The organism is Roseibium album (genome assembly GCF_965233825.1).
Classification (GTDB): domain Bacteria; phylum Pseudomonadota; class Alphaproteobacteria; order Rhizobiales; family Stappiaceae; genus Roseibium; species Roseibium album.
Genome location: NZ_OZ247583.1, coordinates 1523975 through 1754660, shown reverse-complemented (window position 1 = coordinate 1754660; position 230686 = coordinate 1523975). Strand labels below are relative to the sequence as shown.

The 230686-nt window shown below is 56.5% G+C and carries 211 protein-coding genes, 1 tRNA gene and 1 pseudogene (2 of these 213 cut by a window edge); 83 read left to right on the top strand and 130 right to left on the bottom strand.

Annotated features, from left to right (window positions below; genetic code table 11):
* The 11 genes from tsaB to dnaK all read right to left on the bottom strand — a co-directional run.
* Positions 1-464, bottom strand: the 5' portion of a protein-coding gene (gene tsaB, locus ACO6TI_RS08190; protein ID WP_209012217.1) for a tRNA (adenosine(37)-N6)-threonylcarbamoyltransferase complex dimerization subunit type 1 TsaB. It extends 229 nt beyond the left edge of the window; only the first 464 of its 693 coding nucleotides appear in the window; it begins with the start codon at positions 462-464; the stop codon falls past the left edge of the window.
* 162 nt (positions 465-626) lie between these two features.
* Positions 627-1184 (bottom strand): NifU family protein, encoded by a 558-nt coding sequence (locus tag ACO6TI_RS08185; protein WP_029064132.1) that lies wholly within the window; start codon positions 1182-1184, stop codon positions 627-629.
* Positions 1185-1371: 187 nt separating this feature from the next.
* Entirely contained in the window at positions 1372-1866 is a 495-nt protein-coding gene (locus tag ACO6TI_RS08180; RefSeq protein WP_055119721.1) for a universal stress protein, read from the bottom strand.
* 68 nt (positions 1867-1934) lie between these two features.
* Entirely contained in the window at positions 1935-3239 is a 1305-nt protein-coding gene (gene hslU, locus ACO6TI_RS08175; protein WP_422384732.1) for an ATP-dependent protease ATPase subunit HslU, read from the bottom strand.
* Positions 3240-3242: 3 nt separating this feature from the next.
* Entirely contained in the window at positions 3243-3761 is a 519-nt protein-coding gene (locus ACO6TI_RS08170; protein ID WP_055119119.1) for a GNAT family N-acetyltransferase, read from the bottom strand.
* 6 nt (positions 3762-3767) lie between these two features.
* Positions 3768-4328: an ATP-dependent protease subunit HslV gene (gene hslV / locus ACO6TI_RS08165; RefSeq protein WP_029064128.1), complete on the bottom strand. Its 561-nt coding sequence runs from the start codon at positions 4326-4328 to the stop codon at positions 3768-3770.
* Between the two features lie 131 nt (positions 4329-4459).
* Positions 4460-5035 (bottom strand): NADPH-dependent FMN reductase, encoded by a 576-nt coding sequence (locus ACO6TI_RS08160; RefSeq protein ID WP_422384731.1) that lies wholly within the window; start codon positions 5033-5035, stop codon positions 4460-4462.
* A 129-nt stretch (positions 5036-5164) separates the two neighbouring features.
* Positions 5165-6301 carry a peptidoglycan-binding domain-containing protein gene (locus ACO6TI_RS08155; protein ID WP_422384730.1) on the bottom strand — a complete coding sequence of 379 codons (1137 nt, stop codon included), beginning with the start codon at positions 6299-6301 and terminating at the stop codon, positions 5165-5167.
* Positions 6302-6582: 281 nt separating this feature from the next.
* The gene (locus ACO6TI_RS08150; RefSeq protein WP_108873258.1) at positions 6583-7245 is read right to left on the bottom strand and encodes a class I SAM-dependent methyltransferase; all 663 of its coding nucleotides are present in this window, start codon (positions 7243-7245) and stop codon (positions 6583-6585) included.
* Between the two features lie 80 nt (positions 7246-7325).
* Entirely contained in the window at positions 7326-8453 is a 1128-nt protein-coding gene (dnaJ, locus tag ACO6TI_RS08145) for a molecular chaperone DnaJ (protein WP_055119716.1), read from the bottom strand.
* Between the two features lie 164 nt (positions 8454-8617).
* Positions 8618-10534, bottom strand: a complete 1917-nt coding sequence (gene dnaK / locus ACO6TI_RS08140; protein ID WP_055119111.1) for a molecular chaperone DnaK — start codon at positions 10532-10534, stop codon at positions 8618-8620.
* Between the two features lie 345 nt (positions 10535-10879).
* Between dnaK and ACO6TI_RS08135 the strand changes: the two genes are divergently transcribed.
* From ACO6TI_RS08135 to ACO6TI_RS08125, 3 genes are read left to right on the top strand one after another with little or no spacing between them, the layout of a single operon-like run.
* Positions 10880-11692 (top strand): hypothetical protein, encoded by an 813-nt coding sequence (locus ACO6TI_RS08135; RefSeq protein ID WP_197000082.1) that lies wholly within the window; start codon positions 10880-10882, stop codon positions 11690-11692.
* Between the two features lie 23 nt (positions 11693-11715).
* Positions 11716-12339 (top strand): alpha-ketoglutarate-dependent dioxygenase AlkB family protein, encoded by a 624-nt coding sequence (locus tag ACO6TI_RS08130; RefSeq protein WP_197000083.1) that lies wholly within the window; start codon positions 11716-11718, stop codon positions 12337-12339.
* 41 nt (positions 12340-12380) lie between these two features.
* Entirely contained in the window at positions 12381-12734 is a 354-nt protein-coding gene (locus ACO6TI_RS08125; RefSeq protein ID WP_422384729.1) for a low molecular weight protein tyrosine phosphatase family protein, read from the top strand.
* Here the strand turns inward: ACO6TI_RS08125 and ACO6TI_RS08120 are convergent.
* The gene (locus tag ACO6TI_RS08120) at positions 12721-13161 is read right to left on the bottom strand and encodes an MAPEG family protein (protein ID WP_104701361.1); all 441 of its coding nucleotides are present in this window, start codon (positions 13159-13161) and stop codon (positions 12721-12723) included. The two genes, ACO6TI_RS08125 and ACO6TI_RS08120, sit on opposite strands and share 14 nt — an antisense overlap.
* A gap of 115 nt (positions 13162-13276) precedes the next feature.
* Between ACO6TI_RS08120 and ACO6TI_RS08115 the strand changes: the two genes are divergently transcribed.
* Positions 13277-13864, top strand: coding sequence for a TetR/AcrR family transcriptional regulator (locus ACO6TI_RS08115; protein WP_196891941.1), 588 nt, complete (start codon positions 13277-13279; stop codon positions 13862-13864).
* 79 nt (positions 13865-13943) lie between these two features.
* On the opposite strand, the gene ubiB is transcribed toward ACO6TI_RS08115, so the two are convergent.
* Together ubiB and ubiE are read right to left on the bottom strand one after the other, a co-directional pair.
* Positions 13944-15524 carry a 2-polyprenylphenol 6-hydroxylase gene (ubiB, locus tag ACO6TI_RS08110; protein ID WP_104701359.1) on the bottom strand — a complete coding sequence of 527 codons (1581 nt, stop codon included), beginning with the start codon at positions 15522-15524 and terminating at the stop codon, positions 13944-13946.
* 3 nt (positions 15525-15527) lie between these two features.
* Positions 15528-16331: a bifunctional demethylmenaquinone methyltransferase/2-methoxy-6-polyprenyl-1,4-benzoquinol methylase UbiE gene (ubiE, locus tag ACO6TI_RS08105; protein ID WP_108873254.1), complete on the bottom strand. Its 804-nt coding sequence runs from the start codon at positions 16329-16331 to the stop codon at positions 15528-15530.
* 161 nt (positions 16332-16492) lie between these two features.
* Here ubiE and mutM point away from each other — a divergent pair, with 161 nt between their 5' ends.
* From mutM to gyrB, 9 genes are all read left to right on the top strand, one after another.
* The gene (gene mutM / locus ACO6TI_RS08100; protein WP_422384728.1) at positions 16493-17386 is read left to right on the top strand and encodes a bifunctional DNA-formamidopyrimidine glycosylase/DNA-(apurinic or apyrimidinic site) lyase; all 894 of its coding nucleotides are present in this window, start codon (positions 16493-16495) and stop codon (positions 17384-17386) included.
* A 113-nt stretch (positions 17387-17499) separates the two neighbouring features.
* Positions 17500-18273: an enoyl-CoA hydratase gene (locus tag ACO6TI_RS08095; RefSeq protein ID WP_104701821.1), complete on the top strand. Its 774-nt coding sequence runs from the start codon at positions 17500-17502 to the stop codon at positions 18271-18273.
* Between the two features lie 175 nt (positions 18274-18448).
* Positions 18449-18715 (top strand): 30S ribosomal protein S20, encoded by a 267-nt coding sequence (gene rpsT, locus ACO6TI_RS08090; protein ID WP_055119098.1) that lies wholly within the window; start codon positions 18449-18451, stop codon positions 18713-18715.
* 83 nt (positions 18716-18798) lie between these two features.
* Positions 18799-19131, top strand: a complete 333-nt coding sequence (locus ACO6TI_RS08085) for a hypothetical protein (RefSeq protein ID WP_422384727.1) — start codon at positions 18799-18801, stop codon at positions 19129-19131.
* A gap of 230 nt (positions 19132-19361) precedes the next feature.
* Entirely contained in the window at positions 19362-19802 is a 441-nt protein-coding gene (locus ACO6TI_RS08080; RefSeq protein WP_055119093.1) for a rhodanese-like domain-containing protein, read from the top strand.
* Positions 19803-19957: 155 nt separating this feature from the next.
* Entirely contained in the window at positions 19958-21433 is a 1476-nt protein-coding gene (gene dnaA, locus ACO6TI_RS08075) for a chromosomal replication initiator protein DnaA (RefSeq protein WP_281928012.1), read from the top strand.
* A gap of 168 nt (positions 21434-21601) precedes the next feature.
* A complete protein-coding gene (gene dnaN / locus ACO6TI_RS08070) occupies positions 21602-22720 on the top strand; it encodes a DNA polymerase III subunit beta (RefSeq protein WP_422384726.1) in 1119 nt (372 codons plus the stop codon).
* Positions 22721-22758: 38 nt separating this feature from the next.
* Positions 22759-23907, top strand: a complete 1149-nt coding sequence (gene recF / locus ACO6TI_RS08065) for a DNA replication/repair protein RecF (RefSeq protein WP_197000086.1) — start codon at positions 22759-22761, stop codon at positions 23905-23907.
* A 132-nt stretch (positions 23908-24039) separates the two neighbouring features.
* Positions 24040-26493: a DNA topoisomerase (ATP-hydrolyzing) subunit B gene (gene gyrB / locus ACO6TI_RS08060; RefSeq protein WP_104701354.1), complete on the top strand. Its 2454-nt coding sequence runs from the start codon at positions 24040-24042 to the stop codon at positions 26491-26493.
* A gap of 155 nt (positions 26494-26648) precedes the next feature.
* Here the strand turns inward: gyrB and ACO6TI_RS08055 are convergent, their stop codons facing one another.
* The gene (locus tag ACO6TI_RS08055) at positions 26649-27032 is read right to left on the bottom strand and encodes a MarR family winged helix-turn-helix transcriptional regulator (RefSeq protein WP_422384725.1); all 384 of its coding nucleotides are present in this window, start codon (positions 27030-27032) and stop codon (positions 26649-26651) included.
* A gap of 198 nt (positions 27033-27230) precedes the next feature.
* On the opposite strand from ACO6TI_RS08055, the gene ACO6TI_RS08050 reads away from it, so the two are divergent.
* Together ACO6TI_RS08050 and ACO6TI_RS08045 are read left to right on the top strand one after the other, a co-directional pair.
* A complete protein-coding gene (locus tag ACO6TI_RS08050; protein WP_196915789.1) occupies positions 27231-27776 on the top strand; it encodes a ricin-type beta-trefoil lectin domain protein in 546 nt (181 codons plus the stop codon).
* Positions 27777-27785: 9 nt separating this feature from the next.
* Positions 27786-27950 carry a hypothetical protein gene (locus ACO6TI_RS08045; RefSeq protein WP_422384724.1) on the top strand — a complete coding sequence of 55 codons (165 nt, stop codon included), beginning with the start codon at positions 27786-27788 and terminating at the stop codon, positions 27948-27950.
* Positions 27951-28187: 237 nt separating this feature from the next.
* Here the strand turns inward: ACO6TI_RS08045 and ACO6TI_RS08040 are convergent, their stop codons facing one another.
* The 3 genes from ACO6TI_RS08040 to ACO6TI_RS08030 all read right to left on the bottom strand — a co-directional run bounded on the left by ACO6TI_RS08040 (position 28188) and on the right by ACO6TI_RS08030 (position 31931).
* The gene (locus tag ACO6TI_RS08040) at positions 28188-30437 is read right to left on the bottom strand and encodes a SulP family inorganic anion transporter (RefSeq protein ID WP_422384723.1); all 2250 of its coding nucleotides are present in this window, start codon (positions 30435-30437) and stop codon (positions 28188-28190) included.
* A 50-nt stretch (positions 30438-30487) separates the two neighbouring features.
* The gene (locus ACO6TI_RS08035) at positions 30488-31108 is read right to left on the bottom strand and encodes a VPLPA-CTERM sorting domain-containing protein (RefSeq protein WP_055391853.1); all 621 of its coding nucleotides are present in this window, start codon (positions 31106-31108) and stop codon (positions 30488-30490) included.
* 205 nt (positions 31109-31313) lie between these two features.
* Entirely contained in the window at positions 31314-31931 is a 618-nt protein-coding gene (locus tag ACO6TI_RS08030) for a VPLPA-CTERM sorting domain-containing protein (protein WP_422384722.1), read from the bottom strand.
* A gap of 317 nt (positions 31932-32248) precedes the next feature.
* Between ACO6TI_RS08030 and ACO6TI_RS08025 the strand changes: the two genes are divergently transcribed.
* The gene (locus ACO6TI_RS08025) at positions 32249-34000 is read left to right on the top strand and encodes a helix-turn-helix domain-containing protein (protein ID WP_422384721.1); all 1752 of its coding nucleotides are present in this window, start codon (positions 32249-32251) and stop codon (positions 33998-34000) included.
* Between the two features lie 310 nt (positions 34001-34310).
* Here the strand turns inward: ACO6TI_RS08025 and ACO6TI_RS08020 are convergent, their stop codons facing one another.
* A complete protein-coding gene (locus ACO6TI_RS08020) occupies positions 34311-36428 on the bottom strand; it encodes an EAL domain-containing protein (RefSeq protein WP_422384720.1) in 2118 nt (705 codons plus the stop codon).
* A gap of 332 nt (positions 36429-36760) precedes the next feature.
* Between ACO6TI_RS08020 and ACO6TI_RS08015 the strand changes: the two genes are divergently transcribed.
* Positions 36761-37177 (top strand): septal ring lytic transglycosylase RlpA family protein, encoded by a 417-nt coding sequence (locus ACO6TI_RS08015; protein ID WP_055391849.1) that lies wholly within the window; start codon positions 36761-36763, stop codon positions 37175-37177.
* A gap of 365 nt (positions 37178-37542) precedes the next feature.
* Here the strand turns inward: ACO6TI_RS08015 and ACO6TI_RS08010 are convergent, their stop codons facing one another.
* Positions 37543-39099, bottom strand: a complete 1557-nt coding sequence (locus ACO6TI_RS08010; RefSeq protein WP_422384719.1) for a cryptochrome/photolyase family protein — start codon at positions 39097-39099, stop codon at positions 37543-37545.
* A 245-nt stretch (positions 39100-39344) separates the two neighbouring features.
* On the opposite strand from ACO6TI_RS08010, the gene ACO6TI_RS08005 reads away from it, so the two are divergent.
* Positions 39345-39421 (top strand) — tRNA-Arg (locus tag ACO6TI_RS08005).
* Between the two features lie 184 nt (positions 39422-39605).
* Entirely contained in the window at positions 39606-39758 is a 153-nt protein-coding gene (locus tag ACO6TI_RS08000) for a hypothetical protein (protein WP_422384718.1), read from the top strand.
* Positions 39759-39914: 156 nt separating this feature from the next.
* Here the strand turns inward: ACO6TI_RS08000 and ACO6TI_RS07995 are convergent.
* The 9 genes and pseudogenes from ACO6TI_RS07995 to ACO6TI_RS07955 all read right to left on the bottom strand — a co-directional run.
* Positions 39915-40937: pseudogene (locus ACO6TI_RS07995) on the bottom strand (recombinase family protein); the annotation flags it as partial.
* A gap of 8 nt (positions 40938-40945) precedes the next feature.
* Positions 40946-41206, bottom strand: a complete 261-nt coding sequence (locus ACO6TI_RS07990) for a hypothetical protein (protein ID WP_422384717.1) — start codon at positions 41204-41206, stop codon at positions 40946-40948.
* Positions 41207-41566: 360 nt separating this feature from the next.
* Positions 41567-41839 (bottom strand): hypothetical protein, encoded by a 273-nt coding sequence (locus ACO6TI_RS07985; protein ID WP_422384716.1) that lies wholly within the window; start codon positions 41837-41839, stop codon positions 41567-41569.
* A gap of 2 nt (positions 41840-41841) precedes the next feature.
* Positions 41842-42090: a hypothetical protein gene (locus ACO6TI_RS07980; RefSeq protein ID WP_422384715.1), complete on the bottom strand. Its 249-nt coding sequence runs from the start codon at positions 42088-42090 to the stop codon at positions 41842-41844.
* 16 nt (positions 42091-42106) lie between these two features.
* Positions 42107-43714, bottom strand: coding sequence for a type IV secretory system conjugative DNA transfer family protein (locus tag ACO6TI_RS07975; protein ID WP_422384714.1), 1608 nt, complete (start codon positions 43712-43714; stop codon positions 42107-42109).
* A 2-nt stretch (positions 43715-43716) separates the two neighbouring features.
* A complete protein-coding gene (locus ACO6TI_RS07970; RefSeq protein ID WP_422384713.1) occupies positions 43717-43965 on the bottom strand; it encodes a hypothetical protein in 249 nt (82 codons plus the stop codon).
* Between the two features lie 38 nt (positions 43966-44003).
* Positions 44004-44180, bottom strand: coding sequence for a hypothetical protein (locus ACO6TI_RS07965; RefSeq protein WP_422384712.1), 177 nt, complete (start codon positions 44178-44180; stop codon positions 44004-44006).
* A 17-nt stretch (positions 44181-44197) separates the two neighbouring features.
* Positions 44198-44332 carry a hypothetical protein gene (locus tag ACO6TI_RS07960; RefSeq protein WP_422384711.1) on the bottom strand — a complete coding sequence of 45 codons (135 nt, stop codon included), beginning with the start codon at positions 44330-44332 and terminating at the stop codon, positions 44198-44200.
* A gap of 21 nt (positions 44333-44353) precedes the next feature.
* Positions 44354-44650, bottom strand: a complete 297-nt coding sequence (locus tag ACO6TI_RS07955) for a hypothetical protein (protein ID WP_422384710.1) — start codon at positions 44648-44650, stop codon at positions 44354-44356.
* A 173-nt stretch (positions 44651-44823) separates the two neighbouring features.
* On the opposite strand from ACO6TI_RS07955, the gene ACO6TI_RS07950 reads away from it, so the two are divergent.
* From ACO6TI_RS07950 to ACO6TI_RS07915, 8 genes are all read left to right on the top strand, one after another.
* Entirely contained in the window at positions 44824-45321 is a 498-nt protein-coding gene (locus ACO6TI_RS07950) for a hypothetical protein (protein ID WP_422384709.1), read from the top strand.
* A gap of 554 nt (positions 45322-45875) precedes the next feature.
* On the top strand, positions 45876-46439 hold the full coding sequence (locus ACO6TI_RS07945; RefSeq protein ID WP_422384708.1) for a helix-turn-helix domain-containing protein: 564 nt from the start codon (positions 45876-45878) through the stop codon (positions 46437-46439).
* Between the two features lie 523 nt (positions 46440-46962).
* Complete coding sequence (locus tag ACO6TI_RS07940; RefSeq protein WP_422384707.1) at positions 46963-47226, top strand: hypothetical protein; 264 nt, start codon at positions 46963-46965, stop codon at positions 47224-47226.
* On the top strand, positions 47213-49963 hold the full coding sequence (locus tag ACO6TI_RS07935) for a class I SAM-dependent DNA methyltransferase (protein WP_422384706.1): 2751 nt from the start codon (positions 47213-47215) through the stop codon (positions 49961-49963). The genes ACO6TI_RS07940 and ACO6TI_RS07935 overlap by 14 nt, the downstream gene beginning before the upstream one ends.
* The gene (locus ACO6TI_RS07930; protein ID WP_422384705.1) at positions 49960-50373 is read left to right on the top strand and encodes a hypothetical protein; all 414 of its coding nucleotides are present in this window, start codon (positions 49960-49962) and stop codon (positions 50371-50373) included. The genes ACO6TI_RS07935 and ACO6TI_RS07930 overlap by 4 nt, the downstream gene beginning before the upstream one ends.
* Before the next feature lie 2 nt (positions 50374-50375).
* A complete protein-coding gene (locus ACO6TI_RS07925; RefSeq protein ID WP_422384704.1) occupies positions 50376-52421 on the top strand; it encodes a DEAD/DEAH box helicase in 2046 nt (681 codons plus the stop codon).
* Positions 52414-53610: a GIY-YIG nuclease family protein gene (locus tag ACO6TI_RS07920; protein WP_422384703.1), complete on the top strand. Its 1197-nt coding sequence runs from the start codon at positions 52414-52416 to the stop codon at positions 53608-53610. The genes ACO6TI_RS07925 and ACO6TI_RS07920 overlap by 8 nt, the downstream gene beginning before the upstream one ends.
* A complete protein-coding gene (locus ACO6TI_RS07915; protein WP_422384702.1) occupies positions 53607-54641 on the top strand; it encodes a hypothetical protein in 1035 nt (344 codons plus the stop codon). Before ACO6TI_RS07920 ends, ACO6TI_RS07915 begins: the two co-directional genes overlap by 4 nt.
* A gap of 5 nt (positions 54642-54646) precedes the next feature.
* Here the strand turns inward: ACO6TI_RS07915 and ACO6TI_RS07910 are convergent, their stop codons facing one another.
* Positions 54647-56104: an argonaute/piwi family protein gene (locus ACO6TI_RS07910; RefSeq protein ID WP_422384701.1), complete on the bottom strand. Its 1458-nt coding sequence runs from the start codon at positions 56102-56104 to the stop codon at positions 54647-54649.
* A complete protein-coding gene (locus ACO6TI_RS07905) occupies positions 56094-57428 on the bottom strand; it encodes a DUF4365 domain-containing protein (RefSeq protein ID WP_422384700.1) in 1335 nt (444 codons plus the stop codon). The genes ACO6TI_RS07910 and ACO6TI_RS07905 overlap by 11 nt, the downstream gene beginning before the upstream one ends.
* 402 nt (positions 57429-57830) lie before the next feature.
* On the opposite strand from ACO6TI_RS07905, the gene ACO6TI_RS07900 reads away from it, so the two are divergent.
* Positions 57831-58733: an ArdC family protein gene (locus ACO6TI_RS07900; RefSeq protein WP_422384699.1), complete on the top strand. Its 903-nt coding sequence runs from the start codon at positions 57831-57833 to the stop codon at positions 58731-58733.
* A gap of 38 nt (positions 58734-58771) precedes the next feature.
* On the top strand, positions 58772-59221 hold the full coding sequence (locus ACO6TI_RS07895; protein ID WP_422384698.1) for a hypothetical protein: 450 nt from the start codon (positions 58772-58774) through the stop codon (positions 59219-59221).
* Positions 59222-59267: 46 nt separating this feature from the next.
* Here ACO6TI_RS07895 and ACO6TI_RS07890 read toward each other — a convergent pair whose 3' ends face one another.
* Entirely contained in the window at positions 59268-59447 is a 180-nt protein-coding gene (locus ACO6TI_RS07890; protein ID WP_422384697.1) for a hypothetical protein, read from the bottom strand.
* Positions 59448-59819: 372 nt separating this feature from the next.
* Between ACO6TI_RS07890 and ACO6TI_RS07885 the strand changes: the two genes are divergently transcribed.
* Both ACO6TI_RS07885 and ACO6TI_RS07880 read left to right on the top strand, forming a co-directional pair.
* A complete protein-coding gene (locus ACO6TI_RS07885) occupies positions 59820-60062 on the top strand; it encodes a hypothetical protein (RefSeq protein WP_422384696.1) in 243 nt (80 codons plus the stop codon).
* Positions 60059-60346 (top strand): hypothetical protein, encoded by a 288-nt coding sequence (locus tag ACO6TI_RS07880; RefSeq protein ID WP_422384695.1) that lies wholly within the window; start codon positions 60059-60061, stop codon positions 60344-60346. Before ACO6TI_RS07885 ends, ACO6TI_RS07880 begins: the two co-directional genes overlap by 4 nt.
* A 121-nt stretch (positions 60347-60467) precedes the next feature.
* On the opposite strand, the gene ACO6TI_RS07875 is transcribed toward ACO6TI_RS07880, so the two are convergent.
* The 4 genes from ACO6TI_RS07875 to ACO6TI_RS07860 form a co-directional block, all read right to left on the bottom strand.
* Positions 60468-61010: a DUF2199 domain-containing protein gene (locus tag ACO6TI_RS07875; protein WP_422384694.1), complete on the bottom strand. Its 543-nt coding sequence runs from the start codon at positions 61008-61010 to the stop codon at positions 60468-60470.
* A 331-nt stretch (positions 61011-61341) separates the two neighbouring features.
* The gene (locus ACO6TI_RS07870; protein WP_422384693.1) at positions 61342-62127 is read right to left on the bottom strand and encodes a haloacid dehalogenase type II; all 786 of its coding nucleotides are present in this window, start codon (positions 62125-62127) and stop codon (positions 61342-61344) included.
* Positions 62128-62399: 272 nt separating this feature from the next.
* Positions 62400-62876 carry a YybH family protein gene (locus ACO6TI_RS07865; protein ID WP_422384692.1) on the bottom strand — a complete coding sequence of 159 codons (477 nt, stop codon included), beginning with the start codon at positions 62874-62876 and terminating at the stop codon, positions 62400-62402.
* Positions 62877-62944: 68 nt separating this feature from the next.
* Complete coding sequence (locus tag ACO6TI_RS07860; RefSeq protein ID WP_422384691.1) at positions 62945-63781, bottom strand: RNA polymerase sigma factor; 837 nt, start codon at positions 63779-63781, stop codon at positions 62945-62947.
* 170 nt (positions 63782-63951) lie between these two features.
* On the opposite strand from ACO6TI_RS07860, the gene ACO6TI_RS07855 reads away from it, so the two are divergent.
* The 4 genes from ACO6TI_RS07855 to ACO6TI_RS07840 are packed head-to-tail and all read left to right on the top strand — an operon-like array spanning position 63952 to position 66450.
* Positions 63952-64551 carry a TetR/AcrR family transcriptional regulator gene (locus ACO6TI_RS07855; RefSeq protein WP_422384690.1) on the top strand — a complete coding sequence of 200 codons (600 nt, stop codon included), beginning with the start codon at positions 63952-63954 and terminating at the stop codon, positions 64549-64551.
* 3 nt (positions 64552-64554) lie between these two features.
* The gene (locus ACO6TI_RS07850; RefSeq protein WP_422384689.1) at positions 64555-65442 is read left to right on the top strand and encodes an SDR family oxidoreductase; all 888 of its coding nucleotides are present in this window, start codon (positions 64555-64557) and stop codon (positions 65440-65442) included.
* On the top strand, positions 65435-65764 hold the full coding sequence (locus ACO6TI_RS07845; RefSeq protein WP_422384688.1) for a putative quinol monooxygenase: 330 nt from the start codon (positions 65435-65437) through the stop codon (positions 65762-65764). Before ACO6TI_RS07850 ends, ACO6TI_RS07845 begins: the two co-directional genes overlap by 8 nt.
* Entirely contained in the window at positions 65761-66450 is a 690-nt protein-coding gene (locus ACO6TI_RS07840) for an SDR family NAD(P)-dependent oxidoreductase (RefSeq protein ID WP_422384687.1), read from the top strand. The genes ACO6TI_RS07845 and ACO6TI_RS07840 overlap by 4 nt, the downstream gene beginning before the upstream one ends.
* 395 nt (positions 66451-66845) lie before the next feature.
* On the opposite strand, the gene ACO6TI_RS07835 is transcribed toward ACO6TI_RS07840, so the two are convergent.
* On the bottom strand, positions 66846-68270 hold the full coding sequence (locus ACO6TI_RS07835) for a relaxase/mobilization nuclease domain-containing protein (RefSeq protein ID WP_422384686.1): 1425 nt from the start codon (positions 68268-68270) through the stop codon (positions 66846-66848).
* Complete coding sequence (gene mobC / locus ACO6TI_RS07830) at positions 68267-68650, bottom strand: plasmid mobilization relaxosome protein MobC (protein WP_293948682.1); 384 nt, start codon at positions 68648-68650, stop codon at positions 68267-68269. Before mobC ends, ACO6TI_RS07835 begins: the two co-directional genes overlap by 4 nt.
* A gap of 671 nt (positions 68651-69321) precedes the next feature.
* Between mobC and ACO6TI_RS07825 the strand changes: the two genes are divergently transcribed.
* Entirely contained in the window at positions 69322-70716 is a 1395-nt protein-coding gene (locus ACO6TI_RS07825; protein ID WP_422384685.1) for a hypothetical protein, read from the top strand.
* A 168-nt stretch (positions 70717-70884) separates the two neighbouring features.
* Here the strand turns inward: ACO6TI_RS07825 and ACO6TI_RS07820 are convergent, their stop codons facing one another.
* From ACO6TI_RS07820 to ACO6TI_RS07800, 5 genes are all read right to left on the bottom strand, one after another.
* The gene (locus ACO6TI_RS07820; protein WP_422384684.1) at positions 70885-72114 is read right to left on the bottom strand and encodes a M24 family metallopeptidase; all 1230 of its coding nucleotides are present in this window, start codon (positions 72112-72114) and stop codon (positions 70885-70887) included.
* Positions 72115-72316: 202 nt separating this feature from the next.
* The gene (locus ACO6TI_RS07815; protein WP_055391933.1) at positions 72317-73171 is read right to left on the bottom strand and encodes an ABC transporter permease; all 855 of its coding nucleotides are present in this window, start codon (positions 73169-73171) and stop codon (positions 72317-72319) included.
* A 9-nt stretch (positions 73172-73180) separates the two neighbouring features.
* Positions 73181-74449: an ABC transporter permease gene (locus ACO6TI_RS07810; protein WP_422384683.1), complete on the bottom strand. Its 1269-nt coding sequence runs from the start codon at positions 74447-74449 to the stop codon at positions 73181-73183.
* A gap of 73 nt (positions 74450-74522) precedes the next feature.
* Complete coding sequence (locus ACO6TI_RS07805; protein ID WP_055391935.1) at positions 74523-75623, bottom strand: extracellular solute-binding protein; 1101 nt, start codon at positions 75621-75623, stop codon at positions 74523-74525.
* A gap of 86 nt (positions 75624-75709) precedes the next feature.
* On the bottom strand, positions 75710-76804 hold the full coding sequence (locus tag ACO6TI_RS07800) for an ABC transporter ATP-binding protein (RefSeq protein WP_055391936.1): 1095 nt from the start codon (positions 76802-76804) through the stop codon (positions 75710-75712).
* 447 nt (positions 76805-77251) lie between these two features.
* Here ACO6TI_RS07800 and ACO6TI_RS07795 point away from each other — a divergent pair, with 447 nt between their 5' ends.
* The 3 genes from ACO6TI_RS07795 to ACO6TI_RS07785 all read left to right on the top strand — a co-directional run bounded on the left by ACO6TI_RS07795 (position 77252) and on the right by ACO6TI_RS07785 (position 80858).
* A complete protein-coding gene (locus ACO6TI_RS07795; RefSeq protein WP_104705468.1) occupies positions 77252-78130 on the top strand; it encodes a substrate-binding domain-containing protein in 879 nt (292 codons plus the stop codon).
* 19 nt (positions 78131-78149) lie between these two features.
* Positions 78150-78614, top strand: coding sequence for a tRNA (N6-threonylcarbamoyladenosine(37)-N6)-methyltransferase TrmO (tsaA, locus tag ACO6TI_RS07790; protein WP_055391938.1), 465 nt, complete (start codon positions 78150-78152; stop codon positions 78612-78614).
* 129 nt (positions 78615-78743) lie between these two features.
* Complete coding sequence (locus tag ACO6TI_RS07785; RefSeq protein ID WP_422384682.1) at positions 78744-80858, top strand: 3-hydroxyacyl-CoA dehydrogenase NAD-binding domain-containing protein; 2115 nt, start codon at positions 78744-78746, stop codon at positions 80856-80858.
* 295 nt (positions 80859-81153) lie between these two features.
* Here the strand turns inward: ACO6TI_RS07785 and ACO6TI_RS07780 are convergent, their stop codons facing one another.
* From ACO6TI_RS07780 to ACO6TI_RS07755, 6 genes are read right to left on the bottom strand one after another with little or no spacing between them, the layout of a single operon-like run.
* Positions 81154-82188: a phosphotransferase family protein gene (locus ACO6TI_RS07780; RefSeq protein WP_422384681.1), complete on the bottom strand. Its 1035-nt coding sequence runs from the start codon at positions 82186-82188 to the stop codon at positions 81154-81156.
* Positions 82188-83423 (bottom strand): acyl-CoA dehydrogenase family protein, encoded by a 1236-nt coding sequence (locus ACO6TI_RS07775; protein WP_104705464.1) that lies wholly within the window; start codon positions 83421-83423, stop codon positions 82188-82190. The genes ACO6TI_RS07780 and ACO6TI_RS07775 overlap by 1 nt, the downstream gene beginning before the upstream one ends.
* 9 nt (positions 83424-83432) lie before the next feature.
* Positions 83433-84416 carry an NAD(P)H-dependent flavin oxidoreductase gene (locus tag ACO6TI_RS07770; RefSeq protein WP_055391942.1) on the bottom strand — a complete coding sequence of 328 codons (984 nt, stop codon included), beginning with the start codon at positions 84414-84416 and terminating at the stop codon, positions 83433-83435.
* Positions 84410-84913, bottom strand: a complete 504-nt coding sequence (locus ACO6TI_RS07765) for a MaoC family dehydratase (protein WP_196878135.1) — start codon at positions 84911-84913, stop codon at positions 84410-84412. Before ACO6TI_RS07765 ends, ACO6TI_RS07770 begins: the two co-directional genes overlap by 7 nt.
* Positions 84910-85731 carry an SDR family NAD(P)-dependent oxidoreductase gene (locus ACO6TI_RS07760; RefSeq protein WP_422384680.1) on the bottom strand — a complete coding sequence of 274 codons (822 nt, stop codon included), beginning with the start codon at positions 85729-85731 and terminating at the stop codon, positions 84910-84912. Before ACO6TI_RS07760 ends, ACO6TI_RS07765 begins: the two co-directional genes overlap by 4 nt.
* The gene (locus ACO6TI_RS07755; protein ID WP_422384679.1) at positions 85728-87350 is read right to left on the bottom strand and encodes a long-chain fatty acid--CoA ligase; all 1623 of its coding nucleotides are present in this window, start codon (positions 87348-87350) and stop codon (positions 85728-85730) included. The genes ACO6TI_RS07760 and ACO6TI_RS07755 overlap by 4 nt, the downstream gene beginning before the upstream one ends.
* A gap of 217 nt (positions 87351-87567) precedes the next feature.
* Between ACO6TI_RS07755 and ACO6TI_RS07750 the strand changes: the two genes are divergently transcribed.
* From ACO6TI_RS07750 to ACO6TI_RS07730, 5 genes are all read left to right on the top strand, one after another.
* Entirely contained in the window at positions 87568-88515 is a 948-nt protein-coding gene (locus ACO6TI_RS07750; RefSeq protein ID WP_159100656.1) for a glycosyltransferase family 2 protein, read from the top strand.
* Positions 88505-89587, top strand: a complete 1083-nt coding sequence (locus tag ACO6TI_RS07745; RefSeq protein ID WP_422384678.1) for a glycosyltransferase — start codon at positions 88505-88507, stop codon at positions 89585-89587. Before ACO6TI_RS07750 ends, ACO6TI_RS07745 begins: the two co-directional genes overlap by 11 nt.
* Before the next feature lie 42 nt (positions 89588-89629).
* Complete coding sequence (locus tag ACO6TI_RS07740; RefSeq protein WP_159100655.1) at positions 89630-90766, top strand: glycosyltransferase; 1137 nt, start codon at positions 89630-89632, stop codon at positions 90764-90766.
* A gap of 244 nt (positions 90767-91010) precedes the next feature.
* Entirely contained in the window at positions 91011-92354 is a 1344-nt protein-coding gene (locus ACO6TI_RS07735) for an asparagine synthase-related protein (RefSeq protein WP_422384677.1), read from the top strand.
* A gap of 213 nt (positions 92355-92567) precedes the next feature.
* Positions 92568-93344 (top strand): FkbM family methyltransferase, encoded by a 777-nt coding sequence (locus ACO6TI_RS07730; protein ID WP_422384676.1) that lies wholly within the window; start codon positions 92568-92570, stop codon positions 93342-93344.
* A 37-nt stretch (positions 93345-93381) separates the two neighbouring features.
* Here ACO6TI_RS07730 and ACO6TI_RS07725 read toward each other — a convergent pair whose 3' ends face one another.
* From ACO6TI_RS07725 to gmd, 9 genes are all read right to left on the bottom strand, one after another.
* Positions 93382-94305 carry a glycosyltransferase family 2 protein gene (locus ACO6TI_RS07725; protein WP_422384675.1) on the bottom strand — a complete coding sequence of 308 codons (924 nt, stop codon included), beginning with the start codon at positions 94303-94305 and terminating at the stop codon, positions 93382-93384.
* A 75-nt stretch (positions 94306-94380) separates the two neighbouring features.
* Positions 94381-95583, bottom strand: coding sequence for a hypothetical protein (locus tag ACO6TI_RS07720; RefSeq protein WP_422384674.1), 1203 nt, complete (start codon positions 95581-95583; stop codon positions 94381-94383).
* Positions 95580-96368 (bottom strand): glucose-1-phosphate cytidylyltransferase, encoded by a 789-nt coding sequence (gene rfbF / locus ACO6TI_RS07715; protein WP_197000107.1) that lies wholly within the window; start codon positions 96366-96368, stop codon positions 95580-95582. The genes ACO6TI_RS07720 and rfbF overlap by 4 nt, the downstream gene beginning before the upstream one ends.
* A complete protein-coding gene (gene rfbG, locus ACO6TI_RS07710) occupies positions 96365-97462 on the bottom strand; it encodes a CDP-glucose 4,6-dehydratase (protein WP_422384673.1) in 1098 nt (365 codons plus the stop codon). The genes rfbF and rfbG overlap by 4 nt, the downstream gene beginning before the upstream one ends.
* A gap of 29 nt (positions 97463-97491) precedes the next feature.
* A complete protein-coding gene (locus tag ACO6TI_RS07705) occupies positions 97492-98385 on the bottom strand; it encodes an NAD-dependent epimerase/dehydratase family protein (protein ID WP_422384672.1) in 894 nt (297 codons plus the stop codon).
* Between the two features lie 683 nt (positions 98386-99068).
* On the bottom strand, positions 99069-99872 hold the full coding sequence (locus ACO6TI_RS07700; protein WP_422384671.1) for an FkbM family methyltransferase: 804 nt from the start codon (positions 99870-99872) through the stop codon (positions 99069-99071).
* A 492-nt stretch (positions 99873-100364) separates the two neighbouring features.
* The gene (locus ACO6TI_RS07695) at positions 100365-101372 is read right to left on the bottom strand and encodes a hypothetical protein (protein WP_422384670.1); all 1008 of its coding nucleotides are present in this window, start codon (positions 101370-101372) and stop codon (positions 100365-100367) included.
* 234 nt (positions 101373-101606) lie between these two features.
* Positions 101607-102584, bottom strand: coding sequence for a GDP-L-fucose synthase family protein (locus tag ACO6TI_RS07690; protein ID WP_422384669.1), 978 nt, complete (start codon positions 102582-102584; stop codon positions 101607-101609).
* 12 nt (positions 102585-102596) lie between these two features.
* Positions 102597-103676 (bottom strand): GDP-mannose 4,6-dehydratase, encoded by a 1080-nt coding sequence (gmd, locus tag ACO6TI_RS07685; protein WP_197000112.1) that lies wholly within the window; start codon positions 103674-103676, stop codon positions 102597-102599.
* Positions 103677-104047: 371 nt separating this feature from the next.
* Between gmd and ACO6TI_RS07680 the strand changes: the two genes are divergently transcribed.
* Positions 104048-104791: a hypothetical protein gene (locus ACO6TI_RS07680; protein WP_422384668.1), complete on the top strand. Its 744-nt coding sequence runs from the start codon at positions 104048-104050 to the stop codon at positions 104789-104791.
* 21 nt (positions 104792-104812) lie between these two features.
* On the opposite strand, the gene ACO6TI_RS07675 is transcribed toward ACO6TI_RS07680, so the two are convergent.
* Genes ACO6TI_RS07675 through ACO6TI_RS07665 form a run of 3 tightly spaced genes read right to left on the bottom strand, consistent with a single transcriptional unit; the run spans position 104813 to position 107465 of the window.
* Positions 104813-105556, bottom strand: coding sequence for a hypothetical protein (locus tag ACO6TI_RS07675; RefSeq protein WP_422384667.1), 744 nt, complete (start codon positions 105554-105556; stop codon positions 104813-104815).
* Positions 105557-105601: 45 nt separating this feature from the next.
* Positions 105602-106519, bottom strand: a complete 918-nt coding sequence (gene yegS, locus ACO6TI_RS07670) for a lipid kinase YegS (RefSeq protein ID WP_055391496.1) — start codon at positions 106517-106519, stop codon at positions 105602-105604.
* A 22-nt stretch (positions 106520-106541) separates the two neighbouring features.
* Positions 106542-107465: a LysR substrate-binding domain-containing protein gene (locus ACO6TI_RS07665; RefSeq protein ID WP_029063529.1), complete on the bottom strand. Its 924-nt coding sequence runs from the start codon at positions 107463-107465 to the stop codon at positions 106542-106544.
* Positions 107466-107634: 169 nt separating this feature from the next.
* Here ACO6TI_RS07665 and ACO6TI_RS07660 point away from each other — a divergent pair, with 169 nt between their 5' ends.
* Both ACO6TI_RS07660 and ACO6TI_RS07655 read left to right on the top strand, forming a co-directional pair.
* A complete protein-coding gene (locus tag ACO6TI_RS07660) occupies positions 107635-108852 on the top strand; it encodes an acyl-CoA dehydrogenase (RefSeq protein WP_172670749.1) in 1218 nt (405 codons plus the stop codon).
* A gap of 68 nt (positions 108853-108920) precedes the next feature.
* Complete coding sequence (locus tag ACO6TI_RS07655; protein WP_348315921.1) at positions 108921-110102, top strand: FAD-binding oxidoreductase; 1182 nt, start codon at positions 108921-108923, stop codon at positions 110100-110102.
* A 19-nt stretch (positions 110103-110121) separates the two neighbouring features.
* Here the strand turns inward: ACO6TI_RS07655 and ACO6TI_RS07650 are convergent, their stop codons facing one another.
* A complete protein-coding gene (locus tag ACO6TI_RS07650) occupies positions 110122-111180 on the bottom strand; it encodes an N-formylglutamate amidohydrolase (RefSeq protein WP_282045257.1) in 1059 nt (352 codons plus the stop codon).
* 378 nt (positions 111181-111558) lie between these two features.
* Between ACO6TI_RS07650 and ACO6TI_RS07645 the strand changes: the two genes are divergently transcribed.
* A complete protein-coding gene (locus ACO6TI_RS07645; protein ID WP_422384666.1) occupies positions 111559-112737 on the top strand; it encodes a pyridoxal-phosphate-dependent aminotransferase family protein in 1179 nt (392 codons plus the stop codon).
* A 182-nt stretch (positions 112738-112919) separates the two neighbouring features.
* Here ACO6TI_RS07645 and pap read toward each other — a convergent pair whose 3' ends face one another.
* The gene (pap, locus tag ACO6TI_RS07640) at positions 112920-114386 is read right to left on the bottom strand and encodes a polyphosphate:AMP phosphotransferase (protein ID WP_196896661.1); all 1467 of its coding nucleotides are present in this window, start codon (positions 114384-114386) and stop codon (positions 112920-112922) included.
* 238 nt (positions 114387-114624) lie between these two features.
* On the opposite strand from pap, the gene ACO6TI_RS07635 reads away from it, so the two are divergent.
* From ACO6TI_RS07635 to ACO6TI_RS07610, 6 genes are all read left to right on the top strand, one after another.
* Positions 114625-116637, top strand: coding sequence for a bifunctional DedA family/phosphatase PAP2 family protein (locus ACO6TI_RS07635; RefSeq protein WP_173937401.1), 2013 nt, complete (start codon positions 114625-114627; stop codon positions 116635-116637).
* A 159-nt stretch (positions 116638-116796) separates the two neighbouring features.
* Entirely contained in the window at positions 116797-117228 is a 432-nt protein-coding gene (locus tag ACO6TI_RS07630; protein ID WP_108873214.1) for a YeeE/YedE family protein, read from the top strand.
* A 4-nt stretch (positions 117229-117232) separates the two neighbouring features.
* Positions 117233-117670 (top strand): DUF6691 family protein, encoded by a 438-nt coding sequence (locus ACO6TI_RS07625; RefSeq protein WP_104704412.1) that lies wholly within the window; start codon positions 117233-117235, stop codon positions 117668-117670.
* 37 nt (positions 117671-117707) lie between these two features.
* Entirely contained in the window at positions 117708-118601 is an 894-nt protein-coding gene (locus ACO6TI_RS07620) for an MBL fold metallo-hydrolase (RefSeq protein WP_104704411.1), read from the top strand.
* 33 nt (positions 118602-118634) lie between these two features.
* Positions 118635-120311, top strand: coding sequence for a bifunctional protein tyrosine phosphatase family protein/NAD(P)/FAD-dependent oxidoreductase (locus ACO6TI_RS07615; RefSeq protein ID WP_196896662.1), 1677 nt, complete (start codon positions 118635-118637; stop codon positions 120309-120311).
* 84 nt (positions 120312-120395) lie between these two features.
* Positions 120396-122180, top strand: a complete 1785-nt coding sequence (locus ACO6TI_RS07610; RefSeq protein WP_422384665.1) for a SulP family inorganic anion transporter — start codon at positions 120396-120398, stop codon at positions 122178-122180.
* 19 nt (positions 122181-122199) lie between these two features.
* Here the strand turns inward: ACO6TI_RS07610 and ACO6TI_RS07605 are convergent, their stop codons facing one another.
* Positions 122200-122688, bottom strand: coding sequence for a hypothetical protein (locus ACO6TI_RS07605; protein ID WP_196878103.1), 489 nt, complete (start codon positions 122686-122688; stop codon positions 122200-122202).
* A 132-nt stretch (positions 122689-122820) separates the two neighbouring features.
* On the opposite strand from ACO6TI_RS07605, the gene ACO6TI_RS07600 reads away from it, so the two are divergent.
* Complete coding sequence (locus tag ACO6TI_RS07600) at positions 122821-123330, top strand: MmcB family DNA repair protein (protein WP_055391570.1); 510 nt, start codon at positions 122821-122823, stop codon at positions 123328-123330.
* Positions 123331-123557: 227 nt separating this feature from the next.
* Here the strand turns inward: ACO6TI_RS07600 and xylA are convergent, their stop codons facing one another.
* The 5 genes from xylA to xylF form a co-directional block, all read right to left on the bottom strand.
* Positions 123558-124877: a xylose isomerase gene (xylA, locus tag ACO6TI_RS07595; protein WP_055391571.1), complete on the bottom strand. Its 1320-nt coding sequence runs from the start codon at positions 124875-124877 to the stop codon at positions 123558-123560.
* A gap of 11 nt (positions 124878-124888) precedes the next feature.
* On the bottom strand, positions 124889-126340 hold the full coding sequence (xylB, locus tag ACO6TI_RS07590) for a xylulokinase (RefSeq protein ID WP_422384664.1): 1452 nt from the start codon (positions 126338-126340) through the stop codon (positions 124889-124891).
* A gap of 161 nt (positions 126341-126501) precedes the next feature.
* Positions 126502-127269: an ATP-binding cassette domain-containing protein gene (locus ACO6TI_RS07585; RefSeq protein ID WP_055391507.1), complete on the bottom strand. Its 768-nt coding sequence runs from the start codon at positions 127267-127269 to the stop codon at positions 126502-126504.
* Between the two features lie 24 nt (positions 127270-127293).
* The gene (locus ACO6TI_RS07580) at positions 127294-128589 is read right to left on the bottom strand and encodes a sugar ABC transporter permease (RefSeq protein ID WP_282045251.1); all 1296 of its coding nucleotides are present in this window, start codon (positions 128587-128589) and stop codon (positions 127294-127296) included.
* Positions 128590-128714: 125 nt separating this feature from the next.
* The gene (xylF, locus tag ACO6TI_RS07575) at positions 128715-129746 is read right to left on the bottom strand and encodes a D-xylose ABC transporter substrate-binding protein (RefSeq protein ID WP_104704448.1); all 1032 of its coding nucleotides are present in this window, start codon (positions 129744-129746) and stop codon (positions 128715-128717) included.
* Between the two features lie 268 nt (positions 129747-130014).
* On the opposite strand from xylF, the gene ACO6TI_RS07570 reads away from it, so the two are divergent.
* From ACO6TI_RS07570 to ACO6TI_RS07540, 7 genes are all read left to right on the top strand, one after another.
* Positions 130015-131280, top strand: a complete 1266-nt coding sequence (locus ACO6TI_RS07570) for an ROK family protein (protein ID WP_104704401.1) — start codon at positions 130015-130017, stop codon at positions 131278-131280.
* Positions 131277-132704 carry a di-heme oxidoredictase family protein gene (locus tag ACO6TI_RS07565; RefSeq protein WP_321190327.1) on the top strand — a complete coding sequence of 476 codons (1428 nt, stop codon included), beginning with the start codon at positions 131277-131279 and terminating at the stop codon, positions 132702-132704. Before ACO6TI_RS07570 ends, ACO6TI_RS07565 begins: the two co-directional genes overlap by 4 nt.
* Positions 132701-134365 (top strand): CRTAC1 family protein, encoded by a 1665-nt coding sequence (locus ACO6TI_RS07560; protein WP_422384663.1) that lies wholly within the window; start codon positions 132701-132703, stop codon positions 134363-134365. The genes ACO6TI_RS07565 and ACO6TI_RS07560 overlap by 4 nt, the downstream gene beginning before the upstream one ends.
* 226 nt (positions 134366-134591) lie before the next feature.
* Entirely contained in the window at positions 134592-134846 is a 255-nt protein-coding gene (locus ACO6TI_RS07555) for a hypothetical protein (RefSeq protein WP_055391512.1), read from the top strand.
* Positions 134847-135122: 276 nt separating this feature from the next.
* Positions 135123-136514, top strand: a complete 1392-nt coding sequence (locus ACO6TI_RS07550) for an NAD(P)-dependent oxidoreductase (RefSeq protein WP_422384662.1) — start codon at positions 135123-135125, stop codon at positions 136512-136514.
* Positions 136507-137820, top strand: a complete 1314-nt coding sequence (preA, locus tag ACO6TI_RS07545; protein ID WP_055391514.1) for an NAD-dependent dihydropyrimidine dehydrogenase subunit PreA — start codon at positions 136507-136509, stop codon at positions 137818-137820. Before ACO6TI_RS07550 ends, preA begins: the two co-directional genes overlap by 8 nt.
* Before the next feature lie 128 nt (positions 137821-137948).
* Positions 137949-139460, top strand: coding sequence for a BCCT family transporter (locus tag ACO6TI_RS07540; protein ID WP_197000122.1), 1512 nt, complete (start codon positions 137949-137951; stop codon positions 139458-139460).
* A 100-nt stretch (positions 139461-139560) separates the two neighbouring features.
* Here the strand turns inward: ACO6TI_RS07540 and ACO6TI_RS07535 are convergent, their stop codons facing one another.
* From ACO6TI_RS07535 to ACO6TI_RS07490, 10 genes are all read right to left on the bottom strand, one after another.
* Positions 139561-140034, bottom strand: a complete 474-nt coding sequence (locus tag ACO6TI_RS07535; RefSeq protein WP_281930361.1) for a DUF2269 family protein — start codon at positions 140032-140034, stop codon at positions 139561-139563.
* On the bottom strand, positions 140034-141332 hold the full coding sequence (locus ACO6TI_RS07530; protein WP_422384661.1) for an SDR family oxidoreductase: 1299 nt from the start codon (positions 141330-141332) through the stop codon (positions 140034-140036). The genes ACO6TI_RS07535 and ACO6TI_RS07530 overlap by 1 nt, the downstream gene beginning before the upstream one ends.
* Before the next feature lie 124 nt (positions 141333-141456).
* Positions 141457-142446: an ABC transporter substrate-binding protein gene (locus tag ACO6TI_RS07525; RefSeq protein WP_055391574.1), complete on the bottom strand. Its 990-nt coding sequence runs from the start codon at positions 142444-142446 to the stop codon at positions 141457-141459.
* A 551-nt stretch (positions 142447-142997) separates the two neighbouring features.
* Positions 142998-144836 carry a V-type ATP synthase subunit A gene (locus ACO6TI_RS07520; protein ID WP_196896672.1) on the bottom strand — a complete coding sequence of 613 codons (1839 nt, stop codon included), beginning with the start codon at positions 144834-144836 and terminating at the stop codon, positions 142998-143000.
* On the bottom strand, positions 144833-145579 hold the full coding sequence (locus tag ACO6TI_RS07515) for a hypothetical protein (protein WP_196878094.1): 747 nt from the start codon (positions 145577-145579) through the stop codon (positions 144833-144835). Before ACO6TI_RS07515 ends, ACO6TI_RS07520 begins: the two co-directional genes overlap by 4 nt.
* Before the next feature lie 2 nt (positions 145580-145581).
* Complete coding sequence (locus ACO6TI_RS07510) at positions 145582-146283, bottom strand: hypothetical protein (RefSeq protein ID WP_104704392.1); 702 nt, start codon at positions 146281-146283, stop codon at positions 145582-145584.
* 28 nt (positions 146284-146311) lie between these two features.
* Positions 146312-146761, bottom strand: coding sequence for an ATP synthase subunit C (locus ACO6TI_RS07505; RefSeq protein WP_029063495.1), 450 nt, complete (start codon positions 146759-146761; stop codon positions 146312-146314).
* Entirely contained in the window at positions 146758-148551 is a 1794-nt protein-coding gene (locus tag ACO6TI_RS07500; RefSeq protein ID WP_422384660.1) for a V-type ATP synthase subunit I, read from the bottom strand. The genes ACO6TI_RS07505 and ACO6TI_RS07500 overlap by 4 nt, the downstream gene beginning before the upstream one ends.
* Positions 148548-149171, bottom strand: a complete 624-nt coding sequence (locus ACO6TI_RS07495; protein ID WP_422384659.1) for a V-type ATP synthase subunit D — start codon at positions 149169-149171, stop codon at positions 148548-148550. The genes ACO6TI_RS07500 and ACO6TI_RS07495 overlap by 4 nt, the downstream gene beginning before the upstream one ends.
* Positions 149171-150544 carry a V-type ATP synthase subunit B gene (locus tag ACO6TI_RS07490; protein ID WP_422384658.1) on the bottom strand — a complete coding sequence of 458 codons (1374 nt, stop codon included), beginning with the start codon at positions 150542-150544 and terminating at the stop codon, positions 149171-149173. Before ACO6TI_RS07490 ends, ACO6TI_RS07495 begins: the two co-directional genes overlap by 1 nt.
* A 694-nt stretch (positions 150545-151238) precedes the next feature.
* On the opposite strand from ACO6TI_RS07490, the gene ACO6TI_RS07485 reads away from it, so the two are divergent.
* Both ACO6TI_RS07485 and ACO6TI_RS07480 read left to right on the top strand, forming a co-directional pair.
* Entirely contained in the window at positions 151239-153026 is a 1788-nt protein-coding gene (locus ACO6TI_RS07485; protein WP_422384657.1) for an ethylbenzene dehydrogenase-related protein, read from the top strand.
* A gap of 29 nt (positions 153027-153055) precedes the next feature.
* Positions 153056-154072 (top strand): 2Fe-2S iron-sulfur cluster-binding protein, encoded by a 1017-nt coding sequence (locus ACO6TI_RS07480; protein ID WP_055391528.1) that lies wholly within the window; start codon positions 153056-153058, stop codon positions 154070-154072.
* A 93-nt stretch (positions 154073-154165) separates the two neighbouring features.
* Here the strand turns inward: ACO6TI_RS07480 and ACO6TI_RS07475 are convergent, their stop codons facing one another.
* The 3 genes from ACO6TI_RS07475 to ACO6TI_RS07465 form a co-directional block, all read right to left on the bottom strand.
* Entirely contained in the window at positions 154166-157057 is a 2892-nt protein-coding gene (locus ACO6TI_RS07475; RefSeq protein WP_104704386.1) for an EAL domain-containing protein, read from the bottom strand.
* A 14-nt stretch (positions 157058-157071) separates the two neighbouring features.
* The gene (locus ACO6TI_RS07470) at positions 157072-157875 is read right to left on the bottom strand and encodes a PstS family phosphate ABC transporter substrate-binding protein (RefSeq protein WP_055391576.1); all 804 of its coding nucleotides are present in this window, start codon (positions 157873-157875) and stop codon (positions 157072-157074) included.
* Between the two features lie 397 nt (positions 157876-158272).
* Positions 158273-159301, bottom strand: a complete 1029-nt coding sequence (locus ACO6TI_RS07465; protein WP_104704385.1) for a LacI family DNA-binding transcriptional regulator — start codon at positions 159299-159301, stop codon at positions 158273-158275.
* 184 nt (positions 159302-159485) lie between these two features.
* Here ACO6TI_RS07465 and ACO6TI_RS07460 point away from each other — a divergent pair, with 184 nt between their 5' ends.
* The 9 genes from ACO6TI_RS07460 to ACO6TI_RS07420 all read left to right on the top strand — a co-directional run bounded on the left by ACO6TI_RS07460 (position 159486) and on the right by ACO6TI_RS07420 (position 169442).
* Positions 159486-160718 carry an ABC transporter substrate-binding protein gene (locus tag ACO6TI_RS07460; RefSeq protein ID WP_055391531.1) on the top strand — a complete coding sequence of 411 codons (1233 nt, stop codon included), beginning with the start codon at positions 159486-159488 and terminating at the stop codon, positions 160716-160718.
* A 135-nt stretch (positions 160719-160853) separates the two neighbouring features.
* Positions 160854-161747, top strand: a complete 894-nt coding sequence (locus ACO6TI_RS07455) for a carbohydrate ABC transporter permease (RefSeq protein WP_055391532.1) — start codon at positions 160854-160856, stop codon at positions 161745-161747.
* Between the two features lie 49 nt (positions 161748-161796).
* Positions 161797-162678 (top strand): carbohydrate ABC transporter permease, encoded by an 882-nt coding sequence (locus ACO6TI_RS07450; protein ID WP_051644930.1) that lies wholly within the window; start codon positions 161797-161799, stop codon positions 162676-162678.
* A gap of 11 nt (positions 162679-162689) precedes the next feature.
* Complete coding sequence (locus ACO6TI_RS07445) at positions 162690-163784, top strand: ABC transporter ATP-binding protein (RefSeq protein WP_422384656.1); 1095 nt, start codon at positions 162690-162692, stop codon at positions 163782-163784.
* Between the two features lie 31 nt (positions 163785-163815).
* Positions 163816-164562, top strand: a complete 747-nt coding sequence (locus tag ACO6TI_RS07440; protein WP_422384655.1) for a sugar phosphate isomerase/epimerase family protein — start codon at positions 163816-163818, stop codon at positions 164560-164562.
* Positions 164563-164571: 9 nt separating this feature from the next.
* Entirely contained in the window at positions 164572-165708 is a 1137-nt protein-coding gene (locus ACO6TI_RS07435; protein WP_422384654.1) for a Gfo/Idh/MocA family protein, read from the top strand.
* A complete protein-coding gene (gene mgrA / locus ACO6TI_RS07430; RefSeq protein ID WP_196915722.1) occupies positions 165705-166748 on the top strand; it encodes an L-glyceraldehyde 3-phosphate reductase in 1044 nt (347 codons plus the stop codon). Before ACO6TI_RS07435 ends, mgrA begins: the two co-directional genes overlap by 4 nt.
* Positions 166739-168340, top strand: a complete 1602-nt coding sequence (locus ACO6TI_RS07425) for a glycoside hydrolase family 43 protein (RefSeq protein ID WP_422385302.1) — start codon at positions 166739-166741, stop codon at positions 168338-168340. Before mgrA ends, ACO6TI_RS07425 begins: the two co-directional genes overlap by 10 nt.
* Before the next feature lie 46 nt (positions 168341-168386).
* On the top strand, positions 168387-169442 hold the full coding sequence (locus tag ACO6TI_RS07420) for a TIM barrel protein (protein ID WP_196878085.1): 1056 nt from the start codon (positions 168387-168389) through the stop codon (positions 169440-169442).
* A 61-nt stretch (positions 169443-169503) separates the two neighbouring features.
* Here ACO6TI_RS07420 and ACO6TI_RS07415 read toward each other — a convergent pair whose 3' ends face one another.
* Genes ACO6TI_RS07415 through ACO6TI_RS07385 form a run of 7 tightly spaced genes read right to left on the bottom strand, consistent with a single transcriptional unit; the run spans position 169504 to position 178412 of the window.
* Positions 169504-172533 carry an aminotransferase class III-fold pyridoxal phosphate-dependent enzyme gene (locus ACO6TI_RS07415; protein WP_055391538.1) on the bottom strand — a complete coding sequence of 1010 codons (3030 nt, stop codon included), beginning with the start codon at positions 172531-172533 and terminating at the stop codon, positions 169504-169506.
* Positions 172534-172551: 18 nt separating this feature from the next.
* Positions 172552-173001 (bottom strand): hypothetical protein, encoded by a 450-nt coding sequence (locus ACO6TI_RS07410; protein WP_055391539.1) that lies wholly within the window; start codon positions 172999-173001, stop codon positions 172552-172554.
* A gap of 55 nt (positions 173002-173056) precedes the next feature.
* On the bottom strand, positions 173057-174007 hold the full coding sequence (locus ACO6TI_RS07405; protein WP_055391540.1) for an ABC transporter permease: 951 nt from the start codon (positions 174005-174007) through the stop codon (positions 173057-173059).
* Positions 174004-174951, bottom strand: a complete 948-nt coding sequence (locus ACO6TI_RS07400; protein WP_029063478.1) for an ABC transporter permease — start codon at positions 174949-174951, stop codon at positions 174004-174006. The genes ACO6TI_RS07405 and ACO6TI_RS07400 overlap by 4 nt, the downstream gene beginning before the upstream one ends.
* Positions 174948-176429 (bottom strand): sugar ABC transporter ATP-binding protein, encoded by a 1482-nt coding sequence (locus ACO6TI_RS07395; RefSeq protein WP_422384653.1) that lies wholly within the window; start codon positions 176427-176429, stop codon positions 174948-174950. The genes ACO6TI_RS07400 and ACO6TI_RS07395 overlap by 4 nt, the downstream gene beginning before the upstream one ends.
* A 38-nt stretch (positions 176430-176467) precedes the next feature.
* Positions 176468-177490 carry an ABC transporter substrate-binding protein gene (locus ACO6TI_RS07390; protein ID WP_055391542.1) on the bottom strand — a complete coding sequence of 341 codons (1023 nt, stop codon included), beginning with the start codon at positions 177488-177490 and terminating at the stop codon, positions 176468-176470.
* Positions 177491-177527: 37 nt separating this feature from the next.
* Positions 177528-178412 (bottom strand): SMP-30/gluconolactonase/LRE family protein, encoded by an 885-nt coding sequence (locus ACO6TI_RS07385; protein ID WP_422385301.1) that lies wholly within the window; start codon positions 178410-178412, stop codon positions 177528-177530.
* A 239-nt stretch (positions 178413-178651) separates the two neighbouring features.
* Here ACO6TI_RS07385 and ACO6TI_RS07380 point away from each other — a divergent pair, with 239 nt between their 5' ends.
* Both ACO6TI_RS07380 and ACO6TI_RS07375 read left to right on the top strand, forming a co-directional pair.
* A complete protein-coding gene (locus ACO6TI_RS07380) occupies positions 178652-179950 on the top strand; it encodes a GAF domain-containing sensor histidine kinase (protein WP_196896683.1) in 1299 nt (432 codons plus the stop codon).
* Complete coding sequence (locus tag ACO6TI_RS07375) at positions 179931-180659, top strand: response regulator transcription factor (RefSeq protein WP_055391579.1); 729 nt, start codon at positions 179931-179933, stop codon at positions 180657-180659. The genes ACO6TI_RS07380 and ACO6TI_RS07375 overlap by 20 nt, the downstream gene beginning before the upstream one ends.
* Before the next feature lie 75 nt (positions 180660-180734).
* On the opposite strand, the gene ACO6TI_RS07370 is transcribed toward ACO6TI_RS07375, so the two are convergent.
* The 7 genes from ACO6TI_RS07370 to ACO6TI_RS07340 all read right to left on the bottom strand — a co-directional run bounded on the left by ACO6TI_RS07370 (position 180735) and on the right by ACO6TI_RS07340 (position 188314).
* Positions 180735-181859, bottom strand: a complete 1125-nt coding sequence (locus ACO6TI_RS07370) for an enolase C-terminal domain-like protein (protein WP_282045226.1) — start codon at positions 181857-181859, stop codon at positions 180735-180737.
* A 43-nt stretch (positions 181860-181902) separates the two neighbouring features.
* The gene (locus tag ACO6TI_RS07365; protein ID WP_104704375.1) at positions 181903-182337 is read right to left on the bottom strand and encodes a universal stress protein; all 435 of its coding nucleotides are present in this window, start codon (positions 182335-182337) and stop codon (positions 181903-181905) included.
* Positions 182338-182404: 67 nt separating this feature from the next.
* Positions 182405-183715 (bottom strand): TRAP transporter large permease, encoded by a 1311-nt coding sequence (locus ACO6TI_RS07360; protein ID WP_055391546.1) that lies wholly within the window; start codon positions 183713-183715, stop codon positions 182405-182407.
* Positions 183716-183718: 3 nt separating this feature from the next.
* Positions 183719-184246 (bottom strand): TRAP transporter small permease, encoded by a 528-nt coding sequence (locus tag ACO6TI_RS07355; protein ID WP_055391547.1) that lies wholly within the window; start codon positions 184244-184246, stop codon positions 183719-183721.
* 68 nt (positions 184247-184314) lie between these two features.
* Positions 184315-185295: a TRAP transporter substrate-binding protein gene (locus ACO6TI_RS07350; protein ID WP_209013690.1), complete on the bottom strand. Its 981-nt coding sequence runs from the start codon at positions 185293-185295 to the stop codon at positions 184315-184317.
* A 69-nt stretch (positions 185296-185364) separates the two neighbouring features.
* The gene (locus ACO6TI_RS07345; RefSeq protein WP_422384652.1) at positions 185365-186618 is read right to left on the bottom strand and encodes an NAD(P)/FAD-dependent oxidoreductase; all 1254 of its coding nucleotides are present in this window, start codon (positions 186616-186618) and stop codon (positions 185365-185367) included.
* 4 nt (positions 186619-186622) lie between these two features.
* The gene (locus ACO6TI_RS07340) at positions 186623-188314 is read right to left on the bottom strand and encodes a thiamine pyrophosphate-binding protein (RefSeq protein ID WP_422384651.1); all 1692 of its coding nucleotides are present in this window, start codon (positions 188312-188314) and stop codon (positions 186623-186625) included.
* A 160-nt stretch (positions 188315-188474) separates the two neighbouring features.
* Here ACO6TI_RS07340 and ACO6TI_RS07335 point away from each other — a divergent pair, with 160 nt between their 5' ends.
* Positions 188475-189173, top strand: a complete 699-nt coding sequence (locus ACO6TI_RS07335; RefSeq protein ID WP_422384650.1) for a GntR family transcriptional regulator — start codon at positions 188475-188477, stop codon at positions 189171-189173.
* A 3-nt stretch (positions 189174-189176) separates the two neighbouring features.
* On the opposite strand, the gene ACO6TI_RS07330 is transcribed toward ACO6TI_RS07335, so the two are convergent.
* From ACO6TI_RS07330 to ACO6TI_RS07315, 4 genes are all read right to left on the bottom strand, one after another.
* Positions 189177-189482: a hypothetical protein gene (locus ACO6TI_RS07330; protein ID WP_282045221.1), complete on the bottom strand. Its 306-nt coding sequence runs from the start codon at positions 189480-189482 to the stop codon at positions 189177-189179.
* Positions 189483-189541: 59 nt separating this feature from the next.
* A complete protein-coding gene (locus tag ACO6TI_RS07325; RefSeq protein ID WP_422384649.1) occupies positions 189542-190264 on the bottom strand; it encodes a hypothetical protein in 723 nt (240 codons plus the stop codon).
* A gap of 172 nt (positions 190265-190436) precedes the next feature.
* Entirely contained in the window at positions 190437-191180 is a 744-nt protein-coding gene (locus ACO6TI_RS07320; protein WP_422384648.1) for an aspartate/glutamate racemase family protein, read from the bottom strand.
* A gap of 193 nt (positions 191181-191373) precedes the next feature.
* Positions 191374-192099 carry a Crp/Fnr family transcriptional regulator gene (locus ACO6TI_RS07315; protein ID WP_281930407.1) on the bottom strand — a complete coding sequence of 242 codons (726 nt, stop codon included), beginning with the start codon at positions 192097-192099 and terminating at the stop codon, positions 191374-191376.
* A 103-nt stretch (positions 192100-192202) separates the two neighbouring features.
* Here ACO6TI_RS07315 and ACO6TI_RS07310 point away from each other — a divergent pair, with 103 nt between their 5' ends.
* Together ACO6TI_RS07310 and ACO6TI_RS07305 are read left to right on the top strand one after the other, a co-directional pair.
* Positions 192203-192715: a FecR family protein gene (locus ACO6TI_RS07310; RefSeq protein ID WP_055391549.1), complete on the top strand. Its 513-nt coding sequence runs from the start codon at positions 192203-192205 to the stop codon at positions 192713-192715.
* The gene (locus ACO6TI_RS07305; protein ID WP_422384647.1) at positions 192712-194628 is read left to right on the top strand and encodes a CHASE2 domain-containing protein; all 1917 of its coding nucleotides are present in this window, start codon (positions 192712-192714) and stop codon (positions 194626-194628) included. The genes ACO6TI_RS07310 and ACO6TI_RS07305 overlap by 4 nt, the downstream gene beginning before the upstream one ends.
* A 56-nt stretch (positions 194629-194684) precedes the next feature.
* Here ACO6TI_RS07305 and ACO6TI_RS07300 read toward each other — a convergent pair whose 3' ends face one another.
* From ACO6TI_RS07300 to ACO6TI_RS07220, 17 genes are all read right to left on the bottom strand, one after another.
* Entirely contained in the window at positions 194685-195242 is a 558-nt protein-coding gene (locus ACO6TI_RS07300) for a cytochrome b (RefSeq protein WP_055391550.1), read from the bottom strand.
* Between the two features lie 215 nt (positions 195243-195457).
* A complete protein-coding gene (locus ACO6TI_RS07295) occupies positions 195458-196153 on the bottom strand; it encodes an RraA family protein (protein ID WP_055391551.1) in 696 nt (231 codons plus the stop codon).
* A complete protein-coding gene (locus ACO6TI_RS07290) occupies positions 196153-196845 on the bottom strand; it encodes an alpha/beta fold hydrolase (protein ID WP_055391552.1) in 693 nt (230 codons plus the stop codon). Before ACO6TI_RS07290 ends, ACO6TI_RS07295 begins: the two co-directional genes overlap by 1 nt.
* Positions 196842-198044: a cobalamin-independent methionine synthase II family protein gene (locus ACO6TI_RS07285; protein WP_282045218.1), complete on the bottom strand. Its 1203-nt coding sequence runs from the start codon at positions 198042-198044 to the stop codon at positions 196842-196844. The genes ACO6TI_RS07290 and ACO6TI_RS07285 overlap by 4 nt, the downstream gene beginning before the upstream one ends.
* A gap of 189 nt (positions 198045-198233) precedes the next feature.
* Complete coding sequence (locus ACO6TI_RS07280; RefSeq protein ID WP_422384646.1) at positions 198234-199205, bottom strand: cupin domain-containing protein; 972 nt, start codon at positions 199203-199205, stop codon at positions 198234-198236.
* A gap of 14 nt (positions 199206-199219) precedes the next feature.
* On the bottom strand, positions 199220-200188 hold the full coding sequence (locus tag ACO6TI_RS07275; protein ID WP_422384645.1) for an ester cyclase: 969 nt from the start codon (positions 200186-200188) through the stop codon (positions 199220-199222).
* Positions 200175-201206, bottom strand: coding sequence for a LacI family DNA-binding transcriptional regulator (locus ACO6TI_RS07270; protein WP_196898842.1), 1032 nt, complete (start codon positions 201204-201206; stop codon positions 200175-200177). The genes ACO6TI_RS07275 and ACO6TI_RS07270 overlap by 14 nt, the downstream gene beginning before the upstream one ends.
* Positions 201206-201973: an SDR family NAD(P)-dependent oxidoreductase gene (locus ACO6TI_RS07265; protein WP_055391555.1), complete on the bottom strand. Its 768-nt coding sequence runs from the start codon at positions 201971-201973 to the stop codon at positions 201206-201208. Before ACO6TI_RS07265 ends, ACO6TI_RS07270 begins: the two co-directional genes overlap by 1 nt.
* A complete protein-coding gene (locus tag ACO6TI_RS07260) occupies positions 201970-203019 on the bottom strand; it encodes an ester cyclase (protein WP_055391556.1) in 1050 nt (349 codons plus the stop codon). The genes ACO6TI_RS07265 and ACO6TI_RS07260 overlap by 4 nt, the downstream gene beginning before the upstream one ends.
* A 2-nt stretch (positions 203020-203021) precedes the next feature.
* Positions 203022-204332: a histidinol dehydrogenase gene (gene hisD / locus ACO6TI_RS07255; RefSeq protein WP_055391557.1), complete on the bottom strand. Its 1311-nt coding sequence runs from the start codon at positions 204330-204332 to the stop codon at positions 203022-203024.
* Between the two features lie 143 nt (positions 204333-204475).
* Complete coding sequence (locus ACO6TI_RS07250; RefSeq protein ID WP_055391558.1) at positions 204476-205012, bottom strand: ester cyclase; 537 nt, start codon at positions 205010-205012, stop codon at positions 204476-204478.
* Positions 205009-206520: a GMC family oxidoreductase gene (locus tag ACO6TI_RS07245; protein WP_055391559.1), complete on the bottom strand. Its 1512-nt coding sequence runs from the start codon at positions 206518-206520 to the stop codon at positions 205009-205011. Before ACO6TI_RS07245 ends, ACO6TI_RS07250 begins: the two co-directional genes overlap by 4 nt.
* On the bottom strand, positions 206517-207503 hold the full coding sequence (locus ACO6TI_RS07240) for a hypothetical protein (RefSeq protein ID WP_196878069.1): 987 nt from the start codon (positions 207501-207503) through the stop codon (positions 206517-206519). Before ACO6TI_RS07240 ends, ACO6TI_RS07245 begins: the two co-directional genes overlap by 4 nt.
* A gap of 182 nt (positions 207504-207685) precedes the next feature.
* Positions 207686-208567, bottom strand: coding sequence for a carbohydrate ABC transporter permease (locus ACO6TI_RS07235; RefSeq protein WP_029063452.1), 882 nt, complete (start codon positions 208565-208567; stop codon positions 207686-207688).
* A gap of 8 nt (positions 208568-208575) precedes the next feature.
* Entirely contained in the window at positions 208576-209598 is a 1023-nt protein-coding gene (locus ACO6TI_RS07230) for a carbohydrate ABC transporter permease (protein ID WP_055391587.1), read from the bottom strand.
* Positions 209599-209680: 82 nt separating this feature from the next.
* Positions 209681-210907, bottom strand: a complete 1227-nt coding sequence (locus ACO6TI_RS07225) for an ABC transporter substrate-binding protein (RefSeq protein ID WP_055391561.1) — start codon at positions 210905-210907, stop codon at positions 209681-209683.
* 78 nt (positions 210908-210985) lie between these two features.
* Complete coding sequence (locus ACO6TI_RS07220) at positions 210986-212035, bottom strand: ABC transporter ATP-binding protein (protein WP_055391562.1); 1050 nt, start codon at positions 212033-212035, stop codon at positions 210986-210988.
* 149 nt (positions 212036-212184) lie between these two features.
* Between ACO6TI_RS07220 and ACO6TI_RS07215 the strand changes: the two genes are divergently transcribed.
* Positions 212185-213168: an ester cyclase gene (locus ACO6TI_RS07215; RefSeq protein ID WP_422384644.1), complete on the top strand. Its 984-nt coding sequence runs from the start codon at positions 212185-212187 to the stop codon at positions 213166-213168.
* 48 nt (positions 213169-213216) lie between these two features.
* Here the strand turns inward: ACO6TI_RS07215 and ACO6TI_RS07210 are convergent, their stop codons facing one another.
* From ACO6TI_RS07210 to ACO6TI_RS07195, 4 genes are all read right to left on the bottom strand, one after another.
* Entirely contained in the window at positions 213217-214017 is an 801-nt protein-coding gene (locus tag ACO6TI_RS07210; protein ID WP_422384643.1) for an FAD binding domain-containing protein, read from the bottom strand.
* 69 nt (positions 214018-214086) lie between these two features.
* Complete coding sequence (locus ACO6TI_RS07205; RefSeq protein WP_104704362.1) at positions 214087-216447, bottom strand: xanthine dehydrogenase family protein molybdopterin-binding subunit; 2361 nt, start codon at positions 216445-216447, stop codon at positions 214087-214089.
* Positions 216448-216582: 135 nt separating this feature from the next.
* Positions 216583-217074, bottom strand: a complete 492-nt coding sequence (locus tag ACO6TI_RS07200; RefSeq protein ID WP_055391965.1) for a (2Fe-2S)-binding protein — start codon at positions 217072-217074, stop codon at positions 216583-216585.
* Between the two features lie 129 nt (positions 217075-217203).
* Positions 217204-217863, bottom strand: coding sequence for an SRPBCC family protein (locus tag ACO6TI_RS07195; protein WP_422384642.1), 660 nt, complete (start codon positions 217861-217863; stop codon positions 217204-217206).
* 185 nt (positions 217864-218048) lie between these two features.
* On the opposite strand from ACO6TI_RS07195, the gene ACO6TI_RS07190 reads away from it, so the two are divergent.
* Together ACO6TI_RS07190 and ACO6TI_RS07185 are read left to right on the top strand one after the other, a co-directional pair.
* Complete coding sequence (locus tag ACO6TI_RS07190) at positions 218049-219245, top strand: FIST N-terminal domain-containing protein (protein WP_196901535.1); 1197 nt, start codon at positions 218049-218051, stop codon at positions 219243-219245.
* Positions 219242-220594, top strand: a complete 1353-nt coding sequence (locus tag ACO6TI_RS07185) for a hybrid sensor histidine kinase/response regulator (protein ID WP_104704359.1) — start codon at positions 219242-219244, stop codon at positions 220592-220594. Before ACO6TI_RS07190 ends, ACO6TI_RS07185 begins: the two co-directional genes overlap by 4 nt.
* A gap of 17 nt (positions 220595-220611) precedes the next feature.
* On the opposite strand, the gene ACO6TI_RS07180 is transcribed toward ACO6TI_RS07185, so the two are convergent.
* Entirely contained in the window at positions 220612-221340 is a 729-nt protein-coding gene (locus tag ACO6TI_RS07180; RefSeq protein ID WP_422384641.1) for a response regulator transcription factor, read from the bottom strand.
* Between the two features lie 395 nt (positions 221341-221735).
* Here ACO6TI_RS07180 and ACO6TI_RS07175 point away from each other — a divergent pair, with 395 nt between their 5' ends.
* Positions 221736-222554, top strand: coding sequence for an alpha/beta hydrolase family esterase (locus ACO6TI_RS07175; RefSeq protein ID WP_422384640.1), 819 nt, complete (start codon positions 221736-221738; stop codon positions 222552-222554).
* A gap of 94 nt (positions 222555-222648) precedes the next feature.
* On the opposite strand, the gene ACO6TI_RS07170 is transcribed toward ACO6TI_RS07175, so the two are convergent.
* Genes ACO6TI_RS07170 through ACO6TI_RS07160 form a run of 3 tightly spaced genes read right to left on the bottom strand, consistent with a single transcriptional unit; the run spans position 222649 to position 225523 of the window.
* Positions 222649-223962, bottom strand: a complete 1314-nt coding sequence (locus ACO6TI_RS07170) for a TRAP transporter large permease (protein ID WP_108875336.1) — start codon at positions 223960-223962, stop codon at positions 222649-222651.
* Positions 223955-224452 carry a TRAP transporter small permease gene (locus ACO6TI_RS07165; protein WP_422384639.1) on the bottom strand — a complete coding sequence of 166 codons (498 nt, stop codon included), beginning with the start codon at positions 224450-224452 and terminating at the stop codon, positions 223955-223957. Before ACO6TI_RS07165 ends, ACO6TI_RS07170 begins: the two co-directional genes overlap by 8 nt.
* A 54-nt stretch (positions 224453-224506) precedes the next feature.
* Entirely contained in the window at positions 224507-225523 is a 1017-nt protein-coding gene (locus ACO6TI_RS07160; protein ID WP_422384638.1) for a TRAP transporter substrate-binding protein, read from the bottom strand.
* 399 nt (positions 225524-225922) lie between these two features.
* Between ACO6TI_RS07160 and ACO6TI_RS07155 the strand changes: the two genes are divergently transcribed.
* Entirely contained in the window at positions 225923-226345 is a 423-nt protein-coding gene (locus ACO6TI_RS07155) for an acyl-CoA thioesterase (RefSeq protein WP_306362580.1), read from the top strand.
* Positions 226346-226350: 5 nt separating this feature from the next.
* Here ACO6TI_RS07155 and ACO6TI_RS07150 read toward each other — a convergent pair whose 3' ends face one another.
* The 5 genes in view from ACO6TI_RS07150 to ACO6TI_RS07130 are tightly spaced (each overlapping or abutting the next) and all read right to left on the bottom strand, a layout consistent with a single transcriptional unit that may run on beyond the window.
* Entirely contained in the window at positions 226351-227076 is a 726-nt protein-coding gene (locus tag ACO6TI_RS07150) for an SDR family NAD(P)-dependent oxidoreductase (RefSeq protein WP_055391745.1), read from the bottom strand.
* Positions 227073-227846: a cyclase family protein gene (locus tag ACO6TI_RS07145; RefSeq protein ID WP_422384637.1), complete on the bottom strand. Its 774-nt coding sequence runs from the start codon at positions 227844-227846 to the stop codon at positions 227073-227075. Before ACO6TI_RS07145 ends, ACO6TI_RS07150 begins: the two co-directional genes overlap by 4 nt.
* Positions 227843-229099 carry an SDR family NAD(P)-dependent oxidoreductase gene (locus ACO6TI_RS07140; protein WP_055391804.1) on the bottom strand — a complete coding sequence of 419 codons (1257 nt, stop codon included), beginning with the start codon at positions 229097-229099 and terminating at the stop codon, positions 227843-227845. The genes ACO6TI_RS07145 and ACO6TI_RS07140 overlap by 4 nt, the downstream gene beginning before the upstream one ends.
* Positions 229096-230271, bottom strand: coding sequence for a thiolase family protein (locus ACO6TI_RS07135; protein ID WP_422384636.1), 1176 nt, complete (start codon positions 230269-230271; stop codon positions 229096-229098). The genes ACO6TI_RS07140 and ACO6TI_RS07135 overlap by 4 nt, the downstream gene beginning before the upstream one ends.
* A protein-coding gene (locus ACO6TI_RS07130; protein ID WP_422384635.1) for an AMP-binding protein crosses the window boundary here: on the bottom strand, positions 230271-230686 show its final stretch. The gene runs 1198 nt beyond the window's last position; only the last 416 of its 1614 coding nucleotides appear in the window; its start codon lies off the right edge, out of view; its stop codon occupies positions 230271-230273. The genes ACO6TI_RS07135 and ACO6TI_RS07130 overlap by 1 nt, the downstream gene beginning before the upstream one ends.

The window sequence follows — 230686 nt, the reverse complement described above, 5'->3', positions numbered from 1 at the left end:
GCAAGATCGTCAAGTGTCCGCACGGCAGCGTCGCCAGACTTGTCCCCTAAAGACGTAAATTCCTGACAGTATACCTCGTTTCCCTTGCCAGTCAGCGCCACGAGCAGCGGCGCACCGTTATCCGCCGGCGCGTTGGAACGCGCAATTGCGGCAAGTGTGGTGATGCCCACGACCGGCTTGCCGAGGACGAGACCGAATCCTCGGGCGACAGCAAGTCCGACACGCAGTCCCGTGAAACTGCCCGGCCCGACCGTGACGGCCACACGATCCAGATCGGAAAAGGCTGTGGACGTTTCCGCCATGACCTCGCCGATCATGTCCATCAGCACCTCGGCATGCCCGCGACCGATTTCCTCACTACAGGCTTCGAAACACGCAGTCTCTGCACCGTTGTCGAGAACTGCGGCAGCGCAATTGGCGAGTGCTGTATCGATGGCAAGAACACGCATGTCGGCCTGGCTCAAGGGTTTTTGTCCTTCTTGCCACTACCGCGGCGAGGCGCTCGAGTCGAGCCGAGCTTTGGACCTAAGTCCAATTGAGGGCTTGCGTTCCGGAGAGAATGCGGTATCGGAATGCAAAAGGCCCGGCATGAAGGCCGAGCCCTTGAAAAAACCGGGAAAATCCAATCAGATCGGCCGGACTTCCTCGACTTCCGGTACAAAGTGGCGCAACAGATTTTGAATTCCGTGCTGCAGCGTTGCCGTCGAGGACGGGCATCCCGCACACGCACCGCGCATCGACAGATACACGATCCCTTCCTTGAAGCCCTTGAAGGTAATGTCTCCCCCATCCTGGGCAACGGCCGGGCGAACACGTGTTTCAAGAAGCTCCTTGATCGTGTTTACGGTCTCTTCGGCACCTTCATCGAAAAACTCGCCTTCCTCGATGTCTTCCACCTGACCGGCGGCCATGACAGGTTGCCCCGACATGAATTGCTCCATGATGACGCCAAGAATGGCGGGCTTCATGTGCTGCCAGTCCGTGTCGTCTTTCGTTACCGTCACGAAGTCGTGGCCGAAAAACACCGCGGCTACGCCCGGTACATCGAAGAGCCTTTCCGCGAGCGGAGACACTCCGGCATCTGCCCTGGTGCGGAAGTCATAAGTGCCTTCCGGCAGGACGACCCGTCCTGGCAGGAATTTCAATGTGGCCGGATTTGGAGTTGCTTCGGTTTGAATGAACATGATCTTTGTCCTTGCGTTTGATCAACGCGTCCAAGGTCTGGTGTCCTGCGCCTCTCGTCCATCGCAAAACACCGATGGATTGTTGTAACCCATCTGGCAGCAGTTTGGAATAGTTAAAAACTAGATAGGTCCTGATCCTTCCAGATCAAGTTCCTACAGTGATTTCACTTCGTTCATGGCGCCCAAACTAGGCAAGAGCGGCGATCGAGTCGTCGTCCAGATTGCCCGGTACGATGGTCACCGGGATCGGAAACGTGCCGGCTGCCTTGCCCGCAATGGAAGACACCAGTGGTCCGGGACCTTCCGACCCTGTGCTGGCTGCCAGTACAAGGATTGCGATGTCGGCATCCGCCTCGATCAATTCCAGAATTTCTTCCGAATTGGTGCCTTCGCGTACAACTGTTTCCGGTTCCGTTCTGGCCACCGACCTGACGCGCTCGGCAGCCTTTGCAAGCGTTGATTCCGCTTCTTCCAGCGCTTCAGCCCGCATGATGTCCTCGACACCGAGCCAGTGCTGGAAGTCGCCCGGCGCAATCATGAACACGAGCGTGACCACCCCACCGGTTCGCGCTGCACGCTTTGCGGCATAGACAATTGCCCTGTCGCATTCGGGCGTCTCGTCGACCACGACCAGAAATTTCCGGCGATGGCCTTCCTCGTTACTTTTCCGTATCGCTACCATAAACGCATGCTGCCATCGGTGCGCGCGCATCGCAAGCGGCGAAATCGTCGCTTGCGTCAACCCTGGCGTTACAAAATAAACTTCGACAGATCGACGTTCTTTGCCAGGTCGCCGATGTTTTCCTTCACGAATTCCGCCGTTATCTCAATGGCTTCTCCCGATCTGTCGGGGGCCGTAAAGGAAATTTCGTCAAGTATCCGCTCCATGACGGTCTGGAGACGACGCGCGCCGATGTTTTCAACAGATGCATTGAGATCAACCGCGACGGATGCAATTTCCTCAATCGCCTCTTCGGTGAAAGCGAGCGTGACTTCTTCCGTCTCCATCAAGGCAACATACTGCTTGATCAGGCTGGCCTCGGGCTCCGTCAGGATTGCGCGGAAGTCATCCTTGTCAAGCGCACGCAATTCAACCCGGATCGGCAGACGTCCCTGCAATTCCGGCAACAGGTCGGACGGCTTGGCGACATGGAAGGCACCGGACGCAATGAACAGGATATGGTCAGTCTTCACCGGGCCGTGTTTCGTGGAAACGACCGTTCCCTCGATCAGGGGCAGAAGATCCCGCTGAACACCTTCGCGCGACACATCCGCACCAGCTCGGCCTTCGCGCGCACATATCTTGTCGATCTCGTCCAGGAAAACGATGCCTGAATTTTCGACAAGCGCAATCGCTTCTTCAACGACCTTGTCTTCGTCAAGCAGCTTGTCGGATTCCTCATTGATCAGAAGTTCATAACTTTCGCGAACAGTCGTCCGCTTGGTCTTGGTCTGGCCACCGAACGCCTTGCCGAGAATATCCGACATGTTCATGACGCCGACGCTTGAGCCGGGCATCCCGGGCAATTCGAAACTCGGCATCTGAGCCTGGGCGCGGACCTCGACTTCGATTTCCTTGTCGTCCATTTCGCCGTCGCGCAGTTTCGTTCGGAAACTATCTCGGGTAGCCGGGCTCGCATTCGATCCAACCAGCGCATCCAGGACCCGCTCTTCGGCGAGGACATGGGCCTTGGCCTTCACTTCGTCGCGCTTTTTGTCCCGGATGAGGGTAATGCCCGCTTCAACAAGATCACGAACAATCTGTTCCACATCACGGCCAACATAGCCGACCTCGGTGAATTTCGTCGCTTCCACCTTGGAAAAAGGCGCGTTCGCAAGCTTGGCGAGACGACGCGAAATCTCTGTCTTGCCGACGCCGGTCGGTCCGATCATGAGAATATTCTTCGGAAGAACCTCTTCCCGCATCTGGCCCTGCAACTGTTGACGGCGCCAACGGTTGCGCAGGGCAATCGCCACCGCCCGCTTGGCATCCTTCTGGCCAACAATGTAGCGATCGAGTTCGGAAACGATCTCGCGCGGAGAAAAATCGGTCATTTTTTACGATACGCCTTCCGTATTCATGTGTTCCATAAGCAGGCTGTCATCCGTTTTACCCAGAAGATCCGGTATCTCCCGAAATCCGGCTTTACGATAAGCCTTTACCGCTCTCTGGTTGGCCGGGTCCGGATCGATGATGATCCGATCATAGCCGTCCTGGCGCAGTTTCCGGACGAACGCCTGCAATACTCTTGTTCCAATTCCCTTTGAAAGGTCTTCCTCATCGGCAATGGAGAGGTCAACCCCAACAGCTTCACGTGGCAGTAAATTGAGCCAGGGATAGTCCTTGGCAAAGTCCGTTTCCAACTGGTCCTTTACGTACCAGACCTGAATGTAACCCTTGTCCAGGCCATCAAGTCGGAAGATGAAAGGCAGCGTTGTATCGCGCCCTTCGACCATCTCCCTGACATATCCGGTTTCCTCGATCGGTTCTCCCCACCATTTACGCCAATGCGGTCTTGCCATCCAGATTTCAAGTGTCGGCAAATCCTCATGGGTGACGGGACGAAACGTGATCATGGCCGGCTAGTCGGTCACTTCAAGCATTTCCAGGGTTACGCTTGAGTTGGTGTAAACGCAGATCTCGGCGGCAACAGCCATCGCCTTGCGGGCAATGGTTTCCGCGTCGAAATCGGTATCGGCGAGTGCCCTGCCCGCGGCCAGTGCATAGTTACCACCGGATCCGATACCCATTATGCCTCCTTCTGGCTCGAGTACATCACCTGTCCCGGTAAGAACCAGTGACACGTTCTTGTCGGCCACCAGCATCATCGCTTCAAGGCGTCGCAAGTACCGGTCTGTCCGCCAGTCCTTGGCGAGTTCGACACAGGCGCGCATCAGTTGTCCGGGATATTGTTCAAGCTTCGCTTCCAGGCGTTCGAACAAGGTGAAAGCGTCTGCGGTCGCACCGGCGAACCCGGCGATCACTTCACCCTTGGCCAGGGGTCTCACCTTTCGGGCGGAATGCTTGATCACGGTCTGGCCGAGGGATACCTGTCCGTCGCCTGCAATGACGACCCTGTCGCCCTTGCGTACCATCATGATCGTCGTCCCGTGCCATTGAGCCGGTTCGCGCGTTTCGCTCATTCATTCCTCTTGGGTTCTTGATTGCTGCTCGGTTTCATCAATGCTGCCGCCCTATGTAGGCGGCATTTCCGGCTTTTCCAAGCCATCAGTTTGCTGCGAGACGCATCACGACAATTCAAGCGTGACGTTTTCTAGTGCGACATCTCGATTCTCGCTGCGCGCAGAAGCGCCTCGACCAGTTTGTCGAGCTGCCCGCTGACCCGTTCTTCAGCCAACTCGTCCCTGTCGTCGAATGAGGTCATTGCCTTTGGCACGGACACCATCTGCGGCAGCACCGGTGCACCCAATCCGACTTCCAGGATCGTTCGCATGCCGATCAGACCGCGCATGCCGCCAAATCCGCCCGGAGAGGCTGCGCCCAGTGCGAACACGCTGTTCCTGTAAGGCTCGCCCGGTTCCTTGACCCGGCTGATCCAGTCGAGCGTATTTTTCAGGAGGGGTGTCACGCCGGCATTGTATTCGGGACAAGACAGGAAAATTCCGTCATGCCCGACAAAGAGCCGCTGAAGCTTTTTGGCATTTTCGGGTACACCATTCGCTTCTTCCAGATCTCCGTCATAAATCGGCAAGGGGTAGTCTTTCAGCGAAAGATGCGTGACCTCGGCGTCCAGGATTGCAAGCCGCTTGGCGACGAGTGCAGCAAGTTTTCCGTTGTGGGAGCCGCTCCGCACGGACCCGGAAAAAACAAGTATCTTTGGACTGCGCATCAACAGACCCTTTCAGCCGTAGACAGGACAATTCGGTCTTATTGATATGGCAAATGCCAACTCGTTTACCAGTGTTTCCACCAAAAGGCCGAGCAGGCGGGCACATTTGGCATGCCCGCCTCCCTCCGATCAGAACAGGCTTGCAATAAACCCCGGTATGCTCTTGACGGCATATGTCCAGTCGTCCTTTCGCCACCTGGACATTTCATAGGCCGAATCGCCAAGATCTTCTCCCATGTCGGCAAACAGTTTTGTCGGTCCCTGTTTCATGCGGTCGACCAGACGGCTCAAACGAGCGATGTCGATGTCGCCTGTCTGAATGAGGTGGACAGCTCCAAGGACCAGGGTCGTCATGCTGTCGACGCCCGAAGCGCCTAGGCCGATCGGGTCGCAGGCACGGATTACCTGAAAAACCTTGCTGTTCTTGACCGATCCGGGAGCGATTGCCTCGACGAGGCTCTGCAGACCCTCCACCATGCCGGCCCAGGGAATGGCCTTGCCCATGAAGTGCTTGTAAAGCTCGGAGGTGCCATAAAGATAATCGCCCTGTTCGAACTTGTCCGCGACCTCGATCAGGGTAATAACCTGTCCCACGGCACCGACCTTGCTACCAAAGCTCCCCAGGAACCTGCCAAATTTCGACGCCGGTGACCCGATCGCATCCAGGGCTCCGAACTGGCGCCCTTTCATTCCGGAAATGGCCTTCATCACGTCCCGCGCTTCGGAAACGGAAAAGCCCCACTTGCGCAATTGCGACCAGGCGGCAATGACCTTGCGTGCATCCTCGGCACGCCCGATCGTACCAAGAAACTTCTTCATGCCGGGGATGCTCTTGTCGATCAGCTCACGTCTGAACTCGTCAAAAGCATCACTATCACCGAGTTTGGCCGCTTCCCTGGCCAGCATTTTTTCTGCCGGTGTCAGGCGATCGTCGCGCATCGTATCATTGGCAACCGTGGATGGATGAGCTGCGGGCGGGATGCACATCCGTTGCCAGACAGAGGCCGAGTTCGGGTCGTTGAGCGCCTGAATGGTCCGGTTGCCCCGATCCACGCGGCCGTCGGGATAACGCAGCCGGACGACACTCGCCTGAAAGTCCTTGATTGTTCCTATGGTCTTCGAGCCGACTTTTCCGTCGACCGACAATTCCTTGCGTGAAGATCCCATGAGGGCGTTCAACCGGGTCTGAACCGTCTTGACATCCAACTGTTCATTCGTTCCGAACCGGCCTACGGAGCCGCCAATACCAATGCATGAATTGATCATTTGAAAATTGTCCAATCATTAAAAAACAATACCAAGCAACGCTTATTCACGAATACTGCTGAAAGGACCTGTGACTCACGTCACCGTGAATGCAAATGAGACTGCAATTCGCACGGAAACAGTGGATTTCGACACGATGTCGGCGCTGCGGCAAACGGGAAAGCGTTCGCACAAACAACGGACTAAAGTGAAAAGGCAACCGATGTGAAGACCGGTCGCCATCAACATGATAATTCAGAAATGGATGTGCTCTGGCACCAGGTTACCGATGAGTACCGGCCTCAGTGCCCTTTGCGATAAACCCATACCCGTGCCGGCGGCAGGTTTTTCCAGACCCATTCGGAACTGTAGACCGATACCGCCCGGTTATCCGGTTTGATCGGCGCAACCAGTCCATAGGAGAACTGGATAAAGGGTGCGCCCGGCTTCAGCAGATGAAAAGCTTCGTCCAGCAAGGCCCGGCGGACCGGCTCCGATCTCGTGAGCAGCGGAAGCGACGAAACAATTCCATCCAGAGTGTGTTTGACCTGCGTCTCGCCGGTGAGGAACCCTTTCGGCTTGCGGAGGGTTTCTGTCAATGTGTAGGCATCGCCCTGCTGAATGGGCAACCCCGGATATCTGAGGCTCAAGAGCTCACAGAACTCTTCGCTGTACTCGATCAGGTTGAGGTGTTTGTGCGTGAAACCGCGATCAATCAGTGCCTTCGTGACAACACCGGTTCCAGGACCCAGTTCGACAACCCGTGAGTGGGGTCGTGGTGTCAGGTATGACGCCATTTTGGTCGCCAGATCGGATCCTGACGGTGAGACCGCACCGGTTCGCAGGGGATTTTGCGCCCAGGACCGGATGAACTTCATCTCATCCAGAACCTTCGTGCGCACGGCATTGGCCTTGCCCAGCTTCTCCCGAAGACGTTCGACGCGAATACTGTTGCGTTTCAGCATGTTACCTCACCAAACCCCAGGGAATCGAATATAGGGGCAATTGTAAGGATTTGCTATATCCTGACGCACAGAATGCACAGTCACGCGCCCAGATTGTCAATAAAATCCTTCACTTTCGAAAAGAACCCCGCCGATTCGGGATGATTTTCGCCAGACGATTCCGTTTCGAATTCCGCAAGAAGTTCTCTTTGCCGGCGCGTCAGGTTCGTCGGTGTCTCAACCGTTACCTGAATGTACATGTCACCATGCTGGCTGGAACGCATGACCGGCATGCCCTTGCCGCGCAGACGGAACTGCTTTCCGGTCTGGGTTCCTTCGGGCACCTTGACGCGGCTTGTGCTTCCCTGAACGGTGGGAACATCAAATTGACCGCCAAGTGTTGCCGTACTCATTGATATCGGAACGCGGCAATAAAGGTCTGCGCCATCGCGCTGGAACAGGTCGTGCGGCTTGATCGTCAGGAAGATATAAAGGTCTCCCGCAGGGCCACCACGGACCCCGGCTTCTCCTTCGCCAGCAAGACGAATACGGGTACCGTCCTCGATGCCGGCCGGTATGTTCACGGACAATGTCCGGTCCTGCGTCTTGCGGCCGGCTCCGCTGCAACTTTCGCAAGGATCGGAAATAACCTGACCGCGGCCCTGACAGCTGGGACAGGTGCGTTCAAGCGTGAAGAACCCCTGCGCCGCGCGGACCCGGCCTGCTCCGCCACATGTTCTGCATGTGGTCGGGCTTGTTCCCGGCTTGGCGCCGGAGCCGGAACATGTGTCGCAGGTGGTGCTTGTCGGCACCTCGATTTCCACGGTCTTCCCGGAAAATGCATCTTCCAGCGTTATGTCGAGATTGTATCGAAGATCGGCGCCGCGTTCGCGGCCACCTGAGCGGCGCCCGCCGCCCATGCCGAAAAATTCCTCGAAGATGTCGGACATGGTTGACGAAAAATCGTGCGCCCCGGCACCACCGCCACCGCCGAATCCGCCGTTTTCGAAGGCAGCATGCCCGAACCGGTCATATGCTGCGCGCTTCTGGCCGTCCTTCAGCGTGTCGTAAGCCTCGTTGACTTCCTTGAAACGGGTTTCGGCCTCTGCATCCCCGGGGTTCCGGTCGGGATGGTATTGCATCGCCATCTTGCGGTAAGCGCTTTTGAGCGCCTTTTCATCCGCCTCGCGAGATACCCCCAGTACCTCGTAGAAATCACGTTTGGACATCAAGAGCTCTCGGTCTTGTTGTTGCGCCACCGGCGGCCAGGATATCTCCGGCGCCCAGGACGGCGAAAGCGCCGGACACGAGAACCCGTATTACCGGGTAATCAAGCGACCGGCGCCAGACTTGAACAGCCAGCCGGACATCCGGCTGGCTGCAGTTTCTTGGTTTAAGCGGACTTCTTGTCGTCTTCGTCTTTGACTTCCTCGAAATCCGCGTCGACGACGTCATCCTCGGCTTCGGAAGCGGCTTCCTCGCCACCCTCGGCTTCGGCGTCAGCCTGGGCTGCCTGATACATGGCTTCCCCGAGCTTCATCGACGCTTCCGCAAGAGCCTGCGTCTTGGCCTTGATGTCTTCCAGGTCCTCGCCTTCAAGCGTGGATTTCAGATCTTCCAGAGCGCTTTCGATCGCGGCCTTGTCTTCCTCGGAAACCTTGTCGCCGTAATCCTTGAGCGACTTGTCCGTGGAATGCACCAGCGATTCACCCTGGTTTTTGGCTTCGACAAGTTCCTTGCGTTTCTTGTCTTCATCCGCGTGGGATTCCGCGTCCTTGATCATCTGGTCGATGTCAGTGTCGCTGAGACCACCGGAAGCCTGGATACGGATCTGCTGCTCCTTGCCGGTACCCTTGTCCTTTGCGGACACGTTGACGATACCGTTGGCATCGATGTCGAAGGTGACCTCGATCTGCGGTACGCCGCGCGGTGCCGGTGGCAGGCCGACCAGGTCGAACTGACCAAGAACCTTGTTGTCCGCCGCCATTTCACGCTCACCCTGGAAAACGCGGATGGTCACAGCCGTCTGATTGTCTTCGGCTGTAGAGAACACCTGGCCTTTTTTGGTCGGGATCGTCGTGTTGCGGTCGATCAGACGGGTGAAGACACCACCAAGCGTCTCAATACCCAGCGACAACGGGGTGACGTCGAGCAGCAGAACGTCCTTGACGTCGCCCTGCAGAACGCCGGCCTGGATCGCAGCACCCATGGCCACGACTTCGTCGGGGTTCACGCCCTTGTGCGGCTCTTTACCGAAGAAGGCCTTAACGGTCTCCTGGATCTTCGGCATACGGGTCATGCCGCCGACCAGAACCACTTCGTCGATTTCACCGGCAGCCAGACCTGCGTCCTTCAGAGCCGCCTTCATCGGATTGCTGGTCCGCTTGACCAGATCTTCGACCAGCGATTCGAATTTCGCACGTGTCAGCTTGAGCGTCAGGTGTTTCGGACCGGATGCGTCAGCCGTAATGAACGGCAGGTTGATTTCGGTCTGAGACGACGAAGACAGCTCGATCTTTGCCTTTTCTGCCGCCTCTTTCAGACGCTGCAGGGCCAGCTTGTCGTTTTTCAGGTCAATGCCCTGGTCCTTCTTGAACTCAGCGGCAAGATAGTCGACGAGAACCATGTCGAAATCTTCACCACCGAGGAAGGTATCGCCGTTGGTGGACTTCACTTCAAAGACACCGTCGCCGATTTCCAGGATGGAGACGTCGAACGTACCACCACCAAGGTCATAAACCGCGATGGTCTTGCCGTCGTTCTTTTCCAGTCCGTAGGCAAGCGCTGCCGCGGTCGGCTCGTTGATGATGCGCAGCACTTCCAGACCGGCAATCTTGCCTGCATCCTTGGTGGCCTGACGCTGGGCGTCATTGAAATACGCCGGAACGGTAATGACCGCCTGGGTTACCGTTTCGCCGAGATAGCTCTCGGCGGTTTCCTTCATCTTCTGCAAGATGAAAGCGGAGACCTGGGACGGGGAGTACTTGTCGCCGTTGGCTTCCACCCACGCATCGCCATTGTCGGCCTTGACGATTTCGAACGGGACAAGTTTCTTGTCCTTGCCGACGGTCGGGTCGTCGTAGCGGCGACCGATCAGCCGCTTGACTGCAAACAGCGTGTTTGTCGGATTGGTGACTGCCTGGCGTTTCGCCGGCTGGCCTACAAGCCGTTCACCGTCGTCGGAAAACGCCACCATCGATGGAGTGGTACGGGCGCCTTCTGCGTTTTCGATAACTTTTGGTTCCTTGCCGTCCATGACGGCGACGCACGAGTTGGTCGTGCCGAGGTCGATACCAATGACCTTTGCCATATGTGCCTCTCTTTCTAGCAAACCGGATAGACCCGTGAAGGCGTCAAATCCGGCTCCTCTCACTTGGGTTCCGGGAAAAACCCGGACATCACGCCAGAGCGAATGCTCAGGATTTAGCGCGAAGCTTGACCGCTATATAGGTGGATGAAACTTTGCCTGCAAGACATCTGTCCACTGACAATTGCCTGACATGGCGGATAATTCTTCCCAGATGGTTACTGTTCGGGTGTCGATAGCAAATCCAGAACCATTTGCAAGCGTTTCTCCCGGTTTTCGGAAATGCTTTAAACTTTTGACCTAGGGTCTCGACAAAAATCGGGATTTGCCCTGCCAAAGGAGGCTGCCGTGAATGATCCTGAACTCTGGAATCGTATCCATAGCTGCCATCCCGACGTCGTGGAGGCCGACCTTCCCTTCTCGAAGCGTCTGGCCCGTGACAACAACTGGACACATGAATACGCCCTCAAGGTAATAATCGAATATCTTCGATTTGCGTATCTGAGCCGGATGAAGGCCGGAATGGTGACTCCAAGCGACGAGGTGGACCAGGCCTGGCACCTGCACCTCACCTATACGCGCCATTACTGGGGACCGTTCAAGGACGCACTCGGTGGTCCGCTCCACCACATGCCAACCAAAGGCGGCGCCGACCAGTCCGCGCTTTTCCGCGATGCCTATCAAAAGACGCTGGAGCTTTACCAAACCGAATTCGGCAATCCACCGCCTGAAGATATCTGGCCACCAGCGGACATCCGGTTCGGCAGGGCACCGCATTTCATGCGGATCAACTCGAAGGATGTCTGGCTCCTCCCAAAACCTCGATTGCCCTACTCGGTCTTGCTGACATGTCAAAGGCTCACAAACATTTCGGCACGGGTTTATGGTGCGCTGATTTCCCTGTTCGCCCTTTTGTTCGGTACCGGTCTTGCCTTTGCGCATGGACAGCCTGCGGGTGACACGCTTCTGGAAAAACTGCGCAACATGGTCTGGCACTGGGCAAGCGAGCACACATTGTGGTTCATTCTCGGCGTGGTCGTCATTGTTCTTCTAGTCCGCGCGATCTTCATCAAGGCGACCGGGAGTTCGTCCGGATGCGGCGCCGGATGCGGTGGGGGTGACAGCGGAGGCGGGTCGGGCTGTGGAGGCTGCGGAGACTGAGTTTATACTTTATGGGAAAGAGCATGCAGGACATTCCGATAAACGGCCTGACCGGCCTTGCCTATCATCCCGGATATTTCGACCGCACAGCTCAGGAACACCTTCTGGAGCAAATCCGCTCGATTGTTGCCGCTGCGCCGCTTTACCAACCGGTGATGCCAAAGACAGGCAAGCCTTTTTCAGTGAAAATGAGCAATTGCGGGCCGCTTGGCTGGGTTTCGGATATCAACGGCTACCGCTACCAGGAAAGCCATCCTGCAACCGGGGACGCCTGGCCGGAGATTCCGGAGAGCCTGCTGGCTTTGTGGAGTGATCTTGCACCCGAAGCTCCCCGGCCTGAAGCCTGTCTCGTCAATTTCTACGAACCCGGTGCAAAGATGGGCCTTCATCAGGACCGGGACGAGCAGACTTTCGCTGCTCCGGTCATTTCCGTTTCGCTCGGCGACACAGCAACATTCCGGGTCGGTGGCCTTAAGCGGACCGGCCCCACCAGGTCTTTCCGGCTTCAGTCGGGAGACGTCGTGGTTTTGGGTGGTGACGCCCGCCTTGCCTATCATGGTATCGACCGCGTCCTCAAAGGAACGTCGACGTTGCTGAAGAATGGCGGGCGCATCAATCTGACGCTCAGGCGGGTAACAGAGCCATAGTCACAGCTCATCCATGACCAAAAGAGGGGCCAGATTCATCGATGCGCGATGAAACCATCAATGTCCTGTTTGTATGCAGCCGTAACAGATGGCGAAGCCCGACCGCAGAAACCCTCGTCAGGTCGTTTCCCGGCATTCGTGCACGCTCTTGCGGAACAAGCAAAGCTGCGCGCAAGCAGGTACAGAACGCCGACATTGACTGGGCGGATCTCGTCCTTGTGATGGAGGATGAGCATTCCTCAAGACTAAAAGCCCGCTTTCGTCAGCTCCTGAATTCCGAAGTTGTTTACGTGCTCGATATCCCGGACGAGTTCCAATTCATGGATCCCGACCTGGTGGATATTCTTGAGCAGACCGTTCCTCCCATCCTCCTGGCTGCACTCAAACAAGACTGATCAGTCCTGCAACCGCGATCACGATATTGGCCAGGAGGCACGTGACGAACGCAATTGTGCGCGGACCACCTGCGATCCTGCCAATCCCGCCATAGTAAAATGCCCAGAACAGGATGCGTGCGAGGAGATAGATCCCGGATACCGAATTGACGACAAGTGGTGAGGCGCCAGCCGCCACCGCAACAAGCACAGCTGCAAGAAATGCGGGGAAACTCTCGGCGGAATTCTGATAGGTCCTGATTGCCCTGAAACTCAGCTTCGAATGATCGAACTGTAGCGGCATGCCCGGCGTCTGCTCTTCTTTGGCAAATGCCAGCGGGGCAGTCAGAAAGCTCTGGATCAGAACGACCAGAGCCAACGCGCCGAGAACGAGAAATGTTGGCTTGTAGGCGTTGATGTAAGGGATTGCTTCGAACAGGTTTTCCATATCGCGGTCCGGTTTGATTTCAAAAAAGACAAACCGTTCTTGCCACTTTTCTATTTATGTTAAAGAACATTTTTTGTGCCTCACTAGAATGAGACGTCACGCTTTGGAGGTTTGATTGCCTTATAGTGCCCAACACAAGTCGGCGACACGGAACCGGATCGTGGAATGTGCCCGTATCCTGTTTAACCGACATGGATTTTCAGAGGTTTCCATCGACACGATCATGGCGGAAGCCGGCCTGACACGAGGCGGGTTCTACAACCATTTCAGGAACAAGGAAGAGCTCTACGCGGAAGCGGTTGCCTCGTTTCTGAACGGACGGGGGAAGACCTGGCGGGACGAAGCCGGTGTCGATCCGGCAAATGGCGGCCCGCAAACCGTTCGCGACATGATAGAAAGCTATCTTTCAGACAAGCATCTCGGGGATCTTGAAGGGCAGTGCCCGATGATCGCTCTGCCGTCTGATGTCGCGCGTGCAACGTCCGAAGTCCGGACCGCCTACGAGGCGTTGTTGCGGGCCATGATCTGGCTGTTCGAACACAATCTGCCCGACCGGGCCGACAAACGCGAAAAAGCCATTGGTTTGGCTGCGACCTGCATCGGCGGCATGGTTTTGTCGCGAACGATCGACGACAGGGAACTTGCTGAAGAAATCCGAGCGATTTCGAAAAAGATTGCTCTCGATCACATCGAAACGTGCTAGCGGAACGATCAGCGGGCGGCCACACGCGCAACTCTGCTCAACCCGATACTCGTCTCGACGGGTCGACCGGATCCACCGTTCATATCGCGAGATATGTCAGCACCAATGCACAGGCTGCGATCACCCACAGGGCGATGCGTCCGGATCGGGTGTGACGGGCTTCCGCCTTGCCGATAGTTTCCGCCGTTTCCCGGTCGAACCGCAAGCCGTCTCTTGTCATTCTTTCAAGCGCTTCCGACATGTGCCCGATCCTGTCGGCGAAGATCGGCAAGTCGTTCGCGGCTCGTGTCAGGGCCGACACGACATCCCCGGCGTCACGCAACTTGCCGACCGGACCCAGATGCTCCTTTATCCAACTGCCGACGACCGGTTCGGCGGTCCGCCACATATCGAGGTTCGGATTGAGTGAGCGGGCAACGCCCTCCACAACAACCATCGTCTTTTGAAGCATGATCAACTGCGTCTGGGTGCGCATGTCGAAGAGCTCGGTCACCTCGAACAGCTGGGTCAACAGGCGCGCCATGGAGATTTCGCTGGCGTCGTGACCGTGGATGGGTTCTCCGATGGCCCGGATGGCCTGGGCAAACATGTCGACATCCTGATCAGCCGGGACGTAACCAGCCTCGAAATGAACTTCGGCTACGCGTCTGTAGTTACGCGTGATGAAACCGAAAAGGATCTCGGCCAGAAAGCGCCGTTCACGCTTGTTCAGCCGGCCGGTGATGCCAAAATCGACGGCGACAAGCGTACCGTCCGGGTGAACGAACAGATTGCCCTGGTGCATATCCGCATGAAAAAAGCCATCGCGCAGGGTATGACGCAGGAAACTCTGGATAACAGCGGCACCCAGCGCTTCCAGATCGTGTCCGTCCTCGATCAACCCGTCGACGTCCGACATCTTGCGGCCGTCGATCCATTCCATGGTCAGGACGCCCTTTGCCGTGTGCATCCAGTTAACGGATGGAACGCGGAAACCGGGATCATCTGACGTGTTTTCGGCCATTTCTGAAAGAGCTGCTGCTTCGAGACGGAAATCCATTTCAATCGCGACCGACTGCGCCAGCGTGTCGACGATGGCCACGGGGCGAAGCCTGCGGGACGGGGCGTGGAACCGTTCGGCCAGCCTGGCGACCAGGTAGTAGCTCTGCAGGTCACGTTGAAACCGGCGGGCAACGCCGGGGCGCAGAACCTTTACGGCAACCTTTTCTTCCGACCCGTCCTTCTGCCTGATGATGGCGGGATGAACCTGTGCGATGGATGCTGCGGCGACGGCCTCACCGAATTCATCGAAGATTTCGTCGACCGGGCGCCCGAGTTGCTCGCACACGGCTGCTCTTGCCGCCTCGTGATCGAAAGCCGGAAGCCGGTCCTGCAGCGCAGACAATTCCCGTGCCGCATCCTTGCCGACCACATCTGCCCTCGTCGCGAGAAACTGGCCAAGCTTGACGTAGGAGGGGCCAAGCTTGTTGAGTGCATCCGACAGACGCAGTTCCGCGCTCTTGTCCTTGACCGACCGGCGCTCCAGCAGACGGGCCATTGCGATGCCAATGCGCGGACCGGTCGGAAGGTCCGGCAAGGCAACAAGACCGAACACACCTTCGCGCGCCATCACAAATCCCGCCCGCGCCAGACGGAAAAAAGACATTACCGGAAGCGTCATCGATCAGAATTTCCAGCCAAAATGCAGTGCGGCAATCCCACCTGAATAATTGCGATACCCCACGCGCTCGAACCCGGCCTCACGGATCATTTCAACAAAACGTTCCTGACCCGGAAACTTGCGAATCGATTCCACCAGGTACTGATAGGGATCCGCGTCGCCGGTCACCCACTTGCCGATCGGCGGGATCGCGTTGAAGGAAAAAGTGTCATAGACCTTGTCCAGGACAGGGATGTCCACTTCGGAAAACTCAAGACAGAGAAAACGGCCGCCGCGCTTCAAAACCCGGTGGGCTTCGCCAAGGGCTTTCGGGATATCCGGAACGTTGCGGATCCCGAACGCAATTGTGTAGGCGTCGAAACTCTTGTCGGGAAACGGCAGCTCCTCGGCATTGCCCTGCGAAAAGGTTATCAGATCGGAGAGGCCCGCCTTGGCAGCCCGGTCCCGTCCGACGGACAACATGGATTCGTTGATGTCGCAAACCACCGCCTCGACGGCTTCGTTCGACCGGCGAACCACCCTGGTGGCAATGTCACCGGTGCCACCGGCGACATCGAGAAGACGCCAGCCGGACGCCGACGATTTGGGCGGTGCCAGATAGGACACCATTGCGTCTTTCCACACCCTGTGGAAACCACCCGACATGAGATCGTTCATCAGGTCGTAGCGGTCCGCAACCTTGTGAAAGACGTCATCCACCAGCGACTGCTTCTGTCCTTCGGCAACCCTGGTGAAGCCAAAGCTTGTCGGCATGTCCTCGGGTGTGCGGCCCGATGTCCCCGACTGTCCCTGGGTCTGTTGCGTCATGAATGCGCCTCCTGGCGGATACTTGTCTCGAATTCACTTCAAATCGCGCCGGACAATAGTACAAGCACCCGACAAGCGCTATCTTTGCCAGCCTTCAAAGCCATATGCCGCAGGCCTATAGCGTGCAAAAGAAACAGAAACCAGTGTTGAGAGATCCGTAGATGCCTGAATTGCCGGAAGTTGAAACGGTCAAGCGGGGACTTGCTCCGACCTTCGAAGGCGCAAAAATCGTCGCCGTCGATCAGAACCGTCCGGACCTCAGGTTTGCGTTCCCCGACCGGTTCGCAAGCCGACTTGCCGGGCAGCGGGTCGCTGCCCTGTCACGGCGCTCAAAGTATCTTCTGGCTGACATCGACAGTGGTGATGTTCTCGTCATGCACCTTGGAATGTCCGGATCATTCCGGGTCGAGAACGATTCCGTGCAACACGCACCCGGTGATTTTGCACATGAGAGAAACAAGGACCCGAAACACGATCACGTGGTGTTTCACCTGAAGACGAGTGAAAGTGCCACTGCGCGCATCATATATAATGATCCGCGCAGATTTGGCTTCATGACCCTGATCCCCCGCCCACAACTGGACGAACACGCATACTTCAAGGATCTGGGAATGGAGCCGCTTGGAAACGATCTTAGCGGCGAAACCCTGGCTCGCCTGTTTGCAGGCCGCAAGTCACCGCTCAAGGCAGCGCTCCTGAACCAGAAACTTATCGCCGGGCTCGGAAACATTTATGTGTGCGAAGCGTTGTGGCGCAGCGGTCTCAGTCCGGAACGTGTCGCAGGCACCCTGACGACGACGTCCGGAAAGCCGACAAAAAAGGCTGAGGAACTTGCAATCCACATTCGCGAGACGCTTCATGATGCCATCCGTGCAGGCGGTTCCTCGCTGCGCGACCATACCCAGGCAGACGGTACTCTCGGTTACTTCCAGCATTCCTTCGCCGTTTACGATCGGGAAGGCGAAACTTGCCGGAAAAAGGGCTGCAAAGGCACGATTGCACGCCTCGTCCAATCCAATCGCTCCACCTTTCATTGCCCGGTTTGCCAGTCCTGAAAGACAAGACCGAACGCCGGCCACCTCCTTTTTGCCAACCTTGCCAGACGTGCCCCCGGTCGGCTAGGCATGTCGCGTCTATTTGATATGTGCTGGCACTGGGAGCAGGCGAAATGGGATACAAGAACATCCGTGTTGAAAAACGCGGCAAAGTCGGTCTGATCACGCTCGACCGGCCTGAGGCGCTGAATGCGCTGAATTCGGAGTTGATCGCGGAACTTGGAACTGCATTGGACGGGTACGACACCGATGAGAGAATCGGTTGCGTGGTGGTCACCGGTTCGGAGAAAGCCTTTGCCGCGGGTGCGGATATCAAGGAAATGCTGCCGCATGACTTCTCATCCGCCTATCAGACCGATCTGATCACCCCGTTCGACCGGGTATCCAGAAACCGCAAGCCGATCATTGCCGCCGTTGCCGGCTATGCACTCGGGGGCGGATGTGAACTGGCAATGCTGTGCGATTTCATCATTGCCGCAGACACGGCCAAATTCGGCCAACCGGAAATCACGCTCGGCGTGATACCTGGCGCCGGCGGCACACAAAGGCTCACGCGGTTTGTCGGCAAGTCGAAAGCCATGGAGATGGTCCTGACAGGCCGCATGATGGATGCCGAAGAAGCCGAACGCAGCGGCCTTGTCAGCCGGATTGTCCCGGCAGACGATCTGCTTGAGGAAACGCTGAAAGCGGCGGAGAAAATCGCGGAGTTCTCGTTGCCGGTCGTCATGATGGCAAAAGAGAGCGTAGACCGGGCCTACGAAACAACCCTTTCCGAGGGTGTCCGGTTCGAACGACGCGTTTTCCAGGCGATGTTTGCACTGGAAGATCAGAAAGAGGGTATGACCGCCTTTTCCGAGAAGCGTACCCCCCAGTTCCGCAACAAATAAACTTATCGGTATCAACGATAAGCCGTTGACGGCGGGCCCAAGCGCGATTATAAGCAGCGCCCAATCGGTGGCGGACTTCTGCCGCCGTTGTTATTTGATCGGGTCTTACCGCCTTCGCGCCTTTGTCCCGATTGTCACCGGACACTAGTCCCATTTACCGATCAGGATTGAGCCCATGGCCAACACACCATCGGCCAAGAAGGCGGCCCGCAAGATTGCCCGCCGGACGGCCACGAACAAATCTCGCCGGAGCCGCATGCGCACCTACCTGCGTCAGGTTGAAGAAGCAATTGCTTCCGGTGACCAGACTGCCGCCAATGAGGCCTTCAAGTCAGCGCAGCCGGAAATCATGCGCGCAGCTTCCAAAGGCGTTCTGCATGCCAACACAGCATCGCGGAAGGTTTCCCGCCTGAATGCTCGCATCAAGGCACTTGGCGCATAGTTTTCGCGTCAGATAAGTGTTATAAAAGCCCGGCAGTACTGCCGGGTTTTTTTTTAGCCATGCAATTTTGTGGATGACGAGATTTGACAACCGGCGCAGGCAATATCGTCAATTTTACCGCCCTCGATGCTGTCACGGAAAATGTAATAATTTCAAAGTTTTACGCACATGTAGGTGTTCCAAAAGGCAATCGAACCGGATTCGATACGAGTCAAGCTATTCCTTCTGAAAATTTTTTTGAAAATGTTGTTTTCGAGTTGCGACGGCGCACCAAAATGCAAAAAGTCATTGCCGCAGAAAGCGTTTGCTCGATCGCCCACAATGCGCAAAAAACTCTCACCTGCGGCCAAAAACCTGACATATCCGGAAATCGTCAGGAGACGCTGTTGCCCCCGTCATCTTCGTCTGTATATTAAGGATGCGGCTGGCGACGAAGACCAGCAAACGACTTGAAAATGGTGCTTGGATCAAAAATGAATAAGTCTAAAAGATGTATAGCTGAGCACGTAGCACCAAGACCTTGGACTGGATACATGAATGTATTCGATCGCCAGGGCAGTTAGCTCCAATCTGGACTAATTCTCTTTCCCGGAATTCTTGATTTTACTTTTACTCGATAGCCCACGGCTATTGAAGGGGGCAGATTGTGCGAAGTGAGGGTGGCTACGCTGGGAATGTGACATCGCAGGAAGCTTTCACCGAGCTTTCCGGCGACGAGACTTCGGTGCTTGTTGACGTGCGCACCCAGGCAGAATGGGCATTTGTCGGACTGCCGGACCTGCGACCGATTGGCAAGGAACCGATGTTGGTGGAATGGCAGAGTTTTCCGCCTTCCGGTCCGAATCCGGAGTTTGGCGCGGCGGTTTCAGACCTTTTGGCAAAAAAAGGACTTGACCGGAGCGCGCCAATCTATTTTCTGTGCCGCTCCGGCGCGCGGAGCCAGGCAGCAGCCATTGCCCTGACGCAAGCCGGCTATACAAATTGCTTCAATATCTCTGATGGTTTCGAAGGGCCGCTCGATGCAGACGGTCACCGCGGAACCCGGTCCGGATGGAAAGCTGCCGGACTGCCCTGGACTCAAAGTTAGTTACCCTGCAGCTAGACAGGGGCGAGGTGGCGGAACTATTTCGGCTGCCAGCACTATAACCGTCCCAAATGGGACAAAATAATGCTGCACAAGCAGCGAGGCGTCGAAGAACGGCTGTGGCGGACCGTTCTTCATGATTACAGGAGGCAAATGACATGCAGGTTCAGGAGGCAGGCGGCTCCGAACAGTGGAAGCGCGTAAAGAAGCAGCTTCGCGCAGAATTGGGCGATGATGTGTTTACCAGTTGGTTTGCGCGCGTAGACCTCGAGGAACATCAGGACGGCACTGTGCGCCTGTCCGTTCCAACACGATTTCTCAAACAGTGGATCCAGAACAACTACAACGACCAGCTTATGGGACTGTGGCAGCGCGAATGCGACAATGTTCATCGCATCGAACTGACCGTGCGCGGTGCCATTCGCCCCCGTCAGACCCCGGTTGCACAGCCGAGCCTGGCCACACCGGCAGGAATGAAACCGGCGACGGCAGACGCACGTGTCGATGTGCTCTCGGATGCATCCCAGGTTACCCGGGCACAGGCAGCCACCGCAGCACTCGGTCGCGGCGACACGGGCGCCGACAGCGCGCGTGACGTGCTGCAAGGGGCAGCGCTGGATCCCAAATACACGTTCGATACATTTGTCGAAGGCGAATCCAACAATCTGGCACTGGCTGCGGCCCGTCAGGTTGCTGCTGGAGGCTCCGTCACTTTCAATCCGCTTTACCTGCATGCTTCCGTCGGTCTCGGAAAAACCCATCTCATGCAGGCCGTCGCGGCAAAGGCACGCGCCAACGGACACAAGGTGCTTTACCTGACCGCCGAGCATTTCATGTACAAGTTTGTCGCAGCGCTGAAATCCCAGTCTGCACTGGCTTTCAAGGACACGTTGCGCACAATTGATCTCCTCCTGATTGATGACATGCAGTTTCTGCACGGCAAGCAAGTCCAGCAGGAATTCTGTCACACCCTGAACGCACTTATCGACGGTGCGCGTCAGGTCATCGTTGCCGCCGACCGCGCGCCTTCCGAACTCGATACGCTTGATGACCGCGTCCGCTCCCGGCTTTCGGGCGGGCTTGTCGTCGGTATTCAGGAACCTGACTTCGCTCTGCGCCGGAATATTCTCACGTCGCGCGTCGAAACGGCGCAAAGGTCGTATCCGCAATTCGATGTGCCCGAAGGTGTTCTGGACTACGTGGCGCGTCACGTCGCTTCATCCGGACGCGATCTTGAAGGTGCCCTCAACCGCCTGATCGCTCATAATCAACTGACCAATCAGCCGATCACACAGGAAATGGCGGAATTGACCCTGCGCGATCTGGTTCGCTCCAGCGAACCACGCCGCGTCAAGATCGAAGATATCCAGCGCGTTGTTTCAAAGCACTACAACGTTACAAAGGCTGATCTTCTCTCTGCCCGCCGCACCCGCACTATCGTGCGTCCACGCCAGATCGCCATGTACCTTGCCAAGGTCATGACACCACGCTCGCTTCCGGAAATCGGGCGCCGTTTCGGCAACCGGGACCACACAACTGTTCTTCATGCAGTGCGCAAAATCGAGGAAATGGCGCGGGGTGATTATGCTCTTGCGCAGGAGCTTGAGCTGCTGAAGCGGATGCTGGATGCATAAGGGCTAATTTAGGCTATTTTCGATCAAATTTGGGGGCGTTCCGGGCGGGCGCCCCCTTGCTTTTGGCAGCGGTTAAGGGCAGTGTCTTCCCCCCGCTCCCTAAGGAGCCTGAATGTCCAGTTTGGTCAGGCATCTCTGCCTGACTCTTCACGAGTATGGAAGAAGCGTATGAAAGCGACCCTCGAGCGGACCGATCTCCTCAAGTCCTTGACCCATGTTCATCGTGTGGTCGAGCGCCGGAATACAATTCCCATCCTGTCCAACGTGTTGTTGCGCGCCGATGGCGGCGCGATCAACCTCAAGGCCACGGATCTGGACCTCGAAATCGTTGAATCGGTGCCCGCCATGATCGAACTGCCGGGTGCGACAACCGTCCCGGCGCACATGTTCTACGATATCGTTCGGAAGCTGCCGGAAGGCTCGCAGGTCGTCCTGGAAACCACCAGCGACAATGCCACGCTGGAGATCCGGGCCGGGCGCTCCAGATTCACACTGCAGATGTTGCCGGAGACCGATTTTCCGGACCTCACCGCCGGCGATTTCAGTCATGGTTTTGCGCTTACCGGAGCCGATACCCGCAAGCTTATCGATACCACCCAATTCGCGATATCCACGGAAGAAACGCGCTACTATCTGAACGGCATCTACCTCCACACGGTTGATGCGGCCAGCGGCCAGCACTTCCGCGCCGTTGCGACTGACGGTCACCGTCTGGCGCAGGCAGAAGTTCCTGCTCCCCAGGGCGCGTCGGGAATGCCGGGCATCATCGTGCCGCGCAAAACCGTTGGCGAGATCCAGAAACTTCTGGAAGACCCGGAAGCCAATGTCCAGATCGAACTCTCCGAGACCAAGATCAGACTGACCACGGGATCCGTTGTCCTGACCTCGAAACTGATAGACGGCACGTTCCCCGATTACGGCCGGGTCATTCCACAAGGCAACGACAAGGAAATGCGCGTTGACCGCGACGAGTTCAAGGAAGCCGTCGATCGAGTATCGACGATTTCGTCGGAACGCGGGCGAGCAGTCAAACTGTCGCTGAGCGAAGGCCGCATGGTTCTGACCGTGAACAACCCGGATTCGGGAAGTGCAACAGAGGAAGTGGCCGTCGAGTTCGATGCCGAACCGCTCGAAATCGGTTTCAATTCCCGATACCTGCTCGACATAGCCAACCAGCTCAGCAGCGACACCGCGCTGTTCCGGCTGGCGGATTCCGGTTCACCGACACTTATTCAGGACAACACGGTCGAAGATTGCCTGTTCGTTCTCATGCCGATGCGCGTCTGATTTCCGCAGAGGCTGCCAGATAAAGCGGAAGTGGGTAGATGAGTGAATTCCGGACGGCGAGGCTGACCCGGCTGTCTCTGACCGACTTTCGCAACCATGCAACTCTTTCGTTTCCCGTATCCGGGAAGATGGCAGCCTTTGTTGGTGCCAATGGGGTTGGCAAGACCAACATTCTTGAGGCAGTTTCCTTCCTGACGGCCGGCAGAGGCCTGCGTCGTGCCGCCCTGGCCGACGTTGCCCGCGCGACCGGCGACGGGGGCTGGAGCGTCGCAGCCACGGTTGAGCTCGACGGGCTGGAGACCAGAATCGGGACAGGGATCAGTGCCGGGTCACCGGGCCGCAAGGTGCGGATCGACGGTGAAGACGTGCGCGGGTCGGAAACCCTGCTGGACTATATGCGCGTCCTCTGGCTCGTTCCAGCCATGGATGGCCTGTTCACCGGTTCCGGATCGGCCCGCCGCCGGTTTCTCGACCGCCTGACGCTCGCCATTGATCCGACACACGGCCGCAGGGTCGGCGATTTCGAAAATGCCCTGCGGCAGCGAAACCGGCTGCTGGATCAGGGCGGCACAGACGCCTATCTGAGTGCTCTTGAACAACAGGTGGCCGAACTCGGTACAGCCGTCTCGATCGCACGGCAGGAAACGGTCGGCCTGCTTGAGCAAATGATCCGCGAGGGGACAGACCAGGCCCTGCCCTTTCCGCGGGCGACTCTGGTGCTGGAAGGTGCATTCGAGGCTGAAACAATCGGTCTGAGCGCTGCAGACCGCGAGGAACACTATCGGCATGCCCTGGTCGACGGTCGTGCCCGTGATCGCGCCGCAGGGCGGACCCTCAACGGTCCGCACCTGAGTGATCTGAAAGTCCGTCACGCTGCCAAGGACATGCCGGCGGCCCATTCCTCGACCGGTGAACAGAAAGCCCTTCTGATCGGGCTCATTCTCGCCCACGCGGAATTGACGGCAAAAGTCAGTGGCATGACACCGGTTCTGCTGCTCGACGAAGTTGCCGCGCACCTTGATCCTTCCCGCCGCGCTGCCTTGTTTTCCAGATTGGCTTCGCTCGGCGGTCAGGTGTTTATGACCGGGACGGACGAGGCCCTTTTCGAAGCATTGCCGCGCGATGCCGAGATCTTCGAGATTGACGCGGGCGAAGGTCATCTGATCCGACCGGGCCAAACCTCATAAATCCGCCTGAATCTTATGGTTTTCCACCAGAATCGCTTCGCTGGCTTGCCTACAGCCTGCGCGTGGTTGAACACCCCGGGGAACGCCGTATAACGGGGTGAGAAAAGATAAACCGATTGGTGATTGATTCGCATGAGCGACACGTCCACGTCAGAGCCTGTTCCGACCCCTGAATCCGACAATGGTACCGAATATGGAGCAGACTCCATCAAGGTACTCAAAGGGCTGGATGCCGTGCGCAAGCGGCCGGGAATGTATATCGGCGATACCGACGACGGATCGGGATTGCACCACATGGTGTACGAGGTGGTCGACAACGCGATCGATGAAGCGCTCGCAGGTCACGCCGACCATGTGACCGTTACACTCAATCCGGACGGTTCCGTCACCGTTTCCGACAATGGCCGCGGCATCCCGACGGATGTTCACTCGGAAGAGGGCGTATCGGCAGCGGAGGTCATCATGACCCAGTTGCATGCCGGCGGAAAATTCGACCAGAACTCCTACAAGGTCTCCGGCGGTCTGCACGGTGTGGGCGTTTCTGTGGTCAACGCACTCTCCACAAAGCTGGAATTGCGCATCTGGCGCAACGACCAGGAACACACCATGACTTTCGCCCATGGCGAGGCACAGGATCCGCTGAAAGTCGTCGGGCCTGCGAACGGGCAAAAGGGAACCGAAGTCACGTTCCTGCCGTCCACCGAGACCTTCAGCAAAACCGAATTCGACTTCAACACGCTGGAGCACAGGCTGCGCGAACTTGCGTTTCTCAATTCCGGTGTCCGCATCATCCTGACGGACAAGCGCGGCGTTGAGGACGTGGTCGAGGAACTGCTCTACGAAGGTGGTCTTGAAGCCTTCGTGCGCTACCTTGATCGCGCCAAGCACCCGTTGATCGAAGAACCGATCAACATGAAGGCCGAAAAAGACGGCATCACCGTCGAGACGGCTATGTGGTGGAATGACAGCTATCACGAGCAGGTGCTGTGTTTCACCAACAACATTCCCCAACGCGACGGCGGCACACACCTTGCCGGTTTCCGCGCTGCGCTGACACGCCAGGTCACGGGCTACGCGGAATCAACCGGCCTGATGAAAAAGGAAAAGGTTTCGCTTTCCGGCGATGACTGCCGTGAAGGACTGACCTGCGTCCTGTCCGTGAAGGTTCCCGACCCGAAATTCTCATCGCAGACCAAGGACAAGCTGGTTTCCTCCGAGGTCCGGCCCGTTGTCGAAAATCTGATTTCCCAAATCCTCAGCGAGTGGCTGGAAGAAAACCCCGCGCCGGCCAGGGCGATCGTTTCAAAGGTGGTCGAAGCCGCTTCCGCCCGTGAAGCCGCACGCAAGGCACGTGAACTGACGCGCCGCAAGGGTGCGCTTGACGTCGCGTCCCTGCCCGGCAAGCTCGCCGACTGTCAGGAACGCGATGCATCCAAGGCCGAACTCTTCCTGGTGGAGGGCGATTCGGCGGGTGGTTCGGCCAAGCAGGGCCGGCACAGGAAAAACCAGGCTGTCCTGCCACTGCGCGGCAAGATTCTCAACGTCGAGCGCGCCCGTTTTGACAAGATGCTGTCGTCCAACGAGATCGGGACCCTGATCACGGCTCTGGGGACCGGTATCGGCAAAGAAGAATTCAATATCGAGAAGCTGCGCTACCACAAGATCATCATCATGACCGATGCTGACGTCGACGGCGCTCACATCCGCACCCTTCTCCTGACCTTCTTCTTCCGGCAGATGCCCGAACTGATTGAAAACGGATATGTCTATATCGCTCAGCCGCCACTCTACAAGGTGAAGCGCGGCCAGTCGGAACAGTACCTCAAGGACCAGCTGGCGCTTGAGGACTATCTGATCGCACAGGGCCTTGACGATACCTCCCTGACGCTCGCCGATGGCGAGGTCCGGACAGGACAGGATCTGCGGTCCGTTGTGGAAACAGCCCGAAAGATCGCGGAAATATTCGACGGACTGCATTCGCGGTATAACCGTGACGTTGTTGAACAGGCGGCAATCGCCGGTGCCCTGAACGCCGAGATCCTTGAAGACCGTTCCAAGGCGGAGGAAGCAGCGGCCTATATCGCGCGGCGCATGGACATTTTGGCCGATGAATTCGAACGGGGCTGGGTGGGCGAAGCCAGGGACGACGGCAGCCTCGTGTTCCGGCGCACGGTTCGCGGCGTGGAAGAAGCCGCAACCATTGACGCGGCACTGCTGGATTCCGCAGATGCCCGCCGGCTCGCGACCCATGCGGACCACTTGAGCGAAATCTACGGCAAGGCTGCTGTGCTTCGACGCAAAGATGTTCCAACCGAGATCCGTGGCCCGAGAGCCCTGCTGGATCAGGTTTATTCCTTTGGCCAGAAAGGCATCTCGCTGCAGCGTTACAAGGGCCTTGGCGAGATGAACCCTGAGCAACTCTGGGAAACTACGCTTGATCCCAATGTCCGGTCGCTGTTGCAGGTCAAGGTGAAGGAAGCAGACGATGCCGACGACATCTTCACAAAGCTGATGGGCGACGAGGTCGAGCCGCGCCGCGAGTTCATTCAGGACAACGCGCTCACGGTAGCCAATCTTGACGTCTGATCCGTTGCAGGGGAGCGCATAACGTTTCGCCGCGCGCATAAGATTTTGCGAGGTAGTTATCGCGGATCGATGAAGCGTTATCTGATTTCGATGTAATCGGAACCAAGTGTATCCGGCAATCGCCATCAAATGATTCCAGCTAAGCTTGAGCCGCTCTAGGCCCCGCGTTGCTCTTTTTCCGGCTGCGTGCCACCCAAGGTATTCCGGAGCTTCGTGGAAAGGGCAGTGAGTGTCTCGGCCTGATTGTCACCAAGTGCCAAGTTGATCAGGGCAGCCGCCTCCTGCCAGACGATCAATACTTTTTCCAACACTGCCCGGCCGTCCGGCGTCAGGTCGAGAATATCGCTGCGGCGGTTTACAGGATTTGTGCTTTGCGTGATGAAGCCCAGCGCCACCAACCGTTCTGTCATGGAACTCATACTGCCCGCCGAAACATCGAACTGTTTTGCCAGATGCCTCTGTGAGGTCGGTCCGATCTTGGACAAGGCATCCAGGATAAGAGCCTGTCGGTGACGGATCCCGGTTGGTCTCAGCAGCATTTCAACCCGCTTTTCCAACAAGGTGGCTGAATGCAAAACAGGGTGTAGGTCTACTGCTATTCGTTTCATGGCCTGACTGCGTTGCAAAAAAGTGGTCACGACACTTAACAGTCATAATGTTCTGATGTAAATAGTTTGGATCAGAACAAATATTGGCATGCAACTCCCACCTTCACTGATTTCCCAAGGAGTAACACCATGAAACCGCTTATCGGGATCGCGCTAGCAACCCTCGGTTTGGGAGCACTCGCCTTACCGGCTCAAGCAGCAGGAAACCTTGTTGAAGTTCAACTGACTGACAGGCTGGACGACGCGCGCGGCTACTGTCTGGACATAGCTGGTGGACAGGGCAAAAATGCGCCGCTTGACAGGGGACTACAGGCACACACCTGCTACAACTACACGGGCGGCATCCTTGAAGATCAGGGCTTTGACGCGGATCTCATCGGCAAGGGAGAGTTCCGAATTCCCTATTTTGATGTCTGTATGACAGTTCCATCCGTTGAAGCAGGAGCGCCAATTGTGCTTGGCTCATGTACCGGGACAGACACACAGAAATTCACCCTGAAAGACAATGGACATCTGGTCACCCAGGCCGACCCGAAGCTGTGCGTAACGGTCAACAGTACGGAAAAACGGGAAGGACGCGGTGGCTCTCCCATCCATGTGATGCGCCCTTTGTCCCTCCAGCCCTGTGACGACGCCAACTTGACCTATCAAACCTGGTCTCTGTTCCAATTGTAGGAGCGTTCGATGAAAACCAGTCTGTCCAGAATTGCTTCATATGATGCCATTTCGCGGTACAGTCACTGGATCATCGCCGATGCGATGATCGGGATGAAACCTTCCGGTCATGTGTCGATCTTTCGCTCACTTGAAAGTTCTGCGCATTGCCACGACCGCATATTTCCGAGCTGATTTTGCGAATATGGTTTTGGTCGAAGTCTATCCGGACAGATGAACCTTAGGACGGTGCCGCCGAGCGCGTGAAATTTGCGAAGCGGCGGGCCGGCATCAATCTGCATTCACAAATTACAACACCTTAGGCGGTAACCAACACTCTGTCCGAGTTCTTGCGACATGAGTCTCACTTCGCCTTGAAACGGGTTTTCGATTTCGAAATCGATCCGTAAAATCCGTCTGCTGCCAGTGCCATCAATCGATCAGGGATCGGACAAGTGCGTTCGACTGATCGAGACGTTCGGCGATCGTGCGAATGAAGTGGCTGTTGAGTGCGTGGGCCAGTTCCGGCTGCGAGCGGGCAATCTGAAATAAATCGTTGTGACTGAGCCGCCAGAGAACCGCCTCGGTTTCTGCTATTGCAGAAGCGGTTCGGGCGCGCTGCAAGAAGAATGACATCTCACCAACAGTCGTGCCTGGACCCAGCGTGCGCAAGTGCACTGGCTGTTCATTCCGGGTCTCGAGCTGAACTCTGACAAAACCACTTTCGATAAAATAGATATCTGTCCCCCCTTCGCCCTGGTTGATAATGCGGTTTTGCGTCTTGTACGTGATTTTTTCCAGGTATGGCCGCATGGCTCCGAACGCGTGCGGATCGTCCAGATCGTGCGCGAGTCGATCAGCAAAGCGCTGGGTGTGCTGCGTGCAGGGACGGTTCTTCCATTCATGCAGCAGACAGTCTTCGCACCATGCAACGGCTTGGTCTGTCTTATCGAAATGCAAAACGGCTGAAGCATGCATGCCTCCCAAATTCAGCCTGTTCAGCCTTTGGGACAGGGCCGGTTTGAGCCCACCGACGATCAGCCTTCCGTCTTTTTCCCGAACCATCCCGCAAATCCTGGTCAAGCTCTGAATGGCGGAGGAGTCAAAGCCCGTAACATCCCGGCAATCCAGAACCAGGAACCGAACGTCCGAAGTCTCGAAACACCGTCGCGCACGATGATACACCTGCTGCCCACTTCCAAAAAAGATGAACCCCTGAAGCCTCAACACTTGTATTTTCGAGCCATTTTTCCGCAGATAGGCCTGGTCATCGGGATGATGCTCCACGCGACTTTGACAGGTTTCGCCGCTGATGGCGTATTTCACAACCTCAACGCGTGCATATTCCAGCACGAAGAGCGCTGCCGCGGCGAACACGCCCACCAACACACCCTCCAAAAGCCCGACATTGATAATCAGCGCGACGATAAGCAAGACGATGAGGTACTCGCGGCGCGATATTTTGGCGTAGATGCCGATCAGCCATTGATAGAGCAAGCCGCCACCGATCCAGAGCAGAAGGCCGCCAAAGAGCGGGATTGGAATGAAGCTGAGCAGCGTCGCCCCGTAAAGCAGAATGGCTATACAAACGGCCGCCACCAGCAGACCCGTGATGCGATAGGACGCGCCGAGATGATGTGCCAATATCGTCAGGCCCAACCCCTGAAAGCCTGCGGCCCCTCCCCCCGCACCAGCGAGCACATTCGCAAGGCCAGCGGCGCGCAACTCGCGGTCCAGATCAACGTCGCGCCGCACAGACAATTCGATGCCGCTGGATGCAAAGAGCAGCGCCGCGCCGCTGATCGCCAGCAGGGCGCTGATTTTCGGAAGCTCCGACCAGATCGCCGTCCAATCGGCCTGCGCCAGCGGGTTGCCGTGAAATGGCAGGGTGATGCTGCCGCCCTGCGCAGGTGCAAAGAACCAGCCTTGGCCTTGCAGTTCGGCCATTGGCAGGCCGAGCATCCAGACCGCCACGTGGAACACCACCAGGAAGGCTGCAATGGCTAGCGGCAGGACCATCGGGCTTCCGCTGCGCCGCGCGGCAAGATCCACGACAAGCGCGAAGGCGACAGCGGGGAGCCATTTGATCAGGTTTGCGGTCTCAAACAGCGTGGGCAGGGTCTGTGCCGAGAGAGGGGTGCCAAGGATGACCGCCATGGCTCCGGAGACGATCAGCCAGCCCATACCAGCCAGAAACCCGGCCAGCACCGGATAGGGAATGAAGCGGATCAGCCTGCCCAGGCGAAACACTCCCATCGCAAGGAGCGCTGCGCCGGTGACGGTTGTTGCCAGTCCGATCATTACGATGATGGTGGCCAGGATTTCGGCTTCGCTGTGTGCCGCGAACATGGTGCCGTGGATTGAAGCCGCGATGACAGCCAGCGTGACGACCGTCACCTCTTGCGTCACCGACAGCATTCCCGGGCACGAACTGAAGAGTGCGATTACCACGCTCAGCACGATGGTGCCAAGAAGGCAAATGCCGATGGCCAGCGTGATGTGCGCGCTCAGCACCGAAGCAAACAGCAGCGCCGCCGCAGAGATGGCAAACATCGCGGTGAGCACACCGCAGATCAGCCCGGCGGAGAGGATGGCCAGCAGGTCGGTCAGCCAGTGTGCGCCAGCGACTGAGGGGCTGCTGGTCTCCTCTGCGAAAGCCTCCGCGTGGGCGTGATCGTCCATGGGGCGCGATACGGCATCAAAAATGCCGTCCTTTGGATTTCAGTAAGGTATCAGTGAGCGGTGTCTTTGTTACGCCGTGCTCGCAGCGCACCCAGCCCAGCGAGACCAGCAAGCAAGAGAAACCCGCCGGCAGGCAAAGGAACGGGGGTGAGTTGCGACGGGGTGAAACGGGCAAAGGTCCGAGTGTCATCATCGGAAAGATCAGCCCCTATTGGAACTAAGCTGAACGACAACAGGTCACTCGTTTCACGATTCACAAAGCTGCGTGCTACGATCCTCTCGATCCCGAATTCTGAAGTAAAATCATATGGAACTGTGATCGTTCCACGGCCAGATCCGGCAAACGTGTCGATGCCAACTGTCAGTGTGGGGTCGCTGTCAAAATCACCCAAGGGTCCATCTACGAAGACGGTGTCGCCAAGACTTATAGCTGCCGCTTCAGCCAGGTCCAATGTCGAAAATTCGAAATCAGACACACTATCGCAACCATTGAAAACGATCGCACAGGTGCCATCGACAAACTCCACATCGTAGAACGTGCCATTGACATCGACGTTTCTGGCGCCAAACAATTGGCCACCGACAACGTTCAACTGCACGGTGGCCGCAAGGCCCGATGTGGCTGTCAGTGCAACCAGAGCGGCGGCTATGGCAAGTGACCTGATGGTCATATCTATGTCTCCTTGCGAGTGGTCCTGATTGACAGGCCTTTGGGACGTTTGGACCCAGACAGCGACCTCTTGACCGCTCGGTACGAGGGCGCGCGACGGTGTCCGAGAAATGGGCTGCGCCCGCCTCACGGTAGTTCTCGTCCCAGTTGAAGTGGGTGGCGATTGCGGGCATCAAAGATGCCGTCCTTCTGAGATTAGCCGGATATCAGCGAGCCTCGTCTGTCTTGCGCCGCGCTTGAACCAATCCAAGCCCGGCGAGCCCGGCAAACAACAAAAGCCCACTTGCAGGAAGGGGAACGGCGGTGATCTGCGACGGGGTGAAACGGGCAAAGACAATTTCGTCGATATTGGACGTATCAGTAGAGAGTTTTATGCGTGAGGTCGTTGAAAGATTGTCGGTGTCGCCAGGCTCATTCCAAAAGCTGATTGTTCCTGCACTCACAGATCCCGGCAGGAACTCATACGGAACACTGATAAAGCCAAAGTCCAAAGTGCTTGGTTCAATGCCGGCAGTCAGTGCGGGATCACTGTCGAAATCTCCCAGGGGTCCATCGAGGAAAACCGTGTTCAGGAGACTTGTGGCCGCTGCAATGGCCAGAGTGCGTGTCGAGAAGTCAAAGTCGGATGCGCTGGTGCACCCGTTAAACAGCGCCACGCAGGTGCCATCGACAAATTCCACATCGTAGAACGTGCCGTTGACATCGACGTTTCTAGCGCCCAGCAGCTGGCCGCCGGCGACGTTCAACTGCACTGTGGCCGCGAGGCCCGATGTGGCTGTCAGTGCAACCAGAGCGGCGGCTATGGCAAGTGACCTGATGGTCATTTCTATGTCTCCTTGTGAAAGGTCCTGATTGACAGGCCTTTGGAACGTTCGGGCGCAGCAGGACGCCGGCCCCTTGACCGCTCGGTACGAGGGCGCGCGCTACGTCGAAGGCATGGTGTGCACCCGCCTCACGGGAGTTCTCGCCTCGGTTGAAGTGGGCGGCGATTGCGTGCATCATCAATGTCAATTTTGCTGTGTGAAGAAAACCGCGCGACTGACTTTTGACCGAAACGTGGCCAATTTTGTCCCAAACGAGTGCAGTCGGATGCTGCGAATTCGCATAGAACCTTCGAAACGCACAGTCTTGATTGGGGACGATGATCAGAAAATTTGTGATCGCCTGCGTGCTGTTTTTGCTGACTTGCGGCAGCGGTACCGTCTGGGCTGAGGACGCGCGGAATCCGGCATGCCAGCAGCCGGAGCAGACGGCTCCAGAAGCCTTTTCGCTCTCGGACGGGCCGATCGACCAACTGCGCCCTCTTGGAGCCGAATACTATCTCGATCCTTCCGGAGACGCCGGGCCCGACCGCATTGTCACCGAGGCCTTCGCCCCCGCCGCCTGCAACGGGATATTCAAAGCGCCCTTGCCGGGCCAGTCCGCATGGCTGCGGTTTGCGCTCTCCAACCCGCATGGCAAAACCCACCGCTGGGTGATTGGCCTGATGGAGACAATCTTCGACGAGGTGACCCTGTTCGAAGAGAGGGATGCCAGGCTGGTCGAAGTCGGACGCACGGGCCGCGTGGTGCCCTGGATGGACAAGGACAACACCGCTATCCGGACAGGCATTGAAGTTACCATGCAGCCAGGAGATGAGCGGGTGTTTTACCTGCGTCTCGCAGGCACCTTCGCGCCCACCATGACCGCCGTGATCATGTCGGCGGACCTGTTCTTCGGCTGGAGCACGCTGAGATTGATCATGACCGCCCTGTTTCTGGGGTATGTCGCGACAATCGCGCTGTTCAGCCTGATCCTCTTCCGGCAGATCGACGTGCGCTTCTATCAGTACTACACGCTCTACATCCTGTGCCTGTTTGTCTATTCGTTCATCTATGATGGCTGGCTAAGCAAATTCTTCGGCGTCACGCTGCCGATTACCACACTCGCCCCGATCACCGAGTTATTCGCCGGGCTGAGTACCCTCGCCATCGTGCAGTACTGCCGGATCCTGCTGAATGCCCACGACGATCCATGGGTCTGGCGCCACCTGTTCACACTGCTGTCGGCTGTGGTGGTCGTCGTGATCGGGCTGGCGGTGGTTGACCCGTGGCGCTTGTCCGGTCCGCTGCATCTGATCTACTTCCTCAGCCCACTGATCCTGCTGACGGTTGCTATCCGCAAGATCATAACGGGGCTGCCACAGGCCAGGCCCATTGCCTGCGCGCTGCTGTCGCTGAGTTTAGGGCTCTCAATTGCAGTCTTCGCGTTCATGTTCCCGCTGAACATCACCGGTGCGACCCACGCTTATGAACTGGTGCTGCTGCGACCCCTGTCCTGGGGATACTATCTCGCGATCACCGGTGAAACGCTGTTCATGATGTTGGCCATCTCAACAATGGTGCGCTCCATGCAGAGCGAACGGCATGTCGCTGCCGTTGAGCTCGCCTCATTGGGGCAGCAGATGCAACATATCGAACAACAACACCGGGCGGCGGAGAAGACGACAACCGCGCGGCTTGAAGCGCTGGAGAATGCGCTGGCGGATGATCCGGAGACGCGGCAGCACCTGTCCGCCAAGCAACAGTTCCTCGACCGTGTCACGGAATGCGTGCTCGACAGCGTGAAGGATCAGGATTTCGGCGTTGAGAAACTCGCATCCTCCCTTGCGATCAGTCAAAAGACACTGGGGCGTCGACTGAAAGAGGCCAGCGGGCAGTCGCCCGCCTCGTTCATCCGGTCGGCGCGCTTGAACTTCGCCCGCAATCTAATCCTTCTGGATCAATACAACACCGTTGCCGAGATTGCCCATGCATCGGGTTTCTCAAGCGTCAGCAACTTCGCCAAGCACTACCGGCAAGAGTTTGGCGAGATACCAAGCAAGACCATCAATCTACTCAGGAAAAATCAATGAAGATGCAAGGGCGCATTGTGCATTTCACTCCTTTTGCGGAATGCATTTGAAGCTTAATCTGCGATACTTTATTGGTCAAACGAGCAAGTCAAGAAACAAATCGCCGTATTTTCTCTTTTTAATATGTAAACAAGCCATTTTCACAATATTCTCAAATGTAAATTGGAACATTAATTTACTTGATTCCCTTTTTTTCCCATAAAGTGCATGAAAGCGTGGGCTCTTCACTATGCCCACTCAGACAACACCTATAAGAAAGTGACTGGCGCGCCTCTTTCCTTTCGCACTTCTCACGCTCCGGTTCCCCTTGTCAGGCCACTGTTTCCGTCCACGGTGCAGGCCGTCCGAAATGGAAGCCCTGCGCCGCCTCGATATCGAGCGTGGTCAACAGCGCAGCCTCTGCTGGTGTTTCGATGTGCTTGGCAATCACCTTCATGCCGAGGTCACGGGCAGCACCGATCAAGCCGTTCAGGATCGTCGCTTTTGAGGGATCGCGCATCACCTGCCGCGTTAGGCCCGCTTCAAGCTTGAGCCACTCAACCCGCATTCCGGTCAGACGCGACAGGACCGGCCAATGACCGGCGAAATCGTCAATTGCAGTCTGGCACCCGAACTCGGAGACAAACCTGAAAAACGACTCGACTGTTGCAGGTTCGCGCAGAAAGTCCCGTTCGGCGATCTCCAGACACAACCGGGACGCCAACAAGGGATTGACGGAGAGCCGGTGATGAAGCGCATCCCGGAAATTCGGATCGCGCGCCGATTCGGCGGAGACATTCATTGTCAGCAATGTTCTCGTCGCGGTCCGTTCGGCCGCATCAAGAACGCGGTTAAGCGTCCATGCGTCAACCTGTGCAATGAACCCGGAGCGCTCTGCCGCCGATATCCAGGCGCGCGACGAAAGGCCCTTTGCACGGTCACCCTGAAGCCGCAGCAACACCTCCATCCCGCAGACTTCACTGGTCGCCATTGAGACGATCGGCATGGAATAGAGCACCAGCTCCTTGCCGCAAAAACTTTCCGGCGCGGGCACGTTGGTCTGCTCGCCATTCCCCGAAGGACAGTCTCCGGATGTAACCTGGTGAACCTGGACGGACTTGCCGCCAATCCGCTTGCCGCGCAGACAGGCACTGTCGGCCAGTCCCAGAAGAGCCGTTGCGTCTTCGTCTTTCAGTTCGATCGAGCGGTCCAGGAACGCCACTCCGACCGAGCCGCTGATCGTGAAGACCCGGTCCTTGAGCTCAAGCCTGATCCCACTGAACCCCTCAAGGATCCTTTCAGCAAATTCAAGTGCCGTTTCTTCACTGGTCACCGGCAACATCGCGGCAAATTCATCGCCGCCAATCCGCGCCACAGTCCCGAATTCTCCCAGGGTCAGCTTCAAGCTGTTGGCGACGTGCAGCAACATGTCGTCCCCGGCGTCGTGGCCGCCCAGATCGTTGACCTTCTTGAATTCGTCCAGATCGATGTAGAAAACGGCAAGCCCGGTTTCCCGGTCGCAGCACATCCGGTCCAATTCGCGCCGCAGTGACCGCGTGAACGCCCTGCGGTTTTCCAGCCCGGTGAGCGGGTCCTGATAGGCCAGCCTCTTGTTTTCGGCAATCTCCCCAGGATTGTCCACGTTGTGCCGGATTACAGCCATCAAGGTTGGCTGCTCCTTGTTTGCCCTTGGGTCGGCCGGTATCGGAACCAGCCGGACTTCACACATTTTCGGCCCGCTCGACCCGTCATCGGTATCGGGTTGGCCGGGTTCCGGGAGATAAACCGATTGGGTCAGTTTGCCGCCAGCGCACTCCAGCGTTTCGACCAGCAGGTCCGGATCATAACTGGCTCCGGTTGCCTGCAGGAGGGTGTGCGCCATAGCACCGGCGCTTTCCGAACCATCAAAAAACAGGAGCTCATCCGGAAAACAGTCAAGGAACCTGCTGTTCAACTGCCGCGCGGTATCCGGCAGGGATTCTTCTGAAACCGGACCGTCCTCAACCTTACCGGCTTCGCAGGTCAGCTGGTCCCAGTCAGCCGGCTCAGCTTCAAACTGGACAAGCACGGCCTCGATGTCGTGTTTCAAGAAGACATGCGATGTACAGGTAAGGTGGTGGCAGAAAATTGCGCCGGAGCGCAAACGCACTTCCCCGCTAACCTCCGCCGGTAGTCCGCTGAAAGCCGCCGACAAAATCAATTCGCAGCGCTTCCAGCTCTCAGCGGAAAGCAATGATTGGAGCCCCTCGGGAGCAGACTGCACCGCGAGGCGGTCACAAGTCGCAGCGAACTGCTTGTTGCGAACCAGTAGGCTTCCATCCCTTGCCACATAGGCAGCGGCAAAGGGTAGTGCGTCCAAAAGAGACGCATGAAATGCCGACAATGTATTGCTCTGCGCGCGAGCGAGATCTTCCCGCCGGTCGCGCATCAACCGATGGCTGATTTGCACCAGACAGCCCTTTCAAAATAGTCTGTATGATTGGCGCCAACTCAAATACATGTGCGCCGCCCCTTGAAAATTATTACCATAGTTTAACCACTAAAATCGCCGAAGCAAAACAACTCACAACTCTTAAAAATATTATGGTTAATATTAAATTTACTAATCATTTTCAAATTTAATTCTAATTAGTGCCTTTCTCTACTATTATTCTCTTAAATTCAAGGACTTGCCTTAATTTGATCATTTCACTGACGTAGAGGCAGCTCGTACTTCCCCTGAAGTGCCACAGTTCCTTCATGTGAGAAATCTCCTCGCTGACGTTTGTTATGAGTTCCGTCATGTATACCAGTCTTGTTATTCCAGCCTTCCGCACACTGGCACTTTGTGCTGTCCCGGTGCTCTTTTTAGGTGTAGGCACAGCCACCTCGAAAGAGGCTTTTCAACAGTGCGGGAAAGCGTCCTGGTACAAGCTGGGTGGTACAACCGCGAACGGCGAACGCGCCAACCCGCAAGGCTTGACCGCAGCACACCGCTCCCTGCCCTTTGGCACTCTCGTCGACGTGACGAACCTGGCAAACGGCAAGACCGTGACTGTTCGCATCAATGACCGGGGGCCCTTTGCCAAGGGACGTGTCATCGATGTGACCTTGGCCGCCGCGAAACAGCTCGGATTTGTCAACAAGGGCATCACCAAGGTGCGTGTCACCAGCGCCGATGCAAAGAAAATCGCCAAACATACGCAGAAATGCCGATAGTTTTTTACAAGACTACCGGGAAGCCGTCAGCGCACAGAAACAGTCAAGCAAATCCTGTGACAGTCAATTCACTGATTTTACATATGTAATTTTCGTGCACGTTAGTTTCACGATTGACTCAGTATGAATAACGATCAGTCGCATTACAGTGAATCAAAAAATAAAATATTTTACGGTAATGACATTCACAGGAGATGCCGCTAGAGTTGCCGCCGTGGTCGATGGGGCCACGTGCACAGTAACTTTATTCGCGCAGTCTTCGGGCTGCGCGTTTTTTTTGTTGACCGTTTATGTCCGTCTTCACTGTCCCGGAGTTGTGGTCAGAACACGCATCTGAACGTTGCCGGCGAACTGGTACTTATCCGTCAAACCTTCTGCTTTTCATCGAGCCGTTTCAGGAAGATTGCCGCGCTCTCGCGAAGCGCCTCTCGTTTCTCTCCGTCCATTTTGTTCCAGACCGCATAGACCTGACCTAACCGTGGGTTGTTTTTCATTGATTGCTTGTGCCGGGCGAGAAAGTCCCAGTAAAGAGCGTTGAACGGACACGCGTCGGCTCCATTCCTGGCCTTTACCTCGTAAGGACAGCTCCCGCAGTAATCGGACATCTTGTTGATGTAGTTGCCGCTCGAAATGTATGGCTTGGACGCCAGAAGACCGCCATCGGCAAACTGGCTCATGCCGAGGGTATTGGGGAGTTCGACCCATTCGTATGCATCCGCATAGACCGCCAGGTACCATTCGTGGACCTCTTGTGGATCGATGCCGGCAAGAAGGGCAAAATTTCCCGTAACCATCAGACGCTGGATGTGATGCGCATAGGCGTCCCCGATGGTTTGACCGATCGCTTCGGCCATGCAGAGCATGTCCGTGTCGCCGGTCCAGTAGAAATCCGGCAACGGGCGGGAAGCGCCAAGGCCGTTGCTTGCTGCATAATCTGGCATGTTCAGCCAATAGATGCCGCGCACATATTCCCGCCAACCAATGATCTGCCGGATGAAGCCTTCCACCGCATTCAGCGGTGCCGCGCCCTTTTGATACGCGGCCACGGCTTTGCGGCAAAGATCGAACGGGTCGAGCAGACCGGCATTCAGGTAAGCGGAGACGACCGCATGATAGAGAAATTTCTCTCCCTTCAGCATCGCGTCCTGATATGTGCCGAAATCCGCAAGGGCGTGATCCAGAAACGCGTCGAACGCCTTTTCGGCATCCGCCCGGGTGACCGCGAACCAGAAGGGCCGCAGGGTGCCGATGTGATCGGTGAAACGACGCTCGACCAGCGTCAGAACTTCGACGGTGACCGGATCCGGTGAAAATCGAGGTGGCTCCGGCATGAACAGATCTGCGCGTGCAGGCTTGCGATTGTCCGCGTCATAGTTCCACCTGCCACCGGCAGGCTTGCCGTCGTCCATCAGCAACCCGGTTTTTTGGCGCATGTCCCGATAAAAATGCTCCATGCGCAGCTGCTTGCGACCTGACGCCCAGGCCCGGAATTCGGCACGCGAACAGAGGAATCGCGTGTCGTCCAGAATGTCGACCGGCAACCCGGACGCCGCCTGCCAGGTTTTCATGTCCTCCAGAACACGCCACTCTCCCGGCTCCGTAACGACAATTTTCTGCGGCGACAGGCGACGGCAGGCACGCTCGACCTCACCGCGAAAAGATCCGGTATTGCCGTCGTCCTCAAGCTTCACATAGTCGACAGACCAGCCGATCCGGCGCAACTCTTCAGCGAAGTGGCGCATGGCGGACAGAACAAAGGCAATTTTCTTCTTGTGATGGCGGACATAGGTCGTTTCCTCATGGGCTTCGACGAAAAGCACGCGATCCATTGCCTTGTCGGCGGCTCGCAAGCTCGACAGCGAAGGTGTCAACTGATCTCCAAGGATCAGAACGAGATTTCGGCAACCGGTTTCATGCGTCATGTGTGCCAGGGATCTGTTGTCTGTTACTGACGTCTACGCACGAAACGGGCAGCCCTATCACCTGCTGCGATATTTCTTTCCGTTTGCGCTCCGTTTCTTCCTGCCTTTGTGACCTTGACCTGCAGCCAGGCGCTGGTCGCTCGCCGAGATATCTTGTCCAGTATCGCCAAAAACCCATTGCCCGACGCCGCCGGATCTAGTATCAGACCTCTCTATCCGCCGCGCAGTCTTTCCGCGCCGGCCTGGCACCCGTAGCTCAGCTGGATAGAGCGCTGCCCTCCGAAGGCAGAGGTCACAGGTTCGAATCCTGTCGGGTGCGCCATCTCCGTTTTTCCGCAGCAAATATCCTCTAACGCCTTGAACGGTAAAGATATTTCCGGTGTTCGAAAACCGTTTTCACGGTCATAGGCCAGTTGGTCCGCAAATGCCAGTTTGAGGACCGTTTGACGGTGCTCAATACTGCCCTTTTCCCATAGTTTCCAAGGGTTTGAGAGGAAATCCATGGAGTGTTCGAACGTCTCCTCGTAGGTAGCCAGTGGTGTGCCGCATTTTTCGATCCGCTCACGGATGACCATGCGATCAGTTTCAAGATCGCCAATGCGTTTCTCATAAGCTCGAACAACAGATTCGCTGTCCGCTTCTACGAGGCGATCCATTAGCTGAGCGATCTTGCGTTCAATCTGAGAAAGCTCAGCTTTCATCGATTGGCCGTGGGTCTTCATGGTCTTCGCGCGTTGCTCCCAAAGGTCGCGGAACAATGATGATCCAAACTCAAATAGCTCTTCGGTGGGGCGTAGCGCCTTTAGCAGTTCCTCGAACTCACCTTCGACCAGTTCACGACGAACAGACTTCCCCTTCGCCTCACAGTCTTTTTGGCGGCAGAGGTAGTATGGATAGCGTGCAGTTTTGCCCTTGGACCAATTCGCGGTGAGCGGCTTTCCACAGGAGCCACAGAGGACAAAGCCACGCAGCGGGAAATCCTCGCTGATATCCTTGCGTGCAGGAACCCGTGTAATGCCGTTCAAACGATTCTGGATCGTCTTGAAGGTGTCGAGGCTGATCAGACCTTCATGCTTTGCAGGGCGGAACGAAACATCCCATTTCGGCACTTCCAAATAGCCCGCATAAAGTGGCTGTGTCAGGAAATCGTTGACACGCTGATTGGTGACTTCGCCCCGTGGGGTCTTTGGAAAGACGGGGTGCGTTTCAAGAAAGCGCTTCACTTCCGCCTGCGTCGAAAACCGCTCGCTAGCGTATCCTTCCAGCGCTTCACGCAGGATCGATGCGCAAGGTTCGTCGGGGTGCAAGACCTTGCCTTGTCCTGGCACCCGCTCATATCGGTAGCCGACCGGAGCCCAGAATACCCAGTAGCCATTTAGAGCACGCGCCCGCATGCGGTTAAGGGTCTGTTCGCCATTCTTCTGGCGCTGGTGCTGAGAGACGCTGGCAAGCAGGTTTTCTATGAGCAGGCTATCGCTGTCTTCGCCAAATTCGAGCGAAGGCGATTCAAGAATGCCACCCGCCTTACTGAGTGCAGCACGAAGTTCGAGATGGGCTTGGACTCCACGAGCAAGGCGGCTGATGTCGTCGATGATCACAACATGCGGTTGCCGACGGCTCTTCCGCAAGAATGCGAGCATGGCTTGCATACCAGGGCGGTTTATGAGGCCACCGGATGCGTCATCCGTGAACACTTGGACGACATCATAACCACGAAAGGATGCGTACTCTCGGCACCTTGTTTCCTGAGAGTGCAAGCCCGTGCCTCGTGTCGTCTGCTTTGTATCAGAGACACGGCAATAAATTACGGCTTTGCTGCTTCCTTTCTTGTCTTTCATCGAATCCATCATCCTTCCGTCAGCGACGCTGCGGCGTCATCACTACCACATTGTTTTTGCTTTGTTCTCATCTTATCACATCGAGAGTCAGGGAGAAGGACTTTCTTGTCCCTTGCCGCGACACTCAACTGCGCAGGGTGAACTCCCCATGCCGCATCGATGAAAGCGCCCATGATCTCAGAAAATCTGTGGATAATTTCATCGGCTTGCTCTGCCGAGTAGCCGAGCTTGCGGACGGTATCGCGATGCTTTTTCAATAAGTCTTTCACGAGGGCACACTCCCCTCCTTTCAGCAATGCTACGCGTGCTGATCTGTTAATTTCCTTTTTCGACAATATGGCAGTACATCACCCAACTTCGGGTGATAGCCGCAAAAAATATCTGCGCAAATACTGCGTTTATATACTTTCAGTATACTTCATAATTCGCCTGAAACGCAAACTCAGCAAGGGTTTCAAGAAAAAGGCCTTGCTCTCGCAAAGCGAGCTCAAGGCCCAAAAAGACTATCTCTTTTTATTGAGGAACGTCGACCCGTTTTGATCTTTACAGACTTTGGGGGAAGGTCGAGTTAGAATTATTATGTACTATCTAGATAAATATTTCAATTTATACACGGATTGAATGGCGAGCTACCGTTCGTGATCAAAACGCGCTTTTGCGTAGCCCCCAAGGCGAGCAAATGTCTGTTGCGTCTGAAACTCGCTTTGCGCGGCATTGAGACTGGCTTGCAGTCGCGCGATCCGCATACGCCCTTCATTCTCCCTGACGCGGCGAACATTGCCCGCAGCACTGTCGTCCGGTTCAAGCGTCACCGTTGGCGTTGGCTTGGTCCGTTCGCGGAGACGACGCATCAGCTCCTCTTTCGTGGAGATCATTGAATGACCGTCGCCCTTGAGCGCCATGTTCAGCGCTCCCTTTGATCGCGACGACGGCGGCGGGGTTGCTCCTCGCGCGCCTCTTCCAGACGCTCCTTGGGAGTCCGCAGAACGATCCGACCATCGACAGGGACAGAGTCGAGCTGGACCGTATGGCCTTCACCGTCCTTGTGCGGAAAGGCGACACCGACGCGGTTGAAATAGGACTTTTCTTCTGGACCTTCCTTCACGTGATAGGCTTCGAAGCTCGGGCGGTTCTTGTTTGATTTCTCCGTCATTGTTTTCTCCTTGTGTTCAGGTTGGGCGGTAGCCGTCCACGTAGGACCACATCCCGCTTGAATATTGGGGGAGATGTGAAAATTGCTGCGGCACGCGCTCATTGATGATCCTTGCACGGCGCTCACCCCATCTTGAGGGGATAGCCACGGAATCATGCGGCAGATGAAACGGATTGGGCAGGAAGCGCCCGGCAAAGTCAGCGCGTGCGTAGTAAGGATGCTTCTCCGCTAGTATCGGTTTGAGGTTTTTGCCGGAAACGAACAGCAATTGTTTGTCTTCAGGCATCGAGAGAATTTCCTCTGGCATCATCAATGCACGAGCCTGCTTTGTGCGATGTTCTTCAGCATAAGCGTGGTACTTCATGTCCGCATAGGCCGTGAACGGATCGCTTCCGTTCATGATGCTCATTGTAGCATTGAGCTTTTGACGGCGGGCATCCGCCTGTCTGAGACTGTCATCATATTCAAGGGTTTCTGTCCCGAGCATTGATGACACCATTTGTGCAGTCTGATAGTCGCGAACGCCAAAGAACTGGCGCAGCGCAGACGATCCCATGAAGCCTTGGAGAGCGGGCGCACCGAAGTTGCGGACAATCTGCCCAACATCCTGAAACAGTGCCCAGACCTGCACGCCAGCACCGCGCCCAAACGTGAATGCGCGCAGCAAAGCTTCAAAGTTTCCGAGCTGGCCCGCCTCGTCGATGATCATCGTGACGCGCGGCGCTGATGGCGCGCGAGACTTGTAGAGCATTTGAACCGTAAACATCGTGCGAAGGATTGGAGACCATAGACCCACGTATTCAATGGGCACGTTAATCGCCCAGCTCGTGGGCTGGCTCGCATTGCAGGTATCCGCAAGCGAAGCATCGCTCCCTTCGAGGGCAGTCTGAAGCATCGGGTCATCGAGGAAATTGAGGTGTGCATAAACTTCGCCGATGATGCTCCCGAATTCCTTTTCGCTTTCCTGTTGCTTTGCCAACATCTCCCCAGCAGTGCGCTTCACGCTATCCATCGACGAGCTAAGCATTGCTTCAAGGCAGTCCGCCCACGAACCTGAATCCGACTCAATCCAGTTGATTACTCGGTAGAGCGCGGGGAAACTGACGCGCCCGTTGCGCTCAACCAGCATTTTTATGATGTTCTCCACCCACTCCCGTGCGCGCAACTCGAAGTATCGACCATTAGATGCGCCGCTCGTAGGGATCAGGCTTTCAGCGATGAACTTGCAGTCTGCGTGAAAGTGCGGATCGTCCAACCGCAAAATGTCCAACGGGTTCATGCGATGCTGCGGCAGTCCGCGCATCCCCGTCGGATTCCAGCAGTAGAGGGAGCTGTCATTGATGGCGAAATTCACCATGGTGACGGCAGCAATCTCGCCGCGAGGGTCGAGAATGAAGTTGCGGTGTCCTGCGTTGCGAGCCACCGCAAGGGCAAGAAGATCGCGCATTTTACCTGAGCCTGCCCCTGCGACGGTGATGATCGGGGCGTCAGTTTCAAGACAAATGGGCTTGCCTCCGGCATAGCCGATTTGAAGCCCGCTGGTCCTGAAAAGACCCGCCCGCCTTAGATCGCTTTCGTCGGACCAAGCGGCAGAACCAAAGCGATAATCTTCATTGCTCAGCATCTCTATTTTCCTTTGAAAATGCGGTCATGCGTTGCCATGACCTGCGTTTTTTCTGGGGTAGTCAGGACATCGACTCCCGCGTCCGGGTGAAAGCACTTGATGAAGTGCGCCCGTATCTGGCGCGGCTTCACCGTCGGATGAAACGCATAGATCATCCGTATCCAGACACAGATTTTGACATCCGATGCGATGTCTGACTTAGGCGATCCGGGCGCATAGCAGCGCTTGAAACGATCAAAGATCGGCTGCATTTCCGGTTCGGTAAATTCAATTTGGATAGTGTTCATAGCTATTCGCTCGGCCCGAATAGAAAGGAGAGAACCAAGAGGACCGCAGCGAGCATGATAAGCGCGCCGAGGACTTCCAGAAATGGGTAGAGCTTGCGTTCAAGCTCATCCATCTTTGCTTGTTTGAGCTGCTGGAAATCCTCGTAGGTGCGGAAGATTTTGGTGATAAGATCATCCATTTACAATTCTCCATAGATCAAAGCGATTGCATCAGGCCCTTGATTACGCCGACAAAAACGGCCCCCCAAATCATCGCTCCGACTGAACAAACGAGGGTAATTTTCAGCTTTTCGAGAAAAGACAGGCGGGTCTTTGGACGTTCTTCAAACATCTTGGATTCCTTTGTTTGATTTCACAGAAAGCGGGTCGCGAGCGCGATCCCGCCCATCACCAGCGCCGTCGAGATCGATGCGCGGGAGATGAAGAAGACCAGGGCGGCGCATACGCCACCCCAGATGAGGGCGGTCATGTCTTCGAAGCCGTAGCCGTAGTGACGAGCCGAGAAGGTCTGAACCCAACCGATGGATTTGCTGTAGAGTGGCGGAGCCCCGAGAAAGGTCACGAGGGCCGCCAGCGTGTTGGCGAGACCCTGGATGGATGACATGAAGATCGACCGGCCCGCATCCTGATGCTTCTTCATAAATGACATGCGTAAACCTCGATGTTGCCGCCGAACTTGAATGCCGACGACACCACCATGGCAAAGCCAGAACGCTAATCAGGGGGGATAGGCTCGATTTAATTTGAGATTGTCTATGAGCACCTGCCCGCTCTTGTCAGGCGGACTCCGATTTTGCGATGATGCCGACCGGAGGTGCAGGCATGGATGCGAATATTCTGGAGAGCGAAGGACAGCGCAATCCGCTGGACTTTGAGAGCGTCAGCAGAGCTGAACTAGAGGTCTTCGGTTTGATCCCAGAACTATGTCCGGCCCTGAATGAGGCACACTGCCGCTATATGAGAATGGTGGGCTACTACTCGTGTACGGACGAGGCTGAAGACCGTCAAAAGAAGCTAGATGGAGAAGAGTTTGCGCCGACGCTCAAAGAATGGGCCCTGGTTGAACCCCCGCACAATCCGAATTTGTGCGCACTCTTTTTGAACAAATATTGCGGTCTTCCATTCGATCAGGCACATGCTTGGCATCGTCGCGTCGAGGCGCAGGAATGGCGACAGGGGCTCAAGCGTGTCCACGGTGTCACTATGTCTGAGCAGTATCAGGCTCGTATGGATGACAAAACCAACAAGATGACGACAGCGACGTTGATCAAAGCGGACGGTACGACCTCAATGATCAACGCCGACGATGTTCCGTTCTAGCCCCCCTCCATTTGCGTCGGAGGGTGGTTGTCATTGGCAGCTCGCGCACCCCACATACTCGCCTCGAATGGATATCGTGTCGCCAATATAGTCGCTACAACGCGTATCTTCTCTCGCGACTCTGTACGAGGGCGTGGCTGCACTCCATCCCGAACTGGTTTGCACAAAAAGTCTCTTGCCCACTCCCGCATGCTGTGGACCTCAAGGGCTTCTGTATTTAGAAATACCTCGTTTCCGTTTTGCACAATTCGCCCGCGATAATCGCGATATATGTCGATAAGAAAATCCACCCAATGATCGGCGCTAATTCCAAGCTGAGAAGTGAATGCGCGCAAATCTCGCAGGAATAGCGGATCAGCAATACGGCGATCTGTAACGACCTTCGTCGTATCTTTTTTGCAGTACCCGAGTATAAAACAATTCGCGCAGAGATACATGCTCACCACTCCTAGATTTCCTGCATTCATTAGGCGCTTGTGCGCCGTGCTCATGTCCGCGAAGCTAGGAGAACCCACCGGAGCGGGCGTTCCGGAAAGTTACGGAAATCGAGACGAATGGCATTTGGACAGGCCTTCGGGCAGTTGATCAGGTCCAAGAGAGGGATCGAGGGGCTGACTCAGCAGGCCTTGGCCGTCACCGCGTTCGGTGATGAGCGATTCAAGACTCGCATCTCCGAGCTGGAAAACGGCAAGGTCGGCAAACCTCAGACCAGGACCATCGATGCTCTGGTCGTTGCCCTAAATATCTCCAATGAAGAACTGAACGCGATCCTCAACGAGGAGCCACATCCGCGCGTGATCGACAACTTGTGCGACTTCTTCGATGCCGACGGAACGGGGTTTGTCGATATTGAGGTGGCTACCAACACCTCAGGCAAAGCGGTCCTGTTTCATAACCGCTTGCTGAAGGTTGAGATCAAACGAGCCGAGTACTTCCTTGAGGAAGCCATGTTCGTCTGCCTAGAGGAAGGTGGACGCAGGCGTCCTGCGGGTTTGCCGCTTTCGCCCGAAGTTACCGAAAACTTGATGAAGTGCAGCGAAATTCTGTTCGTTCACCTTGAGGACGGGACGCAGAAAGCGACAGCAGGTAAAACGTATCCGCTGAAAATTGTACCATGACATACGGCTGATCTTGCGCCGCAACATTCACACGCGTTTTTCCCAGTTATATCAATAAGTCCGACCCGCAAGATGTGCGGTGTACTACACCGCAATCTTGGCAAGGGAGCCCGCTGCGCGCTCCCGTTGCATCCCTCCGGCCCTGGCTCCTTCTGGGCATTGAACCCATCCAGAGCCATCAGATCGTATCGCCGATCAAACACTCGCGGGAGACTTCGCTCTCCCTGCACCCACCGATCAAAGGGGCTATCGCGCCCCTTGTGAAATCCACTCGTCAGGGTAATGACCCCCGACACCTGCCAATCAGGGGAGCGTTCCTGCTCCCACCGATACCCCCATGACCATTTCATGGAGACGCCTTCAGCGAGACCAACCCTGCGCGGTTTGGATGCCGATCAGGTCTGTCGCGACCCGATACCTCCGACCAAGAGCCTCCCTGTGCTCTTTGGAAACATGGGCCAACCTTGCGCAGGTTGGATAAGCGCCAGCATTTCGCCGCTGGACTACGACCAAGGAGACGCCCTTGGATACGGGTGCGGTCTGTGGAGGAATCCTCGAAATACCGTTGGCACATTGTGTATCCAAAGGCTACACTCATCGCATGAAAGACTCAGGAATGCGCATCAGGGTCGAGCGTCAACTCCGCGAGAGGTTCCTCGAACTTTGCCGCGAGCAGGACAGGCCCGCATCCCAAGTGATCCGAGAGTTCATGCGTGAGTATATCGAGCGCAACGAGCAGACTATAGCCAACAATAAAAACAAAGGACGAAACCTTGAACGCCGTTGAGATCGAAGAGGCCATATCCAAGCTTGCCGAGCAGCCGTTCGACGCGGAAGAGTTCCCCTTCGCGTTCTTGGAAGCGTTCGGCAACAAGGCCACGACGATCAAGCGCCTGCGTTCCGGCACGTCCAACAAGTCGGATGTTGGCGGCGTCCTTCAAACCAATAACATCCACCTCAATGTCGCTGAAGACGGCGCGGTTGCGGAGGCTCTTGCTGCGCTCAAGGCCAGCCCTGCGACAACGAAAGCCCGCGCGAAATTCATCCTCGCCACCGATGGGAAGGACTTTCAGGCCGAAGACCTGAACAGCGGCGAGGTCATCGTCTGCGACTACCCCGACTTCCCCGATCATTTCGGGTTTTTCCTTCCGCTCGCGGGCATAAGCACAGTTAAGCAAATCCGCGAGAGTGCCTTCGACATCAAGGCGACGGGTCGTTTGAACCGTCTCTATGTCGAGCTGTTGAAGGACAATCCTGATTGGGGCACGGCAGATCGTCGCCACGACATGAACCACTTCATGGCGCGGCTCATCTTCTGCTTCTTTGCGGAGGACACCGAAATCCTCACAGAGGCTGATCAGTTCACAGCCACCATCGAACGTATGAGCGAGAAGGACAGTTCGAACACCCATGAGATCATCAGCGAGCTGTTCCGTTCAATGAATACAAAGATTGCAGACCGCGATAAGGAAGGTATAGCCCGCTGGGCCAATAACTTTCCCTATGTGAACGGCGGCCTCTTTTCAGAAAGCGTCGATGTCCCGCGCTTCAGTAAATTGGCACGAACCTACCTTCTCTACGTAGGGAAATTGGATTGGACCAAGATCAATCCTGACATCTTCGGGTCAATGATCCAGGCCGTCGCCGATGAAGAGGAACGCGGGGCTCTGGGTATGCACTACACCAGCGTTCCGAACATCCTGAAGGTCCTCAACCCGCTCTTCCTAGACGACCTCCGCGAGAGACTTGAAGAGGCTGGAGAGAATGCCCGCAAACTTCTGAATCTTCGCAACCGCATGGCAAAGATCAGGGTTTTCGATCCCGCCTGCGGATCGGGAAACTTCCTCGTCATCGCATACAAGGAAATGCGTGCAATCGAGGCCGAGATCAACGAACGACGAAACGAGGCGGATCGACGGTCTGAAATCCCGCTAACAAATTTTCGTGGCATTGAACTGAGAGACTTCCCCGCCGAGATCGCTCGCCTCGCGCTCATCATCGCCGAATACCAGTGTGACGTGCTCTATCGCGGGCAGCGTGAAGCGCTGCGCGACTTCCTCCCGCTCGACGCGATGAACTGGATAACCTGCGGCAACGCATTGCGGATCGACTGGCTTAGCATCTGTCCTCCGACAGGCACAGGTGTGAAAATGCATGGCGATGATTTGTTCAGTACGCCTTTGGATCAGGCTGAAATCGACTTTGAGAATGAAGGTGGTGAAACATATATTTGTGGAAACCCGCCCTATTTGGGGCAAGCATGGCAGGACGCGGAGCAGAAAGCCGAACTTGCCGACGTTTTTAAAGGATACAAGAGTAAATCTGCGGCTGTAGATTATGTTTCAGCATGGTTCATTAAGGCAGCTGAGTACAATCGATTTTCTCACGCGCCATACGCATTTGTTACGACCAATTCAATGTGGCAGGGACAGCAAGTTGCAGTTCTTTGGCCAATACTAAAATCGCTCAATGCCGAGATTTTCTTTGCCATTCCGTCTTTCAAGTGGAGAAACCTGGCCAGCCATAATGCGGGCGTGATTGTATCGGTTGTCGGCGTAGAACATAATACAAACCGAAAGCGCGCGCTCTATGAGAGCTCCGAAGATGGCGAGATAGCCGTACGTCATGTCCCATCAATTAATGCCTACCTTGCAAGTGGCCCAGATATTGTCGTTGTTTCGCAGCCATCGCCAATTAACGGGCTTGCCTCTATGCTATATGGCAATCAACCTCGCGATGGGGGAAACCTTTGCCTTGAGTTCGAAGAACTTCATGAATGTCGGGATAAGTATGCTGATCGTGCATACTGGTTCAAAGAATACTTAGGGTCAGCGGAGATGATCCGCGGCAGGCGTCGCGGGTGTATTTGGATACCAGACTCTGAGTCGGAAGATGCGCTGTGTCATCCCTTTGTAGGACCAAGACTTGAAGCAGTTAGAAGAATGCGAGCAGAGAGCCGAGCGCCATCAACACAGGCCTTTGCTAGTCGACCACACCGTTTTGTTCAGATTCAGGGGGTTGCAAAGCGTTGCACAATAGCTGTTGCGAAGGTCTCGTCTGAACGCCGGAGATACATACCTGCCGACCTCTTCGACGAAGGGACCATCGTGAGTGATCTCTTGTTCGGAATTTATGATGCGCCACTGTGGAATTTCGCGGTGCTCTCTTCATTGCTGCACACGGTTTGGGTTGCGACCGTTTGTGGTAAGATGAAAACTGATTATCGGTACTCCAACACTCTTGGCTGGAATACATTTCCGATTGCGAATTTGACTGAGAAGAACAAGTCGGACCTCACGCACTGTGCAGAAGATATTCTCTTGGCCCGTGAGCAACACTTCCCCGCAACGATTGCCGATCTCTACGACCCAGAGAAGATGCCCGAAGATCTTCGTGTCGCGCATGATCGCAATGATGAAGTGCTTGAGCGCATCTATATCGGTCGTCGTTTCAAAAATGACACCGAACGCCTCGAAAAGCTCTTCGAGCTGTATACCCGCATGACCAAGAAGGGGGCGGCATGAGTCAGTTTGCGCCCGTCCCCTATGCCGAGCTCAACTCGCGCCAGAAAGAGAATTACAACTTTCACAAGATCGCTGCGCGGATGGCTGAATACGGCTTCAACTGCCTGCGACTAACGGACGACTGGCAGGGTGCTGATTTCATCGCATGCCACATAGATGGTGAAACATTTCTCAAAGTGCAGCTCAAGGGGCGGCTTGTTATCGACCGCAAGTATCTGGGGAAGGGCATCCACGTTGCCTTCATTCTTGGCGATGCTGCCTATCTTTACGACCACGACAGACTTGTCGCCCATCTGGAAGCCAATGGGCTCATCGGCGACGACAGCGTTACCTGGCACGAGAAGGGCTTTCGGAGCTGGCCAACCCCGCCTTCGTGGGCAATCAATTTTTTAGAAGAGTTCAGGATTTGACTATGGCCAATAATGTCCCTTCCGTTTCTGTAATTTACGCCCAGAACGGCAATTCAACTAAGTCGAATGAGCTGGGCATGAGACCGATGCAGGAGCGCGCTTACGAGAAACGCGGCGAGCAGTATCTTCTGATCAAGTCACCGCCCGCATCAGGCAAGAGCCGTGCTCTGATGTTCGTGGCGTTGGACAAGCTTCACAATCAGGGACTGCGCAAGGCCATCATCACCGTTCCCGAGAAATCCATCGGGTCGAGCTTCGCCGACGAGCCGCTATCCAAGTTCGGTTTCTGGACAGACTGGCATGTCGAGCCGAAGTGGAACCTCTGCAACGCGCCAGGATCGGACGGTAGCAAGGCGGACGCGGTAGGGTCTTTCCTCAAGGGCGAGGATCAAGTCCTCGTCTGTCCCCATGCGACATTCCGAAACGCCGTCGAGAAGTTCGGGATCGAGGCGTTCGATGACTGTCTCGTCGCCGTGGATGAGTTCCACCACGTGTCTGCTAACCCCGAAAACAAACTTGGCGCGCAGCTCGCCGAGCTGATCGCGCGGGACAAGGTTCATGTCGTCGCGATGACCGGATCGTATTTTCGGGGCGATGCCGAGCCTGTTCTGATGCCGCATGACGAGGCCAAATTCGATACGGTTACCTACACCTATTATGAGCAGCTCAACGGCTACAAATATCTGAAGCAGCTCGACATCGGCTATTTCTTCTACTCCGGCGCGTACGCGGATGACATCCTCAAGGTTCTCGATCCGAACGAGAAGACCATCATCCACATCCCGAGCGTCAATTCCCGCGAGAGCACCAAGGACAAGCACAGGGAAGTCGAGCACATCATCGATGAATTGGGCGACTGGCAAGGCACTGACCCTGAGACGGGTTTCCAGTTGGTCAAGACATCGGACGGACGCATTCTGCGGATTGCCGATCTGGTCGATGACGAAGCTGCCAAGCGCGATAAGGTTTCGGCAGCGCTGAAAGACCCCGCCCAGAAAAACAACTGCGACCACGTAGATATCATTATTGCCCTTGGCATGGCCAAAGAGGGCTTCGATTGGGTCTGGTGCGAGCACGCGCTGACGGTCGGGTATCGAGCCAGCCTGACCGAGATCGTGCAGATCATCGGACGCGCAACACGCGACGCGCCAGGAAAGAGCCGCGCCCGTTTCACAAACCTGATTGCTGAACCCGATGCATCAGAGGATGCCGTCACCGAAGCCGTGAACGATACGCTCAAAGCCATCGCAGCAAGCCTGTTGATGGAACAGGTTCTCGCGCCTCGTTTCAACTTCACCCCGAAGCGCCCTGACAGTGGTCCTGTTGAGGGCTTCGACTATGGCGAAGGCGGCTACAAGGAAGGCGAATGCAATGTCGGCTTCAACGAAGAGAGTGGCCAGTTCCAGATCGAGATCAAAGGCCTGACTGAACCGAAGAGCAAAGAGGCCGAGCGCATCTGTCAGGAGGACCTGAACGAAGTGATCGCCGCCTTCGTACAAGACAAGCCGACTGTTGAGCGGGGCATGTTCGACGAAGAGCTTGTGCCCGAAGAGCTGACGCAAGTCCGCATGGGCAAGATCATCAAGGACAAATACCCCGAGCTGGATGACGAAGATCAGGAAGCCGTCCGCCAACACGCCATCGCCGCTCTCAACCTGACCCAGAAGGCCAAAGAGGCGGCGCTCAAGGATGACGACGGCGAGGATAAAGCCAACACGGCTCTGATCGATGGTGTGCGGAAGTTCGCGATGGACGTTCGGGAACTCGACATCGACCTGGTCGACCGCATTAATCCGTTCAGTGAGGCCTACGCAATCCTTGCCAAGACGATGAGTGAGGAAAGCCTGAAACAGGTCGCGGCTATCATCTCCGCGAAGAAGGTCCAACTTACGCCTGAAGAGGCGCGCGATCTGGCCAAGCGAGCACTGAAGTTCAAACAGGAGCGCGGCAGGCTGCCGTCTATCACCTCTTCCGATGCGTGGGAAAAGCGCATGGCCGAGGGCGTTGCTTATCTGGCTCGCATGAAAGCAGAGGCCGCCGATGGCTAAGCAATTTACCGATGAGGACGACGCGCTTCTTGCCGAACTCGGGGTCGAGGTCGAGGCCAAGAAGGTGACAGCGAGAACGCCGCAGGAAGAGCGTGTCATCGCGGGGTTCGAAGAAATCCAACGCTTCGTCGAAGAGCACGGTCATCCACCGCAGCACGGCGAAGGTAAGGACATCTTCGAACGACTCTACGCGGTTCGTCTTGATCGGTTGAGAGAGCTTGGCGAGTTTAGACAGCTTCTCGAACCCATTGACAAAGACGGATTGTTGGACGCTAGCGGTCCAATCGCCGCTTCTATTGACGCCGATATGGATGACGAAGCGCTTCTGGCCGAACTCGGTGTCGAGGCCGAAAATTCGGATATCACCGAACTACGTCATGTGAGGTCAAGCGCTGAAAAGAAGGCAGCGGAAGAAATCGCCAATCGTCAGAAGTGTGATGACTTCGAACGTTTCAAGCCGTTGTTCGAGCAGGTTCAAAATGAACTTGATACAGGCCTGCGGACCACACGAACCTTTGAACGCAAAGCGGAGATCGCGCCAGGACGCTTTTTCATAGTAGGCGGACAAAAAGCCTATGTAGCCGAGATGGACGAAGCCTTTCTTACTGCGCAAGGCATGACGGATGCCCGTTTGCGCGTGATCTTCGACAACGGAACCGAGAGCAATATGCTCATGCGGTCCCTACAGAGGGCGCTTCACAAAGATGATGCAGGCCGTCGGATCACGGACTCATCCGCAGGACCGCTCTTCGCCGACCATACGGCTGATGGCGATGAGGCGAGCGGCACCATCTATGTACTCCGCAGCAAGTCTGAACTACCGATAGTGAAGGAGCATCGCAGCGTGCTCCACAAGATCGGTGTAACAAGTGGAAAGGTCGAGCGGCGCATCGCCAATGCAAAAATCGACGCCACATTCTTGCTGGCTGATGTCGAGGTCGTAGCGACCTATGAACTCTACAATATCAACCGCACAAAGCTCGAAAACCTGATCCACCGCATCTTCGATCCGGCCCGTCTCGACATCGAGATCAAGGACCGCTTTGGCAATCCGGTTGTCCCGCGCGAGTGGTTTCTTGTGCCCTTCAACGTTGTCGATGAGGCAGTGGAACGGATCAAAGACGGTAGCATAAAAGGTTTTGTATACGACCCACAGCAAGCCCGCCTTTTGGAAAGGAAGGTGGGATGAGGATCAAAACGTTTATTCAAGCCAGCGGGGACGCTACTCATACACTTTCGGAATTGTCGCGAGTCCATCTTTGGGCTGATACCCAGGATTTTTTGGGCACGTTTGCCTATGCCACTATGTCAGGCGCTGCTGCGTTTGACCTGAAATTTGGTGATAATTTTTGGAATGGAGTACCGACAAGGTGGCTTGTAGGGATCGACTACGGGAGAACGCAGCCACGCGCACTACGCCATCTAATTTCAAAACCAAATGTAGACGTACGGGTTCATGATGGCGATTGGGTCGTTGCTCAATCTGGTTTCTTACCTCGACGTGACTTTCATGCAAAAACGTCCTTTTTCTTTAATCAGGAACAGTCTCGGTACGGAATGGTGGTTGGCTCTGGGAATTTCTCCTCCAATGGATTGAGAAAGAGCATCGAAGCAGCCGCGTCCCTTCAAGCAATGACGACCAATGAGTTTGAAAGAACCATTAAGCGCGCAGCGGATTCAGCTAATGCCCTCTGGGAGAATGCCGTATCGGCGGCCGACATACTTAACGAATATGAAGCGGTCTGGACCGACGCTGCATCGCGACAAGCCCAGAATGACGAAGAAATACCGGAGATAGAGGTAGGCGGCGCGGACTTATTCTGGATAGAAGCAGGTTATGTTACGCTGAATAGAGGACCGGACAAGCCGGGCAATCAAATTGATTTCCCGCGAGGGATGTCTCGATATTTTGGTTTTGATCCACCTGATGATCTGGATAGAAACTCTGTGATCGGACCAATCACGTTTATTCCACCAGTTGGCGACGAGGTTACGCGAAATTTGCGCCTCGGAAACAATTTGATGGAAAAAATCTCTCTGCCTATCCCAGAAACTCATGGTTTCGACATCTATGATGGGAAGGTGCTGGTCTTCAGAAGATCGGGGGATGCGTTTAGTATGCATGCCTTAGAGGCCGAAGATTTTGAAGCTTCGTTTGGCGATAGACTGACCGCCGTAAGGTCGATGGCGAGCGGAAGACGTTACGGCCACATTTCGTGATGCATCTAAATGTACCGCCGATAATCAGTGCTTATTGACTGATCGTTTGTAACATATTTCAGAACCTCTCCCACTTTTCGCGACGCTCTAATCGGGATCGGCAGCCGCTGATTCATCTGGGTTGAGTTCCAATTGATTTTCGTCAGCGAAAAAACTTCCTCAGCAATTTGGGCAATGGTGCTGTCGCTGCTCGGGTGAGGACAGAGAAGCAATGGGTTGGGAACGTAAACACCGGGATATGTGCCGTAATACGGTATGCTTCCATTCGTATACAGCAAGCCCTTTCCGTCCAGATCGACAAATGTTCCCCTCAAGACCGGATAGTCACCGTCTCTCAGGACGCGAACGTCATAGGACTCCTGAACCCAAACAAGATCGCGAAGCTCGGCCTGACACTCTTCCAGTGCCTCGATGATCCCTTCTGCCTCCTCATCGCGAAAGCGCGAAGTTTTCATGACAATGACACGTGCAGGAAAGTGCTTGTGATGATCACGATAGGCCCCAAGAACGTTTCGGATCAGATCGAATGCATCCTGCTTGGCCATGTAGGGATGACGGCCTCGCGTTTCAGTCTGGGCGCGTCGGCCCTTGAGGATGAAACCGCGCCCCCGCTCGTCAAACATCTGGGCGGAACTGGTCCATAGCTGTTGCCCGCTTACGTCGCGGTAGAAGCTGATGCCGATATAGCACGCCTTGAACTCGCCCTCGCGGGGAAGTCGCCGCCACGGGACGCGACCGCTACCCTTGTAGTAAAGTGTCGTCAGCAAATTCCATGCGCGGCCCGCACGATCCTGAATCTTCCGATCACTGCTTTCCTTGATCTTTCTCGGGATCTTCGCCCCTTCGTTGATCACGTCTTCCCAGACAATCTGGATGGGGAAGTTCATGTTCATGGTGCGGGCCTTCAAAAGGCCCCTGAAGTTCGGCGCGTCCGAACCGCCGCTATCATCCTTTTCAGTCGTCCCCTTACCGCTGGCATGTGCAACCCACACGCGCTCTATGAGATTTACAGGTAACGCCACAATCGCAACCTCGGGACGGCTTCCTCCATCATCAAGAGCTTGCAGGTTTCGGCAAATTGCGTCCACGGCCATTGTGACAGCCTTACCGTCGTCAGGCTCTTTGACGATCCGGTCGATTTCAGACTTTGAAAGTGCTGAGGTGGCCTCAGAAAGGATCGAAAAATTGCACCGAAACGGATTCCTGTTCTGGAGACCAGGGAAATCTGGGTGAAGGTTCGGCAGGTTCTCTGACTGACTTTCGAACCCGTTTGCCGCCTCGTTCAAGAACGTCTCGGTATATTCAATAGTTGCTGCACTGCCTACGACACCAACCTTTATGACCTCGCCAAGGTGAGTTTGGAGGGGGCCAGCCTCTACAAGGCCCAAGCGCGGGTCAGGGTGGCTATGCTTGTCGCCAAACTCCAGAAGCGGTTCGTCAAAGACTTTGCTCTCAAACTGCATCTTTCCAAAGCTCCGCCTGCTGAGATTCGTCTTGCTCACTCGCCTTCTTGGGCGCGCCCCATGCATCTTCGGGCACAGTCGTCGGCAATGTCAGAACCGGCGGCCCGCCAAAAGCGAGTATCGGAACTTCGCTACTCTCCTCGTCAAATAAGCCCCGAACTTCGTTTGCCGCACGCGAAAGCAGTCGGTGCCACATGATCAACTGGCCGCGCAGCGAGGCGTTGTTGTCCAGTCGCTTTTTCCCTGACAAGAGAGCATCAGGGTATGAGTGCGGGATAAACCCATTCGTCGTGAAGTGATATGTCGGCGTGATGATCAGGTTCCATTCATCGCCAAAGCACTCGAACCTGGGAACAAATGCATGATGGCGAACGAAAGCAACACGCTCAGGATTCGCCTTTTGTTGCACTACATTGACGACGGTTGTCGTTGCTCGCTTTTTGGCTGAGTCATAGGTGAATGTGCGGGACGTGTTTTTCTCTTTCGCCAAAAAGTGGAAGAGCTTCTTCACCTTGTCCCAGCGCAATTCATCGCGAAACTGATGCTGCAATGTATTTCTGAGAAGGAATGCAAAGTTATGCTGTTCGTGAATGTCTTCATGAAACGCAATGGTTGCCGTATCAATCGCTTCGACCTGATCCAGATCGACAATCTCGCGCGTCACTTCCTCTCTCGGATCATGAAATGACCAAAAGCTTCCGCCCTTGATTGCCCAGTCAAACCGAGGTGTGTCACTTGCATCAAGCAAGACGGACGTTGCTTTCTTTCCGTCGAATGATGTGGATGCTACGAAAATTTCATCCGGCAGCTTGATCGGAAGCATATTAACGAGAGCATCTTCGCCACCACCCAGGGGCGGCACATAGTAGCCAGCGCCATGCTTGGGAACTGTAAGAGCAGCAAGCCTGTTCACAGCCTTGTGGTCTAGGATGTCATCCGATTTGCTGAAAGTAAGCTTGCGTGCGCCTTCGCCGACACCGGAAGAGACGTCCTTCCAATAGTATGTTTCATCAGAAACTCGATACAGCACGAGTATCACGGGAAGGTTTGAAACACGCCAATAGGCGAGATCATTGGATTCCAGTAGATAGGTGAAGCTATTGTCGGTCTCGGTAGTGTATCTGCCGCTTTCTGTTGTTTTGATCTGTACCGCAATCATTCGCGCTTGCGGCTCGCCGTCAATCATAATCTCGGCGATGCCATCGATTCCGGCTTCAAGTCGTGATCGACCGTCAAATTGAAAATTCATGCTCAGGAATCGTGTGCGGACGGCGGACTCGCCGCGCTCCCCGAGCATCTGACTGTGTGTGATCTTTTTAGCCATGCCGATAGGTTAGAACATAATGGGAACAAATGCACGCAAAACGTGACCTCTGCTGGCAGTTAGTAACAGGATTCCCGATTTTTCCAGCCGCATCCTTCGGACCAGGCTCTCGTGAACCGAGCCAGCAAGCTGTCTCGGCCATTCGGCTTCGATCCCTTGCGCATTCTTCGACAGCCCTGAAGGGCTGACTTTCTTTCCTTCTCTTTCGGGGCCTGCGGCCCCGTCCTCCGTCAAGACTAAGCCCTTCGCGTTCGCTTCGGGCGAAAGCCATGGGCCGTGGCTCGGCTTTGCCTGCGCCCGCACCACCCCATGGCTTTCGGTCTGGACGGCCGTCCCCCCGCTCATTGGCGCGGGCCTAGTCCGGTTGCATGCGCAACCGACTACCCAAGAAAGGGGACACACATGAAAACCGATATTTATCAACGCGTAACCGACAAGATTATTGCCGATCTGGAGCAAGGCGAGCTGACATGGTTGAAGCCATGGAGTGCGGGCAACATGGAAGGCAAGATCACAAAGCCGCTCCGTCATAACGGTCTGCCCTATAGCGGCATCAACATTCTGATGTTGTGGGGCGCGAGTATGGAGGCAGGCTTTCTGTCTCCGTACTGGATGACCTTCAAGCAGGCCAAAGAACTAGGCGCGCATGTGAAGAAAGGTGAGCGGGGCAACCTTGTTGTATACGCAAACACCATCATCAAAACCGAGGAACAGGACGACGGCAGCGAGGAAGAGCGCAAAATCCCATTCATGAAGGGATACAGCGTTTTCAACGTCGAGCAGATCGAAGGCTTGCCCGAACACTACTACACCAAGCCGAAAGCCATCATTGACCCCGTACAGCGTATTCCGCACACTGAAGACTTCGTCGCAGCGACGGGCGCTGACATCCGCCATGGCGGCAACTCCGCCCATTACAGCGGCGGCAGTGATCATGTGCAAATGCCGTATTTCGAGACCTTCAGGAGTCCCGAAGCCTACTATGCAACCTTGGCGCACGAGCTGACCCACTGGACCAAGCACAAAAGCCGTCTTGACCGTGACTTTGGGCGCAAGCGCTGGGGCGATGAAGGTTATGCCCGCGAAGAACTTGTTGCAGAACTTGGTGCAGCATTTCTTTGCGCCGACCTTGAACTAGCGCCAGAACCGCGCGCCGATCACGCCGCCTATATCCAGAGCTGGCTCAAAGTCCTGAAAGACGACAAGCGGGCAATCTTCAGCGCCGCCGCGCACGCGCAGCGCGCCGCAGATTTCCTGCACGCCTTGCAGCCCCAAACTGAAGCAAAGGCGGAGGCTGCCGCGTAAGCGGCGGCCTTTCCCGAACAGGAGAAGGGGCAAGACCAATGACCAATTCACAGAGCCACGACATTGTTGATTTCCGCGCCGAGTTGGACGTCATCAGGCAGAAATACGGACCGCGATTCCACTGTCAGGAAAACGCCGTCATCGACGCCGCAGCGCTTTGGGGCGCACATTGCAACACCCACGGCGTGCTTGATCAGATCACCGAAAAAATCAGTGTCAGGCACAAAGGCTATTCAGCCACGATACGCCTCTATCGGACGGCGATAGGCTACTGGCATATTGCGCTTGATTTTACCGCGCCGGATTCGGGCTTTTGCACCCCTGCAAGTGTCTGGTCGGGGATCGCCTATGCGAGCGACCTTGCTGCCCGCCGAGCCGCCGTCGAATGCCTGCTGAACCGCCGTGCTGTTAGGGTGGACGGCGCTGACCCGCGCACTTTCCGCGCCAAACTCGAAGCAGAGCTGACCCCGAAACTCGCATTGTTCTGAGCCGCAAAAAACGCGACTGGCCATCGGGCCAGTCGCGTTCGAGGTCTTAAAGACCTGGCGGGCGAGCCGCCAGTTCAGCCTCGATATTGTGCAGCGATGCCAGAGCATTGCTGCGTTCAATCGATCCGCGCGGCGCAAAAGCGAAGGCGTTGAACGCCTCCCGCAAAAGAGCATGCAGCTCGGCTGTGCTGCGCGATGCTGCATCGAAGCGTGTGATGAGTCTCATCGTCACCTCCTGTTGATTGTCAGGAGGCCCCGAACCGTTCAGGGCCTTTCGGCCCTCGCACCCATCACCCTCGGCCATGAGAAGGCCCTGATGGATCGGGATGACGTACACACATCAATCGGAAGATGGCGCATCGAGGCGCGTGAATTGGCTTTCGGTGTCGGCAGTTAGCACAGCATGGATGGACCTTTGCCCGCGCGTGGCTTGCAGCAATTCGCCGTTCCCCTGACCGAATGCGGATCGCGCATCAATATCCTGCCCGCACCAGTTCGGCGGTGGCCTCACCCGTGTTGGACATGACGCGGCGATCCTTTGCCTCCGGTCTCTTCAGGGGGGGCGTTAGCAAGCCAACCCGAACAAAGGAGATCAAACATGGCACGTAACAACACCCAACCCGCCCAAGCGCACACCCGCGAGGTCCGCGCCCCGGAATTTCTGGCGTGGCACGTCACTCACAAAGGCGAGCAATCCTACTGGAACAAGGTCGGTGCAACCTGGATGCACAAGGACGCAAGAGGCTACACGCTTCAGCTCGACTCCCTTCCTGTCGGCGGTCGCATCGTCTTGCGTGAACCGCTGAACGACGCAATCGACAACACAGTGGGGCGCTCATGAGCGCCCCAGTCACCAGCCAGATCGACTGGCGCAGTGTTGCGATAAGCATCACCCATCATAAGCGTCGCTGGGACTCGAACTTCGATCACATTGAGGTTCAAGTGATCGGGAGTGGCGAGATACCCATCACGGAAACCGGATATCGATCTCTTTTTGTACAGACGTTCTATGTTGAAGAGTTTGACGGGCCGCAATCATACGTCCTCGCGTGGCTTGAGCACGAAGTAGAAACTCCGCAATGGAAGAAGCGCCAAGAAGCTGAACGCCCGCTCTCGTTGTTCTAGCGATGGTTATCGGTCCAAACCTGGACCGTCATAGGACGGTCTTGTTCTATTTCGCTTCACAGCGTATGCAAACACTCGAAAGTTGTTTCGGCCTTGGGTTCTTCTCCACGACGCACTCCAATTAATGTGGCATGAGTTGGACAAGCTCAACCGCGCGATCCCAGGAGATACCATCATATTGATCGCGGTAAAGTGGATGATCACACTCTTGGACTTGGATGACAGGCCGTTGTCCGGCGGCCTGCCCCTTTACGTCACACTTTAATTGAACGGTATTACCGCGCTCGTCCAAATCATTATATCCGGGCATTGTTATGGCGAGCCAACCAAATGAAATTTGTCCGATACGATCGGTACCCATGGTTTCCCTGTAAAGATGAAATTCCTCCACTGACTGTGACACCCACACGCCCCAGGTCAGCGGCTCGCTTGCGCCATGAATTGGAATGTCGAGTATGCCTTTCACAAAAAATAGCTTGTTGTCGATGGCACACGTATCTGCGTCCAAGTAAATACGAGCTTCGCGTTCGTCCTCGGGAACATCAAAATAAAAAATCGGCATGTCATAACCATAAGCGGGGGTGCCGCGCTGAAATTCGTTACAACAGACGCACTTGTATTCGAATGTTTTCTTCTTCTGATCTATGGCGTAAAAGTCAGGCATGGGTTCTTTCACTTATTTTTTTGACCGGCTATCAACGGGCATTGACGTAACTCCAGCACTTTTAGACGTTTCCAAGAATTCCCAAACACCTCAATAGGCGCGATTACTTTTTTCAGAGAAATGGACAATTCATCAAGTGAAAGGGAGTGTATTGTTCCCGACTGCCCCGCATTCCTCTTTTGAAACTGGTCTTCAGCGTCAAACTAATCTTCTAACTGAGATTGGATCGAAGTCTTTACACTGCAACAGACATTCTACCCCGTTCAATTTTTGTCTAAACTGGTACCAATCACACTCAAAGTGGTCCGTTAAAATCTAAGCCTAATTCAAATTAAGGAGTTTTAGGAACCCCGTTCCGCTGCTCTGCGAAGCGTGTGAGCACATTTATCCCCTCACCGGTTATGATCAATTTTTGATCAAGATTTTCTGGCTTATGCCCAAATCTATTCACCCAGACTGTTGGATACCCAAACCAGCTCGCACCTACCGCATCCCAACCACCAAATGCACAAAACGCGATGTTCCGCTTTGGAAGGCCAAAGTGCTCTACCCCCATTTGATAGGCTTTCGGTGCAGGCTTGAAAGCTCTAACACGATCAGTGGAGAAATATTGGAATCTGTCTTCAATGCCCCCATTGCGGGCGTTCGAACGAAGCATCTCCTCAGTAAGGTTAGAGAGAAATGCGAGCTTAATGCCTTGCCTTTCAAATTGATCCAAGGCAGCGGGAACATCCGGCCACGGCTTTAAATTTAGCCAAACATCCATCAGTTGACGCTTCTGCTCATGTGTTACCGAGACACCATGGTGATCAACGGCATAATCGAGCGCCTGTCCAATGACAGTGTAAAAATCTACGTACTGATCTCCACCCGTACGTAACCACGTATAGGCAAATATCTTATCAAACCAAGTTTTCCCAAACCCTCCATGTTCAGGAAAAACCGAGCGCACCAAAGTGAAAATTGGCCGCGGATCAAATATTGGGAAACCATCAAAACCAATCGCTTTGATGGCCATATCTTTTGATGCAGCTTGTGCTAGTTGCGTTAACGGTTGAAATGTTGCCATAGCCAGTGTGCCCATTCCAGCGGTGCAAAGAAAATTTCTTCGGTTCATTCTTTTTCGCCTTTTTTTTCAAACCACATTGTTATATTCGAAGCGCACTATGCCAACGTTACATTGCGCACCATGTTAATAAGTTTTGAGTTGAACGGGTTTACTTCTACTCCCCGCCTTTTATGGACAGCACAATCAGAAACAAACTTTTGAAATTAGTCAGTATAATTCTGACCATCGAATCTTATTAGTTTAGGAAATTTTCCTTCATGTGATCCTGTCATTATTTCGGCCTTTAGCAACGCGAAAGGCGGGCGAAGCTGCGGCTAAAATTACTCGGTTAACAGGCGAGCCCCATAGGGATTGTCGATAACCATTTTCCAATTGCCATCGGCTTGAAGTCGGAGAACCGCCACAGATAGTCCGCCTTGCTCTATTTTTGCTCCGTCGGGCGCTGTGCCTACCATCGACCAAGGCGCAATATGAACAGCTGTGTCACCAGAAACATAGACTTCATGGCCATTATAGGTAACTTCGGGTTTCGCCGCTATCATTTGGGAGAATATCTGTCTGGCTATCGCAGAGTCCGTGACGGCTTGACCAGGTTCGAACATGATAGCCGCGCCATCTCGATAAGTGGACATAATGCCGTCAACATCACCCTTTTCCAGGCTAGATGTCATGTTTTCAACAGTTGCAAGTACAGTTTTCTCTTCTTCAGTCATTCGTTTTCCTTCTTCACTGTGAGCCGCGGTAGCGACAAAAATAACGCCAGCCATGATGACAGATGAGGTTAGTTTCTTAAGCACTTTTGGATCCTTCCTTGTTAGTTGCGTCTAAAAAATATTCACGTCGCCCATATGCCAACGGGCGGTTCTTAAGTTCTGTCGGATGAACTCTGCCAGCTTTCTCCGTTAACAATTTCGGCCAGCCTGGCCCCCAGATCGTTAGGACAGGTTAATGCTGGCATTGATCGCTGAAGGATTAAAGTTCGCAATGATTTTTCTACGGACCTGGCTTGATTGAGAACATCTTCATAAGTGGGCTCACCAATCTGAGCATAAACCAGACGTTCTTTCTGTACGCGACCAAGATTTACTGCGGCAGGCAGACGGCGGGGGCATGAGCATTTCGCATTGTTAGTCGCGAGTCCGCAGTGAGCTGATGTAAACGCTACAACTTCGTTTCTGGCGCGGGACAACCGTTGGCGAAAATTTGCTTTAGAGATTGATAAGATGTCTGCCGCTTCAGTATGATCGAATTCGAGGACGTCGCCCAGCACATAGGCAACACGATGCTTGAGGTCGAGGCACAAGAGCATTGCCATTGTGCAGGAGATACGCAGCTCGCTGAGCAATAGGTCTTCCTCGCCCGATGGGGCAGGATCGGTTACCAAGCCTGCATGCAAATCTTCTCGGAAAACTTCAAAGCTTAAGCCGGGATCACGATCTCGAACTTTCTTTGCATTGAGCAGATAGTTGACAGCGACCCGATAAACCCATGTCTTAAACGCACTTTTGCCTTCAAATGTCGACAATTTCGTAACGACGGTAATCAATATTTCCTGCGTCGCCTCAAGTGCATCATCAGGGTTCACCAGCATACGCATCGCCAAGCGATGAACATTATCCTGAACATCACGCACCACGGCTTCCAAAGCGGCACGGTCACCATTCTTTGCATCTTCAATTTGCGTTTTAAGATAATCGCTCATTTAATTCAGTTCCGTTTCATCGTTCTATTTAATTAGACAAGCCCACGCTCCAATGTGTGACAAGGAGTTTTGAACCAGAGGTCAGGATCATCAATTGACATTAATAACAGAACGGTCTATTATTATCAATGTAATCGTTCTTCGAACATCAAATTAGAGGCAAAACCGCCATGGCACGCACACGAAACGAAGAGGCCTACAACGATACGCGCTCCAAGTTGCTCACTGTCGGCATGAACCTCATCCGGGCTGGTAGCTATGAAAGCGTTGGTATCAATGACGTGCTGCGAACAAGTGGTTCTCCCAAAGGCTCGTTTTATCATTATTTCCAAAGCAAAGAGGTTTTTGGCCTCGAAGTGGCCAAGCACTACCATGTCCAGCAATTGCAAAGTGCAAAAGAGATTTTGCAAAACTCAGAGCTAGCCGCTTTGGAACGCCTAAGCGCATTCTTCCAGATGGCATATGATGACTTCGAGGCGAGAGGATTCACTCAAGGTTGCCTGATGTGCAACCTCTCTACGGAACTTGCCGACGAACAACCTGCTTTTCAGAAACTGCTTAGGGAGCATTGGCATGCGCTCAGTTCAGAGATCGCCACTTGCATTGCAGAGTTGGACAAATCTGAAATCGGCCTTGAACATCTCAGCGATGCGGAAGCAGGCGACTGGCTTCTTAATTCCTGGAGCGGCGCACTCACAAGGATGAAAGCCGTCGGTGATGGTGAGCCGCTTCGCCTCTTCCTCAAAACAACATTCAAAAAGGTAAACTAAATCATGTCTAATCTAAAAACTGTTCTTATCACCGGTGCCAGCAGAGGCATCGGACTTCTCGCGGCCAAAGCACTCGCAGAACGCGGACATTACGTTTATGCCTCAATGCGCGATATAAAGGGGCGCAACAAATCTGCAGCGGAAGAATTGCAGATCTGGGCGGGGGAAAACAAACTTTCTCTTGAACCCATTGAGCTTGATGTAACCGACGATCAATCTGTCAATACAGCGATTAGCAAGATTGAGGCACAACGTCCGCTTGATGTTTTAGTGAATAATGCCGGCGCCATGCCGACAGGCCTGACCGAAGCCTATACCCTTGAGCAAGCCCAACAAAATTTCGACGTCAACATGTTCGGTATCATGCGGACAAGCCGAGCGGCACTCCCCCACATGCGGGGGCGTAAATCAGGACTTCTCATCAGTCTCAGCTCTGCCGCCGGGCGGTTTGCAATGCCGTTTTTCGGGCTTTATTGCGCAAGTAAATGGGCCATGGAAGCCTATTGCGAAGCCCTTCACTATGAACTCGAACCCTTTGGTATTGAATCGGTTATCATTGAGCCAAGCGGCCACGGCACAGACCTTGTAAAGACCTCACCTGCGCCTGCTGATAAAAAGTGTGTCGAAGCCTATGGGCCTATGGCTGGAGGCCGTGAAAGTCTACTTGGTATGTTTCAAGACATGTTTGACCTTGGTGATCCGGGGACTGATGCCAACAATGTTGCGACCAAAATTGTTGAGCTTGTGGAAGCAACTAGCGCCAGACCAATCCGCACGCAAGTCGGGCACGATATGGGTGTTAGTGCCGTCAACGATGCTGTCGCACCCATTCAAGCTGAACTCATCAAAGGTTTAAAGCCCGTCTATATGGGAGAAACAACTGATGCGTAGCCCCGTCGAACGTCTCCATATTTTTGCGACAATCAAGCCAAAGCCGGAATTTTTTGATCAGGCTAAAGCTGCACTAGAAGAATTGGTTCAGCCAACTTTGGCCGAGCCTGGGTGCCACTTGTTCACAGTCCTCGAAAACCGTGACAAACCGGGCGTCCTGCACCTCTTTGAAATCTTCGACGACGATGCGGCAGTGCAGAAACATTATGAAAAGTATTACACCAAAGAAGTATTTGCCAAATACCAAGACTGGCTCGCATCGCCAGTCGATATACAGCATCTATCAGTGACATCATCCTACTCTTCGGAGCAATTCGTATGACCGAACACGCCCTAATCGTTGGTGCCGGCCCCGGGCTGAGCGCATCTCTCGCCAAGCTTTTTACTGATGAGGGAATGACTGTTTCTCTTGCCGCGCGTGACACCGAAAAGCTCTCGACGCTGTGTAAGGAGACGGGCGCTCAGGCCTTCGGTTGCGACGCATCCGATCCACAGAGCGTCGAGCACCTGTTCCAGCGTCTCGATGAAAATGAAAGGCTACCTGATATTGTTGTTTACAATGCTGGCGCTTACACGCGCGGGCCGGTTACCGACCTTGATGTTGAGGCGGTACGCAATGTCCTGATGGTGAATGCACTTGGCGCCATGCTGGTCGCGCGCCAAGCAGCCAGACACATGCTAGAGCAAGGCAGCGGTGCGCTGCTGTTCACCGGTGCCTCTGCGGGGGTGAAGGGATATGCTCAGTCTGCGCCGTTTGCCATGGGGAAATTCGCGCTACGCGGCCTGTGCCAAAGCCTTGCCCGGGAACTCTCTCCAAAAAACATCCATGTGGCTCACTTTGTCATCGATGGCTGCATCCTACAACCAGAGCGCGGCGCTCCATTCGATGATCCCGACACAACACTGCATCCTGATGAAATCGCGAAGACTTATCTTGCCATCGCGAAACAAGATCGTAGCGCCTGGACTTGGGAAGTTGAGTTGCGTCCATCTGTGGAAGATTTTTAATCATCTAGAACAGGGTGCTGCATGCAGTCAAAACGCAGTAGATTACTTGTCAGACCATTTGCTTAAATGAGGTTCAACGAATGACGCCATTACGGACTTTGGCTGAATCACGAATGTGGGTTCAAACAACGATGTCTATGTCGGTCAGGATGGCATTGGCACAAGCGAGGTATGGATAAAAATCTCTACGCTACAATAAATCACAAACTTGACTGATGAAGTTACACTAGAAGCGACTGGTACCCTGATCGCGGCGTAGCCGTTGCGACGACAGGTTTCTAAGGGCTGCCCTGCGATCAACGTTCCGGCAAAAGGGCGACCATTGCAGCGCCCACGTCGAACTAGAAGGCGCGACTTGAGGCAATAGCGGCAACGTCAAACAGCACGGTGTTTCCTTATAGATCGTGATCGAGTTCAGGCCCGCGCGGCGGTGTTTGTTGGTGTTCGCGCAGGCGTTTCAGATGCTCGTCGGAAGACATGTGTTTCTTTGCGGCATCCGGTTTCTTCTCTTTCAAACGGTCGAGACGTGGGTGTTTGGAGTCCAGCGCGGGTTGCTCGCGCATCGTGACAAGCCGTTCGAAGGCGGTCTTTACCTTGGGCTCTTCACCACGACGCATCAGGCGATAATATGCGGCATCGTGATGCAGGGCGCGCGAGGCTTGCGCATGCTTGGTGCGCGCAGCATTGATCTCCTTTTGCAGATCGCCGCGCTCACGTAACTGCGCGTTGATCGTCATTTGCCGCTGATCCTGATCGCGGCGTAGCGCCCACATCACTTCAAGCTGGTTTTGCTTTTTTAGCTGAGCCCGCATGCCTGTCAGACGATCCCACAGGCCCATCATGCCTTTGCGGAATCGATCCGCTCTTGTGCGAGCTTCAGCTTCAAACCGCGCCTTCTGGCCTGCGTCCAGCTTGGCGCGTTCCAAGGCATGCGCCTTCGCCATTTCCATACGGCGCGCATTCAGTTGATCGAGTTCGGCACGGGCGGACGCGCGTGCTTCATCGACATGCGATTTGATGCGCGGGAGAATTTCTTCGGCAATGCGCTTGCGGGTCTCCTCAACGCTGTTCAATGCGTCGGGCTTTCCAAGACGGGCATGCAGCTCTTTCGCTTTCTTGCCCGTCGCCCGTGAGATCGAAATGACTTCACCTTCGAAGGTGACAGCCACATGGCCGCGCCGATCCCCGCACGCAAAATAAAAGCCGCGCTCTTCGAGAGCGTGCGCGAAGGTGCGAGCCGAATCCGAAGTCGCCCAGGCTTCTTGTATCAGTTCTTTCAATTCGCCCGCATGCCGACCGATCCGCTTGGCCTGCTGCCATTCATCAAGCGAGAAGTTTCGGGGGTCGCGGTCCTTGGGATCGATCAGGCCGCGCGGCATCTGCCAGCCATTCTCAAGATAGAGCTGACGCGAGACCTCCCGAAGCTTGTTCTTATAGAACGACATTGGCTTGGCGGTCATCGTTTCAGGATCGATCCGGCTCCATACCGCATGACAGTGCCGCCGTCCTTCCTTCTCGTGGAAAACAACGACGCGCGGCTGGCCCGTCAGGCCGTTTTTCTCTTCGATGGCTTCAAGCGCTTTTTCGAAGGTGCGAACGTGGACACGCTCGTTCTCGGGCGGATTCAGAGACACCGAAAACATGAACTGTCGGCACTTTGTACCTTTTGCGATGGCTTCGGCTTCGCGGAGTGCGCCGACGACATCATCAGACATGAAGCCGCGAATATCGAGCAGCTCGACATGCTCGTTTTCTTCGGTCTTGAGGAGATGCAGCCCGAGCTGCTTTGCGCCGCTTCGTTGTGAACCTTTCAGGATCATGACGGCTCCACATCGGTACGATGGCCGAGCGCGCGAAGAAGCTCCCGCCGCATCAGCGCCACGTCGGCGCATGCGCGCCGAATGTCGCGTTCCGTATCGGGGAGAACAGGCAGTGTGCCGAGATTTGCCATCTTGGCGAGCTGGTTCAGATTGTTGGCGATCCTCGACTGTCCAAGCATTGCGAGTACCTGCGCCAGCTTCTGTTCATCCTTGATCGGGCGACGAGATCGCGCCCGTGCACGTTTCTTCTTGAGCCCCTGACCATCGAAAACCTTGCGGCGGATATACGCCCCAAGCGGCATGTCGCCAGCCAGCTCCTCAAGCCTAGCGCGCTCTTCAAAAGTCAGTCTGAGGGAGAAAGGAGGTGTCTTTGTTGTCATCGCGCCACCCCGCAAATGTCCCGCTCGGGGGCATTTGCAGGGATTTGGATTGCGCTAAGTACCTGATTCCATTGAGCGAGAATATCGAACAAGGTGTTCGAACTTTCTCCTCTTAGGTGCGCCAATTCCGTGCATGTTCCTCCCGAAGAGATCGCTGACATTGACAATCTGAATCACGGATTTCACGCTTGTGCCAAGCGCGTTTGTAACAACTCGGGGCAACCGTCGTTAAAGTCGAAAGTTCATTGTTGCAAGCAAGGGCTTCAAAGGGCCAGAGCCTGCTGTCTATCTCGCTGAGTTCGAAGGTTTTGCTCAGAAACTCCCGCGCAAATTGATTGTGTCCTTTTAGGCAGACACGAGACAACGCTTCACACGTAAGTTCGGTCGTGGGACGGTTCGTCAGGGTCACACCACATGACTATTGTCCCAGGTGCTTTGACAATCAATTCAGTCGAAACAAAATGTTACAGCACACGTTTAAGTGGCACTCATTGATTAGCTCCATATTCTACCCCAGATTTTAAGAGATTTTTCTTAAATCCAAGATAGCTGTTGGTGTTTGCAATCTTGGATTTAAGGATTTCGTTATGATGTGCAGAATTGCAATTTTTGGTGCCTTGTTAGCTGTGTCATCCCCTACTTGGTCGCAATCGCGCATAAGTGCGGATGACATGCTTCGCCAACTTGTTAGTCGCGGGACGGAGCGCGCGGAAGAACAGCTTATTAACCAGCTTTTTTCCATGGCGCCGACGGGTGTACTGACGCGTGAGATGGCAGAGACAATCGATCAAAGGCAATCTGCTTCAAACCGAATTAGTGTGATGGCTCCGGTCCTGCAGAATGACCTCGATGGAGACGCAGAAGTGTCGCAGCTTGAGATCAACCGCGTTCGAGCCGTGATGTCGGGCAAAAAAAGATCGCATTTCGAGAAAATGTTGCTCAAGGTCGACACCAACAAGGATGGGATTTTGTCGGCGGCTGAAATAGGGGCTATGGCAGACGAAACCGTGGCAAAACAACAAGCCAACCGTAAGCGCCGCTCGCTGCAGGGCGCCTCGTTCATGGTTTTCGATTCCAATGACGACGGTGTGGTTGTCGTCGATGAAATCCTTCAAACCTTGAGGCGTGTGGCCGAGGAAGGCGCTCCTGTCAGAAGCAATGCCGGCATAGGGCAATCCACCGGCTGCAATTTGCCACCTCCTTCTCAAAAGGCAGAAGTTGTTTTCCTGGGTGGTTATGAAGGAACCGCGGTGTCCAATGTGGCGGTAGCAGGTCTTGATCGTGAAACCAGCTTTGCGACGCTCGATATCGAAAGGGGTGAAAATCCGGTTTACATCGTTGTTAGCGTCCACGATGCGATGGTCCTGCGCATCACCGGGGCGACGGAGCGCGTTGAACGATTTGTCGGCGTGAGCCGTAGCGGCATCGGGGTGGTCGGGTTGCCGAGAGACAGAGTTGAACTCGCCACGCTGAAAGAATGTCGCATTCCACCGGCTCATAATCTCGATTCCTCGAACGGGATAAAAGCACGAGCTCTACTGACCGCGAACCTTGACCGGGAGGTCCAGATGGCGGGTCACTACGACCTTGGTTGGGTGAAACTTCCTTCTGGTCGCAGCGACACATCAGCAAAACCGCGACAGGCCAGTGGTAGTCTTGTCATTCACAAAGGCAACAGACGCTTTCGAATGACTGACGACGGCTTTGAAGAGATGGTCGCTTCAAACACACCTTCAGCACTACAATCAGATCTTCGTCGCTACTACCCGGACGGCGTTGCGACCGTCGATCCAGAAAGCGTCGTGACCGACGGCAAGGCCGAAGCGTATGATGTACTGCCACAGCAGGCGGGTTTGATCCAATTGATGGAAAGCGGCGCATTGAGCGTGCTAAGTGACGGCACCTTTTCTATCGACAAACCAATCGCCAGATTTCCTGCGGGGCTGAACGGAGGACACTCTGTAAGGTTTGTCTTGCGGCGTGGCGTTCCAATGCCTGCAGGCAATCCCGGTCATTCGAGGGTACTGATCGAAGAGACCGGAGCGTGCGCTGGGTCACGATGTTGAGCGAAACTCGCGCGAGGAGGGCACCTTTGCCGGACAAGAAGGCTGTGAGGTCGCGTTTTCCGTCGAGAGTAATGGGGTCGGCGAATTTCCTATGCACACCGACAGGTGTCAACGAAAACGGAGCGTATTTGCGCCCCGTCCCCGTTGTCTTTCGCAGTAATAATGGCGTCAGCGCTTCGGGATGATGTTGTGTTCCGGACCGAAGGGGAAGCCGGTGATGTTTTCCGCGCCATCCTCGGTCACGATGAGGATATCGTGTTCACGATAGCCACCTGCCCCGACGTCGCCTTCCGGGATCATGATCATGGGTTCCATCGAGACGACCATGCCCGGCTCAAGCACTGTTTCGACATCCTCGCGCAGTTCCACGGAAGCTTCACGGCCATAATAATGGCTGAGCACACCGAAGGAGTGGCCGTAGCCGAAGCTGCGGTATTTCAGCAGATCGTGGCTGCGGTAGATGCCGTTGAGCTCTGAAGCAATGTCGCAGCAACGCGCACCCGGCTTGATCAGTTTGAGGCCTTCGCGATGCACATGGCAGTTGATTTCCCAAAGACGCAGGTGCTCGTCTGACGCGTGTTCGCAAAAGAGCGTGCGTTCCAGGGCCGTGTAATACCCGAAGATCATCGGGAAACAGTTCAGGCTCAGGATATCGCCTGCCTCGACCACCTTGTTGGTGACCGGATTGTGGGCACCATCGGTGTTGATCCCCGACTGGAACCATGTCCAGGTGTCCATCAGTTCGACAAACGGGAAGGACTTCGCGATTTCCCGGATCATGGCGTTGGTCGATGCGATGGCAACTTCATGTTCGGTGACGCCTGCCTGAACAGCCTCGACGAGCGCTGCACCACCGACGTCGCAAATACGTGCACCTTCCCGGATCAGCACGTGTTCCTCGGCACTCTTGATCGTGCGCTGCGCCATGGCGTCCGCGGCGATATCGACGAACTCGACCCCCGGGAAAGCCGCTTCAAGCAACTTGAGAAGATCAAGCGAAACATGATCAAACTCGATGCCGATGCGCCTGACGGACGGATTGGGCCAGCCCACCAGCGTCTGCAGGGCGTGAAAGTAGTTGTCCCGGCGCCAATCGGTATAGATCACGGTATCGCCATGGGTCCGGCGCCAGGGTTGGCCGCCGTCTATGCCGGCCGCAACCGTGGTTGCCTTGTCCTGCGTGATTACAAGGCCGTATTTCCGACCGAAGTAGCAGTACAGAAAACCGGAGTAGTAGCAGATGTTGTGATAGGAGGTGAACAGGCAGGCGTCGATCTGGCGCCCTGCCATGAGCTTGCGCAGGCCCGCCTGCCTCCGGTCCATTTCTTCCGGAGAGAACGGGGAAAAGGCCTTCTCACCATTGTTCATTTCGTAAATGCGGATCATGTCGTCGCTCATGGAAGATCTCCTTTCTTGAATGCGGTCCTATTCCGCCTTGTCTTCCGTTACAGGGCCAAAAACGCAAAACGGGCCGGCTTCCTTCAAGAAGCCGGCCCGCCAGGCCCAAAATCAAATTGTCATGCTACCGGGAAAACCCTTGTCTTCCACCCGGCGACTGGCGTTCCGCCACCGGCACCTTTTGTGAGCAGCTGGGCTGAAATCAGCCCGGTGTCACACCTCTAAGCCTTTCTGAACGACGGCGCAAGAGCTCCAGTACGGTCAGAAGCGCAATCGAAATGAACACCATGAGGGAGGCCACTGCCAGAATGGTCGGCGAAATCTGTTCGCGCAGTCCCGTGAACATCTGCCAAGGCAAGGTTTTCTGTCCGGCGGAGCCAAGGAAGAGCACCACGACCACTTCGTCGAACGAGGTAATGAAGGCAAACAGCGCGCCGGAAACAACGCCAGGGATGATCAGCGGCATCTGCACCTTGAAGAAGGTGGTGACCGGGTTTGCACCAAGGCTTGCCGATGCCCGAACGAGACTGCGGTCAAACCCGACCAGCGTCGCAGTCACGGTAATGATCACGAAGGGCGTGCCGAGCGCGGCGTGCGCCAACACGACGCCGACATAGGTGCCCTGCAGGCCGATGTACGAAAAGAAGAAATACATGCCGGCAGCCGAAATGATCAACGGCACGATCATTGGAGATATCAGGATGGCCATGATCACGGGCTTGAACGGCACATGCGACTGCGAGAGGCCGATCGCTGCCACGGTTCCAAAAGTGGTCGCGAGCAGCGTTGCAACGGGCGCAATAAGAAACGAGTTCTTCAGTGCCTGCTGCCAATCCGGATTGGTGAAGAAGTCGTTGTAGTGCTTGAGCGAGTAGCCCTCTGGCTTCAGCGACAGCATCTCCTTGGTGAAGGTGAAGAAATCCTGGGCGTTGAAGCTGAGCGGGAGGATCACCATGATCGGGAAGATCAGAAAGAAGAAGATCAACCCGCAGATGAACCTGAAACTGTAGAACCATGTCCGCTGGAGAGGGGACGCATATGGTGGAAGTGCGCTCATCTGGTCCTCCTATCCGAGCTTGACGTTGTCGATGCCGACGATCTTGTCGTAGACAACAAAGAGAACGAGAACCGCTACCAGCAGCAGGGTACCAAGTGCGGCTGCCAGACCCCAGTTGAGCGATGACGAGATGTGATAGGCAATCCGGTTGGATATGAAGATACCGGACGTCCCGCCCACAAGCTCGGGCGTGATGTAGTAGCCGATCGACAGAATGAAGACGAGAACCGCACCGGCACCGATGCCGGGGACCGATTGCGGGAAATAGACCCGCCAGAACGCCGTCCAGTCGTTCGCGCCGAGGCTTTTCGCCGCGCGGACATATGTTGGCGAAATCGTCTTCATCACCGAATAGAGCGGCAGGATCATGAACGGAAGCAGAATGTGCGTCATGGCAATGATCGTGCCGGTCTGGTTGTTGATCATCACCAGACGGCCGCTGTCGGAGATCAGATTTATCCAGACCAGAAAATCATTGATAACACGCTGTTGTTGCAAGAGCACCTTCCAGGCGGATGTTCGGACCAGAAGTGATGTCCAGAACGGCAGAAGCACGAGGATCATCAAGAGGTTTGACGTCCGCAGCGGCAGGGCCGCCAGCAGAAATGCGATCGGGTAACCGAGCAACAGACATGAAAGGGTGATGACAATGGACAGGAACAGGGTGCGCCCGAACAGGAACAGGTAGATACGTTCGTCGGCGGGTTTGAGCTCAACGCCTTCGGGGCCAAGCTTGGCATCAAAAGCGTTCAGGAAGTATCCGCCCGTATAAGCCGGTGAAAACTGCTTCAGAACCTGCCAGGTCGTGACGTCTCCCCACTTCTTGTCGGCTGCCAGAAACTGGTCCTTGAGTGGCTCGCCTTCGTCCATGCGCTTGATGCGGCGGCCGGTCTTGCGGAACAGACTGGAAATCCCGCTTTGCTCATAGTTCAGACGAGACCCGAGGCGGGTGTGGGTTTTTTCATCCACGGCGACGACCATGTCGTCATAGAGAGCGGCAAAGACGACTTCGTCCGGGACTTCACCGGATCCGGGGTCCCATTCCTGCAGCGCCACAACCGTCTTTGGCAGGGTCTCCTCAACAATGCTGTTCTCAACTGACCTGTGCAGCATATCGATGATAGGCGCAACAAACGTGATCAGGATAAAGATCAGCAGGGGAGCGACCAGCAGGAATGCGCGCAATTTCTCTCGAAACAGTGCACGGCCAAGGGCGGCTTTCAAAGGCCGTCCGTCCTGCGTCGTCAATACCTGACCGTCCTGGGTCGTATCGCTCATGAAACTGTCTTCCGCATATCAAGAAAAAGGTTCCGGGTGAGGCTTTCCCCCACCCGGACCATAGTCAGTTGGCTTACTGTGCCAGCCACGCCTGGAACTTGGCGTCGATGTCGTCGCGGTAATCCGCCCACCACTCGTAGTTATAGAGGAAGGTGTTCTTGGCGTTGTTCGGATCGGTCGGCATGTGCGGAGCCATGTCGATGCCGAGCGAAGCATGCTTGCCGACGAGCGGCGCGGAAGACTTGCGGGCCGGGCCGTAGGAAATGTACTTCGCCTGATCGGCCAGACGCTGGGTGTCGGTCGCGTACATGACGAGTTTTTTCACTTCGGCAAGACGGTCTTCGGGAAGACCGGCCGGGATGATCCAGCCGTCCAGATCGAACACCTGAGCGTCCCACAACATCTTCACCGGCTGCTTCTGCTCTTCGATCAGGGCAAACAGACGGCCGTTGTAAGTGGAACCGATCACGACTTCCTTGTCGGCCAGAAGCTGAGGGGTTTCAGCACCGGCAGACCACCAGACGACATTGTCCTTGATGGAGTCGAGCTTCTTGAATGCCCGATCCTGACCTTCTTCGGTTTCAAGAACGGTGTAGACGTCCTCTTTCGGCACGCCGTCGCACAGAAGTGCCCATTCCATGTTGTTGATCGGACGCTTTTCCAGTGAACGCTTGCCCGGGAATGTTTCCAGATCGAAAATGTCGCAGATTTCGGTCGGTTCCTTGCCGCCCCATTCGTCAATGTCGGAGCGATAACCGAACGTTGTCGAATAAACGATCTGAGGAATGAAACACTCGGAAACAAGCAGGTCACCGAAGTCTTCGGAGGCCGGTGTTCCATCCGGAGCTGCTGCCAGGTCCGTGTCCGGATTGATTTCCATCGCCAGGCCTTCGTCACAAAGACGGATGGCATCGGAAGCAACAACATCGACCAGATCCCAGGTGATGTTGCCGGCCTCGTTCATGGCACGCAACTTGGCGACAGCCTCTGCCGAGGACTCGTCCCAGATCACGGTGACGTCCGGATTTTCAGCCGAATACGGATCCGTATAGGCATTCTTCTGGGACGACTGGTAAGCACCGCCCCAGGAGACGAGCGTCAGGTCTGTGGCGAGTGCAGCACTACCGGCAAATGCCAGGGCTGTACCTGCCAGGATTACAGTTTTGAGCTTCATTTGAGCTAGCTCCCTCTTTATTTGGGATTGAACGGATTATCTTCCGTTGTTGTCGCGGGCGGCCCTTTGCCGTCCACCTCGCGAATTTAGGCAACCGCGTCGAGCGCTTTACAGTCGTTCATTGCCCAGCCGACCTGGACAGTTTCTCCGACATGCAGCTTACGCTTCTCTCCACGGTTGCGAACCTTGACGATGAATTCATCGTTTCCAGCCACGTTCATGCGAACACGAATGTGGTCTCCCAGATAGATCAATTCCTCGATCCGTCCATTGACGAGATTGTCCATGGTATCGTTGGTGTCGAATTCGACACGCTCGGGACGGAGCGACAATGTGGTCAGGTCGCCAACTGCAGAGACATTGACCTTGTCCGCCTTGAGCTGCGTGCCGTCGCCGAGTTCAACAAGGCATTCCTCACCGTCAACGCCGACAACCTTGCCATTCAGCTTGTTGTTCTCGCCGATAAACTGCGCCACGAACGAATTCTGAGGATCTTCATAAAGATCGTCGGGTGTCGACAGTTGCTGAATGATGCCGTCGTTGAACACCGCAACACGGTCCGACATCGTCAGCGCTTCCGTCTGGTCATGGGTCACGTAGACCACCGTGACGCCCAGATTTTCGTGAATATGCTTGATTTCATACTGCATCTGCTCGCGCAGCTGCTTGTCGAGCGCGCCGAGCGGCTCGTCCATCAGGACGAGTTCGGGGTCGAATACGAGCGCGCGCGCAACGGCAACGCGCTGTTGCTGTCCGCCGGAAAGCTGCGCGGGACGCCGATTGCCAAAGGCACCGAGTTCGACCATGTCGAGCGCGCGTTGAACCTTTTCGGCCTGTTCCGCCTTGCCGACATTTCTGACCTGAAGCGGAAATGCCAGATTTTCCGCCACCGTCATATGCGGAAAGAGCGCATAATTCTGAAAGACCATGCCAATACCGCGCTTGTGCGGCGGCACGTTGTTGATCGGACGGTCATTCAGGTAAATCTCGCCATGCGTCGCCGGTTCGAAACCTGCCAGCATCATCAGGCACGTTGTCTTGCCGGATCCTGAGGGTCCCAGCATTGTCAGAAATTCGCCGGGCGGAATATCGAGGTTGAGGTTCTTTACGACGAGGCTTTCCCCGTCATAGCTCTTCTGAACGCTGTCATACATAACAGCAGCGCCCCTGTTATTCGCCATTGTGTCCCCAAATCCGGTTCTATTGTTTTTATGGACAGCACAACAGTTTCGTCTGGCGACAGGTGCCACCGGTCAGATATTTGCCGAAGCCATCGAGGGGTAGAAAAACAAAAAAGATGCATCTTTGAAAGAGGCTTGTGAAAAAAAATGAATAATTTTTGTTCATCGCCCGACTTTATATTTTGCTTTCTGGTAAAATTATGGAAATTCTACTCATGCAAAAGATCCCGGAGGAACAATTCTTCCTTCCAGGGCAGCGTGCATTCTTTGAGCACACGTGGTGCTGTCTTGAGTTCACAAGAAAAATATCATCTGAAGCTTGGGAACCGTTATGCCTAAAACGTCGCAAATTACGCTTCAAGCGGCGCGGCGCCGATCTTTGACGTCTCGCATTGTTGAATTGCGCGCTCGGTCTCGGCTACGCTTTTCGAAACAGCAGGAACCACATTGCCCGATTCTGACAACACCAAGCCGCTTTTCCTGACCACGAAAGAAGTTGCTGATCTTTTGCGTGTCAAGGAGCGCAAGGTCTATGACCTTGCCGCCGCCAACGAGATCCCTCACCGACGGATCACGGGCAAGCTTCTGTTTCCGGTGGAGGCGATTCGCACCTGGGTCGATGGGCCGGATAACCCGCCGGGCAACGATCGGCCAAACGTGCTGGCCGGTTCTCACGACCCGCTTCTGGACTGGGCCATTCGGGCCTCGGGTTGCGGTCTCGCGACACTCTGCAACGGCAGTCATGACGGGCTGACACGGTTTCAATCGGGCGCAGCGACAGCGAGTGGTCTGCATCTGCCCGAACAAGCTGGCTGGAACATCTCCGCAGTTTCGAATGCCGGTCTTGTCAACAGCGTCCTTATCCATTGGGCCGTGCGCAAACGCGGGCTTCTTGTTGCGTCCGGGACGAATGATGGCATCCGGTCCATGGCAGACCTCAAAGGACGGCGCGTTGCAATGCGCCAGCCAGGTGCAGGTGCTGCCTTGCTCTTGACCAGACTGCTGACCGAGGCGGGGCTGAGCGAAGGCGATCTGGACCTGAGCAGGGACCAGGCCCACACGGAAAGTGATGCAGCGGCTGCCGTCGCAGCCGGTGACGTCGACGCCTCGCTCGGCATAGAAGCAATGGCAAGGCAATTCAAACTCGCCTTCATTCCCCTCGTGGATGAAAGTTTCGACTTGTTGATCGACCGCAAATCCTATTTTACCGAGCCGTTGCAAAAACTCTTCGCGTTCTCGAGAACAACCGGTTTTCGGGACAAGGCCGATTCTCTCGGCGGGTATGACATGAAGGATCTCGGTACGGTCCGCTGGTTATCCGACTGAGATCAGACAGGACACAAGCATGAGCGACATTCGCGCGCACGAAATCATGGTGCCGACATCCGAACCCGATGACGCGAGGCTTCATTTCATCGGACGTATCCACACGCCATGGACCGACCGAAAGGACTGTCCGCGTCAGGGGAAACAGGATGGACCGGAGTGCCGGATCGAGATCTTCGAACCATGGGTTCCGGCGCTGAAAGGGATCGAGGACTACGACCAGATAGAAGTTCTTTACTGGCTCGACAAATCCAGGCGGGACCTGGTCGTACAAAATCCGGGTCACAGCGACAGAACTTATGGAACATTTGCACTGCGCTCGCCCGTCCGCCCCAATCCGATCGGGACAGTCGGTGCAAAGCTGGTGAAGGTCGAGGGTTCGACATTGATCGTGCGCGGCCTGGACTGTCTGAACGGAACTCCGCTGCTCGACCTCAAACCGGACCGTTGCGCCTTTACGCCCAAGGCGTCACCGAAAGACTGACAACACAACCCATGCCGTAACCAGTAACGGATATTCGGGTCACACCCTTTGGACAACTTGACAACTGTAGTCCGGAACTGAAAATTCCGGCGAAAGAGCGCCTGTTCCGGGCGGTTTCGGGAGGATTTCATGAAATCAGGATCAGAGACCGGTTTGACCGGTATCAACGACGTCGTGTCGATCGACAGGCAGGGCGGGATCGCGCTCGTTGCGCTGAACAATCCGCCCGTGAATGCCGCCTCGCATGCGGTGCGCTCCGGCCTCTGGCAGGCCATCGAAACTCTGCAGAACGAGCCGGAGATCAAGGTTATCGCCATCTACGGCGAAGGCCGGACCTTCATTGCCGGCGCGGATATCCGGGAGTTCGGCAAACCTCCCAGGGATCCCTGGCTTCCCGACCTGTGTAATTTCATTGAAGACTGCAAGACACCCGTCGTTTGCGTTCTTCACGGCACAACGCTCGGCGGTGGACTGGAGGTCGCCCTCGCCAGTCATGCACGTGTCGCCCTTGCCGGTACAAAGGTCGGGCTGCCCGAAGTCTCCCTCGGAATTCTGCCCGGTGCCGGCGGCACCCAGCGCGCACCTCGTCTTGCCGGCATAAAAGCGGCGCTCGATCTCATCACGAGCGGCAAACCCATTTCGGCAAACCAGGCGCTGGAACAGGGACTGATTGATCAAATTGCAGACGGCGCGCCGCGCGAGGTTGCCCTGACCGCAGCCAGGGAATTGCTCGACGGCGAACTGGCAAGCAGACGCACATGCGACCTTACCGTTGCAGACGACCCGCAGGCGCTGACCGCGATGCGCGACAAACTGGCAAAAACGCAACGGCTGCTGTTTTCGCCGCACAAATGCGTCGATGCGGTCGAGGCCAGCAGACTGCCGCGCGAGGAGGGCCTCAAGGAGGAACGCCGTCTTTTCAACGACTGCATGGACAGTCCGCAACGGGGTGGCCTGGTCCACGCCTTCTTCGCAGAACGCGCGGTCGCCAAGGTTCCGGAATCCTCCGCCACGCCGCGTGACATCCGGAAAATCGGTGTCATCGGCGGCGGCACGATGGGCTCCGGCATCGCGACCGCCGCTCTCCTTGCCGGGTTTCAAGTGACCATGACCGAGCGGGACAAGGCCGGTCTCGACCGGGGCACATCGACAATAGGAGCCAATCTCGACGGTGCCGTGAAACGCGGAAAGCTAGGCGCCGGGGCCCGGGATGAAATTCTTTCCTCCAAGCTCTCAACGGCGACGGAACTTGATGCCTTGTCGGACGCCGACCTCATCATCGAGGCCGTGTTCGAGGACATGGGTGTCAAACGCGAGATCTTCGGAACGCTCGACAAGGTGGCCAGACAAGGCGCCATTCTTGCGTCCAACACCTCCTATCTCGACATCGACCAGATTGCGGCGGCGACCAGCCGGCCGGGGGATGTCATCGGACTGCACTTCTTTTCCCCTGCCCACATCATGCGGCTCATGGAAGTGGTCGTTGCCGAAAAGACCGGCGCGGACGCGGTTGCCACCGGCTTCGCCCTTGCAAAGAAACTGAAGAAGATCGCGGTTCGCTCAGGTGTCTGCGACGGCTTCATCGGCAACCGGATCATGACCTTCTACAAGAAGGCGGCCGACTACATGATGATGGATGGTGCTTCGCCGGAGGAAATCGACAAGGCGATCACCGGCTTCGGCTTCGCCATGGGCCCCTACCAGGTGGCCGACCTTGCCGGTCTTGATATCAGCTGGGCTGCCAACAAACGCCGCGCGGCGACGCGCCCTGCCGAAGAGCGCTACATTCCGATCGCCGACGAGATTTGCGAAAAGGGCTGGTTCGGACGCAAGACCGGACAGGGTTTTTACATCTACGACGCAGAGGGCACCCGCCCCAATCCGGCCGCGCTTGCAATTATCGACGCAGAGCGCGCCAAGGCAGGCGTTTCACCAAGGACCTTTGCCGAAGACGAGATTGTCAGCCGCTTCATCACCGCAATGATCCTGGAAGCAACGCGCGTCCTTCAGGAAGGCATCGCACTCAGGCCTGTCGACATCGATGCAGTCTTCCTGTTCGGCTACGGCTTCCCGCGCTTCCGCGGCGGCCCGATGCACACCGCGGACCAGATCGGTGCGGCGGAACTGGTTCGGCGGATCGAGGACTATGCGCAGGAAGACGCGTATTACTGGCAGGTTCCGGCGTTGCTGCGGAAGCTGGCTGAAAGCGGTGGGACCTTTGCCGAGATGAATGAGCAGAGCTGAAACATCTTTGGGTGTTGACTTGGCCACGACCTCGTCCTGTGGAAGCGAGTAGCGCTGTCTTGCAGGAAGTGTCACGAATTCCGGTACATGAGGCCCATCTTTCGTGACGTTGGTTTCTCCGGTTGTCATCCCGATGTGGCGCCTGGGCCAGGACCGGGATCCAAAACGCCGGCGTTTTCCGGTAAACCCACAAACAAATGCAATTACTGGATCCCGGATCTTCGCTGCGCGGCGCCCGGGACAACAAAACGGGGTTTCAGCACCGTTCGGGACATCAAGTATCGGCGGTTTGGATTCAAGCAGATTTCGCCGCTTCCAGCCCGCCTTTTGCGTATTCGGGTACACTGGCCCCGAGCTTCAATCCCAGTTCCGGATTGGAAGCATTGCCGTCAAGGGATCGCTTCTTGACGCCCTGGAGGATCGCACCCATGCGGAAAAAGGCAAAGGCGAGGTAAAAGCCGAAACCCGGAATGCCGGGCAGCCCCATGCGCGCGCAATAGGCGTCGATGAAGGCCTCATCCCCGGGAATACCCAGCATCGCCCGGTCGACCCCTGCGAGACCCCGCCCCTCATTTCCCGGAGGCCGTTGCCACTGCATGATCAGGGCGGCAAGGTCCGCGAAGGGATGGCCGATTGTCGAAAGTTCCCAGTCCAGAACGGCCACACACTCGGGGCCATTTTCGGCAAAAAGAAGATTGTCGATACGATAGTCACCGTGAACCAGAGTCCTCTTGCCGTCGTCGTCCGGTACGTTTTTGTCGAGCCAATCGATCAGCATGTCCATTGCTGCGATTTGTTCGGTTTCGCTGGCACGATACTGCTTGGTCCAGCGATCGATCTGGCGTCTGTAGTAGTTTCCCTCAGGCCCGAAGTCCGAAAGGCCAACCGCCGCCAGGTCAATCGCGTGAATGGCCGCCACAACCCGGTTCATGCTGTCGTAGATGCCGGTCCGCAGGGTCTTATCGAGTCCGGGCAGCCTCGGATCGTCGAAGTTCCGGCCCCTCACCAGTTCCATGACATAGAAGGCCGACCCGAGAATTCTGTCGTCCTCACACAGGACATGCATCTTCGCGACCGGGACATTGGAGCCCGCGAGAGCGTGTTGAACCCGGAATTCCCGGTCGACTGCATGAGCGGATTTCAGCAGGACACCGGGCGGTTTGCGGCGCAGGACATAATTGCCGGAAGCTGACGTTAATCGGAATGTCGGGTTGGACTGGCCCCGATTGAATTTTTCAGCCTGTACCGGCCCTGCAAATCCGTCGAGATTCCGGTTCAGCCAATCGGCTAGTGCCTTCAAGTCCAGTTCCGAACCGGCAGGTGCCATCATCAGATCCTGTCATTGGTATACTTCCGCAGCTCCGTGCGGGCCACCTGACGTCGATGCACGGCGTCCGGACCGTCCGCGAATCTCAGGGTCCGCAGGTGAGTCCACATGGCAGCAAGCGGGAAGTCCTGGCTGATGCCGGCTGCGCCATGAACCTGCATGGCCTCGTCGACGATTTTCAGCGCCATCAGGGGCGCGACGACCTTGATCTTGCTGATCCAGGGCTGGGCGGCGCGCGTTCCCCTGGTATCCATCATCCAGGCCGCCTTCAGACAGAGCAGACGCGCCATCTCGATCTCCATGCGCGCGTCGGCGATGATGTCGTAGTTGGCACCGAGATCGGTCAGTTTCCTGCCGAATGCCTGCCGGTTCATGGCCCGTTTGCACAGGAGTTCAAGCGCCATTTCGGCCTGACCGATCGCCCGCATGCAGTGGTGGATGCGGCCCGGACCAAGACGGCCCTGCGCAACCTCGAAGCCCTGTCCCTCGCCGAGCACCAGATCTTCCGCCGGAACCCGGACATCGGTGAAACGGATATGCATGTGGCCATGCGGGGCATCATCTGCTCCAAAGACCTGCATCGGTCGCAGGACTTCAATCCCGTCGGCATCGCTCGGCACCAGGAACATGGAATGCCGGCTGTGTTTGTGGGCAGACGGATCTGTTGAAGCCATGACGATATAGAGCCTGCAACGCGGATCTCCCGCCCCGGTCGCCCACCATTTTTCGCCGTTGAGGATCCAGTCATCCCCGTCGCGGGCCGCGCTCAGCGCAATGTTGGTGGCATCGGACGAGGCGACGTCCGGCTCGCTCATCAGGTATGCGGAGCGGATCGTTCCCTCCAGAAGCGGTTTCAGCCAGCGCTCCTTGTGCACCTGCGACCCATAGCGCTCAAGCACCTCCATGTTGCCGGTGTCGGGTGCATTGCAATTGAAGACCTCGGCGGCGATCCCGACCTTGCCCATTTCCTCCGCGAGATAGGCATATTCGACGGTGGACAGCCCGAAGCCTCTTTCGCTGTCGGTCAGCCAGAAATTCCAGAGCCCGCGTTCCTTCGCCTTCGTCTTGAGGGTTTCCAGAATTTCCAGCTGCCGCGGCGTATGCTGGAACCGGTCTCCGGACGGATGCCCGCCAACCTCGTGATGAAACTCGATATCCAGCGGTGCAATCTCTTCCTCGACCATCTGCCGGACCTGCTCGATGAGCGGCCGCACCCGGTCCGATATGCCCAGATCCATGACGTCTCCCTAAATGATCTCTCGCATGCGTTCGCAAGCATCCCGGTATTCACGTTCCAGACGATCAACCACGGCCGCTGCCGGTCCGACCGACTTGATCGCTCCGATCCCCTGCCCCGCGCCCCAGATTTCCCGCCAGGCCTTCGGCAGTGGACCATCGTCCGGCATGACGCTCACATCCCAGTCCGGCGGCAAGTTGTCCGGGTCGAGACCGACCCGTGTCAACGACCCTTTGAGGTAGTTGGCCGGATGCCCGGTGAACAGGGATGACGTCAGGACGTCTTCCGCTGCTGCCTTCACCATCATCTCCTTGTAGACCGGGTCGGCATTGGCTTCGTTCGTTGCCACGAAGGGTGAGCCGACATAACCGAAATCGGCCCCCAGCACGCGAGCCGCCAAAAGAGCTTCACCTGTGGAGACCGCTCCTGCAAGCAACAATGGGCCGTCGAACCACTCGCGGATCTCGCGCACAAGGGCAAATGGCGATTGTGGCCCGCCGTGACCGCCCGCCCCTGCCGCAACCGCGATCAGTCCGTCGGCGCCCTTGCCCACCGCCTTTTTTGCATAGGTGTTGTTGATGACATCATGAAGCGCAATGCCCCCGCACGAATGAGCGGCGTCGTTGACCTCGACCCGCGCACCCATGGACGTGATCCAGACCGGAACTTTCCACTTCGCACAGATTTCGACATCCCGTTCGAGCCGGTCATTGGACCGGTGGACGATCTGGTTGACGGCGAACGGCGCCGCCGGCCGATCCGGATTTGCCTGATTATGGCGGTCAAGCTCTTCGGTAATCTTCTTAAGCCATATCTCGAGCAACACCGGACCGCCTGGTTCATCCCGGGCATTGAGTGCCGGAAAGCTGCCGATGATCCCGGCCTTGCACTGCGCAATCACGAGATCCGGGCACGAGACGATGAAAAGTGGCGCCGCCACTGCCGGAATTCGCATGTCCTGCAAGACAGTTGGAAGCGTTCGCGCCTTCAGCATGCTGGCTGTTTCTCCTCATTGCGGACCAGATAGAACCTGTTGAGCCAATCAGCCTTGAGCGCGGGACGGGTCTCGCCTTCGATTTCCACGGTTGCCTGCCAGAGAAGATCAACCTCACCTGGCCTGATTTCGTTCACCTTTGCCAGGACGAAACGACCACGAACCTTTTGCCCGGCCTTCACTGGAGAAAGGAACCTGACCCGGTCGAAACCGTAATTGATGCCCAGGCGAGATCCGGAGATTTTCGGCTGCGCCTCCTGGCCCATGACCGAGAGCAGGGACAATGTCAGAAAGCCGTGCGCTATCGTTCCGCCAAACGGGGTCTTGGCAGCGTTTTCCGGGTCGACATGAATGAACTGGTGATCCTGCGTCACGTCGGCAAAGGAGTCGATGCGCGCCTGATCAATCAGGTACCAGGACGACACCCCGACATCCTCACCGATCAATGATTTCAGCTTATCGACCGTAAGTGCGCGCGCATCCTCACTCGCAGTCACGCATAGGCCTCCTGGAACAGGTCCGGTCCGGTTTCGACGTTTATACCTCCGCTGATCGGGAGGATTGCGCCGGTGACGTAAGCCCCGCCGCGACCGCACAGGTATTGCAGGGCCGCAGCAATGTCTTCCCTGCGGCCGACCCTACCGAGTGGAACCTGTGCGCCGACCCGGCTCCGGACTTGTTCATCTTCCGTCGCGAAGGCGGTCATCTTGCTGACGAATGGTCCGGGAGCCAGTGCGTTGACCGTAATCCGCCTGTCAGCCAGTTCCTTGGCGAGAATCTTCGTCAGGTGGTGGACTGCCGCCTTGGAGGCTGCGTAGCTGTAGGCGCGATCGCCATGCGGTAATTCCCCCATGACGGATCCGACATTGACGACGCGCGCGGGATCGTCATCGCTTGCTGCAGTTTCCAGCAGGGGCAGGAGTTTCTGGGTCAGATGGAACAAACCTGTCACATTGAGCTGCATGACCCGTTCCCAGGCGAAATATGGAAACTCGCCCAGCGGCGTGCCCCAACTGGTGCCGGCATTGTTCATCAATATGTCGAGCTTTTCTGTACGATTGCCGATTTCGGCAGCCAGGGCATCAATGCCCTGCTCGGTTGCGACGTCCCCGCCAAAACCCTCTGCCCGTCCGGAGTAACCGGCGGCATTCAAGTCATCCGCGGCTGCCTCGCAGGCCTCTTCTTTTCGGCTTGCGATGAAAACCCTGGCACCGGCAGCAACCAGTCCTTCTGCCGCCATACGGCCAACCCCTGTCGCGCCACCTGTGACAAGTGCCGATTTTCCAGAAAGTCCAAAAAGAGCATCCGGGGTCATAAATTGCCCTCGGCACGCTGTTTTCTGAGTGTCAGCTTGGAAACCTTGCCTGTCGCAGTAAGGGGAAGCTGATCCACGAAGACAATTTCGTCAGGCACCTGCCATTTTGCGAGCTTGGCCATGAGAAGCCCGCGCAACTCGTCCTCCTGCGGCTGCGCATCTTCCCGGGGAACGACAATCAGCAACGGCCTTTCGTCCCATTTGGAATCTGGCACGGCGATCACCGCACAATTGGCGACGCCTGGATGGGACATGACAATGTTCTCAAGATCGAGCGAACTGATCCATTCGCCACCGGACTTGATCAGATCCTTCGACCGGTCGGTGATCTGCAAAAACCCTTGCGGGTCGATCTTGGCAATATCACCCGTACAGAACCATCCATCCTGATCGAACACAGGTTTTGAAGCCTCCGGATCTTCAAAATAACCGGAGGTGATCGTATTGCCGCGCACGTAGAGATGCCCTTGTGACTTGCCGTCATGCGGCAATCGATTGCCGGCATCGTCGACGATTTTCATATCCACGCCGAACACACCGCGCCCCTGGGACTGCTTGCGATCGATACGTTTTTCAAGCGGCAGATCCGCCATATCCGGCGGCAGGTTGCACTGGGTGCCGACCGGGCTCATTTCTGTCATGCCCCAGGCGTGACAGACGTTCACGCCCTTCGTCTCAAAAGCCTCAATGAGCGCGCGCGGCGCTGCAGAACCTCCGATCACGACATCACCAAAGCCATCCGGCAAGTTGCCTCTCTGCGTGATTTCATTCATCAGGCCGAGCCAGACAGTCGGTACACCCCATGCAGAATAGACCTTTTCCCTGTCGAGCAGCTCAAACAGGCTTTTGCCGTCGAGCGCGCCGCCCGGAAACACCAGGCTTGCTCCGGAGAGCGGAGCTGCATAGGGCAGTCCCCACGCATTCACATGAAAGAGTGGCACCACCGGCAATATGCGGCCACCTTCCTGCAGAACCTTCGGAATCGTTACGCACAGCATAAAGGCGTGCAGTACCGTCGAACGGTGCGAAAAGAGCGTCCCCTTGGGGTTTCCCGTGGTGCCGGAGGTGTAGCAAAGACCCGCCGCTTCATTCTCATCGAAATCCGGCCAGCCGATGTCCTGAGGTTGTCCCTCCAGCAGCTCTTCGTAACACAGCACATCTTCCATCGAAGTCTGTGGCATGTGTTGCCTCTCGGTCATGATGACGACGCGCAGGTCATTCGGCAGCTGGTCGCGCAGTTTCTCGATGATAGGCACGAATGTGGTGTCGCAGAAGATGATCCGGTCCTGCGCGTGATTGATGATGTAAATCATCTGCTCGGCTGAAAGCCGCGGATTGATTGTGTGACAGACCGCACCAATACCGGAGATCGCGTAGTAAAGTTCGAAATGCCTGTAGCCGTTCCAGGCAAGTGTCGCGATCCGGTCGCCCTGCGCTACCCCCAGTGACTTCAGACCATGGGCCAGCTGCGCGGTGCGACGCGCCGTTTCTCGGTAGGTCGTTTTGTGGATATCACCTTCGGTTCGAACGGAGACGAGTTCACCGAGCGGATAGTTTTCCGCGGCAAAGGTGATGATGTCCGCTATTTTCAGCGGACGGTGCATCATCATTCCCTTCATTCGTGTCCTCCCAAACACTGTTGCGAATACGCAATCGTTCAAAGGGCCCGGGTGCATACCCTCGCGACAGACCGTAGCGTGGGTGTCGCTCTCTGGGAAGGCTGACTGACGAAATCCTTTGACAGTGCGTCCCAGTTGCGCCAAACCCCTGCCCGAACCCGGGGTCCGGCTCATGCGAAGGACCTTTGCCGCCAACCGGAAGGATCAAATCTGCTTCATGACCCAGAAACTGGTCATTGCCGTGTGCACAGCGCAACGCCCGAACATGCTCAAGGCGTGCCTTGCAAGCCTCGATCGGCTTGTCGGTCCGGAAAGCACCGAGCTTTCGATCGTGGTGGTGGAAAACGATCCCAAACCCTACTTCACCGGTGCTTCGGCCGAAGAAGCGAGGTCGGTTCTGCAGATCCCGGTCTTCTTCTATCACGAGGGGCGCAAGGGCATTCCCTTTGCACGCAACACGGCGCTGGAGGCCGCGCTGGAACACGATCCGGATTGGGTCGCGCTGATCGATGACGATGAACGCGCAGAGCCCGACTGGATCGAAAAACTGCTGCAAGCCTGCAAAACATTTTCAGCCGAGGTAGCCAACGGGCCTGTCCGCCGCATCTACGAAAAACCTGCGCCGCACTGGTGGAAGTCGCAACTCCTCAAACCCCGGCCAACCGGAACCGAGATCACCGAAGCGCCCACCAACAACGTGCTGATCAACGCAAGAATAATCCGTGCAGACGGGCTGGGGCTGCGCTTTGACGAGCGCCTGACCTTCGGCAGCGAGGACATTGACTTTTTCCGCCGGACCCATGCGGCCGGCGCCAAGATGATCTGGGTCGACGATGCCTTTGTCGAAGAAGACATTCCCGCCTCCCGCGTAACCACCAAGCGGCTGCTCAGCAGGATGCACATGGCAGCAACTTCGGGCGCATTCAACATCGTGTTGCGTGAGGGGAGAGGCAAGGCGGCGCTGCATTTCATTCCCAAGAGCACGCGGCGCATGGTCTTTGGACTGCTTGCCACTTTGTTCGGCTTCTGCCTGAAACCGTTCGCGCGCCAGCGGGGGGAAAAACTCTTTTATTACGGGCTCATCCGCCTGATGAAAGGGTCGGGAAACCTGCGCGGACTGCTTGGCCGCGCGCACAACTACTATGACGTGATCGATGGCAACTGACGTGGCACAGCGCTCGACAAAACTTGCCCACATTCATCTTGGTGTCGACGGTGGCGCAGAGAAGTTTTTCGTAAGGCTGTCGCGGGCGCTGGCGAAGCGCGGCGTCGAACAGATCGCCTTCATCCGGCATGACAGACCGTGGCGCGATGAACTCGCCGAACACTGCACGGTCCGGGAACTGAAGTTCAGCCGCTCGCACCTGAAGCGCCACTTCGTGCGCTGGGGTGTGTCCAAGGAGATTCGCGATTTCGGCGCTTCCACGACACTGGGCTGGATGAGCCCTGCAAGCAAATGGATGCCGAAGCCCGGACCGGATATGCGCACCTTCTTGCGCCTTGGTGATTTCCCGGACGGCTTTCACACTTATGGCAATGTGCAGCAGTTGATCGGCAATACGCCGGAAATCATCAGGCAGGCCGTCGAATTGGGCTGGCCTGCCGAGTGTGCGCACATGATCAGCAATTTCGTGGATCCGCTGCCGGACAATCTGCAACCGGTCAATCGGTCGGAATTCAACACTCCGGAAGATGCGACCGTGCTGATCGCCCTTGGCAGGTTTGTTCAGCGCAAACGCTTCGACCTCCTCATCGAGACACTGGCGCGGCTTCCTGATCCCGTTCACGCCTGGCTGATCGGTGATGGTGAATTGATGAACGACATGAAGCTTCTGGCGAAGCAACTGGGCGTCGAGGCGAGAACGCATTTTCTCGGATGGCAAAAGGATCCCACGCCATTCCTGAAGGCTTCGGATATCCTGGTCTGTCCCGCCGACGACGAACCGCTCGGCAATGTGGTCCTTGAAGGCTGGAACGCCGGCCTTCCCGTTGTCGCCACGGCGTCTCCCGGTCCAAGCTGGCTGATAGAACACGGCAAGACCGGACTTCTGTCACCTTGCGGAGATGCGGAGGGGCTCGCGGGGTCGATACGAACCGTTTGCGCTTCGTCGACCGCGTCAACCGACCTCGCGGGTCGGGGAACAGAATTCTTGCGGGCGCGGTATTCTGAAGCCGGCATTGTCGTCAGGTACCTGCAATTGATTTTCACAGACAAGCACGGGAACAATGGCAGATAAGCACTCAAAATGGGATGCCGGAGCCGGAGCGAATTGGCAAACATGAAAAAAATCTGCATTTTCACATATGCCTTTATGCATCCACACCACACGATGGTGAATTTTCATATCGAAAACCTGTTCTCCGGGACGGCTGTCGTTTGCGCCGGCAAAGAGACGGAATACCAACCCGTGAAACGGACCGTATTCGATCGGAGTAGTGTGACTGCTTCCAACCTGGACGCTGCAATGGAAGCCATTTTCGGGTTCACGAACAAACTGAGGGGCTTGCCGACCAAAAATCTCATCGGGACCGAGCGGGCGCGCATCATCGATTTTTTGCGCCGTGAAAACGTCGATGCCGTGTTGTGCGAATTCGGCTGCATCGGTGCAGAAGTCATAAGCAGCATCGGCAATATTGGCATTCCCATGTTCACGTATTATCGCGGATACGACGGTACGATGAGAATCCGTTCAGCACGTCAGCGCCGGCTGACCGCGCGTGCTCTCAAAAAAACGGCAGGTCTGTTTTTCGTCTCGCAATATCTGAAGGACAACCTTGCCAGCTACGGGCTTGTGCATCCGAACAGCCATGTCATCCCAAGCGGTGTCAACACGGACAAGTTCCACCCGGTGGAAAAGAAGAAGAACAAGTTTGTTGCCATAGGCAGGCTGGTTGACAAGAAACGGCCGGACATTACCGTCCGCTCATTTTGTGAAGAGGCAAAGTCGGTTCCGGATGCAACGCTTTCGATGCTTGGCGGCGGTCCCTGGCAGGAACGGTGCCAGCAAATTATTCGCGACAGGGGCATGGAAGACCGGGTGGAACTCCTGGGAGAACAGTCCCATGGCAATGTTCTGAAGCACCTGCAGGAATCCGAATTCTTTTTGCAACACTCGGTCACCAGCCCCGAAGGCGATGGCGAGGGAGCGCCGACCTCCATTCAGGAGGCTCTTGCTTGCGGATGCGTTGTCCTGTCGACACGTCACGCTGGTATTCCCGAGTTGGTTAGCGAAGGCGAAACTGGATTTCTGGTCGACGAACTGAACGAGACTGGATTTCGCGGACTCATTGGCGATGCCCTTTCAGGGAAAATCGATGTAGGAAAAATTGGGCAGGCAAGCCGGAGTTTCGCTGTGGGCAATCTCGACAACAGGTTGTTGATCAAGCGGCTGGAAAGTGTTCTAAGCGATGCTTGAAGAGGAAACTCTAGCTCCTTTGGAGCAATTGAAGAGCCAGTAACCGTCAACCCGCCTCCTGTGAGACTATTTACTTGGTGGACACGGAAACAAGTTTGATGCCCCTACAAGGCAGGGCGTCCTTTTTGACGAACGCGGCAGCCCGCCTCTGGTCAGGATATCGAACCAACAACAAGTCAGTCCGGTAACTATGTGCAGTTTTCTCTTTTCAACTCTTGAACCTGAAACAGACGCATTCAACACAATGATGTCGCTCAGGGGCCCGGACAGCACCGCGACACTCTCATTGAACGGCCATTTTTTCTGCCACAATCTTTTGTCGATGCGCGGAGACTTCGTTGCACAGCCCTTTGTGTCGGATGACGAGAAAATCGTCATCATGTTCAACGGCGAAATCTATTCCTGTCCGGACTCCTACAATACCGAGGTCCGCTTTCTCCACGATATGTACAAGGAACATGGCGTCGGTTGCTTTTCCCGGCTGGATGGAGAATTCGCGATCATTCTTGCCGACTATGAAAAAAGCACAGTCTTTGTCGCTCGCGACTGTTTTGGGACCAAGCCCTTGTATTTCGGCTCACGAGGAGACGATTTCGGATTTGCAAGCTACCGGGGAGCGCTTGCAGCGCTAGGGTATGCAGATATCAAATCACTGAAACCCAACCACGTGGTTGAATATGCATTCAACAATGAACGCATCCTGGAACGAGAGATCTATACGTTCAACATTGCTCAATACAAAACTGACCTAACGGACTGGTTCGAGGCATTCGACAAGTCGGTTGCAAAAAGGGTAAAACACCTTCGCGGCAAGGCCTTTGTCGGACTCTCCAGCGGGTACGACAGCGGGGCGATCGCTGCGTCCCTGATTCATCAGAACAAAACCTTTATCAGCGTCACGATCGAGGGCCGGGAAGATCCGGAAGTGGTTCAACGGCGTTTCGCCGCTGTCGAGGCTTCCGGCAACCAAGCGCTGCTTCTGTCGGAGACGGAACTTGACCTTACCGGTCTGCGATCCTGGCTGCAGGACCGCGTTGAAGATCAACCCTATTTCATCATCAATGACGACGGTGAACGCACAGAAACAGGGAAAAGCGTGCACACGGACAAGGCGGCACTCATGCTGGCCGGGGTATGCACAAAGGCGAAGAACGCTGGCGCTCTTGTTTACCTGTCTGGTAGCGGTGCCGACGAGATCGTGTCCGACTACGGTTTTGGAGGGAAGAAGTTCTTCGCACACAGCAATTTCGGCGGCCTGTTTCCAACCAATTTTCTGGGTCAATTCCCCTGGTCGTCCTTCTTCGGGAGCACACAAGCTGCCTATCTTTCAAAGGAGGAGATGGTTGCCGGGTCTTTCGGGATGGAGGCAAGATACCCTTTTCTCGACCGGATTGTCGTACAGGAATTCCTGAACCTGACAGCTGACGTCAAAAACAGGCAATACAAGTCGGCCATCAGCGAATATCTTAAGCTGAGGGATTTTTCAGTCAAAGAAGACGTGAAGATCGGCTTCGGTTTCAAAGACAAGCAGAAGAAAAAGAAAAAAAGATTTTCCGGGATCAGGAAGGTCGCAAATTATTTTCAATAGTTCGCAGCTGCAGAACCAGGCGGCATGTTTGCCTCGATTCCGGTGAAAACCAAAAAAGCGCACCTGACTAAACGATTGCAAGGAATTTACGTTACTTGTAAATCTCTCGATATAGACCTCAAGCGCCCCTCCCGCAACGCAGATTGCTGAAGTGAAAAAGTGTATCTTCTCAACAAACTCCGAAAGCGCCGACTTAAGCGATGTACGAGGCAATTGCTGAAATCCGAAGGCAATGAATACGCCCGGCTTTTCAACAAGAAAACGTCACTGCTCGGACTCTCGACGGCCATAAGCTGGGATGGTGACAGGTACACCGTCAAAGACGACACATTGCCTTCGGTCAGCTACTGCTTCAGGCATGAGCGTCAGGGGCACATGGCGTACAAGGATGGCCTCGTGCCACGGGCACTCGATCTGGGCAGATCCTATTTTCTGGATCAGGTCGACTTCGATACTGGTGATGTCGTTCTGGATTGCGGTGCCAATGTTGGCGACTTTTATCTTTGGTTCCTGTTGAACAAGATTGATATCGACTACACCGGATTTGAGCCAAGCCCTGTCGAGTTTTCCTGTCTTCGCAGAAACGTCGAAGGTCAATCTGTCCATAACATCGGGCTCTGGAACAAAACGGATGAGCTCACGTTTTACGTCAGTTCCCAAGGCGCCGATTCAAGCCTGATAGAGCCCAGGTACTATGACGAAAAGATTGTCGTACAGACGAAAAGGCTCGATTCAATGATCGATGGCTCAGTGAAACTGCTCAAATTGGAGGCAGAAGGTGCAGAACCAGAGATCCTCGACGGTCTTGGCGACAAATTGCGCAACATTGAATACATCACTGCAGATCTTGGTTATGAGCGCGGCGTTGAAGCTGAAAGCACGCTCGTTCCAACAATAAATTTCCTACTCGCTAGGAAATTTGAATTGGTCGATGTTGGGCGAGGAAGGTTATGCGCTCTATTCAAAAACAGGCACAATTTCAACGGCTGAGTTCTCTTTATTCCTCAATGAGAAATTGAAACTGACTTCACAAACTAATAACCTTCCTGAGTATTTTTCTTTTGATTTTCTCTATTTTCCCAGGTTTCTTCTTCTTGAGAGTGTAAAATTTCTTCAAATTTTCAAATGCAGCGTAATCCTCCGCTAGTATTTCCGGATATTCGATATTCGGCTCGAGGTTCAATTTTCTTTTTTTGTTGCGGAATTCATCGACATTGCAATGTACTCCGCTTCCATCGAAGCCGATGTTTCGAACGTAGGAAACGTGCGGGTTCAAACACAATCCATTCTGTTTGAATATCGTCGCATACCAGAATATTGCCCAGGTGTTCATTCTCCCGTCGACATTGGCAAGTACCTGGAACCAGAATTTTTCGCCAATGTCCAGGTTGAAACGATCAATCATTTCCGGCGTGAACTCCGTGACGAGTTTTTCAGGTTTCCTTTCAAAATGCTGCCATCTGTCGCGCCATGTCCCCCAGCCCCAGCAGTTCATCAACCTGGAAAAATAGGACTGTCGCGAATTTCGATTTTCAGTCGGCTCATTGTATCCACAGATATGCCAGACCTTTTTCTCGCTTTCATATCTGGCAAGACTTGCATTCATGTAATTCAGAAATACCGGGCTCGTGACGATGTCGTCTTCAAGAACGATGATATTGGAATACTCTTCAAGAACCTTGTCTATTCCCTGAACAATACTTTTTGCCAACCCTATGTTCGCGTCTTGCTCAACGATCGTGAGCGACTTGAATGCGTTCATCCCGCGGGCGATCGTGCACACCTCCTGGATAAGCACAACGTCGTCTTCGTTCCGGGGACCATCCACGAAAACGAAGAGATCCGTTGCACTTGCAAGGTCGTTTTTGGCGATTGCCTCGAGTGTTCTTCGCGTATGTTCGGGCCGGTTGAATGCAAACAGCGCGACGGGAGCCAAGACGTTCAGATTCATTATTGGCCTTCCTTCACAGTTTTTGTTTTCGAACCGGCTTCAACAATCAAATCAAAGATCCAAAATATTATTTTATCAACAATTTGAACTATTCTTTGATTTTACCTTGGCCATTTCATCTTTTATGTTTTGCACATACGTGCGATTTGTCTTGGTGAACATGTCTAGCCACTCTTCTTTTCGACTATTTTCGACAGGTTGTTGTGTCGACAGAAATTCTCTTAATTGTATTGCTGCCCTATCAGGCTGACTTTGCAAATGCAGTACAACACCTTCCGGTATCTCGTCTGAATAGCTGGTGGAATTCGCGGTAACTGCTGTCACCGGCGCAAACCTAATGTTTTTGACTAGCGCCCCCTCGATCGAAGCCGACCACAAGGAAGGCGAAAGGACCACTTTGCAGCGAGAGACCGCGCTATTCAGTCCGCTCATCCAGCTCATTTCAACAAAGGTGCAGTTTTCAGGAATGTCTTCAATATCCCGAGGACATTTGAACGGAAACAAGAACGTGAGTTCCGGCGCGCGACGAGCAACTGCTAGCGCCCAGCGGCTTCCCTTGGCGAGAATGTCGTTGCCATGAAAAACAACGTCCCACTGAAACTCGGTCGTCTCCCTGTCTTCCGCAGGCTCTGTTTCTGCAATCAGGGATTTTTCTATTTCTGCCGTCCAGAGGCCGACTACAGGTACGGAGGTTCCGAATTGCTGTTCAGCCAGCTTGGCCTGCCGTTCATTTTGCGCCAGAAAACGAACTTTGCCCGAGTGTGCGAGTGAGTGCAGCTTCCTGATGAACGCTGTCGCGCTAGAAGTCTGCCTCGGAAAAGGTGCACAACCGAACATCTTCGCGGCTTGTTGAGTAGGATCACCGAGACATCTCAAGCATGCCTCATGTTCCATCGGAAGGTGATTGTAGCTGCGGACGCAGAAGAAACTGGATTCCAACAAATAGATCCAGCAGTTTCCACGCAAGAGCTTTATGATTCTCAATGTAGCAGAAAACCCAAGGTCCTGCGGATGCAACAGCAGGACTGGTTTATTCGAATTTCGCAGGATCCAAAGACGAACAAAAAACAAGAACCAGCGCGGTGCCCCCTTAGACCACAACAAAAGCTCGCGAAAGACCGATCGGTCATCCCGCTTGTCCAGCCTAGGTCCGGGCTCAATGTACTGCAGGCCTTGCGCCACCAGATAAGCTACCAGCTGACCGGTTCCCGATCTTCCGGCCGGAATTCCGCTTACCACGGCAAAATCACCTGAAATCCTGGGGTCTTCACCGCTCAACGGATATCCTTCCACACTTTCCAGGGAGCCTCTCCGCTTTGCCAAAGATCTTCGAGATATTGCTTTTCCCGCAACGTATCCATCGGTTGCCAGAACCCGTCGTGTACGTAGGCCGACATCTCTCCATCACGAGAAATCCCTTTCATCGGAGCCTGCTCCCAGGGAATATTTTCGATATCAAGATCCTGCAGGTAATTTGCGATCTGAGGAGAAAGAACAAAAAAACCACCGTTGATCCAGCCGCTTTCGCCCCTTGGTTTTTCGACAAAGCCACTAACCTTGGTATCGTCTATTTCAACGGCACCGAAACGACCAGGAAGCCTAACCGCTGTCACTGTCGCCAAGCGGTCCTCCTTGCGGTGAAAAGCAATGCTCTCGGCGATATCGACATCGGACAGACCATCGCCGTAGGTCATGCAAAAATCCTCATCGCCCACATACGGCAGTATCTTTTTGATCCGACCGGCGGTCTGCGTATTCAGCCCCGTCTCGATCAACGTGATTTTCCAGGGTTCGGACCGGTTTTCATGCAGCTCCACGCCACCGTTCTTCAAATCTATGGTGACATTGGAAACATGCATCAGGTAGTTGGCAAAATACTCCTTGATCATGTAACCCTTGTAGCCAAGGCACACGACGAAATCGTTTATTCCATGCGCCGAATACATCTTCATGATGTGCCAGAGGATCGGTTTGCCACCTATTTCGACCATCGGCTTTGGCCGCGTAACTGTCTCTTCAGCTAGTCTCGTACCGAGGCCGCCGGCCAAAATCACCGCTTTCATTTGATTGGTTCCAATCGTTCCATTGAGCCAAGAGCGGTTTCATAGGCATCGACCTGCACTTGCGTCAGCGCGGCAACATTTTCCCGTGCATGGAAGCACCGGTACCATTCGACCGTTTTCTGCAAAGCGGTCCGGGTATCCCAAAGCGGCCGCCATCCCAGACCGAAGAGCGCCTTTGAATTGTCCAGCGCCAGAATTCCGGCTTCCTTCTTTTCCGTTTCAACGTGGCCGGTCACCGCCCAGTCGGCATCCTCGCCCCAGCTTGTTTTCAGAAAGTCCGCAATTCGCCTGACTTCCCAAATTCCGTCGACATCAGGGCCGAAATTCCAGCCTTCACCGTAACGCTGCGGATCTCCCGCAAGCTTTTCAGCAAGGATCATGTACCCGCTGAGAGGCTCCAGAACATGTTGCCACGGCCTGATCGCATGCGGGTTCCTGATGCTTGCGGCTTGCTTTTTCATGAAGGATGCAACGATATCAGGCACAAGCCTGTCCTGCGCCCAGTCACCTCCACCGATGACATTTCCGGCCCTTGCCGTTGCCAACCCGATCTGCTTTTGAGCGAAGAAGGAATGCCTGTAGGACGCCGTGAGAATTTCAGCCGCACCCTTGCTCGCGGAATAGGGGTCCTTGCCGCCCATTGCTTCGTTTTCCCGGTACCCCCAAATCCATTCCTTGTTGTCATAGCATTTGTCGCTGGTCACCACGACAATCGCCTGAAGACCAACAATGGTTCGCAGGGCGTCGAGCAGATTGGCCGTACCCATCACATTGGTTTCGAAGGTTTCGAGCGGATTGTCGTAGGACAATCGCACCAATGGCTGGGCCGCGAGATGGAAAACGATCTCCGGACTGCAGCGGTCAACCGCATCCTTCACCTGTGGCAGATTCCGCAGGTCAATTCGGAAGTCGTTTTCCAGCCCGCTCCCGGCGTTCGTGCAGACATACAAATGCCGGTCACTTTCCGGGTCGAGCGCCAGGCCACTTACCGATGCGCCGAGTTTTTTCAGCCAGTGGAGTAGCCAGCTGCCCTTGAAACCGGTGTGACCGGTTACCAGTACGCGCTTGCCTCGCCAAAATTCTCTATCGAGCATAATCTCTTTCTGACACTAAAGGTCCCGATTTAACCGGTCGACTCATCCCATTCCCGCAGTAATTGTTCAACACCCTGTGCGATATTTATTCTTGGATTCCAGCCGCTGAATTTTGGGCCAACATACGGTACCATAAGCTGATTGCTTCGATAGGGACGGGCACCCCACCTGACGTTCATCGGCTGACCCGATCCCCTTTCGACAACGCGCGCCAACTCTCTCACCGTCAGAACTTCCTCACCGCACACAAACAGGTTCGGGTTGCGGAACTTTTGGTCAAGGCGCAGATTATTGAGCGCTAGAACAACCGCTGAAACCGCATCTTGGACGTGCAAAGGCACCATTTTCTGTTCGCCGGGTGTAGCGTCCATCCATTTGCCCGTTTTTGCAGCCGAAATCAGTTCTGGAAGAAGTTTGGGTCTGGTGTCACCAGGGCCGTACAAATCGTAAAGGATAAGCGTCAAAGCATTCAAATTATGCCAGTCTGCATAATACGACAGCAACTCCGAAAACGCCTGCTTTGTAGCTGCGTAAAGAGAATTCGGCCTAACATTTCCGTATTCTGCAAACTGCGAGAACGTACCTATATTAATAAATCCGGTCACGCCTGCCAGACGCGACGCCTCCAGTATTTTCCCTCCAAAAAGCAAATTGGCATTCAGAATATTTACCGCATTTCCTCCCGTTTCATTCGCCGGATAAATCGTTGCAACATGGATGATGTTGGTTATGTTGTGTCGTCCAATGTCTTCCGAAAGCTTAATTACGTCTCCATTGTCACAAATATTCGGAAAGTTCTGAAAAGCCTCTAACGGCCGACCTGCCCTGACCAGCGAGAAGACGGGAACGTTCAGACCAAGAAGTTCTCGCATAACGTGCCTCCCCAAAAACCCGCTCGCCCCAGTAACCAGGACACCACTCATTCATCTATCCTTTCAACAGTACACCTTGTGAAGATTTATTTCCCGAAACCGGGCCTAAGATCTTGAGAAAATCTTGCAGAGTTTTGATTGAACATTCGTAGAGTTGTTGACTCCATTTTGCGTAGTTCGACTGGGAATCCAAGCTGCAGATACGCACTCAACCGGTTGTCCGTTCTGTTTTCAATCACAAATCAAACCAATCGCCGGATGAGGACCATTTCAGCTTTCTCATAAAAAATACTGACTTTGGTTTGGTTGTTCATTGGCACGATTAGGTTTCAGATCTGTAATTTACGTTGCTTTGGCGGCTTTCCGGCACCCGAAGGGCCGGGCTCTTTCTCCCGCTGACTGCGTTGGTTTGCGCTTGTGGTGGGGTACACCGCAGCACACAAGCCGCCTGGTCAGCAGAAGAACGCGCGCAGGTCAAATGATCCAACACTCAATAGATGCGCTCTAGGACACCTCAATTCTCAGTGCAATTTATCAAGCTTTCTTGGCGGCCACGTGGAAATGCTTTGATGTGTCGATTGACGATCCTACTCGCCCTCGATTTTTCGACGCGGAACTTTCAGATTTGCAATTTCGCGGCCCCTCTATAAGTCGAAGGAACTCACTCATCCTGACGCCGAATATCAGAAAACTACAGTAAAATGGAACTCTTTATAGTGCTAATACTATTTGTCCTAACTATTTCTGTAAAACAGAAAATTTGCACGACCATCTGACCAGATGATTTTGTATCCTTGCGACTTCAACATAGCACTAATTTCACTTGCCCTTGCATAGGCAACTTTGGAAGGAAAATTTAGTTCGTCAATTTCCAGAAGTAATTGTTTGGGCAGGAATTTGTTGGAAAGCATATGCTTGACAACCTCAATTTCCGCCCCCTCAATATCTAGCTTTACAAGTTTAACTTTGCCCGGAGAAATCCCCAATTCTTCAAGGAGAGAAATCAAATCAACTGTTGGCACATCGATGTAATCCGTATCTTTTCTATAATCATTCTGAAAGTTGTTTATTGAGTGCGATACGTGACTCGAATCTTTTGGTTCATAGAACCGAACGGTACCTACTTCGTTCCACAGCGCTTTTTTTACAAGTATCAGCTGAGATGCATCAATCTTCGACAAATCATAGGAAGCAATATCCTGTTGTCCCGTTCGATTGAATGGCTTGCTGCTTGGCAAACCAAATCTCTCGCTAATCTGTTCAAAATGAACCACTGCTCGAGGCGTCGGGTCGACAACAATTACTTTCGCACCGTATCGATTTGCGAAAGCAACATCAAAAGACGCGTCTTCACCCAACCCTGCAGAAACGATCACAGAGCCAGACAGATCCTGATCATCAACCAAGGTCCAGCCGCCATACTCGGTTCCCAAATTAATGAGCGGGTGTTGTTTTGATGCTAAACGAAACTGCAGAGAATGCTTCTTTCCACGAAGCACCTTGATTTGATGTTGTATTTTCTTAGTCAGATCAGACATGAATTTTGGTCTTTTTTGCCTTCGCAGGTTTCAACACTTGCCCCATTTTGGAAACTCAGCGCTGGTGATTTGTCGACGCTTTGCCAATGGGTCATTGCTTACCGCACACATTGCAGATCGGTGCAGATCGGCTTCTCAGAGCCTCAAAATGACATGACACCGATCTTTCTCCAAGATTGATTGTTGGTCTTCTCGCTGTCATCCTCTGTTGTTTTTGCGTCGACAATGTGTATTCCGTTTTTGCCGAAACAATGAAACTGGCATCAAACAAAACCTTACAAAGAGTACTTCTTGACAATTTACGGAAATCAACTGACAGAACACTGGTCCCATAAGTAAATGAAGCAGAATTTTCATGACTGGACAGCTCGTGAAATGCGACTTCTTGTAAAATATAGATAAATAAAACCAAATTTATCCATTCTAAACACCTATCGAAAAAATAACAGATTTCTTCAAATAATTTAATTACCCAACACGGCATGTTATTTTTTAAATCTCACCTTTGGAAATAATATTATTATTTAAAATACTCAAATATTGCAGTCGCGCGTCTCGGCAGACTCGCAAATTCTTACTCCGCGTAGTCACGACATCATTGATTGCCTTCGCAAAACCGGCATCTGAAGAAGCTGCATGGGCGTTGCCACCGCTCAAAAGTTGCTTCATCGCGATGCCTTTGGAATGAACAATCACCTTCTCTGTCGCAATTGCATCTTGAACTATGCCCGACCCCTGAAGACCGTAAACGTCCGTGTCGTAAGGCAAAAGAATCAGGTCAGCGGACAAAAAGAGCTTGATGAAAGTATCAGGGTCCAACCGATCGGAATGGCGGGAGAATAGAATGCCGCTTTCTTCAGGCATCTCCTGGACAAAATTGTAAGCACCATTTTCTGCAAAATCCCGCTCCGAACCTTGGAGGATAATCTCAATCGGTTTCGACGCGGTTTTTTGTTTGAGAAGTTCACGCAGACAATCGGTGATCCCACCGATGCGCTCATACCCCTTTCCTGGCCGCGGTGCGCCGAACAGGCCAACCCTGAATGGGTCGGACTTCGCAGTCGTCGGCACTTCAGGTGGAAGGGCAGGATCGAAACTGCAAGGAAGATAAAAACCGCCCTGAACATCCAACCCGTATTGAACATTCAAATGCGCCGCCATTTCCTCGGTCTCGCAGAAAAGGGACAGATTGCTCTTTCGGGAAAGTATTTCTGAGAGTACCCCAAGACGCTCTTCCCGCCTGGCAGTCTTGTGTTCCCCCAACTCGGGATCGAGGAAACGGAGGACAAGGCGCGGTGACCGGTCCTTTCTTTCATCCACGAGCTGAGATGCCGATTCGAGTGCCTCGAGATCCGCGGACGGAACAATCAGGAGATCGCTGGTGTTCAAATCAAGCTTGTCGCAGACCTGCGAAAGCTCCCGGCCATAGGGTGATTTTGGCAAGGACAGGATTTGCCCAGACAACGCGGCCCTGAAAACAGCGTCGATTTTCTGCCTCAACGATCCGTTTCCGATCCGCCACCGAAGTCTGGAAAGCTCTCTGGAGCGAGCCGAAATCCTGGCGGTGGCCTCGCCCAGAAACCCATCATAATCCTCCCCCGTCACGAGATGAAGATCATGGCCCGGCAGCATTTTCTGCAACGCGCCTATCTGGGTGTGCTGATGGCCGCGATTGCGGACGAGTTTCCGTTCGACAATCACCAGCTTTCTTCGAGAGCTGTCTTGTTCGGGCATCTAGTTTCCGGATCCGGAACCGAAGGCCTGAGCGTAGGTTTCGGAAACACCCTGGCGCAACGTGCGCGCCCGATTCCAGCCAAGCCCATTCAAAAACGATGTGTCAGCGAGTTTGCGAGGCGTTCCGTCCGGTTTGCTGGCATCAAACCTCAACGTGCCTTCAAAACCCGCAACGGTGCAAATGAGTTTTGCGAGGTCACCGATACTGACTTCTTCGCCGGATCCGATATTTACCGGCCTGGGGCCGGAATAAAATCTTGTCAGGAACACGATTGCATCCGCCAGGTCGTCAACATGCAGAAATTCCCGGAGCGGTTTTCCGCTGCCCCAGACTTCAAGCGTTTCAGAACCCTGCTGCTTTGCCTCATGCGCCTTTCGCATCAGCGCCGGCAGGACATGGCTCGAATTAAGATCATAATTGTCTCCCGGGCCATAGAGATTTGTCGGCTGTACGGAGATGTAATCGCAGCCAAACTGTTCTCGATAGGCCTGACACAGTTTGATGCCGGAGATTTTTGCTATGGCATACCACTCGTTTGTCGGTTCCAGCGGTCCGGTCAACAGGCTGTCCTCGTTGATCGGCTGCGGCGCAAGCTTGGGATAAATGCATGTTGACCCCAGGAAGACGAGCTTCTCGACGGCTGCCCGATGAGCCGCATGAACAACATTCGCCTCAATCATGAGATTGTCATAAAGAAACTCGGCAGGATGGGTGCTGTTTGCCAGTATGCCGCCGACCTTGGCCGCAGCCAGTATCACGACATCCGGTCTTGCGTCGCTCATCCAGTCTTCGACCTGGCTTTGGCGCCGAAGATCAACATCCTTGCTGCTGACCGTCAGTATGTCACAGGATTCCTGTTGCAACCGGCGTACGAGTGCGCTTCCAACCATGCCGGTGTGCCCCGCGACAAACACCTTTTTCCCGGCAATGTCATAAGTCTGGCTGTCCGGCTGGCCGGTAAGTGGTGCTTCCTGCATTCGGGCCTCTCGTCAGACGTCTGAACGTGACGAACTGCTGTTCGAGTCGAGTTCCAAAGGGACCGCTTTCATATCGGAACGCACCATTTGCGCCACCATGTCCCTGAAAGAGACTTTTGGCGACCAGCCAAGAACGCGATGCGCCTTGCTGGCATCCCCGATCAGCAATTCGACTTCGGTGGGACGGAAATACCGCTGGTCGACCGAAACGAGCAACTTGCCGCTGTCCGCATCATAGCCTTTTTCATCAACACCCTTGCCTTGCCAGCGAACCGAAATACCCACTTCCGCGAACGCAAGCTCGACGAACTCGCGAACCGAGTGTTTTTCGCCCGTGGCAAGAACAAAATCGTCTGCGGTATCTTGCTGGACGATGCGCCACATGCCTTCGACATAGTCTTTCGCGTGCCCCCAATCGCGCTCGGCGTCCAGGTTACCAAGGAAGAGCTGTTCCTGAAGCCCCAGTTTTATCGCGGCGGCGGCCCTCGTGATCTTTCGCGTCACAAAAGTTTCCCCACGGATCGGGCTCTCGTGATTGAACAGGATGCCGTTACTTGCGTGGATGCCATAGGCTTCCCTGTAGTTTACAACCACCCAATAGGCATAGAGTTTGGCGGCAGCGTAGGGGCTGCGCGGATAAAACGGGGTTTTTTCGGTTTGAGGGACTTCCTGAACCTTGCCGTAAAGCTCAGACGTCGACGCCTGATAAAACCTTGTCTTATCCGTCAGGTTGAGAAGTCTTATCGCTTCAAGAAGGCGAAGCGTGCCGAGCGCATCTGCGTTTCCCGTATATTCCGGCGTTTCGAACGACACCTGCACGTGGCTTTGTGCGGCCAGGTTATAAACCTCGTCCGGCTGCACTTCCTGCATGATACGGATCAGATTGGTCGCGTCCGTCATGTCGCCGTAGTGAAGGTGCAAACTGACATTCTGCTCGTGCGGATCCTGATAAAAATGATCGATGCGGGCCGTGTTGAAAGATGATGACCTGCGTTTGATACCGTGGACCGTGTATCCCTTGCCAAGCAGAAGTTCTGTCAGGTAGGCGCCGTCCTGTCCTGTAATGCCGGTAATGAGTGCTGTTTTTGTCATCTGTCTCGAATTTGTTCAAAGCACGCTTGATTGCTCGCCGCATGAAAAATCCATCAAGCGCTGTTCGACGCTTTCGGAATGATCCCGAAACTCACATTGAATTCAACGGGTAACCGGGCCTGTAGCTGGCTTTCCGGATCGCTGCGTTATAGTCGTTCCGTTTATCAAAAAAAAGCTGAAATCTGCAAATTTCAATAATGCCGAAGCTGCAAGCACTTAAGCGTTTTCATTGCATGCCGGGGCGGTCAAAAGCCTGTTTCAGACCAAAAACAAACGCTGGATTTATGAAATCCACCTTGGCATAAGAACCTTGTTGCAATTGCCCAGCGGCGGACAGGCGCGTGCTGGTTCAGCGCCATTCGTGCAGGACAATGACGAACAAAGATCCGATCGATGTAACACTCGTGTCAGGAGCGCGCCCGGGCCTGCTGCAGGAAACACTCAAGAGTTTTTCCGAAAAACTCTTCAGGCATTTCCCGATCGCGACGCTTTACGTCAACATCGACCCTTTCGAGGGTGGTCAGGCAGAGGTTGAAGACTGCGAACGGATATGCCGGGAGTTTTTCCCCACTGTCGTTTCCAGGAAACCGGACACATCCCACTTCACGCGCGCGGTAAAATGGCTGTGGCAACAGCCGCGCTCAGCATGGTGCTTTCACCTCGAGGACGACTGGATCCTGAACAGGGATGTCACCTATGCGGAATTCTCCGGTTCGATGAAGTGGCGCGTAGCGCAGATTACACTCATGACGAAGGAGAAAAACTGGGGGTACCGCTCGCCCTATCACTTCGAACCCGACCGGTTCACGATCCTCGGCAAGGATCTCGGCAAGGGCCTCAACAAGAAGCGGCCGGTTTTCACCACAAGTCCAAGCTTCGTGAAACGGGAATTTGCCCATCAATGCTCCGAATTGATGAGCGACACCCTTGATCCGGAAAAGCAGTTGAACACGCTAAACCCGCAACTAAATCAGTATACGGCGAAGTACCGAAATCGCTTTATCGGCAAACGCCGGGAGTTTGTGGCCGTGGATATCGGCAGGCGGCACCGTGACGAAATAGGCCTCACGAAGACGGTGATCGAGGGGAACAGTGTCTGGACGGAAGACAACTGATTGCCGGAAGCTTAAGCGACCTCAGCCGCCGGTCGCAAACAAAGTGCCTTTTTGGGCCGCGGTGTCGAAATCAAAGCCGAACATGTCGAGGTCAGACGCATACCAGTCCGCGACGGTCTGGATCGATCTATCCGTATAAAAGTCCTTGTAGGATGCGCCGGCATTGCGGGAGACGTTCCTGTCTTCAAGTCCGTCATCGACCTTGAAATAACGCGACACCTCTTCGCTCAGGCATTCCTGGCGGAGTATGTCGACCGCGATGCTGCCGGCTTCGTCGATGACATAGTCGGTCTGCGGATACCATCCAAGCGACGCCCTGTGCCAGAAGTAGTCCTTGCCGCCGAATTCATGACGTGTTTCGAGAAATTCATCGAAGCCCTTGATCGACAGCTCCGATTTCGGCAGGTCTCCGCCGCCGGTCTGAAGATAGAACTTGTAGCGCGAGAACGTGCGGCCCCAGGGATTTCTGATGACGGCAAAGGGTATGGTCCCTGCGCGCACCGACAGGTCGATATCTCTCAGCCGTGCATGCTCGTAACCCGGGTGCAGGTGAATGGACTTCATGAAATCGAGAAGGCCGTCGGCATATGCCTTGCTCTTCAGACGCCTGCGATGTGCGATGATAATCTTGCCGTTCAATGAAGACGCTTCGCGGATTGCCATGCCGCCATTTTTCGGAACATGGACCAACAGGTGTTTCTTGGGGGCGATGCCGAGGCGCGAGGGGGCGAATTTCAGAAAATTCTTGAGTTGATACTCGTCCATGATGTCTTCTGGATCTTCTTGGCGGCCGGATGCAGGAGGAAACGGCTACCGCCGCATATCAATCTGGTGGTGCCTTATCCCAATCTTCCAGTCCTGTCCATTCATCGGCTCTCCATCCAGATTGAATTGGACCGGATTGGCTGTCTGGATATTGATATCCCGCGCCTTTCGCTGAATAAGACCGTTTTTCATGCCATCCACACCGCTGTCCAAAAGGGTTGAAAGCAGATCGGTAACCTTCCCGGACCTGGGAAATGGCAGGATTGTCAGATCAAGAAATCCGTCATCCAGTTTCGCCCGAGGGCACAGACGGATACCGCCGCCGGCGCGTCGGCCATTGCCGATCGCCAGAGCAAGGAACGCACCTTCCCAGGAAAACCCTTCCGCTTCGATCCGTCCTTCGCAGGCCGCAAGTTCAGAAAACCGGTTCAGGCCCGTGAACAGATACGCTGCGCCGCCGAGCACGCGCTTCAGTTTGGGATCTGTCTGTGACGTTACTTGCGTCCCGAACCCACCGGTCGCCATGTTGACGAAACAGCAACCATTGACTTCGCCAACATCCATCGGCTTTGCGCTTGCACGTGCCGCAAATCGCAGGCAGCCCGGAACATCGGCCGGGTCCAGCCGGATGTGGCGAGCGAAATCATTCGCCGTTCCAAGCGGCAATACCGCAAAGGCAAAGGGCGGTTTTGCGCCGTCTTCCAGTTCGTGCAGCACGGCATCAACAACCTCGTGGATCGTTCCATCTCCACCACCGCTTACCAATGTGTCAATTGCATCGGCCTCGTGATCCCTGAGTGCCTCCTTTGCGAGACGCACGGTATCACCGGCTTCATAAGTCACCCTGACGGACACTTCATGTCCCATGGACCGAACCGCACTGACGGCAGTGCGCACATCATTACGAGACGCCGATTTTCCGTTCAGGATCAAGCGCAAATGCTGCTTTTCGTTTGTCCTCATACTTTCCCAGTCTCACTTTGCCTCATTCAGGCAACATCATTTCTCGTTTGATCCGGGCGGTTCTAGCCTCTTCCATCAGCCAGTTGCGGAATGCCGCCACAACGGGCCGCATGGTCCGGCCTTCCGGATAGACGAAATAATAGGCAGTCTGCTGGTCCAGAGACAGATCAAACAAACGCACCAAGCGCCCTGATGCAAGCTCGGCTTCAACGAAGAAACGCGGGATCAGGGCAGCGCCCGCATGATGGATCGCCGCTTCCGATATCATGACAAATTGTTCGAAACGTGCTCCCTGAAAGGCTGCATCCGTTTCCACGCCGGCGAGATCGAACCATTGCCGCCAGGCCAGCGGCCGTGTCGCCAATTGCAATCGTGGCACACGTGCCAGATCCTGTGGCGTCCTGATCCCGAACCTGTCTCTGAACGCCCTCGAAGCAACCGGGACAACCTCTTCTGCAAACAGTCTTTCGGTGATCGCGCCCGCCCAGACCGGGTCTCCATGGTGAATTGCCCCGTCAAACGGCTCCTCGTCGAAATCAAACGGCTGCAAGCGGACACTCAGGTTCAATCCGGCATCCGGATACCGGCGGCCGAATTCGGCCAGTCTGGGAGCCAGCCAACGCGTTCCGAACGTCGGCAGGACCGCGAGATTCAAGACATCCGCGCTGCCGGCATAGGACATGACCTGGCGTGTGGCCGCCGTCATCTGTTCCAGGGCACCACGAATGTCATGCAGGTAGAGCCGGCCCGCATCGGTGAGCACGATCCGCTGTCGCACCCTGCGAAAGAGTTCGACGCCGAGGCGGTCTTCAAGATGGCGAACCTGTTTCGAGATTGCGCCCTGCGTCAGGTGCAGTTCCTCGGCCGCCCGGGTAAAACTCAGATGCCGGGCCGCGCATTCAAAAGCGATCAGAGTGTCTGCCGACGGGATAAAGGCGCGCTTCATTCAAATGCCCTAGTTCATTCCATTTCGTCATGAATGATGAACCAGCTTTCGCTTTTCCGCAAATAAAAATCCGTCCACACTTGCTCAAACAGAATGACCTCGAGCATCAGCACATCTTCAATTTGCCCCAGGCTCAAACTTTTGCCGGGACACGTCACAGGAGACACCCATGAACGCCCCAGCACAGATAAAGTCCTCTCCTTCCGGCGGCGGCACGTTCGACTGGCAGGATCCGTTTCACCTTCGGGAACAGCTTCAGGAAGACGAGCAGCTCATCCAGGACACGGCCCGCGCCTTCGCGCAGGAAAAACTTCTTCCGCGCGTGATCGATGCCTATCGGGAAGAAAAGACCGACCGGGGCATCTTCAATGAAATGGGTGAACTTGGCCTGCTGGGTGTCACGCTGCCGGAAGAATACGGCTGCGCCGGGGCTTCCTACGTTTCCTATGGGGTTGTCGCACGTGAGATCGAGCGCGTCGATTCCGGATATCGGTCAATGATGAGCGTGCAGTCCTCGCTCGTCATGTATCCCATCCATGCCTATGGCTCCGAAGACCAGCGACAGAAATACCTGCCAAAACTGGCGAGTGGCGAGTTCGTCGGATGTTTCGGCCTGACCGAACCGGATGCCGGTTCTGATCCTGCCGGAATGCGCACCCGTGCGGAAAAAACGGATGGTGGATACAAGCTCACCGGCACGAAGATGTGGATTTCAAATGCGCCCATCGCCGATGTGTTTGTCGTGTGGGCGAAATCGGAGGCCCATGACGGCGCCATCCGCGGTTTCGTGCTCGACAAGGGCATGAAAGGCCTTTCGGCGCCAAAGGTCGGCGGAAAACTTTCGCTGCGCGCTTCCATCACCGGTGAAATCGTCATGGATGGCGTCGAAGTCGGCGAAGATGCTCTTTTGCCCAATGTCTCGGGACTGAAGGGACCGTTTGGTTGCCTGAACAGGGCGCGTTACGGCATTGCATGGGGCGCCATGGGAGCTGCAGAAGACTGCTGGATGCGCGCGCGCCAATACGGCCTCGATCGCGAGCAATTCGGCCGGCCGCTGGCGCAAACACAGCTGTTCCAGAAAAAGCTTGCCGACATGCAGACCGAAATCACCCTGGGTTTTCAGGCAGCGCTGCGGGTCGGGCAGCTTTTCGACGCGGGCCGTGCCTCACCGGAAATGATCTCGATCATCAAGCGTAACAATTGCGGCAAGGCCCTCGAGATTGCCCGCCAGGCGCGCGACATGCATGGCGGTAACGGTATCCAGGAAGAGTATCACGTCATGCGGCACAGCCAGAACCTTGAAACCGTCAACACATATGAAGGCACGCACGACATTCATGCCCTGATCCTCGGCCGTGCCCAAACCGGCCTGCAGGCATTCTTCTAAGTCAACCAGGCACCGGGCTGCGCGGTCAACCCGTGCCGAGCAGCCACACTCCATCTCCAGGAGGCGACATGGCGCAACGAACTGCGGACGTGGTCATCATCGGTGGCGCCGTCATGGGATCTTCCGTGGCCTGTCATCTCGCTCAGCGGGATGACTTTCGCGGACACATCATCGTCGTTGAAGCCGATCCGGTTTACGAAATCTGCGCCTCCGCAAGATCAGCCGCGTCGATCCGCCAGCAGTTTTCAACTGCCGTCAATATCGAGATTTCGCTCTACGGTATCCGGTTCCTGCGAGAGATCGGTGCAGCTTTGGCCGTTGATGGCGACAGACCTGATATCGGACTGCAGGAAGGCGGCTACCTGTTTCTGGCTACGCCCGACAAGGCGGAAATCCTTCAAAAGAATCACCTCCTCCAACAGGAGTTGGGTGCCGACATCGCGCTGCTCGATACTGGCGAGCTCAGGTCGAAATTTTCCTGGCTTTCCGTTTCGGATCTCGAGGCCGGTTGCCATGGTCTTACGGGTGAGGGCTGGTTCGACGGATACGGGCTGATGCAGGCCTTTCGCAGGAAGGCACGATCCCTCGGGGTGGAATATGTGTCGGCTCGCGGAACGGTCGAAAACAATCCGGAAGCCGGCTGGTCCGTTCTGTTGTCTTCCGGTGAGCGGATTTCAACACCAGTGCTCGTCAATTGTGCGGGAGCCTCTGGTGGAACGGAGATCTGTGCGCAGGCCGGCCTGGATGTTCCGGTTGTTCCGCGCAAACGCTGCGTCTTTACCTTTGACTGCAAGGAACCGCTCGAGAACTTTCCCTTGTTGATCGATCCGACCGGAACTTACGTGCGTCCTGAAGGTCCGGGCTACATCTGCGGATCGGCTCCACCGGCAGACCGGGACCCGGACTGCACGGACCTGGATGTCGACTACACTCTCTTCGAAGATCATATCTGGCCAACGCTTGCCGCACGCGTTCCCGCCTTCGAAGCGATCAGGCCCGGTGCCGCCTGGGCCGGAACCTATGACATGAACCTCTTCGATCACAACGCCTTTGTCGGCAGTGTTCCTGGAATGGAGGGTTTCTTTGTTGCGCTCGGATTTTCGGGCCACGGCCTGCAACAAGCCCCTGCCGTCGGGCGGGGCCTTGCCGAACTGATTTCAACCGGAGCATACCAGACGCTGGACCTGGAACCGCTCTCCATCCGGCGCCTGACGGAAAACGCCCCCATATCTGAGAAGAATGTCGTTTAGAGGGTCTGGAAAGACCGCCTCATTCAGCAACGAGAAGCGGGAACTGTCCATCCCTGCTTGATGCACTGTCGTCAGCCAGGGACAGTTCAGGTGATGTCGAGGGTTCACCCAGATCACTCTCTTGCGCTTCATTTTCAGGCTGAGGAGAATTGAAGCTCGTTGGCCGGGTCTCCTCATCATCGGCCTCATCAACGAAATCTGCCGCCGGGCCTTGAGCCTGTACCACGCTTTCCATGGTCGCAGATACGGTCAACGGGTGCGGATCCGGGGCATCCGCCTGTGCGCGTGCCTGTATACCGGCCCAATCCAGGATCCTGGACAAACCGTCAGCGAGAACGGTCTGGAGGCGCGCTACCCGGGCCTTGTCCGGCTCGAACGGAGGCGATTCGTGTCGTAGATAGGCACGCTGTGCCAGAAGAAGCGTCAGACAATGCAAACCACGCTCGGGTCTGCCATAAGACTGCACGATGAATCCGCCGCTGGTCTGTTCATCCACTGCAGCCGTGTAGCCCTTCACTCCGCTGAAGGAGCCTACAAGCAAATTGCGAAGATCGGTATCGCAGGACGTTCCTCCGGAACTACCGATGCTGGCGATCGGCAGTTCCTTGTCCACGAAGCCTTTGATCTGCGAACGCATCGACTGACAGTCGAGAACTATGACATTGCGGTGGATGCGCATCAGCCTGTCAATCTGGCGGCGCAACGCCTTGTGGAACGGCGCGTGAAACAGAAGGACCCGCTGTTCTATTTCTGTAGGACCCGGCTCTTCCCCGTCCTGATAAATCCGTTTGCCGTCAAGTGTGGTCGCAGGACAAAGCGCGACGGCAGGATCGGCAGCAGCGTGGAGTTGCGTGCCCGGATCCTTGTCCAGATCAATGACGTAGCGCGAAATTGAAGACCGCACGACGGTCAAATCGAGATCAGAGCGGAGGCCAAAAACCCTTTCCAGCCGCCATCCGAGATCCGCCTGCAGACGGCCGGTCGCGTTGAAACGATTGCCCACGGCTTTCGGCACCTCCGTGCCGCTATGCGGCAGGCACAGGATGAGCGGGCTCTGTCCTTCTTCGACCAATATCATGTTGCAACGCCTAACTGACGACACCGGGCCGCTGCTAGATTGAAGAATTTACTTAACGGAAACAAGACATTTTCTTTGCGGCTCTGACACAACTGCCAACAAGGTGAACGTCGGCAGCTCCAGCAATTGCTTGTGAATCATAGACTTATAGTAGTCTATCCTTCTTTCCAAGATATTATCAGAATCCGCCGACCCGTCTGAACACGCCAGGTTTGGTAGTTCGCACTTGCACAACCAGAATGGCAAACGACCTGATGCGCTCAAGCTCCCTTGACGTGGCGATGATTGCGGGCAATTTTCATTTCATTCCTTCCAGCCCGCCGGGTTCCGGTAAACCAACCATTCCATCGTGACCCGCATTTCGACAGAGGAAACCGGATGTCTCTTCGCCATGGCAAAGAATTCCTGATGATTCCAGGACCGACCAACGTCCCGGAGGAGGTTCTGAGGGCCATGCACCGCCCTGCGGTCGACATCTACGAGGGCCCGCTGCTGGAAACGACAGACTATTGCCTCACGAGCCTCAATCAGCTTTTCCGCACGCAAGGCAGAACCTACATCTACGCCGCAAACGGGCACGGTGCCTGGGATGCCGCTTTGTGCAACACGTTGAACCGGGGCGACAAAATACTCGTTCTGGAATCCGGCCGCTTTGCACTCGGCTGGGGCGAAGCAGCGGAAATTACGGGCCTGACGGTCGAGATTCTGCCAGGCTCATGGAAAGGAGGCGTCGACCCCGCCCGGCTGGAAGATCGACTGAAACAGGACACCGCACACGAGATTGCCGCTATCCTGGTTGTTCAGGTTGATACCGCGTCCGGTGTCTGGAACGACATCGAGGCGTTGCGGAAAGCAATCGACGCTGCCGGACATCCGGCACTCTTCATGGTCGACACCATCGCCTCGCTCGGATGCATGCCCTTTGAAATGGACGCCTGGGGAGTAGATGTTGCGCTGACCGGATCACAGAAAGGCCTCATGTGCCCGCCCGGTCTGTCCTTTGTCGCCGCAAGCCCAAAGGCTGACAAGGCGCACGAAAACGCAAACCTTCGAACCAACTACACGGACTGGACGTTTCGCCAAGGTCCGGAGCACTACCAGAAATATTGCGGTACGCCGCCCGAACATCTCCTTTATGCATTTCAAAAGGCACTTGAGCTTCTGTTTGGCGAAGGGGTCGAGAACGCCTGGAACCGTCACGCCCTGTTGGGTGAGGCGACCCGGCGAGCCGTTGCCGAATGGTCCAGAGAGGGCGCGCTGGACTTCAATATCAGTGAACCGCATGCCCGCTCCAACAGTGTCACGGTGGTTCGTCTCGATAGCGCCCACGCCACCGCCCTACGCACCTTCACCAAGGAAATATGCGGCGTGACAATTGGCGGAACAATCGGCGAGATCTCCGGCGAAGGTATCCGCATCGCGCATATGGGACATGTCAACGCGGTCATGTTGCTCGGAACCCTTTCCACAATCGAGCTTGGACTTGAAACCCTGAAAATCCCCTATGGAAAGGGAGGCGTTCAGGCGGCCATCAGCTACCTGTCGGAAGCCATTTAGCAACGCAGGACCGAACCCGAGGCTGGCAGGACGGACCGTGCCGGCATCAGGCCGATTGCCGATCAACACGAAAGTGATCCCGCTCCCCCAGCCGCGAGACCAGATGCAAACCGGTGTTCCAAACGTCGATATCGCCTGGCGCCAAACGATTTCTGGATGGAAAAAGACGTGAACGGCCTGCCCTAGAGCCGCTCTTCCAGACGATTGCAGATGGTCTTCAGCACCTTGATGCGTGCGTGTCTCTTGTTTTCCGAGGAGACAAGGGTCCAGGGTGCATAGTGCGTCGATGTCCGGTCGACCATGTCACCGGCAGCGATGGTATACTGGTCCCATTTCAACCGGTTACGCCAATCTTCATCGGTAATCTTGTGCTGCTTGTATGCAGTGTCTTCCCTGGCCTTGAACCGGCGCAGCTGCTCGTCTTCGGAAATGGCCAGCCAGAACTTGCAGACGATATAGCCGAAATCGGTCAGCTCCTGTTCGAACTCGTTGATCTCGTTATAGGCGCGCAGCCAGTCGTCGTGTCCGGCAAATCCCTCGACCCGCTCGACCAGAACACGTTCATACCAGGACCGGTCAAAGATCGCGAAGTGACCCTTGCGGGGAACACGACGCCAGAACCGCCAGAGATACGGTCTGGCTTTTTCCTCGTCGGTCGGGGCTGAAATCGGATGCACCTTGTAGAGGCGCGGGTCGAGCGGACGAATGACACGCCGGATCGCACCGCCCTTGCCCGCGGCATCATTACCCTGAAAGGCGAGGACAACACCGGTTTTCGACATCGACTTGCGGTCGGAAAGGTCGGACAGGATCCTCTGGTATTTTTCCCGAAGCTCTTGGTACTCTTCCTTTTCGAGCTTCTCCGTCAGGTCGATCGTATCGACTGCCGTTTCGCGTTTCACGCCGCTGACCACGGGTGGTGCTGAAACGGAGCGCATCTCGCCGTCGTCCAGCTTCAGGCTCATCGATCTTGCCACCGTCTGGGCGAGCGCGGCGTCGCGGTATTCAGGATCCTGCGATGGAATGACGAACCAGGGAGCGTAGCCCTTGCTGGTTTCCAGAACGATCTTTTCGCCCGCCTCGCTGGCTTTCTTGTGGTGTTTCAATGCCGCCCAATCCGCAAGCACATGCCGTGCCGCGTTTTTTTTCTCGATCTTCTTGAGGCGTTGTTCCTGAACATCCTTGGGCAGAAGGAACCAGAACTTGAGAATCAGAACGTCTTCATTGGACAGCATTTCCTCGAACCGGCGAATGCGGACGAGTGCCTTTTCGAAGGCGTCTTCGTCGATTTTCTTGTAAATCCAGTCCCGGAGCACGGATTGATACCAACTGCCGAAAACAATGGCAGTCTCCCCCTTGGCCGGCAAGTCGCGCCAATACCGCCACAGCGGCGGGCGGAGGCGAGCCTCGTCTGTCGGTTCGCCGTAGGCATTGCAGACCAGATGACGCGCATCCATCCAGCCGTACAGCCTGGCGACCGCCTCACCCTTTCCCGCACCGTCCAGACCGTCAACCAGTATCAATGTGGAATACGGCTTGTTCTCGATGACCGGCAGTTGAGCCGAAAGCAGCGCCTCCCTCAGTTCCGGTTCCATTTTCTTGAATATCTTTTTGGTCATCTTTTGCGGCAAACGGGCAGATTCAAACATCAAAATCTCCTAAAAAAGGCGTGCTGAGTGCATCTTGTCCTAGCCGGCATCAAAAAACCATTGTTCAGATCTTACTGCCCAAATGAAGGAGAAACAGAAATTTCGCTGTTGGTTGAGCCGTCGGACGCTTATATGAAGCTGTATCCGAATCGCCAGAGTTCAATTTCACTCCGGAACTGGGTCCGGGCACAATATGGGCTTTCACATGTTGATTTACAGATCAGACTGACAGACGTCCGTGACAGAATTTCTTGATCCCGTCCTGAACTTTATAGCGGAAAATCCGTCGCTGGCCGGTCTGATCTGCTTTCTGGCAGCCATGGGTGAAGCTCTATTCATTGTCGGCCTGTTTGTTCCGACCACGGTCGTACTCGTCGGCGCCGGGACGCTTGTGGGCCTCGGCAAACTGGATCCGGTACCCCTCTTCATCTGGACGACGCTCGGGGCGACAGCCGGCGATGCCATCTCGTACTGGATCGGATACCGGTTCAAGGACAAGATCAAAAGCATGTGGCCTTTGAACAAGTACAGCCACATGATCGACAGCGGTGAAAAGTTCTTTCAGCAGCACGGCGGCAAGAGCGTTTTCATCGGTCGTTTTGTCCCCGGGGTCAAATCGGTCGTTCCCGGGATCGCCGGCATGGCGGGTATGAACTTCACCCGTTTTTCCATCGTCAACGTCACATCGGCCTTTGCCTGGACAATTGCCCATATTGGTCCCGGCATTATCGCCGGATCCGCGCTTAGTGCGGTTGGCCAGATCAGCGGACGCCTGGCCTTTGTTCTCGGCGCACTGCTCCTGATCATCTTTCTTTTCGTGATATTGGGACGGTGGCTCATCCTGATTATCCTGCCATTGTTTCCCAATGCCCACGCTTTGATTGTCGCCTGGTTTTCCAGACGTCCCGACCGGGTATCACAATGGATTGCGCGCAATTTCGACCCGGACCACCCGCGCTCCGCCGGGATGCTTGCCTCGGCAGTGCTGCTGTTGATCACGATGCCTGCGTTTTTCTGGGTCGTTGGCCAGGTGGCGCCGGGAGAACCAATGGTGCGCGCCGATCTGTCGATCCTGAATTTCTTCGACAGCCTGCGCACCCCCGTCGGTGACAAGATCATGGTGTTCTTCACCACGCTCGGAGACGGCGTGGTGGTGGCAGCCGTAGCAACTGCGGTCGCGGCATATCTTTTCCTGAGAAAGGCATGGCGCCGTGGCATTGGTTTCATCATCGCCATGGCCGGAACGGCAATGTTCGTTCCCCTGTTCAAGCTGCTCCTGCACCGGTCGCGTCCCATGGAACTGTACGCCGGTGCCGACGCCTATAGTTTCCCGAGTGGTCATGCGACCCTTACAGCCGTCCTGTTCGGCATATGCGCCGTCCTGATCGCTCATGACCTCAATCGATGGCTGAAGGCGAGCGTTTTCAGTGTTATCGCAACTTTTGTGATCGCCATTGGCTTTTCACGTGTCTATCTCGGCGCGCACTGGATGTCCGATGTCCTGGCCGGGCTCCTCTTCGGCACTGCCATGGTGTCCGCATTCGCGTTCGTTTTCGGCCCGATTCACAACGAGAAAATCGGCCGGGCAACGCTTGCGGCAATTGTCGTCGCAACACTGACTGTCTTTGGCGGTTGGCATATTTGGTCGACATTCGACAAGGCCTTGCTGACCTACCAGCCAAAAGCAGACACGGAAGTCCTCACCGCTTCCGGTTGGCGGGACAACGGATGGCAATTCCTGCCAGCCCGCCGGATTGAATTGAACGGCGACAGGGAGGAACCGCTGGTCATCCAGTTTGCAGGCCCGTTGCCACAATTTGCCAAAGCAGCCGAAAAGGATGGATGGCAACTTCCACCGAAATGGTCGCTCACAACAGCCGGCGGATTTGTTGAAGGCAAAACACCGCCGGATTCCCTGCCGATATTGCCACGCAGTCAGAACGGTCGACAACCGGATCTGGTGTTGATCCGCAAGGATACCGACGAGACCAGGGGCGGCCGCTGGGTACTTCGTCTGTGGCCGAGCCGCTACCAGATCCTTCAGGGCGGCAGCCTGCAACCGCTTTATCTGGGGAGTGTGGTCCACGAACACATTCTCAGGCCAATGGGAGAGTTCTCCGGCCCGCGAACGGACCTCGAGGTGCCGCCGGCGTCCGACAACCCGGCAATTCTCATGTCCGGTGCAATGTCAAAGAAACGGCAGGACGGAACGACAGTGGTTCTCGTTCTGAAAGGCTCCGGAGCGCAATAGCCCCGAATTCTTCAACATTTCATCCTCTTGCCTGGCCGACGGCAACAGCTTCAAACGCGTGAATCAAACAGGGGATCCCGAACGAGCGTGCGCTAAGTGGAATTACTTGCGTCAAACTGTCTACTTTCATATATTCGAATATAAACTATCTATGGAGGCATGATGACCAACTTTACCCCTTTCCTCAGCCTCGGAGGCGGCCTGCTGATCGGTCTGGCAACAGTCGCCCTGATGGCTTCGCACGGGCGAATCGCCGGCATCAACGGCATCGTCAACGGATTGCTGACAACCCGCCTCAGCCCGGACTGGGCCTGGCGGTTCGCCTTCCTGGCAGGCATGATCGCCAGTCCGCTGATCCTGCTCGGGGCCACTGGACAGCTGCCGCAGATAAGTATCCCGTCCTCGCCGTTTCTGCTTGTCATAGGCGGATTTCTGACCGGCGTCGGGACAACCCTTGGTTCCGGCTGCACCAGTGGTCATGGCGTCTGCGGCATGTCGCGCCTGTCGGTGCGATCCATCGCGGCAACACTTACGTTCATGGCAATGGCTGGCATGACCGTTTTCCTGATCCGCCACGTGTTCGGAGGATAAGACAATGAGGCTTCTATCCGCATTTGCGATCGGGCTGGTATTCGGTTGCGGCATCCTGATCTCCGGCATGGGTAATCCCGCAAAGGTGATGAATTTTTTTGACGTGGCAGGAACATGGGACCCGAGCCTTGCCTTTGTGATGGGCGGCGCGCTGCTCGTCACCGCCATCGGATACCGGCTGGTCTTCAAGATGGACCGCCCGGCCTTTTCCAGCACATTTTCCTTGCCGACGAAGCAGGATCTTGATGTCAAGCTCATTGGCGGTTCTGCCATCTTCGGCATCGGCTGGGGCATGACAGGCTTTTGCCCGGGTGGTCTGGTTCCTGTGCTCGGACTGGGACTGGGTGAACCGTTTCTGACGGGCGCCGCAATCGTTGCCGGAATGCTTGCTGCCAGACTGGCCACGCGAATGACCATCAAGGAACAGCCGGCTGGCGCCTGACCTGGAGCACGCTGCCGGCCCTATCAGGGAGAAAAAAATGCTCGCTTCGAACTATCCCGTCGACTTGGCTGTCAAACCGGACGTGAAGGCCTTTTTCGATCCGGCAACAAACACCATCAGCTACGTCGTCAAAGACCCGTCTTCAAACGCCTGTGCCGTTGTCGACAGCGTCATGGACATCGACTATGCGGCGGGCCGCATCAGCTATGAACATGCAGACGAAATCATCGACTTCATTCAGAAAAGCAGCCTCGAGCTTGAATGGCTGATCGAAACGCATGTTCACGCCGATCACCTGTCCGGGGCTCCGTATATCCAGCAGAAACTCGGCGGCAAGCTCGGCATCGGCAACCAGATTACCGTCGTCCAGGAAACATTCGGCAAGGTCTTCAATGAAGGCACGGAGTTTCAACGGGATGGTAGCCAATTCGACCGGCTGTTCCAGGACGGAGACACCTACAAGATCGGCAACATGACTGCCTTTGCCATTTACACGCCCGGCCACACGCCGGCATGCATGGTACACGTGATGGGCAACGCCGCGTTTACCGGTGATACGCTGTTCATGCCGGATGGCGGCTCGGCTCGCGCGGACTTCCCTGGCGGGGACGCCGCGACGCTCTACGATTCCATCCAGAAAGTCCTGGCGCTTCCGGAAGAACTGCGCCTGTTCATGTGCCACGACTACGGCCCCAACGGCAGGGACATCCAGTGGGAAACCACGGTCGGAGACGAAAAGCGGCACAACATCCATGTCGGCGGCGGCAAGACACGTGAGGAATTCGTCAAGTTCCGCACGGACCGTGACGCCCAGCTGGACATGCCAAAACTGATCATCCCGTCCCTGCAGGTCAACATGCGTGCCGGGAAACTGCCACCCTCGGATGAGAGCGGAAAGACATTCCTCAAGGTCCCGGTGAACTCGCTCTAAACACCCGCTTCAAGACGCCGGGAGGCATACGCAATGGCAGGCAAGAAAATCAACGGTCAGATATCCGTTGCCCCGCAGATCGCACCCAAGGACCTTGCAGATATCGCGCAGTCGGGCTTCCGCTCGGTGATTTGCAATCGGCCGGATGGTGAAGGCGCCGACCAACCGACTTTCGAGGAAATCGAGACTGCGGCCGAAAAATTCGGCATTGAAACGCGTTATCTGCCGATTGTTGCAGGAAAAGTGGGGGACGAGGACGCTGCAGCCTTTGCCGATCTGCTGGACAATCTGCCAAAGCCGGTGCTTGCCTATTGCCGGACCGGTACACGTTCGGCAACGCTCTGGTCGCTCTCGCAGGCCGAGACCCTATCCGTTGCCGATATCCTGGAACAGACACATTCCGCCGGATATGACATGGCAGGCGTGGTCAGACGGATTGCAAATGGTGGACGGACACCTACGGAATCAACCGAAGATGCCCGCTTTGACGTGGTCGTTGTCGGAGGTGGCGCCGCCGGAATTTCGGTCGCCTCAAGCCTGCTCTCCCGCAAATCCGATCTTGAGATCGCTATCATAGATCCAGCCGACGTCCACTATTACCAGCCGGGCTGGACTATGGTCGGCGGTGGCGTGTTCGAAGCGTCCGACACGGCCAAGACGATGGCGTCGCTGATCCCGCGCGGCGTTCACTGGATCAAATCCGCGGTTGCCGCTTTCGAACCAAAAGACAACGCAGTCATTCTGGACGGCTGCCGGGTCGTCAAATACGGGCGGCTTGTTGTCTGTCCGGGTTTGAAACTGGATTGGCATCGTATCGAGGGGCTGGTCGAAACACTCGGAAAGAATGGCGTGACCTCGAACTACCGCTACGACCTTGCCCCCTATACCTGGCGGCTGGTGCAGGAAATGCAGGCAGGCCGAGCGCTCTTTACCCAGCCACCGATGCCGATCAAGTGCGCAGGTGCCCCTCAAAAGGCGATGTACCTGTCCGCCGACCATTGGGTCCGAACCGCACGACTAGGTGAAATCGACATCCAGTTCATGAATGCAGGAGGGGTTCTATTCGGGGTCAAGGACTATGTCCCGGCCTTGATGGACTATGTGAAACGGTATGGCGTTTCCCTGAATTTCTTTCACAATCTGATTGCGATAGACGGACCCGCGAAAAAGGCCACTTTCGAAGTGATCGCGCCGGGACAGGAGCCGCTGCAGGTCGGCGTCGAGTTCGACATGATGCACGTCACACCGCCTCAGACCGCCCCGGATTTCATCCGTGTTTCGCCGCTCGCCGACAGCGCGGGCTGGGTGGATGTCGACCAGGCGACCCTTCGTCACAAGACATATGACAACATCTGGTCGCTCGGCGATGTCATGAACGCGCCCAATGCCAAGACTGCGGCTGCTGCAAGAAAGCAGGCACCCGTTGTCGCGGAGAATGTGGTGTCCGATATCAGGGGACACAGCGCCACGGCCCAATATGACGGTTATGGCTCCTGCCCCCTCACCGTCGAGCGCGGCAAGATCGTGTTGGCTGAATTCGGCTATGGCGGGACGCTGTTGCCGAGCTTTCCGCGTTGGCTGGTTGACGGAACCAGGCCGACACGGACGGCATGGCTGCTGAAGGAGCGTATCCTGCCGCCGGTCTACTGGCGCGCCATGTTGCGCGGCAAGGAATGGATGGCAAAACCGGAAAAGGTATCCGCTGCCTGACGCTAAAATCTGCCGCAAAAAACTGGACCATGCGACGGGCCGGGTGACCGGCTCGTTGCTTGTGAAGGCAACCAAGTTGATCAAATGACCCTGCTCCAGCGCTATTTCCCCATTCTCGACTGGGGCAAGAAATACGACAAGTCGACCGCGACAAGTGACCTGGTGGCCGCCGTTATCGTCACCATCATGCTGATCCCGCAGTCCCTGGCCTATGCACTCCTGGCGGGGCTGCCGCCGGAAGTCGGACTATATGCATCCATCCTGCCGCTGGTTGCCTATGCCATATTCGGAACAAGTCGTGCGCTGGCCGTCGGGCCTGTTGCCGTGGTCTCCCTGATGACGGCCTCGGCAGTCGGCGAACTGGCTCAACAGGGCACCCCCGAATATCTCGGCGCCGCGATCGTCCTGGCGCTGCTCTCCGGACTGATGCTTGTTGCCATGGGCCTGTTCAGGCTCGGCTTTCTAGCCAATCTCCTCAGTCACCCGGTGATCTCCGGCTTCATCACGGCTTCCGGCCTGCTGATTGCCTCAAGTCAGCTGAAACACATTCTCGGCGTACCCGCACACGGCCACACGCTTTACGACATCCTCCTGTCGATCATGAGTCACCTCAACGAGATCAACTGGATCACGTTCGGCATCGGCGCGGCATCCACCATCTTCCTGTTCTGGGTCCGCAAGGGCCTCCGGGCACTGTTGCTGAGAAGTGGTCTCCAACCGTTTCTTGCCGATGGACTTGCCAAGGCCGGCCCGGTTGCCGCCGTCGCCGTCACGACGATTGCCTCGGCAGTCTTCCAGCTGGGTGACAGAGGTGTTCGCATCGTCGGTGACATTCCTTCCGGTCTGCCGGTGCCGCAACTGCCGTCTTTCGATTCCGACCTCTGGTTGGCGCTGGCAGGACCTGCCCTGCTGATATCGGTGATCGGTTTCGTGGAATCGGTTTCCGTCGCGCAGACGCTAGCGGCAAAGAAACGGCAGCGGATCGAGCCGGACCAGGAACTGATCGGGCTCGGAGCTTCCAATATCGCCTCCGCAATTTCGGGCGGTTATCCGGTCACCGGCGGGTTTGCGCGCTCGGTCGTCAATTTCGACGCGGGCGCCGCCACGCCGGCTGCCGGCGCATTCACGGCGATCGGTATCGCGCTCGCCACGCTGTTCCTGACCCCTCTCCTCACCTACCTGCCGCAGGCTACTCTTGCCGCGACCATCATCGTCGCGGTTTTGTCGCTGGTGGATTTCGGTGCCATCAGACGCACATTCGCCTATTCCAAAAGCGACTTTACCGCCATGGCCGCGACAATCCTGATCACACTGTTCTTCGGTGTGGAACCCGGTGTCGTCGCCGGCGTCACCTTGTCGATAGCGCTTCATCTTTACCGGAGCAGCCGTCCTCACATGGCCATCGTCGGTGTCGTTCCGGGAAGCGAGCACTTCCGGAATGTCGACCGGCACAAGGTCGTGACAGGAGACCGCGTTCTGGCACTCAGGGTCGATGAAAGCCTGTTTTTTGCAAATTCAAGGTACCTGGAAGACAGGATCTACGCGCTGGTGGCGGACAGGCCCGATATCGAACACGTTGTCCTGATGTGCCCGGCAGTCAATGAAATCGACGCCAGTGCCCTGGAAAGCCTTGAAGAAATCAACCACCGGCTCAAGGATTCAGGCGTGTCGTTCCACCTGTCCGAAGTCAAGGGCCCTGTTATGGACCGGTTGAAACGCACCGATTTCCTCGAGAACCTGACCGGCGAGGTTTTCCTCAGTCAGTATGATGCATTATGCGCACTCGATCCCCTGACGGCACATATTGCCGAATCGAGACTACCCAAAAAGACCGCCCGTTCGGACCTCTGGGCAGGACCGGAGATCTAGAACAAGTTCACCGGGCTGCCTAGTTGTTCTCCGCGGCCTTCAGCACCGGCGTGATCTGTTCGCAAAAGCGGAAATGGACAGGTGGTCTTTCGCCCTCCTGAACGATCAGCCCGTTGGTACCGCGGGGCTGGACCGTGACGAGTTCGATCGACTCCGCACCATTGTTCAAGAGGCAGTTGATGGCCGCGCGTTGTGTATCCCGGCGTCCGAGTTCGGCGCCGTAAACCTGGCAGATCCGGTCCGGCATTTCCCAGAGCCCGCGATAAATCGCCAATGCGCTCCCCGGTGCACTCTGATCAATGCGTTTTGCCGGGCAATCTTCCAGATCCCGAACCCAGATACCCTGTGCGAAATCGGCAAAACGCAGATCAAGCGTCCGCCCCTTCAGAAGCGGTGCGGATCTCGGCACCTGGACCTTCAAATCACCCTTGGCCGCAAACGCAAGCCCCGGCAGTGCCAGGACCATGGCGGCGAGCAGCACACCCCGCAAACCAAAATCAAAATGCATAACCCCTCCAGGCTCAACGTCGCTCAACATAACCGTGCAATTCAATTCCCGAAACACGCAATTGCGCGAGAACGAGCTATGAACCCTGTTGAAAATCTTGCAACAGGCGAACAAAGATGGAACAAATACACAATGGCAAGCGATTTTCAACACTCTCCAGGCCGCATTCAGCTGGACGATCCGCTGATTGACGGCCGTCAATCGGAAACTGCTCTGAAAGTGTGGCGCGGAACCGCACGATTGCTGCGCCAACTCGATTTCGCCTGCCTTCCTGAAGTTACACTTGCCTCTAACCGGCGAGCGGACCTGCTGGCGCTCGGCCCCAAACACCAGTTGTGGATCGTCGAAGTCAAATCCTCGATCGCCGATTTTCGTGCAGATACCAAATGGCCCGACTACCGTCTGCATTGTGACCGGTTGTTTTTCGCGACCCACCCGGATGTTCCAGCAGAGATCTTTCCCGAAGAGGCCGGACTTATCCTGTCCGACGGATTTGGGGCGGAAATTCTGCGGGAAGCACCGGAACACAAGCTGGCGGCGGCCACGCGCAAATCGGTGACCCACCGCTTTGCACGCCATGCCGCCAACCGCCTGCACGACTTGTCCGACCCGGACGGCAGGCGGTTTTTCGAGGGGCTTTGAATATTTGTGTCAATGAATTCCGGGTGCATGTGCTTGTCATCCCGGCCGCAACGAGCCGGAAAGCCGAAATCCGGTGATCTGTTCGAAACGCCGGGGGCCAATCCTTTGCCTCGGATGGCCGAATCCCTGCCTTCGCAAGGATGACAAACAACACGTTTCAGCGCACGAATTGCCTGCATATCGGAGCTGCCTCGAACGAGCACAGTGCGTCTTCGAGGCAGATCAACTCAAACGAACAGGTTCACGAGGCTTTCCAGATATTCCTGCCGGCCAGACTTCGGCTGAGGTTCCAGGTCGGCTGCGTGGACGCGGTCGGCGAGGGCTTCGAGCGACGAGCCACCATTCAGGATCTCCGCATTTTCCGGCTTCTGCCATCCAGCATAGCGATCGTCAACGAAGCCTTTCAGACGGCCATCCTCGAGGATCGCAGCCGCGGCCTTCAGGCCACGGGCAATGGCATCTGCCGAGCCGACATGAGCCTGGATGAGATCGACCGGATCGAGTGATTGACGGCGAAGTTTCGCGTCGAAATTGGTCCCGCCGGTCGTAAAGCCGCCCGCCATCAGGATCTCGTAATAGGCAAGTGCCAGTTCGGGCACGTTCATGCCGAAATGATCCGTATCCCAGCCGCACTGGTAATCATTCCGGTTCATGTCGACCGAGCCGAGAATTCCGAAGGACCGCGCCATGTGCAATTCGTGTTCGAAGGAATGACCGGCAAGAATTGCGTGTCCCTGCTCGATATTCATCTTGACTTCGTTTTCCAGGCCGTAGGCCTTCAGGAAACCGAATACCGTGCCGACATCGTAGTCATATTGATGCTTGGAGGGTTCCTGCGGTTTCGGCTCGATCAGGATCGTGCCGGTGAATCCGATCTTGTGCTTGTATTCGACAACCATGTTAAGGAACCGTCCGAGCTGGTCGAGTTCCTGCCCGGCATTGGTGTTGAGCAGTGTTTCATAGCCCTCACGGCCACCCCAGAGCACGTAGTTTGAACCGTTGAGCCGATGGGTTACGTCCATCGCATTCTTCACCTGGGCAGCCGCGTAGGCGAAGACATCCGGATCGGGGTTTGTTGCCGCGCCCGACATGAAGCGCCGGTTGGAGAACATGTTGGCGGTGCCCCAAAGGAGCTTGATACCAGTGTCCGACATCTTGCGTTCGAAGATATCGGCAATCGCGTTCACATTGGCATTGCTTTCGGCCAGGGTCCCGCCTTCCGGCGCGATATCGCGATCATGGAAGGTGAAGAACGGCATGTCCAGGATCTGGAACATCTCGAAAGCGACGTCGGCCTTGAGCCTCGCCTGATCCATCGGGTCACCACCAGCAGCCATCCAGGGCCGCAGAAAGGTCTCTCCACCGAAAGGATCACCACCCGGCCAGCAGAAGTTGTGCCAGTAACAAACGGCGAACCGCAGGTGATCTTCCATGCGCTTGCCGAGAACGACTTCGTCCTTGTTGTAGTGGCGATAACTCAGCGGATCCTTGCTGCCCGGTCCGGCGTATCGAATCGGCTGCAGATCGCCAAAGAATCCAGTGCTCATATTCATGCTCCTCAGAAGCCGGCTTGCTTGAATGCCGGATACAGATTGCGCCAGCGGCCATAGGCCTCGGCATAGTTTTCACTCAAGGAAGCAACGGGATCGATGCTTGCCTTGATTTCCGGCCTGGCGAAAATCCCGTCCGTTGTGCCGAGCACCGCTGCCTGACCAAGGCGCGCCGCGCCGAGCGACGCCCCGAAATCGCCGTCGACTGGAACATCGACCGGAACATTGAGCAGGCTGGCGATGATTTCGAGCCAGACGCGGGAACGCGAGCCGCCTCCGACCGCAAGCAGGCGGTCAATCCCGGTGCCGGCCACGCTGAGCGCATCGAGGCAGTCCTTCAGGGCAAACGCAACGCCGTCCAGAACGGCGTGTGTCAGCACGATCTCGTCGGTCTCGTGCGAAATTCCGGCAAACCCGGCGCGGATTTCGACATCATTGTGCGGCGTACGTTCGCCTCCAAGATAGGGTAGAAACGAAACCTGGGAGGGCCCCGAGACACCGGTCAATCCGGCCGTAAGCTTTTCCGGCGATGCCTTTACGACACGGGAAAGCCAGTTGAGGCTGTCGGTCGCCGACAGAATGACTCCCATCTGGTGCCATGTGCCTGGAATGGCGTGACAAAACGCGTGGACAGCGCCTTCGACATTGGGTGAAAATCGATCGTTGGTGACAAAGAGCACACCGGAGGTGCCAAGCGACACGAACGCCGAGCCGGGATCGACAGCACCGACACCACAGGCAGAGGCAGCGTTGTCCCCGCCGCCGCCGGCGACAACCGGCGCGGTTTGCATCCCCCAGCGGTCGCGAAGATCCGCTTTCAGCATTCCGGAACTCTCCGACCCTTCAACAAGGCGCGGCATTTGACGACGCGAGAGACCCGTTGCGGCGAGAAGGTCATCGCACCAGTCCCTTTTGGCGACATCCATCCAGAGCGTTCCCGCGCTGTCGGACATGTCGCCCGCATAGTCTCCCGTCAGCATGAAGCGGACAAAATCCTTGGGCAGGAGAACCATTGCCGTCCTTGCAAATATCTCCGGCTCGTTCTCGCGCACCCATTGCAGTTTCGGCGCAGTGAAACCCGGCATCACGAGATTGCCGCCCAGCGACTGAAACTTCGGCTCTTTGCGGGTCAGTTCTTCACACTGCTTACCCGATCTGCCGTCATTCCACAGTATGCATGGCCGAAGCGGATTGCCGGCCTCATCCAGAAGCGTTGCCCCATGCATGTGACCGGAAAGCCCGATGCCTTTGACAGCTGCCATATCGACCGGCGCCTGGTCCTTCAGTGCGTCCAATACCGTCTGGCAGGCTGTCCACCAGCTCCCCGGGTCCTGCTCAGACCAGCCGGGGAAGGGACGCTCGACGGTCAGGTCCGCGGTCGCGGAGGCGATTTGCGACTGATCCTCGCCAAGAAGGATGGCTTTGACTGAACTGGTACCTATGTCGAGACCGATATACATGAGGTGCGTTCCTCAAAATTCATCAAAAAGAAGGCCGATACCCGCTGAAGGGCCTCGGCAAGAGCATTGCCAGCTGTCCGCCTGATCCGACTGGAATGACCTGACAGGAGTGGGTTGCAGATCCGATCCCTAACCGGATCAGACCTGCAATTCCTTCCGGTTTAGCCGACCACTTCCTCGTCCACAAGCGCACCCGGTCCCGGAGTCGCCCCCGGTGGACACTTGCCAAGGATGATCATGCCAAGCACATCATCGTCGGTGACATCCGTTGTCTTCGCCGATCCGACGAGTTGGCCGTTTTTCATGACGGCCAGCCGATCGCAGAGCTGGAAAACGTCATGAATGTCATGGCTGATCAGGAAAATGCCGAGACCCTGCTTCTTCAATTCCTGAATCAATTCAGCCACCATTTGCGTCTCGTGGACACCGAGCGCCGCGGTCGGCTCGTCCATGATCAGGATCCTGGCGTTGAAATAGACCGCCCGTGCAATGGCAACCGATTGTCGCTGACCACCTGACAGGGCCTTTACCGGCGCATGGAACTTCTTGAAGTTCGGGTTGAGCTTGCTCATGATCTTGCGAGTTTCCGCTTCCATTGCGTCGTCATCGACGAAACCGAACGGCGTGGTCAGCTCCCGTCCGAGGAAGAGATTTGACGCGGCATCGAGGTTGTCGGCCAGCGCGAGCGTCTGGTAGATGGTCTCGATATTGTAGGAGCGGGCATCACGCGGCGAATGGATGTGCGCTTCCTCGCCGTTGATCATGATCTCTCCGCTGTCGGCCTTGTAGGCACCGGACAAGATCTTGATCAAAGTCGACTTGCCGGCACCGTTGTGGCCGAGAAGACCCACCACTTCCCCAGGATAGAGATCGACGGTTACGTGATCCACGGCGTGCACTCCACCGAAGGAAATGCACATGTTCTTCATTTCTACGAGAGGCGTATCCATGTCTTACTCCCCCGTGCGCTTGCGGTAGATGATGTCTACAAGAACAGCCAGCACCAGAACGACACCAACAACAATGTTCTGCAAAGGAGCATCGACACCGACCATTGCCATGCCGGACTGGAGTGACTGCATGATCAGTGCCCCCAGAATAGCTCCATAGATTGTGCCGACACCGCCGGAAAGAGCCGTTCCCCCAATTACCGCTGCGGCAATGACCCGAAGCTCGTCCAAAGTGCCCAGGTCATTGGTCGAAAATCCCAGACGGGCAGACGCAACCGCGGCCGCAAGCGCGCACAGACCGCCCATGATGGCGAAAATCTTGACCGTCAGAAACCGGGTGTTGATACCCGACAGTTCAGCTGCATCCGGATTGCCGCCGGTCGCGAAGATGTAGCGGCCGAGACGGGTTCGCCGTGCTGTCACCGTCATGGCCACCGCGACAAGAATGAGCAAGACCACCGAGTACGGGATACCGTATCCGATCTCCAGACCTTCCGGCATGGTCTCGCCTGCCGCCTCGAACATCCGCTTCAGACGGGCAGTCGGGATATGATACGCGTTTAGCGTCCCGACAAATCCCAGAATTGCGATTGATATGATTGCCCCGAGCGTGACTTCTGCCCAGACGGGTTTGACCGGAAAGCCATGCGACGCCTTTCGCCGCCTGGACGCAATCTGTAGCCAAAGCACAAGTGTGACGGCCAAGATGCCAAAAATCCAAGACGCACTTTCACCGAGTGTTCCGCCAATACCACCGAGCATTGTAAATGTCTCGTTGAGTGGACCTATGGTCTGGCCGGACGTGATGAACCAAGCAACGTTTCTCCAGACCAGAAGGCCGCCGAGGGTAACGATGAAAGCCGGAATTCCGAGATAACCGATCATCCATCCCTGGAATGCACCGATCGTAACACCGACTATGATCCCTGCGATCAGCGCTAGAACCCAAATTGCCGGGTGGCCGAGGCCAAGGGCATCCGGGTGCGCCAGAATGTCTGTCTGGACAACCGCCATGACGGCGGCAACCGTCGCCAGCAGGGAGCCGACCGAAAGGTCGATATGTCGCGTGACGATGACGAAAACCATGCCGGTCGCCATAATAGCCACGGAGACCGTCTGGATCGTCAGATTGAATATATTGCGCGGTGTCAGGAAGCGGCCCTCTGTCACCACGTTGAAAATCAGGCACAGGACGATGAACGCCCCGATCATGCCCAAAAGACGGGTGTCGAGCTGCAGTGCGGCAAAAAAGTTTCGGGCTGCCGGGCCTTTCGGACCGGGCAGAGCTGTGTCGGACATCGAGGTAACTCCTGCTTGGAGACCATTGTGCATTCGCATCGGGTGGTCCGCCCGGGGAACTGCAGTCGCAGCGTTCCCTTCAATGGCCCCGGTTCTGCAACCGGGGCCGCGCGTTGGCGTTTCTATCAGTTACAAGGTGCCGGACCGTTGGAGACGCCCTGGCAAAGATCATCCTTTGTGATCCAGCCGGCATCGACCACTGCGCTCAGGTTGTCCTTGGTGATCGGAAGCGGAGCAAGGAATTTGGCAGTCAGCTCGGTGCCCGACGGTGAGGACCATTTTCCGGCACCGTCAACGTCGGTCATGCCGGAACCGCCAGCCAGGGCAACGGCGATTTCACCGGCAGCCTTGCCGAGTTCACGAGCGTCCTTCCAAACGGACACGGTCTGGGTTCCCTTGGCAACACGGTTCAGCGCAGCGTGATCACCGTCCTGACCGGAAACCGGGATGCCATCCATGCCTTGTGCCGTCAACGCGGCAACGACGCCACCGGCAGTACCGTCATTGGATGCGACAACTGCATCGACCTTGTTGTCGTTGGCCGTCAGGATCTGCTCCATGTTGCGCTGGGCGTTCGCCGGCAACCAGCCATCGGTGTAGGCTTCACCCACGATCTTGATGTCACCGGCATCGATCGCTGCCTGCAGAACTTCCTGCTGACCGCCGCGAAGGAAATCCGCATTGGGGTCGGTCGGTGATCCCTTGATCATGACGTAGTCGCCTTTCGGCGCAGCCGCCAGAACCTCTGCCGCCTGCATGCGGCCGACCTCGACATTGTCGAAAGTCAGGTAAAAGGCGCGGGAATCGTCGATCAGTCGGTCATAGCCGACGACGGGAATGCCTTCGTCACTCGCAGCCTGGACAGCCGGGCCGATGGCCTGTGCATCCTGAGCCAGGATGATAAGCGCATTCGCGCCCTGAGCTATCAGTGCCTCCACATCCGAAAGCTGCTTTGCAGAAGAGCTCTGGGCATCGGCGGAAATGTATTTTGCACCGGCAGCCTCCAGGGCGGACTTGATGGCTGCTTCGTCGGTCTTCCAGCGTTCTTCCTGAAAGTTCGACCAGCTCACACCCACAACGACATCGGCAGCCTGAGCTGCAGTCATTGCGGTCGCGGACATAAGGGCGCCCGCCAGCAAAATGGTAAATTTACGCATCGCGATGTTTCCTCCGGTTGGCACGGTCTCCAGTTTCGCCGCGCCTGTAAATGCGTCTTGTTTGCGACCGGCAATTGTGCGCCGCCGCATATAGGACAACCTTGTTGCTATTTTTTTTGGTGTCCGAAAAAAAGTTGCAGGAAAGCGTGGCTCCTGTCAACATGGTTTTGCAAAACTCTTATTTCGGGAATTGAAACTTCTCGCAAAAACGGCGAAAATCCGGGAAAAATCCGGTTGGTGGAAACAAACAGGGAAGAGCTGAGCGCACATGACACGCAAGGCAGACCGGGATCAGATCCGGCGGCAAAACCGAAGTATTGTTCTACAGGCCCTGCGCCGAGGAGGCTCGATGGCCCGGATCGATCTCGGCCAGATCACACGGCTCAGTCCCGCGACCGTGACAGCCATAACCTCGGACCTGCTTGACCAGGGACTTATCCTCAGCCTGGAAAGCGAGGAACCCAAGACACCGCAGGCACGCGGACGCCCCAGAACGCTGTTGAAACTCAATCCGGATGCCGCATTCATCATCGGCGCCCGGTTGTCGGTAAACAATATCGACCTGTCCCTGGTCGACTTTGCCGGCGAAGTGGTTCGTGACAACCGCACAAAATTCGACAGCGCCGCTGCGGATGCAAGCAGTTTTCCGGAGATCCTGATCACCGCAATCAGCAACTTCCTCAAGGAGGCCGGTGTTCAACGGGGACGCGTACAGGAAATCGGCATCGCCGCTCAAGGTGTGGTGGAAACGGAAACCGGGCAGGTCGCATGGAGCCCTGCCTTTGCCGGTCGAAAAATTCCAATTGTCTCACCACTGCAGGACGCATTCGGTGCGCAGTGCTATATCTCCAACGACACCAACATGATCACCGAGGCCCTGCACTGGTCTGATCCGAACCGGTATAGCGGTACCTTTGCCGTCATCATGCTCGATTACGGTGTCGGCATGGGACTTTATCTGAACAACCAGCTGTTTTCCGGGGCAAGCGGAACCGCCGCCGAATTTGGCCACGCCAACCATATCCCCGGTGGCGCGTTGTGCCGGTGCGGCAAACGGGGATGCCTGGAGGCTTATCTCTCCGACTACGCGCTTGTGCGCGCCGCAACCCACCTGCCGGAAGATACCGATCCGATGACCATCAGGGCCGGCGTGCGCGGCCTCGCCCAACTGCTTGAGAAAGCGGCTTCAGGCGATGAAAACGCGCTCAAGGCATTTCACGAGGCAGGTCGGGTTCTTGGCTATGGCGTTGCGCGGGTTATCGCGATGATCGACCCGAAGCGACTCGTTCTGACCGGCGCGGCCATGCGCGCCTTTTCCTTCATGGAGAAGGGCATGCAGGACGGGCTTGAAGAAGCCCTGGTTGCCGATCTGCGCAACAATTTTTCACTCGATGTCATGCCCTGGAACGAGGACTTCATTCGCAGCGGGCTCATCGCGCAGTCTATGGAACGTCTCGACAAGGACTTTTTGGGCGCGGCAGAAAGAACTGCAGAAGATGCGCCAAGACGGGACAACGCGGAGATGCCGGCGTGACCCCGGTCTCCAGAGCCGCCCTGTTGAGCCTTGTTTTCACACTAGTCTTTGACTCAAAGGTTCTGGCAGATCCCGACCTACCGCCCTGGAGCGAAAGGGCGATCCAGGACGATATCGACATCGAAGCACTGGCTACCTCGGGCCAGGACCCCATCCCCCTGCTTCAAGCGCTCGGGGAGCATCTGTTTGCTGCCAAGTTCACCAGTCTCGACGGAGCGGGACGTCCCGACGCGACCGGAGCGAGCGTTCCAACCAAAGTGCGCCGGCAATCGCACCTCAGGTTTCAGCGGCTTGCCGGACCGGATGCAAATGCCTGCGCCTCCTGCCACAACGAGCCTGTCGTCGGGGGTGCGGGTGCTTTTACAGCAAACGTGTTCGTTTCAGAAGGATTTGAGAGCGCGGATTTCGATACGATCGACCCGCAGTTTTCCAACGAACGCAACACGAATGCGATCCAGGGCGCAGGCCTGATCGAACTGCTCGCCCGGGAAATGACCACGGATTTGCGCCGCCAGCGACATGACGTGCTCTCCTTAGCGCGCCGCAACGGACGGCCGGAGACGGCAGATCTCGAAACCAAGGGAATATCCTTCGGCCGCCTGACGGCCTACCCGGACGGAACGCTTGATGTTTCGCGCCTAGACGGGATCGATGATGATCTGACCATCCGGCCTTTCAGCCAGAAAGGTGTGTTTGCCTCGCTTCGTCAGTTCACGGTCAACGCCATGAACGCCCACCATGGTATTCAGGCGAGCGAGCGTTTCGGCCCCAGATGGACCGGGACCGACGATTTTGACGCCGACGGTGTCTCGGCCGAAATGACACCTGGCCAGATTTCCGCGCTTGTCGCCTGGCAGGCAACGCTTCCGGCCCCGACACGCAAGAAAAACCTGCCGGATATCTGGCAGTCCGCCAGTACCAGGGGAGAGAGTGTCTTCGGCGAAATCGGCTGTGCCTCCTGTCATGTTCCGGCGCTGCCGCTTGAATCGCTGATATTTCACGATCCAGGCCCATTCGACACGGCCGGAACGCTTCGCCAGAGCGACATGGAAAAACCCCTCGCACTGGACCTTGCAACGCTGGACTGGATCAAGAGCCTGCCGCGCGACGAAAGGGGCCGCACACTGGTGCCGCTTTTCGGAGATCTCAAGCGCCACAAAATTGCCGATGCACAGAACGAGACTTACGGAAACGAACTACTCGCGCAGAGATTTGTTGCAAGAGACGTTTTCATTACGGCAGAACTCTGGGGGATCGGCAGCACCGCTCCATACGGCCATCGCGGCGACCTGACGACGCTCAACGAAGCAATTCTTGCCCACGGCGGCGATGCAACGCAGTCCCGGAAAGACTATTCGGCGCTTTCAGAAAGCGACCGGCAGTCCGTCATCGCCTTTCTGCGTAGCCTGGAGATCGCACAATGAAGTTTTGTCATCTGTGCTCCAATGTGCTGCTGGGCCTTGCGGCGACCACCGCTTTCAATAGCACGGGACATGCCGACAACCGAAGGACCTCACAGGCACCGGTTCCCGTCTTTGCGGAAGAAGCAGGGGCAGCCGGAATAGATCACACCTATGACGGTGCCTGGGAGTTTTTTGTGGGTGGCGGGGTCGCGGTCTTCGACTGCAACGGCGACAGACGTCCCGACCTTTTCCTCGCCGGCGGCAACAATCCGGCGCAGCTTTTTGTAAATCAAGGTGCGTCGGGCGGTGCCTTGCTTTTTTCACCGAAGGAGACCGGTCTGAGCGGAAAGCAGTCCGCGAAGGTTCTCGGTGCCTATCCGCTCGACTTCAACAACGACGACCGGCTGGATCTCGTTGTATTGCGCCTCGGCGAAAATCTTCTGCTGGAAGGCAAGGGCGACTGTACGTTCGAAATTGCCAATCGAGCGCTTGGATTTGACGGAGGCCGCGAATGGACGACTTCCTTTTCCGCGACATATGAAGCCGCCAGCGACCATCCGACGCTCGCATTCGGAAATTACGTCGATCGCTCCCAGCCCGGATCTCCGTGGGGCACCTGTCATGACAACTTTCTGTTCCGGCCGGAACTGTCTGCCGCGGGACAGGTTAGCTACCCGAATCCCGTCCGTCTTTCACCCGGTTACTGTTCACTTTCAATGCTGTTCACCGATTGGAACCGGTCAGGTGAACCGTCCCTGCGCATCTCCAACGACCGGCACTACTATCGTGGTGGACAGGAGCAACTGTGGGCAGTTTCTCCAAACAGACCCCCTCGTCCCTTCCGCAAGACCGACGGTTGGCAGCACCTGAAAATCTGGGGGATGGGCATTGCGTCGATCGATCTCGATGTCGACGGATTTCCCGAATACGCGCTCACAAGCATGGGTGACACCAAATTGCAGACGCTCGATGTCGAAGCGGATGAAACAGTGCCGGTTTATCAGGACATCGCATTTGACCTCGGCCTGACCGCGCACAGACCCTATACCGGCGACGATCTGAAACCTTCCACGGGATGGCATTCGGAATTTCAGGACGTAAACAATGACGGGCTCTGGGACCTTTTCATTGCCAAGGGCAACGTTGAAGCCATGCCGGATTTTGCCGCCTACGATCCTGACAATCTGCTGATCGGGCAATGGGACGGAAAGTTTGTCGAGGCCGGCGATGTTGCTGGAATTGACCTTGACCGTCGGGGCCGAGGAGCCGGTCTTGCCGACTTCAACGCCGACGGACTTCTGGACCTCATTGTCGTCAATCGTGCCGCTCCGGTCAGCCTGTTCCGGAATCTGGGAGAAGGGACCACCGCAACCGTCAAGCCGCTCGGCAACTGGATTGCTATCGACGTTCGCCAGCCCGGCCGCGCCAATACGCGGGCTGTCGGCGCGAAGATCAGTGTGAAGACCGGGAACCGGACCGTCGTGAAAGACATTCAGATCGGCGCGGGTCATGCGTCCGGTCAACTCGGCTTTGTGCATTTCGGCCTCGGTGTCGCGGAACGGGCCAATATCAGGATCAAATGGCCTGACGGTGACTGGAGCCACGGCTACCGCGTTTTCGCCAACGGTCACGTGATCATTGAACGGGGTGCGGAAAAGGCACGCCTTTGGTATCCGGAATGAAACAGCGACACCTGACGCAGAACTTCGTGTCATGGCGGCCACTTGAAACAATCCGGCTTTTTTTGGGTATAACCTGAAACAAGATCGCAGGCTGCCCTTCCATGCGGCGCTTCGGCCACATTTCACGCTATTGTTGCAAGTGTTTGTTCATCGGCGTTTTATCGCTTCCGGTTAAACGGGCAAGTTTACGGATAGCGGTTTCGCGTAGCCGAAAGTGGGCCGTGACATGTTTTTTGGATTTCTTATCGGAGCCATTCTTTATGGCGCCTTCACATTGGTCGTCTTGATTATCTCCTCGGCGGAATTGCAGGAAAGCTGCACCAGCACGGCGTCACGACTGGCGCGTGTTTTTTTCATGTCCGTCTTCTGGCCGGTCACCATCGTCATTCTCACGATCGGGGTTCTGGTGACGCGCCTGGGCATTCAGTCCTTTCGCACCGGGCAATCGCAACGCTTCGGCTTGACGCACCGCCCATATTGATCGGCGCAAAAATCACCACCAAAGCGACAAGCCACTTTGCCGCCAACACATTTTGGTGACTGAAGCCTTCTATGGTGAAAATTTAATCAGGCTCGCTTTTGCGCCTAACTCACTGTGATTTAAGCAATTTAATCTTTGAGACAAATACTCAAGTTTTTAATTGTTCTAAAAATATTTGACTAACTGTTCAAATTTTTGCCCAATAGGGACATGAGCCTTCTCAAAAAATGAAGAAGGCCGTCTTGAAAAACGATCGCCAACCTTCCGGAGATCTACATGACCCAGTCAAAAGCCGGCCCGGACATCGCACCCGGACGCCTGCACGAGGACGCATATTCAGAGAACTTCAGCGACCTGCATCCGTTGCTGGAGCCGCACGAAGCTCAGGTCGAGGCCGACCGCTGCTACTTCTGCTACGATGCACCTTGCATGCAGGCGTGTCCTACAAGCATCGATATTCCCCAGTTCATTCGGCAGATCTCGACCGGCAACCCGGACGGGTCCGCCAAGACCATCTTCGAGCAGAATATCCTCGGAGGCATGTGTGCCCGTGTCTGCCCGACAGAAACCCTGTGCGAACAGGTTTGCGTCCGCGAGGTTGCCGAAGGCAAACCGGTGAAGATCGGACAGCTGCAGCGTCACGCCACCGACCACTACATGGCCGGGCACGACGCGACCCCGTTTGACCGCGCAGCCGCCACCGGCAAGAAAATTGCGGTGGTCGGAGCAGGACCGGCCGGACTGTCCTGCGCACACCGCCTGGCCGTACACGGCCACGATGTCACACTGTTCGATGCACGGGACAAGGCCGGCGGTCTGAACGAATTCGGAATTGCGTCCTACAAGTCGGTCGACAATTTCGCACAGCGTGAAGTGGACTTCGTGCTCTCCATTGGCGGTATCGAACTCAAGACGGGAATGCGTCTTGGCGACAACCTTGATCTTGCCGAACTCAGAGCAACGCATGATGCCGTTTTCCTCAGTGTCGGGCTTGGTGGTGTCAATGCACTCAACAAGGAACACGAAAGCCAGAACGGTGTTTTGAGTGCCGTCGACTACATTTCCGACATCAGGCAGGCCGAAGACCTCGCGCGGCTTCCCGTCGGCCGACACATCGTCGTCATCGGCGGCGGCATGACCGCCATCGACATCGCTGTCCAGAAGAAACTGCTGGGCGCAGACGACGTCACGATCGTCTACCGCCGCGGGCAGGAGCGCATGAACGCGTCCCGCTATGAACAGGAGCTGGCGCAAACGTCCGGCGTCAAGATCCTGACAAACGTGCAACCGCACAGGTTGGTCATCGACAACGGACATATCAGTTCCATCGAACTTGAACGAACCTCAACCGACAAAGACGGTGCCCTCAAGGGAACCGGCGAGTACCTCACGCTTGCCGCCGACATGGTGTTCAAGGCGGTCGGTCAAACCCTCGTTCAAGAAGATCTGGATGCGTCGATCACGATCGAAAAAGGACGCATCGTTGTAAGCGCGGACCGCAGGACCAACCTCGACGACGTGTGGGCCGGAGGCGACTGTGCACTCGGCGGTGAGGACCTGACGGTCACGGCTGTTGAAGATGGAAAGATCGCCGGGGAAAGCATCCACACTGCCTTGAGCGAACAAGCGCACGCTACTACGGAATCAAGGGAGAGGGTCCATGGCTGATCTGCGCACAAACTTCATCGGAATCAAGTCGCCAAATCCGTTCTGGCTGGCCTCGGCCCCGCCGACAGACAAGGAATACAACGTCGTTCGCGCCTTCAAGGCCGGTTGGGGCGGCGTCGTCTGGAAGACGCTCGGCGAAGATCCGGCGATCGTCAATGTCAACGGTCCGCGCTACGGCGCCATTCACGGCAAGGACCGCCAACTGATCGGCCTTAACAATATCGAGCTGATCACCGACCGGCCGCTGGAAGTCAACCTGCAGGAAATCAAGCAGGTCAAACGCGACTGGCCGGACCGTGCCCTTGTGGTCTCGCTGATGGTTCCCTGCGAAGAGCAGAACTGGATCAACATCCTGAAGCGCGTCGAGGATACCGGAGCCGATGGTGTCGAACTCAATTTCGGCTGCCCTCACGGCATGAGCGAACGCGGAATGGGCTCCGCTGTTGGCCAGGTTCCCGAATATATCGAGATGGTCACCCGCTGGGTGAAGCAGCACTCGCGCATGCCCTGTATCGTCAAGCTGACACCCAATATCACGGATGTCCGCAAGCCAGCACAGGCAGCAAAAGCCGGTGGTGCCGATGCCGTATCGCTGATCAATACGATCAACTCGATCATGGGTGTTGACCTGGATATCATGTCGCCGTCGCCATCGGTTGACGGCAAGGGCGCCCATGGCGGCTATTGCGGACCGGCAGTCAAGCCGATCGCGTTGAACATGGTGGCCGAAATTGCACGCGATCCGGTGACACACGGTTTGCCCATTTCCGGGATCGGCGGCGTGACAAACTGGCGCGATGCAGCCGAATTCATGGCACTGGGAGCCGGTTCGGTGCAGGTTTGCACAGCCGCGATGACCTACGGGTTCAAGGTCGTGGAAGACATGATCGAAGGGCTCAGCGACTGGATGGACAGCAAGGGCCATACATCTGTCGACCAGTTCATCGGCAGTGCGGTCCCCAATGTCTCGGACTGGCAGTATCTGAACCTGAACTACATCGCCAAGGCGAAAATCGATCAGGATCTCTGCATCCAGTGCGGCCGCTGTCACATCGCCTGCGAAGACACCTCGCACCAGGCAATCACGAACATGGTCGACGGTGCACGCCGCTTCGAGGTGATCGATGAAGAATGTGTCGGCTGCAACCTGTGTGTGAGCGTCTGTCCGGTTGAGGATTGCATCACAATGGAGCCTATGGCCGCCGGCAGCATCGATCCCCGGACCAAGAAGGTGGTCGACAAGGACTACGCCAACTGGACCACACACCCGAACAATCCAATGGCAGTGAAAGACGCCGCGGAATAAATTTCGCGGCAACGGTTCTCCAGCGCAGGCAAGTCTCAGGACTGCCTGCGTTTTTTCATTCAGACCGGCGTTGATGTCGGCCTGCCATGTCGTTAGCGTGAACAGACACGGACACGAGGTGGGCTCACATGCAGGATTCCCGTCTGCTTCTGGCAGCATCGATCGGCCTATGCGCGATCATCGGCATTTGGGGTGTGGTCGATCCAGCCAGCTTGCAGAGTATCGCAAAGACAATTGTCGACCAGTATTTCGTCAGCCGCGGCTGGTTCGTGATGTTGTCGGTCACAATCATGCTGCTGTTCTGCCTGGGCCTGACATTGACACGGTTCGGAGACATCCGCCTTGGTGCGGACACGGACCGTCCGGAGTATTCAACACCCACATGGATCGCCATGCTCTTTGCTGCGGGCATGGGTGTCGGTCTCCTCTTCTGGGCCGTTGCCGAACCGCTCACCCATTTTTACGTCGCCCAGGAGCACATTCCGACGCCGATCGCTGCGGAGCAAGCACTGCTTGCGGCCAATTTCAACTGGGGCATTCATGCCTGGGCGATCTACGGCACAACAGCACTTACAATCGCCTATTTCAGTTTCCGGCGTGGAACGCCGATGCTGGTCAGTGCGCCGGTCAAGAACCTGTTCCCGGGTGAACGCTGGGCCAGCATGGTTGGCTGGTTTTCCGATTTCATGGCGATTGCAGCCATTGCCATCGGCGTTGGCGGTTCCGTCGCCATGGGCGTGTTTCAGGTAGCCGACGGTGTTACCGTGCTGTTCGGTGGTGAAACAACGTCCGGTTATCTGGTCGGGGGCGTCTTTCTTGTCATGGTTGCCGCCTACATACCACCGCTGCTCGTCGACCTCGGCAGCGGGATGGCACGGCTGTCCAATATCGCGATGGCCCTTGCCATCGCTCTGGTCGCCTACACCATCATCCTCGGTCCATCGGAATTTCTGCTGAATTCCATCATCGGCGGGATCGGCACCTACATTTCGCAAGTGATACCGCGCGGCCTGCAGACCTTTACGTTCTACGGTGACGAAACCAATCAGTGGTTCCGGGACTGGACGCTGACCTATATGGTCTGGTGGATCGCCTGGGGGCCATTTGTCGGCGTGTTTGTCGCCCGGATTTCAAAAGGACGCACGATCCGTGAGTTTGTCCTGGGCGTGCTGATCGGCCCAACGCTGTTTTCGACCATCTGGTTTGGAGCATTCGGTGGCGTTGGTCTCTACGAAGCGATCAACGGTCAAGGCGAACTTCTGGCCCTGACACAGACCAACGTGGAGCGCATGACCTTCGCATTGCTCGACCGGTTACCGTTCGCCACGCTCACGACCCTCGCGACGATTGCCGCGGCGTTTCTGTTTATCGTCACCAGTGTCGTCAGCGCCGCCTTCGTGCTCGGAACTTTCTCCACCGGCGGCAACCCGGACCCAAGCGCAAAGGTCCGGGTCATCTGGGGCGGCCTGCTGGGCATGCTGGGAGCTGCAATGATCCTGTCGGGCTCGATGAACGCGGTCAAGACACTGATCGCGCTCGGTGCCTTGCCGTTTGTATTTATTACCGTGTTGCTGATGACATGCCTGACCAAGGCACTGCTGCAGGACAGCAGGAAGGAGACCTCCCATGCTGATCGGTGACCCGGTTGATACGCTGCTGAACCTTGGCACATTCGCTTTCATAGGAGCGATGATCTGGATCCTGATGCGAAAGACTCCCGACTGACTTCGTTCCTTCAGGCTAAAGCGAAAGATCGGGACGCGTCAGCATCAGCCAGACGATGGCAAGGACCGCTATGAAAGCCGGAAAACCGCAGACGAACCAGATCCGGTAGAGCCTCTGGTATTCCGCCGGAAGCTCCTCGCCTGCAAGTGCGGCACGTTTCGCCAGCCGACGCAGTCTGATCTGGATCCAGACCACAGGAAGCCAGAACAATCCGACGATCACGTAAAGGCAAAGGGAAACCAGGACCCACCCCTCCAGGAGCGGCCAGCCGACTTCACGCGTCAACATGTAGCCCGTTATCGGCTGAAAGACCGCCGCGGTTGCCGTGAAGACCGTATCGGCCAGGACGACGATGCCTGCAACATGCGCAATCAGGACAGGATCTTGCGTCCGGTTTGACATGACCATGAAAAATGCGATGCCAGCCCCCGTACCCAACAGAACACAAGCGCCAATCACATGCGCAAATCGAAGGATCTCGTACCACATCAGCGATCCTCCAGAACCAGCGTGACAAGGAGCGCGAGCACCATTGATGGCAGAACCTTGACAAACACCCCCAAGGGATCGGCCCAAAGATGCGGTGTCAGCAACGTGCCGGCTGCAAGGTAACCTGCGGAAACCGCAATCATTCCCAGACAGGCAGTTTTCGTCCAACGCCGGAAGAGCACCGCGACACCGAGCATCAGGTCCGCCATCGACCCACCGAGGACCGCGGACCCGGCAAATCCGCCGGACACACCCTGGCCGGTAAGCACGGCCTTGGCAGCACTAAATGAAATCAATCCAAAAACACCTGACAGAAGCCAGAACAATGACAGGCATCCAATCGCCAGCGGGAGCATCAGATAAAGCCGCGCGAAACTGCGTTCCTGCACGGTCGCGGGCATTTGTGCCAGTGATTCACCGAGGGTCCTGAGCGACACTCCGCCCAGGCTTTTCCAGATTTCCGGATCGCCTGTTATTCCGGATTCGAGCGATAAAAGCGCATTGGTCCTGAGCGGTGAGCGCCAGCCCAGCCAGCCGAGAGCGTCCGCGCACCGTCCCGACAAGGTCAACATCCATCCCGGGATTGCGACCTGGGTTGACCAGGCGGGATACCCAAGCCAGGTGCGCAATTTGGCGGTCAAGTCGGGAAATGATTGCCGCCCCTCCTCGGCAAGCTCAGCTACAAAGCAGCCTCCAAGTTCGCCCTGGGCCACCTGCACAACAGCTTTTGCCAGGTCATCTACGTGGATCGTCTGGACCTGCGCATCCGGGTAAATCTTCGGCCCGACCAGGGGAAAGGCAGCGGCAGCTCTCAAAAGGGCGGTTCCCCCATAGGCTTGCGCCCCGAATACCAGTACCGGCCGCAAGACAACCCAGTCCAGCCGGGAGGACATAACCCTGGCATCGCCCCTGGCTTTGCTGCGAAAGAACTCGGTCGGCGCCTGATCCGACACGCCCGCTGCGGAAATCTGGATGAATTTCGTCCTGGTTCCCTCAAGCGCCTCGCACATGGCGACGACCGCCGTTTCGTGGATCGCCGTCAGATTGTCACGCGTTCCGTCCTGAAGCGCTCCCGATGCGTTCACAACGATGTCCGCTTCAGAAAAAATATCTTGCCAGTCGCTCACTGTCGCCGTGGCGATGTCACGGATTATCCAAACGAGATCGGGGAGAATTTTTTGTGCTGTACTGAGCGAACGCCCGACCCCGCATACCGAAAATCCTTCCTGCTGCAAAGCACGTACGCAAGCAGCACCAATGAACCCATAGGCTCCAAGAACGACGGCTTTCTTTGTCATCAGCAATGCCCTGGCAGTTCAGTTCGCGGCCATGTCCCGAATTCGAACACCCGTCTAGTAAAACACAAAAAAGGCCGCCTCATCGGGCGGCCTTTTCACGCATTGCTTCATGCCCGACCCAGGGTCAGAGCTTGTCGGTCACGGCTGTCGACGTTGCACCTTCCGGTTCCTTCGTGATGACCGGGTCGGAGCCACCGGCCAGCAGCGACTTCACGGTACGGTCATAGGCACTCATGTCGAGCTTGCCGTCAGATCCGTCAACCAGCTTGACGATTTCCCCGACCATCCGGACCTGATGTTTTTCGGTCTGGGCGCCTGTGGCGTCGTTTTCCAGAACGATTTCAGCAGCTTCTTCCGGATTTTCGGCGGCGTAGGCCCATCCCTTCATCGACGCACGCACGAACCGGGCAAGCTTGTCGACCATCGCAGGATCGTTCAGGCTTTCATCGAGGACATAAAGTCCGTCTTCCAGTGTCGCGACACCCTGGTCTTCATACTTGAAGACGACCAGTTCGTCAGCGGGGATCCCCGCATCAATGACCTGCCAGTATTCGTTGTAGGTCATCGTGGAAATGCAGTCGGCCTGCTTTTGCAGAATCGGGTCAACGTTGAAGCCCTGTTTCAGAACCGTGACACCACCGTCGCTTCCGTCAGTCGGAATCCCGAGCTGGCTCATCCAGGACAGGAAAGGATATTCGTTTCCGAAGAACCAGACACCGAGCGTCTTGCCCTTGAAGTCTTCCGGCGACGAAATACCGGTGTCCTTGCGGCAGGTCAGCATCATGCCGGACTTCTTGAACGGCTGTGCGATGTTGACAAGCGGCACGCCCTTTTCGCGTGATGCCAGGGCAGACGGCATCCAGTCGATGATCACGTCGGCACCGCCGCCAGCAATCACCTGTGGAGGTGCAATGTCAGGTCCACCCGGCTTGATCGTCACATCAAGGTCTTCTTCTTCGTAAAAACCCTTGTCCTTTGCGACGTAGTAACCGGCAAACTGGCCCTGTGTGACCCATTTCAGCTGAAGTGTCAGTTCATCGGCAGCCTGGGCTGCTCCGGAAATCAGACCCGCTCCCATCACAGATACAAGTGCAAGACTTTTAAGTGTCTTCATTGCCATTCCCCTACTGGTTATGGACCCGACTCGATCAGCGGGGTCCTTCTCTGGTTTTTTTGTTCGCTGCAGACCCAATCATCATGCGATTCGCAACCGTTTCAATGGGACGCAGCACATTGATCTCCATATGGACACCGGGCATTCTGCCTTCTGAGTGTCCACGTGCTGACCAAATGGTCAAGAAAATCTAGAAAGGTGCTGCATCACCGGTCAAGGTTATTTTTTGATCACGGGCCATTTGGTTGCTCATTGTGCATCAAAATTGCCTTTCAAAACACGTCTCGGCGGTGAAGAAGTACCTAATTTCAATATTCTCCAACACGTGGAGAAATTGTTCCAGGGCGTCCGACCACAGCTATTGAATTTGAGTCCGACAGTCGCGATCCGTTCAAAGCAAGAACAATGCCCTCGCCCCCTGCGTTTCAGCAAAGCTCCCGTCACAATCGTCAGAATCGATAGACCGGACTTCCTGGTTCATGCGACTTTCAACAAGTCAATGTACCAGGACCTGACGCTCTACCTTCTGTGACACTTGTGAAATTGCCAAGTCAGGTCTGATTCATGCGAGTCGGCGCAGCATGCAGGTTCCGGTTGATCTTCTCCAACAGGTCCTTGCGTTCATTGCTCCCGTCCGCCGAGTAGTTGAGGTTCTTGAACGTTGATGTCTGTTCGGTGAAGAACGTCCGGACGGCATCCTTGTCCTCGAAGGCGAATTCGGTCGTCGCGATCCTGTAGACGAGGTCGAAGGTTTCCTGCTGGCGTGTCAGTGGAGCGGAAACGTCGACGTCGTCGAAGGCATCCTGCTGCAGATAGACCATGTCCAGGAACAGCGCTTTTTGCTGAAGCACGAAATCCTCGGTTGATATGCCCTCCTCCCCGGTGACCTGCATCATTCGGGTGATCTCGTCGCCCTTGCGCAACAATTCGATCATCTCCTCAACACGCGGCACCCAGTCCGGGCCGATGTTTTCCCGGTACCAATCTCCGAGTTGGCCTTGGTATCTGGACCAGGACAGCAAGGGGTCGACCGCCGGATAAAACCGCTTGTAGGCGCGCTCGGACGACAGACCAAGGAAGGTCTTGACGGTGCCAAGCGTGGACTGGGTGACAGGTTCCTCAAAATTGCCGCCCGCGGGTGAAACCGTTCCGATCATCGTGAGACTGCCGGTGTCACCGGTTGCGGTCTTCAGGACACCCGCGCGCTCATAAATTCCCTTGATGGCAGAGTCGAGATAAGCCGGGAATGCCTCTTCTCCCGGGATCTCTTCAAGACGGCCGGACGTTTCACGCATTGCCTGCGCCCAGCGCGACGTGCTGTCGGCAATCAGAAGCACGTCATACCCCATCTGACGGTAATATTCGCCGAGTGTGATCCCGGTGTAGATCGACGCTTCCCGGGCGGCCACAGGCATGGAAGACGTGTTGCAGATAATCACCGTGCGGTCCATCAACGTGCCGTCACCTGACGGGTCCGGCTGATGCGGAAATTCCGTGATGGTCTCGACCACTTCCCCGGCACGTTCGCCGCAAGCGACCACGATCACGATGTTCACCGCCGAAAAGCGGGAAATCAGCGACTGCAGAACGGTCTTGCCGGCACCGAACGGTCCCGGGATGCAACCCATGCCGCCGCGCGCAATCGGAAAGAACGTATCGATCAGACGTAGTGTGGTGATGAGAGGTTCGCGCGGATAAAGCCGTTCGCTCTGCCCGGACCTGACAAGGCCCTCCGGTATGGCCCGGCGAACCGGCCAGTGCTGTACCATGGTCAGATCACGTGTCTCGTCCCTGTCGTTCCTGAGCGTGATGACGACCTCGTTGATTGTGAACGTTCCTTCGCGCACCCGTTCAACCGACCAACTGCCGGTCAGGGTGAACGGCGCCATCACCTTGTGCTCGAAACGGCCCTCGGGGACCGTCCCGAGTGTATCGCCCGCCATCACGGGATCGCCGGCCTTGACCTTGGGTTCAAAGGCCCATTTCCGCTTCTGGTCCAGCGCGTTGGTCAGAACACCTCTTGGCAGGAAAAATCCGTGCTCTGCCGCAATGTCCGCAAGCGGGTTCTGCAATCCATCGAACACCGTGCTGAGCAATCCCGGTCCGAGCGCGACGGACAGCATTTCACCGCTCTGGATTACCTTGTCACCGACCCTCACACCGGCGGTGCTTTCGAAGACCTGCGCTTCGGCCGACTTGCCGCGCACTCGGAGCACCTCGGCCTTCAGATATTCGCGTGGTTTTCCCTCCCGCTCCGGCCCGTGCGGAATGATGTAGACGACTTCGTTCTTGATCAACGGCGCGTTCTCGAGCGGAGCAAGCGTGACGAGGTCATCCTGGACTGCAATGATCTCGGCAGTCGGTTCGGGAAGCTGAACATGGCTGGTCACGAGGTGGCTCCCTCAAACGCGAATGAGTTGTCTGTCGGAAATTCTGTGACGGCAGGGTCGATGCCGGATGGAGAACCGTTGCCCAGCGCTGCCTCAACAAGGGTCGCAAGTCGGTCCCTTGCGTCGTCTTCGTTGTAACGTGACCAACGTTCGACAATAACCCAGCGCAATACGTAGATCGCGACGGCTTCGAAATCGAACTCGTGCAGCGCGCCGAAGTGGTCCAGTTGGCGAAAAACCTGGGTCAGGGTCAAACGTTCCATGCCGATGTGATCGCCCGCCTGCAGGAAGCGATGCGCTTCCGAGATCCACGGCATGAAATGCCCGAGGCCAAACGCGGGATCGCTCCAGTTGGCCTTGATCCGGCCGCACCAGCGACCATAGCCCCAGGAAGCAATGTCACCGGCTGTTTCCTGGCCATCACGCCTCCGGCGAAGAGCCGCGATCAGGGTGCGGGTTTCCATGCGCGTTCCTACAAGATGCTGCAGATCCGGATAGTCCTTCAAATCATTGACCACCTGGTTCGCGCGACGGATCACCTCAAGGTCCTGGTCGTATTTGGCGACGCCTGCCCAGGCAGTTATTTCCACCAGTTCCTGCAAGAGCCCTGTGTGCTCCGCTTCCAACATCGACATGCGCTGCTTCAACCGGAACTCGGAGATCGGCACGCTTTTGCGCGTGAACAGTTTGCCCAGATCGGGAAGACTGGTGACAAGTGCGATATATTGGTGCGGTTGCGACATGGCTACCTTAGGACCCCTTCCATCACGGCCCGCAGGCGTGGCTGCAGGTGGCGCTTGAGCAAAGTCGCGACGGCTTCTTCTGTCAGATCGATGGAAACGTCCCTGTCGGTCAGCTTCACCTTGATTCCGGCGAACCCCGGTGCGGTTGAAAAGGTTACACCGCCGCGCAGCGCCTCGCCCGCCAGGGCAATCACGAAATGCGTCAGCGTTCCCGGTTCTACCGCTTCGGGAGACTGTTTCAGTTCCTCGAAGGTGACGACCTTTTCCGGAAGCACAATTTCCATTGGTTCGGTGTTGCTCACCGAAGCATTTTCCTTCGCGTTGCCTGCCATCGCCAGAATGAGTTTTTGCAGGAACTGCTCATCTCCGAGCGTGGTGCCCACAAGGCGCCCGGCCTCCTGTTGTATCCGGTCACCAAGTTCGTTTCGCAGACTGAGCACCAGGTCCCTTGCAGCGACCTTCAGCCCGTCCTCCGTCGCGGCCTTCTCCCTGGCTGCTTCCGCCCTCGCCTCGGCCAGCAATGCGTCTGCTTTTTTCTGCGCCTCCGAGACGATGGCCTCTGCCCTGGTCTTTGCCTTGGCAAGGATTTCGTCGCCTTCCGACTGGCCCGCCGATACGCCCTCGGACTTCAGCCGGTCAATCAGGGCCTGGACCCCGGCGCCAGCTGCATTTTCCAGATCTGTCGAGCCACTGTTCTTGGACATAACTGCCTCCGTTTCCGTCAATTGGGCTCTAACTCGGGATCGAGCCGGCAAGAACCAGCGCGAAAACCAACGCGAACACGGAAAAACCCTCGAGCACCGCGGCCGGGGCCAGCGAAATGCCGAAAATCTCCGGCTTGGCCTTGGATGCATGAATAGCGGAAGCAAGAACCTCGCCCTGACGGATGCCGGTAAAGAGCATGGTGAAGCCGGACAGTACGCCGATGCCGAAGAGCGCTGCGCCATTGGCGGCGTCAATGCTCGATTGCTGAAGCGAGAACATGATCACGATGCCGTAGATCACCTGCGAGGACGGCATGAGCGAAACACCGATAAAGCGACCGTAGCCGCCTTCACTGTCGAGCATGGCGCCAATCGCGGCACTGCCACCCAGCGCACAGCCCCATGCGCTGCCGATCGCACCCAGAGCAACCGGTGCGTAAAGCCCAAACCAACCGAGAGCCACAACGAATTCGTTCACAGGCGTGTCTCCTCTTTCTTGAACGGACGGAAGGGCGTGCCCTCGTCTTTCAAACCCCAATTGAAAAATTCAATAACGTTCAGCCGCAATCCATGGACGCAACCTGCAATCAGACCGAGCCCGATATTTATGGCGTGCCCGATTGCCAGAACGAGAATGGCAATCAGAATTCCGATACCGGGAACAGACTGGTTGAGCTGTCCGGAAAGCGAATTGATGGTTTCTGCAAGCGATGCCGCGGCTAGTCCCAGCGCAAACAGACGCATGTAACTCAGGACATCGGAAAAGATGTTGACGATCCTGGCCAGCGCCGTGAAGCCGTCGAAAATCCGAAGTCCGCCGGCCTTGACGGAATCGACCTTCCGGTCACTGCCGAAAAAACCGACGACAAGCAGGCCGGCAACGACACACGCCGGACCGACAGATGCAAAAAAGGTACCCTGACCCAGGAATGTCGACAGCCCTCCGAGCGCAACAAGCGACCAGCCGACCGGCTGGAACCTGCCGCTTGGTGTCTTCTCGTGGACAGCCCGCATGAGATTGGCGAGAACAATGTGGACCACGCCAATCGTCAGCGTGATTTTCATCATTGTCTGCACATCCTTGAGATCAAGTATCTTCAGATGCGCCAGAAAGCTTCCTTCAGGTGGTGTGACACCGAAGTAGCTGCCGGTGGCCACACCGAAGGCTGCGGTCGAAATCATCAGCCAGGTCGACATTCGCAACATGCGTTTGCCAAGCTCAGATCCGGCGAAACGCTTGCGAAACAGGAACAGGACCAGCAGAAGCAGCAAACCGTAGCCCGCGTCCGTCATGATCATGCCGAAAAAGATGATGAAGGACACGTAGACGATGGCAGACGGGTCCCAGTCCCGGTAACCGGGCGTCTGATAGAATTCCACCAGGTTTTCGCCGCCTTCCAATGCATGTGTGTTTTCCAGGAGTGTCGGCGGCTTGTCCTTGTCCGTAATCTCGTCGAACACGGCGGCAATACCGAGGTCGGTGGCAAGGTCCCGTATCTCGTTGACCAGATCCCGTCTGGCCCAGGCCTGAAGTACAAAAACCCGCTCTTTGTCCGCGGTTTCCAGCGCTGCGCGGTTGCGCGCGGATCTGTCACGCGCGGCAGCCAGGTTCTGTGCCAGGACATAGCGCCATTTCGTCAGGGACTGGCGCTCCAACTCCAGCTCTTCGAGTTCTATTGCCGACTGCTCGGATCGCCGTCTGAGTTCGGAGAGTGACAAGGCACCAAAATGAACCCGTGGAACGGGCATGGAATTCACAGGCGGTTCTTCGGGTGACAGGAGTACGATATAGCTGCGGTACTTGTCCTGATGCACAATCTCGATGATCTTGTCTGAAGGGTCGATCAGCTTCAGTTTCCCTGAGGGGACAACATAGAACCACAATCTATTGTCACCGACTTCCGCCAATTCGGAGAAACTGAATTCACCCCAGGGCTCAACATCCTGGATTCGATTGTCCAGTTGGGCGAGCCGGTCCCGGCATTCCTTCAACGCCTTCCTGTTTTTCAGTGTGGCATCGACAACTTTTTCAAGATCGAACTCGTCAGGAACGGTCACCGGGCGGCGTTGGGTGGCACAGTCCACCAGCCAGCGCAGCGCCTCGACGGCCTCGCGTCCCAGTCCGGGCGGAACGGCTTCCAGATCCTTTTGTGCCGAGGCAAGCGGTACAAGATGAAAAACTCCGAAGGATTGGGCAGCCTCAAGCACCTTTTCCTTGTCATTCAGAATTCCGACAAGACTGACCTTTACGAGCGGAACGATGGTCATATGCGGGCCATCCTTTCCTCGGCACTGCGAGCAGCCGTCTTACGCTTGGAAATCTTGGCACGCACAACAGCGTCACGCTCCGCGTCGGCAAGTGCCATCCGTATTTTCTTGATGTTCCGCTCAGCGCGCGGGATCAGGACCTTCTCGAACAGATTGACACGCCGCGATATCACGGCCTCGGCTTCAATCAGCTTGTCGATACGCTCTCGCGCCACCTCGCGCTTGAGGTTCAGTCGCAGCAATTCGCGCATGCCATCGACATACGGATCGACCCAGTGGGGACGCGCAAGCAGGGAATACGGCTCAACTTCAACATCGATTTCACCAAGAATTGGCAAAACAGTGCCGGAAAGATTTTGCTCTGACCGCTCGACACCTTTCAACCGTACCAGTCCCTCAAGCGGAACGTGCTTGTTCGCCAACATAGGCAGGGCTGCCGCAAGATCTGCAAAACGCTGCTCATAGTGTTGCTCAAGCGGCGCCAGGGTTTCCTTTGCCTTGGCCCGCTCCGCTGTTATCTGAAGCCGTTTCAGCTCCAGAGACGGCAGAAATCGCCGATATTCCGCAAGCTGCGTGCTTTCCCGTGCGAGTGAGGACTTGTTGAGTGCAAGCTTTGCCATCAGGCGGCAGCCTCCCCGCTACTGTTTTCCTCCGGCGGTGTCTGTTTCTTTGGATAGTACTTGTCGATCAGCCCCTGTTTCATCAAGAGTTGTGCGGGCTCGAAACACTCCGCAAGCGTCTGCCAGCAAAGATCGAGAGCCTCTTCAAGCGGTTTTGACACTTCGATGTCCATGAAACGCTCGCGGAACAAGGCACCAAACTTGAGGAGTTGCCTGTCGTAACCGGACAGTTCAAAGGCCATCGACTGCTTTTGTTCCGCGTCGCGAGCGCCGGAGTAGAAGCGTATCATGGTGTTCATGATCTGGTTGTGGTCTTCACGCGTGACCTTGCCGATGACATGCTGCTTGAGTCGCGAGAGCGAACCGAACGGGTCAAGGACACCGCTGTGCAGATAAAACTGACCTTCGGTGATGTAACCGGTGTTGTCCGGCACCGGATGCGTTACGTCATTTCCGGGCATGGTTGTGACCGTCAGAATGGTCACCGAGCCCGAGCCCTTGAAGTCGCATGCCTTTTCATAACGGCGCGCCAGTTGGGAATAGAGATCGCCGGGATAACCACGGTTCGCCGGGACGCGCTCCATGGCGATGGAGACCTCCTTCATGGCATCCGCAAATGCGGTCATGTCGGTCATGAGCACAAGAACGCGCTTGCCCTCTTCAACAGCAAATTTTTCGGCAACCGCCAGGGCCATGTCGGGGACTTGCAGGCGTTCGACAACCGGGTCGGATGCCTGATTGATAAACATCACGGTTCGCGGGAAGACGCCTGCGTCCTCGAATTGTTTCCGGAAAAATGCATAGTCGTCGAATATCAGTCCGAGACCGCCAAAAACCACGATATCGGCATCCGCCTGGATACCAATCCGGGCCAGAAAAGGATTGTAGGGCTCACCGGAAACCGAAAAAATCGGGATCTTCTGGCTCTCCACCAGGCAGTTGAAGATGTCGATCATGGGCACGTCGGTCCGGATCATGCGGGAGGCCAGAACGCGCTTCATGGGATTGGCCGACGGTCCGCCGATCGGAACGGTCGGGTCACTTCCCAGATCGGGACCTTGATCTATCGGGTGTCCTGCACCGTCGAAAACGCGGCCCAGAATATTGTCCGAGTAGGTTACCTTGGCCGGTTCGCCCAAAAATCTCACAGATGCATTGTTTGCCAGCCCCTTCGTGCCGGAGTTCACCTGAAGCGAAACCATGTCGTCATCAATGTTGATGACTTGCGCCAGAGATGTGGTTCCGTTCCCGGCGTCAACCAGTGCGAGATCCCCCAGGCATGGCCGCCCTTCGGACTCCGATTTCGACGCCGACACCTGAATTCGGATGATGTCACCGACAATATCGACGATACGGGTATGGGAGACGAGCATTGTTGCCCCCTTGGGAATAAGACGTGAACGACGCATGTGCCAGGCATGCAGCACGGCGCCGCCTGTTCACACGCACTATATCTTATGCGGGTTGATCCACCTGACACAACCTGAACGATGAGTTCGCCGCTACGCCAATTTCAACAGCAGCGATGTTAAAAGGGGAATTGTTACGCGCATATGACCTGAATCATTTCCTGCAAAATCTTAAAAACGCGACGTCGCATCATTGGACCGGGCAGAAACGATCTCCAGGCCGGACACACCTCATTGCGTTCCGAGCGGCTTCGCGAACCAGTTCGGCAGTGCCGTGTCAGCGACACGGGGAATACAGAATCCACCGTGGCAGTCCCGGACAGGTTAAACTGGTCATATTGTTATTAGTTACGAGCGCAGCTGGAAATGAGACACGCATAAAAGAGTCCATGTTAAAATGGACAACAAAAAAGCCAAATCAGCTTCACAACCCGCTGTACAATTAACAGTTATATTCGCATGCTAGTGAATTTTGCGCAGGCACAATGAATTCATTAATTTACTCACACTTACATATTTTGACATTTGTTCATTTTTTTATTTATTTTTGCGATGAAATCATGTTTTTTTAACTTAGAAAATTTAAACCCTGTTAATATTTCGCGCACGAATCAGAATCTGATTTTGTTTCGTTGAATCGCTACGCGTGGAGAGAAACTTGACGGACCAAGTGACAGATCACACCCTTGAACTCACTCCTCCACCGAACTCGCAAGACCGCACTACGCCGGGCTCCAGACATAGCAGCTCCAGGAGGGCATCGGGATCACCCGACGCGCCGAAGGCGCCCGTTCGGAGCGACCTTGGAACAATCCTTCTCCACTGGACATTGGTGATCGCAATCGTCACCAGCCTGGTTACAGGGCTCAGACTGTCTTCGGATGCAGAGGGATCCTGGTTTGCCAAGCTTTTCGAACCTATCCTGCCGCAAGGTGAAATCTGGACATGGCACTACGTGTCCGCGGTCTTCGTACTGGCACTCATTTTTGCCTATGCCGCCTATATGTCTGCCGCGCGGCTGAAACGCCGCATTTCATCCAAGAAAATCGTCGTGCTGTCGCTGCCGGCCAGCAACAAATTGCGGATCGCGGCTATCAACGTCATCGCCTACTGGATCCTGTTCGCCGCTATTGTTGTTCTTTCTGTGACGGGGGTTCTGCTTTTTCTAGGTCATGGCGGCCTTTGGGTCACTGTTCACTACGTCTCGGCACTTACTGTGCTGACCTACATCGTTGCGCATGTCGGGCTGCACTACTTCTATGGCGGTGTCGCTCAATTGCTTCGCCTGTTCAGGCCGCAATCGCTGCGTCAGTTTCCGGGCATGAGCCGCTATCCGCTGTTGAAGTCGGCAGCCCTCGGCGGCGTGGTCATCGCCGGTGCCGTTGCTCTCGATTTCGGTACGCGCAGCGACCTGTTCGTTTCCCAGGCATCGGTTCTCCCCAAACTGGATGGTGTGCTTGACGACGCGACCTGGCAAGGAGCACGGCCCGTTTTTGTGCGAACCCATCAAGGTTCCAACTTGAACGGTACAGGCGAGTCCACGGTTGAGGTCCGTGCTGCCCAGGTCGGCGACCAGATTGCGTTTGCATTCCGCTGGGAGGATGGCAACCGGTCCTTGAAGCGGCACCCCATCATCAAGACGGAAGAGGGGTGGCGCATGCTCAACAACCGGGCCGACATCTCCGACGAAACGGCGTATTACGAGGACAAGTTTTCCGTCGCCTTTTCCAGAACCGACGCATTCGGCGGCGGCGATTCCACACACATGGGACCAAGACCCCTCGGCGACAAGCCGGCCGCACTCCACGGCCGCGGACTGCACTACACGACCGACGGCAGCCTGATGGACGTCTGGCAATGGAAAGCCGCCCGCGGTGGCATGCTGGGCAAGGTTGATGACATGTGGTTCGGAACGCCGCTTGAGCCCGATGAAGCGCAGGCTGCCGGCAAGAAGCGCTACAGTGCCGGCTATGCCGCAGACGAAGGCAAGTCGTTCTACGTCTACAATTACAAGAAACAACCGGGATCCGACTATGAGGGCACCGTGAACGTTTTGCGTCTTCCTGCCGACCATGTGAGAACGGCTGCCCTGATGGGCAATCTCGACATGTCTGTCGAGGCAACCGATGATGCCGGATCGCAATGGTGGATGTTCGATGCCGAAAGCGTCCCGTATTCAGCAGAGAAGGACGCGGACATTCCGGTCGGAACGGTTATTCCGGGTGTCCTTATCACGGGAGAATATCTTGGCAGCCGCGCAGACCTGAACGGCGGTGCCAAATGGCAGGACGGCTATTGGACCCTTGAGGTCATTCGCGACATGGACACCGGCAACCACCAGGACCTTCCCATGGAAGACGGTCTTTATGTCTGGCTGTCCGTTTTCGATCACAATCAAACACGCCACACGCGACACTCGCGCCCAGTGCGCTTGACTTTCAACTGATACAGCCAAGGCCAGTACGGACAAACCCAATGTCGAAGAGCACCTGTACCGTCACGATCAACGGAAAAAAGATCAAGGCAAATGTCGGGGACACACTGATTGACGCAGGCCTTGGAGGAAGACTGGTCCTGCCGCATGATTGTTGTTCGGGCCAATGCGAAACCTGCCGTGTGCGCGTGCTCGACGGACAGGTCGATTCCCTGGGAACCGACGAGAAGAATACCGTACTCGGGTGCCTGGCGGTACTGGAAGGAGATGCCGAAATCTCCTACGACCCCGTGCCGATCGTCAAAACCATCAAGGGAACTGTCGAGAGCATCCAGAAAATCAAGGATGACTATCTCGAGGTTCGTGTGAGAACCGTCAAACCCGTTACCTGGTTGCCGGGACAATATCTGCGTGCAACCTTTTCCGGTTTTCCGGCAAGAGACTACAGTCCGACAACACCGCTCAATCTCGATGCGGAACAGGATGTGATCGTCTTTCACATCAAGGTCTATCCGAACAGCGTCGTCTCCTCGAAGCTCGGTTCCGAAATCGCCAAGGGCCACAGCGTCAAGCTGCGCGGGCCGTTCGGAAACGGCTTCCTGCGCAGACAGCCCGAGCCAATCGTCCTGACATCGACCGGAACAGGGTTTGCCCCCATATGGGCAATCGCGGTCGCGGCGATTCTCGGTCAGCCGGAGCGGGACATCAGGCTTGTCGTCGGCGCCAGAACCAAGGACGGCCTTTACATGCGTGACGCCATACGCTGGCTGCGGAACCGTGGCGTGTCCGTGACGCTGACCGCAAGTGATGGCGATGACGAAACCATCTTGACGGCCAGGCCTTGTGAACTGCTCGGCGAGCTGACAGAAGACCACGTCATCTATTCGGCAGGCGCCCCGTCTCACGTGGAAGCAACACGGGAGGTCGCACGGCAGGCAGGCGCGACCTTCTACGCAGATCCATTTTTTGTCGCGGAGGAAAGCAGCGGGCTGAAAATGCTTGCGTCGGCCCTGCTGCGCAAAGCGAGAACGCCGTTTGCAACGGCCGCCGCCAGTTGATCTCTTTCTGATTCTTTGTCGCAAGCTGGCAGGGGAATCCCTGTCAGCTGAAAACTGGTACGCGATGTTCCGGTTGAACTTGTCCGGGCGCGGTTACTGCGCTGCGGCAGTTATCGGTCCCTGACATTCGAAAAGCAAATCGTCCATCTGGGAAACCGGCATCGGATGACCGAGGAAATATCCCTGGGCGTCCGTGCATCCGATATCCTTCAACATCTCCAGAAGCAACTCGGTTTCCACACCTTCGGCGGTCGTCGTCATGTCCAGGTTCTTGGCCAGATCAATGACCGCCTTGACGATCGAAACCGACTCGTCCGAATAGGCCATCGAACGGACAAATGACTGATCGATCTTGATCTTGTCGAAGGGGAAGCGGCGCAGGTAACTCAGCGACGAATATCCGGTCCCGAAATCGTCCATCGACACCTTGACACCGAGCGCTTTGGCCTGGTGCAGCGCATCCAGAATATCGTCGGACTCGATGAGAAGAACGCTCTCGGTGACTTCGAGTTCCAGCCGGTCGGCCCGGAGTTCGGATCTGGCAAGTGCTCCAATCAGCACCGGTCCGAAGCCGTGACCCCGCAACTGGCGCGGTGACAGATTGACCGCTATGCGAAGATGGTCGGGCCAACTCGCCGCCCGCCGGCAGGCTTCGTTCAGGACCCATTCTCCCAGCGGAACGATCAGACCGGTGTCTTCCGCAAGAGGTATGAATTCCATTGGCGGCACCATGCCGCGTTTCGGGTGGTTCCAGCGTACGAGCGCCTCAAACCCTGTCACGGCATTGGTTTCGAGCGAATATTGCGGCTGAAAATAGAGTTCCAGTTCCGAATTTGCGATCGCGTGCCTCAGATCGGTGATCAGTTCCCTGCGTTCGCTGACTGCAGTTCCCATGTCCGTTTCAAAGAACCGGTGGGTGTTGCGTCCGTCCTCTTTTGCCTGGTAGAGCGCAAGGTCGGCCTGCTTGAACAGTTCGTCACCGACAACGTCATTGCCCTTGGAAACGGAAATTCCGATGCTGACACCGATAACGATCTCGTGATCCGCAATCTTGAATGGCTTGGACAATTCCCAGATGACGGATTGTGCGAGTTCGTCAACCGCGTAGAGGTCAGCCGGCAGATCGGACAGGATAGCAAACTCGTCCCCCCCCAGACGGACGACCAATTCCCTCTCACTGATCAGGTCCTTCAGGCGATCGGCAACCTGGCGCAACAATTCGTCGCCAATCGGATGACCGAGCGAGTCGTTGACCGTTTTGAATTCGTCCAGGTCCAGGCACAGAATTGCGAATTCACCGCCTTGAGATTTTTGCCGCTTCAGCAAAGCCTCGAGCTGATCCCTGAATTCTATCCTGTTGGGCAATTGCGTCAGCATGTCGTGGCGCGCAAGGAATGCCAGCCTGTCGCGCGCTTCCTGCCGCTCGGTAATGTCTTCCGAAATCGCGACCCAGCCGCCATCGCAAAGCGGTTGCCTGGTCGTCAGGACGATCCTGCCGGATTCGATGCGAACCATTTCCGTGCTTTGCGGACCAGCCTTCGAACGCATCAGCGGAAATTTCATTTCCACGCCTACCGGCACATCGGTTTCAACAACGTCAACCTTGAGAACCGCTGCAATTTCTGCTGCGGTCATTCCCGGTTTCACCGCGTCCTGATCCAGCTCGAACAGCTCGTTGTATCGCTGGTTTGAAACAATCAGTTTGCCTTTCGCGTCGAACATGCACAGCCCGTGCGACATGTTGTTCAACGCAGCGTCGAACAGGACATTCTGCTCGCGGAGCTTGGCTTCCTGAGACTTCAATATCGTGTTTTTCTCGTGAACCCTGACACGTAGCGCATCGCGTTCCTTGACCGACCTTTGAAGCGATACAACGGATCTGGCAATGTCTCCGACCTCGTCGAGACGTTCCGTGCCGACCACCCTGTTTTCAAAGTCACCGGCGGCAATTCCCGACAGGACCCTGGTGATCGTGGTCAAAGGGCGCGTGATCTGGCGCGACAGGAGAAAGGCAACACCTGCAAAAGCGACAAGGGCAAGAAGACCGAACAGAAACAGCCGCTTCAGAAGCTTGGTTTCTTCTTCCACGCCAATTTTGGTGAGTTCGTTCTGTGTCTCCGTCAACTGCTCAATCGGCAACAAGGCGCAGATCGTGACCGGTGTGATCGGCATTCCGCACTTGATCACGTGGCTGCCGTTCAGCGTGATATTTGGTGTTTCGGGAGAGACCTCGATCGCAGAAAGCGGTCCGTCGAAACTGGCTCTGGAGATAATCTTGCCGTCATAGACGATTGCCAGACCGAACGAATTGATATCGGTCAGTCCCGCAAGCATCGGTTCTTCTTCACGAAGCCAGCGTTGAGCCAGCAATCCGCCGACCACGTATCCGAATTCGTCGAAGACCGGGACAAAAATCACCTGCGAAACCGCATTCACATTCTTTTCAGGAACAAAAACCTGCGATTCTGTCTCTGGCAGAACGCTTGAAAAAGTGATGACTTCGCCGGGAATACTTTCATACAGGGACCGGGAGATGTCTTCAATGAAGCTGTAATTGGATATCCCGGCTCCGAGAGCAACCAGATCGGCCTCGTAGGACGACGCTCCGATGACCCTGCCCTCTTCATCCAGAACCACAATGCCATCGATATCATCCAACTCTGCCAACGGCCCGAGCAACTCGGACATGGCAACATTGTTCCGCGATTCTATCGCCTTGACGATATTGGGGTCCGCGGCAATTGCACTGACGCGGCGAAGCCTGTCTTCAAAGAGAAGCTCGAGCCTTTTTCCGGCAAGCTTCACATCCGCGGTCAGGGTTTCGAGCAGTCGGGATTGTGACAGCTTCAATAGCTCCGTTTGCTGCCGGGCCATGCTGTCTTCCAACTGATACGCGACAAGCCCGATCAAACCTGCAAACGCACATAGCGCTGTGAAAACAGCGCCATATGTATAGTTCCAGAGGAGTGACGAGTGACGTATCATGTTTGCTCAGAGCACTAGTTGGTTGTCGGAACGCCACCGAAATTTTCGATCAGTTCGCGAGCCTTGTCCGAATGGCTGTAGTCGACGAAGGCCTCCATCTGTGAGTCCATCGTTCCGTCCTTGTAGATCAACGCCAGGGTCACCGCGCTCGGATAGTTGTCGTCAGTCGGATGATTACCGTCGATTTTCAGAACGGACAATCCTTCTTCCAACGTCCGAGAATAGGGACCAAAAGCGATTGCGCCCTCAACGCTTCTGGCGGTATTGATCGCGTCCTGCGTCGTGACAGCCGTCTTTGATCGCGGCGAGAATTCCAGATCATTCCAGCCAGGCATGGAAGCGCGCAACACCTGCAAGGTACTGTCGGCGTCTTCACGCCTCACGAGCTTGACGCGCAAGTCAGCACCGCCGAGTTCGGACCAATTCCTGATCTTGCCAGAATACACTTTCACGAGATCTTCGCTCGACAAGGCCATGATACCGGTCGAAGGATGCGCGAATATGGCACTCGGTATTTTTGCAATCGGCAAGTAAACCAGACCAAACTCGACTTCGCTTTCCTTGAGCGGACGGGCAACCCGTCCCAGCCTCTCCGCACCTGAGCTCACGGCGGCGATACCGCCACCCGATCCGATGCTGGGGGGAATTGAAAGTTCGATGTCGGGATGCTGCGAAGAAAAGCCTTCGCCAATTTCCCGAAGCATTTCAAGGCCATCTCCGGTTCCAACGACGTTCAGTCCGGAATCCGCTTCGACTTTTTCAATTTGAAAGACCATGAAGCTTAGCGACAACGCCAAGCTCAGCGCAAATATCCGCATTTCGACCACCCATGGTTATTTTGTCGATCAGAGTGCCTTCTTCAAGTTAATTAAAAACTAAAGTACCGATAAATTTTACAATTAACATGTTGTCATAATTAGTGAATGCAATAAATACGAAGCCCAATACAACTGCATCACAACTTAATAATGTAAAATATTGCCCATCGGTAATAATTTCCTATCGGGTGCTGCAAATTGCAATCAACTTCAACAGGGCAAAATTTGACAATGCGCCGATCGACCGAGAGTTTCTCCTTGTGGACTGACTGCACAAGCCGGGGAACACTTCCAAACCGCTCGGGTTTCAGATAACGGGGCCTATTCCACCCGTCCGTCGTTCCTTTTTCCTGACTTGCCGCAACCGGAGGCTGCTCCATCCCAAGGGCCAATCCGTTCATGCCATTGCAGTGCTGTGACGAACGATGAGTTCAACATCGACAATAACCGGGGTTTTCCTGTGACCATCCGCTGTAGATTGGGGATCGATACACTCCAGAAGCAGCGATGCCGCCCTGGTGCCGAGGGCGTGCCGGTCCTGACGGATGGTCGTCAGGGATGGAACGTAGAAGTCGGAAAGCTCGATGTCATCGAAACCTATGACAGATATGTCTTCCGGAACCCTGAGCCCCCTGGCTGTCAGAGTGGACATCAGTCCGAAGGCGACTTGATCCGACGCACAGAACACGGCGGTGGGCCGGTTTTCCATACGGATGATTTCTTCTGCGGCCTCGCGTCCGGATTCCAGCGAGAAGTCGCCGCGGATAATCCATTCATCACGCGCCGGAAGCTCCAGCCTTCCCCGCTCGATCAGCATTCCCTCTCGTCTTGCATGTGTCAGAACGTTATCGAGCGGGCCGGTTACGTGAGCAATCTTCCGATGTCCAAGCTCGTAAAGGTGGCGAACCGCCAGTCGGGCGCCCTGGATATTGTCGCTTCGAACCGAGGGCAAATCGGTGTTTTGTACCCATTCACAGGCAAATACGATCCTGTCGGCAAGGCCGTTGTCCCGAAACTGCTGCAGGTCGTTTTCCGGCAATCCTCCATCCAGACAGATCATTCCGTCGATCTGGGAATCGAGAAAATAGTCGACCAGGGACTTGCCGGTGGCCACACGATCCATTGTATCGGCGATCAGAACAGAGGTGTCGTGGTCTCCCAATCGCGCGCTGATGCCGGCCAGGATGCGGGAAAAGAACGGATTCCCAAGATTTGGGACCAGTACAAGTACCGCCCCGGCCTGACGGGTTCTCAAGGTTCGCGCCGCCTTGTTGACCCGGTAGCCCGTTGCCCGTATCGCGGCAAAAACATTTTCGCGCGTTGCTTCTGCCAAAAGATCCGGAGTCGTCAACGCCCGGCTCACCGTCGCTGTTGATACACCTGCCTGTCTTGCAACATCGCGAATGCGTACGTTTTTCTGTACCAAGACCTTCTCCGGAGCGCTTGTTTTTCGCTTTATTCACATTCCGGGTTGACACAGAGCCGTTTCCCGCGAATGATAAATGTAATCGATTACACGAAGTATACAACAATATGTAATCGATTACAAAGCGCAAGAAACGCAACATCGTTAGGACATTCGAACAATCTGGGTTCGATGGGAGGACAACATGAAAGCATTACGCGTGGTTTTTGCCGCATCCACGGCCCTTTGTGCCGCGACAGCTGCACAGGCGACCGATCTTGAGGTGACACATTGGTGGACATCTGGCGGTGAAGCTGCAGCAGTTGCGGAATTCGCCAAGGCCTTTGACGCAACCGGAAACAAGTGGGTTGACGGAGCGATAGCAGGTTCCGGCGGCACCGCACGACCGATCATGATCAGCCGCATTACAGGTGGCGATCCGATGGCGGCCACTCAATTCAACCATGGCCGGCAGGCTGAAGAACTCGTCGAGGCCGGTCTGATGCGCGACCTCACCGACATCGCGGAAGAAGGCAAATGGAAGGAAATCGTCTTTCCGTCATCCCTGCTCGACAGCTGCACACTTGATGGCAGAATCTACTGCGTGCCGGTCAACATTCACTCACCGCAATGGCTTTGGCTGAACAATTCAGCATTTGAGGACAATGGCCTGGCTGTTCCCACCAATTGGGACGAATTTGTCGCCGCTGCGCCCAAGCTTCAGGAAGCCGGTATCGTACCGCTGGCAATGGGTCAGCAGCCCTGGCAGACAACGCTGGCGTTCCAAACCCTGCTGACTGCGCTGGCGGGCCCGGAAACATACACAAAGGTATTCGGCGACAAGGATGCAGAGCTTGCTGCCGGCCCCGAGTTGACGAAAGTTTTCCAAGCCGCGGCGACAGCGCGGGATCTTGCCAAGGATTCCAATGTCCAGGCCTGGAACGATGCCACCAATCTGGTGATTACAGGCAAGGCTGGCGGACAGATCATGGGCGACTGGGCGCAGGGTGAGTTCCAGGTCGCCGAACAGGTCGCCGGCAAGGACTACACCTGTCTGCCAGGCCTCGGCGTCAACGAGGTAATTCAGACGGGCGGCGACGCATTCTACTTCCCGAAAGTCGACGACGAGGCCATTACCAAAGCGCAAGGCGAACTTGCCAAAGTGATGATCTCTCCAGAGACCCAGGTGGCATTCAACCTGAAAAAGGGCTCCCTTCCCGTTCGCGGAGATGTGGACCTTTCAGCGGCAAATGACTGTATGCGCAAGGGCCTGGACATTCTGGCCAAGGGCAACATCATTCCAGGCACTGACCAGCTGATGTCGGCAGACAGCAACCAGCAGGTCAACGATCTCTTTGTCGAGTTCTTCAACAACCCGGAAATGTCCGCTGAAGATGCACAGGCGCAGTTCGCGTCCATCATCAGCAGCGCCGACTGATCCCGGGGCGCTCCGCCGCCCGGACAGTCGTCGTCATGTCTCGCCCGGGCGGCGTCCTCCAGCCCTGCGCGCATTCCTGCGCGCAGGGTAAGCCGAGCGCGCGCCGAAAGACTTCTTCGACAAGGACACAGCAACATGGCCGCAGCAACGGGTCCAGCAAGATGGCACAGGAACCTGAGTGCCAAGATAGCCGCGATCCCCATGATCACGACCGCACTTGTTGTTTTCATAGGTGGAACAGCGTGGACGGTGCTCTACTCGTTCACCAGCTCGAAGCTTCTCCCCAAAGAGAAGTTCGTCGGCTTCGCACAGTACGAACGGTTGTGGAGCAGCAGCAAATGGCTGATATCCATTGAGAACCTTGCCATCTACGGTGCGTTCTCCCTGATCTTTTCCCTTCTTATCGGTTTTGTTCTGGCAGCTTTGCTCGACCAGAAGATCAGGTTCGAGGACACATTCCGAACGCTGCTGCTTTATCCCTTCGCCTTGAGTTTCATCGTCACCGGACTTGCATGGCAATGGATCCTCAATCCGGATTTCGGTATTCAGCAAGTCGTGCGTAATCTCGGGTGGGAAAACTTCTCCTTCGACCCGCTCTACAATCCCGACATCGTGATTTACGGCATCCTCATCGCCGGTCTTTGGCAAGGCACGGGACTGATCATGTGTCTCATGCTTGCCGGTCTGCGCGGTATCGACGAAGACATCTGGAAAGCTGCCAAGATCGACGGCATTCCGATGTGGAAGACCTACATCTTCATCATCATTCCGATGATGCGAGGCATCTTCATTACCGCCATCGTTCTGATCGCGTCAGGCATCATCAAGGTCTACGACCTGGTGGTCGCACAGACAGGTGGCGGGCCCGGCATCGCCTCTGAAGTTCCGGCAAAATATGTCTATGACGCCATGTTTCTGTCGCAGAACCTTGGACAGGGATTTGCCGCTTCGACCATGATGCTTCTTACGGTCATCGTGATCGTCGTTCCCTGGGCCTATCTCGAATTCGGAGGAAAACGCCGTGGGTAACGTGACCAGAGCCTCCGCTGACGTCCAGGTCTCCCCTGTCCCGCAAGAGATGACCGGACCTCGCGGACCGAAACCGCGCACCGTACTGTCGCGCCGGAACATAATGATCTACGGCACGCTGATCATGGTGTCGCTGTATTACATGCTGCCTCTTTACGTGATGATCGTGACGTCGCTGAAGGGCATGCCCGAAATCCGTCTTGGCAACATCTTCTCACCGCCTGTCGAGATCACCTTCCAACCCTGGGTGAAGGCCTGGGCGGAGGCCTGTACCGGGCTGAACTGTGACGGCCTTTCAAGAGGTTTCTTCAATTCCGTCAGGATCCTCATACCCTCTGTCCTGCTTTCCATCGCCATCGCGTCCGTCAATGGCTATGCACTTGCGAACTGGCGCTTCAAGGGTTCCGAAACCTTCTTCACAATCCTGATCGTCGGCGCGTTCATTCCCTATCAGGTGATGATTTACCCGATCGTCATCATGCTGCGGGAAGTCGGTCTTTACGGCAGCCTGACAGGCCTGGTTATCGTGCACACGATCTTCGGAATGCCGATCTTGACGCTGCTGTTCCGGAACTACTTCGCGTCCGTGCCGCAGGAACTGTTCAAGGCGGCCCGTGTCGACGGCGCCGGTTTCTGGGGCATCTATTTCCGGATCATGGTGCCCATGAGCCTGCCGATCTTCGTAGTCGCGATGATCCTGCAGGTGACCGGTATCTGGAACGATTTCCTGTTCGGTGTCATCTACACCAAGCCGGACCTCTATCCGATGACGGTTCAGCTCAACAACATCGTCAACTCGACACAGGGCGTGAAGGAATACAACGTCAACATGGCGGCAACGATCCTCACCGGCCTTGTTCCGCTCACCATCTATTTCATCTCCGGCAAACTCTTTGTCCGCGGCATTGCCGCCGGCGCCGTGAAAGGCTGAGGAGACGCTCCATGGAAACCAACCAAAGCATATCCATCAAGAACCTCGCCCTGAGCTTCGGGGCGCTCGATGTCCTGAAGGACCTCAACCTGGATGTCGGGCAGGGCGAATTCCTTGTCCTGCTCGGATCTTCCGGTTGCGGCAAATCCACCCTGCTCAACTGTATCGCCGGACTTCTCGATGTCTCGGACGGACAGATCTTTATCGGCGGGCGCAACGTGACCTGGGAAGAACCGTCCGAGCGCGGTATCGGCATGGTGTTTCAAAGCTATGCGCTTTATCCGCAGATGACGGTTGCCGGAAATCTCAGCTTCGGCCTCAAGAATGCCGGCCTGCCGAAAGCGGAAATCGAGGAACGGGTCAACCGGGCGGCAAAAGTCCTGCAGATCGAACCTCTCCTGAGCCGCAAGCCGGCGGCTCTATCCGGCGGCCAGCGCCAGAGAGCCGCGATCGGGCGGGCGCTGGTACGCGACGCGGATGTCTTTCTGTTTGACGAACCCCTGTCCAATCTCGACGCAAAGCTTCGTGCGGACCTGAGGGTCGAAATCAAGCAACTTCACCAGAAGCTCAGCAACACGATGATCTACGTCACCCATGACCAGATCGAAGCCATGACACTTGCCGACCGTATCGCCATCATGCGCGGCGGCCAGATCCTGCAGCTCGCTTCGCCGAACGAAATCTATAACCGGCCTGCCAACAAATATGTTGCCGAATTCATCGGCTCTCCCACCATGAACTTCTTTGAAGGTGACATCGTGGGTGGCGACGGTTTGAGATTTTCCACCGGTGACCAGTTCTTTCCGCTCGAAGGATACGAATTCCACAATGGTACACCCGTGCAGGGACCTGCCTGGTTCGGGATCCGCCCGGAACACATGGTTACCGGGGCCGAGGCGGACACCGCAGCTATCCGTCTGAACGGCAGCGCGGAACTGGTTGAACCTCTGGGTTCGGACACCCTTGCCCGTGTTGCCGTCGCCGGCCGCTCCCTGTGGGTTCGAATGGACGGACAGGCACTCGTGCGTGACGGAGACAGCGTGACTGTCGGCTTTGACCCTGCACGTGCCAATCTCTTCGACAAATCAAGTGAAAACCGCATCTGACAGAATACCCCCAACCTTCAGGACAACAGTCATGGACGTTTCATTTCAACTCTATTCCGCCCGCAATTTCTCACCGTGGGACAATGTGCTCAGTCATCTTTCCAACCTCGGATACACGCAGGTTGAGGGTTTTGGCGGCAATTATGAAGATGCCGCCGCTTTCAAGGCGCTTCTCGACAAGAATGGCCTGGCAATGCCTTCCGGGCATTTCTTCCCGCTCGAGCAATTCGAAGACGATCTCGGCACCGTGGTGGCGACCGCCAAAACGCTCGGCATGAAGCGATTGTTCTGTCCGGCCCTCCCCCCGGAACAACGGGTCGCCGACGCGGACGCCTGGACTTCTGTCGGGAAACGGCTTGAAAACATCGGCAAGCAGGTCCGCGACGCGGGATTGCGGTTCGGCTGGCACAATCACGACTTCGAGTTTGCTGCCTGTGCGGACGGTCGTCTTCCGATGGACATTCTTCTTCAAAATGCCCCTTCCATCGAATGGGAAGCGGATATCGCCTGGATCGTCAGGGGAGGACAGGACCCGCTCGCCTGGCTCGACCGGTATGCCGAGCGCATCACCACGGCTCACGTGAAGGATATTGCCCCTGAGGACGAGTGCATTGACGAGGATGGTTGGGCCGATGTCGGCTATGGCGTCATGGACTGGAAGACGCTCACTGCGGCCCTGCGCAACATCGATGTCGACCTGTTTGTCATGGAACACGACAACCCGTCGGACTTCGAACGCTTCGCCAGCCGCTCGATCGAGACATTTCAGAGATTCTAAGGACGAAAAATGACTGACAAACTTGGTATCGGCATCCTTGGATGCGGAAATATTTCGGCTGCCTATATGCGTCTGGCGCCCCTGTTCCGGGGCATTGAGGTGTGTGCGTGCGCCGATCTAAGCGACGACGCTGCAAAAGCGCGCGCCGAAGAATTCAACCTCAGGGCAGAAACCGTGGACGGCCTGTTGTCGGCAGACGATATCGACATCATCGTCAACCTGACTGTACCTGCCGCGCATTTCGAGGTGTCCAGGACAATTCTGGAAGCAGGCAAACACGTCTATTCCGAAAAACCATTCGTTCTGAGTGTCGAAGAAGGCCAGGCCCTTGCCACCCTTGCTGGGGAAAAAGGTCTGCGTGTCGGCTCCGCACCCGATACGTTTCTGGGTGGCGCACACCAGCTTGCCAGGCATCTGATCGACCAGGGCTCCGTTGGTGCCGTGACGTCCGGGACATGTTTCGTTCAAAGTCCGGGCATGGAGATGTGGCATCCGAATCCGGACTTCTTCTTCAAGCCCGGCGGAGGTCCGATCCTGGACCTGGGCCCCTATTACGTGTCCAATCTGGTTCAGCTGCTCGGGCCGGTCAAACGGGTCACCGCCATGTGCATGTCGGGATCGGACTACCGGACCATCACCTCAGAACCGCGACATGGTGAAAAGATCAAGGTCGAGACCCCGACAACAATCCACTCAATCCTGCAGTTCCATTCCGGTGCGCAAGTCACGTACTGCGCCAGTTGGGATGTCTGGCAGCATGGCCATTCCAACATGGAACTCTATGGACGGGACGGGACGATTCACGTTCCCGATCCGAATTTTTTCGGTGGTGAACTGCGCCTGACCGAAAAAGGCAGTTTCGTAACTGTTTCTGAAGACTGGAAACATCCGTTTTCGATTGCCAATGACGGCCCTCATGCGAACTACCGTGCGGCAGGGCTCGCGGATATGGCACTTGCAATCCTTCAAGGCCGCCCCCATCGGTGTTCGCTTGAATTCTCACTCCATGTCGTAGATGTGATGACATCCATACTCGCCTCTGGCGAGACAGGTGAGTACAAGGATATTCTCACCACATGCGACCGTCCCGAGGCCCTTGATCCCCAAGCGGCGAGGGACCTGTTGGCTCATTCGGAGACATTATGACCTGGCAAGCTGCGCAAGCACGTTACGATCACATGGAATATCGCCGCTGCGGAAAATCCGGCCTGAAACTGCCGGTGATCTCGCTCGGCCTCTGGCACAATTTCGGAGGCGACACGCCGCACGAACGCAAGCGTGACATCGCGCGAACCGCATTCGATCTCGGGATCACCCATTTCGACCTCGCAAACAATTATGGTCCGCCCCCCGGTTCTGCAGAAGAAGCCTTCGGCGACCTTATGCGAACCGATTTCGCCCCGTACCGGGATGAAATGATCATATCGTCCAAGGCCGGTTATGGCATGTGGGCCGGACCCTATGGCGAGTGGGGCAGCCGGAAATATCTGATTGCCTCTTGCGATCAGTCACTGAAGCGGATGGGTCTCGACTACGTCGACATCTTCTATTCCCACCGTTTCGATCCGGAGACGCCGCTCGAAGAGACAATGATGGCGCTCGATCACATCGTTCGCTCCGGACGCGCACTTTATGTCGGCATCTCGTCCTACAATTCCAAACGGACGCGGGAGGCCGCTGCAATCCTGAAGGAACTCGGCACGCCCTGCCTGATCCATCAACCCAGCTACTCGATGATCAACAGATGGGTGGAAGAGGACGGACTGCTCGATACTCTCGAGGATCTCGGTATCGGGTCCATTGCCTTTACGCCCCTGGCCCAGGGAATGCTGACCAGCAAATATCTGAAGGGCATTCCGGAGGGCAGCCGTGCAACCCAGGGAAAATCCCTGAAGAGTGAGTTTCTGACCGAAGAGACCCTGAACGCGATCCGGGCCCTGAATGCAATGGCAGAGCAGCGGGGACAAACGCTGGCGCAGATGGCGCTTGCATGGGTGCTGCGCAAAGGCCGGCTCACAACGGCTCTGATCGGTGCCAGCCGCGCCGAACAGGTGCGGGATTGCGCCGCCGTCGTCAAAAACATGGATTTCACCGAAGCGGAACTTCAGGAAATCGATGCCACGACGGTGGAAGGAAAAGTCAATCTGTGGGCCGCATCGTCAGAACGGGAAGGACCATCCCGCTGATGATCCGAAACCCGATCCTGCCAGGCTTCAACCCGGATCCGTCGATCTGCCGTGTTGGCGATGATTTTTACATCGCCACCTCGACGTTCGAGTGGTATCCGGGTGTCCAGATCCACCGGTCGACGGACCTGGTCAATTGGGATCTGACCTGCCGGCCGCTAAACCGGGCCAGCCAGCTTGATATGCGTGGCAACCCGGACAGCGGCGGGATCTGGGCGCCGTGCCTGAGTTATGCCGACGAGCGGTTCTGGCTGGTCTATACGGACGTCAAGCGGCTGGATGGAAACTTCAAGGACGCGCACAACTACGTTGTGAGCGCGCCGTCGATCGGAGGCCCCTGGAGTGATCCGAAATATCTCTCGTCACACGGGTTCGATCCTTCGCTCTTTCACGACGATGATGGACGCAAATGGTATCTCGTTCTGCAATGGAATCATGTGTCCAGCTCCGTTGGCGGCAAACCGGAAACCTCCGCCTTCGATGGCATCCTGCTGCAGGAATGGTCAGAAACCCGCGGATTGATCGGCCGGCCGAAAAAAATCTTCTCCGGCAGCTCACTGGGCCTGACAGAAGGTCCGCACCTTCATAAACGCAACGGCTGGTATTACCTGACCGTAGCCGAAGGCGGCACCGGCTACCAACATGCAGTCACCATGGCAAGAGCCCGGTCGATTGACGGCCCCTACGAGCTGCATCCGGCGACCCATCTTATCACCGCAAAAGACAATGCCGACTGGCCGCTGCAGCGGGCCGGGCACGGACAGATCGTCGAAACCGCTGACGGCCGGACCTATCACACGCATCTTTGCTCCCGTCCCCTGCCCGGCCGATATTCACCGCTTGGACGGGAAACCGCGATTCAGAAGTGTGTCTGGAGAGACGACTGGCTCTATCTCGCCGACGGCGGTCAACTTCCGCAAGCCGATGTCCCCGGCCTTGGTGAGACTATTGCCAAACCGCCGCAAAAACTTGAAAGAACCTTTGACGGCACGGAGCTTCCTCCGGAATTCCAGTGGTTGCGAACCCCTTTTCCGGAGCGCCTGTTTACGCTCACCGGGACGGCACTGCGCCTCACAGGACGCGAAAGCATCGGCAGCTGGTACGAGCAATCTCTTGTCGCACGCAGGCAAGAACACCTGCACTACCGGGCCGAAACCACTCTCTCCGCCTTCGAACCGGAGACCTATCAGCAGGCAGCCGGGCTTGCGACTTACTATAACCGTCACAAATTTCATTTTCTTGCCGTGAGCCGGAACCGGGAACTCGGGCGTTGTCTGACGTTGATGTCGTGTCCCGGCAGCTGGCCGGACGGGCGCATGGAATTTCCAGCGGAACACATTGCCATTGATGGCGGCCCTGTCGATCTTGCAGTCGAAGTCAATGGCACGGATCAACAGTTCTTCTGGCGCCAGGCGAGCGACTGGCGTTCTATCGGACCAACGCTTGATGCGCGTGTGATTTCAGACGAAGGTGGCCGCGGGGAACACGCTTCTTTCACCGGCGCTTTCGTGGGAATGCTTGCTTTCGACGTGACAGGCAGCGGCAGAACGGCCGACTTCACACATTTTTCTTATGAACCTGAAGGAACTTGACTGCGGCTATGCATCGCGCGTTCCTAACTGAAACCGGGAGGACCCAATGGCTGGACTGATCAAAGGACCTGCAATTTTTCTGGCGCAATTTGCCGGTGACGAAGCACCATTCAACAGCCTCCCGTCGATCGCGAAATGGGCAGCGGGTCTGGGATACAAGGGTGTTCAGATACCGACTTTCGACAGCCGCCTGTTCGACCTGAACAAGGCCGCGGAGAGCCAGGCCTATTGCGACGAGGTCAAAGGCATCTGTGCGGATGCAGGGGTCGAGATCACCGAACTCTCGACCCATTTGCAGGGCCAGCTGGTTGCCGTTCATCCGGCCTATGACCTTGCATTTGACGGCTTCGCCCCGGCGCACTTGCACGGCAATCCCGACGGGCGGCAGGAATGGGCGGTCGACCAGATGAAAAAGGCAGCAATTGCCAGTCGCAATCTCGGCCTCGACGCTTCCGTCAGCTTTACCGGCGCTCTGGCGTTTCCATATCTCTATCCCTGGCCACAGCGCCCGGCCGGTCTTGTCGAAGAGGCTTTCGCGGAACTTGCCAGACGGTGGAAACCGATCCTGGATGTCTATGAGGATCACGGGGTTGACGTCGGTTACGAAATTCACCCGGGCGAGGACGTATTCGACGGCGCAACTTTCGAAATGTTCCTCGATGCGCTTGGCGGTCACAAACGCTGCCAGATCAACTACGACCCGTCCCACTTCCTGCTTCAGCAGATGGACTATCTCGCCTTCATCGATATCTATCACGAGCGCATCTGCGCCTATCACGTGAAAGATGCCGAGTTCAATCCCGACGGACGCCAGGGTGTCTATTCGGGATATCAGAGCTGGATCAACCGTGCCGGACGCTTCCGCTCCCTCGGTGACGGACAAGTCGACTTTTCCGGCATTTTCTCCAAACTCGCACAATATGGCTACGAGAGCTGGGCGGTGCTGGAATGGGAATGCTGCCTGAAGTCACCCGAGCAGGGAGCAGCCGAAGGCGCCCCCTTCATTGAAAGCCACATCATTGAAGTGACCGACAAGGCCTTCGACGATTTCGCCGGTGGCGACACCGATCAGGAGCAGATCCGGAAAATGCTGGGCCTCTGATGATCAAGACCCGCACGGCGGGATCTTCGGTGGTCGAGAGCCCTGGACGCCTTCACGCGGTCTACACCAGTCCAGACAGAACCTCGTCGAGCGACGTGAGGAAATAATCACAATTCTCAGGGCTGAACGGCGCCGGCGGCTTGATCTTCAAAACGTTGTCGTGAGGTCCTTCGCTGGACAGCAGTATCCCGTGGTTCTGCTTCAGTTTCCGGATTACCGTGTCGAGCTCGTCCGGGGCCGGCTCTTGCGTCTCACGGTCACGGACAAGTTCGATGCCTATGAAGAGGCCGAGCCCACGCACGTCGCCGATGATTTCGTGCCTGTCTGCCAGAGCCCGGGCGCCGTCCATCAGCCGATTGCCAACGTCGTGGCAGTGATGCATCAGCCTCTCGTCCCGGATCACGTCAAGGACTGCGAGACCGATGGATGCAGACACGGGGTTCCCGCCGAACGTGTTGAAATATTCCATGCCGTTGGCAAAGGTGGCCGCGATCTCCTCGGTGGTGATGACGGCTGCCATGGGATGTCCGTTTCCGATGGGCTTGCCAAGGGTAACAATGTCCGGGACAACCTCCTGGGTCTCGAATGCCCACATGTGGCTGCCGACCCGGCCGAAACCGATCTGAACCTCGTCGGCCAAACACAGGCCACCTGCCTCGCGAACGTGACGGTAGGCATGCTTCAGGTAGTCGTCGGGCAGAACCAGCTGGCCACCAGTCCCGAGAACCCCTTCAGTGAACATCAATGCAGGTTGCCTGCCTTCGTGTGCGAGTGCTTCGACTTGCCGCTTCACATCCTCTGCGTATTTCCGCCCTGCGCCGACATCGCCATGGCGCCATCTGCCGCGATAGAGATCCGGCATTTCGGCAACGCGGACATGTTCCGGGCATCCCGCTCCACCCTCGCCGGCGAACTTGTAGGGACTGACGTCGATCAGGCTGGAAAGGTGCCCGTGATAAGCGTGGTCAACGGTGATGACATCGTGGTTGCCGCCATGATTTCGTGCCAGCCGTAGCGCCAGATCATTGGCTTCGCTTCCCGAATTCACAAAGAAACAGACATTGAGCGGGTCAGGGAACTGGGCCGTCAAGCGCCGCGAATACTCCACCAGCGTATCGTGCAGGTACCGTGAATTCGTGTTGAGCGCTGCCATCTGCCTCTGTGCTGCCTTGACGACGCGCGGGTGGCAATGGCCGACGTGGCAGACATTGTTGACCATGTCGAGCCAGTGCTTTCCGGCATCGTCGATCAGGTAGGCGCCTTCGCCGCCGACGATTTTCAGGGGCGCATCGGAATAGGCAATGCTCAGAGCCCTGCCGATCCGCAAATGACGCTCGCGTATGAGTGTCTCCTTGTCCTGCGCGACAATTACCGATGCCGGAACCGGCAGGCCCAGAATGACACTGGGATCCGGGCTGATATCGCGCCAGACGGCCCATTGCCGGCGCACGCCGACCCCATGCATCCGCGCTTCAAGTCCAAGATGGTCGGTGACGATCTGAAAGTGAAGATGCGGCGGCCACTCGCCATTTTCCGGACGTGGGCCGAATTCTGCAAACGCCTCCCCTGTTTCGACTGTCTGCCCGATTGTCAGCTTCTCGCAGCCGCGCCGTGAGAGATGACCATAAAGCGTCCAGAAGACATCCCCTTCATCGGTTTCGTGTTCCAGAAGAACCGTCGGACCGAAACCGTTCGACACGGCATCATCATGGAAAAAGGCTACCTTGCCGGCGAAGGGTGCGTAGACCGGTTCATAGTCGGGGGCGAAGATATCTATCCCCAGGTGCACCGAACGGCGAATGGCAGGGTTCGCCATTTCAAAAGCGTCGCTCTTGTAGACGGTCCGGTCTTCGCCATAAACACCGATGCCGAAGTCTGCACCGGCGTCGCTGATCGCATCCTCGCAGAACCTGTCAAATTGCGGGCCGTCAAATCGCGACAACTCCTCTGCATATGAAGCGTTTGCCGTAAAATCGAATACAACGGCCTCGGGTCGCTCATTTTCCGGTTTGACGACGGATGCAAAGTCATGAGCATTGCGCTCTAGCCAGCGCATGACACGTGCTGCCGAGGGAACCGGCTGAAAGCCACAGGCCTCTCGCAATCTCAAAACCGCAAGACGCGGGTTCTCCCTGGCCAGGTGCTGCAATTCCCGCCAGACATCTTCCTGGCTGACGAGCAGATAACGGTTTTCGGGAAACTCGCGGATCTGCTTCGCTGCCATGCACATGGAAACGGCATAGCGAGTCCTGACCAGATCAAAAATCAGTTCGACTTCCTGTTCCGTGACCGGGTTCACCCGGTGATACGCACTTGCGATCCTGCCGATCGTCCCGACAGGATCCTCAGAACCAATCAGAGCGTATGCCCCGGCGACTGCAATCTCGATGACCCGGCAGGTTTCAACCATGTCGCCGAAGTCCAGAAGACCGCTGACGTTCCCTCTTCCATCGAGCAGAACGTTGTAGTCATTGGCATCATTGTGGATTACCTGGTGCGGCAGGTCCTTGAGACGCGGCAGGACCCTGTCCTTGAAGTGCGCCAGGATTTCCAGAACAGCCCTTTTCTTGTCCGGATCTTCGATGAAATCGACTTGGTCGAGAAGAGATGCGGCCTGCGCAATGTCCCAGTTGTAGATCCGTTTGGCGCCCGGATGGGAAAAAGACGTCAGGCTCCGGTCAAGCTCCCCCAGGAGCGTGCCGAGCGTTTGGGCGGAGGCACCATCGCGGTTCCTGGATTTTGCCCAGACGTCACCGGATAGCCATGTCAGGAGCCGAGCCCTGCGCGGGCCGCGAAATTCGACATTCGTGACCGTTGCGCCTTTCCTGTCCGGGACCGGCCGCGATACCGGCAAACCGGGCGCATGTTCGGCTAGATGCTCAAGCACCTTGACTTGCATGTCGAGCTCTGCCTCATCACCGGGGGCGTGCAGTTTCAGCAGGAAGTCGTCGCCACGCGGGGTGTGAACATGAAAATTCAGATCGTGTTCGCCGGGCAGCTGCGAGATGTTTCCCTGAATGGCGAATAACTCGTCCAACAGTTCGTGAATTCCATCAACGCAATCCGGTCCATTAGCGGCGCTCTTGTTCATGTATCCGAAGCATCCTCATCATGCGATCACCGAGCCATCGAAAGCTCTGATGCTGCCTGTATCCGACATAGTCATGCCGTCGATCAAGGAGATTAGTCCAGTTGCGCTTTCCACGACCGGAATTACCGCTTCGCTGCCACCCGTTTCCGTCCTGAACCATCCCGGGTGAACCGGGACAACTGCCATGTTCTCTGCCCACAGGTCATGGGTCAGTTTACGTGTTGCTCTGCAATGAAGGCTCTCGACATTCAGGTCGAGCATGATGACAAGCACCGGAATGCCGCGGATCGTATCGACAATCAGCTCGGGGCCGGAGGCAAGCGGATGACACCTGTGCAGGTAGCCGCCGAATGTCAGCAGTCCCGCCACGATTGCCGGCACGATTGCCAGCATGACGAACGTGATTTTGGCCAACCGTTCCCGATCATTCAGGGCTTCGACTGTCCAGATTTCAGTTTGCCAAGACAAAACCCGGTGATGACACGGTGGCAAAAAGCCTTGCGAAAAATTCTGAAAACCGGAGCTAACGGTTTTCCGCGCGGCCACCGGCGAAGGTGACAACACCAACGATGATCAGCCCGGTCAGGATCAGGCGGAGGCCTGCTGCTGCTCCAAAGGTGTTCAACATGGCAACGAGCAGAAACAGGAACAGTGCCGAGCCGAAGATCCCGGGAACATTGGAATTGCCTCCGGCAATCGAAGACCCGCCGATCACCACGACCGCGATGGAGGCGAGCAGATACTCTTCCCCCATGTTCAGCGAAGAGCCGCCGGAGAACCCGGCCAGGAAAACACCGCAAATGGCCGCCAGAACAGCGGACAGTGAATAGGTCAGGTAGCGGATACGTTCAATGGGAACGCCGGCGAGACCTGCGGCGCGCGTGTTCTGTCCAAATGCCGTCACGGATCGACCGTAGACGGTACGGTTCAGGAGAATGGCCATGCACACCGCCAGGGCGATCACACCCAGCGACAGGACGGGCACGCCTGTGAGTTTTGCCGTCGCGACCCATTCGAGCGCTGCAGGCGGTTTGATCTTTACACCACGTCCCAGCGCAATGGCGCTCGACTGAACCAGAAAGCTTGAGGACATGGTCGCGATAATCGGCGGAATGCTGAGCACCCGGATCAGGCCGTAATTGAAGAGACCGACCAGTGTCCCGACCAGGATCGCAGCGAGGAAACCCGGCACGATCATGGCATTGGAGCCGTCCATCACCATCATGGACACCACGGCCGACAGCGTGATTGTCGACGGAATCGACAGGTCGACATTGCCGGGACCCAATGTGATGACGAACATCTGCCCGATGCCGACCATCACGAAGAATGTCGAAAAGGACAATGCTGTCGAGGCGAGTGCCAGTCCGCCTGTCCCGCTGATATATGCTGCCGTTGCAGCCCAGGTCAAAAACGCGGCAACGAAGGACCAGCTCCAGGGATGGTGTCGCATGAAGGTTTCAATCGATCTCATCGACGCGCCTCCAACCGGTTGACGATCGCGCGCAGTGCCAGAACGATGATCAGGACTGCTCCTTGAGCGCCTATCTGCCAGTCAGGTGAAATGCGCAGGAACGACAGGAAGGATGCGGTCAATGTGAGCGTCATTGCGCCAAGAACCGCGCCCACTGGAGAGATCCGACCTCCGACAAATTCACCGCCGCCGAGAATGACACCCGCGATCGACAGAAGCGTATAGCGGAGTGCGATGTTTGCATCGGCAGACGTTGCCAGCCCGACGAGGGTCAGACCTGCCAGGATGCCGAAGACTGCGGTGAGCGCATACATCACCATCTTGAGTTTCAGGACGGACCAGCCTGCGCGCGTGATCGCCTTCTCGTTTCCACCGACCCCGCGCATAAGCACCCCCCAGGATGTACGCATCAGCCCGAAGTGAACGACCAGACCGAGAGCAACCGCTGCCAGGAGTGGCATGGGAACATAAGACGGCTTGTAGGAAACAAGCGTCCTGATCCAGTCCGGGGCACTTCCGCCGGGAGTTGGCAGCAGGAGAACAGCACAGCCGGACCAGACGAACGACATTCCCAGTGTGACCACAATGCTGGGAAGTTGCCTGATGTAGATCAGCGCCCCAAGGGCGGCATAAACGGCAACGCATCCCAACAGGGCAGCAATTCCGAGTAGCGGTGTGTCTCGCAGCCAGGTTGCTCCGATGCAGGCCACAAGCGAGACGAAACTGCCGATCGAAAGATCAAGGTCATTAACCGCTATCACGAACATCTGGGCGATCGTTGCAAGCGCGATCGGGACAGCCAGATTGAACAGAAGATTCAGGCCGAAATAGCTCATGGCGCGCGGCTGCAACCAGAATACGCCGACGAGCACGAAGGTCAGAGACAGCGCGGGCAATGCGCCTCGCCAAAATCGGGCAGAGGCGAAAAAACGAAGACCGTTCATGCTGCTCCGCTCACCTGCTTGAAGGACGCCTGCAAAACATTCTCCTCCGTGATGTCGCTGCCGGTGAGCGTTTCACTGACGATCCCGTCCCTGAAAACATAGACACGGTCACAGTAGTCCAGCTCTTCCATTTCGGTTGTGTACCAAAGGAACGTCCGTCCCTGTGACGCTTCCTGCCGGATGATGGTGTAGACCTCGTTCTTTGTGCCGACGTCGACGCCACGCATCGGGTCGTCCATCAGCACGATTTCGGCAGCCGATCCAAGCGCCCGGGCAAACAGCACCTTTTGCTGGTTTCCACCCGACAAGGACAGGATCGGCGCTTCCACGTCAGGTGCGCGAATGCCGATCCGTTCCTTCCAGGCCTCGGCAAGCTCAAGCTCGCGTTCACTTTGAATCAGCATGCCGGACCGCATCCTCCCAAGTGAGGAAATTCCGATATTCTTGCGGATGGACCAGAGCGGCAGGACTCCATCCACCTGCCTGTCTCCGGCAATGAAACAGCATCCCGCGCCCCTGGCTCCCGACGGCAGAACGCCATGTCCTTCGAATACGGAAAGCAGGGCCTCTGTCTGCCCCTGACCGGCAAGACCCGCAAAACCGACAACTTCACCGGCTTGCGCGCGAATGCTCTGGTCATCGGGCTGTCCCGATGGACGCATATGGATACGTTCTTCACCGATCGTTGCACTGTTTTCCTCACCTCGGCGCGGTGCTGCTCCTGCGACCACGGTACTGCCCATAGCTTCCACCAGGCTGACGCGATCGAAATCCGCGGCGTTTCTGCAGGCGACGACACGACCGTCCTTCATGACTGCAATCCGATCCGAAACCTGCAGGATTTCGCCAAGCAGGTGGGATATGAGAATAACACTGACACCCTGACCAGTGACCTGGTTCACATAGTTGAGAAGCTGGTCCGCAACCCGCGAATCCAGCGAGGAAGTTGGCTCATCCAGAATGACAAGACGAATGTCCCTGTCGGTGACGGTGAAAGCCCGGGCGATCTCGACCATCTGGCGTTTCGAGATCGAGAGATCCCCGATGACATCTGATGCGGACACACCATGACCGGGGAACACCTGGTCGAGCTGTTTCATGATCAGGAGGCCGGCACGCTTGCGCCACCCGAAACCTTTCAGAACGGGATGAATGATCCGCGTGTTCTCGGCAACAGTCAGATTCGGGCACAGCGACAATTCCTGGAAGACACAGCGGACGCCCAGTCTCCCGGCGTCCTGTACCAGGTAACCCTTGCCGAGGCCGGTGCCTGCAATCGTCAGGCTGCCTTCACTCGCTTCGAGTGTCCCGGCGAGAATATTCATCAAGGTAGACTTGCCGGCACCATTGTGGCCGACAAGTCCCAGGCATTCCCCGGCATGGATTTGAAGATCCACGCCGCTCAGGGCCTGTACCGCCCCGAATACCTTCTGAATTCCCCCAAGAGAGATCAAAGGGCTTGCAGTTTCCGTCGTCATTGCTCCTCCGGAATTCCAACGGACGGCACAGGCGTACTTCAGTTCACGCTCTCAAGATATGCCTTGGCATCATCAAGCGAGTATTCGACGTTGGACACGCCACCGGGTTCCGTGTTGGCCAACCCGTCTTCAAGATCCGCCTGATCGATCTGCAGGAATGGCACGATCAGATCTTTCGGCACATCCTGTCCGTCCAGGATCTGCTGTGCAACCCAGAAGGCCAATGTCGACACACCCGGCGCGATCGAAACAGACATGGTTTCGTAACCGTTGGCGTCTTTCTGTTCCTTCCACCAGGTGAGTTCATCGTGGCGATTGCCCATGATGATGATCGGTGTCGGTCTTCCCGCAGCTGCAAATGCCTGGGCTGCACCATAGCCATCACCGCCCTGCGTCACGACGGCAACGATCTCCGGCATGCTCGGCAGAATACCGGCGACTGCCTTCTGGGCAACGGTCTGCGTCCATTCTCCGTGAACCGAACCTGCGATCTTGAACTTGTCGTGATTTGCGACGCCAGCCTCGATACCGGAATGAATTTCGTCGTCAACGAAGACACCGGCAAGACCCCGGATTTCCAGAAGGTCTCCACCATCGGGCAGGCGCCCGGACAGATAGTCGACCTGAATCTCTCCCATCTTCTTGAAGTTGACCGCGATGCGCCAGGCGCAAGGTTCCGTAACGACACCGTCGAAGGAGACGACAACGATACCGGCATCGCAAGCTTCCTTGACGGCGCCGTTGAGGGCGGTGGGTGACGCCGCATTGATAACAATGGCATCATAGCCCTGAAGGATCAGGTTCTGGATTTGCGCCGCCTGTTCCGTGGCCTGGTTTTCAGCCGTCGTGAAGGCATCGCCTGCAGCGACAACACCGTCCTTGACCGCCTGGTCCGCGTTCTTGCCCCAGGAATTGAGCATAGCCTGGCGCCAGCTGTTTCCTGCGTAGTTGTTCGAAAGTGCGATCCGCTTGTCCGCGGTATCGGCAAAAGATGGCTGCATGCCAGCCGTCGTCAGGGCAAGCGCAGCAGTAGCAAATAGAAGTGATTGGCGTATTTTCATGATTTCCTCCCAGTCATCAGTAACTTACATCGGAGTTTCAGAGAGCCTTTCTCCTGGTTAAACCTCTTACGCCGACGTAAATGGCGTAAAGCGAAGTCGTTGCGGTAATGAAAAGGCGATTGTTCCTGGACCCGCCGAATGTCAGGTTGGAAACGGCTTCGGGCACTGCAACCCGGCCCAGATAGTCTCCATCGGGCGAAAAGACCTGAACACCGTTGCCCGAACTTGACCAGACGTTGCCGAATTCGTCGAGCCTGAAGCCGTCGGGGACACCGGGCGAAATCTCCGCGAACACCTTTTCTTTTTCCGGGTGTCCGGTTGCGTCCAGGTCGAATGCCATGATGTGATGGGGCCCGCTGGTCTGATGAGACACGCCGGTGTCGGAGACATAGAGTCTTCGTTCGTCCGACGAAAATGCAAGCCCGTTCGGCTTGACCATGCTGCGAACGACCGCTTCGACTTCGCCAGTCTCCGGCTGGAGCCTGTAAACATAGCACCCATCCTGCTCCGGCTCGGCGCGCTCGCCTTCATAATCCGTAAGGATGCCGTAGGTGGGGTCGGTGAACCAGATCGAGCCATCCGATTTCACGACAACATCGTTCGGCGAGTTCAGCCTTTTGCCGTCAAAATGAGTTGCCAGAACCGTTCGAGATCCGTCGTGCTCCCGGCGCGTGACCGCCCGCGCCTGATGTTCGCAACTGACCAGACGGCCTTCCCTGTCAATCGTGTTTCCGTTTGCAAAGTTGGAAACATTTTCGAAAGTACGTGTTCCAAGACCTTCAACCCATTGCAGGATGCGGTTGTTGGGTATGTCCGACCAGACCACACAATCTGCCCCGGCCATGTAAGCCGGTCCTTCCGCCCAGAGGCAGGCGTCGAAAAGGCGTTCAAGGCGGCAAATGGGAATGACGAGATCCCGCATCCGGTCGCACGCAATTTCGATCCCCTCATGCAATGGCCAATCGCTCCCTCTTCAACCCCGGTTTCAAGAACCTGATCCGGAGCCAATTCGTTTCCTGTCCGAAGAGCTTTCCATGCGGCTCGCAGAATGTATGCTGTAGTTTCGACAAGAGTCTTGCGGGAACCCGCATCATTGATTGCAGGTTTCAACGGCGACTTGGCGGGAATGGCGCGGGAGATACGAACCGGAGACCGGTATCCTTGACTGACGAAAGCACAAAAACCGGAGCAAGTGCCATTAGCGCCGAAGCCATGCTGCAGCGGTTTCTGCTGATATCGAGAGCAGTGGCCGGACAACTGGACTTTCAGTCCCTTATCCAGAAGGTTTCCGAGGAAGTCGGTTTCTTTCTTCCGCATGACCATATCGATGTGTGCATCCTGACGGGTGAGAGGGACATGCATGTTGCCTACGAAGCCCGCCTACACACGGGTTGGGGCGAAGCACCGGAACCCGTGCCGGTCTCCTTCAGCCCTATCCGCAGCATCCTGCGGGGAGAGGAAGAATTCATTCTTACGGCTGATGCCCAACTTGACGAACGCTTTCATTTCGACGGCGCCTTCAGCGATCCCATCTTCGATGCCCGCCTGCGCAGCCGGTTGCATGTCCCGCTCCAGGTGGAAGGCAAGGTGATCGGAGCGCTTTCCTATTCCTGTCACGCCCGCGGCATCTACGAGGACAGCCATGTGACGATTGCCCAGTATGTCGCGGACCTTCTGTCATCGTATATCCACGCCTTGAACCAGGGAGAGCGTGCCCGCAAGGCCGCCATTCGGCAGGCGGAAATTCACGCTCATGCCGAGGGACTGAGGGCTGGCGCGCTGCGTCTGACCGAAGCGCTGGAGCAGGAACGCCAACGAATCGGCATGGATCTGCACGACCAGACGCTGGCCGACCTGACGCGCCTCAATCACGAATTGCGCCGATTGCGGCAGTCACCAAAAATTCCCGGCGAGGCCCTGAACTCCCTGACCGACCGTCTTGAAGGATGCCTTCAGGAACTCAGAAGCATCATCGAGGATGCGCGGCCGAGCGTTCTGAAACTGTTCGGCTTCGAAGAAGGCATCGAGGCGCTGCTCGAAAGGGCGATCGCCTCTCAAGCGCGCCCGATTACCGTGAAGTTCTCGGACGAAACAGGCGGGACCGGCAACTCTCTTCAGGAAACGCTGCAGATCGCGCTTTTTCGTATAACCCAGGAAGCGGTCAACAACGCCATCAAGCACGCCGACGCATCCAGGATCAGCGTCTGTCTGTCACAGGCTGACGGGTACCTCTGTCTCTCGATCACCGACAATGGCCTTGGTCTGGTGAGCGATGATACCGATCATCTGGGCGGCATCGAGAATATGCGGACGCGCGCCACATTAATATCTGCGGAATTCAGCATCGAACCGGCAGAGAAATCATCGGGAACGTGCGTGCGCGTAATGATGCCAGTCACCAATCTCACAAAATGCCCCATCACCGAACCAGAACGAAACAATGCGTATCTTGATAGTTGAGGACGACGTCCTTCACCGTTCCTTTTTGCGTGAAGTCGTCGAACGGGAACTGCCCGACGTAACCGATCTCAAGGAAGCCCGGAATGGCGATGAAGGTATCGCACTTGCAATCGAACATCGCCCGGATGCGATCGTTATGGATCTGCAAATGCCGAACCGGACCGGCGTCGAGGCAGCCCGGGCGATCTGGCGACAGGAGCCCGAAACGCGCATTCTGTTCTGGTCGAACTACGCAGATGAGGCATATGTACGGGGGATTTCGCGGATTGTGCCGCCGGGCGCGTCATACGGTTACATCCTGAAATCGGCTTCCGAAGATCGTCTGAAACTTGCCATGCAGGGCGTGTTCGTCGAAGAACAATGTATCATCGACAGAACCGTTCGAGGTGTCCAGCAACGGGCAGACGACCGCCTGCAGGGGCTCACGGATTCCGAGTATGAAGTCCTGATCGACATCGCTCTGGGCCTGACCGACAGGGCGATCTCCCGGAGGCGGGGAATTTCCCTGCGCAGCGTGCAAAGCCGGTTGCAGTCGCTCTACGAAAAACTTGGTGTCGATCAGGAAACGGACCGTGATCCGGATGGAGCCGCAATTTACAACAGCCGTTCACGGGCCGTCAGCATCGCCTTCTTGAGACGCCTGGTGAATGGAAAGGCTATCGAGGCCGCGGAACTCGACTACCAGGCGTGGGCGGGCTCGACAGGCTGAGAAGACCCTCACAAGGAAATTTGGCGGGATCAGGCCGACCGTTTTCCAGGACGTTTGTGCATACGCCCTGTGACGCTAGTTGAGTGGATCCGCCACCGCGTATTTCGCAAGCTTTTCCGGATCTACCCTGACCCCGAGACCTGCCCCTTCGGGAACATGCACCCGGCCGTTTCTGACCGGGAAAGGTTCTGTCAGAATGTCGTCCTGTGCGTAGTAGGTCGACATGTAGAATTCGCATTGCAGGATCAGGTCCGGCACCGCCGCCATCAGGTGTGTTCCGGCGGCATGGGCAAGACCGGTCTCGAACATGCAACCGCCATAGACCTCGATCCCTGCTGCACGCGCAATGGCCGCGACTTCGAGTGCCCGGCGGATGCCGCCAGACTTCATGATCTTGAGCGAGAAGATGTCGGCCATCCGGATGTTGGCCGCATAGAGCGCGCCCCGCGGATCGAAAACGCTTTCGTCGGCCATGATCGGCGCATCGATCACTTGGGTTATATGCGCCATCACCTCACGCTCGTGCATCTTGACCGGCTGTTCGACGAAGGTCGGGCGGAAAACTTCCAGATCGCGCACGCGTCTGACGGCATCATAGGCCGCAAGGCCCTGATTGTAGTCGATACGAATATCGGCTTCCTCGCCGTAGATCTCCCGCATTTTCTCAAGCCGCATGAGATCGAAGCGATGGTCGGCGAAACCTGTCTTGAACTTGAAGATCCTGACCCCGTCCGCCCACATCGCGGCAACGTCTTCCAGATCCTTGTCAAAGTCCGGATTGGCAATGGAAAAGCTCATGCCCATGTCATCGCGCATCCTGCCGCCGACGAGTTCGCAGACCGAAAGACCCGCAATCTGTCCGGTGATGTCGAGCAGCGCCATTTCGAGCGCAGCCTTGGCTTCCGGATGCCCGACAACGATCTTGTCGGCCATGGACATGTGCTTTTCAACCTGAACAGGATCGCGGCCGATCAGATGAGGCCGCAGATGAACATGCAAAGCTGCAGCGCAACCTTCCGCCGTGCCGGTGAAAACCGGCCAAGGCGAGGCTTCGCCCCAACCGGTGATGCCGGTGTCGGTGGTCATTTCCAGGATCGCAACGTGAATGCCGGCAACATCACCACTGCCATGCGAATGGACGGCCTTGGCTGGAATGTTGATCCGGTGAACCCGGATTTGTTCGATTTTGTGGTCGCTCACGCGAAACTCCGAGCAGATTGGGAAGTGATCCGTGGGAACAGGGTTATTCAGGCCGGACAACCAGCACACAACATGATGCAAAGCGCGACACCCTCGCGGCATTCGGTCCGATGAACAGATCCTTGACCGTCGGGCGACTTGCACCGATGACGATGAAACGTGCAGACCGTTCATCCGCATGCTCGATCAGTTTCTCATAGACGACACCACGCAGGACTTCCGTGGTGCATGAAACGCCGTTCCAGTCGAACTCACCCGCATAGGCCTCAAGGTCCTTGCGCGCGTCAACTTCGACCTGATTGCGCATGTCCTCGGGAATGTAGGCCTGCACATACGTGTTCTGCTGGTCCGGTATCACAAAGACAAGCTCGACGGCGGCCTCATGGCTCTGTGCCAGCATGATCGCCTCGCGGACCACACAGGCATCCGCCTCCCTGTGGTGCAAATCGACGGCTGCGATGATCTTGACCGTTGCCATGGCGTAATCCTCTTGAAGGGTATTCCTGTAGGGGCCGGAGGCGGCGCTCGACCGCCTCCGGCAATTGTCATCCTCGCGGACCGCGCATGTTTTCCGGCAGGAAGGTGGCCAACTCGGGGAAGAAAATCATCACGAAGACCATGAGCACCATGATCAGAAACAGAGGGATTGCTGTCTTGGCGATGTAGCCCATTTCGTGATGGGTGATTCCCTGCATGACAAACAGGTTAAAACCGATCGGTGGCGTGATCTGCGCCATTTCGACCACGATCACAATGAAGATCCCGAACCAGATCAGGTCGATCCCTGCGCCAAGAACCATTTCCTGAACGATCGCCATGGTCAGCACGACCGACGAAATCCCGTCGAGAAACATGCCAAGCAGGATGTAGAACAGCATGAGCGCCATCAGCAGCGAGAATTGTGAGAGCTGCAGGCTCTCGATGAATTCCGCCAGCGCACGCGGCAATCCCGTGAACCCCATCGCCAGCGTCAGGGCAGTCGCCCCCATCAGGATCAGCGCAATCATTGCCGACGTTCTGGTTGCTCCAAGCAAGCTTTCGATAAAGGTTTGCCTGGTGAGCGATCCTTGAACTGCCGCCAGGATGAATGCCCCGATCACGCCGATGGAGGCCGCTTCGGTCGCCGTTGCCCACCCCCCGTACATGGACCCGATGACAACAAGGATAAGCAGGATGATCGGGATCAGAAACCGGCTTTCGCGCAGTTTCTCGGAAAAACTCATGCGATTGGCAATCTTCGGCACTTCACCCGGCCGGAGAAAAGACCAGCCGGCAACATAGGCCATGAACATGCCCGCAAGCACGATGCCCGGCAGAATACCGGCCATGAACAGCTTTGAGATCGACTGCTCAACGGCAACACCATAGACAATCAGCGTCAGCGACGGAGGAATCATGAGGCCAAGCGTCGCGGCACCGGTCAACGTTCCGATCGTCATGTACTCGGGATAGCCGCGCTTCCTGAGTTCGGGGATCGACATCTTGCCGACGGTAGTCAAGGTGGCGGCGGACGAACCGGACACTGCCGCGAAAATCGTACAGCCGACGATATTGACATGGACAAGACCACCCGGGAGGCGCTGCATCCACGGACTGAGGCCACGGAACATGTCCTGCGATAATCGACTTCGAAACAGGATCTCGCCCATCCAGATGAAAAGCGGCAGGGCGGTCAGGGTCCAACTGGACGAACCGGTCCAGATCCGCGTCAACATCGCATCGCCCGCCGGGCGCGAAGTGAACATTTCAAGTCCAAGATAGGCAACGCCGAAAAGCGCAAGCCCAACCCACACGCCAGTCCCGAGAAGCAGGAACAGAACGAACAGGAATATGAGAACGAGGTAGATCTCTTCCATGTGTTAATCCCCCTGCGGCTTCGAGCCGGGGGCATGGATATTGTCCCGACCGGTAAACAGCGTTGTCACGAGATTGTCGAATGCGCAGACTGCGAGAAGCACCGTTCCGATGGCCATGGACATCTGCGGTATCCAGATCGGCCAGGCATCGTGCCCCTGGCTGATTTCATTGAAGCGGTAGCTTTCATACGTGAACTTGATGGCATAGTGCGCGAACAGATAGGTCAGGTAGCTTGCAATAGCCCAGCACCAGATCTCGCCGTATTTGCGGTAGCGCCCCAGCGCCGTCAGCAGCAGGCTGACGCGAATGTGGCTGCCGCTGTTCAGCGCGTAAGGCAGGGCAAGGAAGGATGCCGCCGCCATACAGTAGCCGGTAAAATCGGGCGCGCCGGTAATGATCCCGCCACCCCATCTTGCAACCATTTGCGAGGCCACAAAAAAGAGGATCAGAATCAGGAAAACTGCCCCCAGATATCCAGCGAATTTGTAAAGCGCATCAAGACTGGTGCGCAAAAGCTTGAAAATAGCCACCGCCGTCCCCCTTCAAAAGCATATGTGCCCGGCGGAAGCCGCCGGGCAGACGTTGTCATGCGGGTAGACTATTGTTTCGCCTTGAATGCATCGACGATGGCCTTGCCCTGGTCGCCTGCGGTCTCAAGCCATTCTCCGGTCATGGTCTCACCGATGGCCCGCAATTCCCCGGCCATCGTGTCGCTCACGCGGCCCGTGGTCATGCCGTTCTTGCCCAATTCGTTCACGGTGAACTCGTTGTACTGGATGGAGCGCCAGTCACCGGCATATTCCGCCATGGCCGCACAGCCGTTGATCACGTTCTTGGTGTTGTCGTCCAGGCTGTTCCAGCTGTCCATGTTGACCATGACGTAGTTGCGCGGCAACCAGGCATCCGCCGAATAGTAGTGCGACAGGCTTTCCCAGATCTTGCGGTCATAACCGGTGGACCCGGAAGACACCATACCTTGTGCGACGCCCGTGGCGAAGGCCTGGCTGATTTCGGCTGCCTCGATCTGCACCGGCTGCATGCCGGCGAGTTCGGCCATCCTGGCACTGGCGTTGTTGTAGGTCCGGAACTTCAGTCCCTTGACGTCTTCAAGGGAATTCACCTCACGGTCGAAGTACAGACCCTGTGCCGGCCACGGCACAGAATAGAGCAGATGCAAGTTCTGCTCGGCCAGGATTTCCGTCAGCGGCTCCTTGGCAACTTCCCAGAGCTTTTCGGAATCTTCAAATGACGTTGCCAGGAACGGCACGCTGTCGAAACCGAAGAGCGGGTTTTCGTTCTGGTGACCCGACAGCAGTCGTTCACCGATCGGGACCTGTCCCGTCTGGATCGCACGCTTGATTTCGGCACCCGAATAGAGGGAGCCGCCCGGGTGTGTCTTGATTTCAAGAGCGCCACCGGTGCCGAGCGTTACGCATTCGGCAAACTTTTCACCAGTTGCAGAATGGAAGTTGGTCGCCGCATAGGCCATGGGCATATCCCAGGATTCAGCGGATGCAGCACCAGCTGCAAGCACGGAAACGGCGACACTGGCCATAAGAATTTTCGTCATTCCGGACATGGAAAACCTCCTCGTTTTTGTCCCCTCATGCCCCACGTCTGCGGGACACGCTGCTCTTGTGTCGTCTGCCTAGAACCGCTGCGGGTTATAGGCAGACAGGTCGATGTTCTGGCGATCCCCGGATATGAGACCTGCCAGAATTCGCCCGGTCTTGGGCCCGGCCGTGAGGCCGATGTGATGATGTCCAAAACCAGCAAAGACGCCGGATGCCCCGATTTCTCCGATCAGTGGCAAGCTGTCGGAAGGAGCCGGACGGTGACCGAGCCAACTCTCTTCCTTTTCGAACGTCAATTTCGGAAAAGTCTGCGCAACTTTCCTGCGCAGAAACTCAAGAGGCGCCTTTGAGGCCGAAGCCTCGAGACCACCAAATTCGACGATACCGGCGCAGCGCAACCCCGCTTTCATGGGTGTTGCGACAAACTTGCCGGTGGTTATCATCATGGGCGTTCCCGGACCGTTTTCAGCAGACCGGAACACGATATGGTAACCGCGTTCGGACTCCAGCGGCACTGCAAGGCCGAGTTTCTTGGCAAGCCCGCCTGACCAGACCCCGGTCGCCAGGACGACCTGCGTGCAGTCCAGATCTTCACCCGATGTCACAACCTTGCTCACCCGGCCATCCGTGAGCACAAAATCCTTCACCTCAGCCTGAACAAATTTCGCACCCAGTTTCTTCGCCTCTTGCGAAAGTGCCAGAATGTACTTTCCAGGATCGCGGACATAACCGTGGTCATGCATGACTGCCAGCAGCTTCATGTCCGGCGAAAGGTTCGGCTCGAATTCCTGAACTGCCTGCCCTTCAAGCAGTTCCGGCTCGAAGCCCGACGTGCGGCGGAGCATCCAGGTATACCTGTCTGCTTCAAAAGCCTCGCGTGAAGGATAAACGAAGCTGTAGTCGGAATTGACCAGCCATTCTTTCGCTTCGGTTCCCTTGGCCAGCGCTTCGTGCTGGGAAGGGGAATCGTAGAGGATCGGCGCAAGACTTTCTGAAATCCGGCGCGTATCCTTATCATTGGCGTGGGAGAGATACTTCAGCAGCCATGGCGTCAGTTTCGGCAGATAGGACCAGCGCAGGAACAACGGAAATTCCGGGTCCAGCAACATTTTCGGGCTTTTGGCAATCATGCCGGGCGCTGTGACAGGCGCAACAGAACACGCCGCAAGCACGCCGGCATTGCCATAAGATGTCGACGCGGAGGTTCCCGGCTCAACGCGGTCCACGACCGTTACATCTATTCCGGCCCGACGCAGCCAGATCGCGGTGGAGACGCCGACGACACCTGCGCCGATGACCACGACATGTGTAGACGCCGCCCCGCTCATCGCATCAGCCCATCCAGCGCCGCACCGGGGCAGCAGCTTCTTCCAGAGGTTGACAGATGACGTCGATCAGTGTCGGTCCGTCATGGGCGAAGGCTTCCTTCATGACCCGGTCCAGATCGTCCGTCTTTTCCACTTTCCAGGTTTTCAGTCCGAAAGCCGCGGCGACTGCCGCCTGGTTGGTGCGGTTGAAGTCGACATTGTAATAGCGCTTTTCGCAGTCGGCGTACTGGCTCGCCTTGATCCAGCCGAAGGCCGAATTGGAAAAGACGATATAGGTGATCGGCGCGTTGGCGCGTACGACGGTTTCGAGTTCACCACAGGCAAAGGCAAAGGACCCATCTCCCATCATGGCCACGACCTTGCTGCCGGGGCGGCCGTACCAGGCCCCGATTGCAGCCGAAAGCGAGTAACCCAACGCGCCGTGTGCACGGTTGGTGATATACTGACGTCCGGGATGTTTCTGCTGCGAATAGGCATTGTAATAGGGGCAGCTTGTTCCAGGATCCGAAACCACGATGGCGTCATCTGGAAGGTTTTTGTTCAATGTGTCAATGATCTGTTCGGGGACGATCAACTCGGCATCGTTTTGAACCAATGCCTGGAACCGGGCGAATTTGCGTTCCTTGATATCGGCAACCTTCGCCGCCCCGCCGAAAGACGGCAGATCTCCGTCACGTGTGTCGAGATACGCATTGGCTTCGGCCAGAGCCAGTTTCAGATCACCGACCACGCCTACTTCTGTCGGGTAATTCGCGCCGATGGTCATCGGATCGCTGTCGAAATGCACGATCCGCTGACCGGGCTTGGGAGCTTCCCAGCGCGACGTCGTGGTTGAACCGGCCCGGCACCCCATGAAGACGACAAGGTCTGCGGCTTCCATCATCTCCCAGGTTTCGTCAGTGCCACCATTCGAACCGACGACCCCAAGGGACAGGGGATGTGTATCCGCCAAGGATCCCTTGCCCGATACCGATGATGCCACCGCCAGATCCAGCCGGCTTGCCAACCGGTTCAGGTCTTCCATGGCACCGGAAATGACAACGCCGCCACCGCACACGATCAAAGGTGACTTTGCCGTCAGAACCGCTTCGACGGCAGCTCCGACAGAACCCGGTCCTGGAGCTACCCGATAGGCGGGAAAGGTCTGGTGTTTGGGATCGCCCCATATATCGTCGACCGGAACCGGATCGTATTGAATGTCGTAGGGCAGTCCGAGATGCGAGGAACCCGAACGGCCAGTCGTCATTGCCCTGAACGCCTGGCGCACCATGCGCGGAATATGATCCGCGCGCCTGATGACCGTGTTGAACTTGGTAAGCGGCCGCATCAATGCTTCCTGATCAACCTCGGTCAGGGGATACTTTCCGTAAGACGCAACTGAAATATCGGTCGTGATCGACAAGACGGCGTAGGAACTCTCGTTTGCCTCGATCAATCCTGGCAGGATGTAGGTTGCGCCACCGCCGGAAGGTCCTTCGCACACGCCGACACGTCCGGTCACGCGCGCATAGGCATCTGCCATGTAGGTCGCGCTGCGCTCGTCCCGCGTCAAGACGTGGGTGATATTGTGGTCGAGATTGTGCATGGCATCATAGAACGGCAACGTCGTGTCGCCGCAAAGACCGAAGATATGCCGTACGCCATGCGCCTCAAGGGAGCGCACCATTGCTTCGGCGCCATTCAGTGTGTTTCGCAAGGTTTCCCCCAAGCTCGCCGCCTGTCCGGACGGGTGTTTTTGTCCTGCACTCAATATTGTATACAGCTCTGTAGGCAAATGTGAAGGCGCAAATGTTCACAAAGCGGATTTTTTGATCTATCAGGGGACACAGAGTTTGGATGTGCACGGCAGGACAAAGATGACAAACCGCCTCAGCAGCGTTGACCGCGTTTACGAGACGCTGCGCGACATGGCGATCAATTTCGACTTCAAACCGGGCGAGCGCATAAATGAATCCGCGTTGACGACAAAGCTCGGTGCAAGCCGGACGCCCCTGCGTGAAGCGCTCAATCGTCTGGTAGCCGAAGGTTTCCTGACACTCGCCAAAGGTCAGGGATTCTTCTGTCGGCCACTGGAACCCGTCAAGGTTCTGGAACTCTACCAGGCCCGCTGCGCCATCGAGACCGAAGGCATCATCCGGGGCATCGAAAACGCCAGCGACGAAAAGATTGCGGAGCTCTGCGACTATCTCGACGAGTTCGAAAAGACATACTTCACCTGCACCGACCTGGCCGAAGTGCTGCAGCAGGACGAAGAGTTCCACCTGCGCCTGACCGCTCTGTCGGGCAATGGCGAACTGGTCAGGTTGCTCAGCAACCTGAATGAACGGATACGTTACGTCCGCCTGATCAATTTCCGCCAGATCCGTGAACAGATGGAGGACGGTGTCGATGTTGACCCGTCCCTGCCCGCACACCGCAAGATCGTCGATGCCGTGAAAAACAGGGACACGGAGATCGCCGTAAAGGCACTCCGAAACCATATCGAACGCCGAAGCGAAGAGACCATAGAACTCGTCCGCCTCGCCTATTCCCAACTCTACGTGCCGAGTTTCTAGGGTTCAGTGCGCAAACGAACTTCTGAGTGTTTCGGCAATCGGCCTGAGACCATCCGCATGGAAACCGTCATACATTTCAGCGTCGTGGAATTGACGGACGAGCTCATCAATTCCCTGCTTGAACACAACGAGTTCTTCCGTGTTCAACACGCTGATTTCGAGCATACTCCCGCTGCCAAGAAACTTTTCGACCAGTCCTGCCCAAATCCCACGGTCGGATCTACGGTTGATCTCTTTTTCCGCCAAGGCTCTCAATAGTCTGCTCTGGAAGGGAACATCAGTGTCGTCCGCCAGCACTACAATTCCCATTCTAGTCTGGTACTTTTGCTTTACCAGGGTTTCCCGGTCCGTTTTTTCCTGTGCTCAAGCTACCATTTCTCCCAGCCGGCAGGATCGTTTCGCTGGAAGTTCCTATTGATGTGTCGCTTGATTTGCCAAACGACCCAGTCACAGGCGTCGTCACAGCCTTCGCACTCAGGTGTCACCTTTATCAAGTCACGGCGCGCAGCTGATTCAAGCGCCGCAAACGCGTAGACCTGTTCGATGCCCTTCTGAGAGCATGCGATATCGAGGACTTGCTGAATGTCGTCAAAACGTGTCGGCGCATTATCCAACGCATCAAGGTGCCGAGCACGCATTTCTTCGTCCGGAATTTCCGAAACCGCTCGTCGAACGGTACCCTTATCCAAAGCGCCCAGTAAGGTGATAACCTTAGACCGCACCAGACCCGAAGGCGGGTCGGTTTGATCTTCAAGATCCTCGACCCTCAACACCTGCCGCACATGACCACTTGAAAGCCTTTGCGTATGGCACAAAAGACCATCCAACAAGTCATTCCGTGCCATGCTATCGAGATTATCGATGTGGGAAATAGCGTCATCGAGTACCGGAAATGACTTTCGGCCAAGTTCAGAAAACAGGTAGAGGCCGCGTCTGGTCACCCAGTCGTTGTCTGAGTTCAAAAGCCGTGAGAGTGGCGCCGGGTCGTCAGGTGTAAATTGCCGGAGCGCAGCTTCATACGGATCGAAGTCTTCCGGCCACGTATCGGGATCAACGGTTTCCAAAACCGCATAGGGATCTGCTCCGATCATGCTGACAGGGCATCAAAATCCGAGAAGTCCGATATCGTTTGCGTTGCGACATCGGTTTGATAATTCTTTGATTGCATTAGAAAAGCCCGTTAGCGGGCAGGCTATTGATACAATGCGAGCATAGCCACTCAACTCAGCAATGTCATATCCTTGTTTGCACCCAACGTTCGTTTCACCCCCAACGCGGATCATCCAGCTCGACCGGAAAACGGGCCGGAGCAAGGCTTTGCTGGAACCAGAGTACGTAGTTGTAGATCGAATAAACGGGCAGGCCGGTCAGCCGGCGGATGTCGGCGGCATAAGGCACCATGTTGGTGCATTCCAGCACGATTGCGCCAAGATCGCCGTGTGTCGAGACAAGCTCTCTTGCCGCGTCACGCATGTCTTCCAGACATGCGGCAAAGTCGATCTCCGGTGCGTCGCCCAGAATGTCCCGGGTTAAGACCCTGCCATTTTCCGTACCGACGATCGGCGTATTCAGCGGCACGTTTGCCGCCGTCAGGTGATCGTCCGTCAGGGTCTCCCTTGAGATGGTCAGAATACCGACACGTTTTCCAAGAGGCAGGGTCGACTGCACCATGGGAACCTGCATCAGCGACGAGGTCGCCAAGGGAACTTCGATCTCCGCTGCCAGCTGATCCTGCAGGATCGACAGGAAGCCGCAATTCGTGGTGATGCCGTCGCACCCGCTTGCAACGAGATCCCTAGCTGCCTCGATGAATTTTTCGAGGAGGGGGCGTGCATCGGACCTGACGACGAGATCCGGTGAGGCACCCCGGACCACGCGGTACTGGACCGGAAACGGCCAGGTAAGGGCGTTGCCCATGTCTCCCGGAATGCGCGGAAACCGTGTTTCCAGCATCAGGATGCCGACATTTGCGCCATATACGGTCTTGCCACCGCGTTGAGACTTCACTGCACTACCCTTTGCATCTCGTGATCCGGATCAGACTCAATATACAAAATTGAACGCAGATCTGTATACAATTTTTCTGTATCTTCAATAAAAGACTCGTGCAGCAAGACGGTCCATTGGCGAGACACTCGCCCACCAGATCAACATCGTGACGATCCATGGCAGACCGGCGACCCTGCAGGGTTCCTGCCGATCATTCGCCAGCTGCGATTTTCTCCAGGGCCTGCCTGTCTTCAAGTATCAGCCAGCCATCGCGAAGCTCAATCAGTTCAGCCTTTTGCCACTTGCGAAGACAACGGTTCACGTTTTCGCGTGTATTGCCTGTCATGCCCGCCAGTTCCGACTGGGACTGGGAAAGTTTCTTCAGGGGCCTGTCCGCCGAACCGGGTGCTGCTTCCGTCAGCCTGAGAAGTAGCCTTGCCAATCGAACCGGAAGCTCAAGAAAGGCGATTTCAATCATGCGCTCATCGGAGCGGCGCACCCTGTGGCACAGAAGTTCGATCAGATGGATAGAGAGTTTCGGATTACGTTGCAGCACATCGAGCAACGAGCGCCTTTCCAGGACGATGAGGGTACAGTTCGTCAATGCCTTGACTGTCGCCGAGCGTTCACCGCCGTCGAGCAGCGCAATTTCCCCAAAAACTTCGCCGGACTGAAGGTCATTCAGTGTGATTTCACGCGCACTCGGGGTCAACATGCTGACACGCACCGTTCCTTCCGCGATCGCCATCATGCTTTGTCCGGTTGCCCCCATGGAGAATATGGTTTCACCGGACTTGAAACGCTTCACGTATGCAAAACTGGCAAGCTCCTGTCTTGCCTGGCCGTCAAGCGCTTCGAAAACAAAGCTCTTGCCGAGGAGCTTCTCCTTGTTGAAATCACCATCGACTTCCATGTTGCTCTCTCTTTCTGCATCCATGTATCGTACAAGGATGGCTACGGCGGTTGTTGCACTTTGGTTTCAAGATGGTGGTATGAAATCAATCCGGGGCGATTGAAAGGCACATTACGGGACAGTGACTATGAGAAACAACGTCATTCTAGCGGCACTCTCGCTACTGGTCATCCTGCCATTGCAAAACCTGTCGGCGCAAACCCTGACAGGCTGCACCAGTACGGAACTGGCAGATCCTGCGAGAGTGGTCTACCAGTGTCCAGGCGGGCTTGTCCTTGAGGCCGAGGCCGCTGCGGCTCTCGGTGTCACAGCAACCGCTACGGACGGGCGGCCTACCGAAATCGATGTGTCATCCGACGCCGTTCTGATCGACATTGCTCCGGGCAGCGGCTCGTTCCAGATCCGCACACCACAGGCAATCGCGGCTGTGCGCGGAACCGTCTACACAGTTGAAGTCGCCGACGGGACAACGGCTGTCTTCGTCAGTGAAGGCGAGGTTACCGTCTCCAGGTCCGATGGCTCCGACCAGGTCGTGCTGGCGGCCGGCTTCGGTGTTGATGTCACGCCCGGCGAACCTGTCGTCGTTCGCGAATGGGGTGCCGAGCGCGTCAGAAATCTCTTCAGCCGCTTTGGTCGATGAAATCCTCTCTGCCGGGCTGGATAACGGCAATTGCGCTGATTATCGGCCTGGCCTGGACCGGGTTTCTTGCAAGGGGCCATCTCGCCGGCAAATCAAGTGTGATCGACCGTTTCGAGACGGTCCTCCTCGACCTGCGCATCACGATCAAGGGCGAACGAACAGCTCCCGAAGAGATCACCATTATTGCAATCGACGACAGAACGGTTTCCAAGGCAGGGCAATACCCGCTCAGCCGGAATCGTCTGGCTGACCTCATCGGCAAGATCAGGGACGCTGGCGCCAAAACACTGGCTGTCGACATCCTTCTGTCCGGCGGACCGGAGAATTCGGACATCGTGCCACTTGCAAATTCGTTGGGCTCAATCCCGGCAGTCATCGCTGCTGCCGGTCTTGTCGATGAAACAAGGTCATCGGTCAGCGCCGTGCCGGTTATCAGCAAGGTCCTGTTGCCTGCTTCCGAAATTGGCGAAACCGCTTCCATTGGCCTGGCAAACATTGTCACCGACAGCGGAGGCACTCCGCGACACATCCCGCTCCTGTTCCTGACAGAGACCGGGCTTCAGCCGTCTTTCAGCCTCAAGGCGATGGAACTCTTCTTGACCGCGGTGCCAAACGTCACCGAAACGGGAATTCGTCTTGGCGACCGGGTTCAGGAACTTGATATGGGCTGGCACCTGGCCTTGAACTACTATGGTCCCCGAGGAACGATCACAACAGTCAGTGCAGAAAGACTGCTGGAAGGAGAACGGATTGACCTGGAAAACCGGATTGCCGTTCTCGGGGTAACGGCAACGGCGGTCGGTGATCGTTTCGGCACACCTTTCGATCCGGTCCTGCCGGGGGTCGAAGTCCAGGCGACGGGTATTGCCAACCTGCTCGACGGATCCGCGCTCTCAAGGAACGAAAATACGCGCCTGGCAGACAGCGCGGCCGCATTCGCGGTCACACTTATTGGGTTGGCTGCAGTTGCTTTCCTGCCGCTTGCACCAGCTTCGATAATCTATCTGGCCATGCTCGCCGGATGGGTCGCGATTACATTTTTCCTGTTTGGACAGGGTCAATGGTTAAGCGGGGCACTGCCGTTCGCAGCCAGCCTTCCACCCGTTATCGCCCTGATTGTCACCCGGCAGATATTCGACCGGTTCCAATCCAACAAACTGATGCAGGCCCAAGAGGCCCTGAGCCGGTTTCAGTCTCCCCGGCTGGCAAAGCGCGTTGCCGAAGATCCGGGTTTTCTGATGGTGCCGAAAGAGCAGGACGCAGCCATGCTGTTCGTTGATCTGTCGGGCTATACCACCCTGAGCGAGCAACTCGGCCCTGCCAGAACGCGTGATTTTCTCAAGAGTTTTCATACGATCGTGGTCGACGTTGCCAACAAGACCGGCGGCATCGTGCTCGATTTCATGGGTGATGGAGCGATGCTTGGTTTCGGAATTCCCGAAACATCGGAAAACGATCCTGCCAACGCTGCCCTGTGTGCGTTTCTGCTTCACAACGGTATTGGCGTCTGGTTGAGCGAGACCGGAATGAGCACCCGAATCAGCAGAGTTAGGGTCGGGGCACATTACGGACAGGTCGTTCTCTCCCGGCTCGGTCACGACAGGCAGCAACAAATCACAACGACCGGGGACTGCGTCAACGTTGCCAGCAGGCTGCTGGAGGTCGCCAAGGATCTCGATGCTTCCGTTGTCATTTCCAAGGACCTGCTCGACGCGACCTCATTCGTGTCTGACGACACCGTCATTCCCCCGCGGATCGAAACCGTCACCATCAGAGGCCGCCAACAGGAACTGCAGGTCGGTCTTTGGCGATCGGACGAATGTCCGACAACTTCAATCGAAAACGGCAATGTCCCGCTGCCCCTGGTCTTCAGTCAGGCCCGTTCAGATAATGTTCTGCGCCGCAAAAGTTGAACGGCCGGCACACAAGTGCCGGCCGTTCCCGCGCTTCGGCAGTGCAAATCAATCGCTTAAAGTATCCTGTAGAGAGTCATGTCTCTCTTAATCATGTGATGAAACAAAACTGCACCAATATGAAGCGCGAACAGGGCGAGCAGAATCCAGGCACTCCACTCGTGGATGGCCGAGAGGTTCCAGGCGATGTCCGGGCTTTTGCCAATCGGGCTCCAGACTTCCACCAGGCCGAACCAATTCAGGGGAAACCCATGGGCGTTGGTCGCCAGAAAACCCGTCACCGGCATGATGACAAGGAAGGCATAAAGCAGGCCATGCACCCCAGAGGCGGCCACCCGTTCCAGGGCGGAGCCTTCATGCTTCGGGGCCTTCGACGTAAGCTTGTATCCGACCCTCAGGAGCATCAGCCAAAGGATCAGAAATCCGAAACTCTCATGCAGCAGGTAAAACGTCGAAACAACGTCTTTCTTGGCAAAACCGATCATCAACCCGAGGGGCCACGTGATCAGAACCAATATGGCAACGGCCCAGTGCAAGAGACGCGCCGGGGAACCGTAACGCTCAGACGAGACAGACACCGATTGCAAGGAGCTTGCTTCCGCTTCAACTGTCATTCTTGCTGGCACTGACTTCTCCTCTGGCGCTTTAACCTGTTTCACAAGCGCTGAACCACCGATGAACGTTTTGTCCTTCGATAACCTGAAGATAGTCAAAGCCGCGAGAGATGCCTGTGACGCGCAGCACTTCACCGGCACGCATACCGGTCCCGCAGTTCAGGATTTTGACCCGAAACGGCGTCCCCTCTCGACAGATGAAATCTCTGCCGTTGCTACGTCCGCGCTCTTTCGAAGGCTGCCCAGGCTGCCTCGAATTTTTCGAAAGTGAACCCGGGTTCGCGTGCAGGTCCCAGAACGAGATGTTCGGTGTCGAGGAGTTTGCGGATTGCTTCGGCCAGATCCGGCATGACTGCAGCTGGTATGACCAAAGCGCCGTGCCGGTCCGCGTGAACGAGCTCTCCGGGATGAATGTCCAGTCCGAAAATCCTGACCGGCGTATCTATTTCCCTGACATGGACAAAGCCGTGGCTTGGACCGACCGATCCCGCAACGACCGGGAAACCGTCCGGCAAGTCGCCAAGGTCGCGCATGACACCGTTGGTCAGGGCGCCCGACAGGCCCAGCCCCTTGTGAACCGTCGTGTTGATTTCGCCCCAATAGGCCCCGATTGCGTTCGGATAGTCTATGTCCTCGACGACAGCCAGTGCCGGACGAGGTCCTTCGGACATATGACGATAATAATCCATGCGCCGGGCCTTGATGACGTCAGCCGGCTCTGTCGGTGGCGCCAGCGCCGAAATTCGTGCGGTTCGGGCAAACCCGACCATGGCTCCGGAGGTCGGATCGGACGACAGCATGGTGCCGCGGGTGAAGCGGTTGAAACCACGCCTGCCTTCCGCAACCTCGATCGCGTTGCAGACCGTCGGCGTGTCGACGGTTTTGAGAAGATTCAGAAGGTCAGCTTCCATCAGAGTTCCAACCAGGTCTTGAAGGCCTCATTAACGGCCTCGGGTTGTTCCAGGGTCGGCAGGTGCCCTGCGCCCTCGACGATATTGAGCACGGAGCCCTCAATGAGGTCATGCATCCGTTCGTGTCTCTCCAGCGGACAGAGCCGGTCTTCTCTACCCATCAGGATCAGGGTCGGGATTCCGACCGCCCGCAGGGCTGCCTGCTGATCGGGCCTGGATTGCAAGGCTCGCGACTGACGCTCGAAAACATCGGCACCCAGGTCGAGTGCCATATCCATGCAGATATCGAGGACATCCTCGCGGAGTGGCCCGTTCGCCAGATAGTTCGGCTTGAGTTCGTCCCTCATGACCTCGCGCAGACCGCCTGCCCGGACCTTGTCGATCTGAGGCTCCCGGCGCCGCCTGACGTCTTCCAGCTCGGCACGCGGATTGGTATCCAGAAGGGCCAGCCTGTCGATGCGCGCCGGAGCCTGTCTCAGAACCTCCATTGCAACGATGCCGCCCATGGAAAGCCCGGCCAGGGCAAATCGCGGCGGGGCCTTTTCCAGAATATCGGCAGCAAGCGCCTCGACAGTCGCATGCTCAGTGATCGGAGCAAGATGAATTGTCATTCGCCCGGACAGCGCGGCAACCTGCGGACCGTAAAGCCGCCCATCGCACATCATGCCGGGAAGAAGGACCAGTGGGATCACGCACGTTCTCCGGCGATTGCAGCACCATCGGCAAGTGCCTTCAGTTTGGCGAAGGCGATCTCCGGATCAACTGCGCCGTAACCGGCGAAGGTGCCGAAGCCGCAGTCGGATCCGGCAATCACCCGATCGGCTCCGACGATTCCGACAAACCGGTCAAGGCGCTGCGCAACCACTTCCGGATGTTCAACGAAATTCGTTGTCGTGTCGACGACACCGGGAACCAGCACCTTGTCGTCGGGAATTTCGGATCGCCGGTCCCTGAAAACAGTCCATTCATGCGCATGCCGCGGATTGGACGTTTCAAAAAGGACGTAGCGCGCGCGCGCCGACATGAGTGTTGAAAACACCTTGTCCATGGAAATATCACAGACATGCGGCCCTTCGTAGTTTCCCCAACAGATGTGAATTCGGACATTCGCCGGATCGATGTTCTGGAGCGCATGGTTCAGTGCTTCGACATGGCCGGCTGCAATCTTGAGAAACTCCTCATCAGAGAGGTCGGTAAACAGCATGTGACGCGACAAGGCGAGATCCGGACAGTCAAGCTGCAGTTTCAAGCCGGAGGCGACGATGGTCTCGTATTCGGTCTTCATGACATCGGCAAGCGCCTGCAGGTAGGCCTCCCGCGTGGGGTAATAGTCGTTTTGCAGAAATAGCGAGATGACCCCTGGCGATGCGGCATTCATGAACCCATGCTGAGCACCATGTTCGGACATTGCCCCCTTTAGATGCCGGATGTCCTTTACCAACTCCCCCTGGCCCTTTGAGCGCACTTCACCGGTGCACATCGGCCTGGCATATTGCGGCGTACCACCGCTTTCGGCGATCCGCTTCAGAAAACCGGGATAGAGCTTGAGGTCCGCCGGAGCGTTCCGGGGACTGTCACCGGAGAACCCCGTGTAGCGGTCTTTCACGTATGTAGCGTAGGAAATCTTGGAGGTCTCGCCATCGCTGACGACCGTCACACCGGCGTCGACCTGTTTGCGCACAGTCTCCGAGACAGCAGCAGCCATCGCCGCGTCGAATGCCGCCTCGTCGTAGTCCTCACCCTTTTCGCGTGCAAATATGAAGTCGACGACTTTCTGTGTTCTCGGCAACGAGCCGACATGGGTAACGTCAATACTGCTCATGATCTCCCCCGGTGTGTCTGGCAGGATTTCAGCCGTGCCTCTGGTTTTCTTCAAATGCGTGGTTCCCATTCAGGTCTTCGCTGCCAGGCGAAGTACGGGCCGGGAACACCTGGCCTGTTGTTCTGCTTCCAAGCTGGTTTCCGCGTTGCCGGATGATGGTCAAGGTCCGGGATCTTCGCGGTGCTTCGCCTGGACGGCACCCCGGAGCATGCCGCCAGATCGAAACAATATCGCCAGTGAGGCGGTGCATTTTCTTCATCAGCCGACCCAGGTCGGTCCCGCCTGGTCTTGGGTATTCAGGACGCGATAAAGGCTGGCTTCTCCGCTCATGGACGGCAGAAGGCTGTGCTCGAGATCCGGCGGAACAGCGCAGGTATCACCTGGTGCCAGGCCTTTCTCACCACCGGACCAGCAGAGTTTCCAATGGCCGCGCACAACCATCAGAATTTCATGACAGTTCAAGGTGTAGTTCGTGTCCGGAATTGATCCACGCGTAAGGAACTCGACCTCGAAGCCAGGTCTGTCCTTCAAAAGCCCGGCTTCACCGATCACCTTGCATGGCGAATTGGCAGCAAGTGCCATCAGATCCCAGTAGCGGGCAACATAGTCGCGGACAACGGCACTATTGCCCGGTTCCGGATAGGCCTTGAGCTCCTCGTCGGAAAGAAGCGGCATCGGCCTGATACCATCTGGAAGTGACTGGCCTTTTTTGGTGTCGTACAGAACTCCGTTCTCACCAAGAACAAGGCCGTGATCGCTGGCATCCTCGATGACCTGGGGCGCCCAGGTGACGCCCCCACCTGCATCATCGCCACCAAGAACCGCCATGATCATTCCGTAGTCGGTGCCTATGTTTTCGAATCCGCGGAAAATGCCTGTCGGTATGTTGAAGATGTCACCCTCTTCCAGAACAACTTCTCCCGCAGTTCCCCAACGCCCCCAGAAAAAGCGCCAGCGACCCTTCAGGACGTAGAAGACCTCCGCCGTTTTATGCGAATGCAATGAATTGCGGCACTTCGGCGGTTGCCCGGCCGCGCCGATATTGAAGCCCGGCGTGTCCTTGATGTGAACATGCTGGTCCGGACTTTCAGATACGCCGCCACCGATGATCGTGAAGTTTTCCTTTTGATCGGAGCCGGGTGTGTGTGCATCGATAAAGGCCGTTCGGCACGGCTTTAAATCACCATAGCGGACAATCCGCGTTTCCATCTCGTCAGGGCTCATTACCATACCTGTCTGTTTACCTATCCGGTCTTCAGTGCGATCTGTTTCCAGACCACCGTTTCATCGAGAAGCGTGTATTCGCGTCGCAGACCCCTAGGTCCGAATTCGGCGTGTGATGCGCCCATGATGTGGACGTCGGCACCGGTTGGTTCGCCGAATGCCCCCCAGCCGTCATGCCTGCCGGTGAGCGACCAGCGAATGGCGGCGCGCGGCGGCATCATGGGATCGTCCCGGCCGATCTGATGCTCGATCCGGAAATCGGCAGACGGAAAACCGGCTCGCAAACCCATCCAGAAGCGGTCCGCAACGTCCCAGGAATAGCCGGCAGTTCCACCTGGATAGGCGAGTTCACACGCGCGATCGTATTCAGCTTCGATGGCGGCCATGTCTGCATTCATGATCCGGCTCAAAATGTCGGCGTATTTCACGCCCCATTCATTTTCGTTCCCTTTGCCGGTGTATGGGCCAATCTTGTCGATCGCGGGTGTGAAAGGCCGGCTGCAGTGTTCGGGGCCACCTTCGCGCGCGATCAGATCCAATGCATATTTCTTCGGTTCCCAGCCCATCTGACGCACGATCGCACCCTGGTCGCGGATCAGCCACTCATCGTTGATCTGGTTGTTGATGGCGTGGCAATCGGCAATAATCCGGTATTGCAGTTTCTTGCCTGTCGCGTTGCCGTAGACACCATCGCCAAGGTGGGTCGCGGTGGAAACAATCCGATGCGAGGAAAGCATGCCTTCCTCAGGAGTGCCTGACCAGATGACGTCCTCACCGAACAGGGTTCGGTCAGGAAATTCCGACAAGGTGGCCATGGTCGCACCGATCACCCCCTTGTTGCCAACCACAAGCGAACCCGGCGAGCGTACGATAATGTCGTCGGAATAGTAGTGGTGAAGCGTTGCGATCTTGCGCTCTTCCCAGATTTCCCTGGTGATCCCGATAATGTAGTCGGGGAAATCCTTCCAGCGCGGGTCAAAGCCTTTCATCGAGCCATCCTTCGGGTATGCGGGCTGAACCGCGGACCATCAGTGGTCCGTCTATCTGAATTTTCTGGACGTCACTGCTGCCCTCCTCGATCCAGCCGAGCAGCGTGGAGACCGTTGCCTCGACCATCCGGTTGGAGGGCTGGCGCAAAGTGGTGAGATTGTAGGCGGGCCATGACGCGAGGGGCACATCGTCGTATCCGACGACCGAAACATCGCCCGGAATGTCGAGGTTGAGTTCGAAGCGCAAGACATCCATGACGGCAAATGCCATGTGATCGTTGCCGACAAACACCGCATCCGGACGGTCGTCACCTGCAAAGATTTCGCGCGCAGCGGCGGCGGCTGTCTCCCGGTTGTACATACCGTCAACGCAGGCCGCGAGCCCGACGCCCGCCGCTTCCAGTCCGGCACGAAAGCCGGCTTCGCGATCCCTGCCTGTGGAAGATCCGGACCAGCCCGCGATATGAGCAATCCTGCGGTGTCCGCCTGCGGCGAGAAATTCCGCAATCTTGCGACCACCTTCCAGATTGTTGGACGTAACCTGATTGAGGCGATGATCATCCTGACCGCGGTTGAAAAGAACCACCGGAACGCCGGCAGCAGCGCAGCGCGCAGCCAGTGCGTTGGACATGCCAACGGATGCGGTGATGATGCCGTCGACCTGATAGTCGAGCAATTCCCCCATCACCCTGTCGACACCTGCGTCGTCATTCGACACCATGAAAACGAGAATGTGGTACCCATGCGCCTGCAGCGCAGTGGACAGTCTTTCCAGGGCGTCGGGATAGAACTGGTTTTCCAGATAGGCCACCACCAGCCCGATGATGCGGGAACGGCCGGTGATGAGCGAGCGCGCCAGAACATTCGGCCGATATCCGAGCTCCTGAGCAGCTTTCAGCACCTTTTCCGCCATTTTTGGCGATACCGACGCTCCCGGTGTGAACACGCGGCTGACTGCGGATTGGCTGACACCGGCCCTCATGGCAACGTCGACGGATGTAACTTTCTCAGCGCGCATCAGTCCGCCGTCCAACCTCCATCGACCAGAAGCGATGTTCCAGTCACCAGGGAAGACGCATCGCTAGCCAGATACAGCACGGCGCCCATGATGTCCTCGACGGTGCCCGTGCGGCCCAGTTTGATCTTTTCCTCGATCCACCTGACCCGCTCAGGGTTATCGAAGGTCACCTCGGTCAGTGGCGTTCGGATGAAGGTTGGGCAAATCGTGTTGACGCGTATCTGCTTCGGACCAAATTCCAGCGCCATAGCCTTGGTAAAACCCTCGACCGCGAACTTGGAGGCGCAATAAACCGCCCGGTCGATGCCCCCTACATGAGCCATTTGAGAGCTCATGTTGATGAGTGACCCGGGTTTGCCCGCCGCCATCAGTCCCCTGGCGACACACTGTGTGACAAAATAGGCACCGCGCAGGTTGACATTCATCACCGCATCGAAATCTTCAGGAGACGTTTCAATGGCCGGCGTGTGCCGCGCGAGACCTGCACTGTTGACAAGGACATCAAACGGGCCGTGCCGATCTATGCTGACCTGGACTTCAAGAACATCGGCTACATCGAGTTGCAGGAAGGACGCCTTCCACCCCTTGGCCGTCATCGTGCTGACGGCTTCCGCCAGTTTTTCCTCCCGCCGCGCAGCGAGAACCACATCGCCGCCTGCTTCGGCCAGGGCCGTTGCGCAGGCAAGGCCGATGCCCGATGAAGCTCCTGCAACCAGGACCTTTTTGCCAGCAAGGGAAAAACTCGGGGTAGAAGGAAGTTCGATCATGTCAGAGATACTCCGGTTTCAGGATCAAAGCCCGCGCGGGCCTTGTTGAAATCCCGAAGTCTGTTGAAAACGTCAACACCCAACTGGGCATAAGCATCCAGAAGATCAACAAGAACCCAGTTTTCGCGGATCAATCCGTTTTCCAGGCGCCAGAAATCGAGGCTGCGCATGGTGATTTTCCTGCCTGAAGGCGCAATCCCCATCCAGCCATCGTGAGACACGGTCTGGATCATGTTCGGCCAGCCGGTCACGGCAGCATATTGCCGATCCCCGAAGAAATGGTAGGTCACCTCGTCAACATAACGACCACGATCCGGCATCCCGTTCAGGAACGGGATCTGATGCCAGTTGCGAAACCCCTTGATGCCCCGTCCCGTACCAATGCCCGAAGGACCGTACCAGCTCATGCGGGGGTGCCAGAATTTCGGCAATTCCATGACTTCCGGTCCGCCTTGGGAGGGATGCCGTTTCATGTAGGTCAGCATGTCGATAATGTGCTGGCAAGTAGCCCGACCGGCGTCTGCGTCGTAGGGACCCTGAACGATGCCATCTTCCGTAGCAGGCCCCGGAACGTGCCACTCGCGTCCCAGACTGGGTGCCATCGGCCAGGCATTCGCCTGCATCATGACTTCCGGAATATCCCAGAGCGCCTGGAATTCAACGACCTTGCCATCCATGAAACGGTAAAACTCATGAAACCGCATGGAGACCTGGTGGTTCGTGGCCGGAATGTCCAGCCAGGGCGTCTCAAAAGACCCTGTGTAATAACCACCGCAACCGACCCAGTCCTGTCCTTCCGGCGTCGGGCCGGCCATGACGATGGTATCGCGGCGTTCCAGATCCGGAATGGCCCTGAAGAGAGGTGCGTAGGCCTTTTCGTAAAACGCGTCCGGTCCGGTCGTATCCCCAAATGGATGGCAAAGTCTGAAAAGGGAATCCGGAGCGCACAGATCCTTCAGGGCCTTGCGGACGTTGTTTTCTTCAAAGTCATACATCGCTGCCCGCAGCGAAGAGATCAGGGCCTTGTGCTCGGTATGCCTGTCCATCGCTATTCGGCGGCCTCTCCGTAAGGGACGTTGCCGCCTCCGTATCTGCGGACACGGACATTGGCCTGTTCCGCGTGACCGACAAACCCCTCGAGCATGCACAAGCGCGAACAATACGCGCCGATCTCGGCCGCTGCCTCGTCCGTCAGGACCTTCTGGTAGGAGTGTGTCTTCAGGAACTTGCCGACCCACAGCCCACCCGTGTAGCGCCCAGCCTTCTTGGTCGGCAGCGTGTGGTTGGTGCCGATCACCTTGTCACCATTTGCAACATTGGTGCGCGCACCCAGAAACAGGGCGCCGTAGCAGGTCATTTTTTCCAGGAACCAATCATCACGGTCGGTCATTACCTGCACATGCTCCGAAGCGATATCGTCCGCAACAGCGAGCATCTCGTCGTAAGTGTCGCACAGGATCACCTCGCCATAGTCCTCCCAGGATTTCGACGCCGTGTCCGCAGTTGGCAGGATCTTCAGGAGCCTGCCGATTTCAGCGAGCGTTTCGGTGGCAAGCCTGCGCGAGTTGGTCACAAGAACCGCAGGGGAATTGTAACCGTGTTCGGCCTGCCCCAGCAGGTCCGTCGCGCACATTTCCGCATCGACCGTCTCATCCGCAATCACCATGGTCTCGGTGGGTCCCGCGAAGAGATCTATGCCGACCTTGCCGAAGAGCTGGCGCTTGGCCTCGGCAACGAAGGCGTTGCCCGGACCGACCAGCATGTGCACTGGATCGATGGTTTCCGTGCCGAGGGCCATGGCGCCAACGGCCTGGATACCGCCGAGAACGTAAATTTCATGCGCACCACCCAGATGCATCGCAGCAATCACCGCCGGATTCGGCGCACCCTTGAAGGGAGGCGTCGCAGCGATGATGCGGGGAACTTCCGCAACTGACGCTGTCGCGACAGACATGTGGGCGGAAGCAACCATCGGAAACTTTCCACCCGGAACATAACAACCTACCGACTGCACCGGGATGTTCTTGTGCCCCAGGACAACGCCAGGCATCGTTTCGACCTCGATGTCGAGCATCGAAGCGCGTTGCGCCTCTGCGAACTTACGAACCTGCTGCTGAGCAAATTTGATGTCTTCCATGTCTCGTGAAGAGACCTGGTTCATCAAAGCCTCGATGTCTGACGCACTCAAACGGAAGGAAGGTGGCGTGTAGTTGTCGAATTTTTCCGACAATTCGCGCACGGCTGCGTCACCGCGTGCCTCGATCTCCTTGAGCGTTCCCTCCACGATGGAGCGAACCTTGGCATCGTCCTGCGAGCGTTCCGCTTCCGGCTTTCCACGCTTCAGATACTCAATGGCCATGTTTCATCCCTTTCAAAGTGCCGGCAGCCGCTCTCCTGGCGGACTTCACTCGACACTCGCCTTACCGTTTCCATTCAACTTGCATACGTATGCAGAAAGATCAAGCAGACTTCTGCGAAACACGAAAAACTACGTAACCGCGGTCACGCGGCCTTGTCCGGAGCTGGAGGAACACGATCTCCCCGATCGAACGCTTCCCAACCCTGACCATCAAAAACATCCTTGCCAAGTTGCGCCAGGACATGCGGGAAATCGACCATCACCCAGTTGTCGACGATCTTGCCGTCGACGACTTTCCAGAAGTCCATGTAGCGGATCTCGATCCGTTTTCCCGTTGGAGCGATCCCCATGAACTCGCCGGAGTGAGTTGCCTCCTGGCGCCCGAACGCCGCAGCCCATTCGCCCATGTAAAGTCTTGCCTCGTCGACGCAGACCTTGTCCGAAAAGGCCGCCTGAAAAGGCTTTTGCCAATTGTCCTGGAATTCCTTCAACCCGGTCTTGGTGCCACAGCCGGTATTGCCCAGCCAACGGAAGCCTTCGGAAAAAAACTCGCCAATATCGACAATCCGGTGGTCGTTCAAACCATCGACCATGCCTTCAATCACACGGCGGGTCACTTCCGTCTTGCTCATATCCGTGTCACGGCTCAGGACCGCCTGCTCGGGACGTGAACCTTTCATACACAATCCTCCGATATCATCTCGCCGGCCCGATAGCCGATCATCATTGAAGGCGCGTTTGTGTTGGCCGATGTCACCGCGGGCATGACCGAAGCATCCGCCACCCAAAGTCCCTCGACACCTCGCACGGAAAGGCGGGGATCAACAGGTGCGCTTCCAGCGCCCATACGCAGCGTGCCGACCGGATGATATGCCGTTGCCGCTCGTTCCCTGACATGAGCGCGTAAGGCCTTCTGCGATTGAACAGAGGGGCCAGGAAAGGCTTCCCGGCCTCGATGGCGCCCGAAATCCGCCTGCTCCATCAGGTTCCGCAAACGTTTCAAACCAGCCACAAGCGTGTCGAGATCGGAACTGTCGTTGAAAAGACCGAGATCAATCTCGGGGGCGGCTCCAGGGTCGCTGTCGGACAACCGCAATGCACCGCGCGATTTCGGGCGGCAGATACCCACGTCGGCGAAATACCCTGAACCATAGACGTAGCGTTTGCCCTGCCAGCCCAACATGAACGGGATGAAGTGGGTCTGCACGTCGGGAGCTTCATTCAATCCGCGTGCATTGAAGAACGCACCGCCTTCAACCGTCGGTGATGCAAACCGTCCCCGGCGTGTGATCAGGTACTGAAATGGCGCAAGCGCCCAGCCCGGTATTTGCGACGCAGTCAGACCGTAGCCCGAGCCCGTGAAATGCAGTCCGGCGGCAGGATGGTCGTGCAGATTTTCCCCGACCTCTTCGGCGTCATGTCGATTGTCAATCCCAAGCCTGTCCAGGTCTGCCTTCGGACCCACACCCGAGCGCATCAGGATTGAAGGAGACCCGATTGACCCGGCCGACAGCACCACACCCTTGTTCGCCTGCAATTCGCTGCCGTCAACCAGCCGCACCCCCGACGCCTTGTCGCCAGTGAACAAGATGCGGTCTACCTCCAATGATGTCTGAAGTGTCAGGCCTTTTGGAGCGGGTTTGATAAACCCGTCCGCGGCAGAACGGCGGCGACCATCGACCATGTTGAATGCAAATACTCCGGCGCTTTCGTATTCAGGTGTCGGAGGTTGAGTTCCATAAGCGGGGAACAAGCTGTGCAGCGCTTCGGTCAAGGGGTGTGCGCCCTGCATTCTGCCTGGAGTCAACCTGGTCTCGACTGCCTCAAAGGCAGGGGCGACGTCGCTCCATGACCAGCCCGGCACTTGCCACGTGTCAAAGTCGTCCTTGCGTCCGCGGAACCAGACCATCGAGTTGATGGACCCCGAGCCACCGACCATGCGGCCACGGGTGACGTTCAGGCGGCGCCCGCCAAGGTGTTTTTGCGGCGCTGATGAATAGCACCAATCCCGCCGCGTGTTGCCTATCATCCAGACCAGCCCAAAGGGCATTTTTACCAAAGGCGAATTATCCGGGGGGCCGGCCTCGATCAAGAGCACCTTGCCGGCCTCGCGACGGACCAGTTCAGCCGCTGCAATACAGCCGGCCGAACCCGCCCCGACAACTATGAAATCATGCTCGGCGGTCATGATGCGACCCTGACTTTTGGTGGCAATACGTCGAAACCGAATTGCAACAGCGCGTGCGGCACATCGACGAAAACCCAGTTTTCCACCAGAAGATCGCCTTCGCGCCGCCACCAGTCACAAACCCGGAAGAAGACGCGTTCGTTGGTGGGGCCAAAGCCCATGAAGGGCTTGACGTTCACGCCTGTCAGCGATGGCCAGCCGCCGGAGCAGGTGTAATTGCCTTCGCCGTAGCGGGTGAAATGCCGCGTCATCCCGTTGTTTGCAGACCCGCCCGACCAGCCGTCGAACTGGCTCTCGAAGGGAACCTGGAAGGATCGGAAATGCTCGATCCCGACGTAAGACCCCCACGCGCCTGGGCCGTACCACATCATGTTCTCGTGCCAGTAGGGGCGCCAGGCTTCAGCCCTGGTCGCCAGCCCTGCGAGCATGTCGGTCACCATTTGGTAACTTTTCTGCCCTTCGGCGGCATCCATCTCGCCGCGCATGATACCGTCCTGCGACACGGGCCCCTGGACCATGCCCGTGTGGCCGAACTCGTCTCCGGGCACGTAGCGCAGCGGCCATTGCCCGCAGGAGATCATCATCTCCGGGACGTCCAGAAAGATGTAGCTTTCCACCGCCTGTCCATCTTCCATGCGGAAGAACTCGCCAAATCGGATGTAGGTCAGCCGGCCAGTGGCGCGAATGCCGATCCAGTCGCGTTTGAAGTGCCCGGCGTAATAACCGGTCGTGCCAATCCATGTCGCCCCTTCGAATGCGCCAGTCATGGCGATGTACTGGCGACGGTGAAGTCCCTCAAAGGAGGACTGCAGCGGCGCAAGAAAGTCGTCGCAATAGGCGGCTGCCCCGGCAATTGCGTTGAAGGGGTGAACGACGTTGATATTGGCGGCGGCGGCGAAGAAGCTCCGGGCGGCTGCGAAAAAATCTCCGGGATGTTGAAGCGCGTCCGAATAGGCGAAATAGGCGGTTTTGGCGGAAAACATCTACCCTGGTCCTGTCGTGTGTTCAGAGGTGCGTGGAAAGTCGATACTCCACACAGTCTGGCCCCGCCCGCATGAGCGCAAATGGTATCCGGCCCGGTCTACGTGACCTTGTGACGGCCAGCCGCAGGGCAGCATTTCGCGAATGCTCACGGATTGCCGCCGCACCGAGTTTTCCCATCGGATCATCCCTTCACCGCTCCTGCGGTCAGACCACCCACGATCTGGCGCTGAAAGAACATGATCATCAAGAACAGGGGCGCTGTCACCGAGACAACCGAGGCAACGGCAAACATCACATTGCCCTTGGTCTGCGTCGTGCCAAGAAAGCTCGCGACCTTCGGGATCATCGTCTGGTTTTCCTTGGACAGCAGCATCGCCGTCACGGCAAAATCATTGTAGGCGAGCAGGAACGAGAACAATCCGGTAGTGATGACCCCCGGCCACATCACCGGAATGATCACATTGCGAAAAGCCTGGAAGCGCGTGCATCCGTCGACCATCGCACTCTCGTCCAGCTCGGCAGGAATATTCTTGAAAAACGAGTGCAGCATCCACAGCGTGAATGGCTGGTTTATGGCGACCAGAACAATGATCGTCGTTGCCGTGTGCCCCCACAGATTCCACTGGAAGAAAACCGGCAGGTAGCCAGAGACAAGCGTTATCGGAGGCATGGCCCGAAAGATCAGCGCGGCCAGCAGAAACCAGAATGCGTAGCGATAGGTTGAGCGCGCCAGAGCATAGCCGCCAAGTGTACCCAGTGTCAGCGAAATCGTGACCACGAAGAAGCACACGATCAGGGAATTCAGGGCCGCGCGCCAGAATTCTTCCTGAACCCAGGCACCGTAATATCCGTTGCCGGTAAACCTGCCACCGGTTTCGGCGACCGTCAGGGTCCCGGTGAGGGCGTTGAACCAGTCGGCTTTGGAAAAGAAATCGCCTTCGACCTTGAATGACCCCCACAGCGTCCAGAGAAAGGGAAAGGCGGCCAGGGCCATCCATGTCGCCAGAACTGCGACGACCAGGAGGGTGATTGCGGCGGGTTGGCGTTGTGCTTTGCTCGACATTTTTCTACCTACTTCCGATCGAAATCACGCCATGTGCGCACCAGAACCGGTGACAAGAGAATGGCCACGCCGATGATTGTCAGCACCGAAGTTGCCGCCGCGGAGGAAAGTTGCCGGGTCTCCCCGCCAAGATCGTTGTAGATCGCCCAGCTCAACGAGGTCGCATGGGCATTGGCCGCAAAACTGACGATGGGTTCGAACACCCTGAAATTGTCCATCAGCTGCATCAATGCGATGAAGGTCGTCAGTGGCAGCAGATGCGGGATCACCACGTGGCGGATCTGCAGCCACCGATTGGCGCCGTCCACGCGCGCTGCTTCCAGTGTTTCCTTGTTGACGGTCTGAAGGCCGGCATAATAAACGATGAATGCAAACGGTGCCGCGTGCCACACGCCGTAGACCATCAGCATGATCCACATCAGCGGGGTTGAGGCTTTGACGGACAGTTCCGGGTCGCCGGCAAGATGCTGCAGGGTGGCACCGATGATCCCGCGTGCATCAACCATCCAGAACAGGATCAGCGCACCGACCAGTGGCGTGATCATCATCGGCAAGAGCGAGAAGAAGATCAGCGGGCCCCGCAATTGCCTGACTGCGCTGTTGACTGCTACCGCAATGACAAAGCCAACGATGATGACCAGGGGTGTCACGACAAAAGTGAATGTCAGCGTGAACCCGATTGCCTTGTAGAACGGCAAATTCAACATCTGCGCACCGAAGTCACGCCAACTGTTGGTGTTTTTCCAGGTTGTCCCGACCTCCTTTGTCGCAAGGTGGTTCCGGTCGAGATAGGTCTTGAACCCCGCAAACTGACCCAGTGGCTCGGCCGCCCGCAAGGCAGCTGTGGCCTCCTGGTCGATTGTGGTCGATTCCTTGCACCCGAACAGATCGCAGGATTCGACCTTGCGGATCACCTGTTCATGCTCGACATGAAGCGACTGAACAATCACCGAAATGATCGGAAAAAAAATGAACAGCATCATCGCCATGGCTGACGGAAGAACAAACCAAAAGAACGATTTATGTTTCACTTCCCGGTCCCCCAAAAGCGTTGACACGTGATGCACAAGGTCATCCGGGGCAGATAACGCCGCCCCGGATCAATTGAATTGCTTACTTGAGGAAGCCTTTTTCCTTGGCCGCAGTGGTGTAGGCGGCCTCCGTATCGGCAAGTGCCTGCTCTGCGGATTCCTTGCCCAGCAGGAAGTCAGCCAGGTTGTCGCCGAGTGCGGTATGCAGCAAACCCTGGTAGGGCAGCATCGGATAGGATCTGGTGCCGGCGGACATGGCCGCAAAGACACCGTCGTTTACCGGTGCAGGCTTGTAGCCTTCGATCATCCAGACTGCCTGGCTCATGGTCTCGTCGTTCAGAATTGCCGGGCTTGTTCCGTGCTTCATGGCCAGGAATGTTGCCACAGCATCTTCATCGGAAATATTCTTGGCGACGGTCCAGCCATCCCACCAGAGCGTGGACGCCGGGGTGGTCCCACCCCCGACGGTCAGCGGCGCACCGACAGTGATGTTGGAGTAGACCTGCTCTTCTGCACCTTCGGCATCCATCAGATTTCCCATGCGAGAGCCCCACATGTTCATGAGGATGACGTTGCCGGCTTCCATCTCGGCACCGGTCGCGTTAGAATCATGAGTCAGGAAATCGGGGTTCATGTATTCGGTCAGCGCCTTCATCATATTGAGCGCTGCAACACCCTGCTCATTGTTGATCGCAACTTCAGCAGTGCCCGGTACAAAAAATTCGCCGCCATGGCCGACATACATGTTGACGAATTCCTCGGCCAGATTCCAACCTGCAGCATAGGCGCCGCCAACCGGATATTGGCTGATGCCGGCAGCCCGGATTTTTTCCGCCGCCTCCAGCACCTCTTCGTAGGTCTTCGGAACGTCAACGCCAATCTCTTCCAGTACGTCCTTGCGATAGGCGAGGGTCTGGGCGTTGGCCATGAAGGCTACCGCCATGATGTTGCCATCTATGGTGATCAACTGGCTCTTGGGAATATCCTGTCCGTATTCGGCCACCAGATCGTTCAGCGGCCGGATAACGTCCTCGTTCATGAGGGCGACAATCGAGGAATTGGCGATAATCGCGGTGGAATACTCTGCCGGGTTGCCCTGCATGCCGGCGACATTGATCTTCTGGTGATCCGCCGTGAGGTTCGCCTTGACCTCGCCACCGGCACATTCAGCTGCACCCTTGGCAACTGTATGAATGGCCGGAAATTCATTCCCGACAATGCTGACATTGCCTGAAATCTCGCACGCCGCATGAGCGGACCCGGCCGTGATAGCCATCGCGCCCGCAAGCGCTATCTTTTTCAGGAACATTTCGTCTCTCTCCCTAATGTTGGATGCATCTTCGAAGCCTTCACCCGCTTGCCCGTCAAAACGGTTGTTTGGAGGACATCACCCCCCGATCCGCGCGCCCGTTTCCGCGTCAAACAGGTGGCAGTGACCCTGGTGAACCTCGATGGATACCGGGTCATCGATCTCCGCACGGAAAGTCTTGTCGGCTTTCACGCTGACAAGCGCTCCGCCAATGCGCACGCTGACCATGGTCGCATCGCCGAGAAGCTCCATGGTGTAGATCGGCGCATTTATCTGGCCACCGTTCTGCACGACGTTCGCGTCTTCCGCACGAAACCCCAGAACGACCTTGCCATCGGCTGCGCTCAAACCGGGGATCGAAACATTCGGAGCGTGGAACGTGCCGTCTGCCACCTCCCCTTCCACCAGGTTCATGGCCGGGTTTCCGATGAAACTTGCGACAAAGGCATTGGCAGGTCTGTCATAGATCTCGGTCGGGCTGCCGATCTGCTGAACCACTCCGTTCTTCATTACGACGACCCGGTCGGCCAGCGTCATCGCCTCGATCTGGTCGTGGGTCACATAAATCGTGGTCACGGCCAGTTCATGGCTGAGATTCTTGATTTGCGCACGCGTCGAGACCCGCAGCTTTGCGTCCAGGTTCGACAGGGGCTCGTCCATCAGGAACACGTTCGGCTCACGTACGATTGCACGCGCCAGCGCCACGCGCTGCCGCTGGCCACCTGAAAGTTCCGCTGGCTTGCGATGCAGGAAATCGTCCAGTTCCACCATCGCACTGGCACGACGGACTTTTTCGTCATGCGTGCCAGGATCCACGCGCCGCACCTTCAGCGGAAAGCGGATGTTTTCATAAACATTCATGTTCGGATAGAGCGCGTAGCTCTGGAACACCATGGCCACGTCCCGGTCCTTGGGTTCAAGATCATTGACACGACTGCCGTCGATCAGGATATCGCCGCCCGTCGCATCCTCCAGGCCGGCAATCATGCGCATGGTCGTGGTCTTGCCGCATCCTGACGGACCAAGCAGGACCAGAAATTCACGGTCGGCAATGGTGAGATCGAAATTGTCGACACCGACAAACGACCCCCAACGTTTCGACACGTTTTTCAGCTGAATTTCAGCCACTGCGTCCCCTCCTAAACTGACCGGCAGCCAAATTTGCATTCCTATGCAAAATAACTAGACACAGAGAAATGACTTTCGCAATATCTTTTTGCATACGAATGCAAAATAGTTGATATACGTGAAATTTCATAGACCTGACAAGGTATCAAATGTCCGACTTCCGACGCCCGACAAACACCTTTCTGAACGCCGTCCTCACTGTTCCCCGAAACGAGTTGGATGCGTTGATTTCCAGATACTTAACCAGTAATTCGATCTGGAATATCGCCCATCCGGTGAACAGGCTTGCGGGACACGAGGAAGTCCGTGACGGTTTTTTCCTGCCCCTCCGGGAAGCCCTTTCTCACGTGCGCCGACGAGACGAGATTTTCATCGGCGGACCAAACCGGCGTGCGCCCGGCGGTCACTGGGTCGCTGCGGTCACGCACTATCTGGGCAACTTCGAGAATCCGCTTTTCGGCGTAAAACCGTCGAACAATCTTGTCTTCCTGAGATCGGGAGAGTTCTATCGCGTCGAGCCGGACGGACGTATTTCGGAAGCCAAGATCATCGTCGATCTCATCGACCTGATGCGACAGGCCGGCAGGTTTCCCCTGCCGCAAATGCTCGGAACAGAAATGCTTTTCCCGGGACCGGCAACACATGACGGCATTTTGCCTTCAGGACAGGCGAACGGTGAGGAGACACTCGATCTGTGCGAAGCCATGCTCGCCGATCTGAAGGCTTTCAACCCTGAAACCTTCACCTCCGTGGGGCAGACGGGAGACGACGGATACTGGCATGACGACATGCTTTGGTACGGACCGGGTGGTATCGGGTCGAATTACCGTTGGAGCGGCTTTGAAAAGGATCACCGCGCGCCGTTCCTGACGGCTTTTCCCGATCGTGTCGGCGGCAATCACTATTGCCGCATAGGAGACGGAAACTATGCCGCGGTCAGCGGCTGGCCGTCCATGACCATGACCCACAAGGGTGACTATCTGGGAGTTCCAGCCTCTGGCAAATCACTGACGCTTCGCGTCATGGATTTCTATCGCTGCGCCGAAGGCAAGATCATGGAAAACTGGGTTCTGCTCGACTATATCGACCTGTTCCGTCAAATGGACCGAGACCTGATCGGCGAGCAAATATGAAAAATCCGGCGCCGCCAGTATGCGCGCGCCGGACTTCAGTTTCACCTCTTACCCAGCGGCTTTGACGGCGCGTTTTGCCATGACCGTGACGAGGTTTGCGCGGTAGGCTGCCGATCCGTGGATGTCGTGCAGCATGGAGCCGGCGTCGACCTTGATGTTTGCGACGGCGTCCGGCGACCAGTTGGCGGCAAGCGCCGCTTCCATGCCGTCGACCCGGAAGACGCCGTAGTGGCCGGCTCCGGTGACCGCCACCCGGACCGAGCCGTCCTGGTGCCTGGCCACATACACACCGGCCATGGCATAGCGCGAGGCCGGGTTCGGATACTTGGCATAGGCCCCCTTCTCGATCAGCGGGAAGCTCACCGAGACCACGATCTCGTCTTCATCCAGCGCCGTGTCGAACATGCCGACGAAGAAGTCCTCGGCACTGAGCGAGCGCTTGCTGGTCACAACCGTTGCCCCCAGAGCCACAAGCGCCGCCGGATAGTCCGCCGCCGGATCGTTGTTGGCGACCGAACCGCCGATCGTTCCCATGTGCCGCACCGCCGGATCGCCGATCCCGCCTGCAAGACCGGCAAGGCTCGGCAGCTTCGCCTTTACAAGATCGGACGAGGCAACCTCCGCATGGGTCGTTGCCGCCCCGATCGACACACTGCCATCGCCCTCGCTGATGCCGTTCATCTCGGCAACCTTCGTCACATCAACAAGATCGCTCGGCGCTGCAAGCCGCTGCTTCATCGTCGGCAGAAGCGTCTGCCCGCCCCCAAGAACCTTGCCGTCATCCGCCTTCGACATCAGATCCGATGCTTCGGCAACAGAACCTGCGCGGTGATAAGTCGTTTCATACATACCGGGTCTCCCCTAAATCTTCTTGTCCCGTGAACGGGCAGGCCCGGCCTGCCCGAAGATGTCTCGAACTCACTCGGCGGCCTGTTTCACCGCGCCCTGGCATAGCTGCCAAACCTTCTCGGGCGTTGCCGGCATCGTCAGATCATTCGATCCGAGCGCATCCGTGATCGCGTTGATCACCGCAGGCGGAGACCCGATCGCACCGGCCTCACCGCACCCCTTCATCCCAAGCGGGTTGCCCGGGCAAAGCGTCTCGTGCGTCGACAGGTTGAACGAGGGCACATCATCCGCGCGCGGCATCGTGTAGTCCATGTAGGACGCCGTCAGAAGCTGACCGTTCTCGTCATAGGCCGCGTTCTCCAGAAGCGCCTGGCCGATCCCCTGAACAAGACCGCCATGCACCTGGCCTTCCACGATCATCGGGTTGATCACCTTGCCGAAGTCGTCCGCCGCCACAAAACTCACGATTTCCGTCTGGCCCGTCTCCGGATCGATTTCAACCTCGCAAACATATGTGCCCGCCGGGAACGTGAAGTTGGTCGGATCATAGAACGCCCCCTCCTTCAGACCGGGCTCCATGCCTTCAGGTAGATTGTGCGCCGTATAGGCCGCAAGCGCCACTTCCGTGAACGAAAGCTTCTTGTCCGTGCCCGCAACCTTCAACTCGCCACCCTCGATCTGGATGTCGCCCTCGGCAGCCTCCATCAGGTGCGCCGCGATCTTCTTCGCCTTCGCTTCAACCTTGTCCAGCGCCTTCACGATCGCAGACATGCCGACTGCGCCCGACCGGGACCCGTAGGTGCCCATGCCGAACTGGACCTTGTCCGTGTCGCCATGCACGATCGAAACCGCATCGCTGTCCAGACCGAACCGCTCGCTGATCAGCTGCGCAAACGTCGTCTCATGACCCTGGCCGTGACTGTGCGAGCCCGTCAGAACCTCGACCGTACCCACCGGGTTCACCCGGACCTCGGCCGATTCCCAAAGACCCACACCGGCCCCCAGAGACCCCACCGCGGCTGACGGCGCAATGCCGCACGCCTCGATGTAGCAGGAAAGACCGATGCCCCGCAGCTTGCCGCGCGAGGCAGCCTCAGCCTTGCGCGCCGCAAAGCCCGCATAATCGGCAGCCTGAAGCGCCGCATCCAGCGTCGCGTCATAATCGCCCGCGTCATAGCACATGATCACCGGCGTCTGATGCGGGAACTCCCGAACGAAGTTCTTGCGCCGGAAGTCCGCAGGAGACAGACCCACCTCACGGGCCGCCGTCTCCATCATCCGCTCGACAAGATAAGTCGCCTCCGGACGCCCCGCACCCCGATACGCATCAACTGCCGTCGTGTTGGTATAGACCGTCTTCACATTCGCATGGATCGCCGGAATGTTGTACTGGCCAGACAAAAGCGTCGCATAAAGATATGTCGGCACCGAAGAGGAAAACAGCGACATGTAGGCGCCAAGATTGGCGATCGTCTTGACCCGCAATCCCGTGATCCGGTTGTCCGCATCCAGCGCAAGCTCCGCCTCAGAGACATGATCGCGACCATGCGCATCCGTCAGGAACGCCTCCGTGCGGTCCGACACCCACTTCACCGGACGGCCGACACGCTTCGATGCCCACAAGCACACCATCTCTTCCGGATAGATGTAGATCTTCGACCCGAAGCCACCACCCACATCCGGTGCGATCACCCGAAGCTTGTGCTCAGGCGCGACATTGTAGAACGCCGACAGAACAAGACGCGCAACATGCGGGTTCTGCGAGGTCGTATAGAGCGTGTGATGCTCTTCCGCATCATTGTAGCTGGCAAGCGCCGCCCGAGGCTCCATCGGGTTCGGAACCAGACGGTTGTTGCGGATCTCCATCTTCGTCACATGCGCGGCACTCGCAAAGGCCGCATTCACAGCAGCCTCGTCGCCGATCTCCCAGTCGTAGATCAGATTGCCTTCCGCTTCCGGATGGATCTGCGGTGCTCCGGGCTCAAGCGCCGCAACAGCATCAACAACAGCCGGAAGCTCCTCGTAATCGACAACAACCGCATCAGCCGCATCGCGGGCCTCCGCCTGCGTATCGGCAACAACAACCGCAATCGCCTGACCGACATGACGCACGACTTCCGGCTCAAGAGCCCGCCAGCCGCCCATCTTCATCGGCGTCCCGTCCTTGGAATGGATCATCCAGCCGCAGATCAGATTGCCAATGCCGTCACCGACAAGCTGGTCCCCCGTCAGAACCGCATCAACACCCGGCATCGAAAGCGCCGCACTGGCATCAATCCCGAGCACCTTCGCATGCGCATGCGGCGAGCGAACAAAAGCCGCATGGCCCATGCCAGGCAGAACCATGTCGTCCGTATACTGACCCTTGCCGGTTATGAAGCGCTTGTCTTCCTTGCGCAGCGCCCGGGCGCCGATCCCCTCAATAGCCATCTTCTCTCTCCCAAATATCAGCTCCGGGTACTCCACCCGTTCGCGCCGCGTCCTCCCGGCCCTCGGTGAGCTGATTGGTCCTAAACTGCCTCACGCGCCAACCCGGACACGCATCGAATTCCCAAACCAGGCCGCCTATTCAGCAGCCTGAGACATCCCCGCCATCTGATCCGACGCCGCCTTGATCGCCTTGACAATGTTGTGATAGCCCGTGCAACGGCAAATGTTGCCCTCAAGCTCATCGCGGATCGTCGCCTCATCCAGATTGCCGGCACCATGACGATTGATCATGTCAACCGCACTCATGATCATCCCTGGCGTGCAAAAACCGCACTGAAGACCGTGATGCTCACGAAACGCAGCCTGAACTGGATGAAGCGACGTCGCAGTCCCGATCCCCTCAAGCGTCACCACATCCGAACCAGACGCCTGAACCGCAAGCATCGTGCAGGCCTTAACCGCCTTGCCGTCAACATGAACAACACACGCACCACACTGAGACGTGTCACAACCAACATGCGTGCCCGTCAATCCACGAACATCACGTATGAAAGAAACAAGCAAAGTACGGTCCTCAACATCCGATGAAACCGTCTTCCCGTTCAAGACCATCGATACCTTCGACATAAAATCCTCTCCCTAATTACATTTCCAGAGTCGCCCCAAGGACGTCCTCCAGACAACAAACCGGTTTGACACCGCGTTCTTTTCCAGATCGACCGGATACCGGCCATACCTGCAGACCCGGCTCCTCCCTCAAAGCATCACGGCGAGGATGATGACCACCGCACCGAGTGCGACAAGCCCCCAGACCAGCGGGCCGCCAAAGACTTTCGAATCGTCAGCTGGTTCCGCTCTTCCCGGGCTCTCCGGTAAAGGTTCAACCGAAACCGCGGCGGTCCGGGAAACGACCGGCTCAAGTGCAGGTGCAGCCTCGCCGGCGGCTGCTGTTTCCGCTTCCATTGCCGACTCGGTCTTGCCACCGACCGTTTCGGAGAACTTGCCAAAGAAATCCGCTGCCATCTTCTTCGCAGTCGAATCGATCAGTCGGCTTCCCAGCTGTGCAAGTTTTCCGCCGACCTGTGCCTTTGCGGAATATTCCAGCATCGTGCCGTTTTCCACTTCGCTCAGCTTGACTTCGGCACCGCCCTTGGCAAAGCCTGCAACGCCACCCTTGCCTTCTCCCCTGATCGTGTAACTCTCGGGCGGGTTGAGATCCTCAAGCGTGACCGCTCCCTTGAACTTCGCCTTAACCGGTCCGATCTTCGTCGTCACCGCAGCATTCATTTCCGTCTCGGACGTCTTTTCCAAGCTCTCGCAACCAGGAATGCAGGCTTTCAGAACCTCAGGGTCGTTCAGCGCGCGCCATACCTCTTCACGGCTCGCCGGAATCAATTGGCTGCCCGAAATATCCATAGTGTCCTCCCACCTGAATATCTTAAAAAATCAGGATCACTAGAAAAGAACAGAGAATTGCGACTGTACACTGTACTTTAGGCCGGGTCGGGTCCCGCTTTACAAGTTTCGGATTCTAAAGCTACAAATTGAGCGTGGTGACGGATTGCCCGAAAACAAGGGACGCCGCACCGCGGGAGGAGAGATTGAACCCACACTTCGGGACGCGCCACGAGTGCGGCGTGGTGGTGCTGACCACCAGTCCGCAGGAAGAACATTCATTCTGGGTCGATATCGGAACGGCCGCCCGGTCGGGACGATACGCAATCGGACTGCTGTTTTTTTCACAAGACTGCTTCCCGGCCGATATGATCAAGAACCGGATGGCCGAACACGCACCGGAACTGACTTACGCCGCCTGTTCGACTGCAGGTGAAATCGGAGGGCCGGACGAAGAAGTCGGTCAATGTCTGGCCGTTTTGTTTCCAAAGGACCTTTTTCTGGCGACCGCGGTGCGCATCGACGGGATCCGTACCATCGGCTTCGACCGGATCGTTGCACAGGTCAAGGAGGCCCGGCAGACATTCGCGAATACCGGCGATGCGCTTTCGGGAACGAACGAACCCGGAGACGTATTCGCCATCTGCCTCATCGACGGCATGTCGGTTGTCGAGGAAATGGTAACGGCAGCGCTTCACTGGGCACTGGAGGATATCCCCTTGCTTGGAGGATCGGCCGGAGACAGCATGCGCTTCAAAAAAACGTCCCTGATCCTCGATGGTGAAATCGGAGACAATTGTGCGATCGTGCTTTTCTTCCGCAGCATGGTTCCATTCAAGATCTTCAAAACCGACAATTTCGTTCCGACCGATCGCAAGCTTGTCGTGACGAGTTCCGATCCCGAGCGCCGCATTATCTACGAATTCAACGCCACGGAAGCAGCTGCGGAATATGCCCGTGCCGTCGGCATCGATCCGGCAGCCCTGTCGCCGATGAGCTTTGCCTCCCATCCGCTGGTGGTGCGGGTCGGCGGCGAGTACTATTGCCGATCGGTCCAGAAAGTGAACCCGGACGGGTCGCTGTCCTTTTTCTGTGCGATCGACGACGGCATCGTTTTGACCGTTGCCGAGCCAACCGGCATGACAAGATCGACCAACGAGGCCTTCGAGAATGTGGTTGGAGAAATCGGCGATATCGATTTCGTATTGGGGTTCGACTGCGTCCTTCGCCGGATCGACGCACAGAACCGTCAGGCAACACAGAGAATTCAGAAGATCTACCAGAAGTACAATGTTGTCGGTTTCAACACCTACGGCGAACAGTATCTGTCAATGCATCTCAATCAGACCTTTACCGGAATTGCTTTCGCACGCCTTCCTGAAGCTGCGGGAGAAGCATCATGAGCCTGTCCGACATTGACGACGTCATCCGACTGCAGAAGATCAACGCCGCGCTGGTGGACCGGGTCGAGCAGGCAATGGACCAGCAGAGAAACGCCTTTTCGCTGTTCCAGACCGCAATCTCCCTGGAAGGGCAGGTGCGGCGGCGCACGGACGAACTGACATCAACGCTCCGTACGCTCGAGGAAACCAATATCGAACTTGCTCGTCAAAAGGATATTTCAGAAGGTGCCAACCGATCGAAGACGCAGTTTCTCGCCGCTGCAAGTCATGACATTCTCCAACCGCTCAACGCGGCACAGCTGACGATATCGTCCCTTTACGACCTGCAGGTTTCAGAGCAGGCCCGCCTGATGGTGAACCAGGTCGAACGGTCACTGGACACCATGAACGAGCTGCTACGTACGCTGCTGGACATCTCGAAACTCGACGCCGGCGTCACCACCCCCCGTTTCGCGTCGGTGCCCATTCCGCCGATTCTTGCCAGTCTCCTGTCCGACCTGCGCCCCATAGCGGAAAAAAAGGGGCTTCGTCTGCGAGTCGCCGTGACCAACGATTGCGTCTACACGGACCGCCTGATGCTGCGGCGCGCGCTTCAGAACCTGATTACGAATGCCATTCGCTACACGGACCGTGGCGGCGTTCTGATCGGAACGCGGCGGCGTGGAGACGACATCTCGATCGAAGTCATCGATACCGGAGCGGGGATCCACGAAGACCAGCTAGAAATGATCTTCGAGGAATTTCACCGCGGACCGCTTCCTCAAGGCGACGCGGAGCACGGAACCGGGCTGGGCCTGGGTCTTGCGATTGTCAGACGATTGGTGACCGCGCTCAATCACAAGGTCTCCGTGCGCTCGGTTCCGGGAAAAGGGAGTGTCTTCCGTATCCGTGCCAGGCGGACAGACGCCCCACCCTCGCTCGTCAGCACGGTTCCGGTTTCCGTGCCGTCTCCGGCAGCCAATGCAAATCTCGCCGGGAAAAAGATACTTGTGATCGAAAACGACCCGGCCGTACTGGAAGCCATGGAAGGATTGCTTGCCAAATGGGGATGTCACTACAGGATAGCGCGGTCAACGCCCCAGGCGCTTGAGGCGCTTGAAGGAATGACCTGGTTGCCGGATCTGATCATTGCCGATCATCATCTCGATTTCGGACATCTGGGGACGGACACGCTGGAGCGTCTGTTTGACGTTATGCCCTTACGGGTCCCGGCGATTCTGGCAACAGCCGATTCATCGCAGACACTCGTGGAACACGCAAAACATCTCGGTGTCGAACATCTGCCCAAGCCGGTCAAACCTGCTCAACTCCGGGCTCTGGCAACTCACCTCATCAACTCGAACAAGTAACCTGTGCCTGCGTCGTTTCAACTGTGCTGCGGCACCGGCTTTTCGCCCGGGTGCGCCGTTGCGCTGGTGTCGAACGGTTCTGCGGTTCCGAGAGCCTCCAGCTTCTTCACTTCGATGACTGCCTGCGTTCGGCTTGAAACACCCAGTTTGCGCAGAATTTCCGAAACATGCGCCTTCACGGTCGTCTCGCCGACCTGCAGCTCATAGGCGATCTGCTTGTTCAACAGTCCATTGCAGATCATCCGAAGAACCCGGATCTGCTGCGGCGTCAGACTGGACAGTCGCTCGATCATATCCCGTGTCACGTCATCAAGAGGTTCGTTATTTGCGGTGCTGTATTTGTCGGGCAGATAGGTCGCGCCGTTCATGACCTGCTGAATTGCGTGCGCCAGCGTGGCCTTCTTGGAGGACTTCGGAATGAACCCGGCCGCGCCGTAGGCCATTACCTGGGCGACGATCGGCGCATCTTCCGATCCTGAGACGACGACGACCGGAAGCCTCGGATAATGCGCTCTCAAGTGCAAAAGCCCATCCATGCCTGTCACACCGGGAATCGACAGATCCAGAAGCGCAAGGTCAAATCCTTCATCGTCATCCAGCAGTTCACAGGCGTCCTCCAGCGACGCGGCGTCAAGCGCATCCGAATCGGGATAGGCAAGCTCCACGGCACTGTGAAGCGCTTCCCGGAAAAGGGGATGATCGTCAATGATCAGGAACCTCGTGGCGCTGCCACGCTCAATTGACATGCCTCTCTCCTCCAGGCTGTGGACAATTGCAGCGGTCGTTTCACATCTTCATGATCGTGCGGCAGCCGGAACGCGTCCGTCCGACAAGCCGCCGGATGTACCGAGCCGTGCCCTGTCAGGACATCACCGATCATGCGCGTTTCAAAACCCTGCATAATCCGTGCTGGTTCGGGTTTGTGCCTCTCCCGCAGCATTACCACCCATGTCCCAGGCAATCGGTCGGGCGACGATACTCGAACCGGCCGGGAAGGACCAGACCCGGGATGGAATGACACGGACACTCTCCTGGCAACTGTCGCTTCATCAACAGCAACTAACAGCGTTTTGAGTTGGTCCAGTGGTGCGCGCACCTTAAGCTCCGATCGTCGATCCCAAAGGAAAATTGGTAACTGCCCATGAGATTTCTGACGGTCGCCGGTCTTTTGTTCATGACCTTTGGTTTTGCCTCCGGTCATGCCCAGGAACAAAAGGACCATCCCTGCGGGCTGGAAGCGGCATGCAGCGTTGACGAGCGATTGTATCGTGCAAAGCCGCCAGAGGGTTGGGACGGCAAACAAGCGCTGCCGGTTCTGATCCATTTTCATGGCTGGAAACGCGATTCCAAACATCCCCTGAAAAACCCGAAGGTTCTGAGCGCGATCAACCAGAACGGCGCACTGCTGGTGGCGCCGGAAGGTCTTGGCCGAACCTGGGACTTCTGGGATCGCGGCAACCGCGACGTCCCGTTTGTTCGCGCCGTGATCGAAGATGTGGCGAAACGGTATCCCGTCGACAAAAGCAGAATCTTCGCAACGGGCTTTTCCTACGGCTCCGCGATGGCCTGGCGCGTGGCGTGCGATTCCGCAGATCTGATCGCGGGCATTCTGCCTGCCGCCGGCACGCTTTTCAGGCAGGAAAGCATGACATGCCCAACCGGACCGGTAAATGTCATGCATGTTCACGGTTTCAAGGACAATGTCATGGACCTGCCGCTCGGGCCAGACGGTGATCCGAACGCTGCCGTCGACCTCTGGCGCCGGACAAATCTTTGCGCGGCGGAGCCGGACGGACAGGAAACGCTGAACGGCCACGACTGCCGTATCTGGTCGACTTGTCAAAGCGGCAAGGAAGTCATGTTGTGCCTTCATCAGCGGGGCCATATCGTTCCCAAGGGCTGGATCGCCACCGCCCTGGAACGGGCCCTCAAGAAATACAGGCTCGGCGAGAACTCCTGACAGCATATTGCCGGATGAACACGTTGCCGGAAGCTCCGGACACGCCAGCCCTTTGCGTGCCGGATATGATCTGCCGGCTCTTGCCGGAACCGGGTCACATCTGGTTCGGAAGAAACAGGACAAGGGCGGGCAGCGACAGCAACAGAAGCAGCCTGACGATATCCACCATCCAGAACGGCGTCACGCCCTTGAAGATCGTTGCAGTCGGCACGTCTCTTACCACCGCCCTGAGCACGAACACGTTCAGGCCCACCGGCGGCGTGATAAGGCTGATTTCGGTAACGACCACCACGATGACGCCGAACCAGATCGGATCATAGCCAAGCCCCGTAACGATCGGAAAGAAGATCGGCACCGTCAGGAGCAGCATGGAGAGGCTCTCAAAGACACAACCGAGCGCAATATAGATCAACAATATGATGCACATGACCATCCAGGGCGGCAGGTCGTACGCGGTCACAAGGTTGCTGAGGGCGGCCGGAAGACCTGCAACGTTGACGAAATTCGAAAAGATCCAGGCTCCGATCAGAACGGCAAAGAGACCGGCCGTCGTCATGGCGGTTTCCCGGAGCGCCTCGAAAGTTGTCGATATCGAAAGACGGCGCCGGGCTATCGCAATCAGAAAAGCTCCCATGGCGCCCATGCCGGCAGCTTCGGTCGGCGAGAAACTCAGGTTGAGAGGTGGAATATCAAAGACACCATACAACCCGCCGATCACCAGAAAGAATAGCAGCAGGACTGCCCAGACATCCTTCAGGGCGGACAGTTTTTGCGCGCCGGTTGCGCGCGGTCCGGCAGGTCCCGCATCCGGATCGCGCCAGACCGTGAACTTCACGGCGACCAGATAAAGCAGGATACCGATGAGGCCCGGGATCACACCGGCAACAAACAGCTTGCCGATGGAGGTTTCCGTCAACAGGCCATAGATGACGAGGATGACGGACGGGGGAATGAGAATACCGAGTGTCCCGCCCGCTGCAATCGACGCAGTCGACAGCTTGTCGCTGTAACCGAAACGCCGCATTTCGGGCATCGCGACCTTCGACATGGTTGCAGCCGTCGCAAGGGACGAGCCGGAGATGGCGGCAAAACCACCACAAGCGACAATGGTTGCCATCGCCAGTCCGCCACGAAGATGACCGAGAAACGCGTTGGACGCTGCATAAAGCTCCCGGCTGATCCCGGCCTTGTTCACAAACAGGCCCATCAGGATAAACAGTGGCACAACGGACAGACCATAGTCCTGGCTGGTGTCGATGATCAGACGCGCCGCCATGGAGATCGACGCCCGATAGCTGGTCTCGATCATAAAGCCGATCATGCCGACAAAGCCCATGGCAAAGGCGATGGGAATGCGCAGCATCACCAGGACCAGCACCGCTGCGAAACCGAGAAGACCTTCAAGCATGCGGTGCGCTCATCAATTTCGGGGCAAAAAGATATCCGAGACCCCGGACGATCAGGACAACGGATGTCACGGCAGTCACAGCAGCGATAAACCAGCCCACATAATGAAGGGACACGCCAAGATACTCCATGACATCGCCGTAGGATCTGCTGCGCTCAGCCAGAACGAAGACGCGTATTGCCGGCCAGATCAAGATCACGCCGCAAAAAAGGTTGGTAAATGCATCGCGCCAGCGCGCGAGGTGGTTCCGCTTGAAAAATCCATCAAGCAGATCAACGCTGATATGCCCACCTTGTGCCGAGACAACCGGCAACACCGAAAATACCATGATCGCCATCAACAATCGGGTCATGTCCGCGGCCACTTCAATCGGGGCGTTGAACACCGAGCGAAGCACGACATCGCAGAATGTCATGACCATGAGCACGAAGAGAGCAAGCGAAGCGAGGATGGCCTGCAGGCGGACCGCAAGCTTTAGGAAGTGCGACACAAGAGATCCCTTTGAAGCCGAAGGCCCGGCGCGAAGCCGGACCATCGGGTTTCGTCAGTTTCCGGCCATCTCTTTCTTGACCATTTCATAGGCGGACTTGGCATCCAGTCCGGCGTCCTGAAGCTCGGCCAGAACCTTGTCGGTCACATCCTTCGAGATCTTTTCGAAGGCAGCAACGTCGTCTTCGCTGGCAGGCGTTATCTTGGTTCCTTCGGCGTTCTTGGTCGCTTCATAGGCGATCTTGTCCGACTTGTCCCAGGCGGCACCCGCCATGCGGCTGGCCGGCTCTCCGAAGACTTTTTCATCGAGCGCCTTTTGAACATCTTCCGGCAGGCTGTCGAAAGTTTCCTGGCTCATGATGATGGCAAAGGAGCCACGGTAAAGACCACCAGGCATGTCGTAAAGGTTCTTGGCAACCTCGTTCAGTTTGAAGCCGACACGCTCGCCCACGTTCATGGCGACGGCATCGGCAGCTCCTGAGTCCAGGGTTTCGTAAACCTTGGGTGCGGGAACGTTGATGCCGATCAGTCCGAGGGCAGCGCCCACGTCGCCGGCAACACCACCGCCAATACGGGTTTTCAGACCGTTCATATCAGCCAGGCTTGCGACGTCCTTGCTGGAATGAATCTGTCCGGGACCGTGGGTATTCAGGGAAATGACCTTCACGCCGCGATGCTCGTCGAGAGCGGCAAGATGTGCGTCGTGAACACGCCAATAGGCGACGGAAGCCGCTTCTGCGCTGCCCTCGTATCCCGGCAGTTCGATCAGTTTGGTTCCTACAAACCGGCCCGGCTGGTAACCGTGAAAGATGATCGCCACGTCCGCTGCGCCATCAAGTACAAGGTCCATTTGCGCCGGTGGTGGGGCAAGACCGAAAACCAGTTCACCCGTTACTTCACCACCCGTCGCATCTTCCATCATGTCGACAAGGCCGGCAAATATCTCGGTATTGATGCCATGAGTTGGCGGCAGCCAGCTCGAAATCTTCAAAACGGTTTCGGCGGAAAGCGCCGATACGCTCAAGCAGAGCGAAACAGCCGTTGCCCCTGCAATCCTGACAAGCGAATTCATTTTCCTCTCCCTCGGAATGTGTGTCTCACTTCAGGGCTTTTCCTCCTCGCCCGAGACCAGACTTCAAATCTTCCCTTCAACCCGGCTGCTTGTCAAGAAATATGAAACTGCATATATTTTTTGCAACCTGTGAAGAGTCTTGTGACAAGAGACTACAACCCAAATCGTCAGTCGCGACAGTCGATCAGACGATGAAAACGTCAGCCGTCCCCTCGCTTTGCGCGATCATTCGGCGACCTGGCACGATTCTCTCGTTCGAAATTCACCGCATTCGTTTCGGCTGATGTATTATTGACCGACCGGACGATAAATGCAAACACAAATGTCGTGCATTTTCAATTCTTGTGCACCCGGCGCGCAATCCATTGTATATCTGGGAAATCAATTGGGAGGAAAGAATTGGAAATTCCCTTCAAAACCAAACGCATGCTCAATTTCGGCGATTGTGACATCTCCGGCACCGCCTATTTTCCATCATACCTAAACATCCTGAACGGTGTGAACGAGGAGTTCTGGCTGCATCTGGGCTTTCCGTGGCACAAGATCATCTGGGAGGAACGCTGGGGCACGCCGACGGTCCACATTTCGAGCGACTTTTCCAGTCCCTCGTTCTTCGGCGAAGAGCTGGAATTCGAGGTAACAGTCCAGCGCGTGGGCCGGTCGTCGGTCACCTTGCATCACGAGATCAACTGCAAGGGACAGAAGCGCTGGTCGAGCACTCAGGTGCTCGCGGCGAGCAACCTGGACGAACATACATCCATTCCGTGGCCGGACGACGTCAAGGAAGCCCTGCTCGCGTGCATCCAGGAAGACAAAACCTGAACGGGCTAGATCGCAAGTGTCCCGACGCTCGCGCCACCGCAGACATAAAGCGTCTGTCCGGTGACGAAGCTGTTCTCCGGATTGCAGAAAAACAGGAATGCATTGGTTACATCCTGCACCGTGCCAATACGGCCCACCGGAATGCGCTTTGCCAATGCCTCCTGCTGCGGACTGTCCTTTTCAACGATACCCCAGAAATTGTCAGTCAGGACCGGGCCCGGTGCAACCACATTTACGGTGATGCCGTGCGGAGCAAGTTCCAATGCCCAGGTGCGCGCCATTCCGATCATTCCGGCCTTGCTCGCGCTGTAAGCCGTCCTTGTAGGCGCTCCGAGCGCAGCACGGGAGGCATTGAACATCACACGGCCGAATTTGCGCTCTTTCATTCCGGGTAGTGCGGCCTGAAGAAGCGTAAGAGCCGACCCCAGATGCAGTTGCGCCAGGCCGGTAATGTCTTCTGGCCTTGCCTCCTCCACCAGGTTCGGCCAGATAAGCCCGGCATTGTGGATCAGGTGCGAAACCTGAAATTCGGCACCAATGGTTTCAGCTGCGGCTGCAACGGCCTCCGGATCCAGGAGATCCGCTTCAACCGAATGCAGGTTGGGATGGTTCTTTTCCGGAGCCGCGCGCGCCACCGACACGACGGTATAGCCCTGTCCGAGCAGCCTTTCCGCAAGATCGGCCCCGATGCCCTTGTTGCCACCGGTAATGACTGCCGTAAATTCACTCATTCGCTCACCATTGCCAGAACGCGGAGCGGGCTGCCGGTTCCGTTCTTGATTTTCAGGGGAGCCGCAATCAATACGGCACCGGTTGCAGGAAGCTGATCCAGGTTTGCAAGACACTGCAAACCGTATTTCCCGGCGCCGTGCAGGTAAAAATGCGCCGGATAGGGTGGCGTATAGTGAGCGCCCTGACCGCCATCGGTACCGACCGTTTCGGTTCCAAAGCCGCGAATATTCCGTTCTTCGATGAGAAACCGGATGCCGTCGGGGGTCGGGCCGGGGGAGTGCGGTCCATCTTCACGCATGTTCAGATAATCGGCACCGCTGCGTTTCGACCAGTCAGTCCGCATCAACACCCATGCATCTTCGGGAATTTCGCCATGCTCGGCTTCCCAACCGGCAATAAAATCAGGCGTCAGCTCGAAATCCTCGTTCTCAGCAGCGCCACTTGAACAGTCTATGACCACGACAGGACCGACGAAAGCCTCGATCGGAATTTCATCAACAGACCCCCTGGGGACGTCCCGACCGGAAATCCAGTGGGATGGGGCATCGAAATGAGTGCCCGTGTGTTCGGACATCGAAATATTGTGCCATTTCCACGCGGGCCCACGATGATCATAAGCGCTGATTTCTTCCATTCGGAAACGGGCGCACTGATTGAACTCGGGCGGCAGCACGATTACCGGGAAATCCGGATCGAGAGTGTGCGTAAGATCGATGATCCTGACCGAGCCTCCAGCAAGGCCGGACACCAGGGTTTCCAGAGCCGTCATGCTCCCTCTACTCCTTGCGTGAGTTCACGTTCGAGAACCTTGGGATCCCTCCGCCAACGCTCACGGATTTCGTTTGCGACATCACCACACCAGACGTCTTCCAACCCCTGCTTCAATCCAGCAACCACAGCACGCGCAAGTGCGTTCGGAGCCACCTTGGGAGGTGGCAGTTCCTGATACCAATCGTCATCTGTCGGCCCGGTGAAGACGTTCATCACGCGGAGTCCCGATGTCCGGAATTCGCCGCGCAAGGACTGACTTAATGAATAGGCTGCAGCGTTGGAGGCGGTGAAGCACCCGTATTCTGGCGCGTTGGAAAGGGCATGAACGGACAGGATATTGACCCAGGCGGCAGCCGAATTGACACCGTCTCCGGTACGCGAGCACATTCCAGGTCCGAAAGCCTGTGCAAGGCGCATCGGACCAAGATAGTTGACGTCCATTTCTTCGCGGGCGAATGCAGTGTCGCCGCGATCCAGGGCCCCGCCCGGTCGCATGAAACGGGCGTTGTTGATCAGAATGTCGGTCTTTCCACCAATCTCACCCGCAAGTTTTTCGACCGAGGCCGTATCCGTCACATCAAGTGGAAGAATTTCAACATTCTCAAGTTCCGCGAGCGTGCTTCGGTTGGCATGCGGACGCCAGCTTTCAGATTCGCCCAAAAACACCGTTGCAGCGCCGGCATCAAGCAGAGCCCCTGCCAGCGCAGGCGTGTTGGGATTGCGCAGGTCGGTTATCAGGATACGGCGGTGCTTCGGGTCGGCAGACAGTGCGCGCAGTTGCGGGTCGTCGTCCATATTGTCCGTCCTTTCCGCCGGCACTGCCAGCAATACACCCTGGCCGGCTGCATCCAGCCGGTTGAGGATCGTCACTTTGTCGTCGCGGCGACAATCACCATGAAGGTGACAGAGGATCACCGGTCCGACATCCAGCCGGACAGATCCCATGCGCCAGGGCATGCGTTCGCGGAAATAGAGCTTCGTCGACGTGCGAACCGTCGTCTCCGCCAGCAACGTGCCGGACGAAGACTGATCCCGCCACACCAGGTCCGTCGACAAGCAGGCTTTACAGGCGTCACGCGGCGGATACTGGACGGTGGCGCACTCTTCGCAGACCTGTAACGCGAAGCGCCCCTCGGCGGCTGCGGCAGTCAGACCAAGCGCTGCACGAGACCGGGCCTCGGGTGGACGCAGCGGCGGCTTTGTTCGCTTCTGCGGATCCTTTTTGGAAGGCGGCCGGAGCGGTGGCGTCATGCAGACACTCCCGTTTTCAGGATCGCTGCGCTGGTGCAAACACCGCGATCATAGTTGATCATGCCGAAACCGGAGACCAATGCCTTCCTGGCGTCTTTCACCTGGGTGCCGCCTGCAACGCCCTGAACCTGGCGGAGCGCTTCCACGAGCCCGATGAAGCCGCCCGCTGCGCCTGCCTGCCCGGCGGACAACTGCCCACCGGACGTGTTGTGCGGGAAATCGCCCGTGACGGTCAGGTTCCTGGTGCGCACGAACTCGGGCCCACTCCCCTTGTCGCAAAAACCGAGGTCTTCCATTTGCATCATGGAGATAACAGGATAGTCGTCATAGGTCTGCAGGAGATCGATATCGTCCGGCGTGCAATCAGCCATCTCATAAAGTTCGTCGATATCGAGCGTCCAGCCACCGCGCAGCTGGATCGGATCTTCCGCATGCGTATTGTGCCGCTCTATCGTGCTGCCGATGGTGGCAAAGGGAAGATTGCGACGCGTGGCTTCCTCGACGGACATGACAAGAAAACACTCCGAGCCGGCACACGGCATGACGCAATCAAACAGTGCAATCGGGTCTGCAATCGGCCGTGCAGACAGATACTGCTCAAGTGTCAGCTGTTTCTTCATCACCGCATTCGGGTTCCTCAGCGCGTTTTCGCGCTGAGCGACACAGATCCGGCCGAAATCCTCACGTGTCGCTCCGAACTCCCGCATGTAGCGGTCGGTCATGAGTGCGAAGTTGGCGTTCGGCCCACCATAACCATAGGGATATGAGGCATCCTGCGCGAACCTTGAAAAACTCGAAAGCATATTCCGGAAACTGTCGATATGATTTGTATCACCCGCCACGCAGGCAACGAAATCGGCATCTCCTGCCTGGACTGCCCGGGCGGCGCGGCGAAGTGCGACAACACCGCTCGCCCCACCCATCGGAATGTGGTCGAGCCATCTCGGAACGAGGCCGAGATGCTGCGTCAACCCGACCGCGGTATCAGGAAACAATGTGAAACTGGAAACGGAAAAGCCGTCGAGATCGGCAGGCTTCAACCCGGCAGCCCGCAAGGACCCGCGAAGTGCTCTTGCGATCCACCAATGCGCTGTCTCGATAGAATAACGCTGATAAGGCGTCGAAAACGGAGCGGTAACCGCGATCCCCTCATAACCCAAGCGCTTTCCCATCAACTGGCCTGCCGTTTCTTCAGGTACCCGGTGGCAACAGTATCGGGATCTTCAAGCAACTGCACAGCCAAATCTTTCAGAGCCGCCCGCTGAATTTTTTGCGTCGCGGTCAATGGCAGCTTGTCGACAAAGGCGATAAAGCCCGGAGCCTTGTAGTAAGCCATCTGTTCAAGGCACCAGCGGGTGATGGCTTCTGCCTTTTGCGGACTTGCGCCCCGAACCTTGAGGCAGGCAAACACTTCATCACCGCGAACAGGGTCCGGCACAGGTGCAATCCCGGCCGCCTCGATGTCCGGATGGCGCATGAGGATCGATTCAACTTCCACGGCCGCAATGTTTTCACCCGATCGCCGAATGACGTTCTTCTTGCGGTCGACGAAGAACATATTGCCGTCCCGACCGCGTCGCACGATAT

Bases quoted from the DNA above. Each gene is read 5' to 3' on its own strand.
- ACO6TI_RS07980 (WP_422384715.1), bottom strand. From the start codon at position 42,090: ATGACGGAGAAATCAAACAAGAACCGCCCGAGCTTCGAAGCCTATCAC.
- hslU (WP_422384732.1), bottom strand. From the start codon at position 3,239: ATGACCGATTTTTCTCCGCGCGAGATCGTTTCCGAACTCGATCGCTAC.
- ACO6TI_RS07735 (WP_422384677.1), top strand. From the start codon at position 91,011: ATGATGTCGCTCAGGGGCCCGGACAGCACCGCGACACTCTCATTGAAC.
- ACO6TI_RS08120 (WP_104701361.1), bottom strand. From the start codon at position 13,161: ATGGAAAACCTGTTCGAAGCAATCCCTTACATCAACGCCTACAAGCCA.
- ACO6TI_RS07280 (WP_422384646.1), bottom strand. From the start codon at position 199,205: ATGGTAATGAGCCCTGACGAGATGGAAACGCGGATTGTCCGCTATGGT.
- mgrA (WP_196915722.1), top strand. From the start codon at position 165,705: ATGACCTGGCAAGCTGCGCAAGCACGTTACGATCACATGGAATATCGC.
- ACO6TI_RS07435 (WP_422384654.1), top strand. From the start codon at position 164,572: ATGACTGACAAACTTGGTATCGGCATCCTTGGATGCGGAAATATTTCG.
- ACO6TI_RS07895 (WP_422384698.1), top strand. From the start codon at position 58,772: ATGACCAATTCACAGAGCCACGACATTGTTGATTTCCGCGCCGAGTTG.
- ACO6TI_RS07975 (WP_422384714.1), bottom strand. From the start codon at position 43,714: ATGCTGAGCAATGAAGATTATCGCTTTGGTTCTGCCGCTTGGTCCGAC.
- ACO6TI_RS07175 (WP_422384640.1), top strand. From the start codon at position 221,736: ATGAGATTTCTGACGGTCGCCGGTCTTTTGTTCATGACCTTTGGTTTT.
- ACO6TI_RS07170 (WP_108875336.1), bottom strand. From the start codon at position 223,962: ATGCTTGAAGGTCTTCTCGGTTTCGCAGCGGTGCTGGTCCTGGTGATG.
- ACO6TI_RS08150 (WP_108873258.1), bottom strand. From the start codon at position 7,245: ATGCTGAAACGCAACAGTATTCGCGTCGAACGTCTTCGGGAGAAGCTG.
- ACO6TI_RS07345 (WP_422384652.1), bottom strand. From the start codon at position 186,618: ATGAGCGGGGCGGCGTCTACACATGTCGTGGTCATCGGCGCAGGTGTC.
- gmd (WP_197000112.1), bottom strand. From the start codon at position 103,676: ATGACAAAAACAGCACTCATTACCGGCATTACAGGACAGGACGGCGCC.
- ACO6TI_RS07300 (WP_055391550.1), bottom strand. From the start codon at position 195,242: ATGACAGTTGAAGCGGAAGCAAGCTCCTTGCAATCGGTGTCTGTCTCG.
- ACO6TI_RS07910 (WP_422384701.1), bottom strand. From the start codon at position 56,104: ATGCAGTTTGAGAGCAAAGTCTTTGACGAACCGCTTCTGGAGTTTGGC.
- ACO6TI_RS07825 (WP_422384685.1), top strand. From the start codon at position 69,322: ATGCTTCGCCAACTTGTTAGTCGCGGGACGGAGCGCGCGGAAGAACAG.
- ACO6TI_RS07785 (WP_422384682.1), top strand. From the start codon at position 78,744: ATGAAATCAGGATCAGAGACCGGTTTGACCGGTATCAACGACGTCGTG.
- ACO6TI_RS07335 (WP_422384650.1), top strand. From the start codon at position 188,475: ATGACAAACCGCCTCAGCAGCGTTGACCGCGTTTACGAGACGCTGCGC.
- ACO6TI_RS07645 (WP_422384666.1), top strand. From the start codon at position 111,559: ATGTCTCTTCGCCATGGCAAAGAATTCCTGATGATTCCAGGACCGACC.
- ACO6TI_RS07755 (WP_422384679.1), bottom strand. From the start codon at position 87,350: ATGAAGGGAATGATGATGCACCGTCCGCTGAAAATAGCGGACATCATC.
- gyrB (WP_104701354.1), top strand. From the start codon at position 24,040: ATGAGCGACACGTCCACGTCAGAGCCTGTTCCGACCCCTGAATCCGAC.
- ACO6TI_RS07365 (WP_104704375.1), bottom strand. From the start codon at position 182,337: ATGGCAACGGTCAAGATCATCGCAGCCGTCGATTTGCACCACAGGGAG.
- ACO6TI_RS08040 (WP_422384723.1), bottom strand. From the start codon at position 30,437: ATGGACGATCACGCCCACGCGGAGGCTTTCGCAGAGGAGACCAGCAGC.
- dnaN (WP_422384726.1), top strand. From the start codon at position 21,602: ATGAAAGCGACCCTCGAGCGGACCGATCTCCTCAAGTCCTTGACCCAT.
- ACO6TI_RS07985 (WP_422384716.1), bottom strand. From the start codon at position 41,839: ATGGCGCTCAAGGGCGACGGTCATTCAATGATCTCCACGAAAGAGGAG.
- ACO6TI_RS07305 (WP_422384647.1), top strand. From the start codon at position 192,712: ATGAAATCCTCTCTGCCGGGCTGGATAACGGCAATTGCGCTGATTATC.
- ACO6TI_RS07840 (WP_422384687.1), top strand. From the start codon at position 65,761: ATGACCGAACACGCCCTAATCGTTGGTGCCGGCCCCGGGCTGAGCGCA.
- ACO6TI_RS07970 (WP_422384713.1), bottom strand. From the start codon at position 43,965: ATGCAGCCGATCTTTGATCGTTTCAAGCGCTGCTATGCGCCCGGATCG.
- ACO6TI_RS07250 (WP_055391558.1), bottom strand. From the start codon at position 205,012: ATGAAAGGTTCACGTCCCGAGCAGGCGGTCCTGAGCCGTGACACGGAT.
- ACO6TI_RS07915 (WP_422384702.1), top strand. From the start codon at position 53,607: ATGAGGATCAAAACGTTTATTCAAGCCAGCGGGGACGCTACTCATACA.
- ACO6TI_RS07350 (WP_209013690.1), bottom strand. From the start codon at position 185,295: ATGTCCGGAATGACGAAAATTCTTATGGCCAGTGTCGCCGTTTCCGTG.
- mobC (WP_293948682.1), bottom strand. From the start codon at position 68,650: ATGACAACAAAGACACCTCCTTTCTCCCTCAGACTGACTTTTGAAGAG.
- ACO6TI_RS07535 (WP_281930361.1), bottom strand. From the start codon at position 140,034: ATGTGGTACGAGATCCTTCGATTTGCGCATGTGATTGGCGCTTGTGTT.
- ACO6TI_RS08180 (WP_055119721.1), bottom strand. From the start codon at position 1,866: ATGGTAGCGATACGGAAAAGTAACGAGGAAGGCCATCGCCGGAAATTT.
- ACO6TI_RS08045 (WP_422384724.1), top strand. From the start codon at position 27,786: ATGAAAACCAGTCTGTCCAGAATTGCTTCATATGATGCCATTTCGCGG.
- ACO6TI_RS07880 (WP_422384695.1), top strand. From the start codon at position 60,059: ATGAGCGCCCCAGTCACCAGCCAGATCGACTGGCGCAGTGTTGCGATA.
- ACO6TI_RS07275 (WP_422384645.1), bottom strand. From the start codon at position 200,188: ATGAAAGGCTTTGACCCGCGCTGGAAGGATTTCCCCGACTACATTATC.
- ACO6TI_RS07860 (WP_422384691.1), bottom strand. From the start codon at position 63,781: ATGAGCGATTATCTTAAAACGCAAATTGAAGATGCAAAGAATGGTGAC.
- ACO6TI_RS07675 (WP_422384667.1), bottom strand. From the start codon at position 105,556: ATGGACGAGTATCAACTCAAGAATTTTCTGAAATTCGCCCCCTCGCGC.
- ACO6TI_RS07495 (WP_422384659.1), bottom strand. From the start codon at position 149,171: ATGGCAAAGCTTGCACTCAACAAGTCCTCACTCGCACGGGAAAGCACG.
- ACO6TI_RS07330 (WP_282045221.1), bottom strand. From the start codon at position 189,482: ATGGGAATTGTAGTGCTGGCGGACGACACTGATGTTCCCTTCCAGAGC.
- ACO6TI_RS07770 (WP_055391942.1), bottom strand. From the start codon at position 84,416: ATGCTGAAGGCGCGAACGCTTCCAACTGTCTTGCAGGACATGCGAATT.
- ACO6TI_RS07390 (WP_055391542.1), bottom strand. From the start codon at position 177,490: ATGAAAATACGCCAATCACTTCTATTTGCTACTGCTGCGCTTGCCCTG.
- ACO6TI_RS07415 (WP_055391538.1), bottom strand. From the start codon at position 172,533: ATGAACAAGAGCGCCGCTAATGGACCGGATTGCGTTGATGGAATTCAC.
- ubiB (WP_104701359.1), bottom strand. From the start codon at position 15,524: ATGACGCTTCCGGTAATGTCTTTTTTCCGTCTGGCGCGGGCGGGATTT.
- ACO6TI_RS07490 (WP_422384658.1), bottom strand. From the start codon at position 150,544: ATGCTCGTCTCCCATACCCGTATCGTCGATATTGTCGGTGACATCATC.
- ACO6TI_RS08170 (WP_055119119.1), bottom strand. From the start codon at position 3,761: ATGATCACGTTTCGTCCCGTCACCCATGAGGATTTGCCGACACTTGAA.
- hslV (WP_029064128.1), bottom strand. From the start codon at position 4,328: ATGAGCGAAACGCGCGAACCGGCTCAATGGCACGGGACGACGATCATG.
- ACO6TI_RS08010 (WP_422384719.1), bottom strand. From the start codon at position 39,099: ATGACGCATGAAACCGGTTGCCGAAATCTCGTTCTGATCCTTGGAGAT.
- ACO6TI_RS07360 (WP_055391546.1), bottom strand. From the start codon at position 183,715: ATGGAAGAGATCTACCTCGTTCTCATATTCCTGTTCGTTCTGTTCCTG.
- ACO6TI_RS07875 (WP_422384694.1), bottom strand. From the start codon at position 61,010: ATGCCTGACTTTTACGCCATAGATCAGAAGAAGAAAACATTCGAATAC.
- ACO6TI_RS07900 (WP_422384699.1), top strand. From the start codon at position 57,831: ATGAAAACCGATATTTATCAACGCGTAACCGACAAGATTATTGCCGAT.
- xylA (WP_055391571.1), bottom strand. From the start codon at position 124,877: ATGAGCACTGGATTCTTTGGCGATCTGCAGCCGATTCGATACGCCGGA.
- xylB (WP_422384664.1), bottom strand. From the start codon at position 126,340: ATGTATATCGGTCTCGACATAGGTACCAGTTCAGTCAAAGCCATCCTT.
- ACO6TI_RS07145 (WP_422384637.1), bottom strand. From the start codon at position 227,846: ATGACGGCTCTGGAAACCCTGGTGTCCGGCCTTGCTGGAGGCTCGGTC.
- ACO6TI_RS07780 (WP_422384681.1), bottom strand. From the start codon at position 82,188: ATGATGGCACCTGCCGGTTCGGAACTGGACTTGAAGGCACTAGCCGAT.
- ACO6TI_RS07285 (WP_282045218.1), bottom strand. From the start codon at position 198,044: ATGGGAACCACGCATTTGAAGAAAACCAGAGGCACGGCTGAAATCCTG.
- ACO6TI_RS07245 (WP_055391559.1), bottom strand. From the start codon at position 206,520: ATGACCGCCGAGCATGATTTCATAGTTGTCGGGGCGGGTTCGGCCGGC.
- ACO6TI_RS07240 (WP_196878069.1), bottom strand. From the start codon at position 207,503: ATGTTTTCCGCCAAAACCGCCTATTTCGCCTATTCGGACGCGCTTCAA.
- ACO6TI_RS07945 (WP_422384708.1), top strand. From the start codon at position 45,876: ATGGCATTTGGACAGGCCTTCGGGCAGTTGATCAGGTCCAAGAGAGGG.
- ACO6TI_RS07460 (WP_055391531.1), top strand. From the start codon at position 159,486: ATGAAAGCATTACGCGTGGTTTTTGCCGCATCCACGGCCCTTTGTGCC.
- ACO6TI_RS07950 (WP_422384709.1), top strand. From the start codon at position 44,824: ATGGATGCGAATATTCTGGAGAGCGAAGGACAGCGCAATCCGCTGGAC.
- ACO6TI_RS07205 (WP_104704362.1), bottom strand. From the start codon at position 216,447: ATGGCTATTGAGGGGATCGGCGCCCGGGCGCTGCGCAAGGAAGACAAG.
- ACO6TI_RS07850 (WP_422384689.1), top strand. From the start codon at position 64,555: ATGTCTAATCTAAAAACTGTTCTTATCACCGGTGCCAGCAGAGGCATC.
- ACO6TI_RS07740 (WP_159100655.1), top strand. From the start codon at position 89,630: ATGAAAAAAATCTGCATTTTCACATATGCCTTTATGCATCCACACCAC.
- ACO6TI_RS07440 (WP_422384655.1), top strand. From the start codon at position 163,816: ATGGACGTTTCATTTCAACTCTATTCCGCCCGCAATTTCTCACCGTGG.
- ACO6TI_RS07960 (WP_422384711.1), bottom strand. From the start codon at position 44,332: ATGTTTGAAGAACGTCCAAAGACCCGCCTGTCTTTTCTCGAAAAGCTG.
- ACO6TI_RS07375 (WP_055391579.1), top strand. From the start codon at position 179,931: ATGCGTATCTTGATAGTTGAGGACGACGTCCTTCACCGTTCCTTTTTG.
- ACO6TI_RS07445 (WP_422384656.1), top strand. From the start codon at position 162,690: ATGGAAACCAACCAAAGCATATCCATCAAGAACCTCGCCCTGAGCTTC.
- ACO6TI_RS07185 (WP_104704359.1), top strand. From the start codon at position 219,242: ATGAGCCTGTCCGACATTGACGACGTCATCCGACTGCAGAAGATCAAC.
- ACO6TI_RS07725 (WP_422384675.1), bottom strand. From the start codon at position 94,305: ATGAATCTGAACGTCTTGGCTCCCGTCGCGCTGTTTGCATTCAACCGG.
- ACO6TI_RS08185 (WP_029064132.1), bottom strand. From the start codon at position 1,184: ATGTTCATTCAAACCGAAGCAACTCCAAATCCGGCCACATTGAAATTC.
- ACO6TI_RS08160 (WP_422384731.1), bottom strand. From the start codon at position 5,035: ATGCGCAGTCCAAAGATACTTGTTTTTTCCGGGTCCGTGCGGAGCGGC.
- ACO6TI_RS07660 (WP_172670749.1), top strand. From the start codon at position 107,635: ATGAACGCCCCAGCACAGATAAAGTCCTCTCCTTCCGGCGGCGGCACG.
- ACO6TI_RS07890 (WP_422384697.1), bottom strand. From the start codon at position 59,447: ATGAGACTCATCACACGCTTCGATGCAGCATCGCGCAGCACAGCCGAG.
- ACO6TI_RS07140 (WP_055391804.1), bottom strand. From the start codon at position 229,099: ATGACGCCACCGCTCCGGCCGCCTTCCAAAAAGGATCCGCAGAAGCGA.
- ACO6TI_RS07270 (WP_196898842.1), bottom strand. From the start codon at position 201,206: ATGCGCGCTGAGAAAGTTACATCCGTCGACGTTGCCATGAGGGCCGGT.
- ACO6TI_RS07925 (WP_422384704.1), top strand. From the start codon at position 50,376: ATGGCCAATAATGTCCCTTCCGTTTCTGTAATTTACGCCCAGAACGGC.
- ACO6TI_RS07195 (WP_422384642.1), bottom strand. From the start codon at position 217,863: ATGGATATTTCGGGCAGCCAATTGATTCCGGCGAGCCGTGAAGAGGTA.
- ACO6TI_RS07200 (WP_055391965.1), bottom strand. From the start codon at position 217,074: ATGTCGAAGGTATCGATGGTCTTGAACGGGAAGACGGTTTCATCGGAT.
- tsaA (WP_055391938.1), top strand. From the start codon at position 78,150: ATGAGCGACATTCGCGCGCACGAAATCATGGTGCCGACATCCGAACCC.
- ACO6TI_RS07600 (WP_055391570.1), top strand. From the start codon at position 122,821: ATGGCAAGCGATTTTCAACACTCTCCAGGCCGCATTCAGCTGGACGAT.
- ACO6TI_RS07315 (WP_281930407.1), bottom strand. From the start codon at position 192,099: ATGGATGCAGAAAGAGAGAGCAACATGGAAGTCGATGGTGATTTCAAC.
- ACO6TI_RS07560 (WP_422384663.1), top strand. From the start codon at position 132,701: ATGAAGTTTTGTCATCTGTGCTCCAATGTGCTGCTGGGCCTTGCGGCG.
- ACO6TI_RS07210 (WP_422384643.1), bottom strand. From the start codon at position 214,017: ATGTATGAAACGACTTATCACCGCGCAGGTTCTGTTGCCGAAGCATCG.
- ACO6TI_RS08030 (WP_422384722.1), bottom strand. From the start codon at position 31,931: ATGACCATCAGGTCACTTGCCATAGCCGCCGCTCTGGTTGCACTGACA.
- ACO6TI_RS07260 (WP_055391556.1), bottom strand. From the start codon at position 203,019: ATGGACAGGCATACCGAGCACAAGGCCCTGATCTCTTCGCTGCGGGCA.
- rfbF (WP_197000107.1), bottom strand. From the start codon at position 96,368: ATGAAAGCGGTGATTTTGGCCGGCGGCCTCGGTACGAGACTAGCTGAA.
- ACO6TI_RS07855 (WP_422384690.1), top strand. From the start codon at position 63,952: ATGGCACGCACACGAAACGAAGAGGCCTACAACGATACGCGCTCCAAG.
- ACO6TI_RS07760 (WP_422384680.1), bottom strand. From the start codon at position 85,731: ATGACCCCGGATGCTCTTTTTGGACTTTCTGGAAAATCGGCACTTGTC.
- ACO6TI_RS07235 (WP_029063452.1), bottom strand. From the start codon at position 208,567: ATGTCGAGCAAAGCACAACGCCAACCCGCCGCAATCACCCTCCTGGTC.
- ACO6TI_RS07570 (WP_104704401.1), top strand. From the start codon at position 130,015: ATGACACGCAAGGCAGACCGGGATCAGATCCGGCGGCAAAACCGAAGT.
- ACO6TI_RS07295 (WP_055391551.1), bottom strand. From the start codon at position 196,153: ATGGAAGCTGACCTTCTGAATCTTCTCAAAACCGTCGACACGCCGACG.
- ACO6TI_RS07265 (WP_055391555.1), bottom strand. From the start codon at position 201,973: ATGATCGAACTTCCTTCTACCCCGAGTTTTTCCCTTGCTGGCAAAAAG.
- ACO6TI_RS07420 (WP_196878085.1), top strand. From the start codon at position 168,387: ATGGCTGGACTGATCAAAGGACCTGCAATTTTTCTGGCGCAATTTGCC.
- ACO6TI_RS07620 (WP_104704411.1), top strand. From the start codon at position 117,708: ATGCTCGCTTCGAACTATCCCGTCGACTTGGCTGTCAAACCGGACGTG.
- ACO6TI_RS08155 (WP_422384730.1), bottom strand. From the start codon at position 6,301: ATGATCAATTCATGCATTGGTATTGGCGGCTCCGTAGGCCGGTTCGGA.
- ACO6TI_RS07135 (WP_422384636.1), bottom strand. From the start codon at position 230,271: ATGGGAAAGCGCTTGGGTTATGAGGGGATCGCGGTTACCGCTCCGTTT.
- dnaA (WP_281928012.1), top strand. From the start codon at position 19,958: ATGCAGGTTCAGGAGGCAGGCGGCTCCGAACAGTGGAAGCGCGTAAAG.
- ACO6TI_RS07930 (WP_422384705.1), top strand. From the start codon at position 49,960: ATGAGTCAGTTTGCGCCCGTCCCCTATGCCGAGCTCAACTCGCGCCAG.
- ACO6TI_RS07515 (WP_196878094.1), bottom strand. From the start codon at position 145,579: ATGTCGCAACCGCACCAATATATCGCACTTGTCACCAGTCTTCCCGAT.
- ACO6TI_RS07610 (WP_422384665.1), top strand. From the start codon at position 120,396: ATGACCCTGCTCCAGCGCTATTTCCCCATTCTCGACTGGGGCAAGAAA.
- ACO6TI_RS07225 (WP_055391561.1), bottom strand. From the start codon at position 210,907: ATGTTCCTGAAAAAGATAGCGCTTGCGGGCGCGATGGCTATCACGGCC.
- hisD (WP_055391557.1), bottom strand. From the start codon at position 204,332: ATGGCCATTGAGTATCTGAAGCGTGGAAAGCCGGAAGCGGAACGCTCG.
- ACO6TI_RS07550 (WP_422384662.1), top strand. From the start codon at position 135,123: ATGACCCAGTCAAAAGCCGGCCCGGACATCGCACCCGGACGCCTGCAC.
- ACO6TI_RS07160 (WP_422384638.1), bottom strand. From the start codon at position 225,523: ATGAATTCGCTTGTCAGGATTGCAGGGGCAACGGCTGTTTCGCTCTGC.
- ACO6TI_RS07650 (WP_282045257.1), bottom strand. From the start codon at position 111,180: ATGATATTGGTCGAAGAAGGACAGAGCCCGCTCATCCTGTGCCTGCCG.
- ACO6TI_RS07870 (WP_422384693.1), bottom strand. From the start codon at position 62,127: ATGAACCGAAGAAATTTTCTTTGCACCGCTGGAATGGGCACACTGGCT.
- rpsT (WP_055119098.1), top strand. From the start codon at position 18,449: ATGGCCAACACACCATCGGCCAAGAAGGCGGCCCGCAAGATTGCCCGC.
- ACO6TI_RS07530 (WP_422384661.1), bottom strand. From the start codon at position 141,332: ATGACAAAGAAAGCCGTCGTTCTTGGAGCCTATGGGTTCATTGGTGCT.
- ACO6TI_RS07470 (WP_055391576.1), bottom strand. From the start codon at position 157,875: ATGCGGATATTTGCGCTGAGCTTGGCGTTGTCGCTAAGCTTCATGGTC.
- ACO6TI_RS08055 (WP_422384725.1), bottom strand. From the start codon at position 27,032: ATGCTGCTGAGACCAACCGGGATCCGTCACCGACAGGCTCTTATCCTG.
- ACO6TI_RS07585 (WP_055391507.1), bottom strand. From the start codon at position 127,269: ATGAAGAACATGTGCATTTCCTTCGGTGGAGTGCACGCCGTGGATCAC.
- ACO6TI_RS07615 (WP_196896662.1), top strand. From the start codon at position 118,635: ATGGCAGGCAAGAAAATCAACGGTCAGATATCCGTTGCCCCGCAGATC.
- ACO6TI_RS07665 (WP_029063529.1), bottom strand. From the start codon at position 107,465: ATGAAGCGCGCCTTTATCCCGTCGGCAGACACTCTGATCGCTTTTGAA.
- ACO6TI_RS07395 (WP_422384653.1), bottom strand. From the start codon at position 176,429: ATGACGACGGAAACTGCAAGCCCTTTGATCTCTCTTGGGGGAATTCAG.
- ACO6TI_RS07475 (WP_104704386.1), bottom strand. From the start codon at position 157,057: ATGATACGTCACTCGTCACTCCTCTGGAACTATACATATGGCGCTGTT.
- ACO6TI_RS07215 (WP_422384644.1), top strand. From the start codon at position 212,185: ATGTCCGACTTCCGACGCCCGACAAACACCTTTCTGAACGCCGTCCTC.
- ACO6TI_RS07965 (WP_422384712.1), bottom strand. From the start codon at position 44,180: ATGGATGATCTTATCACCAAAATCTTCCGCACCTACGAGGATTTCCAG.
- ACO6TI_RS07580 (WP_282045251.1), bottom strand. From the start codon at position 128,589: ATGTCCGACACAGCTCTGCCCGGTCCGAAAGGCCCGGCAGCCCGAAAC.
- ACO6TI_RS07450 (WP_051644930.1), top strand. From the start codon at position 161,797: ATGACCGGACCTCGCGGACCGAAACCGCGCACCGTACTGTCGCGCCGG.
- ACO6TI_RS07405 (WP_055391540.1), bottom strand. From the start codon at position 174,007: ATGAGATCGATTGAAACCTTCATGCGACACCATCCCTGGAGCTGGTCC.
- ACO6TI_RS07455 (WP_055391532.1), top strand. From the start codon at position 160,854: ATGGCCGCAGCAACGGGTCCAGCAAGATGGCACAGGAACCTGAGTGCC.
- ACO6TI_RS08050 (WP_196915789.1), top strand. From the start codon at position 27,231: ATGAAACCGCTTATCGGGATCGCGCTAGCAACCCTCGGTTTGGGAGCA.
- ACO6TI_RS07625 (WP_104704412.1), top strand. From the start codon at position 117,233: ATGAGGCTTCTATCCGCATTTGCGATCGGGCTGGTATTCGGTTGCGGC.
- ACO6TI_RS07555 (WP_055391512.1), top strand. From the start codon at position 134,592: ATGTTTTTTGGATTTCTTATCGGAGCCATTCTTTATGGCGCCTTCACA.
- ACO6TI_RS07805 (WP_055391935.1), bottom strand. From the start codon at position 75,623: ATGAAGCTCAAAACTGTAATCCTGGCAGGTACAGCCCTGGCATTTGCC.
- ACO6TI_RS07180 (WP_422384641.1), bottom strand. From the start codon at position 221,340: ATGTCAATTGAGCGTGGCAGCGCCACGAGGTTCCTGATCATTGACGAT.
- ACO6TI_RS08015 (WP_055391849.1), top strand. From the start codon at position 36,761: ATGTATACCAGTCTTGTTATTCCAGCCTTCCGCACACTGGCACTTTGT.
- ACO6TI_RS07510 (WP_104704392.1), bottom strand. From the start codon at position 146,283: ATGTCCAAGAACAGTGGCTCGACAGATCTGGAAAATGCAGCTGGCGCC.
- ACO6TI_RS07630 (WP_108873214.1), top strand. From the start codon at position 116,797: ATGATGACCAACTTTACCCCTTTCCTCAGCCTCGGAGGCGGCCTGCTG.
- ACO6TI_RS07385 (WP_422385301.1), bottom strand. From the start codon at position 178,412: ATGCGGGATCTCGTCATTCCCATTTGCCGCCTTGAACGCCTTTTCGAC.
- ACO6TI_RS07605 (WP_196878103.1), bottom strand. From the start codon at position 122,688: ATGCATTTTGATTTTGGTTTGCGGGGTGTGCTGCTCGCCGCCATGGTC.
- ACO6TI_RS07480 (WP_055391528.1), top strand. From the start codon at position 153,056: ATGTCGAAGAGCACCTGTACCGTCACGATCAACGGAAAAAAGATCAAG.
- ubiE (WP_108873254.1), bottom strand. From the start codon at position 16,331: ATGACGCAACAGACCCAGGGACAGTCGGGGACATCGGGCCGCACACCC.
- preA (WP_055391514.1), top strand. From the start codon at position 136,507: ATGGCTGATCTGCGCACAAACTTCATCGGAATCAAGTCGCCAAATCCG.
- yegS (WP_055391496.1), bottom strand. From the start codon at position 106,519: ATGAGGACAAACGAAAAGCAGCATTTGCGCTTGATCCTGAACGGAAAA.
- dnaK (WP_055119111.1), bottom strand. From the start codon at position 10,534: ATGGCAAAGGTCATTGGTATCGACCTCGGCACGACCAACTCGTGCGTC.
- mutM (WP_422384728.1), top strand. From the start codon at position 16,493: ATGCCTGAATTGCCGGAAGTTGAAACGGTCAAGCGGGGACTTGCTCCG.
- ACO6TI_RS07745 (WP_422384678.1), top strand. From the start codon at position 88,505: ATGGCAACTGACGTGGCACAGCGCTCGACAAAACTTGCCCACATTCAT.
- ACO6TI_RS07835 (WP_422384686.1), bottom strand. From the start codon at position 68,270: ATGATCCTGAAAGGTTCACAACGAAGCGGCGCAAAGCAGCTCGGGCTG.
- ACO6TI_RS07690 (WP_422384669.1), bottom strand. From the start codon at position 102,584: ATGCAGGAAGCACCACTTACCGGCCAGCCGGACAGCCAGACTTATGAC.
- ACO6TI_RS08095 (WP_104701821.1), top strand. From the start codon at position 17,500: ATGGGATACAAGAACATCCGTGTTGAAAAACGCGGCAAAGTCGGTCTG.
- ACO6TI_RS07400 (WP_029063478.1), bottom strand. From the start codon at position 174,951: ATGAACGGTCTTCGTTTTTTCGCCTCTGCCCGATTTTGGCGAGGCGCA.
- ACO6TI_RS07810 (WP_422384683.1), bottom strand. From the start codon at position 74,449: ATGAGCGATACGACCCAGGACGGTCAGGTATTGACGACGCAGGACGGA.
- ACO6TI_RS07845 (WP_422384688.1), top strand. From the start codon at position 65,435: ATGCGTAGCCCCGTCGAACGTCTCCATATTTTTGCGACAATCAAGCCA.
- ACO6TI_RS07920 (WP_422384703.1), top strand. From the start codon at position 52,414: ATGGCTAAGCAATTTACCGATGAGGACGACGCGCTTCTTGCCGAACTC.
- ACO6TI_RS07500 (WP_422384660.1), bottom strand. From the start codon at position 148,551: ATGACCATCGTTCCGCTCGTAAAGGTCAGTCTTGTCGGAATTCTGAAT.
- ACO6TI_RS07905 (WP_422384700.1), bottom strand. From the start codon at position 57,428: ATGGCTAAAAAGATCACACACAGTCAGATGCTCGGGGAGCGCGGCGAG.
- ACO6TI_RS07815 (WP_055391933.1), bottom strand. From the start codon at position 73,171: ATGAGCGCACTTCCACCATATGCGTCCCCTCTCCAGCGGACATGGTTC.
- rfbG (WP_422384673.1), bottom strand. From the start codon at position 97,462: ATGCTCGATAGAGAATTTTGGCGAGGCAAGCGCGTACTGGTAACCGGT.
- ACO6TI_RS07955 (WP_422384710.1), bottom strand. From the start codon at position 44,650: ATGTCATTTATGAAGAAGCATCAGGATGCGGGCCGGTCGATCTTCATG.
- ACO6TI_RS07775 (WP_104705464.1), bottom strand. From the start codon at position 83,423: ATGGATCTGGGCATATCGGACCGGGTGCGGCCGCTCATCGAGCAGGTC.
- ACO6TI_RS08130 (WP_197000083.1), top strand. From the start codon at position 11,716: ATGCAGGACATTCCGATAAACGGCCTGACCGGCCTTGCCTATCATCCC.
- ACO6TI_RS07680 (WP_422384668.1), top strand. From the start codon at position 104,048: ATGACGAACAAAGATCCGATCGATGTAACACTCGTGTCAGGAGCGCGC.
- ACO6TI_RS07325 (WP_422384649.1), bottom strand. From the start codon at position 190,264: ATGATCGGAGCAGATCCCTATGCGGTTTTGGAAACCGTTGATCCCGAT.
- ACO6TI_RS07150 (WP_055391745.1), bottom strand. From the start codon at position 227,076: ATGAGTGAATTTACGGCAGTCATTACCGGTGGCAACAAGGGCATCGGG.
- ACO6TI_RS07540 (WP_197000122.1), top strand. From the start codon at position 137,949: ATGCAGGATTCCCGTCTGCTTCTGGCAGCATCGATCGGCCTATGCGCG.
- pap (WP_196896661.1), bottom strand. From the start codon at position 114,386: ATGTTTGAATCTGCCCGTTTGCCGCAAAAGATGACCAAAAAGATATTC.
- xylF (WP_104704448.1), bottom strand. From the start codon at position 129,746: ATGCGTAAATTTACCATTTTGCTGGCGGGCGCCCTTATGTCCGCGACC.
- ACO6TI_RS07525 (WP_055391574.1), bottom strand. From the start codon at position 142,446: ATGAAGACACTTAAAAGTCTTGCACTTGTATCTGTGATGGGAGCGGGT.
- ACO6TI_RS07750 (WP_159100656.1), top strand. From the start codon at position 87,568: ATGACCCAGAAACTGGTCATTGCCGTGTGCACAGCGCAACGCCCGAAC.
- ACO6TI_RS07700 (WP_422384671.1), bottom strand. From the start codon at position 99,872: ATGTCTGATCTGACTAAGAAAATACAACATCAAATCAAGGTGCTTCGT.
- ACO6TI_RS08125 (WP_422384729.1), top strand. From the start codon at position 12,381: ATGCGCGATGAAACCATCAATGTCCTGTTTGTATGCAGCCGTAACAGA.
- ACO6TI_RS07705 (WP_422384672.1), bottom strand. From the start codon at position 98,385: ATGAGTGGTGTCCTGGTTACTGGGGCGAGCGGGTTTTTGGGGAGGCAC.
- dnaJ (WP_055119716.1), bottom strand. From the start codon at position 8,453: ATGTCCAAACGTGATTTCTACGAGGTACTGGGGGTATCTCGCGAGGCG.
- ACO6TI_RS07885 (WP_422384696.1), top strand. From the start codon at position 59,820: ATGGCACGTAACAACACCCAACCCGCCCAAGCGCACACCCGCGAGGTC.
- ACO6TI_RS07310 (WP_055391549.1), top strand. From the start codon at position 192,203: ATGAGAAACAACGTCATTCTAGCGGCACTCTCGCTACTGGTCATCCTG.
- ACO6TI_RS07655 (WP_348315921.1), top strand. From the start codon at position 108,921: ATGGCGCAACGAACTGCGGACGTGGTCATCATCGGTGGCGCCGTCATG.
- ACO6TI_RS08025 (WP_422384721.1), top strand. From the start codon at position 32,249: ATGATCAGAAAATTTGTGATCGCCTGCGTGCTGTTTTTGCTGACTTGC.
- ACO6TI_RS07800 (WP_055391936.1), bottom strand. From the start codon at position 76,804: ATGGCGAATAACAGGGGCGCTGCTGTTATGTATGACAGCGTTCAGAAG.
- ACO6TI_RS07820 (WP_422384684.1), bottom strand. From the start codon at position 72,114: ATGAGCGACGACATGATCCGCATTTACGAAATGAACAATGGTGAGAAG.
- recF (WP_197000086.1), top strand. From the start codon at position 22,759: ATGAGTGAATTCCGGACGGCGAGGCTGACCCGGCTGTCTCTGACCGAC.
- ACO6TI_RS08035 (WP_055391853.1), bottom strand. From the start codon at position 31,108: ATGACCATCAGGTCACTTGCCATAGCCGCCGCTCTGGTTGCACTGACA.